Annotated in this window: 194 protein-coding genes, 1 pseudogene and 1 riboswitch (1 of these 196 only partly in view); of the genes and pseudogenes, 101 read left to right on the top strand and 94 right to left on the bottom strand. The window is 71.1% G+C overall.

The window, feature by feature from the left end; genetic code table 11:
* From ACIBTU_RS07315 to ACIBTU_RS07330, 4 genes are all read right to left on the bottom strand, one after another.
* Positions 1-520: the 5' portion of an aldolase gene (locus ACIBTU_RS07315; RefSeq protein ID WP_399124955.1), read on the bottom strand. It extends 167 nt beyond the left edge of the window; the window shows 520 of its 687 coding nt (coding positions 1-520); the start codon lies at positions 518-520; its stop codon lies beyond the left edge, outside the window.
* Entirely contained in the window at positions 517-1,800 is a 1,284-nt protein-coding gene (gene otnK / locus ACIBTU_RS07320) for a 3-oxo-tetronate kinase (RefSeq protein ID WP_399124956.1), read from the bottom strand. The genes ACIBTU_RS07315 and otnK overlap by 4 nt, the downstream gene beginning before the upstream one ends.
* A gap of 1 nt (position 1,801) precedes the next feature.
* A complete protein-coding gene (ltnD, locus tag ACIBTU_RS07325) occupies positions 1,802-2,776 on the bottom strand; it encodes an L-threonate dehydrogenase (RefSeq protein WP_399124957.1) in 975 nt (324 codons plus the stop codon).
* Between the two features lie 148 nt (positions 2,777-2,924).
* Entirely contained in the window at positions 2,925-6,188 is a 3,264-nt protein-coding gene (locus ACIBTU_RS07330; RefSeq protein ID WP_399124958.1) for an AfsR/SARP family transcriptional regulator, read from the bottom strand.
* 130 nt (positions 6,189-6,318) lie between these two features.
* On the opposite strand from ACIBTU_RS07330, the gene ACIBTU_RS07335 reads away from it, so the two are divergent.
* From ACIBTU_RS07335 to ACIBTU_RS07345, 3 genes are all read left to right on the top strand, one after another.
* On the top strand, positions 6,319-7,029 hold the full coding sequence (locus ACIBTU_RS07335) for an SDR family NAD(P)-dependent oxidoreductase (protein WP_399124959.1): 711 nt from the start codon (positions 6,319-6,321) through the stop codon (positions 7,027-7,029).
* A 75-nt stretch (positions 7,030-7,104) separates the two neighbouring features.
* Positions 7,105-8,382: an MFS transporter gene (locus ACIBTU_RS07340; protein ID WP_399124960.1), complete on the top strand. Its 1,278-nt coding sequence runs from the start codon at positions 7,105-7,107 to the stop codon at positions 8,380-8,382.
* A gap of 57 nt (positions 8,383-8,439) precedes the next feature.
* Positions 8,440-9,591 carry an alkene reductase gene (locus tag ACIBTU_RS07345; RefSeq protein ID WP_399124961.1) on the top strand — a complete coding sequence of 384 codons (1,152 nt, stop codon included), beginning with the start codon at positions 8,440-8,442 and terminating at the stop codon, positions 9,589-9,591.
* Here the strand turns inward: ACIBTU_RS07345 and ACIBTU_RS07350 are convergent.
* Positions 9,552-10,151 carry a TetR/AcrR family transcriptional regulator gene (locus ACIBTU_RS07350; RefSeq protein ID WP_399124963.1) on the bottom strand — a complete coding sequence of 200 codons (600 nt, stop codon included), beginning with the start codon at positions 10,149-10,151 and terminating at the stop codon, positions 9,552-9,554. The genes ACIBTU_RS07345 and ACIBTU_RS07350 overlap by 40 nt on opposite strands.
* A 212-nt stretch (positions 10,152-10,363) precedes the next feature.
* Between ACIBTU_RS07350 and ACIBTU_RS07355 the strand changes: the two genes are divergently transcribed.
* Complete coding sequence (locus ACIBTU_RS07355; RefSeq protein ID WP_399124964.1) at positions 10,364-11,827, top strand: APC family permease; 1,464 nt, start codon at positions 10,364-10,366, stop codon at positions 11,825-11,827.
* A 56-nt stretch (positions 11,828-11,883) separates the two neighbouring features.
* Positions 11,884-12,759: a carbon-nitrogen hydrolase family protein gene (locus ACIBTU_RS07360; RefSeq protein WP_399124965.1), complete on the top strand. Its 876-nt coding sequence runs from the start codon at positions 11,884-11,886 to the stop codon at positions 12,757-12,759.
* 79 nt (positions 12,760-12,838) lie between these two features.
* On the opposite strand, the gene ACIBTU_RS07365 is transcribed toward ACIBTU_RS07360, so the two are convergent.
* The 4 genes from ACIBTU_RS07365 to ACIBTU_RS07380 all read right to left on the bottom strand — a co-directional run bounded on the left by ACIBTU_RS07365 (position 12,839) and on the right by ACIBTU_RS07380 (position 16,070).
* Positions 12,839-13,297: an SRPBCC family protein gene (locus ACIBTU_RS07365; RefSeq protein WP_399124966.1), complete on the bottom strand. Its 459-nt coding sequence runs from the start codon at positions 13,295-13,297 to the stop codon at positions 12,839-12,841.
* Positions 13,294-14,070 (bottom strand): SDR family oxidoreductase, encoded by a 777-nt coding sequence (locus ACIBTU_RS07370; protein WP_399124967.1) that lies wholly within the window; start codon positions 14,068-14,070, stop codon positions 13,294-13,296. Before ACIBTU_RS07370 ends, ACIBTU_RS07365 begins: the two co-directional genes overlap by 4 nt.
* A 125-nt stretch (positions 14,071-14,195) precedes the next feature.
* Entirely contained in the window at positions 14,196-15,164 is a 969-nt protein-coding gene (locus tag ACIBTU_RS07375; protein WP_399124968.1) for a linear amide C-N hydrolase, read from the bottom strand.
* 9 nt (positions 15,165-15,173) lie between these two features.
* Entirely contained in the window at positions 15,174-16,070 is an 897-nt protein-coding gene (locus ACIBTU_RS07380) for a helix-turn-helix domain-containing protein (RefSeq protein WP_399124969.1), read from the bottom strand.
* A gap of 208 nt (positions 16,071-16,278) precedes the next feature.
* Between ACIBTU_RS07380 and ACIBTU_RS07385 the strand changes: the two genes are divergently transcribed.
* Entirely contained in the window at positions 16,279-17,037 is a 759-nt protein-coding gene (locus ACIBTU_RS07385) for an SDR family oxidoreductase (RefSeq protein WP_399124970.1), read from the top strand.
* An 8-nt stretch (positions 17,038-17,045) separates the two neighbouring features.
* On the opposite strand, the gene ACIBTU_RS07390 is transcribed toward ACIBTU_RS07385, so the two are convergent.
* On the bottom strand, positions 17,046-17,252 hold the full coding sequence (locus ACIBTU_RS07390) for a hypothetical protein (RefSeq protein ID WP_399124971.1): 207 nt from the start codon (positions 17,250-17,252) through the stop codon (positions 17,046-17,048).
* A 147-nt stretch (positions 17,253-17,399) separates the two neighbouring features.
* Entirely contained in the window at positions 17,400-17,987 is a 588-nt protein-coding gene (locus ACIBTU_RS07395) for a hypothetical protein (protein ID WP_399124972.1), read from the bottom strand.
* A gap of 134 nt (positions 17,988-18,121) precedes the next feature.
* Here ACIBTU_RS07395 and ACIBTU_RS07400 point away from each other — a divergent pair, with 134 nt between their 5' ends.
* On the top strand, positions 18,122-19,084 hold the full coding sequence (locus ACIBTU_RS07400) for a tetratricopeptide repeat protein (protein WP_399124973.1): 963 nt from the start codon (positions 18,122-18,124) through the stop codon (positions 19,082-19,084).
* A gap of 24 nt (positions 19,085-19,108) precedes the next feature.
* On the opposite strand, the gene ACIBTU_RS07405 is transcribed toward ACIBTU_RS07400, so the two are convergent.
* On the bottom strand, positions 19,109-20,125 hold the full coding sequence (locus ACIBTU_RS07405) for an Lrp/AsnC family transcriptional regulator (RefSeq protein WP_399124975.1): 1,017 nt from the start codon (positions 20,123-20,125) through the stop codon (positions 19,109-19,111).
* A 170-nt stretch (positions 20,126-20,295) separates the two neighbouring features.
* Here ACIBTU_RS07405 and ACIBTU_RS07410 point away from each other — a divergent pair, with 170 nt between their 5' ends.
* Together ACIBTU_RS07410 and ACIBTU_RS07415 are read left to right on the top strand one after the other, a co-directional pair.
* A complete protein-coding gene (locus ACIBTU_RS07410; RefSeq protein ID WP_399124976.1) occupies positions 20,296-21,681 on the top strand; it encodes an MFS transporter in 1,386 nt (461 codons plus the stop codon).
* Complete coding sequence (locus tag ACIBTU_RS07415) at positions 21,678-22,883, top strand: M20 family metallopeptidase (protein WP_399124978.1); 1,206 nt, start codon at positions 21,678-21,680, stop codon at positions 22,881-22,883. The genes ACIBTU_RS07410 and ACIBTU_RS07415 overlap by 4 nt, the downstream gene beginning before the upstream one ends.
* A 22-nt stretch (positions 22,884-22,905) precedes the next feature.
* On the opposite strand, the gene ACIBTU_RS07420 is transcribed toward ACIBTU_RS07415, so the two are convergent.
* Positions 22,906-23,604 (bottom strand): hypothetical protein, encoded by a 699-nt coding sequence (locus tag ACIBTU_RS07420; protein ID WP_399124979.1) that lies wholly within the window; start codon positions 23,602-23,604, stop codon positions 22,906-22,908.
* Between the two features lie 131 nt (positions 23,605-23,735).
* Complete coding sequence (locus ACIBTU_RS07425) at positions 23,736-24,536, bottom strand: hypothetical protein (RefSeq protein WP_399124980.1); 801 nt, start codon at positions 24,534-24,536, stop codon at positions 23,736-23,738.
* 252 nt (positions 24,537-24,788) lie between these two features.
* Here ACIBTU_RS07425 and ACIBTU_RS07430 point away from each other — a divergent pair, with 252 nt between their 5' ends.
* The 3 genes from ACIBTU_RS07430 (at position 24,789) to ACIBTU_RS07440 (ending at position 27,542) form a co-directional block, all read left to right on the top strand.
* Positions 24,789-25,553 (top strand): metallophosphoesterase family protein, encoded by a 765-nt coding sequence (locus ACIBTU_RS07430; protein ID WP_399124981.1) that lies wholly within the window; start codon positions 24,789-24,791, stop codon positions 25,551-25,553.
* Positions 25,554-25,655: 102 nt separating this feature from the next.
* Positions 25,656-26,873 (top strand): MFS transporter, encoded by a 1,218-nt coding sequence (locus ACIBTU_RS07435; RefSeq protein ID WP_399124982.1) that lies wholly within the window; start codon positions 25,656-25,658, stop codon positions 26,871-26,873.
* A gap of 96 nt (positions 26,874-26,969) precedes the next feature.
* The gene (locus ACIBTU_RS07440; protein ID WP_399124983.1) at positions 26,970-27,542 is read left to right on the top strand and encodes a suppressor of fused domain protein; all 573 of its coding nucleotides are present in this window, start codon (positions 26,970-26,972) and stop codon (positions 27,540-27,542) included.
* A 28-nt stretch (positions 27,543-27,570) separates the two neighbouring features.
* On the opposite strand, the gene ACIBTU_RS07445 is transcribed toward ACIBTU_RS07440, so the two are convergent.
* Complete coding sequence (locus ACIBTU_RS07445; RefSeq protein ID WP_399124984.1) at positions 27,571-27,912, bottom strand: VOC family protein; 342 nt, start codon at positions 27,910-27,912, stop codon at positions 27,571-27,573.
* A 224-nt stretch (positions 27,913-28,136) separates the two neighbouring features.
* On the opposite strand from ACIBTU_RS07445, the gene ACIBTU_RS07450 reads away from it, so the two are divergent.
* Positions 28,137-28,298, top strand: a complete 162-nt coding sequence (locus ACIBTU_RS07450) for a hypothetical protein (RefSeq protein ID WP_399124985.1) — start codon at positions 28,137-28,139, stop codon at positions 28,296-28,298.
* Positions 28,299-28,333: 35 nt separating this feature from the next.
* Positions 28,334-28,684, top strand: a complete 351-nt coding sequence (locus ACIBTU_RS07455; RefSeq protein ID WP_399124986.1) for a hypothetical protein — start codon at positions 28,334-28,336, stop codon at positions 28,682-28,684.
* A gap of 46 nt (positions 28,685-28,730) precedes the next feature.
* On the opposite strand, the gene ACIBTU_RS07460 is transcribed toward ACIBTU_RS07455, so the two are convergent.
* Positions 28,731-29,669, bottom strand: a complete 939-nt coding sequence (locus tag ACIBTU_RS07460) for an MHYT domain-containing protein (protein ID WP_399124987.1) — start codon at positions 29,667-29,669, stop codon at positions 28,731-28,733.
* A 326-nt stretch (positions 29,670-29,995) separates the two neighbouring features.
* Between ACIBTU_RS07460 and ACIBTU_RS07465 the strand changes: the two genes are divergently transcribed.
* A complete protein-coding gene (locus ACIBTU_RS07465) occupies positions 29,996-30,823 on the top strand; it encodes a MarR family transcriptional regulator (RefSeq protein ID WP_399124988.1) in 828 nt (275 codons plus the stop codon).
* Between the two features lie 16 nt (positions 30,824-30,839).
* On the opposite strand, the gene ACIBTU_RS07470 is transcribed toward ACIBTU_RS07465, so the two are convergent.
* Entirely contained in the window at positions 30,840-31,631 is a 792-nt protein-coding gene (locus ACIBTU_RS07470) for an alpha/beta fold hydrolase (RefSeq protein WP_399124989.1), read from the bottom strand.
* A gap of 197 nt (positions 31,632-31,828) precedes the next feature.
* Here ACIBTU_RS07470 and ACIBTU_RS07475 point away from each other — a divergent pair, with 197 nt between their 5' ends.
* Positions 31,829-33,367, top strand: a complete 1,539-nt coding sequence (locus ACIBTU_RS07475) for an MFS transporter (protein ID WP_399124990.1) — start codon at positions 31,829-31,831, stop codon at positions 33,365-33,367.
* 92 nt (positions 33,368-33,459) lie between these two features.
* Positions 33,460-33,999 (top strand): TetR/AcrR family transcriptional regulator, encoded by a 540-nt coding sequence (locus ACIBTU_RS07480; protein ID WP_399124991.1) that lies wholly within the window; start codon positions 33,460-33,462, stop codon positions 33,997-33,999.
* On the opposite strand, the gene ACIBTU_RS07485 is transcribed toward ACIBTU_RS07480, so the two are convergent.
* Positions 33,996-34,232: a hypothetical protein gene (locus ACIBTU_RS07485; protein WP_399124992.1), complete on the bottom strand. Its 237-nt coding sequence runs from the start codon at positions 34,230-34,232 to the stop codon at positions 33,996-33,998. The genes ACIBTU_RS07480 and ACIBTU_RS07485 overlap by 4 nt on opposite strands.
* Positions 34,229-34,741: a carboxymuconolactone decarboxylase family protein gene (locus ACIBTU_RS07490; protein ID WP_399124993.1), complete on the bottom strand. Its 513-nt coding sequence runs from the start codon at positions 34,739-34,741 to the stop codon at positions 34,229-34,231. Before ACIBTU_RS07490 ends, ACIBTU_RS07485 begins: the two co-directional genes overlap by 4 nt.
* Before the next feature lie 104 nt (positions 34,742-34,845).
* Here ACIBTU_RS07490 and ACIBTU_RS07495 point away from each other — a divergent pair, with 104 nt between their 5' ends.
* The gene (locus ACIBTU_RS07495; RefSeq protein ID WP_399124994.1) at positions 34,846-35,394 is read left to right on the top strand and encodes a TetR/AcrR family transcriptional regulator; all 549 of its coding nucleotides are present in this window, start codon (positions 34,846-34,848) and stop codon (positions 35,392-35,394) included.
* Positions 35,395-35,451: 57 nt separating this feature from the next.
* Positions 35,452-36,339 (top strand): alpha/beta fold hydrolase, encoded by an 888-nt coding sequence (locus tag ACIBTU_RS07500; RefSeq protein WP_399124995.1) that lies wholly within the window; start codon positions 35,452-35,454, stop codon positions 36,337-36,339.
* A 32-nt stretch (positions 36,340-36,371) separates the two neighbouring features.
* Here ACIBTU_RS07500 and ACIBTU_RS07505 read toward each other — a convergent pair whose 3' ends face one another.
* The 4 genes from ACIBTU_RS07505 to ACIBTU_RS07520 all read right to left on the bottom strand — a co-directional run bounded on the left by ACIBTU_RS07505 (position 36,372) and on the right by ACIBTU_RS07520 (position 40,673).
* Positions 36,372-37,400: a hydroxyacid dehydrogenase gene (locus tag ACIBTU_RS07505; RefSeq protein WP_399124996.1), complete on the bottom strand. Its 1,029-nt coding sequence runs from the start codon at positions 37,398-37,400 to the stop codon at positions 36,372-36,374.
* 17 nt (positions 37,401-37,417) lie between these two features.
* Positions 37,418-38,356: a carbohydrate ABC transporter permease gene (locus tag ACIBTU_RS07510; protein WP_399124997.1), complete on the bottom strand. Its 939-nt coding sequence runs from the start codon at positions 38,354-38,356 to the stop codon at positions 37,418-37,420.
* Complete coding sequence (locus ACIBTU_RS07515) at positions 38,353-39,258, bottom strand: carbohydrate ABC transporter permease (RefSeq protein WP_399124999.1); 906 nt, start codon at positions 39,256-39,258, stop codon at positions 38,353-38,355. Before ACIBTU_RS07515 ends, ACIBTU_RS07510 begins: the two co-directional genes overlap by 4 nt.
* Before the next feature lie 107 nt (positions 39,259-39,365).
* Complete coding sequence (locus tag ACIBTU_RS07520; RefSeq protein ID WP_399125000.1) at positions 39,366-40,673, bottom strand: ABC transporter substrate-binding protein; 1,308 nt, start codon at positions 40,671-40,673, stop codon at positions 39,366-39,368.
* Positions 40,674-40,914: 241 nt separating this feature from the next.
* Between ACIBTU_RS07520 and ACIBTU_RS07525 the strand changes: the two genes are divergently transcribed.
* The gene (locus ACIBTU_RS07525; RefSeq protein ID WP_399125001.1) at positions 40,915-41,994 is read left to right on the top strand and encodes a substrate-binding domain-containing protein; all 1,080 of its coding nucleotides are present in this window, start codon (positions 40,915-40,917) and stop codon (positions 41,992-41,994) included.
* A 4-nt stretch (positions 41,995-41,998) separates the two neighbouring features.
* Here ACIBTU_RS07525 and ACIBTU_RS07530 read toward each other — a convergent pair whose 3' ends face one another.
* A complete protein-coding gene (locus ACIBTU_RS07530; RefSeq protein WP_399125002.1) occupies positions 41,999-42,886 on the bottom strand; it encodes a LysR family transcriptional regulator in 888 nt (295 codons plus the stop codon).
* Positions 42,887-43,036: 150 nt separating this feature from the next.
* On the opposite strand from ACIBTU_RS07530, the gene ACIBTU_RS07535 reads away from it, so the two are divergent.
* Together ACIBTU_RS07535 and ACIBTU_RS07540 are read left to right on the top strand one after the other, a co-directional pair.
* Positions 43,037-43,570 (top strand): hypothetical protein, encoded by a 534-nt coding sequence (locus ACIBTU_RS07535; RefSeq protein ID WP_399125004.1) that lies wholly within the window; start codon positions 43,037-43,039, stop codon positions 43,568-43,570.
* 50 nt (positions 43,571-43,620) lie between these two features.
* The gene (locus tag ACIBTU_RS07540; protein WP_399125005.1) at positions 43,621-44,064 is read left to right on the top strand and encodes a YybH family protein; all 444 of its coding nucleotides are present in this window, start codon (positions 43,621-43,623) and stop codon (positions 44,062-44,064) included.
* Positions 44,065-44,069: 5 nt separating this feature from the next.
* Here ACIBTU_RS07540 and ACIBTU_RS07545 read toward each other — a convergent pair whose 3' ends face one another.
* Complete coding sequence (locus ACIBTU_RS07545) at positions 44,070-45,359, bottom strand: hypothetical protein (RefSeq protein WP_399125006.1); 1,290 nt, start codon at positions 45,357-45,359, stop codon at positions 44,070-44,072.
* A gap of 58 nt (positions 45,360-45,417) precedes the next feature.
* A complete protein-coding gene (locus ACIBTU_RS07550) occupies positions 45,418-45,873 on the bottom strand; it encodes a GNAT family N-acetyltransferase (protein WP_399125371.1) in 456 nt (151 codons plus the stop codon).
* 154 nt (positions 45,874-46,027) lie between these two features.
* Between ACIBTU_RS07550 and ACIBTU_RS07555 the strand changes: the two genes are divergently transcribed.
* Positions 46,028-47,968 (top strand): hypothetical protein, encoded by a 1,941-nt coding sequence (locus tag ACIBTU_RS07555; RefSeq protein WP_399125008.1) that lies wholly within the window; start codon positions 46,028-46,030, stop codon positions 47,966-47,968.
* 55 nt (positions 47,969-48,023) lie between these two features.
* On the opposite strand, the gene ACIBTU_RS07560 is transcribed toward ACIBTU_RS07555, so the two are convergent.
* The 3 genes from ACIBTU_RS07560 to ACIBTU_RS07570 all read right to left on the bottom strand — a co-directional run bounded on the left by ACIBTU_RS07560 (position 48,024) and on the right by ACIBTU_RS07570 (position 50,895).
* The gene (locus ACIBTU_RS07560) at positions 48,024-48,863 is read right to left on the bottom strand and encodes a patatin-like phospholipase family protein (RefSeq protein ID WP_399125009.1); all 840 of its coding nucleotides are present in this window, start codon (positions 48,861-48,863) and stop codon (positions 48,024-48,026) included.
* Positions 48,864-48,988: 125 nt separating this feature from the next.
* Positions 48,989-49,660 (bottom strand): response regulator, encoded by a 672-nt coding sequence (locus ACIBTU_RS07565; protein ID WP_399125011.1) that lies wholly within the window; start codon positions 49,658-49,660, stop codon positions 48,989-48,991.
* A gap of 17 nt (positions 49,661-49,677) precedes the next feature.
* A complete protein-coding gene (locus tag ACIBTU_RS07570) occupies positions 49,678-50,895 on the bottom strand; it encodes a sensor histidine kinase (protein ID WP_399125012.1) in 1,218 nt (405 codons plus the stop codon).
* Between the two features lie 275 nt (positions 50,896-51,170).
* Between ACIBTU_RS07570 and ACIBTU_RS07575 the strand changes: the two genes are divergently transcribed.
* Positions 51,171-51,734 carry a peptidoglycan-binding protein gene (locus tag ACIBTU_RS07575; RefSeq protein ID WP_399125013.1) on the top strand — a complete coding sequence of 188 codons (564 nt, stop codon included), beginning with the start codon at positions 51,171-51,173 and terminating at the stop codon, positions 51,732-51,734.
* Positions 51,735-51,811: 77 nt separating this feature from the next.
* On the opposite strand, the gene ACIBTU_RS07580 is transcribed toward ACIBTU_RS07575, so the two are convergent.
* Complete coding sequence (locus tag ACIBTU_RS07580; RefSeq protein ID WP_399125014.1) at positions 51,812-52,375, bottom strand: hypothetical protein; 564 nt, start codon at positions 52,373-52,375, stop codon at positions 51,812-51,814.
* 381 nt (positions 52,376-52,756) lie between these two features.
* Here ACIBTU_RS07580 and ACIBTU_RS07585 point away from each other — a divergent pair, with 381 nt between their 5' ends.
* Positions 52,757-53,161 (top strand): hypothetical protein, encoded by a 405-nt coding sequence (locus ACIBTU_RS07585; protein WP_399125015.1) that lies wholly within the window; start codon positions 52,757-52,759, stop codon positions 53,159-53,161.
* A gap of 23 nt (positions 53,162-53,184) precedes the next feature.
* Here ACIBTU_RS07585 and ACIBTU_RS07590 read toward each other — a convergent pair whose 3' ends face one another.
* Complete coding sequence (locus tag ACIBTU_RS07590; protein ID WP_399125016.1) at positions 53,185-53,739, bottom strand: PadR family transcriptional regulator; 555 nt, start codon at positions 53,737-53,739, stop codon at positions 53,185-53,187.
* A 137-nt stretch (positions 53,740-53,876) separates the two neighbouring features.
* Here ACIBTU_RS07590 and ACIBTU_RS07595 point away from each other — a divergent pair, with 137 nt between their 5' ends.
* Positions 53,877-55,469 carry a carboxylesterase/lipase family protein gene (locus ACIBTU_RS07595; protein WP_399125017.1) on the top strand — a complete coding sequence of 531 codons (1,593 nt, stop codon included), beginning with the start codon at positions 53,877-53,879 and terminating at the stop codon, positions 55,467-55,469.
* Positions 55,470-55,492: 23 nt separating this feature from the next.
* Here ACIBTU_RS07595 and ACIBTU_RS07600 read toward each other — a convergent pair whose 3' ends face one another.
* Positions 55,493-56,083, bottom strand: coding sequence for an HAAS signaling domain-containing protein (locus tag ACIBTU_RS07600; protein ID WP_399125018.1), 591 nt, complete (start codon positions 56,081-56,083; stop codon positions 55,493-55,495).
* Positions 56,080-56,454, bottom strand: a complete 375-nt coding sequence (locus ACIBTU_RS07605) for a PadR family transcriptional regulator (protein WP_399125020.1) — start codon at positions 56,452-56,454, stop codon at positions 56,080-56,082. The genes ACIBTU_RS07600 and ACIBTU_RS07605 overlap by 4 nt, the downstream gene beginning before the upstream one ends.
* A 220-nt stretch (positions 56,455-56,674) precedes the next feature.
* Between ACIBTU_RS07605 and ACIBTU_RS07610 the strand changes: the two genes are divergently transcribed.
* Positions 56,675-57,955, top strand: coding sequence for a YhgE/Pip domain-containing protein (locus ACIBTU_RS07610; RefSeq protein ID WP_399125021.1), 1,281 nt, complete (start codon positions 56,675-56,677; stop codon positions 57,953-57,955).
* Between the two features lie 312 nt (positions 57,956-58,267).
* On the opposite strand, the gene ACIBTU_RS07615 is transcribed toward ACIBTU_RS07610, so the two are convergent.
* Complete coding sequence (locus ACIBTU_RS07615) at positions 58,268-59,698, bottom strand: MFS transporter (protein WP_399125023.1); 1,431 nt, start codon at positions 59,696-59,698, stop codon at positions 58,268-58,270.
* A gap of 157 nt (positions 59,699-59,855) precedes the next feature.
* On the opposite strand from ACIBTU_RS07615, the gene ACIBTU_RS07620 reads away from it, so the two are divergent.
* Both ACIBTU_RS07620 and ACIBTU_RS07625 read left to right on the top strand, forming a co-directional pair.
* Positions 59,856-60,689: a FadR/GntR family transcriptional regulator gene (locus ACIBTU_RS07620; protein WP_399125024.1), complete on the top strand. Its 834-nt coding sequence runs from the start codon at positions 59,856-59,858 to the stop codon at positions 60,687-60,689.
* 108 nt (positions 60,690-60,797) lie between these two features.
* Positions 60,798-62,174, top strand: coding sequence for a pyridoxal phosphate-dependent decarboxylase family protein (locus ACIBTU_RS07625; RefSeq protein WP_399125026.1), 1,377 nt, complete (start codon positions 60,798-60,800; stop codon positions 62,172-62,174).
* 77 nt (positions 62,175-62,251) lie between these two features.
* Here ACIBTU_RS07625 and ACIBTU_RS07630 read toward each other — a convergent pair whose 3' ends face one another.
* Positions 62,252-63,367 carry a diaminopropionate ammonia-lyase gene (locus tag ACIBTU_RS07630; protein ID WP_399125372.1) on the bottom strand — a complete coding sequence of 372 codons (1,116 nt, stop codon included), beginning with the start codon at positions 63,365-63,367 and terminating at the stop codon, positions 62,252-62,254.
* A 213-nt stretch (positions 63,368-63,580) separates the two neighbouring features.
* Here ACIBTU_RS07630 and ACIBTU_RS07635 point away from each other — a divergent pair, with 213 nt between their 5' ends.
* Positions 63,581-65,332 carry a beta-galactosidase family protein gene (locus tag ACIBTU_RS07635; protein WP_399125027.1) on the top strand — a complete coding sequence of 584 codons (1,752 nt, stop codon included), beginning with the start codon at positions 63,581-63,583 and terminating at the stop codon, positions 65,330-65,332.
* A 67-nt stretch (positions 65,333-65,399) separates the two neighbouring features.
* Here ACIBTU_RS07635 and ACIBTU_RS07640 read toward each other — a convergent pair whose 3' ends face one another.
* The gene (locus ACIBTU_RS07640; protein ID WP_399125028.1) at positions 65,400-66,836 is read right to left on the bottom strand and encodes an RICIN domain-containing protein; all 1,437 of its coding nucleotides are present in this window, start codon (positions 66,834-66,836) and stop codon (positions 65,400-65,402) included.
* Positions 66,837-67,134: 298 nt separating this feature from the next.
* On the opposite strand from ACIBTU_RS07640, the gene ACIBTU_RS07645 reads away from it, so the two are divergent.
* The 6 genes from ACIBTU_RS07645 to ACIBTU_RS07670 all read left to right on the top strand — a co-directional run bounded on the left by ACIBTU_RS07645 (position 67,135) and on the right by ACIBTU_RS07670 (position 73,403).
* Positions 67,135-68,118, top strand: a complete 984-nt coding sequence (locus tag ACIBTU_RS07645; RefSeq protein ID WP_399125373.1) for a LacI family DNA-binding transcriptional regulator — start codon at positions 67,135-67,137, stop codon at positions 68,116-68,118.
* A gap of 323 nt (positions 68,119-68,441) precedes the next feature.
* A complete protein-coding gene (locus ACIBTU_RS07650; protein WP_399125029.1) occupies positions 68,442-69,368 on the top strand; it encodes a carbohydrate ABC transporter permease in 927 nt (308 codons plus the stop codon).
* Positions 69,369-69,372: 4 nt separating this feature from the next.
* A complete protein-coding gene (locus tag ACIBTU_RS07655; protein WP_399125030.1) occupies positions 69,373-70,335 on the top strand; it encodes a carbohydrate ABC transporter permease in 963 nt (320 codons plus the stop codon).
* A gap of 67 nt (positions 70,336-70,402) precedes the next feature.
* A complete protein-coding gene (locus tag ACIBTU_RS07660) occupies positions 70,403-71,737 on the top strand; it encodes an ABC transporter substrate-binding protein (RefSeq protein ID WP_399125031.1) in 1,335 nt (444 codons plus the stop codon).
* A gap of 125 nt (positions 71,738-71,862) precedes the next feature.
* The gene (locus tag ACIBTU_RS07665; protein ID WP_399125032.1) at positions 71,863-72,636 is read left to right on the top strand and encodes a glycosyltransferase family 2 protein; all 774 of its coding nucleotides are present in this window, start codon (positions 71,863-71,865) and stop codon (positions 72,634-72,636) included.
* Between the two features lie 35 nt (positions 72,637-72,671).
* Entirely contained in the window at positions 72,672-73,403 is a 732-nt protein-coding gene (locus tag ACIBTU_RS07670) for a dienelactone hydrolase family protein (protein ID WP_399125033.1), read from the top strand.
* 15 nt (positions 73,404-73,418) lie between these two features.
* On the opposite strand, the gene ACIBTU_RS07675 is transcribed toward ACIBTU_RS07670, so the two are convergent.
* Entirely contained in the window at positions 73,419-73,961 is a 543-nt protein-coding gene (locus ACIBTU_RS07675; protein WP_399125034.1) for an ArsR/SmtB family transcription factor, read from the bottom strand.
* Positions 73,962-74,018: 57 nt separating this feature from the next.
* Between ACIBTU_RS07675 and ACIBTU_RS07680 the strand changes: the two genes are divergently transcribed.
* Positions 74,019-74,924 carry a S41 family peptidase gene (locus ACIBTU_RS07680; protein ID WP_399125035.1) on the top strand — a complete coding sequence of 302 codons (906 nt, stop codon included), beginning with the start codon at positions 74,019-74,021 and terminating at the stop codon, positions 74,922-74,924.
* Here the strand turns inward: ACIBTU_RS07680 and ACIBTU_RS07685 are convergent.
* Positions 74,905-75,567, bottom strand: a complete 663-nt coding sequence (locus tag ACIBTU_RS07685) for an ADP-ribosyltransferase (protein WP_399125036.1) — start codon at positions 75,565-75,567, stop codon at positions 74,905-74,907. The two genes, ACIBTU_RS07680 and ACIBTU_RS07685, sit on opposite strands and share 20 nt — an antisense overlap.
* A gap of 86 nt (positions 75,568-75,653) precedes the next feature.
* Between ACIBTU_RS07685 and ACIBTU_RS07690 the strand changes: the two genes are divergently transcribed.
* On the top strand, positions 75,654-76,232 hold the full coding sequence (locus ACIBTU_RS07690; protein ID WP_399125037.1) for a DUF5655 domain-containing protein: 579 nt from the start codon (positions 75,654-75,656) through the stop codon (positions 76,230-76,232).
* 76 nt (positions 76,233-76,308) lie between these two features.
* Here ACIBTU_RS07690 and ACIBTU_RS07695 read toward each other — a convergent pair whose 3' ends face one another.
* Positions 76,309-77,133 (bottom strand): transporter substrate-binding domain-containing protein, encoded by an 825-nt coding sequence (locus tag ACIBTU_RS07695; protein ID WP_399125038.1) that lies wholly within the window; start codon positions 77,131-77,133, stop codon positions 76,309-76,311.
* 222 nt (positions 77,134-77,355) lie between these two features.
* Here ACIBTU_RS07695 and ACIBTU_RS07700 point away from each other — a divergent pair, with 222 nt between their 5' ends.
* Positions 77,356-78,294, top strand: a complete 939-nt coding sequence (locus ACIBTU_RS07700; protein WP_399125039.1) for a GDSL-type esterase/lipase family protein — start codon at positions 77,356-77,358, stop codon at positions 78,292-78,294.
* Between the two features lie 107 nt (positions 78,295-78,401).
* Here the strand turns inward: ACIBTU_RS07700 and ACIBTU_RS07705 are convergent, their stop codons facing one another.
* The 3 genes from ACIBTU_RS07705 to ACIBTU_RS07715 all read right to left on the bottom strand — a co-directional run bounded on the left by ACIBTU_RS07705 (position 78,402) and on the right by ACIBTU_RS07715 (position 83,253).
* Complete coding sequence (locus ACIBTU_RS07705) at positions 78,402-78,704, bottom strand: hypothetical protein (protein ID WP_399125040.1); 303 nt, start codon at positions 78,702-78,704, stop codon at positions 78,402-78,404.
* Between the two features lie 77 nt (positions 78,705-78,781).
* Positions 78,782-82,189, bottom strand: a complete 3,408-nt coding sequence (locus ACIBTU_RS07710) for a protein kinase (RefSeq protein ID WP_399125041.1) — start codon at positions 82,187-82,189, stop codon at positions 78,782-78,784.
* 266 nt (positions 82,190-82,455) lie between these two features.
* Complete coding sequence (locus ACIBTU_RS07715) at positions 82,456-83,253, bottom strand: NAD(P)-dependent oxidoreductase (protein WP_399125042.1); 798 nt, start codon at positions 83,251-83,253, stop codon at positions 82,456-82,458.
* A 58-nt stretch (positions 83,254-83,311) separates the two neighbouring features.
* Here ACIBTU_RS07715 and ACIBTU_RS07720 point away from each other — a divergent pair, with 58 nt between their 5' ends.
* The 3 genes and pseudogenes from ACIBTU_RS07720 to ACIBTU_RS07730 form a co-directional block, all read left to right on the top strand.
* Complete coding sequence (locus ACIBTU_RS07720; protein WP_399125043.1) at positions 83,312-84,217, top strand: LysR family transcriptional regulator; 906 nt, start codon at positions 83,312-83,314, stop codon at positions 84,215-84,217.
* Positions 84,218-84,330: 113 nt separating this feature from the next.
* Positions 84,331-84,531 carry a type II toxin-antitoxin system VapB family antitoxin gene (locus ACIBTU_RS07725; protein ID WP_399125044.1) on the top strand — a complete coding sequence of 67 codons (201 nt, stop codon included), beginning with the start codon at positions 84,331-84,333 and terminating at the stop codon, positions 84,529-84,531.
* 10 nt (positions 84,532-84,541) lie between these two features.
* Positions 84,542-84,784, top strand: a pseudogene (locus ACIBTU_RS07730) (kinase); the annotation flags it as partial.
* A gap of 10 nt (positions 84,785-84,794) precedes the next feature.
* Here the strand turns inward: ACIBTU_RS07730 and ACIBTU_RS07735 are convergent.
* The 3 genes from ACIBTU_RS07735 to ACIBTU_RS07745 form a co-directional block, all read right to left on the bottom strand.
* Positions 84,795-85,388: an Imm21 family immunity protein gene (locus tag ACIBTU_RS07735; protein WP_399125045.1), complete on the bottom strand. Its 594-nt coding sequence runs from the start codon at positions 85,386-85,388 to the stop codon at positions 84,795-84,797.
* 118 nt (positions 85,389-85,506) lie between these two features.
* The gene (locus ACIBTU_RS07740; protein ID WP_399125046.1) at positions 85,507-86,751 is read right to left on the bottom strand and encodes an amidohydrolase family protein; all 1,245 of its coding nucleotides are present in this window, start codon (positions 86,749-86,751) and stop codon (positions 85,507-85,509) included.
* Positions 86,748-88,166 carry an MFS transporter gene (locus tag ACIBTU_RS07745; protein WP_399125047.1) on the bottom strand — a complete coding sequence of 473 codons (1,419 nt, stop codon included), beginning with the start codon at positions 88,164-88,166 and terminating at the stop codon, positions 86,748-86,750. Before ACIBTU_RS07745 ends, ACIBTU_RS07740 begins: the two co-directional genes overlap by 4 nt.
* Before the next feature lie 117 nt (positions 88,167-88,283).
* Between ACIBTU_RS07745 and ACIBTU_RS07750 the strand changes: the two genes are divergently transcribed.
* Both ACIBTU_RS07750 and ACIBTU_RS07755 read left to right on the top strand, forming a co-directional pair.
* Positions 88,284-88,592, top strand: coding sequence for an antibiotic biosynthesis monooxygenase family protein (locus tag ACIBTU_RS07750; protein ID WP_399125048.1), 309 nt, complete (start codon positions 88,284-88,286; stop codon positions 88,590-88,592).
* A 30-nt stretch (positions 88,593-88,622) separates the two neighbouring features.
* Positions 88,623-89,456, top strand: a complete 834-nt coding sequence (locus ACIBTU_RS07755; RefSeq protein WP_399125049.1) for a MurR/RpiR family transcriptional regulator — start codon at positions 88,623-88,625, stop codon at positions 89,454-89,456.
* Here the strand turns inward: ACIBTU_RS07755 and ACIBTU_RS07760 are convergent, their stop codons facing one another.
* The 3 genes from ACIBTU_RS07760 to ACIBTU_RS07770 are packed head-to-tail and all read right to left on the bottom strand — an operon-like array spanning position 89,457 to position 92,164.
* The gene (locus ACIBTU_RS07760) at positions 89,457-90,302 is read right to left on the bottom strand and encodes a hypothetical protein (RefSeq protein ID WP_399125375.1); all 846 of its coding nucleotides are present in this window, start codon (positions 90,300-90,302) and stop codon (positions 89,457-89,459) included.
* 52 nt (positions 90,303-90,354) lie between these two features.
* Complete coding sequence (locus ACIBTU_RS07765) at positions 90,355-91,527, bottom strand: GDSL-type esterase/lipase family protein (RefSeq protein ID WP_399125050.1); 1,173 nt, start codon at positions 91,525-91,527, stop codon at positions 90,355-90,357.
* A gap of 49 nt (positions 91,528-91,576) precedes the next feature.
* Positions 91,577-92,164, bottom strand: a complete 588-nt coding sequence (locus tag ACIBTU_RS07770; protein WP_399125051.1) for a TetR/AcrR family transcriptional regulator — start codon at positions 92,162-92,164, stop codon at positions 91,577-91,579.
* 120 nt (positions 92,165-92,284) lie between these two features.
* Between ACIBTU_RS07770 and ACIBTU_RS07775 the strand changes: the two genes are divergently transcribed.
* From ACIBTU_RS07775 to ACIBTU_RS07805, 7 genes are all read left to right on the top strand, one after another.
* Positions 92,285-93,217 (top strand): hypothetical protein, encoded by a 933-nt coding sequence (locus ACIBTU_RS07775; RefSeq protein WP_399125052.1) that lies wholly within the window; start codon positions 92,285-92,287, stop codon positions 93,215-93,217.
* Positions 93,214-95,019 carry an acyl-CoA dehydrogenase gene (locus ACIBTU_RS07780; RefSeq protein WP_399125053.1) on the top strand — a complete coding sequence of 602 codons (1,806 nt, stop codon included), beginning with the start codon at positions 93,214-93,216 and terminating at the stop codon, positions 95,017-95,019. The genes ACIBTU_RS07775 and ACIBTU_RS07780 overlap by 4 nt, the downstream gene beginning before the upstream one ends.
* Complete coding sequence (locus ACIBTU_RS07785) at positions 95,019-96,431, top strand: amidase (protein ID WP_399125054.1); 1,413 nt, start codon at positions 95,019-95,021, stop codon at positions 96,429-96,431. Before ACIBTU_RS07780 ends, ACIBTU_RS07785 begins: the two co-directional genes overlap by 1 nt.
* A gap of 130 nt (positions 96,432-96,561) precedes the next feature.
* Positions 96,562-98,127 (top strand): ABC transporter substrate-binding protein, encoded by a 1,566-nt coding sequence (locus tag ACIBTU_RS07790; protein ID WP_399125055.1) that lies wholly within the window; start codon positions 96,562-96,564, stop codon positions 98,125-98,127.
* Between the two features lie 74 nt (positions 98,128-98,201).
* A complete protein-coding gene (locus ACIBTU_RS07795) occupies positions 98,202-99,206 on the top strand; it encodes an ABC transporter permease (protein ID WP_399125056.1) in 1,005 nt (334 codons plus the stop codon).
* Positions 99,203-101,098 (top strand): dipeptide/oligopeptide/nickel ABC transporter permease/ATP-binding protein, encoded by a 1,896-nt coding sequence (locus ACIBTU_RS07800; RefSeq protein WP_399125057.1) that lies wholly within the window; start codon positions 99,203-99,205, stop codon positions 101,096-101,098. The genes ACIBTU_RS07795 and ACIBTU_RS07800 overlap by 4 nt, the downstream gene beginning before the upstream one ends.
* The gene (locus ACIBTU_RS07805) at positions 101,095-101,853 is read left to right on the top strand and encodes an ABC transporter ATP-binding protein (RefSeq protein ID WP_399125058.1); all 759 of its coding nucleotides are present in this window, start codon (positions 101,095-101,097) and stop codon (positions 101,851-101,853) included. The genes ACIBTU_RS07800 and ACIBTU_RS07805 overlap by 4 nt, the downstream gene beginning before the upstream one ends.
* Before the next feature lie 19 nt (positions 101,854-101,872).
* Here the strand turns inward: ACIBTU_RS07805 and ACIBTU_RS07810 are convergent, their stop codons facing one another.
* From ACIBTU_RS07810 to ACIBTU_RS07835, 6 genes are all read right to left on the bottom strand, one after another.
* Positions 101,873-103,894: a PQQ-binding-like beta-propeller repeat protein gene (locus tag ACIBTU_RS07810; protein WP_399125059.1), complete on the bottom strand. Its 2,022-nt coding sequence runs from the start codon at positions 103,892-103,894 to the stop codon at positions 101,873-101,875.
* A gap of 88 nt (positions 103,895-103,982) precedes the next feature.
* Positions 103,983-104,813 (bottom strand): heparin lyase I family protein, encoded by an 831-nt coding sequence (locus ACIBTU_RS07815; RefSeq protein ID WP_399125060.1) that lies wholly within the window; start codon positions 104,811-104,813, stop codon positions 103,983-103,985.
* Between the two features lie 398 nt (positions 104,814-105,211).
* A complete protein-coding gene (locus ACIBTU_RS07820) occupies positions 105,212-106,114 on the bottom strand; it encodes a geranyl diphosphate 2-C-methyltransferase (protein ID WP_399125062.1) in 903 nt (300 codons plus the stop codon).
* A gap of 5 nt (positions 106,115-106,119) precedes the next feature.
* Positions 106,120-107,391 (bottom strand): family 2 encapsulin nanocompartment cargo protein terpene cyclase, encoded by a 1,272-nt coding sequence (locus ACIBTU_RS07825; protein ID WP_399125063.1) that lies wholly within the window; start codon positions 107,389-107,391, stop codon positions 106,120-106,122.
* A 107-nt stretch (positions 107,392-107,498) separates the two neighbouring features.
* On the bottom strand, positions 107,499-108,911 hold the full coding sequence (locus ACIBTU_RS07830; protein WP_399125064.1) for a family 2B encapsulin nanocompartment shell protein: 1,413 nt from the start codon (positions 108,909-108,911) through the stop codon (positions 107,499-107,501).
* Positions 108,912-109,520: 609 nt separating this feature from the next.
* Positions 109,521-110,183 (bottom strand): TetR/AcrR family transcriptional regulator, encoded by a 663-nt coding sequence (locus ACIBTU_RS07835; RefSeq protein WP_399125065.1) that lies wholly within the window; start codon positions 110,181-110,183, stop codon positions 109,521-109,523.
* Between the two features lie 58 nt (positions 110,184-110,241).
* Between ACIBTU_RS07835 and ACIBTU_RS07840 the strand changes: the two genes are divergently transcribed.
* From ACIBTU_RS07840 to ACIBTU_RS07860, 5 genes are all read left to right on the top strand, one after another.
* Positions 110,242-111,714: an MFS transporter gene (locus ACIBTU_RS07840; RefSeq protein WP_399125066.1), complete on the top strand. Its 1,473-nt coding sequence runs from the start codon at positions 110,242-110,244 to the stop codon at positions 111,712-111,714.
* Positions 111,711-112,130: a cupin gene (locus tag ACIBTU_RS07845; RefSeq protein ID WP_399125067.1), complete on the top strand. Its 420-nt coding sequence runs from the start codon at positions 111,711-111,713 to the stop codon at positions 112,128-112,130. Before ACIBTU_RS07840 ends, ACIBTU_RS07845 begins: the two co-directional genes overlap by 4 nt.
* Positions 112,131-112,325: 195 nt before the next feature.
* A complete protein-coding gene (locus ACIBTU_RS07850; RefSeq protein WP_399125068.1) occupies positions 112,326-112,838 on the top strand; it encodes a DinB family protein in 513 nt (170 codons plus the stop codon).
* A gap of 390 nt (positions 112,839-113,228) precedes the next feature.
* Complete coding sequence (locus ACIBTU_RS07855) at positions 113,229-113,714, top strand: hypothetical protein (protein ID WP_399125069.1); 486 nt, start codon at positions 113,229-113,231, stop codon at positions 113,712-113,714.
* Positions 113,715-113,776: 62 nt separating this feature from the next.
* Positions 113,777-114,409, top strand: coding sequence for a M15 family metallopeptidase (locus tag ACIBTU_RS07860; RefSeq protein WP_399125070.1), 633 nt, complete (start codon positions 113,777-113,779; stop codon positions 114,407-114,409).
* Here the strand turns inward: ACIBTU_RS07860 and ACIBTU_RS07865 are convergent.
* Positions 114,394-115,428, bottom strand: coding sequence for a winged helix-turn-helix domain-containing protein (locus ACIBTU_RS07865; RefSeq protein WP_399125071.1), 1,035 nt, complete (start codon positions 115,426-115,428; stop codon positions 114,394-114,396). The two genes, ACIBTU_RS07860 and ACIBTU_RS07865, sit on opposite strands and share 16 nt — an antisense overlap.
* Positions 115,429-115,517: 89 nt before the next feature.
* Between ACIBTU_RS07865 and ACIBTU_RS07870 the strand changes: the two genes are divergently transcribed.
* Positions 115,518-116,816 carry an MFS transporter gene (locus tag ACIBTU_RS07870; protein WP_399125072.1) on the top strand — a complete coding sequence of 433 codons (1,299 nt, stop codon included), beginning with the start codon at positions 115,518-115,520 and terminating at the stop codon, positions 116,814-116,816.
* On the top strand, positions 116,813-117,397 hold the full coding sequence (locus ACIBTU_RS07875; protein ID WP_399125074.1) for a DinB family protein: 585 nt from the start codon (positions 116,813-116,815) through the stop codon (positions 117,395-117,397). The genes ACIBTU_RS07870 and ACIBTU_RS07875 overlap by 4 nt, the downstream gene beginning before the upstream one ends.
* 142 nt (positions 117,398-117,539) lie before the next feature.
* On the opposite strand, the gene ACIBTU_RS07880 is transcribed toward ACIBTU_RS07875, so the two are convergent.
* The gene (locus ACIBTU_RS07880) at positions 117,540-117,749 is read right to left on the bottom strand and encodes a class IIb bacteriocin, lactobin A/cerein 7B family (RefSeq protein WP_399125075.1); all 210 of its coding nucleotides are present in this window, start codon (positions 117,747-117,749) and stop codon (positions 117,540-117,542) included.
* 555 nt (positions 117,750-118,304) lie between these two features.
* Here ACIBTU_RS07880 and ACIBTU_RS07885 point away from each other — a divergent pair.
* A complete protein-coding gene (locus ACIBTU_RS07885; RefSeq protein WP_399125076.1) occupies positions 118,305-118,517 on the top strand; it encodes a hypothetical protein in 213 nt (70 codons plus the stop codon).
* 32 nt (positions 118,518-118,549) lie between these two features.
* Here the strand turns inward: ACIBTU_RS07885 and ACIBTU_RS07890 are convergent, their stop codons facing one another.
* Positions 118,550-119,272 carry an IclR family transcriptional regulator gene (locus tag ACIBTU_RS07890; RefSeq protein ID WP_399125077.1) on the bottom strand — a complete coding sequence of 241 codons (723 nt, stop codon included), beginning with the start codon at positions 119,270-119,272 and terminating at the stop codon, positions 118,550-118,552.
* 189 nt (positions 119,273-119,461) lie between these two features.
* A riboswitch (SAM riboswitch) is annotated at positions 119,462-119,603 on the bottom strand.
* Positions 119,604-119,674: 71 nt separating this feature from the next.
* Here ACIBTU_RS07890 and ACIBTU_RS07895 point away from each other — a divergent pair.
* The gene (locus tag ACIBTU_RS07895; protein WP_399125078.1) at positions 119,675-120,781 is read left to right on the top strand and encodes a hypothetical protein; all 1,107 of its coding nucleotides are present in this window, start codon (positions 119,675-119,677) and stop codon (positions 120,779-120,781) included.
* A gap of 40 nt (positions 120,782-120,821) precedes the next feature.
* Here the strand turns inward: ACIBTU_RS07895 and ACIBTU_RS07900 are convergent, their stop codons facing one another.
* A complete protein-coding gene (locus ACIBTU_RS07900) occupies positions 120,822-121,220 on the bottom strand; it encodes a hypothetical protein (protein ID WP_399125079.1) in 399 nt (132 codons plus the stop codon).
* Positions 121,221-121,436: 216 nt separating this feature from the next.
* On the opposite strand from ACIBTU_RS07900, the gene ACIBTU_RS07905 reads away from it, so the two are divergent.
* The 3 genes from ACIBTU_RS07905 (at position 121,437) to ACIBTU_RS07915 (ending at position 124,655) form a co-directional block, all read left to right on the top strand.
* Positions 121,437-122,399, top strand: a complete 963-nt coding sequence (locus tag ACIBTU_RS07905) for a DUF2332 domain-containing protein (RefSeq protein WP_399125080.1) — start codon at positions 121,437-121,439, stop codon at positions 122,397-122,399.
* Positions 122,400-122,457: 58 nt separating this feature from the next.
* A complete protein-coding gene (locus ACIBTU_RS07910) occupies positions 122,458-123,480 on the top strand; it encodes an aminoglycoside phosphotransferase family protein (protein WP_399125081.1) in 1,023 nt (340 codons plus the stop codon).
* Positions 123,481-123,623: 143 nt separating this feature from the next.
* Positions 123,624-124,655, top strand: a complete 1,032-nt coding sequence (locus ACIBTU_RS07915; RefSeq protein WP_399125082.1) for a hypothetical protein — start codon at positions 123,624-123,626, stop codon at positions 124,653-124,655.
* Positions 124,656-124,720: 65 nt separating this feature from the next.
* On the opposite strand, the gene ACIBTU_RS07920 is transcribed toward ACIBTU_RS07915, so the two are convergent.
* Positions 124,721-125,095, bottom strand: a complete 375-nt coding sequence (locus ACIBTU_RS07920; RefSeq protein ID WP_399125083.1) for an FKBP-type peptidyl-prolyl cis-trans isomerase — start codon at positions 125,093-125,095, stop codon at positions 124,721-124,723.
* 355 nt (positions 125,096-125,450) lie between these two features.
* Here ACIBTU_RS07920 and ACIBTU_RS07925 point away from each other — a divergent pair, with 355 nt between their 5' ends.
* Positions 125,451-126,143 carry a DUF6445 family protein gene (locus ACIBTU_RS07925; RefSeq protein ID WP_399125084.1) on the top strand — a complete coding sequence of 231 codons (693 nt, stop codon included), beginning with the start codon at positions 125,451-125,453 and terminating at the stop codon, positions 126,141-126,143.
* 36 nt (positions 126,144-126,179) lie between these two features.
* Here ACIBTU_RS07925 and ACIBTU_RS07930 read toward each other — a convergent pair whose 3' ends face one another.
* From ACIBTU_RS07930 to ACIBTU_RS07945, 4 genes are all read right to left on the bottom strand, one after another.
* On the bottom strand, positions 126,180-126,917 hold the full coding sequence (locus ACIBTU_RS07930) for an NIPSNAP family protein (protein ID WP_399125085.1): 738 nt from the start codon (positions 126,915-126,917) through the stop codon (positions 126,180-126,182).
* A gap of 97 nt (positions 126,918-127,014) precedes the next feature.
* Entirely contained in the window at positions 127,015-127,443 is a 429-nt protein-coding gene (locus ACIBTU_RS07935) for an Rrf2 family transcriptional regulator (RefSeq protein WP_399125086.1), read from the bottom strand.
* 74 nt (positions 127,444-127,517) lie between these two features.
* A complete protein-coding gene (locus ACIBTU_RS07940) occupies positions 127,518-128,309 on the bottom strand; it encodes a DUF4239 domain-containing protein (protein WP_399125087.1) in 792 nt (263 codons plus the stop codon).
* Between the two features lie 364 nt (positions 128,310-128,673).
* Entirely contained in the window at positions 128,674-129,096 is a 423-nt protein-coding gene (locus ACIBTU_RS07945) for an NUDIX domain-containing protein (RefSeq protein WP_399125089.1), read from the bottom strand.
* Between the two features lie 151 nt (positions 129,097-129,247).
* Here ACIBTU_RS07945 and ACIBTU_RS07950 point away from each other — a divergent pair, with 151 nt between their 5' ends.
* The gene (locus ACIBTU_RS07950; protein ID WP_399125091.1) at positions 129,248-129,574 is read left to right on the top strand and encodes a DUF6221 family protein; all 327 of its coding nucleotides are present in this window, start codon (positions 129,248-129,250) and stop codon (positions 129,572-129,574) included.
* Positions 129,575-129,617: 43 nt separating this feature from the next.
* On the top strand, positions 129,618-130,289 hold the full coding sequence (locus ACIBTU_RS07955) for a hypothetical protein (RefSeq protein WP_399125092.1): 672 nt from the start codon (positions 129,618-129,620) through the stop codon (positions 130,287-130,289).
* 109 nt (positions 130,290-130,398) lie between these two features.
* On the opposite strand, the gene ACIBTU_RS07960 is transcribed toward ACIBTU_RS07955, so the two are convergent.
* The 5 genes from ACIBTU_RS07960 to ACIBTU_RS07980 form a co-directional block, all read right to left on the bottom strand.
* The gene (locus tag ACIBTU_RS07960; RefSeq protein WP_399125093.1) at positions 130,399-131,868 is read right to left on the bottom strand and encodes an FG-GAP and VCBS repeat-containing protein; all 1,470 of its coding nucleotides are present in this window, start codon (positions 131,866-131,868) and stop codon (positions 130,399-130,401) included.
* Between the two features lie 91 nt (positions 131,869-131,959).
* Positions 131,960-133,396, bottom strand: a complete 1,437-nt coding sequence (locus ACIBTU_RS07965; protein ID WP_399125094.1) for an FG-GAP repeat protein — start codon at positions 133,394-133,396, stop codon at positions 131,960-131,962.
* A gap of 269 nt (positions 133,397-133,665) precedes the next feature.
* The gene (locus tag ACIBTU_RS07970) at positions 133,666-133,839 is read right to left on the bottom strand and encodes a hypothetical protein (RefSeq protein WP_399125095.1); all 174 of its coding nucleotides are present in this window, start codon (positions 133,837-133,839) and stop codon (positions 133,666-133,668) included.
* Complete coding sequence (locus ACIBTU_RS07975; protein WP_399125096.1) at positions 133,836-134,279, bottom strand: hypothetical protein; 444 nt, start codon at positions 134,277-134,279, stop codon at positions 133,836-133,838. The genes ACIBTU_RS07970 and ACIBTU_RS07975 overlap by 4 nt, the downstream gene beginning before the upstream one ends.
* Positions 134,280-134,345: 66 nt before the next feature.
* Complete coding sequence (locus tag ACIBTU_RS07980) at positions 134,346-135,014, bottom strand: hypothetical protein (protein ID WP_399125097.1); 669 nt, start codon at positions 135,012-135,014, stop codon at positions 134,346-134,348.
* 554 nt (positions 135,015-135,568) lie between these two features.
* On the opposite strand from ACIBTU_RS07980, the gene ACIBTU_RS07985 reads away from it, so the two are divergent.
* Complete coding sequence (locus ACIBTU_RS07985) at positions 135,569-137,245, top strand: M4 family metallopeptidase (RefSeq protein WP_399125098.1); 1,677 nt, start codon at positions 135,569-135,571, stop codon at positions 137,243-137,245.
* 66 nt (positions 137,246-137,311) lie between these two features.
* On the opposite strand, the gene ACIBTU_RS07990 is transcribed toward ACIBTU_RS07985, so the two are convergent.
* Complete coding sequence (locus ACIBTU_RS07990; RefSeq protein ID WP_399125099.1) at positions 137,312-138,199, bottom strand: aldo/keto reductase; 888 nt, start codon at positions 138,197-138,199, stop codon at positions 137,312-137,314.
* Positions 138,200-138,213: 14 nt separating this feature from the next.
* Positions 138,214-139,152 (bottom strand): NAD-dependent epimerase/dehydratase family protein, encoded by a 939-nt coding sequence (locus ACIBTU_RS07995; RefSeq protein WP_399125100.1) that lies wholly within the window; start codon positions 139,150-139,152, stop codon positions 138,214-138,216.
* A 70-nt stretch (positions 139,153-139,222) separates the two neighbouring features.
* Here ACIBTU_RS07995 and ACIBTU_RS08000 point away from each other — a divergent pair, with 70 nt between their 5' ends.
* Positions 139,223-140,197 (top strand): LysR family transcriptional regulator, encoded by a 975-nt coding sequence (locus ACIBTU_RS08000; RefSeq protein ID WP_399125101.1) that lies wholly within the window; start codon positions 139,223-139,225, stop codon positions 140,195-140,197.
* 73 nt (positions 140,198-140,270) lie between these two features.
* Positions 140,271-141,221, top strand: coding sequence for a helix-turn-helix transcriptional regulator (locus ACIBTU_RS08005; RefSeq protein WP_399125102.1), 951 nt, complete (start codon positions 140,271-140,273; stop codon positions 141,219-141,221).
* Positions 141,222-141,448: 227 nt separating this feature from the next.
* Here ACIBTU_RS08005 and ACIBTU_RS08010 read toward each other — a convergent pair whose 3' ends face one another.
* Positions 141,449-142,174 carry an SDR family oxidoreductase gene (locus ACIBTU_RS08010; RefSeq protein ID WP_399125103.1) on the bottom strand — a complete coding sequence of 242 codons (726 nt, stop codon included), beginning with the start codon at positions 142,172-142,174 and terminating at the stop codon, positions 141,449-141,451.
* A 388-nt stretch (positions 142,175-142,562) separates the two neighbouring features.
* On the opposite strand from ACIBTU_RS08010, the gene ACIBTU_RS08015 reads away from it, so the two are divergent.
* The gene (locus tag ACIBTU_RS08015; RefSeq protein WP_399125104.1) at positions 142,563-143,537 is read left to right on the top strand and encodes a zinc-binding alcohol dehydrogenase family protein; all 975 of its coding nucleotides are present in this window, start codon (positions 142,563-142,565) and stop codon (positions 143,535-143,537) included.
* Between the two features lie 2 nt (positions 143,538-143,539).
* Here ACIBTU_RS08015 and ACIBTU_RS08020 read toward each other — a convergent pair whose 3' ends face one another.
* A complete protein-coding gene (locus ACIBTU_RS08020; protein WP_399125105.1) occupies positions 143,540-144,616 on the bottom strand; it encodes an aldo/keto reductase in 1,077 nt (358 codons plus the stop codon).
* Positions 144,617-144,748: 132 nt separating this feature from the next.
* Here ACIBTU_RS08020 and ACIBTU_RS08025 point away from each other — a divergent pair, with 132 nt between their 5' ends.
* From ACIBTU_RS08025 to ACIBTU_RS08035, 3 genes are all read left to right on the top strand, one after another.
* Positions 144,749-145,561, top strand: a complete 813-nt coding sequence (locus tag ACIBTU_RS08025; RefSeq protein WP_399125106.1) for a helix-turn-helix domain-containing protein — start codon at positions 144,749-144,751, stop codon at positions 145,559-145,561.
* A gap of 54 nt (positions 145,562-145,615) precedes the next feature.
* On the top strand, positions 145,616-146,017 hold the full coding sequence (locus ACIBTU_RS08030; RefSeq protein ID WP_399125107.1) for a hypothetical protein: 402 nt from the start codon (positions 145,616-145,618) through the stop codon (positions 146,015-146,017).
* Positions 146,018-146,172: 155 nt separating this feature from the next.
* Positions 146,173-150,366: a S8 family serine peptidase gene (locus ACIBTU_RS08035; RefSeq protein ID WP_399125108.1), complete on the top strand. Its 4,194-nt coding sequence runs from the start codon at positions 146,173-146,175 to the stop codon at positions 150,364-150,366.
* Between the two features lie 163 nt (positions 150,367-150,529).
* On the opposite strand, the gene ACIBTU_RS08040 is transcribed toward ACIBTU_RS08035, so the two are convergent.
* The gene (locus ACIBTU_RS08040; protein ID WP_399125109.1) at positions 150,530-150,907 is read right to left on the bottom strand and encodes a nuclear transport factor 2 family protein; all 378 of its coding nucleotides are present in this window, start codon (positions 150,905-150,907) and stop codon (positions 150,530-150,532) included.
* Positions 150,908-151,135: 228 nt separating this feature from the next.
* Here ACIBTU_RS08040 and ACIBTU_RS08045 point away from each other — a divergent pair, with 228 nt between their 5' ends.
* From ACIBTU_RS08045 to ACIBTU_RS08055, 3 genes are all read left to right on the top strand, one after another.
* A complete protein-coding gene (locus tag ACIBTU_RS08045; protein WP_399125110.1) occupies positions 151,136-151,576 on the top strand; it encodes an Lrp/AsnC family transcriptional regulator in 441 nt (146 codons plus the stop codon).
* Between the two features lie 94 nt (positions 151,577-151,670).
* On the top strand, positions 151,671-154,640 hold the full coding sequence (locus tag ACIBTU_RS08050) for an aminotransferase (protein WP_399125111.1): 2,970 nt from the start codon (positions 151,671-151,673) through the stop codon (positions 154,638-154,640).
* A 194-nt stretch (positions 154,641-154,834) separates the two neighbouring features.
* Positions 154,835-155,200 (top strand): hypothetical protein, encoded by a 366-nt coding sequence (locus tag ACIBTU_RS08055; protein WP_399125112.1) that lies wholly within the window; start codon positions 154,835-154,837, stop codon positions 155,198-155,200.
* Between the two features lie 63 nt (positions 155,201-155,263).
* On the opposite strand, the gene ACIBTU_RS08060 is transcribed toward ACIBTU_RS08055, so the two are convergent.
* The 4 genes from ACIBTU_RS08060 to ACIBTU_RS08075 form a co-directional block, all read right to left on the bottom strand.
* Positions 155,264-156,577, bottom strand: coding sequence for an aldehyde dehydrogenase family protein (locus ACIBTU_RS08060; RefSeq protein ID WP_399125113.1), 1,314 nt, complete (start codon positions 156,575-156,577; stop codon positions 155,264-155,266).
* A gap of 271 nt (positions 156,578-156,848) precedes the next feature.
* Entirely contained in the window at positions 156,849-157,862 is a 1,014-nt protein-coding gene (locus ACIBTU_RS08065) for an NADP-dependent oxidoreductase (RefSeq protein ID WP_399125114.1), read from the bottom strand.
* 56 nt (positions 157,863-157,918) lie between these two features.
* Positions 157,919-158,485, bottom strand: a complete 567-nt coding sequence (locus ACIBTU_RS08070) for a TetR/AcrR family transcriptional regulator (RefSeq protein ID WP_399125115.1) — start codon at positions 158,483-158,485, stop codon at positions 157,919-157,921.
* 5 nt (positions 158,486-158,490) lie between these two features.
* Positions 158,491-159,186: a type 1 glutamine amidotransferase domain-containing protein gene (locus ACIBTU_RS08075; protein ID WP_399125116.1), complete on the bottom strand. Its 696-nt coding sequence runs from the start codon at positions 159,184-159,186 to the stop codon at positions 158,491-158,493.
* Between the two features lie 256 nt (positions 159,187-159,442).
* Between ACIBTU_RS08075 and ACIBTU_RS08080 the strand changes: the two genes are divergently transcribed.
* A complete protein-coding gene (locus tag ACIBTU_RS08080) occupies positions 159,443-160,399 on the top strand; it encodes a LysR family transcriptional regulator (RefSeq protein ID WP_399125117.1) in 957 nt (318 codons plus the stop codon).
* A gap of 62 nt (positions 160,400-160,461) precedes the next feature.
* On the opposite strand, the gene ACIBTU_RS08085 is transcribed toward ACIBTU_RS08080, so the two are convergent.
* From ACIBTU_RS08085 to ACIBTU_RS08100, 4 genes are all read right to left on the bottom strand, one after another.
* A complete protein-coding gene (locus ACIBTU_RS08085; RefSeq protein WP_399125118.1) occupies positions 160,462-161,118 on the bottom strand; it encodes a GNAT family N-acetyltransferase in 657 nt (218 codons plus the stop codon).
* Entirely contained in the window at positions 161,115-162,281 is a 1,167-nt protein-coding gene (locus tag ACIBTU_RS08090) for a ThiF family adenylyltransferase (protein ID WP_399125119.1), read from the bottom strand. The genes ACIBTU_RS08085 and ACIBTU_RS08090 overlap by 4 nt, the downstream gene beginning before the upstream one ends.
* Positions 162,282-162,528: 247 nt before the next feature.
* A complete protein-coding gene (locus ACIBTU_RS08095) occupies positions 162,529-164,538 on the bottom strand; it encodes an ATP-binding protein (protein ID WP_399125120.1) in 2,010 nt (669 codons plus the stop codon).
* 367 nt (positions 164,539-164,905) lie between these two features.
* Positions 164,906-166,549, bottom strand: coding sequence for a glycosyl hydrolase family 28-related protein (locus ACIBTU_RS08100; RefSeq protein ID WP_399125121.1), 1,644 nt, complete (start codon positions 166,547-166,549; stop codon positions 164,906-164,908).
* Between the two features lie 376 nt (positions 166,550-166,925).
* Between ACIBTU_RS08100 and ACIBTU_RS08105 the strand changes: the two genes are divergently transcribed.
* The 4 genes from ACIBTU_RS08105 (at position 166,926) to ACIBTU_RS08120 (ending at position 172,102) form a co-directional block, all read left to right on the top strand.
* Complete coding sequence (locus tag ACIBTU_RS08105; RefSeq protein WP_399125122.1) at positions 166,926-167,654, top strand: ThuA domain-containing protein; 729 nt, start codon at positions 166,926-166,928, stop codon at positions 167,652-167,654.
* Entirely contained in the window at positions 167,651-168,730 is a 1,080-nt protein-coding gene (locus tag ACIBTU_RS08110; protein ID WP_399125123.1) for a Gfo/Idh/MocA family protein, read from the top strand. The genes ACIBTU_RS08105 and ACIBTU_RS08110 overlap by 4 nt, the downstream gene beginning before the upstream one ends.
* A 526-nt stretch (positions 168,731-169,256) precedes the next feature.
* A complete protein-coding gene (locus ACIBTU_RS08115; protein WP_399125124.1) occupies positions 169,257-170,597 on the top strand; it encodes an MFS transporter in 1,341 nt (446 codons plus the stop codon).
* Positions 170,597-172,102: an aromatic amino acid ammonia-lyase gene (locus ACIBTU_RS08120; protein WP_399125125.1), complete on the top strand. Its 1,506-nt coding sequence runs from the start codon at positions 170,597-170,599 to the stop codon at positions 172,100-172,102. Before ACIBTU_RS08115 ends, ACIBTU_RS08120 begins: the two co-directional genes overlap by 1 nt.
* 13 nt (positions 172,103-172,115) lie before the next feature.
* Here ACIBTU_RS08120 and ACIBTU_RS08125 read toward each other — a convergent pair whose 3' ends face one another.
* Complete coding sequence (locus ACIBTU_RS08125; RefSeq protein ID WP_399125126.1) at positions 172,116-173,138, bottom strand: LacI family DNA-binding transcriptional regulator; 1,023 nt, start codon at positions 173,136-173,138, stop codon at positions 172,116-172,118.
* A gap of 206 nt (positions 173,139-173,344) precedes the next feature.
* Here ACIBTU_RS08125 and ACIBTU_RS08130 point away from each other — a divergent pair, with 206 nt between their 5' ends.
* From ACIBTU_RS08130 to ACIBTU_RS08140, 3 genes are all read left to right on the top strand, one after another.
* Entirely contained in the window at positions 173,345-174,130 is a 786-nt protein-coding gene (locus ACIBTU_RS08130; protein WP_399125127.1) for a Tat pathway signal sequence domain protein, read from the top strand.
* Positions 174,131-174,280: 150 nt separating this feature from the next.
* Positions 174,281-175,687, top strand: a complete 1,407-nt coding sequence (locus ACIBTU_RS08135) for a carbohydrate-binding protein (protein WP_399125128.1) — start codon at positions 174,281-174,283, stop codon at positions 175,685-175,687.
* A gap of 18 nt (positions 175,688-175,705) precedes the next feature.
* Positions 175,706-177,346: a glycosyl hydrolase family 8 gene (locus ACIBTU_RS08140; RefSeq protein WP_399125129.1), complete on the top strand. Its 1,641-nt coding sequence runs from the start codon at positions 175,706-175,708 to the stop codon at positions 177,344-177,346.
* Between the two features lie 69 nt (positions 177,347-177,415).
* Here the strand turns inward: ACIBTU_RS08140 and ACIBTU_RS08145 are convergent, their stop codons facing one another.
* Both ACIBTU_RS08145 and ACIBTU_RS08150 read right to left on the bottom strand, forming a co-directional pair.
* Complete coding sequence (locus ACIBTU_RS08145; RefSeq protein WP_399125130.1) at positions 177,416-180,352, bottom strand: alpha-L-fucosidase; 2,937 nt, start codon at positions 180,350-180,352, stop codon at positions 177,416-177,418.
* Between the two features lie 363 nt (positions 180,353-180,715).
* Entirely contained in the window at positions 180,716-181,738 is a 1,023-nt protein-coding gene (locus ACIBTU_RS08150) for a LacI family DNA-binding transcriptional regulator (protein ID WP_399125131.1), read from the bottom strand.
* A gap of 298 nt (positions 181,739-182,036) precedes the next feature.
* Here ACIBTU_RS08150 and ACIBTU_RS08155 point away from each other — a divergent pair, with 298 nt between their 5' ends.
* From ACIBTU_RS08155 to ACIBTU_RS08180, 6 genes are all read left to right on the top strand, one after another.
* Positions 182,037-183,344 carry an ABC transporter substrate-binding protein gene (locus ACIBTU_RS08155; RefSeq protein ID WP_399125132.1) on the top strand — a complete coding sequence of 436 codons (1,308 nt, stop codon included), beginning with the start codon at positions 182,037-182,039 and terminating at the stop codon, positions 183,342-183,344.
* Positions 183,345-183,347: 3 nt separating this feature from the next.
* Positions 183,348-184,298 carry a carbohydrate ABC transporter permease gene (locus ACIBTU_RS08160; protein WP_399125133.1) on the top strand — a complete coding sequence of 317 codons (951 nt, stop codon included), beginning with the start codon at positions 183,348-183,350 and terminating at the stop codon, positions 184,296-184,298.
* The gene (locus ACIBTU_RS08165) at positions 184,295-185,119 is read left to right on the top strand and encodes a carbohydrate ABC transporter permease (protein ID WP_399125134.1); all 825 of its coding nucleotides are present in this window, start codon (positions 184,295-184,297) and stop codon (positions 185,117-185,119) included. The genes ACIBTU_RS08160 and ACIBTU_RS08165 overlap by 4 nt, the downstream gene beginning before the upstream one ends.
* A 45-nt stretch (positions 185,120-185,164) precedes the next feature.
* Positions 185,165-186,925: a glycoside hydrolase family 36 protein gene (locus ACIBTU_RS08170; protein WP_399125136.1), complete on the top strand. Its 1,761-nt coding sequence runs from the start codon at positions 185,165-185,167 to the stop codon at positions 186,923-186,925.
* A gap of 99 nt (positions 186,926-187,024) precedes the next feature.
* Complete coding sequence (locus ACIBTU_RS08175) at positions 187,025-188,911, top strand: alpha-L-fucosidase (RefSeq protein WP_399125137.1); 1,887 nt, start codon at positions 187,025-187,027, stop codon at positions 188,909-188,911.
* Entirely contained in the window at positions 188,908-190,176 is a 1,269-nt protein-coding gene (locus ACIBTU_RS08180; RefSeq protein WP_399125138.1) for an alginate lyase family protein, read from the top strand. The genes ACIBTU_RS08175 and ACIBTU_RS08180 overlap by 4 nt, the downstream gene beginning before the upstream one ends.
* Positions 190,177-190,263: 87 nt before the next feature.
* On the opposite strand, the gene ACIBTU_RS08185 is transcribed toward ACIBTU_RS08180, so the two are convergent.
* Both ACIBTU_RS08185 and ACIBTU_RS08190 read right to left on the bottom strand, forming a co-directional pair.
* Positions 190,264-192,561, bottom strand: coding sequence for a glycosyl hydrolase family 95 catalytic domain-containing protein (locus ACIBTU_RS08185; protein WP_399125139.1), 2,298 nt, complete (start codon positions 192,559-192,561; stop codon positions 190,264-190,266).
* A gap of 250 nt (positions 192,562-192,811) precedes the next feature.
* Positions 192,812-193,336 carry a PadR family transcriptional regulator gene (locus ACIBTU_RS08190; RefSeq protein ID WP_399125140.1) on the bottom strand — a complete coding sequence of 175 codons (525 nt, stop codon included), beginning with the start codon at positions 193,334-193,336 and terminating at the stop codon, positions 192,812-192,814.
* Positions 193,337-193,448: 112 nt separating this feature from the next.
* Here ACIBTU_RS08190 and ACIBTU_RS08195 point away from each other — a divergent pair, with 112 nt between their 5' ends.
* Both ACIBTU_RS08195 and ACIBTU_RS08200 read left to right on the top strand, forming a co-directional pair.
* Positions 193,449-194,810: an MATE family efflux transporter gene (locus tag ACIBTU_RS08195; protein ID WP_399125141.1), complete on the top strand. Its 1,362-nt coding sequence runs from the start codon at positions 193,449-193,451 to the stop codon at positions 194,808-194,810.
* Between the two features lie 14 nt (positions 194,811-194,824).
* Complete coding sequence (locus ACIBTU_RS08200) at positions 194,825-195,505, top strand: class I SAM-dependent methyltransferase (protein WP_399125142.1); 681 nt, start codon at positions 194,825-194,827, stop codon at positions 195,503-195,505.
* 37 nt (positions 195,506-195,542) lie between these two features.
* Here ACIBTU_RS08200 and ACIBTU_RS08205 read toward each other — a convergent pair whose 3' ends face one another.
* From ACIBTU_RS08205 to ACIBTU_RS08215, 3 genes are all read right to left on the bottom strand, one after another.
* Entirely contained in the window at positions 195,543-196,400 is an 858-nt protein-coding gene (locus ACIBTU_RS08205) for an aldo/keto reductase (protein ID WP_399125143.1), read from the bottom strand.
* Entirely contained in the window at positions 196,397-196,831 is a 435-nt protein-coding gene (locus ACIBTU_RS08210) for a cupin domain-containing protein (protein ID WP_399125144.1), read from the bottom strand. The genes ACIBTU_RS08205 and ACIBTU_RS08210 overlap by 4 nt, the downstream gene beginning before the upstream one ends.
* A 70-nt stretch (positions 196,832-196,901) precedes the next feature.
* On the bottom strand, positions 196,902-197,222 hold the full coding sequence (locus ACIBTU_RS08215) for a carboxymuconolactone decarboxylase family protein (RefSeq protein ID WP_399125145.1): 321 nt from the start codon (positions 197,220-197,222) through the stop codon (positions 196,902-196,904).
* Positions 197,223-197,446: 224 nt separating this feature from the next.
* Between ACIBTU_RS08215 and ACIBTU_RS08220 the strand changes: the two genes are divergently transcribed.
* Positions 197,447-198,334: a helix-turn-helix transcriptional regulator gene (locus ACIBTU_RS08220; protein ID WP_399125146.1), complete on the top strand. Its 888-nt coding sequence runs from the start codon at positions 197,447-197,449 to the stop codon at positions 198,332-198,334.
* Positions 198,335-198,427: 93 nt separating this feature from the next.
* Here the strand turns inward: ACIBTU_RS08220 and ACIBTU_RS08225 are convergent, their stop codons facing one another.
* Positions 198,428-199,411, bottom strand: a complete 984-nt coding sequence (locus ACIBTU_RS08225; protein ID WP_399125147.1) for a helix-turn-helix transcriptional regulator — start codon at positions 199,409-199,411, stop codon at positions 198,428-198,430.
* Positions 199,412-199,524: 113 nt separating this feature from the next.
* Here ACIBTU_RS08225 and ACIBTU_RS08230 point away from each other — a divergent pair, with 113 nt between their 5' ends.
* The 4 genes from ACIBTU_RS08230 (at position 199,525) to ACIBTU_RS08245 (ending at position 204,348) form a co-directional block, all read left to right on the top strand.
* The gene (locus tag ACIBTU_RS08230; protein ID WP_399125148.1) at positions 199,525-200,343 is read left to right on the top strand and encodes an ABC transporter ATP-binding protein; all 819 of its coding nucleotides are present in this window, start codon (positions 199,525-199,527) and stop codon (positions 200,341-200,343) included.
* On the top strand, positions 200,343-202,868 hold the full coding sequence (locus tag ACIBTU_RS08235; RefSeq protein WP_399125149.1) for an FtsX-like permease family protein: 2,526 nt from the start codon (positions 200,343-200,345) through the stop codon (positions 202,866-202,868). The genes ACIBTU_RS08230 and ACIBTU_RS08235 overlap by 1 nt, the downstream gene beginning before the upstream one ends.
* A 99-nt stretch (positions 202,869-202,967) precedes the next feature.
* Entirely contained in the window at positions 202,968-203,501 is a 534-nt protein-coding gene (locus ACIBTU_RS08240; RefSeq protein WP_399125150.1) for a hypothetical protein, read from the top strand.
* Between the two features lie 172 nt (positions 203,502-203,673).
* Positions 203,674-204,348 (top strand): DUF4232 domain-containing protein, encoded by a 675-nt coding sequence (locus tag ACIBTU_RS08245; RefSeq protein WP_399125151.1) that lies wholly within the window; start codon positions 203,674-203,676, stop codon positions 204,346-204,348.
* Positions 204,349-204,702: 354 nt separating this feature from the next.
* Here the strand turns inward: ACIBTU_RS08245 and ACIBTU_RS08250 are convergent, their stop codons facing one another.
* Positions 204,703-205,305, bottom strand: a complete 603-nt coding sequence (locus ACIBTU_RS08250) for a TetR/AcrR family transcriptional regulator (RefSeq protein WP_399125152.1) — start codon at positions 205,303-205,305, stop codon at positions 204,703-204,705.
* A 154-nt stretch (positions 205,306-205,459) separates the two neighbouring features.
* Here ACIBTU_RS08250 and ACIBTU_RS08255 point away from each other — a divergent pair, with 154 nt between their 5' ends.
* The gene (locus tag ACIBTU_RS08255) at positions 205,460-206,305 is read left to right on the top strand and encodes a 4Fe-4S domain-containing protein (RefSeq protein ID WP_399125153.1); all 846 of its coding nucleotides are present in this window, start codon (positions 205,460-205,462) and stop codon (positions 206,303-206,305) included.
* A gap of 169 nt (positions 206,306-206,474) precedes the next feature.
* Here ACIBTU_RS08255 and ACIBTU_RS08260 read toward each other — a convergent pair whose 3' ends face one another.
* Together ACIBTU_RS08260 and ACIBTU_RS08265 are read right to left on the bottom strand one after the other, a co-directional pair.
* Positions 206,475-207,209, bottom strand: a complete 735-nt coding sequence (locus ACIBTU_RS08260) for a hypothetical protein (protein ID WP_399125154.1) — start codon at positions 207,207-207,209, stop codon at positions 206,475-206,477.
* 33 nt (positions 207,210-207,242) lie between these two features.
* Positions 207,243-207,506 carry a hypothetical protein gene (locus ACIBTU_RS08265; RefSeq protein ID WP_399125155.1) on the bottom strand — a complete coding sequence of 88 codons (264 nt, stop codon included), beginning with the start codon at positions 207,504-207,506 and terminating at the stop codon, positions 207,243-207,245.
* A gap of 364 nt (positions 207,507-207,870) precedes the next feature.
* Here ACIBTU_RS08265 and ACIBTU_RS08270 point away from each other — a divergent pair, with 364 nt between their 5' ends.
* A complete protein-coding gene (locus tag ACIBTU_RS08270; RefSeq protein WP_399125156.1) occupies positions 207,871-208,332 on the top strand; it encodes a hemerythrin domain-containing protein in 462 nt (153 codons plus the stop codon).
* A 238-nt stretch (positions 208,333-208,570) separates the two neighbouring features.
* On the top strand, positions 208,571-209,104 hold the full coding sequence (locus ACIBTU_RS08275; protein ID WP_399125157.1) for a TerD family protein: 534 nt from the start codon (positions 208,571-208,573) through the stop codon (positions 209,102-209,104).
* Positions 209,105-209,566: 462 nt separating this feature from the next.
* Here the strand turns inward: ACIBTU_RS08275 and ACIBTU_RS08280 are convergent, their stop codons facing one another.
* Positions 209,567-210,331 carry a hypothetical protein gene (locus ACIBTU_RS08280; RefSeq protein WP_399125158.1) on the bottom strand — a complete coding sequence of 255 codons (765 nt, stop codon included), beginning with the start codon at positions 210,329-210,331 and terminating at the stop codon, positions 209,567-209,569.
* Positions 210,332-210,650: 319 nt separating this feature from the next.
* Here ACIBTU_RS08280 and serS point away from each other — a divergent pair, with 319 nt between their 5' ends.
* Positions 210,651-211,943: a serine--tRNA ligase gene (serS, locus tag ACIBTU_RS08285; RefSeq protein WP_399125159.1), complete on the top strand. Its 1,293-nt coding sequence runs from the start codon at positions 210,651-210,653 to the stop codon at positions 211,941-211,943.
* Positions 211,944-212,034: the final 91 nt, after the last annotated feature.

Below are 212,034 nucleotides of genomic sequence, written 5' to 3' on the forward strand. Positions count from 1 at the left end.
CGAGCAGCACGGCCCTGATGGGGGTGCCCTCGGCGGCGCGGGCGGCGATCCGCTCGGTCACCAGGTCGGCGACGCGCGGATCGCCGGGCCGGTGGTAGGGGACGAGCGGGACGTGCCCGACCTTCATGACGTAGTACGGGGTGATCGGCGGCAGGACGTCGTCCGGCCGCCACACACCGGCCAGGGTGAGCGCGACCAGGTGCGTGGAATGGGTGTGCAGGACGAAGCGGGCCGTGGGGTCGGCCGCGTAGATCCGGCGGTGCAGGGTGAGCGTCTTGCTGGCCCGGTCGCCCGCGAGCTGCCGCCCGTCGGCGTCGACCAGGGCGAGGCGGTCGGCGTCGAGGAAGCCGAGGGCCGCGTCGGTCGGGGTGATCAGGTGCCCGCGGTCGTCGTCGAGCCGCGCGCTGATGTTGCCCGCGCTGGCGTGCACGTAGCCGCGGGCGAACAGGCTGCCGCCCACGCGGACGATCTCGGCGCGCGCGGCGTCGGTCGCGGGGTCCTGGGATCGGGGGAGCGTCATACGACGACCTCGTCGAGCAGGGTGAACGCCGAGGTGAAGAAGTCCGGGCCGCCGAAGTTCCCCGACTTGAGCGTGATGTGCAGCGTGCCGGAGCCGTCCGGCAGCGGCGCCGCGCACCAGGGCACACCCGGGTCGATCTGCGGACCGATGCGCAGTTCGGTCAGGCCGAGGGCCTGGATGACCGCGCCGGAGGTCTCGCCGCCGGCGACGACGAGCCGGCGCACGCCGCGCTCGACCAGGCCCTGGGCGACGCGCGCGAGCGTGCCCTCGACCAGCGCTCCGGCGTCGGCCGCGCCGAGCTCGGCCTGCACGGCCCGTACGGTGTCGGGCGACTCGGTCGAGTACACGAGGACGGGCCCTTCGGGCAGATGTTGTTCGGCGAAGGCGAGGGCCTCGGCGGCGACGTCCTCGCCCGCGGCGATCCGCAGCGGATCCACGCTGAACGCGGGCCGCCCCGTGGCCAGGAATGCCCGCACCTGCCCGTTCGTGGCGGCGGACACCGAACCGGCGACGACCGCCGCGTGCCCGGAGGCCTTCGGCAGCCGGGCGGCGTCCGGCGAGGGCTCGACACCCCAGTTCGCGGGCAGGCCGATGGCCAGCCCCGAACCCGCGGTCACCAGGGGCAGGTCCGCGACGGCGGCGCCCAGGCGCAGCAGGTCCTCGTTCGAGACCGCGTCGACGATCGCGGCCCCGACGCCGTCCTTGCGCAGCGCGTCGATCCGGGCGGCGATCGCCTCGGGTCCGGCGGCGACGACCGTGTGGTCGACGAGCCCGACCGGCCGGCGCATCTGGGCCCCCAGCACGGACACCAGGTTCGAGTCCGTCATCGGGGTGAGCGGATGGTGCCGCATTCCGCTCTCGCCGAGGAGCACGTCACCGACGAAGAGATGGCCCTTGAAGACCGTGCGCCCGTTGTCGGGGAAGGCGGGCGTCGCCACGGTGAAGTCCGTGCCGAGCGCGTCCAGCAGGGCTTCGGTGACCGGGCCGATGTTCCCGGCCGGTGTCGAGTCGAAGGTCGAGCAGTACTTGAAGTAGATCTGCCCGGCACCCGCCGAGCGCAGCCACGCGAGGGCGCGCAGCGAGGCGTCGACGGCCTCGGCCGCCGGTACGGTGCGCGACTTGAGAGCGATGACGACCGCGTCCGCGTCGTCCGGCGCGCTCCCGCCGTCCTGTGGTACGTCGACGAGCTGGACCACGCGCAGGCCCGCGCGCACCAGGTTGTTGGCGAGGTCGGTGGCGCCGGTGAAGTCGTCGGCGATGCATCCGAGGCGCAGGGCCATGTCAGTTCTCCTCCTGCGGTGCGGTCTTCGCCGCGGGCAGCTCGATGCCGGGGAAGATCTTGATGACGGCGCTGTCGTCCTCGCCGCCCAGGCCGGACGCGGAGGCCTGCAGGAACATCTGGTGGGCGGTGGCCGACAGAGGCAGCGGGAACTTCTCGGGCCGGGCCGCGTCCAGGACGAGTCCGAGGTCCTTGACGAAGATGTCGACGGCGGACAGCGGCGTGTAGTCCCCGGCCAGCACGTGCGCCATCCGGTTCTCGAACATCCACGAGTTGCCCGCGCTGTGCGTGATCACCTCGTACAGCGCCTCGGCCGGCACCCCGGACCTGATGCCGAGCGCCATCGCCTCCGCCGCGGCGGCGATGTGCACGCCCGCGAGCAGCTGGTTCACGATCTTCACCTTGGAGCCGAGCCCGGCCCGGTCGCCGAGCCGGTAGACGGTGGCGCTCATCGCGTCGAGCACCGGACCGGCGAGCGCGTACGCCTCCGGGCCGCCGGACGTCATCATGGTCAGCTCGCCGGACGCGGCCCGCGCGGCGCCGCCCGAGATCGGGGCGTCCAGGTAGCGGACCCCGGACGCGACAAGGCGCTTCTCGAGCGCGGCGGAGAAGGCCGGGTCGACGGTGGAGCACATGACGTACACGGAACCCGGCCGCAGCCGCTCCGCGGCGCCGCCCGCGCCCTCGCCGCCCGCGCCGTCACCGAACAGCACCGCCTCGACCTGCGCCGCGTTGACCACGACACCGACCAGGACGTCGACCTCGGCCGCCAGCTCGCCGGCGGAGGCGTACGCGGTGCCGCCGTCGCGGGCGAACTCCGCGGCCACGTCGGCGCGCAGGTCGTGGACCCCGACGGAGAATCCCGCCGTGCGCAGGCTGCGGGCCATGCCGAGGCCCATGGCGCCGAGACCGATGACGCCGACACGGGTCGGAGGTGCCGTCGGCGCTGTCGGTGCCGGGTGTTCCTGGTCGTTCATGCGGGGGTACCTGCCTCTGTTCCTGCCGCTGCGCAGCCACTGTCCGTCCATCAGCAGGTCATATGATGACCTGCGCGCGACGACGAGTACAGAGTGATGCCGGTCACATTGGGGGCGTGGGTGTCGCCTCGCGCTTCCGGGGGAGCGGTCAGCCCGCCGTCGGCGTCCGTCCGAGCTCGGCGGCCTCCTGTGGCGTCATGCCGGTGCCACGCTCGAACGCCGTACGGAACACCTTCTCGCCCAGCGCGGCCGTCGCGCGGGCCGTGATCCGGTCGACGTCGCAGCGCTCCGCCGCGGGGAGCGGGGCGCCCACACCGCGCCGCGCGGCATCGGCGGCGCCCAGCAGCAATGCGGCTCGGGTCGGACCGTCGGTGCCGGGCGCCAGGGACTCCGCCCCCGCCAGGCCTTCGAGCGACAGGGCGAAGGCGCGCGGCTCGGCCAGGCCGAAGGCGGCATCGAGGCCCTTCAGGTGGCGGGTGAGGGCCGCCTCGCGGTCGCCGCGCAGCTCGGCGACGAAGCCGAGCTCGGCATGGCGCAGGTGGTCTCCGGCCGGTGACGCGAAGCGCTCCAGCATGCCGAACAGCCGTGACTCGGCCTCGTCGAGGGCGCCGGAGCGGCGTGCGCCCAGCGCGAGTCCGGTCTCGGCGGCTGCCTGGCCGAACCGGTAGCCCTGGGAGACGGTCAACTCCCGGGCCCGCTCGTGGAGTTCGGCGGCACGCGGCCAGTCTCCGGCGAGCAGGGCGAGCCGGCCGAGCCCGGAGAGCCGTGCGGCCACCTCGGCGTGGAGCCCGAGCTCCTCGGCGAGCTTCAGCCCCTCGCGCTGACGATGCCCGGCGGCCGCGTAGTCGCCCATGATCTGCGCGTGCGCCGCCAGAGGCGCGACGGTCTGCACCTCGCCCCAGCGGTCGCCGAGTTCGCGGAACGCGGTGGCGGCGAGCGTGCCGTCCCGGTCGAGCGCGGACAGATCGCCGGTGAACAGCCCGTGCATCGCGCGCAGGGCGAGCCCGGCGGCGACGCCCCAGCGGTCCCCATGCGCCTCGAACAGCTCCACCGCCGCGTCGTTCGACGCCGCGCTCGCGGCCATGTCGTTCGCGCTGAACTCCCCGTACGCGCACAGCCACAGGGCCCGGCCGCGCCGCACCGGATCCGGCACGCCGTCGGCGGCGCCCTCGACCGGCGCGACCTCCGCTCCGGTCATGCGAGCGAACGCGTGGTGCAGCAGGGCGAGTTCGGAGTCGTCCGGGTCGGCCTCGCGGGCGGCTTCGAGGCGGCGTACGGCCTCGGTGAGGCGGCCGCGCAGCAGCCGCCACCAGCACAGGGACCGGGTGAGCCGGGCCGCGACGGACGGCTCGGGCCGGGCGAGCGCCTCGTCCAGGGCGGCGCGCAGATTGGCCGACTCGGCGTCGAGCACGGCCAGCCACCGCTGCTGGTCCGCGCCGCGCAGCCGCCCGTCCGCCTCCTCGGCGAGCGCCAGGTAGTACCTGAGGTGCCGGTCCCGGGTCCCGGCCGTGTCCGCCATCTCGTCCAGCCGGTCGGCGGCGTAGGCGGCCACCGTCTCCAGCAGCCGGTACCGCACACCCGTCGGGCCCGCGACGACAGCGACCAGCGACCGGTCGACGAGCCGCGTCAACAGGTCCAGGACCTCCGCCTCCTCGACCCCGCCGCCCGCGCACACCGCCTCGGCCGCGCCGAGGGTGCAGCCGTCGCGGTGCACGGCCAGCCGGCGCAGCACGATGCGCTCCGGAGCGCCGAGCAGCTCCCAGCTCCAGTCGATCACGGCACGGAGGGTGCGCTGACGGGCGGGCGCGTCCCGGCGGCCCGAGGTCAGCAGCCCGAACCGGTCGCCGAGCCGGTCCGCGAGGCCCCGCACCCCGAGCGTCCGCACGCGTGGCGCGGCCAGCTCCAGTGCGAGGGGAATCCCGTCCAGCCGTGCGCACACCTCCGCCACCGCGGCCAGGTCCTCGTCGCCCTCGGCGGGTCCGAACCCCGGAGCGGCCGCGGTCGCCCGCGCCACGAACAGCGCCTGGGCGTCGGCCGGTTCGAGCGGCTCGACGAGCACGACGGCCTCACCGGCCACCGCGAGCGGCTCCTGACTCGTCGCCAGGATCCGAAGGCGGGGCGCCGAGCGCAGCAGCTGGGCCGTCAACTCCGCCACGGAGTCCACGACATGCTCGCAGTTGTCCAGGACGAGGAGGACGGGGCGCTCGCGCAGCGCCTGGACGAGGCGTTCGACGGGCGCCGACGGGGCGCCGAGGCGCGGGGATCCGGTGGGGGAGTCGTCGCGGATGCCGAGGACGGCGGCGACCTCGGCCGCGAGCTCGGCGGCATCGCCGTGCCGTCCCGCGAGTTCGACGATCCAGGCGCTGTCGGGCCGGTGGGCGCAGGCGCTGTCCGTCCTGCGTCGTGCGGCGGCGATCGAGAGTCGGGTCTTGCCTACGCCTCCCGGGCCGGTCAGCGTCACCAGGCGGGCGTCGTCCATCAGGCGGGTGACGTGGTCGAGTGCCGCGTCGCGTCCGATCAGCGGGGTGAGGTCCGGGGGGAGGTTGGAGGGGACGGCGGCGCGGGAGGAGGGCCGGTCACCCTGGGTCGTGTGAGTGTCGTGTCGCGGTGCCGGGCCGGTGTCTGATGCCAGGGTGCCTTCCGGTGATCGCCCGGGCTCCTCCAGCGACCGGTCCTGCCGCAGGATCGCCTCGTACAGTCCGGCGAGCGCCGGGCTCGGGTCGAGCCCGAGCTCCTCCGCGAGCCGGCCGCGCAGCTCGGTGTACGAGGCGAGTGCCTCGCTCTGCCGCCCCGCCCGGTACAGGGCCCTCATCTGCGCGGCCCGGAGCCGTTCGCGCAGCGGATGCCGGTCCACCAAGGCCGCCAACTCGCCTGCCAGGAGCGGGTCGTCGCCCGACTCCAGCCGCGCTTCGGCGTGCTCCTCCAGTACGGCGACGCGTTGCTCGTCGAGCTGGTGGGCGGCAGTCCGGGCGAACTCCTCGTCGGCGAAGTCCGCGTACGCGGGCCCGCGCCACAGCTCCAGCGCGGCCGCCAGCCGGGCGGCCCGTTCCCCGGGGTCGGTGACGGCGCGGGCCTCGGCGGCCAGGGTCAGGAACCGGGTGGCGTCCACCTCGTCGGGCTCCGCGCCGCCGTCGGCCGTGGCGAGCGCCAAGCGGTAGCCCGCGCCCTGCCGCGGGACGCGGTCCCGGCCGAGGGCCCGGCGCAGCTGAGACACCTTCGCCTGAAGGGCGTTGGCCGGACGGCCGGGCGGCTCGTCGCCCCACAGGTCGTCGACCAGCCGGTCCGCCGAGGCCACCCGCCCCTCCCGGACGAGGAGCGCGGCCAGCAGCGCGCGGACCTTCGCCTCGGGAACCTTCACCGGTTCGCCCGAGGCGTCCCGCACCACCAGTGGACCCAGCACCCCGTAACGCATACCGGAACGCTACACAGCGTGCCGCGAGGCACCGTCAGCGGATCATCAGCCGACCCGAAGCGCCCTCGGCCAGAGTCGTTACCGCCGGAAAGGGCGGCACCACCGAGCAGGGCGAAGGGAGCGGACCACCATGCCGAAGCACACGGGCCGGAAGGCGATCGTCGTCGGCGGCGCCACGAGGGTCGGTCTCGCGATCGCCAAGCGCCTCGTCGAGGGCGGCGCCCACGTGCTGCTGATCCAGGACCGGAGGAACGAAGTCCCGGACGCCGTCGCACAGTTGGGGCGCTCCGCGGCCGTCACCCTCTGCGAGCTGTCCGCCGAGGCGCTGATGGAGGCCGCCGCGACGCACACCTTCGGCGCGGTCGACATGCTGTTCGTCGACGCCGAGCCGGAACCCGGCACCGCCGGCCCCGTCGCGTACGCCGTCGCCGTCCGGGCCCTGGCCCCGCTGGTCACCGACGACGGCGCCATGGTCCTCACCACGACGTCGCTGGACCGCTGCCTGCCCGGCATGCCGGACGCGGGCGCGCACGCCACCTCCGCGGCCGCCACCCGAACCTTCGCCCGGACGCTCGCGGTCGAACTCGCTCCGCGCGGCGTCCGCGTGAACACCGTCGCGCCCGGCGCCATCGACACCACCGCCCACGACGACACCCGAGCGCCACGGTCGGCCACGGCGTCGCCGCCCCTCGGCCGGCGCGGTTCCGTCGACGACGTCGCCCGGGCCGCGCTCTTCCTGGCCGCCGACGCCACGTTCACCACCGGCACCGTGCTCAGCGTCGACGGCGGACTCGGCTGCGCCGACCGCCGGCGGCGCGCGTGTCCGGAGCCCGAGCACTGAGCCCGACCCCGCTACCGGCCCACCTACTTCGAACCCGCCGCGCCTTCACTCACCAGCAGAACTGGACGCCTCGCCATGCCCTCCCCCGAGTCCACAACCTCTCCCGAATCCACAACGTCCGCCGAATCCACGGCAACTGTGGGTGCGCCTGAGTCACCGCACCGGACAGCGCCGCCGTCCCCCGGCACCGGCCGACTCCCACTGCCCGCACTGCTCGCCCTGGCCACCGCCGTCTTCATCACCAGCCTCACCGAGACCCTCCCCGCCGGGCTCCTGCCCGCGATGAGCACCGACCTCGGCGTCGGCGAGCCGGCGGCCGGACAGACCGTGACCGTCTACGCCGTCGGTACCGCGCTCACCGCCATCCCGCTCGCCGCCGCCACCGCCCGCTGGTCGCGCAAGCGCCTGCTGCTCGCCTCGATGGCCGGGTTCGCCGCGGCCAACACGGTCACCGCCCTGTCGTCGGCGTACGCACTGACCATGTCGGCCCGGTTCGTCGCCGGTGTCGCCGCCGGACTCGCCTGGGCGCTGCTCGCCGGGTACGCCCGGCACCTGGCGCCGCCGCGCCTCGAAGGCCGGGCCGTCGCCGTGGCGATGGCGGGCATCCCCGTCGCGCTGTCGCTCGGCGTCCCGGCCGGGACGTTCCTCGGACAGGTCGTGAACTGGCAGACCGCGTTCCTCGTCATGACCGGACTGACGCTGCTGCTGCTCGCCTGGATCGCCGCCCTCGTCCCCGACCAGCCGGGCCGGGAGCGCTCCGCGGGCACACCCGTGCGGGCCGCGCTCCAGGTGCCCGGCGTGCTGCCGGTGCTGACCGTCACCCTCGTCTTCGTCCTGGCACACACGATCCTCTACACGTACATCGCCACCCTCCTAGGCGACCTCGGCCTCGCCGACGCCACCGACACCGTGGTGCTCGTCTTCGGCGCCGCCTCACTGCTCTCGATCTGGCTCGTGGGCGCGCTCATCCACCGCGGGCTGCGGACCCTCACCGTCCTCAGCACCCTCCTCGTCGCGGCCGCCGCCACCGCTCTCGCCCTGGGTACGGACAGCACCCCGGTCGTCTATGTCGCCGCCGCGCTGTGGGGACTCGGCTGGGGCGGCGTGCCGACCCTGTTGCAGACCGCCGCCGGAGACGCGGCGGGGGACGCCGCCGACGCCGTACAGGCCGCGCTGGTCACGCTCTGGAACGCGGCGATGGCCGCCGGCGGGCTGATCGGCGGACTGCTCCTCGACCTGTTCGGCGCGCAGTCCTTCGCCTGGAGCGCCCTGGCCCTGCTGATCCCGGTCCTCGCGGTCGTCCTGGCCGCCCGGGCCCACGGATTCCCGTCCGCCCAGCACCGCACGGCCTGAACTCCCGTCCCGGACAGACCACTTCCCCCTCGTACTCGGAACCCGAAAGGCACCACCATGACCACGCGCACCCTCTTCGAAGCCACCCGTCTCGGCGCCCTCGACCTGCCCAACCGCCTCGTGATGGCCCCCATGACCCGTAACCGCGCCGCCGCCGACGGCACGCCGACCCCGATCATGAGCGAGTACTACGCCCAGCGGGCCGGCGCCGGGCTGATCATCGCCGAGGCCACCACCCCGAACGCGGTCGGCGCGACCTACCCCGACATCCCGGCGATCTACGACGACCGGCACGTCCAGGGCTGGAAGTCGGTCACCGGCGCGGTGCGCGAGGCCGGCGGACGGATGTTCCTGCAGCTCCAGCACGGCGGCCGGATCGGGCACCCGGAGACCAGCGGCCACCACCCCGTGGCACCGTCCCCGGTCCCGTTCCCCGACCCGATGCACACCCCGTCCGGCTCGCGGCCCCCGGTCGTGCCGCGCGAGATGACGGTCGACGAGATCCACGCCACCGTCGAGGACTTCGCGAACGCCGCGCGCCGCGCGGTCGCCGCCGGATTCGCCGGCGTCGAGGTGCACGCCGCGAACGGCTACCTGCTCCACCAGTTCCTCGGCCAGGACACCAACCGGCGCACCGACGCCTACGGCGGCCCCGTCGCCCACCGCATCCGGTTCACCGTCGAGGTCGTCCGCGCCGTCGTCGACGCGATCGGCGCCGAGCGGGTCGGTGTGCGCATCGCGCCCGGTGTCACCGCGAACGCCATGGCCGAGGGCGACACCGAGGCCATCTACCCGGATCTCGTCGCCGCCCTCGCCGAGATCGCCCCGGCCTACCTGCACATCGTCTTCGCCGACCCGGACCAGCCCCTGTTCCACGAGCTCCGCGCGGCCTGGCCCGGCACCCTCGTCGCCAACCCCGTCCTCGGCTGGGGCGGCCCCCTCCCCGAGGACGGCGGAAAGGCCGCCGGCGAACGGCTTCTCGCCGCGGGCGCCGACCTGATCGCCCTCGGCCGCCCGTTCCTCGCCAATCCGGACCTGGTCCACCGCCTGCGCACCGGCGCCCCCGTCAACCAGGTCCGCGACCACGGACTGATGTACACGGGCGGCCCCGACGGCTACACCGACTACCCGACGCTGGACGACATCCAGGACACGGCCCCCTCGAGGGATCAGGTGCCGAGCACGCACCCGGTGGTGGCACGGGCGTAGGCGTACAGCGCCTGGACGACCTCCGCGTGGGTGCGGCGGCCCGAGAGGACGTCCATCTGGTAGCCGTCCTCCATCGCCAGCAGGTTCGCGGCGACCAGGCGCGGCGGGTCGGTGAGCGTGAAGTGGCCCTGGGCGGCGCCGAGGACGAGCACCGCCTGGTACACGGCCACCTGACGCTCGCTCAGCGCGCTGTCGAGGGCGGCCGCCTTGGGGTCCCGCAGCGTCCGCGGCCAGTACTCGAACAGCAGCCGGGGGAGCCGGTCGTCGGGCCCGTCCGCGACCCCGGAGGCGATGCAGGTGCGCAGGCGCTCCCGGGCGTCCTCGTGCCGCTCGGCCGCCTCCTCACGATCGCGGCAGAACCGCTCGATGGCCTGCTGGAACGTCTCGTACATCAGCGCGTCGAGGTCGTCGTAGTAGTAGAGGACCGCGGCAGGCGTGACACCGGCCGCCTCCGCCACGTCCCGCAGCCGCAGGCCCTCGAGGCCGCGGCTGAGCAGGGCGTGCGCGGCGGCCTCGCCCAGCTGGGCCCGCCGTCCGTCCTGGTCCTTGCGTCGTGCCACCGGCTCCCGGCTCCCTCGCTCGTCCCTCACTCCAGCGACTCATTCGCTGAAGCACTCGCAAAAGATACCTCCCGTGATGTTGACGGCTCCAGCGGCGTTTCGTTAAATCTGCGTTTAGCGAATGAGAGGCCCTGATCCTGATCTCTGATCCCTGATCGGAAAGGGCCCGTCCGCTTCCCTCGCCCTGCCCAGCTGTCCTGCCGGAGGTCGTCATGACTGTGCAATCCCCGCCCTCGAAGGGGCTGCGCGACGGATCGGTCGGGCTGCTCGCCACCGTCGCGCTCGGCCTCGCCTCGGTCGCGCCGGCGTACAGCATCGCCGTGACGCTCGGTCTGGTGACCCTCGTGATCGGCGACCTGGCACCGGCCGCGCTGCTGCTCGGTTTCGTCCCGATCCTCCTGACGGCCTTCGCCTTCCGCGAGCTGAACCGGGAGATGCCGGACTGCGGGACGACGTTCGTGTGGAACACCCGCGTGTTCGGCCCGGCCGTCGGCTGGATCGCGGGCGGCTGGACCGTCCTGTTCGCGACCGTCGTCGCGATGACCGCGCTCGCCGAGGTCGGCGCCTCCGCCCTCCTCGGCCTCGTCGGAGTCTCCGACAGCACCACCGCCGTCACCGCCGTGGCGGTCGCGCTGATCGCCCTGAGTACTTCGGTCGCCTACCGAGGCGTTCAGCTGGCCGCCCACATCCAGTACGTCATGCTCGGCCTGCAACTGCTCGCCCTGTTCGCCTTCGGCACGGCGGCCCTGACCCACGAGGGCGCGGCCGGGGTCTCGCTCGCCTGGCTGAACCCCTTCGCCGTCGGCGGCTTCGGCCCGTTCGCCGAGGCCGTGCTGCTCTGCCTGTTCATCTACTGGGGCTGGGACGCGCTGATCACGTTCAACGAGGAGTCCGTCGACAGCGCCCGCACGCCGGGCCGGGCGGCCCTCGTGTCCACCCTCGTCCTGCTGGTCACCTACCTGTTCACGGCCTTCGCGACCGTCTCCTTCGCCGGAACGGGCAGCGCGGGCCACCGCCTCGCCGACCCGGACACGGCGGCCGACGTGCTCACCGGCCTGGCGCCCGCCGTCCTCGGCGACACCTTCGCCAAGGTGGTCCAGCTCGCGATCGCCGTCTCCGCCGTCGGGGCGCTGCTGACCTGCTCCACCTCCACCCCGCGCACCACGCTGTCGATGAGCGCGCACGGAGCCCTCCCGGCCGCGTTCGCCCGCATCCACCCGCGCCACCGCACCCCGGCCTTCGGCACGGTCTTCTTCGGTGTCGTGGCGGCCGGATTCCTCGTCCTGCTCACCCTGTTGTCCGCCGACTTCCTCGCCGACGCCGTCCTCTCCATCGGCCTGCTCATCGCCTTCTACTACGGCGTCACCGGCCTCGCCTGCGCCTGGCACTTCCGCCGCGACCTCACCCGCTCGGCGCGCGACGCGCTCCTGAAGGGCGTCTTCCCGGCGCTCGGCGGCCTGATGATGCTCGCGGCCTTCGCCCGCAGCGCCTACGACATGGCCGACCCCGCCTACGGATCCACCCGACTCGGCGGCATCGGCGGCGTGTTCCTCCTCGGCGTCGGCTCGATCGTCCTGGGCGCCGTCGTGATGGTCTGCGTCGTCCGCCCCCGCCACGCGGGCTTCTTCCGCGGCGGCCGTACGGCCGTGACCCGCGTCTCCGTCACCGACCACTGACCCGGCCGGTCCCGAACCGCGGGCACGGCAACCGAAAGAAGAGAACCCTGAGCACCATGCGCACCCTCACGATCGCAGCAGTCCAGACCACGCCTGTCCCGTACGACCCGGAAGCCACCTGGGAGCGATTCAGCGACCGCGTGCGCGCCGTGCGCGACACCTTCCCGCACGTCCAACTCGTCGTCGTGCCCGAACTGTTCCTCGCCGCCGAAGCACCCCTGCTGCAGGCCCGCCCCGACTGGGCCCGGCAGAACGCCGTCACCGTCCCGGGCCCGCTCACCGACCGGATCTGCGCCCTCGCCCGCGAGACCGGCCTGTGGCTGGTCCCCGGCACCCTGTACGAGCAGAACCCCGGCGGCGACCCGTACAACACGGCCCTCGCGATCTCACCGGCCGGTGAGATCGCCGCCCGCTACCGCAAGGTCTTCCCCTGGCAGCCCTACGAACAGACCACCCCCGGCAGCGAGTTCGTCGTCTTCGACCTGCCCGGAATCGGCCGCGCCGGGCTCGCCATCTGCTACGACGGATCCTTCCCCGAGACCGCCCGGCAACTGGCCTGGCTCGGCGCCGAGGTCATCATCCAGCCCACCCTGACCACCACCCGCGACCGCGAGATGGAACTCGTCTGCGCCCGCGCCAACGCCTGGACCAACCAGGTCTACGTCGTGAACCTGAACGCCGCCGACCCCGCCGGCGTCGGCGCGAGCACGATCGTCGACCCCGAAGGCATCGTCCGCCAGCAGGCCGGCCCCGGTGAGGAGGCCCTCGTCGACGTCCTCGACCTGGACGCCGTGACCCGGGTGCGCACCCACGGCTCGGCGGGCCTGAACCGCCCCTGGGCCCAACTCGCCCGCCACGGCCAGGACATCCACCTGCCGATGTACGGCTCCACCTTCCAGCCGGCACCTGCTCCGCTGCCGCCGGCGCGTTAGCCGCGGACGGGGCGGGGCGGGGTGGTCGGCGCGCGACCGGGCGCCGACCACCCCGCTGTGCGGTCTTCCTGTGCGCGCGTCAGCCGAACTTGGCCTGGAGTGCCGCCAGTCCGGTGCCGTACGTGCCGTCACCGAAGACCGACTCCACCTGGGCCGCCGCCTCCTCGGTGGACCGGTACCGCGCCGACCACACCACCTCGGAGCCTTCCGCGTGCGGGCGGACCGCGAGCGTGGCGACGTAGTCGGTGATCGGCAGCATCGGGTCGAGGACCGTGTACGTGTAGGCGGCGTGGTCCTCGGGGCCGACGGCCGGCGCGAGGAGCCTCTCCCGGGCCACCACCTTGCCCTCGACGGCGAACACCCGGATGTCACCGTCCTCGGCGTCGACGGAGGACGGGGGCACGTACGGGTGCCAGTCGCCGAGCCCGTGGAACTCGCCGATCACCGACCAGACGTCGGCGGGCGCGGCAGGGAGCACGACGGAACGCGTCAGGGTCTGCTGCGGGGTGTGCTTCTGGGTGTGCTGAGGGGAGGTCACCAGGCACCGTCCCCGCGCAGCACCGCGTCGGCGCCGCCGTCGATGAAGACGACCTGGCCGGTCACATGGGTGTTGACCGGCGAGGTCAGCCACTCGAGGAGCGGCGCGACCTGCTCGGGCGTCGCGTGTCCGTGCAGCGGCATCGGCACGCTCGCGTCGACGACCTTCCGCATCTGGGGGTCGTCCAGCAGCGGCTGGGTCATGGGCGTCACGATGGTGCCGGGCGCGATGGCGTTGAGGGGGATGCCCGCGCCCGCCCACTCCTCGCCGATCGCGGTGCGGCGCAGCCAGCGGGCGACGGCCTGCTTGCTCGAACCATAGATGAGGTGGCCCTCGCCGCGATCGGCGGCGGCCTGCGCGGCGGCGACCGCGGCGTCCTCGTCACCGGAGAGCACGGCGTCGACGATCGCCTGGTCGGCGGGGTGCACGGAGGCGACCGAGGAGATCACGACCGCGCGCGGGTCGGTCCCGGCCGCGAGCAGCGGGCGCAGCCCGGTGAGCGTCGCGAAGGCGCCGAAGCAGTTCACGCGCACGGTGAGCGGGGTGAACTGGGACAGGCCGGCGCAGGCGATCACGGCGTCGAGCCGGCCGCCCGTCAACTCGGTGGCGCGCTCGACCAGTTCGGCCCGCCCCTCGGGGGTGGAGAGGTCGGCCGAGATGTCGGCGCCCTTGAGGTCGGCCCCGATGACCCGGTGCCCGGCGGCGCGCAACCGCTCCACCGTGGCCTTGCCTATGCCGGAGGCGGCTCCGGTCACCAGATGCGTACGAGACATGTCGACGATCGCTCCTTCACGGCGTGGTGCGGCCGCCGGAGGCTTCCCGCCCATGACGACCCCTGTGCGTCAACATATGCCTGAGTGGCACAACGTGCCAAGATGCGCGGGGTCGGGTCCTCGTCTCAGGCCACGGAGAACCGGAACGGCTCGCAGGGCTCGTAGCGGGCGGTGACGTCCCCGACGAGGCCGTCGGCGCTCAGATCGAGGCGGGCGGCGCGGGCGAAGTCGACGTCGTCGAGGTGGGTCCAGACGATGTCGGGGCTGAACGAGGATTCGAAGGCGTACACGCCGTGGGTGAGGTCGGCGAGGGTGCGCCAGATGGTCATGGAGATGTTCGGACGGGCCGGATCGGGCGTCCCGAAGGGCTGGGCGGCGTTGCGCATGACGCTGAGCAGGGCGGCGTAGGCGCGGGCCGGGGTCTCGGCGGCGGGGAGGCGCCGCAGGTAGTAGGCGGCGCGGACGAAGCGGTCGGCCGCCTCGGTCGTGCCGGGCAGGGGCCTGGTGCCGCCGAAGCCCTCGTACTGGTTCAGGTGCTCGAGCTGCTCGTCGAAGGGCGGGGAGTTGGTCATCACGGTGTACGTGCGGCCGTGGTGGATCCGCGGCTCACCGTCCAGGATCTCGATGATCGCCGAGTCGCCCGTGGCGTCGTCGAGGGCGAGGTGCACCGTGCTCCAGGTCCCTGACCGGGAGTCGCCCTGCGGCCGGATCTGGAACGGCTCGGCGACCAGGGAGGCCAGGGCCTCGGACACGGTGGCGAAGCGGTCCAGGAAGTACTGCGTCCACAGCGAGACGCTCAGCGCCGGCCGCGCGGGATCGCGTTCGCCGAAGTCGGACTCGGCCAGCCACAGCAGGTGCGCGGCGAGCCCGGCCTCGTTCATCCCGTCGGTGGTCGCCGCGTCGTACGCCGTGGCCACGACGCTGCCGTGACGGGCCGTCCAGCGCAGCGGCCGCGGATCGTCCGGCCCCACGCCGGTCCGCTCCGCCCCGCGCGGCAGCACCCACAGATTGGTGTCGAGACGCTGCTTCCAGTCCATGTTCCGGCCGACCACGACCGGTTGCCCGTCCGCCTGCCACAGCACACGTGTACACATGCGGCCACGCTAGGCCGGGCCGACACCACCCGCACGCGGAGCCGTGGCGCGCAGGGCGCGCGGGGTGAGGCCGAGGTGTCGACGCATGGTCCGGGTCAGGTGGCTCTGGTCGGCGAAACCGCAGGCCTCGGCGATGACGGCGATGGGGGTGTCCGTGTCGAGCAGCGCGGCGCGGGCCCGGTCGAGGCGCTTGCGCAGCAGGTACTGGTGCGGGGAGTGCCCGGTCGAGGCCCGGAAGACGCGGCTGAAGTGGGACGGGCTGACGCCCGCAAGGCGGGCGAGCGTGTCCAGCGTGATCGGCTCGCCGAGATGGGTGTGCACGTAGTCCAGGACGTGTGCGAGGCGGCGCGGTGGCAGGGCGGCGGACGGCCCCGGGTCCGGCCCGCCCCGGGCGGCGGACACCTTGATGACGTGCGCGGCGACCGCCTGCACCAGCGACTGCGCGTAGAGGAGATCCGCGGGCCCCGGCTGCTCGTACTCCAGGACGAGCCGTTCCACCATCATCGCGAGGAACGGGTCGCTCAGCCGGAAGCTGGGGGTGATCTCCAGGGAACCGGGCAGTCCGGCCTCGGCGGCGAGCTTCTCCAGCCAGACCGGGTCGAGCGCGACCAGCATCAGCTCGACGTCCTCCTGCCAGCGCGGCCGGCAGGCCCAGCCCGCCGGATTGATCAGTGACTGGCCCCGGTGGAAGCGCTCGCGCCGCGCGAATCCGTCCGCCGACCAGGCGAGATTCGTCGACGTCCCGGAGTGCACCGCCAGAATGTGCGCACCGGGGCCGACCGGAGGCTGGGCGACCGGGTGCCGGCCCGCGCCGAGCTCCTTGTCGCGCTCGACCACCGCGTGCCCGAGCCCCTCGCCGCTGCCGGACAGGCGCACCAGATGCGGTTTGATCAGTGACGTGCTCACCCCACCATTCTGAGCCCGCGCGGACCGGGCCCGCAGCCGAGCGGCACGGACCGCCCGCCCGGGGCGCCGGTTCGTGAGCCGTTTGTTCCAGGACCGCCGGATCGTTCAAGAATCCGGGCCGTCCCAGCAGCGATGTTGGTGTCACAGGTACCAGCCAGACATCCAGACATCACACGTCCCCGACATCGCTTCGGAAGGAACCATCGCGATGACCTCGAACCACACGCTGTCCGGGAAGACCGTCCTCGTCGCCGCGGGCGCCAAGAACCTCGGCGGACTGCTCAGCACCACGGTCGCCGCCGGGGGAGCGAACGTCGTCGTCCACTACCACTCCGACGCCACCGAGCCCGACGCCAGGAACACCCTGCGAGCCGTGGAGGAAGCGGGCGGCAAGGGGCTCCTCGTCCAGGGCGACCTGACGAAGGTCGACGAGGTGGAACGGCTCTTCACCACCGCCAAGGACCACTTCGGTGGCATCGACGTGGCCGTCAACACCGCGGGCATGGTGCTGCGCAAGCCCATCGTGGACACCACGGAGGACGAGTACGACCGCATGTTCGCGGTCAACTCCAAGGCCGCCTACTTCTTCATCCGCGAGGCCGGCCGCCACCTCAACGACAACGGCAAGGTCATCACCATCGTGACCTCGCTGCTCGCGGCCTTCACCGACGGCTACTCCACGTACGCCGGCGCCAAGGCCCCCGTCGAACACTTCACCCGCGCCGCGGCCAAGGAGTTCGCCGAACGCGGCATCTCCGTCAACAACGTCGCGCCCGGCCCCATGGACACCCCGTTCTTCTACGGCCAGGAGACGCCCGAGCGGGTCGCCTTCCACAAGTCGCAGGCGCTCGGCAACGACCTCACGAAGATCGAGGACATCGTGCCCCTGGTCACCTTCCTGGCGACCGACGGCGGGTGGGTCACGGGCCAGACCATCTTCGCCAACGGCGGTTACACCACACGCTGACACACGCCCTAGAAGTGCGGATCGACCTCCCGGCGGCGCTTCGTCTCGATCTCCCAGCCCGGCTGCCGGCTCCGGTGGGCCTCCTCGTAATGGATCGGCATCGAGAACCGGGCTTCCCGCATCGCACCGTCGTACTCGTCCCCCAGGCACAGGAGGAATCCGCACGTGGTGCAGCGGGCGAAATAGATGGTGTCCCTGCCTTTGGGCCTGCCCATGGGCTTCTCCCTCGACCAGCTCCGGCTGCCGCGTGCGGCGTCAGCGTGACCACTTGGATAGCTACACTTTCCAATGTGGCGGGCCGACGGGGTAGAGCCTGGGCGAGATTGACCGGATTCCGTCGTCTCCGGCCGGGGCGGTCCGGGTCAGTCGGTGATGAACCAGTTGTCCTTGAGGTACTCGAGGGTGCTGCTGCCGAGCTGCTCCTCGGTGAAGGTGACGGAGGCCTTGACCGCGGAGGTCGGGATCTCGACATTCTCCGCCGAGCGCACGATCACGCCCTGCGGGTCGACCGTCGCGGTCTGCAGGGCCTTCTTCTGCTCCGGCGAGAACATCTGGAACGTGACGCGGAACGTCGAGGTGCAGGGCCCGAACCCCTGGTCCTCCGCCTGCTTCGCGGCCGGCCCGGAGATCTCGCAGACCGTGTCGATGTCCTCACGCCCCACCGCGTGGAGGAACTCCTCGTACCGCTTGATCGCGCCCTCCTTCGTCCTGGGCGCGGCCTGGGCGCCGGTCGGCTCGGCCGACGGCTTCGCGGACGACGGCTGCTCGGCCGGAGCGGACGGCGACGGCGTGGCAGAAGGAGTCTGCGTCTGCGCGGGCGACGACGCCTGCGAGGGCTTCGACGCGGCGTCGTCGTTCGAGTCGCCCGGCCCGCACGCCACGGCGCCCAGGACCACGCAGGTCGTCACGGCCAGCTTCACCAGCGTCGGAGCCAGCGTTCGAGCGTTCATCCCGTCCCCCAGGGTCAGTCGGCAACACAGGGGGTCACGCAGGAACGGACCCGACGGTTCCCGCGTCTGTTCCCCCGGTGGTGTGAACCGCGGGCGGGGCTCCGGCCCCGCACACGATCCGGAGGGGGACGGCCGTGCGGGGGAGCGCGAACGACGAGGCGCGGGGCGAGGCGGTCCGGCGTCTTCGCGAGGCGGCGGAGGCCGAAGACGCCGTGGCGGCGTTCCGCTACGGCCTGCACCTCGGCACGCACGACGACCGGACGGGCGGCGAGCGGTGGCTGCGGCGCGCGGCCGAGCTGGGACACCCCGACGCCGCCGTCATCCTCGGCGTGCTGCTCCACGAGTGGGGGCGGAACGCCGAGGCCGAGCCACTGTTGCGAGCGGCGGCCGGCGCGGGACATGTGCGGGCGATGGAGATGGTCGGGTACCTGATGCGGGCGCGCGGGGAGGAGGCCGAGGGCCTTCTCTGGTACCGGCGTTCGGCCGACGAGGGCAACCCTCAGGCCATGGCTGTACTCGGGGCCGCGGGCCAGGAGCGGGGCGACGACGAAGAGGCCGAGGCATGGTTCCGCAGGGCCGCCGAGGCGGGACTCGCCGACGCCGCGTACGCCCTCGGGCAACTGCTGTACCAGCGGGGCGAGTCGGCCGAGGCCGAGACGTGGGCCCGCCGGGCGGCGGCCGGAGGTTCCACCGCCGCGATGAACACCCTCGGAGCCCTCGCCATGGAGCAGGGGGACAGGGAGACGGCCAAGTCCTGGTACCGCAAGTCGGCCTTCGCCGGCGACGACGAGGGCGGCCGGCACTTCACCGCGCTGCTCGACGGTGCCGAGATGCTGGCTGAGCTTGAGAGCTGGCTGACCCGGCGCGCCCGCAAGGGGGACGTCAACGCGTCCTTGGCGATGGGCCGTTCCGAGGAACTGCGCGGTGACCTGTACGCGGCGCAGGGCTGGTACGAGAAGGCCGCAGAGGCGGGGCACGTGGGGGCGATGGAGCAACTGGCCAAGCTCTCCGAGCGGCAGGGGTACGCCCGGCAGGCCCGGGCGTGGCGGCGCAGGGCCGCCGCCGCGCCGCCACCGGAAGAAGGGCCAGGAGCGTAGAAGGGTGCGGCGGCTGAAGGGGGTTCACCAGGGGCGGATCGGGTGGACGCCCGTGCGGCGGCCGTCGTCGGTCAGCAGGTGGCCCATGCGCTTCACGGTGTGCAGGCCCACGATGCGGTCGGTGACCGTCAGGGAGGGGAGACGGGCGCACAGGGCGGTCTCGCGGCGCTGGATGTCGCCCAGGTCGTGCACCCAGAGCGTGGTGAAGATGTTCGCGGTGCCGGTGACGGCGGCGACCAGCCGGCACTCGGGCAGGGCCGCGAGCGTACGGTGCACGGCGGCGGTGTCGCGGGCGGGCGCGCGGCCCAGGAGCGAGACGGGTACGGGCCGCCCCGCGAGGGCGTCGGCGACGTCGCAGCGGAAGGTCAGCACCCCCGAGTCGGTCAGCCGGCGCAGGCGTCGCCGTACCGTCGCCGGGCTGCTGTCCGCGTGTTCGGCCAGCGCGGCGAGACCGAGCCGCCCGTCGCGCACCAGGGCGTCGAGCAGCGCACGGTCCACCGCGTCCAGCTCGGTGGTCGGGACGGCTTCCGGGCCGCCGGGGCCGCCCGTGCCGAGGGCCGTGAGCTGCGCGGGGTCCAGGGAGCGCAGACGCCAGCGGCTGCCCTCCACGTAGAGGGACGTGGCGAAGAGGCAGTCGACGGAGACGAGGTCGGGCAGCGGTTCGAGGTCCTCCGTGAGGAAACGGCCGAGCGCCGGCAGGTCCGGGGCGAGCACGTCGAGCAGCAGGTCGGCGCTCCCCGGCGCGGTCAGCTCGATCGTGGCCGCCTCCTCGAACGCGCACAGCCGCTCGGCGACCCGCCGCCGCGTCCCGGGCCGGCAGCGCAGCAGCACGAACGCGGTGCAGCGGGTCCGCGAGAACTCCCGGCCCGGCGCCGCCGACACCCAGGCGAGCCCCTCACCGGACAGCCGGTCCCAGCGCCGGGCGAGCGTGCCCGCGGTGACGCCGAGGGGCGCGGCGAGCTCGGCCCAGGCGGCCCGCGGCCTCAGCTGCAGCGCGTTCACCAGCGCGAGATCGAGCTCGCTGATGACCGTTTCTCGCATGCGCCGTCCTCCCCGTGCACGATTCCCACGACTTTTCTGGCCGCTACGGCCGTGGCGAGCACAGTAGCCACCACTTTCGGTTCCGGCCACCAGAAGGGGTGCGCACTGTGAACTCAGTCCCGGTGATCCCAAGAACGAGCGCGGGCAGCCGCGTCGGCACAGGTCGCGGCATGCTCGCCGCGATGGCGGTCGTCGTCGTGTTCAGCGGCGTCGTGCAGGGCTACCTCACACCGCTGCTGCCCGAACTCGGTGCCCGCCTCGGCATCGACGGCGTGGGGCAGAACAACCTGTACCTGCTGGCACAGGCGGCGTTCGCCGTGCTCACCCCGCTGCTGTCCCGCCTCGGCGACCTGTACGGCCACCGCCGGCTGCTGCGCGTCGCCCTCGCCATGGTCGCGCTGGGCTCCCTGCTCATGGCGCTGCGGCCCACACCCCTGACGCTGGCCGTGGGGATGGTGCTCCAAGGGGCGGTCGTCGGCTTCTTCCCGCTGCTCGCCGGGATCCTGCGCTCACGCGCCCCCGAACGCGGCCGCACCGGCATGTCCCTCCTCGTCGGCTCCCTGCTCATCGCCATCGGCGTCGGCGGCCTCGTCGCCGGGGCGCTCAGCGAACAGCACGCGGTCGCCGGACTCTGGACAGCCGTCCCCGTCGCCGTGCTCGCCGTCGCCGCGGGCATCGCCCTGCCCGACAGCGACGGCCCTCGCGGCGGACGCTTCCACTACGGCGCGGCCTGCCTCCTCACCGCCGGTCTGACCGCCCTCGTCCTCGTCCTCGCCCAGGGCGGCACCTGGGGCTGGACCGCACCCCGCACGCTCGGCCTCGGCGCCGCGGCCGTCCTGGTCCTCGCCGCCTGGACGACCGTCGAGCGGCGCGCCGAGCACCCGCTGGTCAACGTCCGGATGCTGAGCGAGCGCCGCCTCGCCGTGGTCAGCGCTCACACCTTCTGCGCCGCCTTCGGCACGATCGGCTTCCTCGGGGCGAACGCCCTGTTCCTCGGCGCCGACCCGGACGGGACCGGTTACGGCATGGGACTCGGCCCGCAGGCCATCGCCACCGTCTCCCTCGCCATGGTCGTCGCGGGCTTCGCCGGATCCACCGCGACCCCGCGCCTTGCCCGCCGCATCGGCGACCGCGCGGTGCTCGGCACCGGCGGCGCGCTGATCGCGCTCGGCTTCCTCGGCATGCTCCTCTTCCACGCCACGCTGCCCCAGTACGTGGCCTGCGCCCTCCTCGTCGGCCTGGCCACCGGCCTCTTCGAGTCCATCACCCGCACCCTGTCGGCCGAGATCGTGCCCGCCCACCAGACCGCCCTCGCCGTCGGCCTCAACGAACTCGCCCTCTCCCTGGGCGCCGCGATCGGCGCCGCCGTCATCGGCGCGCTGTTCGCCGGGCACCGGCTCGGCGCCCACATCGGACTCGACGGCTTCCTGTGGAGCTGGGGCGCCTGCGCCGCCGTCGCCCTGCTCGGCTCGGTCGTCGCCCTCGCCTACGGCGCCGGCCACGCCCCGGCCCCCGCCCACCCGGAACCCCTCACCGCCGACGGAGAACCCGCATGACCGCCCCCGCCCCCACCCCCGACGCCACCCGCGAAGCCGTCCTCCACGCGGTCCGCGCGTACGCCGAGCAGCTGACGGAACTGAGCCACGGCCTGCACGACGACGCCGAGCCGGCCCTCCAGGAACACCGGTCGGCCGCCCGCGTCGCCGCCCTCCTCGACACGGCCGGCTTCACCGTCACCCGCCCCCTGGCCGGACTGCCCACGGCGCTCCAGGCGACGTACGGCACCGGCGAACTCGTCATCGCCTTCTGCGCCGAGTACGACGCCCTGCCGGGCCTGGGCCACGCCTGCGGGCACAACGTGAACGGTGCCGCGTCCGTCGGCGCCGCGATCGGCCTCGCCGCCGTCGCCGACCGGCTCGGGATCACGGTCCGCCTGATCGGCACCCCCGCCGAGGAGGACATCGGCGGCAAGGTCCTGCTCCTGGAATCCTGCGTCTTCGACGACGTCGCCGTCGCGATGATGGCGCACGCCGCCCCCGAGGACAGCGTCGGCGCTTCCTCACTGGCCATCGGCGCCTGGGACGTCGCCTTCCACGGCCGCCCCGCCCACGCCGCCCTCGCCCCCTGGGAAGGCGTGAACGCCCTCGACGCCCTCACCGTCGCCCAGACCGCCATCGGCCTGCTGCGCCAGCAGCTCCCGCCGGGCTCCCTGGTCCATGGCGTCATCACCGCGGGCGGCGACGCCGTGAACGTCATCCCCGAACTCACCCGCGCCCGCTACGAGATACGCGCCCCCGACCTCGAACAGCTCGCCCTCGTACGCGACCGGGTCCACGCCTGCTTCGAGGCCGGCGCCCTCGCGACCGGCGCCCGCCTCGAACTGGAGCCCCACGGCAAGGACTTCGCCGAACTCCGGCAGGACCCCTTCCTCTCCGAGGCCTACACGGCGGCGGCGCGCTCCCTCGGCCGCGACCCGCAGTCCCGCCACGGCGAGACCATGGCCTCCACCGACATGGGCAACGTGTCCCGCCTCGTCCCCTCCATCCACCCGACGATCGGCTACGACACCGGGGGAGCGAAGCAGCACACCGCCGAGTTCACGGCCTACGGGAAGAGCCCGGGCGCCGACCGGGCCGTCCTCGACGCCGCCGCGGCGATGGCGCTGACCGCCGTGACGGCGGCCGGCGACCCGGACCGACGGCGACACCTGCTCGACGGGGTGCTCCGGCGCCCGGTCCTCGACCGCCGGCCGGGGTGAAGGGGAACGGCCGGCGGGTCGGTCAGCGGGCGGCTGCCAAGGTGGGCTCGAAGTCCTTGTTGGTGCGGCAGCCCAGGTTCTCGTAGGTGTTGACCTTGGTGTCCGGGTCGGTCTTCACGAGGTGGTACTTGCAGGCCCCCTTGATGTGGCTGCCGGAGACGCCGCCGGGGAAGTCGATCTCCTTGTTCCAGAGGTAGGGCGACTCGTACCCGTTGAGATGTGCGGTGGCGTTGACGTCGATGCCGCCCGGCGCCTCGATCTCGTAGACCCAGCCGGTCTTCGCCGCGCCGTACGTGGCGAACTTCTCCGCGACCCACTTCTCACAACTCGTGCTGAGGTGCGCGGTGTTCTGGCCACCGCCCTTGACGATGTACTCGGCGAGCGGCGTCATGGCCTCGCCGCGCGGCGCGAAGCCGTCCTCGAAGAGCTGCTCGACGTTCTCGCGGGTGTCTCCGCGCCACAGCGTGTTGGTGTCGTCGCGCCACTGCCAGTTCTCCTCTGCGGCGGCGCGGTGCACGGCCGGGGCGATCGCGGGGGAGGTGGTGGTGCGCCACCAGTCGAACGGGTGGAACCCGGTGACGGGCCCGCACGGGCCGGTGTCCGGGGCCTGCGCGGCCGCCGTCGTCGTGCGGTGGTCGGAGGCGTCCGCCGGGGTGGCCAGAGCCAGGGAGCCCGTGGCGAGCGCGGTGGCGGCGAGAACACGCAGGACTGCGGAGAACATGGTGATGGCCCATCAGTTGATCAACAAGATGGACCTTGTATATCCGCGCCGGAGGGGAGTGCCGCCCGGATCGGCGGGCGGTCACTCCCGGGGCGGCAACAGTCATATGTTCACGGCGCCCCCGCTCCGGCTCACACGGACCGGCGGTCGCCCTGGTTGTCGCAGGGGAGCGCGGAGGCCGGGTGGTGGGCGAGGAAGTCGCGGGTGGCCTGGCGTTCGGCTTCGCTGATGGCGGTCGGCTCGACGTCGATGATGCCGCCGAAGGGGCGGTCGACGTCCCGGATGATGCACAGCGCCGTCGTCAGGAGGCCGGTGATGACGAGGAGCGCGATCAACTGGCCGCGGTTCTTCTTGCGGGGCAGACAGATGCCGAGCGCCACGACGGTGATGACCAAGGTGATGAGCAGGAACCAGAGGATGGCACTCGGGATACTCGCGGTCGCCTGGGTGAGACGCTCCTCGCGCTCGTCGGAGCGCTTGTTGTCGGCGGCCACGAGCATCCCGAACACCGGCTGGCCCGCGAGGTCCTCGAACGTGTTCCGGAAGTCCGTGGACCACACGCTCGGGGCCGGGGACCCCTCACCGTCGGACATCGCGGGCCACTCCCGGACGCGGACGGCGCGGGCGTAGCAGACGGCAGCGGCCTGGATCCGGGCGCGTTCGACGCCGGGCGCGTACTCGGCCGTCTCCACGATCTGGTCCAGGGCCCGGGCCTCGCCGCGCGAGGCGACCTCGGCCTTCCCGTACGAGCCGTTGGCCGTGACGAGGACGAAGCTCAGCAGGAGGACGGTCATCGTCAGGAGCGGGCCGACGAGGTCCTTCACGGCCATGCCCGTGCCGTCGTCCTCGTTCAGCAGCCATGGCCGCAGCCAGTGGTTCGCGGCCAGTCCGGCGAGCAGGGCCAGTACGGCGACGACGATGACGAGGACCACGAGCGGCCACCTCCGAGGGGCGGTGAGGGGGGTTCCCGGTACGGGCGAGCGTCATGATCATGTACGCCTGAAGGCGCCCGTGAACTGCGGAAACGTTCACCTACCGCCACATGGACGAATCCCTTGACCCGGCGGGACCACGCACCACGTGGTGTTCCTGGCCGACTCTCGCCGGCCCTCGCCGAACCTCGGCGGCTACGCGCCGGGCGAAAGTCCGGGCCGGTCACCGGCCCCCGCCCCACAGTGGTGCCCATGCTGAACCGAGTAGCTGTCCTGTCCGACATCCACGGAGTCCTGCCGGCCCTGGAGGCCGTGCTCGCCGAGCCCGACGTCCGCTCCGCCGACCGCATCGTGCTCACCGGCGACATCGCGGCCGGCCCCCAACCGACCCAGGTCCTGGACCTGTTGACGGGCCTCGGCGACCGCGTGAGCTGGATCAGCGGCAACGCCGACCGGGAACTCCTCGAATTCCGCCGGGGCGGACGGGACACGATCCCCGACCCGATCGCCCCCTGGGCGGCCGAACAACTCCGTGAGGCCGACCTCGACCTCCTTGCCGCACTCCCACGATCCCTCACCCTCTCCGTGGAGGGGCTGGGAAAGGTGCTGTTCTGCCACGCCACCCCGCGCGACGACGAGGAGGTCGTCCTCGTCGACTCCCGCCTCGACCGCTGGGCGGAAGTCCTCGACGGGCTCGAACCCGACATCCGCACCGTGGTCTGCGGCCACACCCACATGCCGTACGCGCGCCTCGCCCACGGCCGACTGATCGTCAACCCCGGCAGCATCGGCATGCCCTACGGCCGCACCGGAGCCCACTGGGCCCTCCTGGGCCCGGGCGCACAACTCCGCGTCACCCCCTACGACCTCGAAGCCGCGGCGACCCGACTGGCCCGGGACTCCTCCTACCCCGACATCACCGCCTGGTCCGACTACTACCTGAACGCGCGCGCCACCGACACGGACGCCCTCACGGCCTTCGCTCCGCGCGACGGACGACACCCTCACGGTTCATAGAGGCTGGACCTCTGGACCTCTGGACCCCTGCGACCGTGAGCCGCGAGCGGGAGGTGGCCACCGGGATCACGATCGCTGTTCCATTCGGTATACCGTTCGACGATGTTGGACAGACGGACACATGATCTGACCGACGGCGCCCCGGGTGTCCCGTCGGTCTGGCGTGCCCCGGGCATGCCCGCCCTGCTCGGCTCGACCGGGCTCGGGTTCGCCGGTGTCTCGCTGCTGATGCCGGTCGCCCCGCTCTGGGTGCTCGACGGCGGGGCCGACGAGCTGGGCGCCGGTGTCGTCAACGCCGTGATGATGCTCTGCACCGTGGTCGCCCAACTCCTCGTCGGGCGAACCCTGCGACGGATCGGCTGGCGCCGCACGCTCGTGCTCGGGGCCGTCCTGCTCGGAGCCCCCGCACCGGCCCACCTGCTCACCGACGACGTGCGGGCGGTGACGGCACTCGCGGCGATACGCGGCCTCGGCTTCGGGATCATCACCGTCTGCGGCGCCACAGGCGTCGCCGCGCTCGTCGAGCCCGCACGCCGCGGCCGCGCCGTCGGAGCCTACGGACTCGCCATCGCGGCACCGCAGTTCCTGCTCATCCCGATCGCACCCTGGCTCGCCGAGAGCGTCGGGTACTGGCTGGTCTTCACCGCCGCGGCCATTCCCCTCGCCGCCGTCGCGCTCGTCCCCTCCGTGGCCCGCGCCCTGCACACCCACGATGTCCCCGGCGCGGGCGCGACCCCGTCCGGCCCGCCGGCCGACCCCGCCCGCCTGCGCCGCGCCCTCACCGGGCCGATCGCCGCACTGCTCGCGATCACCTCGGCCGGCGGCGCCGTGCTCACCTTCACCCCGAGTCTCGCCCCCGACCCCGCCGTCGTGGTCGTGGCACTCCTGGCGTTCACCGGGGCCTCGGCGTTCTGCCGCTGGGCCTTCGGAGGCTTTGCCGACCGGCGCGGCGCCGCCCCGGCGATCGCACCGCTCCTCCTGCTCGGCGCCGCCGGACTCGCCGCGATCGGCGCCGGAACGGCCAGTGACTCGGACACCGCTGCCGGGGCACTGCTGATCGGCGGGATGCTCACCCTGGGCGTCGCGTACGGAGGCCTGCAGAACCTCACGCTCGTCCACGCCTTCACGGCGGCGGGGGAGGACGCGCGATCGACCGTCGGCACGGCCTGGAACGTCGGCTTCGACGCAGGCACCGGACTCGGCGCGCTCGCAGCCGGCGCGGTCGCCGCCTCGACCTCCTACACGCTCGCCTACGCCGTCCTCGCCGCCGTCACCGCGCTCGTGGGCCTGGCATGGATCATCGCCGACCGGAAGGCCTGAAGGCGGCCCGGAGCGGCGGCCCGACTAGTGTCTGGGGGACGGGGCCGACGCGACGGGCGGCGGCCGCGAGGGTGACCGTTCGACGAGGAGTGTCTGGTGCCGGTGCTGATCGATCACCTCGAGAACCGGCTCGGGCTCATGGCCGGCGCCTGGTCGGCCCGTGACGGCGCACCGTCCGGCACTCCCCAGGTGGCCGCGTTCCGGGAGGGCCGGCTCGAGCGGGTGCAGGCGTTCGCCACGATCGGACTGTCGCGGACGCCGTTGCGGTCCCCGGACTCCGATCGCCACTACCACCTGGAACTCCTGGCCTGCGACTACGTCAAGGACAGCGAGGACCACGGCCCGCTGCCCGGCGTCGTGGAGTTCGTGGCCGAACGCATGGTGGCGGCGGGACATGCGCTCCTGCGCGGGGACGTGATCCCCCTGCCGGTTCCCCTCCCGGGCGCAGGCATGACGGCGCTCTACGCCGCCCTGCCGGTGTACTTCGACGACGGCTTCTCCTCCGTGACGATCGAGAACGGCGCCGACGTCGCGATCGTGTGGCTCGTCCCCATCACCTCGGCCGAGGCCGACTTCGTCCGGATCAAGGGCTGGCCGGCCTTCGAGCAGGCACTCGTGGCCCAGGATCCGGATCTTCTCGACATGGATCGCGCGGGCCTGGACCTGTGACCGTCCTCCTTCGCCGGCCGGGGTTCCCTCACCCGGTCTCGCCTCCGAAGCTGATCTCGTTGCCGTCCGCGTCCCGGTAGACGAACTTGGTCACGCCGCCGGCGTACGACTCGCGAAGCGCCGGCTCGATGCCCCGCTGGGCGGCCCCGGCGACCCGCTCCTGGAGGTTGTCGACGAAGGACAGGACCAGGGCGTTCCCGGCCCGTTCCGCGTCCTCCACGATGTAGACGTGACGGTGCTCCGCCACTTCCCACACCGCCTCGATGTCGTTCGGCTGCATCGACGGCGGCTCGCCGAAGAGCCGTTCGTACCAGGGCAGCGCCGCGGCGTAGTCGGTGACGGGGATCCCGGCGAAGAGGTCCAGAGCCATGTCGTCGTCCTTCCGAGGGAGTTGATGGGGTGTGCGTACCGGCTCCGGCGGCGGCGAGGAGTGATCGTCGTGCGTGGGTTGGTTACGGTGAGCGGTGATCAGCTGTCGATCCGTCAGAGAGTGAGAGCACCCCGATGATGCCGCCCTCCTGCCCTATATGTCGTGTCCCGTACCAGCTTTCGGATGTCCCGTACGAGGACTTCACCCTTGTGGAGTTCCGGCCCATGACGACGTATCCGGACGACTGGGCCGGCCACCCGGAGAACTGCGAATGGTTCTGCCCCGCGCACCTCCCTCTCACGGAGGGCCTGACGCACCTGCCCGCGTTGGAAGCGATGAGGCTCATCCAGGCGAAGGTGCGCGGGACGACGAACCAGGAAGCCTAGGGCCACTTGTTCGGATCAGTCTGGGCTCTCGGGGCGTGGCACTCACATCTGCGGCGTTGTCGTCACTCGCCGAGGACGAGTGGGACCACCGCTTCGCCGCACTCCTGACTGTCATGGGACGCGGCGGCGTCGGTTTCGATCTGCGGGGCATCGAGTGGAGAGCGACCTCGGCCGAGCGTGCCCGGGCGAAGGGCTTCGTCCTGCGAGCCGTCGCACTGGCGCGGAGCCGCCACCGTTGGGACGAGTTGGGCTACACCCCGCCTCTCGCGGAGGAGTACCTGCTTCAGTTCAAGTCCCTGGTCGAGTCCTTCGTGCCGACCGATGGCGAGGGTGTCAACAGTGGCGGAGGATTCCCCTCGCCCGAGGACCGTGCGGTCGCCTTCTGACGCTTCCTCTGCATCCGCCCGGGAACCCCCTGAGCGCCTCCGGACGTCAGGTCCGGCGGCGGCTGCCGGGGCGGGCGCGTTCATCGCCCGGAGGCGTGGTGGGCCGGAACGCGGAGAACCGGTCGTCGGCGTACGCGTTCCTGTAGCCGCTCGCGTGCCCCGACGTGTCGGTGGTGCGCCCGCGCAGCCCGAGGGACGGCACGTCCACGCTGAGGCGTTCGGGCGGGGAGGACGCCCGGTCCGTGGGGCCCATCACCATCAGCGGGTCGAACATCACGATGGCGCCGGCGATGACCAGGAAGGCCAACGGGCCGATGAGCATGGGGACGAGCATGTCGAAGGACGAGCTGGTGATGTACGCGGGGGTGCCGGCCGAGTGCAGGTGGACCTCGAGGGCCGCCATACCCGTGTAGTGCATACCGGTCACCGCGACGCCCATGATCAGGCTCGCGCCCAGGCTCCACGCGAGACCCTTGTCCTGAACCGCCGCCCACAGCGCGGCGGTCGCGGCCACGACGGCGATGACCAGCGACAGCGCGACGGTGGAGGTCTCGTAGTCGAGCGAGGCTCCGCGTACGGTCATGGCGGCCATGCCCAGGTAGTGCATGCCCCCGACTCCCAGGCCGGTGATGACGCCGCCGGCCAGGAGCGCCGGAACGGTCGGGCCCTGGAAGCCGACGATGAACACACCGACGCTCACCACGGCGATGGCCACGGCCAGACTGGCGTAGGTCTTCGTCCACTCGAACTCGACGGGCGCCCCGACGACGCTGAAGCCCATCATCGCGATGAAGTGCATCGTCCAGATTCCCGAGCCGATGGCCCCGGCGCCGAGGGCCAGCCAGGCCGGACGGCGACGTGAACGGTCGAACCTGAGGGAACGGGTGGTGCAGCGCAGCCCCAGGGCGCTGCCGAAGTACGCCATGGCGTAGCCGACGGCGGGTGTCACTGCCCCGTAAGTGAAGCCGTCGATGGTGCCTTCCATGAGAAGCGCAGCCTTCCTGGCCGATATGGAGGGACGAGGAAGGTCAGCCCCCGTCCGCGTTGTGTGTCAACTGCCGGGCTGAGCCTGTGCAGTTGGTGGTGCGGCGAGGAGTATCCCAGCGGCTCGGCCGGTCCGGGGTCACGAAGTCGCCACGGCTGGGCCACACTTCCCGCACGCGGGCCCCGGCGCATCCCTCACCGGCCCGTCCGGCGCGTCTCGTGCAGCGGGATCGACACCTCGCGTCCGGTGCCGACCCGTGCGCGGGCCGGGATCGCGGGCTGTGCCGCTCCTCACGGGGCAGCCGGTCCGCGGGCATGATGGGGGACATGACCCGGATCGCCCGCCGCATGCACGAGCTCCTGGAACCCCTCTGCCTGGTCACCTTCTTCGCCGACGAGTGCCACCAGGAGCTCGCCGCGCTCGGCCACCGCACCTACTGGGACGGTTACTTCGCCAGCCGCGCCGCGCCCCTGGGACGGGTCCCGGCGCAGGTCGTGCACGCGGCGTTCTACAACTTCGCCGACGGGGAGGTCGCGCGGCACATCCCCAGCGCCTGGGAGACGATCCCGCCCGAGGCCTCCCTCGCCGCACGCGAACGGGGCAGCGCCGCTTCCCTGCGACGCATCCTCGGCCCCGAGCTCGCCGGCTCCCCGGGCCTGGTGCGCGCCGCCGACCTGACCGCCAGAGCCGCGACGAGCGCCCCCACCGAAGGCCGCGTCATGTACGCCGGCCTGCGCACCGTCCCCGTGCCGCAGGACCCGGTCGCCCGGCTCTGGCACTGCGCGACCATGCTGCGCGAACACCGCGGCGACGGGCACATCGCCGCCCTCCTCGGCGCGCGCATCGGTGGAACGGAGGCCCATGTGCTCTCCGCGCTGGACCAGGGCATCCACCCGCCGGAGTCCTTCGGTCGCATCCACCACCTCCCGAAGGAGCGGCTGGCCGCGGTCATGAACGGCCTGCGCGAGCGCGGGATCGTCGGCACCGACGGCCACTTCACCGACACCGGCCGCGCCGTCAAGCAGCGCATCGAGGACCTCACCGACGAGCTGGCCGCCGCGCCGTACGAGGCGCTCCCGCCCGCCGAGCTCGACGAGTTGATCGCGGTGCTCGAGCCCCTCACCGCGAAAGTGGTGGCCGCGGGGTCGCGATGACCCCGCGGTGGGCGTCTCATGAGTGGCGTCGGCAGAAGTCCCGTACGGCCCGGTTGAAGTCCTCGGGCCGTTCGAGGTTGCTGAGGTGTCCCGCGCCCGGGATGACGACGAGTTCGGCGTCGGGGATCGCGGCCCGGAACTGACGGGCGACGGCGAGCGGCGAGCGTACATCCTGCTCGCCCCAGAGGAGGAGCGTCGGCACCGAGACGGCGGGCAGGATGTCCCGCTGATCGGTCCCGGCCATGAGGGCCAGCTGTGCCCGCAGGGTGTCCGGTCGCGCGGCGGCGGCCATCGCCTCCAGCAGCGGTACGTACGCGGCGGGCGGCGCACCCGCGAACAGTCCCGGTACGGCGGCCGGAGGGAAACCGGTCGGCGAGGCGTCCAGCATCCGGCGCACACCGGCGACGCGGGCCGCCACCTCTTCGGCGGGCAGGGAGCCCTTCCAGCCGGCGTAGGTGTCGGCGAGGACCAGGGTGCGGACGAGGTCCGGGTGGTGGCGGTAGAACTCCAGGGCGACGGTGCCGCCCCAGGAGAGTCCCGCGACGTGTGCAGGCCCGAGCCGCAGTGACGTCACGAGCGCGGCCAGGCGGTGAGCGTAGTCCGCGAGGGCGAACGACGCGGGTAGCTCGCCCGAGCGTCCCGCGCCGGGTTCGTCCCACGCCACGACCGTGAACGCGTCGGCCAGCGCGTCGAGTTGGGGTGTCCACACGCGGGCGTCGTCGCCCGCGCCGTGCAGGAGGACCAGGAGCGGCCCGGCCCCCGCCCGGTCGTAGGCGATCGGCAGCCCGTCGGCCCGCGTCGTCGCCATGTCACCAGGCTAGGCCCGCCCGTCGGCACTGTCGCGGCGCGGGTCGGCGCCTCGGATGCCGCTACGGGGGAGCGGGGCGTCAACTGGCCTGCGTACAGCCCTGATTGTGAAACGGGGACAGTCCCTGTATCTTCCCCGACAGGAAACGTGGACAGCCCCCGTTTATCGTCCGACAGGATTCGAGGAGAAGCCGACCCATGAGTGAAGAACACCGCGCCGGCGCCCCGGGCCAGAGCCCGCCCCGCCCCACCGGCAGCAGGACCCGCCACCGCCCCGGCGCGGTGCTCGCGATCGTCCTGACCCTCCAGACGATGCTGATCCTCGACGTGAACGTCGTGAACATCGCCCTGCCCGACCTGAAAGAGGCCCTCGGCTTCACCCCGACCGGCCTGTCCTGGGTCCTGAGCTCCTACCTGCTCGCCTTCGGCGGACTGCTCCTCCTCGGGGGCCGCGCCGGTGACGTCCTCGGCCACCGCCGCGGCATGGTCATCGGCGTCACCGTGTTCACCGCCGCCTCGCTCCTCGGCGGCCTGTCCACCTCGGCCGGCATGCTGCTGGCCGCCCGCGCCCTGCAGGGCGTCGGCGCCGCCTTCGCCGCGCCCACCGTCCTCGCCCTGATCGCCACCCACTTCACCGACCCGGCCGCCCGGGCCCGCGCCCTGGGCCTGTACGCGGCGGTCTCCGGTTCGGGCGCCGCCATCGGGCTCATCGGCGGCGGACTGCTCACCGACTGGCTCTCCTGGCGCTGGGTCCTGTTCATCAACGTTCCGGTCGGCATCGCCCTGTTGGTCGCGGCCCCGCTGTTCATCCGCGAGACCGAACGCACCCCCGCCCGCTTCGACCTCGGTGGCGCCCTCACCTCGACCGTCGGCACCACCGCCCTGGTCCACGGCTTCATCCGCGCCGCCGACAGCGGCTGGACCGACCCGCTGACCCTGCTCTCCTTCACCCTCGCCGTCGTCCTGCTCGCCCTGTTCGTGGTCGTCGAGACGCGCGCCGCGCAGCCGATCACCCCGCTGCGCCTGTTCGCCGACCGCAACCGCGCCACCGGCTACCTCGTGCTGCTGTTCGTGATGGCGGCCGGCAACGCGATGTTCTTCTTTCTGACCCAATTCCTCCAGGAGGTCCGGGACTTCACCCCGATCCAGGCCGGCCTGGCCTTCGTGCCGCTGGCCGCCCTGATCCTCGCCGCCTCGGCCGTCGCCGCGAAGGCCCTGCCCCGGACCGGACCGCGCGTCCTGACCGCCGTCGGCGCCGCCGCCATCAGCGTCGCCCTGATCTGGTTCGCCCGGATCACCCCCGACGCCGACTACGTCTCGGCGCTGCTCGCCCCCATGCTCATCGCCGGACTCGGCATGGGCACCCTCCTGGTCGGCGTCACCACGATCCTGATGTCCGGCCTCGCGCCGCAGGACTCCGGCGCCGCGTCCGGCCTGCTCAACGTGATGCAGCAGATCGGCGGCGCGCTCGGCCTGGCCTTCATGGTCACCGTCTTCGGCGCCGCGAGCCGCAGCGCCCGCAGCGAACTGCCCGCCGCGCTCACGCCCCGTCAGGCGGCCGACCAGGTCCTCACCGAGGGCGTCACCACCGCGTTCACCTGGGGCGCCGGATTCACCGCGCTCACCATCCTGCTCACCCTCGTCATGCGCACCACTTCCGCGGGCGGAACGGAGAACGCGGCGTCGGAGCCGACCCCCGAACCGGCCCCCGAACCCGCCGCGGGGCGACAGGGATAGGATGCGGGGCCACACCCCGCTTCCGGTGCCGCTCCCGTCACCCACAGGAGCGGCACCGCGCCCCGTACGGCCGCCGAGGAGAACACAGTCCGATGCGCGCAGACGCCCGCCGCAACTACGAGCGACTCCTGACCGAGGCCAGAAAGGCCTTCGACGAGCACGGCATCCACACCTCGCTCGACGACATCGCCAAGCAGGCGGGACTCGGCAACGCCACCCTGTACCGCCACTTCCCGACCCGGGAGAGCCTGCTCGAGACGATCCTGCGCGACAGCCTCGCCGAACTCGGCGACACCGCGCAGAACCTGCTCGCCGCGGAGCCGCCCGGAGCGGCCCTGGCCACGTGGGTGAAGGCCGCCGTGGCCCACGCCACCACCTACCGGGGCCTGGTGACGACGCTGATGGACAGCCTCAAGGACGAGACCTCCGACCTGAACAGCGCCTGCACCGCCATGCAGTCCGCGGGCCGCCGGCTCCTGGAGCGGGCTCAGCAGGCCGGAGAGGTGCGAGGCGACATCACGGCCACCGGGCTGTACGCCATGATCGCGGCGGCCGCCTGGACCCGTGAACACGCCCCGCAGGAGACGGACCAGGTCCTGACCGTCCTCATCGACGGCCTCCGGACCCGCTAGGCCTCGACCTCGCCATCGGCCTCTGCCTCTGCCTCTGCCTCGACGGTGATCAGTCGGACGGCCGGCGCCGAGACCACCTGGACGCGCGGAACGCCCGGCACGCGTATGTTGACGAAACCGCCCTCGATGGCGAAGTCGACCCCCGTGGCACGGCTGACCCGCCGCCCGTCCGCGCTGAAGACCGTGTAGGCGGTGTCCAGCTCGATCGTGCCCCTGCGCCACTCGCGGCTCATGCCGACACCTCCGGGAAGTCGAGCTCGGGCCGGGCGAGGTGATTGAAGTGGTTGGACAGGGTGTTGAGCGCGACATGGGCGACGATCTCGCCGAGCTCGGCATCGCTCACCCCGGCCTGCCGGGCCCCGGCCAGCGCCGAGTCCTCGACCCGGCCGCCCGTGCGCACCACCTCACGGGCGATCCGCAGCACGGCATCGGCGTGCGCGTCCCCGTCGTCGGCGCCCTCCCGGGTGCGGAGCAGTTCCTTCTCGCTCAGCCCCAGCTTGCGTCCTCGGAGGGTGTGGGCGCTCACGCAGTACGTGCAGTGATTCTCCTGGGCGACCAGCAGGGCGAGCTGCTCGCGGAGCCGGGCGGACAGTACGCCGCGGCTGAGGTGATCGCGCAGTGCGAGGTAACCGGCAAGCGCGGCAGGAGAGTTGGCGAGCGTCGCGTACAGGTTGGGCACCCGGCCGAGCTGTCGGCGGGTCTGGTCGAGCAGTCCTGACGGGTCGTCGGTGAGCTGTGGCATGCGCGGCATGAATCCTCCAGATGGTACCGATCGGTTCCAACCTCTTGCGCCGAGACGGTACCGATCGGTTCCATCTCCGTCAAGATCCGGCTAACCTGACTCCCATGGCCACCCACGCACGCGAACGCCTCCTCGACACCGCCGAGGAACTCTTCTACGCCGAAGGCATCCGCGCCGTCGGCATCGAACGCATCGTGGCCGAGTCCGGCGTCGGCCGCGCCTCCCTCTACCGCCACTTCACCGGCAAGGACGACCTCGTCGTGGCCGTCCTCCAGCGCCGCGACCAGGCCTGGCGCACGTGGCTGGCCGAACGGGTGGGCGCCCTCGGCGGCCACCCCCTGGACATCTTCGAGGCCCTCACCGAACGCTTCGCCAACCCCGACTTCCGCGGCTGCGCCTTCATCAACACCATGGCGGAGACCGCCGACACCGACAGCGCCGCCTACCGCGCCGCCGCCGCACACAAAGAACGCGTCATCGCCTACGTCGCCGACCTGCTCACCCAGAACGGATGCGCACAGCCCGAGACCCTCGCGCGGCGCTTCGTCCTCCTCATGGACGGCGCGATCGTCACCGCACTCCGCGAACGCACCACGGCCCCCGCGACCGAGGCCCGCGCGGTCGCGGCGGCCATGCTGGCCGCCGCGAGCTGATCCCGTCCCGTCGAGCCCGGGACGTCGGGCGGACACAGAACACCGGTGGAGGACCGCATGATCCCGCCCGAACTGCTCACCCAGCTTCCCGCCCCCCACCCCGACACCGCCGCGCTGCCCCCGTTCGCGCAGCGGGCGGACGGGGTGCGGACGGTTCGCGGCGTCCCCTGCGCGCTCGTGGACGGAGGTCGTCCGCTGGAGCTGGACCTGTGGCTTCCTGCCCCGTCCACGGACCAACAGCCCGCTCCTGTCGTCTTGTTCGTCCACGGCGGTGCCTGGCGGCGCGGGCGACGGGACGACATGGGGCTCCACACCCGATCCTGGGACCCCGGGCCCTTCGAACGCATCGCACGCGCCGGCTTCGCCGTGGCCTGCGCCGACTACCGGCTCAGCGGCGAGGCGACGTTCCCCGCACCCCTGGACGACCTGGGCGCCGCCCTGCGCTGGCTGACCCTGCGCGCCGGGGAACTCGGGATCGATCCCGAACGAACCGTGGTCTGGGGCGAGTCCGCCGGAGGGCACCTCGCGTCCCTGCTCGCGCTCACCCACGACCAGCCGCGTCCGGCCGCCGCCGTCATCTGGTACGGACCGGCCGACCTCAGCACCGCGCGCCCGCCGTTCGAACCTGCGGCGCCCGACACCATGGAGGCCCTGCTCCTCGGCGCCGCTCCCGCACGCGTACCCGACCTCGCGCGGGCGGCGAGCCCCGTGCACCGGGTCCGGGCCGACGCGCCGCCCTTCCTGCTGCTGCACGGGGAGGACGACTCGATGGTGCCCGCCGACCACAGCCGGGAACTGGCCCGCGCGCTGCGGGAGGCCGGCGCACCCGTGGAGCTGCGGGTGGTGCCGCACGCCGACCACGGCTGGTTCGCCCTGGACGGGCGGGCGGTCGAGGACCTCTTCCGCGAGTCCCTCGCCTTCGCCGGCCGGCACACGCGGCCCTGAGCCGCCCGCGCCCCGTCCGCGCGGCAGCGCTGTCAGGCCGAGGTCGCGAGTGCCGTCTGCTGGACGGCGTACGCGAACGGGCGGCCGGAGCAGTAGCGTTCGACCTCGTCGAGGGCGCTGGTGGTGATCCGTCCCAGTTCGCCGCCGAGCGAGCCGGCGATGTGCGGGGTCAGCAGGACGTTCGGCAGGGAGTACAGCGGTGAGGTCGCCGGAAGCACCTCCGGCTCGGTGACATCGATGACCGCGTGGATCCGCCCGGACGCGGCCTCGGCCGTGAGGGCGGCCGTGTCGACGAGCGAGCCTCGGGCCGTGTTCACGAGCGTGGCGCCGTCACGCATCAGACCGAGCCTGCGCGTGTCGAACAGGTGCCTCGTCTCGGGCAGTTCGGGCGCGTGGAGGGACATGACGTGCGAGGCGCTCACCAGCTCGTCCAGGTCGACGAGCCGGGCGCCGAGCGAGGCGGCCCGGGCGGCGTCGACGTGCGGGTCGGCGAGCAGCAGGTCGAAGTCGTACGGGCGCAGCAGCTCGAGCACCTTGCGGCCCACGAGCGAGGCGCCCACCACGCCGACGGTCTTCCCGTGGTTGCCGAATCCGGGGAATCGGCGGGACCAGTCGAGCGGCGCCCGGTGCTCGCGGTAGAGCTCGGCGATGTCCTGGACCCGCTTGTTGGCGAACAGGATCGCCGCGACCGTGTACTCGGCGACCGGTACCGCGTTCGCGGCGGCGGCCGACGACACCACGATGCCCCGGTCCCAGCAGGCCTGCGTCACATGGTGCTTGACGCTGCCCGCGGCGTGCACGATCGCCTTGAGCCGCGGGGCCCGGGCGAGCACGTCCGCGTCCAGGGGCGGGCAGCCCCAGGAGGTGATCAGGAGTTCCACGTCCGCCAGGGCGGGCTCGTCGGCGAGGTCCTCCGCGACGTGGTCGGGATCGATGTCGACGCATTGGGCGAGGCGCTGGATCGCCGACGGCGGGAAGAGCAGTTCGTGGTGGTCCCGCGCCATGGCGAACAGGGCGCGCGGATGCGAGGGCGGAGCGAGAGACACGGATGGATTCCTCATGTCGGGTGCGGGGACGCCTACTTGACGGCGCCGGCGGTCATTCCGGACTTCCAGAACCGCTGCAGCATCAGGAACACGGCGATGAGCGGCGCGACGGAGACCAGCGAGCCGACGACGGCCAGCAGGTAGTCCTCGGGGCGGCCCTGGGACAGCGCGGACGAGTACCACACGTACAGGCCGAGGTTGACGGGATAGAGGTCCTTGTCGGACAGCATCACGAGGGGAAGGAAGAAGCTGTTCCAGATCTGGGTGAACTGGAAGAGGAAGATCGTCACGAATCCGGGCGCGATCATCGGCAGCGCGACCCGGCAGAAGATGCGGAACTCGCCGGCACCGTCCATGCGTGCCGCTTCCAGCACCTCGTCGGGGATGTAGGAGGCGCTGAAGACCCGCGCCAGATACACCCCGAACGGGAAGACGAGGCCGGGCAGGAACACGCCCCAGAAGGTGTTGACGAGCCCGACCTCCGCGGCGAGCAGGTAGAGAGGGATCGCGAGGGCCGTGGCGGGCACCATCACCCCGAGCAGGACGAGGGAGAACAGGCGCTCCTTGCCCGGGAACGCGAGCTTGTCGAAGGCGTAGCCGGCGGCCACGCCGAACACCGCCGCGAGGAGGGCGCCGACGCCGGCGTACAGCACGGTGTTGAGGAGCCAGCGCAGGTACACGCCGTCCCCGGTCGTGAACAGGTGCCGGAGGTTCTGGCCGAGGTGGATGTCGTCGCCGAGCGCGAAGCCGTTCGTGCCGAACAGGTCCGTGCGGCTCTTGGTCGAGGACAGCAGCAGCCAGGTGAGCGGGGCCAGGGTGTAGACGGTCGCGAGAGCCAGGAGTGCGGTGACTCCGGTCCTGGAGAGGAACGCGGACGACCGGCGAGGGGCGCGCCGGCGGTCGCGGGGCGGCCGGACGCGGGCGGGCGTGGGCGTGCGCGGGGTGGCGGGAGGGCGGACGGAGGTGGTCACGGCTTGCTCCCGCGGCGTGAGATACGGGTGACGGCGAAGGACAGGACGGCGGCGAACAGGGCGATGAGCAGCGACGCGGCGGCCGCCAGGCCGAAGTCGTTGTCCTGGAAGGCCGCGGTCTGGACGTACATGTTCGGCGTCCAGCTGCTGCCGATCGCCGTGGAGGCGCTGTAGATGACCCGGGGTTCGGTGAACAGGTGGATGGAGCCGATGACGGTGAACAGCACGGAGAGCGCCACCGCCGGGCGGATCATCGGCACCTTGATGGACCACGCCGTGCGCAGGGCACCCGCCCCGTCGACCCGCGCGGCGTCCAGCGTCTCGCGCGGGACGGCCTGCAGGGCGGCGTAGAAGATGACCATGTTGTAGCCCGTCCACTCCCACACGGCGATGTTGGCGGCGGAGGCGACGGCGGTGTCGGCCGCCAGGAAGTCGACGCCGAAGCCGCCGGACTGCAGCAGTTCGACGACCGGGCTGAGGCCCGGGGTGTAGAGGTAGACCCAGATCAGCGCGGCGATCAGCCCCGGCACGGCGTGCGGCAGGAACAGCGCGAGCTGGAAGAAGGACCGGGCCTTGGCCAGACCGCTGTCGAGCAGCAGGGCGAGGGCCAGCGCTCCGCCGATCATGACGGGGATGTACACCGCGCAGTACAGGGCGATGACGAGGAATCCGTCGCGGAACGCCGGATCGGCCAGCGCGTGCAGGTAGTTGTCCCAGCCGGCGAAGACCTGCTCGGTGCCGCCGAAGCCGAGTCCGGAGGTGCGGGTGGTGAAGAGGCTGAGCCAGGCGGCGTACAGCAGGGGAGCGAGGGTGACGGCGGCGAAGAAGCCGAAGAACGGAGTCAGGAGCAGGGCCGCGGTGCGACGCTGGCTCCGGGCGAGCGTGGTCGAGGAACGTGCCATGACGGCCTTCCGGAGTGGGGCGGGGGGGGGCGGGGGGGGGGGGGGGGGGGGGGGGGGGCCGGGGGGCGGGGGCGCGCGCCCCCCCCCCCCCCCCCCCCCCCGGGCGGTCAGGGGGCGGAGACCTTCATGCCGCGCTGTCGCATCTGCCGGACAGTGACCTGCTCCGCCTGGCCGAGCACGGCCGGCAGGGCGGCCTTGCCCTCGGCGACCTTCGGCAGCTGGTCGGCGAGCGCGGTGTTGGTGGTGCCCATGACGGGGCCCCACGTCCAGCCCTTCCGGATCGCCTCGTAGGAGGCGGCGCCCACGGCGTAGACGTCCTGGCCACCGAAGTAGTCCGTCCCGAACGCCTTCTTCGTGACCGGTACGAGGGTGGGGTCGGCCGGGAACATGCTGCTGGTCCCGGAGGCCACCCACGCCTTCATGCCCTCGGGGTCCGTGGTGATCCACTTGATGAACTCCGCCGCCGCCCCGGTGTGGTGGGCGCCCTTCGGGACCACGAAGGAGGAGCCTCCGAACATGGCCGAGGCGGGCTTGCCGTCCCAGGTGGGCGCGGGCGCCACGGCCCACTTCCCCTTCTGGTCGGGAACGGTGGCCTGCAGCGCGCCCGCGCACCAGCTGGCACAGACGTAGGCGACCGTCCGCCCCTTCTGCACACTGGTCCAGAACGGGTCGGCGTCGCTCAGGGAGCGGACGAGGTCCTCGCGGGCGAGCGAGCCCCAGAAGTCGGCGACCTTCTTCGAAGGCGCGTCGTCGACGGTGACCCGCCACGCGTCCTTGTCGGTGGCGAACCAGCGACCGCCGGCCTGCCAGGCCAGCGCGGCGAGCTGGCCGGGGTTGTTGGTGTAGAGGACTCCGCCGCGGGCGTCCCCGTCGGCCTTCCTCACCTGCTCGGTCATGGTGCGGTAGGCGTCCCAGGTGGCCGGCACGCCGATCTTGTGCCGGGTGAAGAAGTCCTTGCGGTACATCAGGTTCAGGGGCGCCGCGTCCCGCGGGACGCCCCAGGTGTGGCCGCCGAGTTCGACCAGCTGACGGACCGACTGAGGGAACTTGTCCTTCACGGTCGGCCCGAGCGTGTCGCTGAGGTCCTCGACCTTGCCCTGGGCGGCGAACTCCGGCAGGTTCGGGTACTCGACGACGGCCACGTCGGGTGCGGTGCCCGCCTTCACGGCGTTGGTGAGCTTGGAGTAGTACTCCTGGCCCGACGGAACCGATTCGAACTTCACCTTGATGTCCGGGTGGCTCCGGTTGAAGGCCGCGGCCACCTCCTCGGACCCCTTGACGAAGGACCAGAAGGTGACCGTTCCGCTCTTCTTGGCATCGGAAGATGCGTCCTGTCCTCCACCGCCGCATCCAGTGGCGAGCAGAGCGAGCGCCGTGACCGAACCGGCCAGGGCAACCGCGGCTTTGCGAAGCATGAGGTCCGCCGATCGTTCGTTGTGATGTCGAACGAAATCATTCGATAGAGCGAAGGCTTCGTCAATACTTTGTTCTCCACTTGATACCGAAAGCTTGGTGCTATCTTTCCTTGGCGAGAGGTGCCTCTCTGTCCCAAGCTTCCGCCCGCCCTGCCCCGCTATGGGGAAGCCTTGCCTCGGCTGTCGAAAGTGATATCGTTTGGGTCCGGCCGGGCAGGGAGTGAAACAGGGGGAGCACCTGATGCATGCGGAAGACCGGCAGCGGGCGATCGTCGAGACCGTGCGGGAGCGCGGGTCGATCAAGATCGGCGAGCTCGCCGAGATGCTGGACGTCGCCGCCGTCACCGTGCGCGGAGACGTACGCGAACTGGCGCGGCGAGGCACGGTGAACCGGGTGCACGGCGCGGTCGTCTGGCCCGCGGAGCCGGCGGCGGGCGGCATCGCGACGTCGGCACCCGCGGGAGGGCCGGCGCCGGGCGTCCCCGCGGCACCCGCCCGGACGTACAGCCTGGGCATGGTCGTCCCGCACTCCTCGTACTACTACCCGGAGGTCGTCAGCGGCGCGAAGGCGGCCGCCGAAGCCCTCGGGGCGGAGCTGACCGTGGAGGTGTCCCAGAACGCCTTCACCGAGAGGGCCCTCGTGGCCAAGATGCTGCACGCCGGCGTCGACGGGCTCCTGGTGACCACCGCGGAGGACCCCCGCACCTCACCCGGCACCGAGGCCTGGCTGAATGAACTCCCCGTTCCCGTCGTGCTCGCCGAGCGCCGGGTCGGCCTCGACTCGGGCGCGGCCGAACACGTCGCGACCAGCCACGAGTACGGCGCCTACCTGGCCGTGCGCCACCTGGCCGGGTCGGGACGCACCCGCATCGCCCTGCTGCAGTTCGCCACCATGACCTCCCCCATGCTGGAGGTGGGGTTCCAACAGGCCCTGACCGCGCTGAAGTTGAACCCGTGCCCGCCCGAGGTTCCCGGAGTTCTCTCGGAGCACGATCTCGCGGACCTCGACGACAAGTGCGCCCAGCTCGCGGGGTGCGTGCGGGACGGACTGGTGGACGCGATCCTGGTCCACAACGACTCCATCGCCCTGCCCCTGGTCAGCCGCCTGCAGGCCGCCGGGGTCCAGGTGCCCGGCGACCTCGCCGTCGTCACCTACGACGACGAGCTCGCCACCCTCGCCGAGCCTCCGCTCACCGCCGTGGCTCCACCCCGCCGCGCGGTGGGCGCCGAGGCGGTCAAACTGCTCGTGGGGCGACTGGAAGACCCCGGCCGGCCCACCCATCACCTCATGTTGGATCCCGTACTGAACATCCGGGGCTGAGGATTCAGCGCGGCGGGCCCGCGCTCCAGTCCCACTCGCTGATCGTCGTGCGCATCAGGCGGGCGGCGGCGGTCAGCCGGGTGCCGGAGCCCCAGTGGAGGGTGAGTCTGCGGCGGCACTCGGGGCTGTCGACGGTGATCCAGGCGGCGGCGCCGGGCGGGGCGAGGCGCCGAGCGAGGTCGGGTACGAGGCCGACGCCGAGCCCTGCCTGGATGAGTGCCGCGATCGCGCTCAGCTCGTCCCCTTCGCACACGATCCGCGGGGCGAGGTCGTGCGCGGCGAACAGCCGGTCGAGCAGGCGGCGTTGCCAGTGCCCCGGCTGGGCGGCGATGAAGCCCTCGCCGGCGAGCTCCGGGACGGTCACCGAGGAGCGGCCGGCGAGCGGGTGACCGGGTGGGGTGACCAACCACACCGGCTCGTCGAGCAGTTGCACCGATTCCAGGCCGTCGGTGGGGATCGGCTGCGAGGCCGCGCACAGGTCGACCTCCTGGGTCAGCAGTCGGCGGGCCATGTCCGTCGCGGGTGCCTGGTGGAGCTCGACCTCGATGTCCGGGTGGGCCCGCTTGTACGCCGCGAGCGGTCCGGTGAAGGTCAGGAAGGTCTCGGACGCCAGGCGTACGCTGCCGAAGCCTTCGCCGGCGAGTTCGGCGACCGCGCGCCGCCCCGCCTCGAGTTCGCCCAGCGATCGTTCGGCGTAGTCGCGGAAGAGGCGACCGGCATCGTTGAGGCGCAGCCGGCCGGCCCGGTCGAACAGGGGAGTGCCGAGTTCCTTCTCTAGCCGGGCGACGGTGCGGCTCAACGACGGCTGGGCGACGCGCAGTTCCTCTGCCGCACGGCTGAGGTGCTCCAGTCGTGCGACCGCCAGGAACTGCCGCAGCGAGTTGAGGTCCATCCGTCACCCTCTCCTCGTACCCGGGCATGCCTCCCAGGGCATCACTCCATAGCAATACAGATCTTAGACGTGATAGCTCCACGGGCATACCGTCGTGGTGTCAGCCGCTGTCGCACCACATCGCGGCACATCGCAGCGAAGGAGCCCGTCATGTTCAGGAACGCGCGGAGATCGCCCGAGGCCGAGGCCGAGGCCAAGGCCTGCGGCGCGCAAGCGAGGCGCAGGAGGATCGCGGCCGCCGTCGTCGCCGCGGTCGTGATCGGCGCCGGCACCGCCGCCGGCGCCGGGGCGGACACCCCGCACGACGGGCAACCCGAAGTGCTCGAACTCAAGGTCCGCAACGACCAGTACGCCGCCGACGACAAGGCACCCGAAGGGCCGAGTCTGGGCGACACCTACGTCTACTCCGGCGCGGCGCTGGAGGACGGCCGTACCGTCGGGCACGGCGGCGGCACCTGCGAGGTCGTCCAGGTGGAGGGCGATACCCCCACCACACAGTGCCTGATCACGATGGAGCTGGACCGCGGTTCGCTGACCATGCAGTCGCTGTGGACGAGCGGACCGAGTGCCCTCGACATGGCCGTCACCGGCGGCACCGGAGATTTCAGCACCGCACGGGGAACCGCTCGCTTCTGGGACATCGGGACGGCCGACGAACGCGTGCGCGTCGAGATCCTGCACTGACAGCGCAGCGCACGCGCCAACTGACGTCAGGAGAAGGGAAGATGGACCCCATGGCCACACAACAGCAGGCGACGGACGAAGCCGAGATCCGTCGGCACATCGACAAGCTCGTCGAAGGACTCGAGAAGAAGGACCTCGAAGCCCTGAGGCGGCTCTACGCACCGGACATCGTGTCCTTCGACGTCCAGCCGCCCCTGCAGCACGTGGGTGTCGACGCCAAACTCGCCAACTGGACCCCCGTCTTCACCGCCTTCGAGACCGTCACCTACGAGGTGCGCGACCTGACGGTGACCGTGGGCGGCGACGTCGCCTTCGCCCACGGCTTCGGCTGCCTCGGCGGCACGCTCAAGGACGGGACGGCGATCGGCGGCATGTGGGTCAGGGCCACCCACTGCCTGCGCAAGATCGGCGGGACGTGGCTGATCGCGCACGACCAGGTCTCGGTGCCGCTCGACGTCACCACCGGCGCAGGAGTGACCGACCTCCAGCCGTGACCGGGTCAGACGGGCAGCAGTCCCGGGAACGGCCCGTGCCCCACGTCCGGCGCCGTGACCGCCAGCCAGCCATGACCGCGCACGACCGTTCCCGCGCCCACCAGGTCCGGATCGACCGACAGGTACTCACAGGCGATGCGGGCGCCCGCCGTGCCGGCCTCGGGATCCGCTTCGTCGGACTCGGGGTCGAAGCCGGGCTCGTTCATGGCGAGGTCCTCCCACGGCAGCGGGTCACCCTCCCACTCCGGGTCGCTGTGGGCCGCGTAGCGCCGGATCACCAGGCCGTCCTCCGCCACGAACCAGAGGTCCGAGCCCTCGGCCCCGTCGACGTAGAAGAGCTGGGCGTGTCCGCACGCGTCGCTGACGCGCTCCACGGTCTCGATCATGTCGTTCCAGTGGTCGTCGCCGACGAGCAGCTCGAACTGGCCGAACACCAGCCGCCAGCCGTCCAGTTCGGGTGTCACGAAGGCCCGGCCGACGCCACGCTCCGGATCGTCCGGGGCGGGGATCCGGATCTCCTCGCCGTACGCGGCCGCCACGCCCGCCGCGACCGTCACCGGACGGCGGTCGTGCAGACCCAGCGCGTCGAAGACACCCTCGTACGTCGCCCCCGGCACGGCCAGCCACCAGCCGCTGAGCTGCGGCGACGGCAGCCCGCCGACCTCGCCCGGAATCTTCACCCGCACCAGCCGCTCCACCAGCGTGCGGTCGCGCTCGTCGAGCGCGTCGAGACCTCCGCCCTCGAGCAGCACGCCGAGCGCACCCCGCCGCGCCGTCCGGGAAGCAGCGGGATCCCGGCGCAGGGATCGCAGCCGCGGCGCTCGGGCTTCGTATAGGGCGCGCGCGTACGCGGAGACGTTGCCCGCGGAGTCACCGCCCCGGGCGACGACCTCCAGCAGGGCGCGCAGCCCGGCCTCGGAGTCCACCTTCAGCCTGATCAGCCCCTGGAAGCCGTAGTACGCGAGATCACGGTCTGGGTCGACCGCCAGCGCCGCGTACCGCTCGGCGCAGCGCTCGTCGAAGCAGCTGAGCAGCCGGCTGACCACGAAACCGTGCAACTCCCCGCGGCGCGTGGCAGCGAGGACCTCGTCGAAGGCCGGCGGCCCGATGAGTCCCAGCACCTTCTTGTACGCATCGATGTGGCGTATCGCCGCCTGGCCGGTCGCACCGCGCAGCAACTCCGGCAGCGCAGGTTCGCCAAGCGCCGCCAACTGCTCGACCGCCACGGCGACTTGAGCAGAGTCCCCGCTCTCCAGATCCTCGACGAGCTTCGCGATCACGGATTCGATCTTCATAGGAAGATCCTAGGGGCGGGCGTTCGGAGCGCGGGGCGCGGCAAGCAGGCCCGGATCGTCAGAGAGACCTCGTCATGAACACACTGCTGGGGTCCGGCCGGTAGTCGGCGAAGGGCGCGCAGTAGTCGAACCCGAACTTCTCGTAGAGCCTTCTGGCGGGGAGGAAGAAGTCGGCCGCGCCGGTCTCCAGGCTCAGCCGGGTGAAGCCGAGCGTCTCGGCCTCGGTGAGGATGTGCTCCAGCAGTCGGGAGGCGATCCCGCCGCGGGTGCGCGTCGGCGCGGTCCGCATCGACTTCAGTTCGGCGTGAGAAGCGTCCAGCCTGGTGATCGCCCCGCACCCCACGACGGCGTCGCCCTCGTGCGCCGACCAGAAGGTGACCTCGGGGCGGCGCAGCCCGTCGAGGTCGAGTGCGTGCTTGCTCTCCGGGGCGGTGAGGGACCGCATCTGCTCGACGTGCTCGGCGAGGAACTGGGCGATCCGGGGTCCGGACAGGTCGTCCACGACGATCCTCACCTTGCTCACTGATCCCTCCGGTGCGGCGACTGCGCGTACGGCGCCACTCTAGGACGTCGGTGCCGCGCGAGCGGCTCCGGCCAGGGTGTCAGAGCAGGTCACCTGATCCGGAACCGCCTTGTCCCGCAGTGAGCCCGCGGGGGATCATCACCGCGTGCCACGCCAGGAGAAGCTCCACGAACTGCTCGCCCACGTCGGACTGACGGTCGTCGGGGAGGAGCGTCCCGGCGGCTTGTTCCCGCCCGAGGCGGCATGGCGGGTCGCGCGGGGGATCGCGGCGCCCGACGGCGCGGAGCGGGGCACGATCGACGAAGCCTGGTGGCGCCGACTCGCGGGCGCCGACGGCGAGTTCCTGGTCGCCGTCCTCGGACACCGGATCGGCGGCAACGACGCCTGGTGGACCCGGGTCCGCTCCATTGGCTCCACCGACGGCACCGCCGTGCCGCAGCTCACCGGCGATCCCGGATTCGTGGCCCTCTCCCTCGACGGGCAGGTGCTGCTCGCACGGGTGCCCGGCGCGGACGGGCCCCGGGCGACGGCCGTAGACCGGTTGCCGGCGCGACTGGAGGAGGCCGCCGTGGCCGCCGGGCGCGAGACGGAGACCCAGCGCGCCGAGGTGTGGGAGGCCGTGCCCGGTCGGCAGGCCTTGCCCCTCCACTGGGCGGACTGGATCGGGTCCAATCCCTCCGCGCCGGACGCACTCCTGATCCGGCTGCTGGACGTGGAGACGGGCTTCCTGCACGGCTGCGACCGGCCCGCCGTCCTCGACGCCGCCCTGGCCCACCCCGATCCGGCCGTGCGGGCGCGCCCCGCGGACACCTTCCGGCCCAAGCTCACCCCCGACCAGTGGCTGCGCCTGATCCGCGCCGAACCATCGCCGAGCCGGCAGGTGCTGTGGGCCCAGCAGGCCGGTGCCCGCGGCATCCAGATCCCCGAGGACCTGTACGACGACCTCCTCGCCGGCCCGTCCCGCGCACAAGCCGCCGCACTGCCCGGGCTGCCCGCCCACCACCTCCCGGACCTCGCGACCGACGCCGACCCCCGCGTACGGGCCGCTGCCTGCGCCCGGTGGAACGACCTCGCCGCGACGCAGCAGAGGCGGCTACTGGCCGACGTCGATGGCGCAGTACGTACAGCGGCACTGCTCGCCCACCACACCCACGGCGACGTACCCATGCCCCGCGAGGTCTTCGCCGCGCACCCCGAGATCCATGGTCGGGCGCTCGAACAGTGCTGTCTCTCAGCAGAGTTGGAAGCGGACCTGGTCCGGGACGCGGACCCGGCGGTGCGCCGTGTGCTGGCCGCCAACCCGAGGCTGGGCGCGGACGGCGTCGCCGTCCTGGCGCAGGATCCGGACGACGGCGTCCGCGCCGCCGTGGCCGTGCGTGCCGACCTCGACGAGGAACAACGCGCCGCCGTGCGCCACGACTTCGACCCGGCATCGATGTCGTACACCCTGTCCTGGATCGAGGAGCTGCACGGTGACGCCGACGCGATGCGGCGCCTCGCCGCGTCGTCCCATCCGCTCGTCCGCCGGAGCGTGGCCCGCGCACGGCACCTTCCCCCGGATGTCGTGGAGCGTCTGGCGCGGGACGAGGACCGCACGGTCCGCCTGTTCCTCGCCGAATCGTGCGACGACGCGCCGGGGGACATGCTCCTCGAGGTCTGGCGCTGGTGGGACGGCAGCTTCAGTCACCCCGACCGCCCGCGCAGCCACCCCAACTTCCCGCGCACGGACCTGCTGCGCCACGCGAACGATCCCGAGGGACGCATGCGCCGCCTGGCCCTGGACGACCCCGAGTCCACGCCCGGCGACGTGGCGCGCCTCGCCCGCGACCCCGAGACCGAGGTGCGCCGGCGCGCCGCCGAGGACCCCCGTCTCTCACCGGCCGACGCGGTACGGCTCCTGAACGACCCGGCGGCCCACGTCCGCGCGACCGCGATGCGCAACCCGCGGCTGCCGGCCTGTGTCCTCGCCGGGCTGCTGCAGGACCGCGACACGGCAGGCACGGCGGTCACCAACCCGGCGATCCCGGTCCCCGTGCTGTACCGCATCCTGGCCGCGGCCGAGGAGGCCGTGGCGGCCCTCCGCTGAACCGCGTACCTCGCCACGGGCCGGCGGCTGGTCAGGGTCGGGGCTGGACTGAACGTCATCCCCGCCAGGCGTCGGCCACGGAAGAGGCCATGGCGCGGGCCTGCGCGTGACCGGCCCGGGCGGCGGCCGGCCTCCGGGTGTCGTCCGTCATGTTGCGGCCCATGACGCGGCGCGCGGCGCGGTCCGGGGCGAGCAGGGTGACGCGTGCCCCGTCCTGGGACAGTTCCGCGGCCTGCTCCGAGGCGCTCGGATGCGGTCCGACCGCCTGGGGGATCGGGACGACCGCCAGTACGTGGCGGTATCCGCGGGCGAGCTGGAGGTTGGCGGTCGACCGGCTGCCGCCGTCCATCCAGCGCCGGCCTGCCACGGTGACCGGCGGCCAGACGACAGGTACGGCGCAGCTCGCCGCGACCGCTTTGCGGAGGGGCACTCCCGAGCGCGCGTCGAACACCTCGACCTGCCCGGTCCGCGCGTCGACCGCGGTGACCTTGAGCTCCTGCTCGGGCCAGGCGTGGACGTCGCCCAGAAGCGTGCCGACCGTGTCGAAGACCTCCGACTCGGGGCCGGTCGGGGCGCGGAGCGCGGCCCGGGCCAGGCGTTCGACGGACCGCTGCGGATCGCGCGAGCCGAGCGCCGCCCACAGGAAACGTGCCGTCTGGCGCACCGTCACCGGCAGACGGACCGCGTCGGCTCCGGAGAGCTGGCGCTCGTAGAGCTCAGCGGCCGGGACGCCGGCCAGGAGCCGGGATCCGAACACGGCGCCGGCGGAAGTGCCGATGACGACATCGGCGCCGCGGAGATCGATCCCGGCCTCGGTGAGCCCGGCGAGCACCCCCGCCAGCCAGGCCCCACCCACCGGCCCGCCACCTCCGAGCACGAGTGCGGTGTCGGACACGCTGCCCCTCCTCCTCGCGAACGACCGGCGGGCGCCCTGCCCGCAGGATGAAGTGGGGAGTGATCCCCGGTTCCGTGTCCGACGATAGCATCCGTAGCGGGGAGCGCTCCCCGCTACGGGTGTGGTCACTGGCCCCCTGGCGCCACCAGCCCCGCCTCGTACGCCAGGACCACCGCCTGGGCCCGGCTGGTGAGGCCCAGTTTGGTCATCGCGCGGTTCAGGTGCGTCTTGACCGTGGCCTCGGAGATGAACAGCCGTTCCGAGATCTCCGTGTTGGACATGCCGCGGCCCGTCAGCCGCAGCACCTCCGTCTCCCGCGCCGTCAACTGAGCCAGCGCGGGCGGGGCGGGCAGAGGAGGCACCGATGCCGAGGGCGCGGTGAACGTCTCGACCAGGCGGCGGGTGACGCTCGGCGCGAAGAGGGTGTCGCCGCCGGCCACCGCGGCCACCGCCGTCAACAGCCGCTCCGGCCCGGTGTCCTTCAGCAGGAAGCCGGACGCGCCGGCGCGCAACGCGTGGAACACGTACTCGTCGAGGTCGAACGTCGTGAGGATCAGCACCCGGGGCAGCGGCTCGCAGTCGGCGGCCAGGATCCGCTCCATGGCGTCGATGCCGTTCATCCCCGGCATCCTGATGTCCATCAGGATCACCTCGGGCCGGCAGCGCAGCGCCTCCGACACCGCCTGCGCACCGTCCGCCGCCTCGCCGACCACCTCGAACCCGTCGGCCGCCTCCAGCAGTCCCACGATCCCCGCACGCACCAGGAACTGGTCGTCCACCACGAGCACCCGCGTCATCGACCGCCGACATCCCCTCAGCCGCCGGCGCCCTCCCGACCCGACGGAGCGGACGTCGGCAAGGTGAGCCGGACCTGGAAGCCCCCCTCTGGGCGCGGGCCGATCTCCACGCTACCGCCGTAGAGCCGCACGCGTTCCCGTATGCCGATCAGTCCGTGGCCCGTTCCTGATTCCGGTGCCACGTCGGTCCGCTCCGACGCCTTCGCCCTCATGGAGGCCGCGCCGTCGTCGGTGACGCTCACCCGCAGCGCGTGCGTCCCGTACGACACCCGCACCACGGCGCTCGCCGGCCGCGCGTGCTTCAGCACGTTGGTGAGCGCCTCCTGCACCACCCGGTACGCGCACAGTCCCACGCCCGGAGGCAGCGCCCGCTCCGGACCCTCGACGATCAGGTCCACCGGCACCCCACCCGTGCGCACCCGCTCCACCAGTTCGCCCAGTTCGTCCAGGCCGGGCACGGGCTCGTACGACTCGGGGCCGCCGTTCGCCCGGCCGCGCAGCAGCGTCAGCATGCGGCGCATCTCCATGAGCGCCTCGCTGGAGGTGCTCTCGATGGTCGCGAGCGCGGTCCGCGCGGTGTCGGGGGCGGTGGTGAAGACGTAGCGCGCCAGGCCCGACTGCACGGATATCACCGACATGTGATGCGCGATCACGTCATGCAGCTCGCGCGCGATGCGCGCCTGCTCCTCGGCCACGGCCCGCCGCGCGTTCTCGTCGCGCTCCGCGCGCAACTGCCGTGTCAGCTCGGCGAGTCGCTCCCCGCGCCGCTCCGACTGCCGCGCGGACTGCCCGAACCGGACCAGGATCGCCGGGAAGACGACCGCCATCGCGGCGGCGGCCGTCACGGAGCCGTCCGGCGCCGCGTACCCCGCGTACACCCAGACCGCGCCGAGGGCGACGGCCGCCGCGACCGCGGTGCGCAGCGGGCGGGTGGCGGCGACGGTGTAGAGGGCCAGCAGCGAGGCGAGGCTGTTGACCGCCGGCCAGTAGCCGAGGGCCACGTACAGCGCCCAGACGCCGTAGACGACGGCGGCGACGGTGACCGGGGTGCGCCGGCGGGCGACGAGGGCGAGGTTGATCACGCAGGTGAGCGTGAGGCCGAGGGCGTCGAGGCTCGGGTAGCCCTCGCGGCTGTCCTGTCGGCCCAGCAGCAGGGCGCATGCCAGATAGGCGAGCGCGATGCCGGTGTCCACCACCAGGGGGCGCCGGGGTCCGTTGATCCGCGGGTGCCACACCGTCGCAGCGTAGCCGGGCGGCCGGAGGTGCGGCGTCAACCTTCCGCTGTACTACGGAAGTTGCAGGAACCGCGGGCGTACCGCGGCTCTCACGGCCGATCTCCAACCGCCAGGGGACGTGTCGGTGCCGGGCGGTCCGTAGCTTCTTCACCACGACGAGGGCGGCCCGGGCGAAACAGCCGGGGGACGGTGGGCCGCCCTCGTCGTGGTCGCGGGACTTACGGGGGTCCCGACGGGGGACACAGGCCCGCGGCCATGACCGAGGGGAAACGAACATGTCTGTACGTACGAAGGCTGCCGCGGCCGCAGCGGTCCTGGTACTGGCCGGCGGCGCCGCGCTCACCACGACACCGGCGTCGGCCAACGCCTCGGCGGGAGCGGTGACCGGCGGCGGCGGGTGGGGCGACGACTGGTACGACGAGGGCACGGTCTCGGCGTCGGCCTACAGCCACAGCAACCTGGCGGCCATGTGGCAGGGCATCCTGTGGGCGGACAGCGTCTACGAGCAGAACGGCACGCCCACCGACCTGTCGGACATCGACTGCCGGTTCGGCGCCAACACCACGTACTCGACCAAGCGCTGGCAGAGCCGCTACGGACTGACCGCGGACGGCAAGGTCGGCCCGAACACCTTCAAGAAGGCCGCGTCCCGCGTCTTCGTGAGCAGCTGGAACGGCTCCACCGGCACCTTCTGGTACGAGGGCCGGACCGCGTCGGGCGCGAGGACGGGCAAGAACGTCGGCTTCCGCCGGGTCACCGGCGGCTACTGGCAGATGTACAACCAGGGTGAGTGGAAGACGGTCTACTACCGCACCGCCAACTTCAACCACTGCAGCTGACGTTCGCCGCTCCGTCGCGGCCGGCCCCCTCCCCACAAGGGCGGGGGCCGGCTGCGTCGGTGTCCCGACCGGCCCGCTCACGGCTTCTCAGGGACGCCCTTCACGGCTGCTTCGGCGATCTTGACCGCCTCCTGTTCGCAGGTGCTCGCAGGGTGGCGCTCACCGGTGAGCACGACGTCCACGACGAGGTTCGCCGAGCGGACCGACAGGGCGCAGGTACTCGAGCCGAGTGCGGACGCAGGTGCCCAGAACGCTTCGTCGGCGAAGGCGAGGCCGGTCGCGGGGCGCCCGTCGTGCGCGCTGTCGGCGAAGTCCGCCCGCTGGACCTCCGTGCTGTTCTCGGAGGAGCCCACGGTGCGGCGCAGATGCCAGCTGACATCGGCCTGAGAGGTGGGCTCCCAGCCGCCCGCCAAGAGCTCGTTGTGCTCGTACCAGTAGCAGCGGGTCTCGGCGGACGTGGAGCTGTCACTGGTGTTGTCCATGTCCTTGCGTCGCTCCGGCAGGGGCAGCTCCGCGGTCGCCTCGGCGCAGTCGGGGGGCGAGCCCGGCGGCGATGCGGTGCACCGTCTCCTCCGGCAGGGGCCCGGCAGGAACAGTGAGGCCAGCCACGGCGCGGGTGCGTCCGGGTCGGCGTCGATCACCGGCGCCGTGTAGGCCCCCCTGACCGAGTACGGCAATCACCCTAAACAGCCCGAGATGTGACGGCTCGTCGGGTCCCATCGGCTGCATTCTGCTGTCTCCCCCCGAGCAGCTCGCCTGAACTGGAACGCGATCTTAGTGCCATGTCCGGATGGGGAAACCGCGCCCCTGGAACGGGCGTCCATGGGGTGGGGGTGGTGTCCATGCCGGGAGTGGATCCAGTGGGAGAGGCCGGGGGCGAGGCTGCGTCGCCGGCGAAGCGGATGGCCGCGTTGGCCGTGCGCCGTCGCGGCCGCGGTGCTGTACGGCTGGGCGGCCTGGTCGTTCGGGAGCCTGTCGGCACCACCCGGTGCGGTCGCGGTGACCGGCGGGGCGGTGCTCTGGTGGTCTACCTCCGTCTCGTGGGCGGCGCCACGGGGTGTTTCGGGGCGCTCGCGCTGGCCGCCGCGCTACTGCTGTGCGTGGCCGCCGCGGATCGATCGGCCTCCCGGGACGAGGCCGTCACCTGCGTCATCGGCAAGGTCACCGAAGAGCAGCAGAAGGGATTCGGCGACGGTGACGTGGAGATCACCGTCTACCATCACGCGCTGCGCTGCCCGGGCGGCTACCCGGACGCGCTGACGAAGCGTGAGCGGCTCGGCGCCAAGGGCGGGAAGATCCGCGTGACCTTCGATTCCGCGCGGCGCGTGGCCCCGGAGGTGAACGGCGATTCCTCCCCGTGGCCGTTCGCCCTGCTCGCCGTTCTCTTCCTGGCCGCCGCGACGGCAGGCGCTCGCCGGGCCGCGTGAGGGGCCCACCGGGCGGGGTGAGGTCAGGACGAGGTCAGCTCGGCGAGCATTCGCTCCAGCCACTCCACGTGCGCGCGGAGCGTGTGTTCCTTGTAGTCGTGGACGTGGTCGAGGATGCGCGTCATGCGCCGCCGGTCCACGTCGGGCACCCAGGGCTCGTCGCGGATCTCGCGGCTGCGGAAGCGCTCCATCTGGGCCGTGCGGGCGGAGAGTTCGGTGCGGATGAGGTCGATGTGCTGCGCGCGGTCGAGGAAGATCGCGAACAGGTAGCGCATCAGGAACTCGGGGTCGCCGAAGTCGGCCGCGGGTGAGTAGGGCTCGGCGAGGCGGTCCTGAAGGACCTTCCGGCCTTCGGGCGTGACGGTGTAGATCTTCGCGTCGGGGCGGCCCTCGTTGCGTTCCACGGTGTAGGTGACCCAGCCGTCGGCGGCCATCCGGGCCAGCGTCCGGTAGATCTGGCTCTGCTGGCGCGGCAGCCGGGTCATCCGGCCCATCTCGCTGTCCAGCCACCGCTTCAGGTCGTAGCCCGTGCACGGTCGCATCGCCACGAAACCCAGCAGCACGTGCTCGAACTTCATTGCTGTCCCACCTCTACTCGATCCGCCTGCCCGCTTCCCGGCCGCCCAGGGCATGCCACTAGTCACCTATGGCACTAGTCACCTATGCTCGCCTCGCGCGGTTCCCTTCCGGCTCTTCCTGTCACCAGGAGTCCCTCATGATTGTCCCCGCAAGACTGGTGCGTCCTGTGCGGCGCGTCCTGGCACCGCTCGCCGTCGCCGCCGTGGTGCTCTCGCCGCTCCCGGCAACGGCAACGTCCGGGGTCGGCGCCCCGCTCGTCCGTACGGCCGACGGCTGGGTCCGTGGCGAGCGGACCGCCGAGGGGCGGCAGTTCCTCGGCATCCCCTATGCCCAGGCCCCGAGCGGCGACCTGCGGTGGCGCGCACCACGGCCCTCGGCGCGGTGGCACGGGGTGAAGGACGCCACCTCGTACGGGAACGACTGCGCCCAGAACACCTACTGGGCGCCCGGCCACGAGAAGCAGCAGACCGCCGAGGACTGTCTCGACGTCAACGTCTACACCCCGCCCGCCGCATCCCGGCGGGGCAAGCTGCCGGTCATGGTGTGGATCCACGGCGGCGCGAACATCGGCGGTGCCGCACGGGACATCGTGCCCGACACGTTCGCGCGGGCCACGAACACCGTCGTGGTCTCGCTCAACTACCGCCTGGGCGCGGCCGGTTTCCTCACCTTGCCGGGCACCACGGGCAACTTCGCCCTCCTGGACCAGCAGCAGGCGCTGCGCTGGGTGCAGACCAACATCGGCCGCTTCGGCGGCGACCGGCACCGGGTGACGCTGGCCGGCGAGTCGGCCGGCGGCGGCGCCGTGTGCGCTCAGCTCGCCTCGCCCGGTAGCCGGGGCATGTACCGGGCGGCCGTCATCCAGAGCGGGACGTACGGCGACTGCGCGGGCCGCAACCGCGAGGAGGCCGAGAAGTCGGGGCTCGCGTTCGCGGCGAAGCTCGGGTGCGCACAGCCCGCCTCGGCCGCCGCGTGTCTGCGCGGCAAATCCACCAAGGAGATCCTCGACGCCCAGAAAGGCACCGGCGCCGCCGACTGGACGTACACCGTCGGCGGAGCATCGCTGCCACAGCAGCCCACCGAGGCGTTCGCTTCGGGGGAGGCGGCCCGGGTGCCGGTCATGAACGGGGCCAACAGCAACGAGGGCCTCGTCTTCGCCTACGACTCCTTCGACCGGTGGGGCACCCCCCTGACCGCGGACGGCTATGCGAAGGCGCTCACCTCGGCGTTCGGAGCCAAGACCGGGGCTGAGGCGCTGGCGACCTACCCGCTGTCGTCGTACGAGCGACCCGGATACGCCTACGGCGCCGCCTTCGGGGACCGGCTCTTCGCCTGCCCGGCGCTGCGCGTGGACCAGAGCCTCGCCGCTCGGGGTCCCGTGTACACGTACGAGTTCGCCGATCGCACCTCGCCGCTGTTCGCCTCGCTCCCTCAGAACGCCGACTTCGACTTCGGCGCCACGCACGCCGCCGAGCTGAACTACCTCTTCAAGCCGTACGGCATCGCACCGCGCCTCACTGCCGAACAGCGGGCGCTGGTCGATCAGATGGCGCAGTACTGGGGATCGTTCGTGCACGGCTCGGCGCCGCGCTCGGCCGGTCAGCCCGCGATGCCACGCCAGGAGAGCGGGGCCGTGCTGCGGTTGCGGACCACGGCGGCGGGCGGCAACGCCGTCACATCAGGGCTGCACGCGGCCCACCACTGCGGCCTGTGGGACTCCGCCGTCTAGAGCGGCCCCTGCCGCCCGAGGCATCAAGGGCGACGCGTGCGCCAGAGCCAGGTCGCCGTGCCGGCCAGGACGGCCAGCGTGATGAGGTTGGCCACGAGGGCGGGGAGGTCACCGGCCGGGGCGACGGTGGTCTCTTCCCAGATGATGACGGCGGTGGTCGGCAGGACGAAGGTGAGGACGACGCCGATCGCCTTCTTGAGCGGGGTCCAGTGGGCAGAGGTGCAGAGCAGGATCGCGCCGACGATGCGGAACACGCCGCTGAGGAACTGCAGGGCGGTGCTGTCGGGGAAGGGGACCGCGGCGAGGAAGGGGAGCGTGAGCATGAGGAGCGGGACCAGGGGCCGCACCTTGCCGCGCCGGTCGGCGGCGGGGCCCGGCGCCGAGGAGGCGAAGCCCTGACCGCCTGCCTCGGCCAGTGCGGTCGCGGCGATGGTGCGGGGGTCGCCGAGGTCCCGGAGGATGTCGCCGAGCGCGGTGTCGGGGCGTTCGGCGCGGGTCACCTCGATGTGTTCGGCGAGGTCGGCGAGGAGTTCCTGGCGGCGGTCGGCCGGCAGTGCGGAGGCCTCGCGCTCGACGGCGGCGAGGTAGTCGCGTACGGGGTCGGTGGTCTTCATACGAGGTCTCCGGTGGCGGGGTGGGGGGTGGTCAAGAAGGTGTCGACGGCATCACGGAAGCCGGGCCAGACGTGAGTGAACTCGTCGAGCGCCGCCCGGCCGCTGTCGGTGAGGGCGTAGTACCGGCGGGGTGGGCCGGAGGCGGACTCCTGCCAGGTGGTGGTGACCAGGTCGTCGCGGCGGAGCCGGGAGAGCAGCGGGTAGACGGTGCCCTGACTGGTGGCCAGCGCCCCGGAGCCCTCCAGGGCATGGAGCAGCTCCACGCCGTAACGCGGCTGGTCCCGCATCAGGGCGAGGACGCAGTACTCCAGCACGCCCTTGCGCAGCTGGGCGGCTGCCCGGGCCTGCTTCATCGACTGACCAGGTTCCATGCAAAGCAAGATACCAGGTGACGCATAAGGCGGGAACCGGGTGCCGGAGGGGCATGTACGTGCGGCAGCCGTCGGCCGCACCGAGCTCCGCGCCGGACCTCACTGACACGTTCGGGCGGCTACCGCGACGCGGCTGGTGTCGCGGGTCGGGCCCGGCCGCGTCGACGCCTACGCTCCCACTGCCGTACGCACCAGCAACCGCGACCGCTGATGGAGTCCCATGCCCTCCGACAACGCCCAGCCCTCGGAGGCCGGGGCGAAGCCCGGCTCCCTACTGCTCCAGAGCAAGCTGTGGATCGCTCCAGGCGTGCTGAGCGGGTTGGTCGCCCTCGTCCTCTCGCTGCTCTACATGGGAGGCATCCTCACCCCCGAAAGCAGCCTGCACCGGCTGCCCATCGCCCTCGTCGATCAGGACTCCGGCCGGCCCCTGCCCGGAGCGCAACAGAATCTGGGTGCACAGATCAGCACCCGGATCGTCGCCGGCACGCCACCCGGTGACGTCCAGTGGCGCCGGCTCGGCATCGACGAAGCCCAGGACCAACTCGCCTCGGGAAAGGTCTACGGAGCTCTCGTCGTCCCGCGCGACTTCACCGACGCCGTGACATCTCTGGGCGGACCCCGTGCGACCCGGCCGACGCTGACCGTGCTCACCAACCCGGGCACGGGCAGCCTCGGTTCCTCGATGGCAGCCAAGATCACCCAACAGGCGGCCCACAGCGCCTCCCTGGGCATCGGCAAACAGCTCGTCTCCTCCCCGCAGCTCGCCGAGAAGGACCCCACGGCCCGCATGCTGCTGTCCGACCCCATTGCCGTGAACACGAAACAGGGGCACCCCATCGGCCGCCACAGCGGCTTGGGACTGAGCGCCTTCTACTACGTGCTGCTTCTCGTCCTCGCCGGATTCCTGGGCGCCAACATCGTCCACAACAGCATCGACACCGCACTCGGCTACGCCGATGTCGAGATCGGCCCCTGGCACCGGCGCCACCCCACGGTCCCGATCAACCGCACGCAGACCCTGCTCCTCAAAATGATCATGACGGCAGGGTTGTCCGTACTGACCGTGGCGCTGGTCATGGTGGCGTGCATCCCCATCCTGGGCATGGACGCTCCGCACCTGCCCATGCTGGCTCTCTTCTCGTACTTTGCCTGTCTCGGCGTGGGGCTCGGCGTGCAGGCGATCAACGCGGCGTTCGGGGGCATCGGCCAGATCGTGTCCATGTTCGTCTTCATCGCTCTGGCCCTCCCGTCCTCGGGCGCCACGATCCCGCTGCAGGCCGTGCCGGGCTTCTACCGCTTCCTGGCCCTCTTCGAGCCGATGCGTCAACTCTCCGGCGGGGTCCGGGCGATTCTGTACTTCGACGCCCGCGCGGACGCGGGACTCGCGCGTGGCTGGATCATGATCGCGATCGGCATCGCAGCGGCCCTCGCCTTCGGATTCCTCATGACGCGGTACTACGACCGAAAGGGCCTGCACCGCATGGCGTCTCATGTCACCTGACCACGCTCGACGGGCCGCGACCAGGGCCTGACGCTGGGCGACCTCGCGGTGGAGCGCTGCCGTGCGGCGGGCCTGGCCGAGGCGGCCCACCGGTCCTACAAGGGTGCGCGGCACGCCCTGTTCAACGAGACCCGTCGCGACGAGGCCGTCACGGACCTGATCTCCTGGCTCGACACAGGGTCCGGCTGGCACGGCCACCACCGGCCGCGGCGCCGACAGATGTGTCTGCGACGGGCCGGCGGTGGACCGGGTGCCGGAGTGCCGCTCGCCGGGCAGGGCGAGCAGCGGCACGCTCATGGTCTCCCGCGCCGGTCAGCCGGCCCGCGTGGCGTCGACGGCGTCCGTGGCATCACCCGCACCGCCGGAAACGCCGGAGACCGCGTCCGAATCGGCCGCCTCCGGTGCGTCGAGGGACTCTCCCGCGTTCGCCGCCGGCCGGCACGCCATCAGACACACGGCGCTGACCACCGCCATGGCGGCGAAGGCGACCGCGACGGGCACCCAGGAGTTGCCGAAGGAGGAGTACAGCCAGGTCGTGGCCGCGGGCGCGAGCGTGCCGAGCAGACCCGCGGTCTGGAAGCTCATCGACAGGCCCGTGTAGCGGACGCGCGGCGCGAACCAGCCCGAGGCGAGTGTGCCGAGCGAGGCGTACGCGATCGTGCTGGCCAGCATGGGCAGGCACATGGCGAGCCACAGACCGGCGACCGAGCGGGTGTCGGCGAGCCAGAACATCGGGAAGGCCGCGACCAGGTGCAGCAGGACGCCGATGAGCGTGACCCGGCGCAGGCCGTAGCGGTCGGCGAACAGCGCGCTCAGCGGGGTGCACACGATGACGACGACGGAGGCCGCGGTCCCGGCGGCCGCAGCCTGGGCGTCGGTGAAGCCCAGCTCCGTGACGGCGTAGGTCGACATGAACGTGACGACGATGTAGTAGCCGCCGACGGTGATCAGGAACGCGCCGGTGGCCAGTAGCCACGTCTTCCAGGCGTGCCGCAGCACGCCGATCACGGGGGCGGACTCCTTGCTCCCGGCCGCCGGGCCCGCGGCCTCCTCGGCCCGCCGGGCGGCCTCGAACTCGGGTGACTCGTCCATCGAGCGGCGGATGACCAGGCCGACGGCGACGAGTACTGCGGACAGCAGGAACGGGACGCGCCATGCCCAGTCCGCCAGCGCGTTGTGCCCGAACAGTGCGACCAGAGCGAAGACGCCGGTCGACAGGAAGTAGCCGACACCGTCGCCGACCTGCGGGAACGAACCGAAGAACGCCTTGCGGCGGGGCGGCGCGTGCTCGACCGCGAACAGAACGGCCCCGCCCCACTCGCCGCCCACGGCCAGGGACTGGATCATGCGGATCAGGACGAGGAGCAGCGGCGCGAGGATGCCGACCTGGTGGTACGTGGGCAGCAGGCCGATGCAGACGGTGGCGGCGCCCATCAGGGTCATCGACCAGATCAGCGCCTTCTTGCGGCCGTGCCGGTCACCGATGTGGCCGAAGAGGATGGCCCCCAGCGGTCGGCCGAGGGCGCCGACGAACAGGGTCGCGAAGGACATCACGGTGCCCAGCGCGCGGCTCATCTCGGGGAAGAAGAGCTCGGGGAACACCAGTGCGGCGGCGGTGGCGTAGATGCCGAAGTCGTACCACTCGACGGAGGTGCCGATCATCGCCGCGGTGGCGATCTTCCAGGGCCCGGAGCGGCGTGGCGCCCCGGCGGCGGGGGCTGCGGTGCCCGTGGACTGGCTCATACGTGGCTCCTTGGGGGACATCGATTGGGTTCGGGGTGGACCCAAAATCGATGGGGCGACGCTAGGTCCGCCCGCGCGGCCTGTCAATAGGGTTCGGAGCGATCCCAATAGACTGGTCGGACGGGCAGGAACGGAATCCAGGCGTGAGGGGCAGGCCATGGGTGGGACGGGCGCGAGCCGGGGCGACGGCGCGGGCAAGGTCAAGGGCGACGGGAAGGGTGACGGCAAGGCCAAGGGGGGTGAGCCGGCGCCGAACGGTGCCGGCCCCCGGCAGGCGCCGTCGTACGCGGTCGTCGCCGAGGCGCTGCGCCAGCGGATCGCCCTCGGCGGATTCGGTCCGGGGGACAAGCTGCCGACCGAGCGCGAGCTCGCCGAGGTGTTCGGGGTCGGCCGCAACACGGTCCGTCAGGCCGTACGGGAACTGGCCGAGGAGGGGCTCGTCGTCACGACCCTGGGCCGCTCCGGCGGCACCCGGGTCGCACCGGCGCCCCGGAGCGGCCGTGACAACAGGGCGGCGATCGCCGCGGGCATCCGCGCCTCCCTGCGCGACTACATGGAGTACCGCCAGGCCATCGAGCCGTTCGCGGCCCGGCTCGCCGCCGAGCGCGGTGCGGCGGCGGGCCGGCGCGGGCTCGTCGAGATGCTGGACGCGAAGGTCGCCGACCTCGGCGAGTACCACCGCGTGGACACCCGCTTCCATCTCGGCGTCGCCGAGGCCGGCGGCAACGAGGTGCTCGCGGAAGCCGTGACGCGCGCCCGCACCGAGATGTTCGTGGCCGGCAACGCGCTCTGGCTGGGCTCCGACTGGACGCCGGTCTACCCGACCGGCCAGGACTTCGGGCGGGCGTTCCGCGAGGAGCACGAGGCCATCGCGCTGGCCGTGCTCTCGGGGGACGGGGACACGGCCGAGCGCCGGATGCGGGAGCACCTCAAGGAGTCGCACCGGCAGTTCCTGGTGCTCCTGGACCAGTTCGCCACGTCCTCCGACTGACCGGACCCCCTACTGGCTCGTGGTTGACGAGCGCTCGGGCGGCGGCCTAAGGTCCGAATTGGATCCGATGCGGATCCAATTAGTCGCTCGTTCCGACAGGAGCCCTCGGTGCACGCTTACGACGAAGACCTCACCCAGCAGGTCATGGGCCATCTTCTCGACCGGCTCCGCCTGGACCCGCCGCCGCTGGGCCGGCTGGGCGAGCGCGAGGAACTCGCCCTGGCGCTCAAGGACGCCATCGGCACGGAGCCCCGCCGCCCGGCCGACGTGCTGCGGACCTACAAGGAGGAGCTGGAGCCGACGGTGGTCTCCTGCGACCACCCCGCCTTCCTCGCGTTCATCCCCGGCGCTCCGACGAAGGCCGCCGCGCTGTTCGACATGGTCCTCTCGGCCTCCTCGCTGCACGGCGTGTCCTGGCTGGAGGCCTCGGGAGCGGTCGCCGCCGAGAACCAGGTGCTGCGCCTCTTCGCCGATCTGGCCGGAATGCCGCAGGGCGCGGGCGGATGCTTCGTCAGCGGTGGTTCGGCGGGCAATCTCTCCGCCCTGGTCGTGGCCCGCGACACCGGCCGGCACCGGCTCGGCCTGGCCGCGGCGGACCCCGTGCGGATCGCCGTGAGCGACCAGGTCCATTCCTCCGTCGGCAACACCCTGCGCATCATCGGCGTCGAACCGCTCGTCGTCCCCACCTCGGACCACCGGCTCACCGTCACGGCCCTCGCCGCCGCCCTCGACGCGGCGTCGACCGACGGCGGCGCCCCTGTGGTGGCCGTCGTCGCCACCGCCGGCACCACCAACGCGGGCATCATCGACGACCTCGACGGCGTGGCCGAGCAGGCCCGGGCCCGCGACCTGTGGCTGCACATAGACGCCGCCTACGGCGGAGCCGCCCTGTTCGTACCGGAACTCCGCACGCGCCTGCGCGGCATCGAGCACGCCGACTCGCTCGTGGTCGACCCGCACAAGTGGATGTTCGCGCCGTTCGACTGCGGGGCCCTCCTCTACCGGGACCCGCGCCTCGCCCGGGCCGTGCACACCCAGGACGCGTCCTACCTCGACGCGATCCACGGCGCGGACGGAGACGGCCACGACGAGGACTGGAACCCCAGCGACTACGCCTACCACCTGACCCGGCGTCCGCGCGGCCTGCCCCTGTGGTTCTCGCTCGCCGTCCACGGCACCGACGCCTACCGGGACGCCGTGGCCCGGGGCGCCGAGATCGCGCGGTACACCGCCCGCCTCGCCGAGGAGACCGAGGGCCTCGAACTGCTCCGCGAGCCCGAGCTGACGGTCGTCCTGATCCGCCGTACCGGCTGGCAGCCCGAGGACTACTACGCGTGGTCCAAGCGCCTCCTCGCCTCCGGCCTCGCGTTCATCACCCCCAGCGTCTGGGAGGGCGAGACCGTCGCCCGGCTGGCGTTCCTCCACCCGGGAATCACCGAGGAGACGGTCCGGTCGATCATCGTGTCCCTCACCCAGGAGGCCTGACGGCCCATCGGAGCCGAGCGGAGGGGAGGTGAGCGCGGGGGCGACGCGCTCGTCAGGTTCCCACGAGACGGCTGACGTCAGGCGCCCGCGTACGGGTTGGCCGCCGCACCCTCGGTGCTCAGCAGGACGACGACCGAGTCCGGGCCGAGTCCCAGGGCCGCCCGGCGCTCCTCGGCCCCTTCGCCGGTGAGCGCTGCCCGGACTCCGGCGAGCGGCGCGGCCCCGCAGGGGCCCGAGGAGAGGCCGAGGCCGGCGAGGTCGGCGGCCGCGCGGGCGCTGTCGGCGTCCGTGACGGCGACCGCGGCGTCCAGCCCGCCCTGGAGACAGGGCCAGGCGATGCTGGACGGGGTGCCGCAGTTCAGCCCGGCCATCGTGGTGTCACCGGTGGAGACGCTGACGAGCCCACCGCGCCCGAGGCTCTCCAGCACGCAGGCCGCGGCCTCGGGCTCCACGGACAGCAGCGCCGGGGCGCGCCCCTCCGGGCGGCTGCGGTAGTGGGTGACCACGGCCTGGGCCAGCGAACCCACGCCGACGGGGACGACGACGAGGCCGGGGCCCTCACCCGCCCCTGCCGCCGCCAACTGCTCGTCCACCTCGGCGCAGAGGGTCGAGTACCCCTCGACGATCCAGCCCGGGATCCGCTCGTAACCGGGCCACGCGGTGTCCTGGACCAGGATGGCGTCCGGACCTTCGGCCGCCACGGCCGCCAGCCGGACGGCTTCGTCGTAGTCCCCGGCGACCTCTGTCACCTTCGCCCCCTCGGCGACGATCGCGGCCACGGCCCCGGGATGCACGCCCTGCGGCACGAACACATGGGCGTACTGCCCGAGCACGCGTGCCGTACGGGCCACCGCGCGGCCGTGGTTGCCGTCCGTCGCGGTCACCAAGGTCACCGGACCGCGCCCCTCACCGTTCGCCGCCCGCTCCTCGAGGGCGCGATGGACGGCCCAGGACGCCCCCAGTGCCTTGAACGCGGGCAGCCCCAGACGGTCCGACTCGTCCTTGATGAAGACCCGCCCGACCCTCAACTCATGTGCCAGCGAGGGGAATTCCGGCATCGGGGTCGGTGCGTACGCGGCCAGGGTGCGGTGAAAGGCCCGGGTCTCGGCGGGCGCGGGGGCGCACCGCCAGGTGCGGGCACCGGACCGGGCGAACCACGGCAGGGCACGGGGAGAGGGGGAGCTGTCCGTCATGCCCCCAGGTTCCGCCGCGTCGTCACGATCGGTCCAGTCGAGGTCCTCGTCGCCCACGGCGAGGCGGTGTTCGAGGCGAAGGCTTGTCACCCGCCTATGTTTACGCAAACATACTGACACCCGGCTCTGCCTGCCCTCACGACACAGCACCGAGCAGCACCGCACCGATCGGCACCGCACCGCACACCACCCCCAGCACAGGAGCACCCGCACATGCCTCAACTCCAGATCGACCAGGGCGGCTTCACCCTCGACGGCGCACCGTTCCGGCTCCTGTCCGGAGGCCTGCACTACTTCCGGGTCCACCCCGAGCAGTGGGCCGACCGGCTGCGCAAGGCCCGGCTGATGGGCCTCAACACCGTCGAGACGTACGTGCCCTGGAACCTCCACCAGCCGCGCCCCGACCGGTTCCTGCTCGACGGCGGCCTCGACCTGCCCCGCTTCCTCGAACTCGCCGCCGCCGAGGGCCTGTACGTGCTCCTGCGGCCCGGCCCCTACATCTGCGCCGAATGGGAGGGCGGCGGCCTCCCGTCCTGGCTGCTCACCGAGCCGGACCTGCGTCTGCGCTCCCGCGACCCCCGCTTCCTCGCCGCCGTCGACGACTACCTCGAGCGGCTCATCACCCCGCTCCGGCCCCACCTGGCCGGCCAGGGCGGACCGATCCTGGCCGTACAGGTGGAGAACGAGTACGGGGCCTACGGGGACGACACCGCCTACCTGGAGGACCTCGCCGGACTGCTGCGCCGCCACGGAGTCGACGTCCCCCTGTTCACCTGCGACCAGCCCGCCGACCTGGAGCGCGGCGCCCTGCCCGGCGTCCTCGCCACGGCCAACTTCGGCAGCCGCTCGGCCCGCCATCTCGCGGAACTCCGGGCGCAGCGCCCCGACGGGCCGTTGATGACCAGCGAGTTCTGGATCGGCTGGTTCGACCGCTGGGGCGCCCAGCACACCGTCCGGGATCCCGACGAGGCGGCGCGCGAACTCGACGAACTCCTCGCCACCGGCGCCTCGGTGAACTTCTACATGTTCCACGGCGGCACCAACTTCGGTTTCACCAACGGAGCCAACGACAAGCACACGTACCGGCCGACCGTCACCTCCTACGACTACGACGCACCGCTCGACGAAGCGGGCGACCCCACCGCCAAGTACGCGGCCTTCCGCGACGTGATCGCCAAGTACGCCCCGGTCCCGGACGCGCCCCTCCCGTCACCCGGACGCAAACTCGCCCCGCGCACCGTGGAGCTGACCGAGTGCGCCCAACTGCTCGCGAACGCCGCGACGCTCGGGCCCGCGACCGAGGCACGCCGGCCCCTCACCATGGAGGAACTGGAGCAGGACTTCGGCTTCGTCCTGTACGAGACGGAGTTGCCGCGGACCGGCCCCGCGCTCCTGGAGATCGAGCAGGTCCGCGACCGCGCACAGGTCTTCGTGGACGGGCAGCCGGTCGGCGTCCTGGAACGGGAGAACCACGAGCACACCCTCGCGTTCACCGTGCCCAGAGCCGGGGCCACGCTCACCGTCCTCGTCGAGAACCAGGGCCGGGTCAACTACGGGGAGGGCATCCACGACCGCAAGGGCCTGCTGGGCAAGGTCCTCCTCGACGGCGCCGAACCCGCGGGATGGACCAGCCGGCCGCTCCCGCTCACCCGCCTCGACACCCTCCCCTTCGCGCCCGGCGTCCGTACGCCCGTCGGACCGGCCTTCCACCGCGCCGTCTTCGACGTGGCCGACCCGGCCGACACGTTCCTGCACCTCGACGGCTGGACCAAGGGAAACGCCTGGATCAACGGCTTCCCGCTCGGCCGCTACTGGTCGCGCGGCCCGCAGCGCTCGCTCTACGTGCCCGCACCGGTGCTGCGCGGCGGCGCCAACGAACTGGTCGTGCTGGAGCTGCACTCCGCCCACCGGGCGCGCACGGTCCGGTTCCGTGCGACGGCCGATCTCGGGCCCACCGAGGAGTAGCCGACGTCGGAGCCAGGTGTGCCTCCCGGCCGTCGAGCCGGGAGCCACACCTGGCATGGGGGAGTGGTCAGGCCGCCGAACGGGCCCACTTCTGGTTGTCGCCCGCGTTGCAGGTCCACTGCTCGAGCGCGGTGCCGTCGGCCGTCGACTGGTTCACGACATCCAGGCACTTGCCGCTGTGCCGGGCGACGAGCCGTACCTGTCCGGGGACATCCGTCGGCTCGGCCTTCCACTGCTGGGCGGGCGAGCCATCGCAGGTGTTCTGCACGGCGTACGCGCCGTCCGCCGTCGAGGCCTCGGCGACGGCGAGACACTTTCCGCTGTGCCGGGCCATGATCTGGGCGTAGCCGGAGCCCAGGTCCTTGAACCAGAAGTGCTGGTTCACACCGCTGCCGCAGCCCCACTGGACCAGCCCCACCCCGTCGGACGGGTCGAAGTTCGCCACGTCCGCGCACTTGCCGCTGTTGCGGGCGGTCAGCGTCTCCCAGGGGCCGGCCATCCCGCTGACGGTCCCCGCCGCGGTGTCGACGGTGATCTGGGGCGAGTAGTCCATGGTCATGGTCGTGCTGGTGGGGAACTTCAGCGGCAGCCACACGTACTGGGAGTCGTTGACCGTGCCGCCCATGGAGTTGCCCCAGCGGTCACCCATGTAGAGATAGTCGGTGCCGTCGGTGCCCTGGACCGGGAGGACGTAGGCGGTCTGACTGCGGAAGGCTGTCCCGTCCCCGACGTCCTTCAGGTCACTCCAACTGCCCGTGACGCTGGTGGCGGTGGCGTACTTCTGCTGGTTCGGGGCCCAGCCGGTGGCGCCGGAGGTCAGCAGGAAGTAGACGCCGTCCCGCTTGAACAGGGCGGGCGCCTCCCGGGACCAGCCCGCCCACAGCTTCTGGACCTGCGACTCCACGCCGGTGTAGTCCGCGGTCAGCCGGTAGACGTGCAGGTCCCGGTTCTCGTTGGCGGCCGAGACCATGTAGCCGGCGCCGTCGGTGTCGACGAAGGTCGTGATGTCCCGGGACATGTGGCCCAGCGGGCGGAAGCTGCCGCGCCAGGTGTAGTCGCCGTCCACCGTGGCGGACACCGAGACCGCGGCACGCGCCTCGCCGTAGTCGGAGCCGTTCTCCTTGTGCATCCACATGACGAACTGCCGGGTGGTGCTGTTGTAGATGACCTTGGGACGCTCGATGTTGGCCGAGTCCAGCTCGGGGGCGGAGGCCTCGGTCAGGACGTGGTTGCGGAACTCCCAGGTCTTCAGGTCGGTGGAGCGGTAGGCGGACACGTACCGGAAGGTGTTGTCGCTGTTCCGGTCCTCGCCGAACCAGTAGTAGTACGCGCCGACCTTGATGACGCCGCCGCCGTGGGCGTGCACCGGATCGCCGGCCGGATCGGTGAACTGCGTGCCGTTGGTGAGGGTCACGGGGGCGGCGTGGGCGGTGCCCACTGCCGTGACCAGGGACAGAAGGAAGGCGCAGACGAATGCGGCCGTCCCGGAGATCATGCGTCGCATGGCGCGATACCTCGCGTGGGGGAGAGGAGGAGAGGTGCGTGGTGTGGTCGTACGAGTTTCATGATCGCGAAATGTTTTCGTAAACATCCCGTAGCCGGAAGTGTGGGAGGGGTGTGGGACCCTGTCAAGAAGCCGGGTGGCGTCGGGCGGGCTTTTTGACCCCGCTCCGTGGTTGCGTCAACATGCGGTGAGGCGCGACAGGCGCGCGCCCTCGAAGACCCCGGGGAAGGAACGGTCGAAGGTGGCGGACAAGGTGACCAGGACGCCCCGCTCGCGGCCGCCCCGCAAGTGGCCCTCCATGGCGGAGGTCGCGGCGCACGCCGGCGTGTCCTCGCAGACGGTCTCGCGCGTGGCCAACAACCACGACAACGTCGACGAGACGACCCGCGCGAAGGTCCTGGCCTCCATGCGGGAGCTCGGCTATCGCCCCAACGCGGCCGCGCGCGCCCTGGTCACCGGCAAGTTCGGCGCGATCGGCGTGGTCAGCTTCGACGTGGGCGCGCACGGCAATGCCCGGACGCTCGGCGCCATCGCGGACGCGGCGCGCGAGGCGGGATTCTCGGTCAACTTCATGGGCGTGCGCGCACAGACCGAGGCGGCCGTCCGGCAGGCGTTCCAGCACCTGATGCTGCAGTCCGTGGACGGCATCGTGCTGATCGAGTCGCAGATGCTCGACACCCCGTCGCTGCATCTGCCGCCCACGATGCCGGTGGTCGTCGCCGACGGCGCGACCGGGCACGAGTACCCCAATGTCGACTTCGACCAGGCCGGCGGCGCGCGGACCGTCGTCAGCCACCTGCTGGAGCTCGGGCATCGCACCGTCCACCATGTCAGCGGCCCCCGCGACTCCTTCGCCGCCCGGCGCCGCGCCGAGGCCTGGGAGCGGACGCTCGTCGCCGCGGGCGCCCCGGTGCCCCCGGCCCTGTACGGAGACTGGACCCCGGAATCGGGATACCTGGCCGGGCGGACCCTGGCCCAGACCCCCGACGCCACGGCGGTCTTCGCCGCGAACGACCAGATGGCGCTGGGTGTCCTGCGCGCCCTGCACGAGGCCGGGCGGTCCGTGCCGGGCGAGATCAGCGTGGCAGGGTTCGACGACGTCCCCGAAGCCCGCTTCTTCGAGCCGCCGCTGACCTCGGTGCACCAGGACTTCGACGTGGTGGGCCGCCACTGCGTGACCCTGCTCCTCGAGCAGATCGAACGCCGGGGCAACGGACCGCGGCGCCTCGCCGTGGAGCCCACCCTCGTGGTGCGGGCCAGCACGGCGGCTCTGCCCGCCTGACGCGTCGCCGCCGCCCTGCGGTGTCGGCGCCGATCTGCCCTTCGTCGGCCGTGCCCGGCGCCGCCGCGCGGCCGTGACATTCCCCCGCGGTGCCCCTCGACGGCCCCCGCGTGCGCCGAATTCCCCGCGTTCGACGCCCCCTTGTGCTTGACGCCTCTCCGGCGGTGGTGCAACCATCGAGCCCGCCGATGATTACGTAAACATGGCAACGTGAACATGACTCGTCGGCGCGGATTCCTCCCGGCCTCCGGGCAGTTCGCCCCGAAGCCTCTGCCTTCTTCCTCCAGTTCCCGACCGGTCGGTCACCGACGCAAGGAACCACCATGACGCTCCTGTCGACGTCGGCGAAGGCGGCCCCGCCGCCCCGCCGCCGAACCCGTTTCCCGCTGCGCAAAGAGGCTCTGGTGGGGTGGGGGTTCGCCGGCCCGTTCGTCGCGGTCTTCGCCCTGGTGTTCCTCGCGCCGATCGGATACGCCCTCTACCTGAGTCTCTTCCGGGACCGGCTCGTCGGCGGCACGTCCTTCGTCGGCCTCGACAACTACACCGAGGCGTTCGCCGACGCCCGCTTCTGGGAGGGTCTCGCCCGGGTCGGGCTCTTCCTCCTCGTCCAGGTGCCGGTGATGCTCGGCATCGCGCTCTTCGTCGCCCTGGCCCTCGACAGCGGCCGGCTCTACGGCAAGACCTTCTTCCGGGTCTCGGTCTTCCTGCCGTACGCCGTGCCCGCCGTCGTCGCCAGCCTCATCTGGGGCTTCATGTACGGCACCCGCTTCGGCCTCGTCGGCAACGTGAACGACGCCTTCGGGATCACGCTGCCCGACCCCCTCTCGCCGTCCCTCGTCCTCGCCTCCATCGGCAACGTCGTCACCTGGGAGTTCGTCGGCTACAACATGCTGATCTTCTACTCGGCGCTCAAGGTGGTGCCCCGCTCGCTCTACGAGGCCGCGGCGATCGACGGCGCGGGGGAGTGGCGGGTCGTGCGCTCGGTGAAGCTGCCCGCGATCCGCGGCGCCCTCGTCATCTCCACGATCTTCTCGATCATCGGAAGCTTCCAGCTCTTCAACGAGCCGAGCATCCTGCAGAAGCTCGCTCCCAACGCCATCACCAGCTACTTCACCCCGAACCTCTACACCTACTCGCTGTCCTTCTCCGGCCGGCAGCACAACTACGCGGCCACCGTGGCGATCGTGATGGGGGCCGTCACGGCGGTCATCGCCTACGCGGTCCAGCTGCGCGGCATGCGGAAGGGCTGAGCCGATGACCGTCTCCCTCAACACCCCGGCGGCCGCCGATCCCGCCCGGCCCGACACCACCGAGCAGACGCCCGTGCGCTCCGCGGCGACCAGGCGCCGCAGGCGACCCCCGCACTCCCCGCTCCACCCGCGCCCCAGCATCCCGCTGACCCTGGTCACCGGCTTGGTCCTCGTCTACACCCTGCTGCCCCTGGCCTGGCTGTTCGTCAACGCCACCAAGAACCAGAAAGGGCTCCTCGACTCCTTCGGCCTCTGGTTCGCCGACGACTTCGACCTCTGGGACAACATCACCCGCACCCTCACCTACGACGACGGCGCCTTCGTCCGCTGGCTCCTCAACACCCTGCTGTACGTGGTCGTCGGCGCGGGCGGCGCCACGATCCTCGCCGTCCTCGGCGGCTACGCCCTCGCCAAGTACCAGTTCCCCGGACGCAAGGCCGTCTTCGCGGTCGTCATCGGAGCCGTCGCCGTGCCCGGCACCGCCCTGGCCGTGCCCACCTTCCTCATGTTCAGCAAGATGGGCCTGACCGACACCCCGTGGGCCGTCATCATCCCGTCCCTGATCTCGCCCTTCGGCCTCTACCTGATGTGGGTCTTCGCCGCCGAGGCCGTCCCCACGGAACTCCTGGAGGCCGCCCGCATCGACGGCTCCGGCGAGCTGCGCACCTTCTTCCGGATCGCGCTGCCCCTGCTGATGCCGGGCACGGTGACCGTGCTGCTGTTCTCCATGGTCGCGACCTGGAACAACTACTTCCTGCCGCTGATCATGATCAAGGACCCGGACTGGTACCCGCTCACCCTCGGCCTCAACGCCTGGAACGCCCAGGCCCAGACCGCCGGCGGCGAGCCCGTGTTCGACCTCATCATCACCGGCTCCCTGCTGACGATCGTGCCCATCGTGGCCGTCTTCCTGCTGCTGCAGCGGTACTGGAGGTCCGGCCTGGCCGCGGGCAGCGTCAAGGAGTAGCCCTCCCTGCTGCCTGCTTGCCTCCCTTCTGCCCTTCTCACCCGTTCCACCGACCAGGAGCACACCCATGAGAATCCGCACACCCCGCAGACTCCTCGGCGCACTGGCCGTGGCCTCCGCCCTCGCCCTCACCGCCACCGCCTGCGGCTCCTCCGGCGGCGAGGCGGGAGACGTCGGCCCCAAGGACGTCGCGGCCGCGCTGAAGGAGGGCGGCAAGGTGACCGTGTGGGCCTGGGAACCCACCCTGAAGAAGGTCGCCGCGGACTTCGAGAAGAAGTACCCGAAGGTCGACGTGGAGCTGGTCAACGCGGGCACCGGGGACAAGCAGTACACCGCGCTGCAGAACGCCATGGCCGCCGGCTCGGGCGCCCCCGACGTCGCCCAGGTCGAGTACTACGCCCTCGGCCAGTTCACCATCGGCAAGTCCGTCGAGAACCTGGCGTCCTACGGGGCCACTCGGCACGCGAAGAGCTTCACCCCGGGCCCCTGGAACGCCGTCCACCAGGGCAAGGACATCTACGCCCTGCCCATGGACTCCGGCCCCATGGCCTTCTTCTACAACAAGAAGGTCTTCGACCAGCACCACATCAAGGTCCCCGCCACCTGGGACGAGTACGTCACGGCGGCCCGCGCCCTCCACAAGGCCGACCCGAAGCTCTTCATCACCAACGACACCGGCGACGCCGGCGCCACCACCAGCCTGATCTGGCAGGCGGGCGGCCGCCCCTACAAGGCCGAAGGCATCGACGTCGGCATCGATTTCGGCGACGCGGGCACCAAGAAGTACACCGCCACCTGGCAGAAACTCCTCGACGAGAAGCTCGTCGCACCGATCACCTCCTGGAGCGACGCCTGGTACAAGGGGCTGGCCGACGGCTCCATCGCCACCCTCTCCGTCGGTGCCTGGATGCCCGCCAACTTCAGCTCCGGTGTCGCCTCCGCCTCCGGCGACTGGCGTGTCGCACCGCTGCCCCAGTGGACCAAGGGCGACACCGCGAGCTCCGAGAACGGCGGCAGCTCGCTCGCCGTCCCCAAGGCGGCCAAGAACAAGGAACTGGCCTACGCCTTCGCCGAGTTCGCCACCACCGGAGCCGGAGCCGCGACACGGGTCGCCGACGGCGCCTTCCCCGCGACCCGCGCCGACCTGGAATCGCAGGCGTTCCTGGACACCAAGTTCCCCTACTTCGGCGGCCAGAAGGCCAACCGGATCTTCGCCGAGTCCGCCCGCAACGTCGGCACCGGCTGGACCTACCTCCCGTACCAGGCCTACGCGAACTCCGTCTTCAACGACACGGTCGGCAAGGCCTACGTCTCCCCGACCAAGCTCTCCGACGGACTGAAGGCCTGGCAGGACGCGAGCGTCAAGTACGGCGACGACCAGGGATTCACCGTCAACAAGTAGACGCGGCCGTGCTCCGGCAGCCCCGGCGGGCGGCCGGAGCCAGGACGCGGACGCGGTGTGCTCCCTCCTCGGTCGCAGTGCTTGAATGGGCCGTCGTTCCGGCTGCTGTCGCAAGGAGAAGCGCTGTGCCCCTGGTGTCTGTCGTGATGCCCGTCTACAACTCGGCGGCCACCCTCGGCGCGGCCGTCCGGTCGGTGCTCGCCCAGACCCACAGCGACGTGGAGCTCCTCGTCACCGACGACCAGTCGTCCGACGACTCCATGGACCTGCTCCGGGAGTTCGCCCGGCAGGACGAGCGTGTCCTGCCCCGCTCGGCCCCCGAGCGCGGCGGCGCCGGCAAGGCGCGCAACCTCGCCATCGAACGGGCCCGCGGGGACTACGTCGCCTTCCTCGACAGCGACGACATGTGGCTGCCCGAGAAGACCGAACGGCAGCTCGCCTTCGCCGCGGAGGGCAGCGCGCCGCTGACGTTCACCTCGTACTTCAAGATGGACGCCGACTACGCGGGCGAGGCCGCCGACTTCGTCCCGAACGGGCGCGTGATCCGCGCCCGGGCCCACGCCGACTACCGCGCGATGCTGGTCAAGGACCACATCGGCGCCCTGACCGCCATGTACGACCGCACCGTGCTGGGCACCCGGCTGATGCCGGAGATGCGCAAGCGGCAGGACTACGCCCTGTGGCTGTCGATCATGCGCGACGGCGCCGACGCCCGGGGCCTGGCCGAACCCCTGGCCGTGTACCGGGCCCATCAGGCGGGGTCGCTGTCCTCCAACAAGCTGTCGCTGGTCCCGTACAACTGGGAGCTGTACCGCGAGCACGAGCGCCTGTCGGTCCCGCGCGCGACGAAGGCGCTGGCCGGCGCGGTGTGGCAGTCGCTGAGCAACGCCCGTGTCTAAGGCCCGCAGAGGCATCCCGAAAGGCATCCGTCACTTTGCGCTTCATCTCCGAGACGTCGTCCGACGGCGTCCGTGAACAGCTCTTCACCCTCGGCGAGATTCCCGGCGTGCTGTGGACGCCGGAAGGTGCCGCGGGTACGCGTCCGCTCGTCCTGATGGGACACGGCGGCGGTCAGCACAAGAAGGCCCCGGACCTTCTGGCCCGTGCCCGGCGCTTCGTCACGGAGTGCGGGTTCGCGGTCGTGGCGGTCGACGTGCCCGCTCATGGCGACCGGCCGAAGGTCGAGGAGTACGACCGGCTCGCGACCGAGAACCAGGCACGCGTGGAGGCCGGTGAGGAGCTGGCCCCGCTGATCGCCGGCTTCCAGGCGCTCGTGGCCCGCCGGACCGTGCCGGAATGGCGGGCGGTCCTGGACGCGGTCCAGCGACTCGAGCACGTCGGAGCCGGGCCGGTGGGCTACTGGGGAGTCTCGCTCGGGTGCGGACTCGGTGTTCCGTTCGTCGCCGCCGAGCCCCGGGTCCGCGCCGCGGTACTGGGCCTGGGCGGGGCGGCGGCCTCGGCCGAGGACGCCGCCCGGATCACCGTCCCGGTGGAGTTCCTGGTGCAGTGGGACGACGAGCGGGTGCCGCGGGCCCAGAGCCTGGCGCTGTTCGACGCCCTGGGCTCGGCCGAGAAGACCCTGCACGCGAACCCCGGCCTGCACGGGGAGGTCCCGGCGTTCGAGCTGGAGAGCACGCTGAGCTTCTTCGCCCGGCACCTCGGCTGACACGGCCCGCAGGGTTCAGGTTCGATCCGCGGGGGTGCCCGGCAGGGCCTGCTGGTAGAGCGCCACCAGCACACCGTGCACGGGTTGGTCCTCCGCGTCCTCCTCGGTCTCGTCGACCAGCCTGGTGAGCGTCTCGCCGAGTTCTCGCGCCTGCGCGGGGCCGAGACGCAGGTGGCGCAGCGTCAGGTGGGGTTCGACGGGGGAGCGGTCCAACTCCTGGGCGACCGCGGTGAACATCGCGGCGGTGCCCGCCGCCTGAGGTTCGGCGACGACCATCTGGCGGGCCGTGCGCTGGTAGTACTGCTCGGTGCCGCCGCGGACCTGGCGGGTCTCGGCGACGTGGACCAGCCCGGCTTCGCGGAGCACCTTGAGGTGGTGGGCCACGTTGCCCTTCTTCGCGTCGAGCTGCACCGCGAGCCGGCTGATGGTGGCGGGCCGCTGGCCGAGCGCGAACAGCAACCGCTGGCGCAACGGGTGGGCGAGCGCGGCGAATTGCTCGGGCGCTCCGATCTCCAGGACGTCCTGAGGTGGCGGCGGAGGGGGAGTCTGATCTCGCATACCGAAAGTGTCTAAACTCGTTGACGCTTTCGCAAGGGCGGTGCTCTACTCCTTGCCATGACGACCCCGACGAAGCTCGCGCCGGCCCCGGTCATCGACGAGACGATCCGGCTGCTGACCGACCACTACGTCTTCCCCGAGACAGCCGAACAGGTCACCGGCCTGCTGCGCCGACGCCTCGCCGAAGGCGCCTACGACGTCGACGACGCCGAGCAGCTCGCCCGCCTCGTCACGGCGGACCTGCAGTCCGTCAACAACGACCGGCACCTGCGACTGAAGCATCACACCGACCCGATCCGCCCGAAGAAGGGCGCGGCCACCCTGGACGCCATGCGGCGGGAGTTCGACACCTCCCTGGGCGGCGCGCCCCGCGTGCAGTTGCTCGACGGCGGCGTCGCCGTGCTGGAGCTGGCGCCGATGCTGTTCCCCCTGGACTGGGCCGCCGAACCGCTGACCGCCGCGCTCACCCTGACCTCCCGCGCGCAGGCCCTGATCCTGGACCTCCGCGCCAACCGCGGCGGCGACCCCGACACCGTCGCCTTCGTCTGCAGCCACCTCCTCGACGAGCGCACCCACCTCAACACCATGTACTGGCGCGAGGGTGAGCGCCGCGAGCAGTCCTGGACCCAGCCGCACGTCCCCGGCGCCCGCTTCGGCGGCACCAAGCCCCTGTACGTGCTGACCAGCGACACCACCTTCTCCGCTGCCGAAGAGCTCGCCTACGACCTGCAGCAGCTCGGCCGCGCCACCGTCGTCGGCGAGCCCACCCGCGGCGGCGCCCACCCCTGCAACGGCTGGACCCTGCACCCCCACCTGGAAGCCACGATCCCGGTCGGCCGCGCCGTCAACCCCGTCTCCGGGACGAACTGGGAAGGCACCGGCGTGCGGCCCGACGTCCCCTGCACCGCAACGGACGCCCTGGACCACGCCCACGCCCTGGCCCTCACCCGGCTGAAGGAATGACCTGCGTGGTCGCGGGCTGATAGGCCGGGTTGCTCTCGCATCCGGACATGATCTCGGTGCGGGTCTGCTTGTCGATCGGACAGGCCCCGATGATGAACCGCGACGCGACCCCGCCGGGGAAGGCGACCTCGACCTGGTCCGCGTACTTGTGGGTGTCGCCGATGGTGCGGTTGACGTCGATGCCGTTGGGCGCGTCGATGTAGTAGTTGTACGCGCCGGGCTTCAGCCACTTCGCCCATGTCTTGTACAGGTCGTGGTCATAGGTGGTGGAGACGAACGGCGACGGCTGGTTCGCCAGCACGTACTTCTCCAGGTCGTACTGGCCGTTGACGGTGTCCCTGGGGCGGAAGCCTTCCTTGAAGATGCTGTCGGGGGCGCGCCCGTCGGCACGGTAGAGCGTCTTGCAGTCCTTGCGGAAGACCGGCTCAGGGGTGATCTTCTCCAGCGGGACGGGACGGACGACCGCCGCGTACAGCTTGTCCTCGACCACGGGGCACGCGGGTGCGGCGGCGGCAAGGACCGTGGCGCGAGGGAGTGTCGCGGCCGCGGTGGCGGTCGGGGCTGCGGAGGACGAGGCGGCGGCCAGGCTCACGAGGACGCCGAGGAGAGCGGCGGACTTGCCTGACAGAGGGTTCTTGATCACCCGAAGATCATCGCGAGTGTGCCGCGTCGCGCGGGGGTGCCACTCGAAAGTGGGCGCGTCCGCGCGGCCGCCGTAGGCTGGGATCCATGGTCGAGAAGCCGCAGGTCAAATCCTGGCAGGAGATGCGCGCGTGGCAGATCGAGCTGCTGGAGAGGGGAACGGGCGAGGCACTGGACGTGTGGACGGACCGGATCCGGGGACGGGCACCCGGGAGCGAGCCGGAGCTGCGGGAGTGGCTGGAGCGGCAAGGAGTGCGCGGGTACGCGCAGATGCTGCTGGTGCACGAGGCCTTCGGGTACCCGGACTTCCTGCGGCAGAGCGCGGACGACCTGATCGACGGACAGTACGCCGACCGACCCGCGCTCCGGCCGGTCCTCGACGCGGTCCTGCTGCGCGCCGTGGAGCTGCCGGAAGTGGCCCTGCAGGCACGCAAGACGTTCGTGGCGCTCGTCGGACCCCGGCGCACCTTCGCCCGCGTGCGACCGACCACGCGCACCCGGCTCGACGTCGGACTGCGGCTGCCCGAGGAGGCGGCGGGCGGAAGGCTGCTGGAGGCGAAGGGGTTCGGCGACGACATGGCGTTGCGCATCGCCCTCCAGGAAGTCGGCCAGGTGGACGAGGAGTTCGCGGCGACGCTGCGCCGGGCGTATGACGCCAACATCTGAGCGCGCTCCCCCGTCGACCTGAGTTACCTCGCGCACGCGGAACTCCGCCCCGAGCCGCAGCAAGGGGCGAGACGGGTCAGACCCCGCTGCCCATCCACTCCTCCTCGTAGGCCGCGTACGTGCCGTCGTGCGTCGCGAGATGGACGAACTGGTCCACGTACTCCCTGAACTGGTAGTCGCCGCGCGGCAGTGCGTACGCCTTCTCGGAGAAGGTGAAGGGCCGGTCCGGGTGGAGGGAGCACAGCTCGGGGTGGATCTTGGACTGGTAGAGCGTCTCGCTCGCGTCCGTCATCATCACGTCCGCGCGGCCTTCGATGATCTCCTGGAAGATCGTCGTGTTCTCGGGGTGCAGCTTGATGGTGGCCTGATGGATGTTCGCCCGGGCGAACTGCTCGTTCGTGCCGCCGGGGTTCACGACGACCGTCGTGCCCGCCCGGTCGATGTCCTTCAGCGTGCCCGCACCGAACTTCTCCTTGTCGGCGCAGCGCACGATCGGCGTCTTGCCGTCCTGCCGGGTCGGTTCGCTGAAGGAGACCTGACGGGCACGGGGCAGGGTGATGGAGACGCCGCCGACCGCGATGTCGCAGCGGCCGGCCGCCACGTCCTTCGTGACGTTCGCCCAAGTGGTCGCCACGTAACGGGTCTTGGCGTCGAGGCTCTTCGCCAGACCCTCCGCCATCTTGATGTCGACACCGCTGTAGGTTCCGTCGGCGGGGTCGAGGTGAGTGAAAGGCCGGTAGTCGCCGGTGGTGCACACCCTGAGCACACCGGTCCGCGGTACGGAGTCCAGGAGCGTGCCGTGCGGGTGACCGGTGCCGCGAGCCGTACCGGGTGACGCGGGCGCGGCGGCGGTGAGTGAGAGGACGCAGGCCAGGGCGGACAGGGCGGCGGCTCGCTTCATCAGGGCGGCTCCTTCTCAGGTGCCCGGGCGACTGGCACGCCCGGGCGGCTACGGGATGGCAGGCCGGATCACCTTCGCAGACGCGTTCCTTCAGTTGAACCCCGCGCGGAAGCCGTGCGGTCCCGTCCGACGGATGCCCAACTCGTGGTCCTCGCCCACGAGCCCGGCCCGGTGAGCCGTTAGGGTGAATCGATCATTCCCAGTGAAAGGCCTTACGGCACCGTGACCGAGTCCCGCCCCCACACCCTGTTCTCCTTCGGCACGCTGCTGGACCGGCGCGTCCAGACGTCGCTCTTCGGCCGCGCCGTACCGACGACCGCGTCCTCCCTGGCCGGTCACGCGACCAGGCCCCTGGCGATCACCGACGCGTCCGTGATCGCCACGAGCGGCCAGGACGTGCACCTCACCCTGGAGCGCAGGATCGGCAGCACGGTCGAGGGCGCCGTCCTGCGCCTGACCGACCAGGAACTGGCCGCAGCCGACGACTACGAGGTGGACGACTACGTGCGACGGCGCGTGCTCCTCACCTCGGGGGAGACGGCCTGGGCCTACCTGGACGCGAGGCCGCTGTGCTCGGCCGCCCGCATCGTGATCGTCGGCGACAGCATCGCGTACGGGCGCTGCGACCCCCAGGGCGGTTGGGCCGGCCAGCTGGCGGCGGCGCACATCGCGTCCGACGAGACCTCGCACCGCGTCTTCAACCTGGCCGTCCCCGGCAGCACCCTGGCGGATGTCAGCGAGCAGACACCGCCGCTCCTGGCTCCCCGCCACCCGGACACGCTCGTCGTGGCGGCGGGGATCAACGACTCCGCCGTACCGCTCGCGGCATCGGCCACCGACGGCGACGCGCTGCCCCACATCTCTGGCCACCTCGACTCGCTGGCGGCCACGGCCCAGCGATACAACGCGCGCATGGTCGTCGTCGGACCGGCCTGGCTGGACGAGTCGCGGACCGGCGATTTCGAGGGCCTACGCTTCACCGTGGAGCGGGCACGCACGCTGCGCGCCACCCTGAAGACCTGGTGCGAGGACCGCCACATCGATTACCTCGACCTGTGGGAGCCGCTCCGCGACCAGCCGCACCTCTTCGTCGACGGCCTGCACCCCAACGCCGAAGGCCACAAGGAGCTCTACCGCGTGCTGAGTGCCGGCTACTGCTGACTCAAGCGCCGGTGGACCGTCGTCTCGGGGCTGTAGCGCCTTTGCGGTGCGGGGAAGCGCTGCTGCCCCGCGAGTTGCGACGCGACGGTCAGCAGGGCGAACCAGTGTCAAGGGGTGCTTGCCTCGATGCCGAACTTCTCGAGCGGGGTGCGCATGCCGTCGCGGAACGCGCCGAGCCCGGCCTCGTGGGTGACGGCCGAGCCGACGAACAGCACGGTCTCGTCGGGGGCGACGTAGATCTTGCCGCCGCCACGGGCGGCGTGCACGAGGCAGACGCCGAGTCCGTCGGGCAGTTCGACGAGCGTGAGCGTCGGGTGGTCGATCAGCTTCGCGAACAGCGCACGGCCGACCGCCACGAGGCGGCTGTTGTACGTGGACGGGTCCGGGGCGGTCGTCGCGACGGCGGTCATCCGGCTGATCTTCGCGAAGTTCGGTGTGCTTCCTGGATCGTCACCATGTTCCCCATCCTGCACGTCGGCACTGTCACTCACTCGGCCGCCAGCTCCCAGTCGAGCTGCCACAGCCGGATGCCGTCGTCGCCCGCCGTCACCAAGTTCCGTAGATCCGGGGTGATTTCGAGATGTCTGACGTACTCCCGGTGCCCCTCGAGGATGTGGAGGCAGCGTCCGCTCGCGACCTCCCACATCCGTACCGTGCGGTCGTGGCCCGCGGAGAACGCGAACCGGGCGTCGGGCGTGAACCGCACGGCGGACACCCAGCCCACGTGCCCCGCGAACTCGCGTACGCACCGCCCGCTCCCGGCGTCCCACAGCCGGATCGGCTCGTCGCCCGCGCCGGAGGACATGACCATGTGCGTGGACAGGGCGAGACGGCCGTCGGCGCTGAGGCACGCGGACAGGATCGGTTCCCGCGGGCCTTTCCAGGTGCGCAGCCGTCGTCCGGCGACGAGGTCCCACAGACCGACCACGCCGGTGCTGTCGCCGATCGCCGCGAGACGGCCGTCGGCGGACGGTGAGATCACGTTGACCGGGCCGGCGGGCCCGACGGTCGACACGCAGCGGTCCTCCTCCAGGTCCCACCGGCGGACGGCGCCCTCTCCGCTGCCGAGCAGGGCGTGCCGCCCGTCGCCCGTGAACAGCACGGTCCGCGTCAGGTCCCAGTGCGGGGTCACCTGATGACGCCCTGTTCCGTCCAGCCGCACGCGGGTGATCGCGTGCGGTTTGGTGCCGTAGCAGAGCAGGTAGCGGCCGTCGTCGCTCAGCGCCACCTCGGCGGCGCGGCTCGGGTGGTCGTCGACGACCCGGGTCCACTCACCGCTGTCGAGGTCCCATACGCGGAGGGTTCCGTCGCTCTGGCCGCTGACGGCGAGCCGGGCGTTCGCGGCCAGGCCGATCCCGGTGACGGCCCCGTAGGGTAGTGGCCCGGCGTCGAGCGGTCGTGACCATGCGGCGCGGAGCGACACGTGGCGGGCCGATCGGCCCAGTTCTCGCCAGGCGGCCAGGACCTGGGGCGCCCTTTCGTAGCCGGGGATCGCCCGGGCCCGGGTCAGCAGACCGAGGGCGGACCGGTGGCGCCCGACCGACATCTCTCGGCGGGCCTCGGCGAGCAGGCCTTTCGCCCGCCCGCCGAGCCCGCTGACCTCGGCGTACTCGCGCGGCTCGACCACGTGGGGCTCGGCGGTGTACCGGGCGTCGGGCAGCCGCCAGCGGCGCGTGGCCAGTTCGGGGTGGTTGCCGACAGAGAAGCCGAACCGGTCGTCGGCGTCCGGGAACCCGAGGTGACGCATGCCGTGGCGGCCCGCCGAGAAGGTCCGCAGACACCGGCCGCTGCTCACGTCCCAGACCCGGACGGTGTGCTCGGCGCTCGAGCCCGACAGCAGTCGCCGTCCGCCGGGTCCGAGCGCCAGGTGAAGGGCGGCGGTGGTGGGGCCGGTCAGGGTGCGGACCAGCCGGCCGTCCGCCACGTCCCACACCCGGATCGTCCCGTCGTCGGAGGCGACCACGGCGAGGCGTCCGTCGGGACCGAAACACATCGAGGACGACGGGGAGCCGGCCGGCAGCGCACGGCACCGGCCGTCGGCCACGCTCCACAGACGTGCCCCGTCCTCCTCGCCGGTGAGCACGTGACGCCCGTCGGGGCTGACCTCGTACCGCGAACCGTCCAACGACCCGTCGACCGCGGCCCCCAGCGACCACCGGCAGGTCCCGGTCCGCGGTTCCCAGACCTGGACGTGCCCGTCCGCGCCGATCCACACGCCGATCCGCCCGTCGGCGCTCAGTCGCACCGGACACCCCCTCGGAGCGGCGGCCGCGTCGATGACACGGTCGCAACGGCGGGCGGCCACGTCCCACCACCGCACCGTGCCGCCCTGCTCGACGGACAGCGCGTACGAGCCGTCGGGAGTGAGGTCGACGCCGATCAGCTCCGCGCCGCCGTTCATGAGTGCGGGACGTGACGTCCCGGTGGCCGTGTCCCACAGGCGGAGACCGCCGTCCCAGTGGCCGCTCAGCGCGAGCCGCCCGTCAGGACTGAAACGGATCGGCAGATGTCCGGAGACCACGTGCCGGGCCAGGAGGTCCACCGGCGGTGTCAGCCGGAACGGCTCGCCCAGCGCGCGGGTCTCGATGCGGCGGGCCTCGGTCACGCTCCCGTCGGCCCCGGCCCGCGCCGCCGCCCGGACCTCCGCGTCGTCGGGCCGTTCGCGCGCGAGTACGTCGAGCAGCGCGCGGGCCGCGCGGGTGTCCCCGCGTTCGAGGTGGACGCGGGCGAGATGCAGGCGTGTGTGCCAGGAGGCGTCGGTGTCCTGCGGCAGCGCCTCCAGCCGGCCGACGAGTTCCCCATCGGTGATCGCCCCCGTCCGCCAGCTCAGCAAGCCCGCGTTGTACACGGCGCCGACGTGGTGCGGATCGACCGCGAGCGCCTCGGCGAAGGCCTGCTCGGCGTCGGCGACCCGGTCCAGGTCGAGGAGCGACAGTCCTCGGTTGTTGAGCTCGTCGGCGCGGAGATCGGCCGCCTTCGGTGCGGGACGCGGATACGCCGAGCCGGTCTCCTGTTCGTAGATCCCGGTCAGCACGTCGGCGATGTCCGCCATCGAGGGCGGCCGACGGCCGGGGGACTGCCGCAGGCAGCGGCGCAGCAGGTGGGCGAGTTCCGGCGGCGCGGCGACCGGGTTCGCGGCGGCGCCGAGATACTCCTCCAGTGCCAGACCGGCGACCGGGCCCGCCGACCAGCACGCGCGGCCGGTGATCATCTCCAGCAACGAGACCGCGAAGCTGTACACGTCGCTGCGCCGCCCCACGCTGTCACCCGCGAGCTGCTCCGGAGACGCGTAGGTGGTCGTCATGCCGCCCCACGGCACCAACACGCTGACGCCCGGGGCCGATTCGGAGCCCCTCGGGACCACGGCGCCCTTCGACCGGGCGAGACCGAAGTCGGTGATCTTCGCGGTCCCGTCACCGTCGAGCAGGACGTTGGCCGGCTTCACGTCCTGGTGCACGAGGCCCCTGCGGTGGGCGTGCTCGAGCCCGCGGGCCGTCTGGACCGCCGTGTCCAGGACCCGGGCGACGACCTGCCGTGCGTCCCCGGCGTAGAGCCGCCCGTCGCGGATCCACTCGGCGAGACTGCCGCCCTCGACGAACTCGGCGAACACCCGCGGGGTGCCCTCCACCATCCGTACGTAGTGGCAGGCGCAGACGTTCGGATGCAGCCCGAGAGACACCCAGGCCTCGGCCTCCCTGACGAACAGCTCCTGATCGCCAGGTCCGTCGAACAGGTCGGGGCGCGGACTCTTCACCGCCATGTCGATGCCCCAGGCCAGGTGCCGCACCCGGTGCACGACACCCATCCCGCCCCGGCCCAGCTCACCGACCACCCGGTACCGGCCGTCGACGATGTCGTCGACCGACCAGGCGGCGGACGACGAAGGTGCGTTCACTGCGGTACCCCCGTTGCAGACGACCGGCTGCCCCCCCGGGCCCCGGACGCCGAAGATCTCGTTGCCACAGGGGAGCGAGGACCAGTATGTGACGTCGTCCGGATGCGCGTCGACGGCCGGGGAGCGGCTGTCCGGTGCGCGGTGAACTCCCGGGCGTGGAACGGTGGTTGCCGGTGGCGAAGCGCTGATCGCCGACCTGGTAGGGCACCCGGAGTTCCGAGGTCGGCTCCGGGGGGTGCCTCGGAGAGGGCCGTGCGGGGCGCCCTTTAGCGGGCGACCGCGGCCAGGTCCTCGGTGAGCAGGGACGGGTCCGTGAGCAGGAAGCGGTGGACCGTTTCCAGGAGGGGCAGTTCGGCGTTCGTGGTGGCCAGGGCCACGTCCTTGGCGGCGAGCGCCACGGGGAAGTGGGAGCCGGTGGCGAGGACCCGGCCGACCGCACCGCCGAGGGGGCCCGCGCCGAGGGTGCGCAGCGTCAGCTCGCGGGGCAGGCCGAGGGACTGGGCGAGGGTGAGGCTCTCGGCGACCGCGGCGACGCCCGCGATCGCCGCGCTGATGAGGACCAGTTTGAGGGCGGCGCCGGCGCCGGGGCCGCCGCAAGGGGTGACCGTGCCCAGCCGGGCGAGGATCTCCGCGACCGGTGTGGTGTCGCCGCCCGCCAGGATCAGCAGGTCGCCGGTGGCGGCGCGGTCGACGCTCCCCATGACGGGCGCGTCGGTCAGGGTGACGCCCTCCGGGAGCATGGCAGCCAGTTCGCGGCCGGCGTCCGGGCCGATGGTGGAGGTGTCGATCCAGTGCGTGCCGGGACGCAGGGCCGGGACCATCTCGTGGGCGACCGCTCGGGCGGCTGCCGGGTCGGCCAGCATCGTGATCACGACGTCGGCGTCCCGGACGGCGTCGGCGGGGTTCGCGGCGAGAGTGGCGCCGGCTTCGACGAGCGGCGCGGCCTTGGCGGCGGTGCGGTTCCAGACGGTGAGTGGGTGCCCGGCGTCGAGGAGGCGGCGGGCCATGGGCCGGCCCATGGAGCCGAGGCCGAGGAAGGCGATCTTCTGCGAGGTGGTGTCCATGGCGTCGACGCTAGATCCGGCCTACTCATGCGACAAGCGACTGTCTAGCATGACTCTCATGCTCGTCACGCATGGCTTGTACGAGGCGTTCCTCGCCGTCGCCCGCACCGGGTCCTTCACCTCCGCCGCCCAGTCGCTCGGCTACACCCAGTCCGCGATCTCCCGCCAGGTGCGGTCACTTGAGGAGGACTGGGGAGCCGAACTGTTCGAGCGGCTGCCGCGAGGGGTGCGGCTGACCGAAGCGGGCCGGGTCCTGCTGCCGCACGCCGAGGCGGTACGTGACCGGCTCGCCGCCGCACGCGCCGAACTGACCGCGCTGCGCACGCTGGACGGCGGCCTGCTCCGGCTCGGCGCGTTCTCCAGCGCGGCCGCCGCGCTCGTCCCGCGCGCCCAGGCTGCGTTCCGGAAGCGGCATCCGGGAGTGACGGTGACCCGGGTGGAGGGCCCGTCGGTGAAGCACCTGGGGCTGCTCGCGGCCGGAGAGGAGGACCTGGCGGTCGTCAGCCCGGCGGTCGACGCCGCCCCGCCGACCGGAGTGATGCTCCATCACCTCCTGGACGAGCCGATGCTCGTGGCCCTGGAACTGGGCCATCCGTACGCGGGACAGCGGAACGTACGCCTGTCGGACCTGGCCGGGGAGGAGTGGATCGTCAGCAATGAGCGGCTGGAGGACACCCTCTTCCGCCCCGCGGTCACGGCCGGCTTCCGCCCGCGCACCGGGCTGCTCGCCCTCGACTGGATCGCCAAGCTGGGCGCGGTGGCGGCGGGGCTGGGCGTGACGCTCGTCCCGGCGCTCGCGGCGGCCTCCGTACGCCCGGACGTCGCGCTCGTCACGATCCACCCGGACGACGTGCCGTACCGCCGTATCTGCGCGGCCGCGCCGGGGGCGCCGACGGCTGCGGCCACGGCGTTCCTGGCGTTGCTCCGAGAGACGGCCGAAGAGCTGCAAGCCCAACTTCCTTGATTCCAGCTGTGGTGTACGAGGTCGACCCGGCCGCCGCCTGGATCCACCCGATACCGGGCCCCGGAGAGTCGCGGCGACTAGAGTGCCGGCAGGCGACGCGATCAGGGGGCACGGTGGCCAAGGTCAATATCAGTCTCGACGCCGAACTCGTGGTGGAGGTAATGGTCCTTGCCGGGATCGGCTCTCCTCAGGACGCTGTCGAGGCGATCGTGCGGGACTACATCGCCCGCGGCCACCGCACGGAGGCTCGCACCGAACTCAAGGACCGAAGCCTGCACGAGGTCGACGTCAAACCCCAGGACCCGCAAGGCTGAAGGCCCTGCCGTGGCAGGAACCGAGGAAACGCGTCTGGTCGTGCTCCGGGGCAACAGTGCCTCGGGGAAGTCGTCCGTGGCCGCCGGCCTGCGCGAGCGCTTCGGCCGCAACCTCGCGATCGTCGGGCAGGACAACCTGCGCCGCATCGTCCTGCGTGAACGCGACCGGCCCGGCGGCGCGAACATCGGACTCATCGACCTCACCGCCCGCTACGCCCTGGACAGCGGCTTCCACGTCGTCGTCGAGGGCATCGAGCCCGGCGTCACGATGGCTCAGCTGTAGGAAGGAGCTGGACCAGACCGACCCAGTTCCGTTCGTCGACCTCGGTGTGCGTGACCCGGACCTTCCAGCGGCCGCCGGGCAGCGGGACCGGCGCCTGGGCGGGCATCCCGCCATTGGGATACTCGATGCCCAGTTCGGAGCCCGCCTCGGCGGAGTCCCTGAGCACGGCCGGACCGTCCGACGTCCACGTACCGCAGTCCTCCCACTCCGTGCCCGGATCCGAGAGGACGGCCTCCGCTGCGGCCATAAGTCCAGCCTTGGAATCGGCGGCCAGCCACCGCAGGAAGGCTCGGTGCTCGGGCAGATAGCGGCTGGAGGCCGGTTCGTCCCCAAACACCAGTGCCTGCGCACCGTTCTCGCCGATGGCGATCACTCCGGCCGGCTCGTCCAGCGCACAGGCCCGGTCGTAGTCGTCCGGAGCGGTGGCGCCTCCCGCCGTGACCCCACTCTCCGTGCATCCGCGCCATGAGGCCAGCGCGGAAACGGGAATGACGATCAAGGGGCCGCCCATCGACTCCACCCAGGCACGGGTGGTGTGGGGCAGGTCGACCGCGGTGGACTCGGAGGCACTCATGCCGTCAGTGTGCCCTTGCCCACTGACAACGCTCGCGTCGCCCCTCGGCGCGCGGCGCAGCCCCCGCGGCGACAGCCGGCGCGCTCGTCGCTCGCGGGGGTTCGATGCCCGGTCGAGGTCAGATCGGTGTGCCTGACTTGATGACGTGCTTGAGATGCGTCCGCGGCCTGGTCAGGACGGAGATGTCCTCCAGCGGGTTGCCGTCGACGACGAGCAGGTCGGCGTGGGCGCCGGGGGCGAGGGTTCCGATCTGGCCTTCCATGCGCAGCAGGCGGGCGGCGGTCGTGGTGGCCGAGCGGATGAGGTCGGCAGGCGGCTGTACTTGGGCGCGCAAGGTGAACTCGGCGAGCTGGTGCTCGTGCATGGGGCCGAGGAGGTCGGAGCCGTAGACGAGGTTCACACCTGCCTTGTGCGCCTTCTCGAGTGCTCCGAGCCCGGCTTCCCTGACGTCCTCGATCTTCCGGTATGAGGCTTCGCCGAGGCCGTGGCGTCGGCCGGCCTCGGCCAGTTTCTCGTAGGTGACGAGTGTGGGGACGAGGAAGGCGTCGTTCTCCAAGAGGAGTCGGATCGTGTCGTCGTCCAGGAGGTTGCCGTGTTCGACGCAGCGGACTCCGGCGCGCAGGGCGCGGTTGACGCCGCGGGGGTGGTAGGCGTGCACGGTGACGTAGCTGTTGTGGTTGTCGGCCTCGGTGACCGCCGCGCGTACCTCTTCGTCGCTGTACTGGACTGCGGAGACGGCGTCGTGCGGGGAGGCGACGCCGCCGGAGAGCAGCATCTTGAGGTGCCGGGCGCCTTTGCGGAACTCGTCGCGGGCGGCGGCGCGCACGGCGTCCACGCCGTCGGCGATCCGGGAGAAGCCCGGCTCGTGCCCGCAGCACGGTGTGCTGTCGTCGGTGAGCGGACGCAGGTCGCCGTGCCCGCCGGTCTGGGACAGCGCCTTGCCGCCGTGGACGAGCCGGGGGCCGGGCATCAGGCCTTCGGCGAGGGCCCGGGCCATGCCGTGGTCGGCGCCGCCCACGTCCCGCACCGTGGTGAAGCCTCGGCGCAGCATGCGCTCCGCTTCCTTGAGCGCGCGGACCGTGGCGTATCCGGCGGTGTGGGAAGCGCGGTCGACGGGGTCGAGGCTGGTGATCAGGAGGTGGACGTGTGCGTCGATGAGGCCGGGCAGCACGGTGGCGCCGGCCGCGTCGAGCACGCGTACTCCGTCGGCGGCGGCCGGAGCGCGACCGGTGCCGGTGGCGGCGATGCGGCCGTCGGCCACCTCGATCCAGGAGGCGTCGGTGAGTTGACCCTGCTCGGGGTGGAGAAGGCGTGCACCGGTGATCAGCAGGCGGGGGGCGGAGGGAGGGGTGGGGGTGGTCATGCGGTGAGACCTTCCAGCTGTTCCAGGCTGCGTCCGGCGGTCTTCTCGCCGCACAGGATGATCACGGCCACGGCGACGGCGAGAGCGCCGACCAGGGCCAGGAAGACGTTCGTGAAGCCGACGCTCTCGTACACGTAGCCGATCGTGATGGGGGCGACGATCGCGCCGATCCTGCCGACGGCGGAGGCGGCGCCCATGCCGGTGGTGCGGATGGCGGTGGGGTAGAGCTCGGCGGTGTAGGCGTAGTAGACGGCGGCCGAGCCGTTGGTGAAGGCGGCCAGGAAGCAGGAGCTGACCAGGAGTGCCGTCTGGCCGTCCGAGAGGGCCACGCCGAGTGCGGCCAGGGTGGCGCCCGTGGCGTAGGCGGCGATGAGCCACTTGCGTTCGACGCGTTCGATGAGGGCGCTCGCCACGTAGTAGCCGGGGATCTGGGCCAGGGCGGTGACGAGAGCGAAGAGGAAGGACTTGGTGATGGTGAAGCCCTTGGCGGCGACCAGCATGGCGGGCATCCAGCTGGTGAAGCCGTAGTTGACGCCGGTGAGGATGAACCACAGCACCCACAGGACAAGGGTGGTGCGGGCCGTCTTTCCTTGCCAGAGGGCGGCCAACTGGCCGAGGACGCCGTGCTCGTGGGGCGCGGCGGGGCGAGCGGCCGCGTCCGGTGCGGGGGAGTCCTCGTCGACCGGTGCCGCCCGGCGTTCGGCGGCAGCGGATTCCCGCTCGATCTTCTCGACCACCCGCGTGGCCTCGGCGAGCCGGCCGCGGGCGATCAGGTAGCGCGGGGACTCCGGCAGGCTCTTGCGCCACCACAGCAGCAGGAGGACCGGGGTGGCGGCGAGCACGGCGGCGACGCGCCAGCCCGTCTCGGGGTGCGGGGCGATGACGAGCGGCGCGGCGATGCCGGCGAGGACGTATCCGAGGGCGAGGAAGCCGACGGTGCGGGCGACGAAGCGTCCGCGGTGGCGGGCGGGCAGGAACTCGGAGATGTACGGGGCGATCAGTGTCGTCTCCGCGCCGATACCGACGCCGGACAGGGCCCGCCACAGGAACAGTTCGGCCGTTCCGGAGGACGTGGCCATCAACAGGCTGAACACGCAGAACACCAGCAGGGCGCACATCATCAGGCGCCGCCGGCCGAACCGGTCGGCGAGCAGGCCCGCGCCGAGGGCGCCGACGAGGTAGCCGAAGAAGATCGAGGACAGCAGCCAGCCGGCGGTGCTCGCGGCGATGCCCCACACGACGATGACGGCGGAGAGGGCGTACCCCATGAGGGCGCCGTCGAAGGAGTCGAAGGTGTAGCCCAGGCCGCCCTGGAACATCAGCCGGCGGTGCGGGCGCCCGGGCTCCAGGCGGTCGAGTCTGGTCAGCAGGGCTTGGCCGGCATCGGTCGGGCGGCCGGTTTTCGGGGTCGTCACAGTGCCTCCACTGGGGACGAGGGGGAGGAAGGGGGAGGGGATGGCTCGCAACGCTAGATGCACCATCGAGCTGAAACAACACTTGATGCACAGAGAATTTCCTGCAACGCTTGTTGCATGCAGAAGTTCACGATGCTCACGCTGCGACCCGCCCCCGGTCGCGCCGACGACCTGATCGCCTACTACCGAGAGGCAGGCGTCCTCGAAGCGTCCGGAGCCCTCTCCGCCCAGGTCCTCGTCCCCGACGACGATCCCGGGACCGTCGTCGTCACCGCCCTGTGGGCCGGCCCCGCCGCGTACACGGCCTGGCAGAATTCCCCCGAGCGCCTGGAGTTCGGCCGGGGTCTGGCGCCCTTCCTCGGCTCCTCGGACAGCGCGCACACCCGGGAGTTCCAGGTCGGCCACGGGCACGTCCCGGTGACCTGACCGACAAGCAGGACCGACGAGGAGGACGACGTGTCGATCGAGGCATGGCTTGCCGCACGGGAAGGCCGCGGCAGACTCGGCGCGCAGGCCGAGCGAGTCGTCCACGTCCTCGTCCGGGCGCCGCAGTTCGCCACCTACTCCTCGGCCCGCGAGGTCGCCGAGCGCGCCGGTGTCAACGTCTCCACCGTCGTCCGCACGGCACAGCAGCTCGGCTTCGAAGGATGGACCGACCTCCGACAGGAACTGCGCGCCTTCTACCTCGGCTCCGTCGCCTCAGGAAGTCCCGGCCAGGCGCGGCCCGCGGAAGCCGCCGCCCAGGTGCTGCACCAGGACGCCGCCAACATCAGCGCGCTCGCCACCGAGGACAACCTCCAGGCGATCCGCGCCACCGCCCAGGCCATCAGGTCCGCGCGCCGCACCGTGATCGTCAGCTCCGGCAGCGGGGCCGGACCCGCCCACATCCTCGGCCACCTCGGCACCATCATGGGCTACGACATCCAACTCGCCCTCGGCTCCGCCACCACCCAGGCCGTCCAGGTCACCCGGCTCGAGAAGGGCGACTGCCTGCTCGTCCTCAACGTATGGCGCCTCACCCGCGCCCTGCGCGGCCTCACCAGAATGGGCCGCGAACGTGGCGCCACCGTCAGCGTCCTCACGGACCTGCGCTCGTCGCCCCTCGCCGAGGACGCCGACCATCTGATCGTCACGCCCATCGAAGGCGTCCAGGGCACCGTCTCCCTCACCGCCATGGTCGCCGTCACCCAGGCGATCCTCGGCGAACTCACCGACACCGGAACCGGCCGCGCCTCCGGCCAGGTCCAGCAGGCCTGGAACGACCTCGACCTCATGGACGACCAGCCGTAGTCACACCTGCTTGGTGGGCTGTCCTGTCGATCGGACCGACCGGGGCCGGGCTCGCAGTTCGGGCAGCCGGGCGCAGTCCTCCGCTGCGGCCAGGGATTCGCCCAGAGTCAGGAGCGACAGGAGACGCACCGGCCGGCCGGCTGTGGCGGCGGCCTCCAGTTTGTGGTGGCCGTCGAGGAGGAAGTGGGTCAGGCCCCAGTGCACGGAGGGGTCCTCGCCCAGCCCGAGGGAGGGCTGGCACACGTCCAGCGTGGAGATCGCCACCGCCGTGGGGACCGTTCCCTGTTCCATGGACGCGACGTACTCCTCGACGCGGCCCCGCTCGTTCCAGGTCGGGGGCACCATGGGCACGATGAACTCGTAGAGGTGGGCGTCCGCGTCGACCGCCGTCTCGAAGGTCCGGTAGTACGGGGTGTGCGGGTACTCGGGCAGGCCCCAGAACTGGTCGATCCCCCACGTGGTGACCTGCTCGCCGCTGAAGTAGTCGCCTTCCTTCCCCGGGATGACCAGCCGGGGTTCCACGCTCAGGAGCAGCGGAAGGTACTCGCCCTCCGGCAGCAACGCGCCGAACGCGTCGATCACACCGCCGTCGTCGGGATCGGCCAATGCGCCGGTGAGCCGCTCCTGCACGCTCTCCAGGGACAACTTCTCCCGCGCGGCCTCCAGCCGACGGAAGAGCAGCGGGCACGTTCCACAGTAGAAGCTGAGCTCGAAGGCCGGCTCGTCGTCGACCATGAGCAAGCGGCGCCGCGGCCCGCCGCCGAGCTCCTGCAGTTCCGTGTCGAAGCGCAACCGCGCCTCGGAGGAGGGCACGCCGAGCCTGCGCGGGGCGCCGGTTCTGATCATCACGGGCCGACCGTACGGGACGCCGTGGCAGCGGATCCACCCCGTGCAGGGCTCAGCGCGTCCGGCGGCGTGCGCCGAGCGGTGTCTGCCGCAGCACCCCGTTCTCACCGAACGCCAGAGGGAGGAACCGTTCGGCCACGCGGCGATAGCCCGCCGGGTTCGGGTGCAGGCCGTCGGGGAGGTCGGCGGTGTCGGCCGGGCCGAACAGAGCCGTGCCGTGCAGGAGATGCAGCGAGGTGTCGCCGGCCCGGCGCCGGAGATCGACGCCCCGCTCCAGGAGATGGCGGATGCGGCGCAGGGTGAGGGAGCCGGTGGCGAGGTGCGCGGGGCGTTCGGCCGCGTGGAAGAGGTGGTCGGGGCCGAACGGCGTGGGGCCGGGCCGGTCCTCGACGGCCGGGCAGATGAACGGGGTGACCACCAGGATCGGGGTGTCGGGATGCCCGTCGCGCACGGTGTCGATGAAACCGTGGAAAGCGGAGAGGAACGCGCGTTCGCGCATGCTGTCGAGGTTGACGACGTTGATGCCGAGCTCCAGGCTGATCGCTGCCGCGGGCAGATCTCGGATGGTGCGCGCCATGAACTGGTCGAGGTGGCAGTGCCCGCCGACGCCCAGGTTCGTCAGCGCCAGACCGGCGGCGCGGGCCACGATCGCGGGCCAGGCTCCGGTGGGCCGGTCGGCCTCGGAACACTGGCTGAGGGAACTGCCGTGATGCACCCACAGCGGGCCCGCGGCCGGTGCGGGCCGCAGGGCGGCGCCCGTGGGGACACGTACGTCGAGGAGCCGCAGCGCCGAGGAGACGGGCAGCCACACCTCGACCCGGCGATCGGTTCCGGCCTCGCCCAGATCGAGGCGCAGGGTGACGGGGCCCGCCGGTTGCGTCCGCGTGGCGCGGGTGCGCAGGTCGATGATCAGGACCGTCTCCTGCGCGGTGCGCACGGCCTCCCGCAGGGTTCCGTCGACGACGACGTCCACGGCGGTGCCGGGTGAGTCCGTGCCCTGCACGACGAGGTGGGTCAGGTCCACGTCGAGCTCCAGGACCGCCGCGTCGGTGAGCGCTTCGATGCGCACACCCGAAGGCACCGTGCTCATGAAGTCCAGGGTGGGATCGGCCAGTTGAGCGCGTGCCGCGGCCGGGACCCGGTGGAAGGTCACCCCGGCGCTGTCGGTCGCCGTCTCGACGGCGCCGGCCACACACTCCAGTGCCTGCTTCAGGGCCGAACGCATCACACACCCCGCCTCTTCCGTCCGGCGCCGTCCCCGCTCCGCGGTCCGCTCAACGCTTCAGCCCCGACAGGATCAGCTCCGCGAGCTCGGCGCCGATGTCGGCCGGAGACTTGCTCCCGCCGGGCCGGTACCACGTGTGCATCGAGTTGGTGAAGCCGAAGACCGACCAGGACACCACTTCCGGGGACGCCTGCGTGGCGAACGACCCGGCCTGCTGACCCTCCCGCACGATGGCGCGAAAACGCTCCTGGTAGTGCCGCCACTGCTCCTCCAGTGCCTGCCAGTGCGGGGAGTCCGAACGCCCGCCCTTGGCGAAGACGGCCGACTCCTTGGCGCCGGCCGCCGTGAGGACCACCAGGTCCACGACGACCTCCCGCAGCGTCCGGTCCGGGTCGTGCCCCTGGGCCAGGATCCGCTCCAGGGACTCCAGTTCGCGGCCGAAGACCCTGCCGTAGATCTCGAAGAGGATCTCGTCCTTCGACGCGAAGTAGTGATACAGCGCGCCCTTGGTCACGCCCGCCTTGGACACGATCTCCTGGACTCCGGTGGCGTCGAAGCCCTTCGCGGCGAACAGGTCCAGCGCCACGTCGAGGATGCGCCTGCGCACCTCGGGGTCGGAAACCTTCGGCCTGCCCATCGCTGTCCTCCGGCTGGTGTCTCAGGGGCGGTTCGTACGAGGGACAGCACATCCCGGCCATGGAAATTTGTCAATGCCGACCGGTTGGTATTGAAACGGATGCGTGCTAGAAATTCGGCCATGTTCACGACGCCGCTCGAGATCAGGGGGCCGTTCCGGGCCCCGCGCAACCTGCTGCTCGACCAGACCTACGGGGATCACGCGGGGATCCACGACCCTGCCACCGCACAGCGGTTGGGTGTCGCGGGAGCGGCGGTCGAGGGGCCCACCCACTTCAGCCAGTACGACCCCCTGGCGGCCCGGATGTGGGGCGAGCAGTGGTTCTCCTCCGGCTGTCTGAGCGCACACTTCGAGGCCATCTGCCTCGACGGCGAGCGGACCCGGGCGACCGCCGCCTTCACCGGGAACCGGGCGCTGATCCACACCTCGAAGGAGGACGGCACACGTGTCCTGTCCGGCACCGCGACCCTCGGCGACGAACCGACCGCCCTGGACGAGCGGCTGGCCCGGCTCCGCCCCCTGCACCGGCCCGTGATCTTCGAGGGGTGGAAGCCCGGCCGCACCGGCGCTCGGCCCGAACACGTCCGGATGGGCCCCGACACCCACCTGGGCGACCTCTATCCGTTCACCCTGAACCGCAAGCTGGAGACGATCACCGAGCCCAGCCCCTGGTACACCGGCCCGGACAACCCCTGGGGCCGGCCGATCGTGCCGCTGGAGATGATCAGCGTGCTCGCGATGTCCACCTGGGCCGAGTCCGGCCTCGTCAAGGCCGAGCCCACGGTCGGGCTCTTCCTCGACCTCCAGATCAAGCTTCTCGCCGGTCCCGTGTTCGTGGACGCGCCGTACGTGCTGGAGCGCGAGGTCGTCGCGCTGGGGGAGACCCGACGGACGGAGACGGCCTGGGTGCGGACCACTGTCACCTGCGAGACGACCGGGTCCGCCGTCGCCGAAGTCCTGCTCCACCAAGGCGTGTTCAAAGAGTCCTACCCGGACTATCCGCACGACCCGGAGTATCCGCAGGCCTCGAACTCCCCGGGAGGATCCCGTTGAGCCACTACCGCAGCAATCTGCGCGATCTGCGCTTCAACCTCTTCGAGGTGCTCGGCCTCGACCGCCGGCTCGGCACGGACCGCTTCGAGGACATCGACGCCGACACCGCCCGCGCCATCCTCACCCAGGTCGAACAGCTCGCCACCGGGCCGGTGGCCGCGTCGTTCACCGACAGCGACCGCAACCCGCCCACGTACGACCCGACAACCTGCTCCGTCACCCTGCCCGAAGCGTTCCGCCGCAGCTACCAGGCCTACATGGACGCCGAATGGTGGCGGCTCGACCTGCCCGTCGCTGCCGGCGGCACGCCCGCACCCCGCGCCCTGTGGTGGGCGGTCATCGAGATGATCCAGGGCGCCCACGCACCGGTCTACATGTACGGCAGCGGCCCCGGGTTCGCCGGTCTCCTGCACCGGCTCGGCACCCCCGAACAGGCCCGGATCGGCAACCTCATGATCGCCCGCCGGTGGGCCGCGTCGATGGTCCTCACCGAGCCCGACGCCGGCTCCGACGTCGGAGCCGGCCGCACCCGGGCCGTACGACAGTCCGACGGGAGCTGGCACATCGAGGGCGTCAAGCGGTTCATCACCTCGGGAGAGCACGACCTGGCCGAGAACATCGTCCACTTCGTGCTGGCCAGACCCGAAGGCGCGCAGCCCGGCACCAAAGGCCTCTCCCTCTTCCTGGTCCCCAAGTTCCACTTCGACCCCGCCACCGGCGAGACAGGGGAGCGCAACGGGGTCTTCGCGACGCACGTCGAGCACAAGATGGGCCTGAAGGCCTCCACCACCTGCGAGCTGACCTTCGGCGCGGACACACCCGCGGTCGGCCGGCTGCTCGGCGACGTGCACGACGGCATCGCCCAGATGTTCCACGTCATCGAGTCCGCGCGCATGCAGGTCGGCGTCAAGGCCATCGCGACCCTGTCCAGCGGCTACCTCCACGCACGCGAGTACGCCCGCACCCGCGTCCAGGGCGCCGACCTCACCCGCACCGCCGACAAGGCCGCGCCCAGGGTCACCATCGACCGGCACCCCGACGTACGGCGCATGCTGATGCTGCAGAAGGCGTACGCGGAGGGCCTGCGCGCGCTCTATCTCTACACCGCCGACTGGCTCGACCGGGACGACGTGGACCGCACCACGGCGGCCGTCCTGAACGACCTGCTGCTGCCGGTCGTCAAGGGCGTCGGCTCCGAGCGTTCCTACGAACAACTCGCCCTGGCCCTCCAGACGTTCGGCGGCTCCGGCTACCTCCAGGACCATCCGCTGGAGCAGTACCTGCGGGACGTGAAGATCGACTCGCTGTACGAGGGCACGACCGGCATCCAGGGCCTGGACTTCTTCTTCCGGAAGATCTCCCGCGACGGCGGCGCGGCACTGTCGGTGCTGACCCGTGAGATCCAGGGCTTCCTCGACGGCATCGCGGCCGAGGGCCGGCTCAAGACCGAGCGAGCCGCGGTGGCCGCCGCCCTCGCGGATGTACGGGCCATGGTCGACGTGATGCTCGGCTGGCAGCGGGACACGGGCGAGCGCCCCGAAGAGGTCTACAGGACCGGCCAGAACACCACCCGGCTGCTGATGACCTTCGGCGACCTCATGATCGGCCATCTGCTCCTCCGCCAGGCCTCGGTGGCCCTCACCGCACTGGACGCGGGCACGGCCGAGCCGGACTTCTACACCGGCAAGCTCGCCGCCGCCCGGTTCTTCGCCTCGACGGTCCTGCCCGAACTGGCGGGCCGGCTCGCCGTCCTGCGGCAGACCGACCACCACCTCATGGAGATACCGGACGGGGCCTTCTGATGCACCGACTGAGCGCCTTGCGGCAGGCCGAAGCGATCCGGGCCGGTGAACTGACCCCCGTCGAGCTGGTCGAGCACTATCTCGACCGGATCGAGCGCCTCGACCAACAGGTCGGCGCGTTCTCCCACGTGGCCGCCGACCAGGCCCGCGCCGCGGCCCGCGCCGCGGAGAAGCGGCTGACCGGGCGGACCGGGCGGAGCGGCGCGACGGAACTGCCACCCCTGTTCGGCGTTCCCACCGCGGTCAAGGACCTCACCGCCACCCGCGACATGCCGACCACCTTCGGCTCGGCCGCCTTCAAAGGCTTCACGCCGCCCGTCGAGGCGCACGTCGTCCGGCTGCTGCGCGAGGCGGGCACCATCAGCCTCGGCAAGCTGAACGCCGCCGAGTTCGGCCTGTCCCCCTACACCGACACCTACGCGGGATCCTCGCGCACGCCCTGGGACCTCACTCGCACCGCGGGTGGCTCCAGCGGCGGATCGGGCGCGGCCGTCGCCGCCGACCTCGTGCCCTTCGCCCACGGCAACGACGCGGGCGGGTCCGTGCGCATCCCGGCGAGCGTGTGCGGGGTCTTCGGCTTCAAGCCGTCCCGGGGCCGGATCAGCAACGGCCCCCTCGCGCCGGACCCGGTCATCCAGCTCTGCCAGGGCCCGCTGGCGCGTACGGTCGCCGACGCGGCGGCCCTCCTCGACGCGATGGCCGGTCCCCAGCCCGGCGACCTGTTCTGGGCGCAGCCGCTGCCCGACGGCGACAGCTTCCTCGACCGGTCCGCACGGGAACCCGGACGCCTGCGCATCGGCCGGTTCATCCACCCCGGCAGCGACGAGGTCGACGTCCATCCGGACGTCGTCACCGCGTACGAGCAGGCCACCGCGCTCCTGGTCTCCCTCGGGCACGAGGTCGAGGACATCGAGCCGCCGTTCGGGTCCTCGATGGTCGAGGAGTTCCGGGACGTGTGGTCCGTACGCTCCCTGCGCGTACCGGTGACCGACGAGGACCTGCTGCTTCCGCTCACCCGGTACTGGCGTGAGCGCGGCCGGTCCGTCAGCTCCGAGCGGTTCCTCGGGGCGCTGCAGGACATCCAACTGCGCGCTGTTCAGGCGATGACCGCCGCCCACCGGTTCGACGCGGTCCTGAGCCCGACCCTGGCGCTGCCCCCGCAACGCCCCCAGTGGTTCAAGGAACACGGCCCGGCGACCGACCTGAAGCGCCAGTTCCTGGCATCCCCCTACGCCGCCGCGCAGAACGTCACCGGCCAGCCCTCGGCGAGTCTGCCGCTGCACTGTTCCGCGCAGGGACTGCCGATCGGGGTCATGCTGACCGGCCGGCTCGGAGAGGATGCGCAACTCCTCTCCCTGTGTGCCCAGTTGGAGGAGGAACGGCCCTGGGCCGGACGCCGGCCCCCGCTCTGAACGACGCCTCGATCGATCCCGAAAGCACTCGAGGTGCCGAAAGCACCGACGTACCCGAAGCACCGACAGCACGTACCCGCACACCCCGTGGTCGCGCATTCGCGCAGGCGCACAATCCAGGAGGCACCCCATGGCACGTGTTCCACTCAGATTCGGCGTCTGCGCCCTGGCCCTCGGCCTCGCCGTGACGGGCTGCACCACGTCGGCCGACGACACCGGCGGCAAGGACGGCGGGAAGAAGGTCAAGGTCTCCATCGCCACGTCCTCCGACCCGACCAGCCTGGACCCCCAACTGGGCACCGTCGCCGCCGACTTCGTCTTCGCCCGCATGCTCGACGACCAGCTCGTCCGCCGCGACGACAAGGGGAAGATCATCCCCGGCCTCGCGTCCCGGTGGAAAGCCGACGCGAAAACGGCCGAGTTCACGATCCGCTCGGACGCCAAGTGCACCGACGGAACGAAGGTCACCGCTTCCGGCGTGGCGAAGGTGCTGACCCGGTTCGCCGACCCGGCCACCAAGTCGACCGCCGCGAGCCAGGTCTTCGGCCCCGGCGCCAAGGTCACTGCCACCGGCGACGACGCGACCGGCACCGTGTCCGTGAAGCTCGACAAGCCCTGGTCCGACCTGCTCTACGGCCTTGCCCTGCCTCAGGCCGGCATCGTCTGCCCCGCCGCCCTCGACAAGCCGGAGCTGCTCAAGTCCGGCAAGAAGGGCGCGGGCACCGGCGCGTACTACATCCAGTCCGCCGAGCCCGGCGCGCGGTACACACTGAACGCGGTCGAGGGATACACGGGCTGGGCGACGTACAAGAACATGCCCAAGGGCACGGTGCCCGACGTCGTGGAGATGCCCGTCATCCAGTCCGAGGCCACAATGGCGAACAACCTCGCCGCGGGCACCCTCGACTACGCGGCCTTCACCGGCCCGGACGTCGCCAGGTTCGTCAAGAACGACAAGTTCACGATCAACCCGGCACCCATCGTCCGGATGATGGTCGTGTTCAACGAACGCAAGGGCCACCCCGGCGCCGACGCGAAGGTCCGCGAGGCCGTCGCCCGGAGCCTGGACCGCAAGGCCTTCAACCGGGCCGTCACCCGCGGCAGCGGAACTCTGATGAGCAGCATCACCGACGCGAGCGTGCCGTGCGCCAACAAGAACGAGTCCCTGCTCGCCAAGACGGACCCGGCCGCCGCCAAGGACGTGCTCAAGGGCATGAAGATCAAGCTGGTCGGCACGAACGCCGTCGCGTCCGGCTCCGGCAACGAGTACGTCCAGGCCGCGCTGAAGGCCGCGGGCGCCGACGTGTCCCTGCGCAACGCCGACAGTGCCACCTGGGGCAACGACGTCATCAGCAACAAGGGCGACTGGGACCTCACCGTCCTGCCCAACCTCAACCTCACCAACCTGCTGACCACCCCGGCCAGCCTCTTCGCAGGACCCGGCCCGGCCGACGGAGGCCGCAACTTCCCCGGCACCCGCAACACGGACTTCGAGCAGGGCTTCGGCGCGGCGATGGCCACCACCGACGAGGCCGCGAAGTGCGCCGCCTGGGACAAGGCGCAGAAGGCGCTCCTCACCCGCTTCGACGTGGTCCCGATGGCGACGGTGAACCTGAACTACACCACCGCGGCCCGCGTCTCCATCGCCGCCCCCGACGGCCTGCTCGCCCCCGAGACCGTCCGCGTCGCCCCGTAGCCCCGGCCCGTGACACCCGGACCGGCCGGGGCCCAGCCGCCCCGGCCGGTTCTCCGCCCCAAGTGAGGAGAGTCGTGGAGACTTTGACCGCATCCCTGAAGGCGGCCACGCCGAAGACCGCCGGCTCCCCGTGGCCGCGGTTCCTACTCGGTCGTCTCGCCGGCCTCGCGGGTGTGCTCGTCACGCTGGTCGTCGGCACGTTCCTGATCGTCCAGCTGATCCCGGGCGACCCCGCCCAGGTGATGGCCGGACCCGACGCCGGACCGGCACGGATCGAACAGATCCGGCACGCGCAAGGACTGGACGAGCCGCTGCTCACCCAGTTCCTGCACTACGCGAGCGGCCTGCTGCACGGCGATCTCGGCACGTCCTTCGCCAGCGGCCTGCCGGTCTCCGACATCATCACCGACCGGCTTCCCTTCACCGCCCAGATCGCCCTGCTCGCCGTCGTGATCGCCCTCGCCGTCAGCATTCCGCTCGGCATGGCCGTCGCGGTGGCCTGCCGAGGGGGCCGCCGCAGGACACTGGACACCGCGTTCACCTCGGTGACCTCGATCCTGGGCTCCGTCCCCGAGTTCGTGCTCGCCAGCCTGCTCATCATGCTCTTCGCGATCAAGCTCAAGATGCTGCCACCGTCCGGCGCCGCCACCCTCGACGCGACGATCCTCCCGGTCCTCGCCCTGACCATCGCCCCCGTCTGCACCCTGGCCCGCGTCGTCCGCCGCGAGACCGCGACCGTCCTGGCCATGGACTACATGCGCACCGCACGCGGCCGCCGCCCCGGCGCACTACGGCTCTACGCACGCCACGCCCTGCCCAACCTGATGACCAGCACCCTCACCCTCGGCGGCCTGATCCTCACCGGGCTGCTCGGCGGCGCGGTCATCGTCGAGTTCGTGTTCGCCTGGCCCGGACTCGGTACCGGAGTGCTCGACGCCCTCGTCAAGCGCGACTACCCGGTGATCCAGGGCGTCGTCCTCGTGCTCGGCGTCCTGGCCACCCTCCTCAACCTCCTCGTGGACGTCGTCCTCGGCCTCCTCGATCCCCGCAGCCTCCGCGGAAAGGCGGGCGACGCATGATCGACAAGCTCCGCAGGTCACCCGTCCTGGCCCTCGGCCTCACCGGACTCGCCCTCTTCGTGGTCCTCGCCACCGTCGCTCCCGCCGTCTGGGGCGACCGGGCCGCCACCCTCACCGACCAGACCCATCTGGGGGCCTCCGCCGCGCACTGGTTCGGCACGGACGCGCTCGGCCGGGACATCTTCGCCCGCACCATGGTCGCCACCCGGCTCACCCTGCTCATGTGCCTGGCGACCACCGCCATCGCCGCCGTGGGCGGCATCGGCTTCGGCGCGGCGATCTGGGTGGCCGGCCCGCGCGTACGGGCCTTCGGGCAGCGCCTCGTCGACGTACTGATCTCCTACCCCAGCGTCATCTTCGCCCTCGCCCTGGTCGCGATCCTCGGCCCCGGCGCCGTCACCTCCGTCGTCGCGATCGGCCTGGCGACCTGCCCCGCGTTCGCCCGCCTCACCACCAACCTCGCCGCGTCCATCGCCGGCCGGGACTTCGTCTCCACCGCCCGCCTGCTCGGTGTGTCCCCGGGCCGGCTGCTGCGCCGCCACATCCTGCCGAACATCGCCGAGCCGCTGCTGGTGCTGCTCGCGGTCGCCTTCACCGTCTCCCTGAAGGCGCTGTCGGGACTGTCGTTCCTCGGCGTCGGCGTCCAGGCGCCGGACTACGACTGGGGATCGGTCCTCAACAAGGGCCTCGAAGGCATCTACCTCAACCCCTGGCCCGCGCTCGGCCCCTCCCTCGTCATCGTTCTCGCCGGGCTAGCCGGCGGGCTGACCGGCGACGGACTCGCCGCCGCGATCAACCCCGCGGCCCGCCGCAAGCGCGGCTACCGCGCCCGGATCGAAGCACTCACCAGCGCTTCGCGCACCGGCGACGCACGCACCAGTCCCGCTCCCACCGGCGACGTACTCACCAGCCCCGCTCCGACCGGCGACGCACTCGCCGTCGCCGACCACCTCAGCGTCGTCCTGCCCGACGGCACCCGCCTCGTCGACGACATCTCCTTCACCCTCGCCCCGGGCGAAGTCCTCGGCCTGGTCGGCGAGTCGGGCTCGGGCAAGAGCCTGACCGCGATGGCCCTGGCCCAACTCCTGCCCGACGACCTCACAGCGGTGGCCGGCACCCTCAGGGTCGGCGACCTCGACCTCACCGGCAGACCACCGGCCGCACGCCTGGCCACCGAGATCGGCATCGTCCACCAGGACCCGTCCGCCGCGTTCAACCCCACGCTCAAGCTCGGCGGCCAGCTCACCGAAGCCCTGCGCATCCACGGCCGCACACCCCGCAAGGCCGCCGCCCGACAGGCCGCCGACCGACTCGCCGCGGCCCGCGTGACCCTGCCCGAACAACGGCTCCGGCAGTACGCCCACGAACTGTCCGGCGGCATGCGCCAGCGCGCCATGATCGCCTCGGCGCTGCTCACCTCGCCGAAGCTCCTCATCGCCGACGAGCCCACGACCGCACTCGACGTCACCGTGCAGGCAGAAGTCCTCGGCCTGCTCCGCGAGGCCAACGAGAACGACGGAACCACCGTCCTGCTCATCTCCCACGACATCGGTGTCGTCTCCGCCGTCTGCGACCGGGTCCTCGTCCTGTACGCGGGCCGCATCGTCGAGGCGCTGCCCATCGAGCGTCTCCGCGCCGGCGACGCCGACCACCCCTACACGCAGGCACTGCTCGCCGCCACGCCCACCCTCCACTCCGCGGTCGACGAACCCCTGGCCTCCCTGCCCGGCCGGCCCCCGCACCCCGCCGACCGCCCCGCGGGCTGCGCCTTCGCACCACGCTGCCCCGGCGCCCGCCCGCAATGCCACGAGGAGGCGCCGCCGTTGACGTCCACCGGCACCGGGGCCGCCGCCTGTCACGCACTCACCTGGGACAAGGAGCAGGTCGGATGACCGAGCCACTACTGCGGGTCCAGGACCTCGACGTCACGTTCGGACGGCAACAGGTGCTCAAGCAGGTCAGCCTCACCGTCCCCGAGGGTCGCACCGTCGGCCTCGTCGGTGAGTCGGGCTCCGGGAAATCGACCCTGGCCAAGGCCGTCGTAGGACTGGTCAGACCGTCCGCGGGACGCATCCTGCTCGACGGCGTCGACCTCACCCACACCCGGCGCACCGTCGCCGAGCGCCGCCGCGTCCAGATGATCCCGCAGGACCCGTACGCCTCCCTCAACCCGCGCATGACCGTGGGCGAGACGCTCGCCGAAGCGCTCGACCCGCGCCGCGCCGACGTGAAGAAGCACCGGGCGGAGATCGAGGCGCTCCTCCACCGCGTGGCCCTCGACGGCGAGGCCGCCACGCGCCACCCCCAGGCCTTCTCCGGCGGCCAGCGCCAACGCATCGCCGTGGCACGGGCGTTGGCGGTACGACCCGCCCTGATCATCGCGGACGAGATCACCTCCGCACTGGACACCTCGGTACAGGCGGAGGTGCTCGGCGTCCTGCGCGAAATGCGCGCCGAACTCGACCTGACGATGCTGTTCATCTCCCACGACCTGGCCGTGGTCCGGCACGTCTGCGACGAGGTGGCCGTCCTGCGCCACGGAACCCTGGTCGAAGCAGCGCCCCGCGACGTGCTGTTCACGACCCCGCGGCACGACTACACCAGACTGCTGCTCGACAGCGTCCCGGACGGGGGCCCGCTGCGCTGAAAGCCGGACACGGAGCCGCTCAGAACCTCGGCCGGTCGTCCACCGCGACCAGATTGTGCTCGCGCAGGGTGTAGATCAGCCCGTCGTCCGCATTGAGGTGCGGACCGCTGTACCAGGCGCCGTTGATCCCCGCGATCACGGTGGTGACCGCGAACGTCCTCGGGTGGAACCGGAACAGCGTGGTGTCGGAGACTCCGTAGACCGCGCCGCGATTGGTCACCAGTGCGGCGAAGCCCTTGCAGACCTTGCTGATGTCCGCGGTGAACACCACCTTCCTGGTGCGCAGATCGATCACGAACTGCCCGCCCTTGGTGGTGACTCCGTAGAGGTGGTGGCCCTGCACCGCGAGGGCCGCGATCCCGGCGTCCTGATGGGTCTCCAGGCGCCACCGTTCCGTGCCGTCGAGCGGGTCCACGGCGACCACGGTGGCCCGCGGCCCCGTCCTGAGGGCGTTGTCACCGCCCAGATAGGCGACGCCGTCCCGATGGGCGACCGCGCGGACGTGTTGCTGCTCGTCGATCGGATCGAGGTACGAGACCGACTTCCCGGTGCGCGGAGAGTACGTCCACAGCGCGCCGCCGCCTTCGGTGTCGCTCTGCACACCGACCAGGAGCAGCTGGTTCAGCGGGTCCCAGGAGACGTCGAGCGGCCGGTTCTGCACGCTGGGGAAGGCCGCCACCTGTTCGGGGCCTTGGCCGGAGGCCGGGCTGTAGCGCCAGATGCCCTGAGCGTTGTACTGCCCGGTGTAGACGCTGCCCTCGATGACCTCCAGGTCCTTGGCCTCGCCGGGTGCGCGCAGGTTGAGCGGTTCGCCGCCGCGCAGACTGTGCCGGGCGATGGCGCCGGTGCCGCCCACGTAGACATGGCCGCCGCCGGCCGCGACACCCATGCCCGCCTGGGGCCGCGCGGGGGCGCCGGCCTCGCCCAGATCGCTGATCCGGGAGGTGCGCGCCACCAGATCGATCTCGGCGACGAACCCGTACGCCGACACCACGATCAGCTGTCCGTCCCGGTGGTCGATGCCCCAGATCTCCCCGAGGTCGGGGCCGTCGAACTCCAGCGCGCCGACCTTCTTCTCCTCCGGGTCGTAGAACTGCACGCCCTTGTCGGTGGCGTAGTAGATCCGGTTGCCGTCGGTGGCGAAGGTCTTGACGGTGGTGCCGTTGCTGGGCAGCACGGTGTACGAGGACAGGTCGTCCAGGTCGAGTACGGCGAACTTGGCGGGCTCCGCGGCACCGGAGGTGCCGACCACCAACTGCCTTCCGAGGACCGCTATTTCGCGAAGGCTCGGGTCCTTCTCCAGCTCTCTGGGAACGACATTGGTGAAGGTCTTCTTCGCCCTGTCGTAGGCGTAGAGGGACGCTTTGCTCGCCGCTCCGCCACCGGACAGCACGCTGCCGGCGCCGAAGAAGACGGTGGTGTCGGTGGCCGCGACCGCGCGGGCCAGGGTGGCACCCGGGTCGGGGGTGCCGAGGTCGGTGACGGTGCCCTTGGCAGGGTCGTACTCCCACAGGACCGGTGGCTTGGTGGGGATGCCTCCGACCGCGTAGACCGTGCCGTCGGGGGCGACCGCGAGGTCACGGATGTCCCGGTCCTCGGTGCGGCCGAGGGCGACGGCGGGCTTACCGGTGTTGGACAGGTCCCAACGGAAGAGGTTGGGCCTGCCCTCGTCGCCCTTGAGCAGGACGCCTATGTAGAGCCAGCGGCCGGTCGGGTCGGCCGCCATGGCCTGGATGCTCGGCTCGGGACCGGCGGGGAGATCGGTCTGGGCCACCACCTTGCGGCTCGGCAGGTGGAAAGCGATCACACTCGCCGGCTTGAGGTTGCGGGAGCCGATGTAGACGGTGTCGCCCACCAGCACCCCGCTCATCAGCGAGAACTGGACGAGCCCGGGACCGAGATCGGTGACCGTGGTGGTCGGCGCCGTGCCGTCCGCCGCGTGGGCCGGGGAGAAGAGCCCCGCGTCGCCGGCGACCGCGAGGCCGAGCGCGCCGCCGGCCTGGATCAGGCGGCGCCTGCTCATGGAGGAAGAGCCGGTCATGAGTACACCTCGCTGTACATGGGGGTGGGTGGATGCGGTCCGGGACCGGATGGAGCCGGCCGGGTGGAGCCGGCCGGGTGTGGCCGGGTCAAGGCAGGTCGAAGATGCGGATGTCGTCGTGGCGCACGATCCGGGTGGGCACGTCGCCCTTGGCCGGCGACTCCGAGGGCCGGTAGAGGCCCCACTTGAGGTAGCCGTGGTCGGCCGGGTTCTGCGGCTTGTAACTGACGATGTCCTGGTACGAGGCCATGGGCCGGTAGCCGGACTCCCCGGGCAGCCGTACCGAGACCTTGAACCAGCCGGTGGCGTCGGTGGCCCAGTGGGCGTCGACGCGGAAGTCCAGCCACTGGTTGATGTACGGGCGGAAGTCCTGCACCACGGTGGACTGGAGGTTCAGGTTCGGCGCGCGGAAGGCGATGTCGTTGCGCTTCGTCATGAGGTAGAAGCCGGGTGGGTTCCCGCCCGCGTACTTGCCCTGGAAGAAGATGTCGCCGCTGTCGCTGTCGCCGGCGGTGAAGGGCTTCCAGTCCTTGAGCTGGACGCTGAACTCGTAGCGCTGGGTGTCTCCCGGGACGAACTGGCCCCGGGGGAGCAGGTCGGTGGCGCTCTCGCTGCGCGGTGCCCCGTCGGACTCGTAGGCCGGGTCGCCGAGTGTGACCTTGTGCTGGACTCCGTGGGTACCGGTGCGCCCGGGCTCGATCACGGCGGAGGCGTCCGGTGCCGTGGCATGGGTCGTGGTGAGGCCGGCGATCCCCGAGTCGAGGGTGCCGCTCTCGTAGTCGACGTCCAGTTCGGCCGAGGCGATGCGGCCGGGCGGGCGGTGCGGCTCCCCGCCCTGTGCGGAGGGCGCGTTCAGCAGGGACGGAACGGCGAGTGCTCCGACGGACAGGAGCAGGGGAAGTGAGCGCTTGACGTTCAAGTCATCCTCCGAATTCACGGAACCAGCGGGAGAGCGTGGGGGGCGACGACGAGCCACTCGCCGAGCTTCATTCGATGTCGCTTTGACGCTGCCCGGCGGGGGCATCCTGGCATGCAACTAAGCGATATCGAAAGAAGGTTGCGTGAAGATCTTGGTTCCGCAGGTGAACTGGCGATCGTTCGAGGCAGATAATCGGGATTGATCGCTCAGTCCATATGAATCAAAGTCGGGAGGTGTGACGGTGTGACGAGTGCGACCACGTCACCTTCGTTTCGGGCAGATACTTTCGTATGACACAGCAGTGCACCCCCGGGCCTGGAAGGCCTCGGGGGTGCGGAGCGTCTTCACGCCGGGCCGGGTCCGTCGGGCAAGCGCCCGACGGACCCGGTGGCGGCTGGTCAGACTCGGTCGGCGGCGATCAGGACGTACTGGAAGGAGCCGTCCTTGTAGGAGTTGATGAACGCTTCCTCGATCCCCGTGACCAGGGAGGACGTCGCCCGCAGCTCCCAGTAGGGCAGGGTGGCGGGGGTGAGGTCGATGACGGCCTGCGGGACCAGGCGGTTGTCGGCCATCGCGCGCAGGTACTCACGGCGCGAGTGGATGTTGCACTCGAAGTGCGCGTTGATCTGCGAGACCCACTTCGACGGCTGCCCGTACCGCGGGTTCCAGCAGCCGGTGATGGTCACGTAGCGGCCGCCGACCTCGAGGATGCGGGAGTGCTCCGCCATGAGGTCCTGCAGGTCGACGTACATGCTCGACTCGTTGTTCCACGACGCCGCGGCCCGCCCGGTCTCGAACGGCATGTCGAGCATGTTGCAGACCTGGGCGCGTACGTGGTCCTGGATGCCCAGCTCCTGGGCGCGCCGGTTGGCGAACTCGGCCTGCTTGGCCGACAGGGTGACACCCTCGAGCTTGCTGCCGAAGCGCTGGTGCGCCATCACCATGGAGCCGCCGCGCCCGCAGCCGGCGTCCACCAGGGTGTCGTCGCGCCCGATGCCGCCGAGGTTCTCCAGGAGGACGTCGGTCTGCGCCGACTCCAGCCGGTGCAGCTCGGCGATGAGCTTCTTCTCGCTCTCGCTGTCCTCGGGGTCGCCGAGTGCGGCGTGGTCGACGTCACCGATGCCGTAGTGGTGGTGGTAGAGACCGTCGACGTCGCCGAGACGCAGGTTCACGGGCCGGGCCTCCCCGTCCCAGTAGCGCGCGATGTCGCCCTGGTAGGGGGTCGCCGGGCCGGGGATGGACACGGAGGCGGAGGTGGCGGTGAGCTCGGTGCTGGTCGTGCTGGTCACAGATGAGTCCATTCTTCCTACCAGAAGTCCGGCAGGCTGTAGCGATAGGTGTTGGTCTGGTGCCAGTGGTGGTTTCCGTCGACCCAGGCGGCCACGCCCCGCAGGAAGCGGTGCACCGTCGGGATCGGGCAATCGGCGGCGAGGGCCGCGGCGTTGCTCTCGAAGTCGTGCATGAGCTCGTTGTGGACCTCGACCGACTTCAGATAGGCGTCCCGGTCGGACAGGCCCTCCCGCTCGGCGATCACGACGGGCAGGTTCAGGTGATTGCCGGGAGCGTCGAGTTCCTTGGTGTACGAGTACAGGTCGTTCACGATCGTCGTGGCGTTCCCGGCGAGCGCGATGACCTTCTGCATGGCCGTCTGGGCGTGCAGGTCCGCCGGCAGTTCGTAGCCGCCGACGGTGTCGGTGATGGTCGGGCAGGGGCGGAAGTTGTTGAACTGGCGCATCGCCAGGTACTCCCACACCTCGGGTACGTGGTTCATCTGGGCCCAGGCGGCCTCGGCGAGGTACCCCAGGTGGAGCCGGGCCATGTCGTGCCGGTACCGGTCGCTCTGGGAGGGGGTCGCCGCCTGGTCGAAGTAGGCCATGGCGGAGCGGTAGGCGCGCCGGGGCGCGTCCGAGTGGAGAGACTCCGCCCACGGCGCCTGGTACTCCTGCGTCGTGTACACGGGGTCGAGCGCGGTGTGCGCCAGCAGGAGCCGTTCGCCGAGCCCGTCGGGTGAGCCGCCGTGGTCCTCGCAGTAGCAGTCGTCGACCGCGTTCTCGGCCACCATCAGGCGGGTGGCGATCATCAGGTGGTCGATGGTGGGCGCGTCCGGGTGGCAGCCGACCATGTAGCGGCCCACGGAGAAGCCGTCGAACTGCTCCTCCCACTCCTCGGGGTACAAGGAGACCTCGTCCATCGCCCAGGACTTGATCCTGCGGCTGAGTTCCTCTACGCGCACCGGGTCGGGCTCGGCCACCGGGTGGTAGTAGAGACCCGGGATCGGGGTGCCCTGCGCCTGGGGTTCCGGCGGCGGAGGCTCCGTCGGGACCTGCGGGCGCGGGGTCAGGCTCAGGCCCGCCGTGCCCAGACCGCTGGGTCCGGGCAGGACCGCTTCCGGGCCGGGGACCTGTGCCGGAACGGAAGCCGCGGGTGGTGCGGGTACGGACGGCGCGCCGGACAGCTCGCCGGTGACGGCCTTGATGTCGCGGGCACGGGCAGCGACTTCGGCGAGGAAGTGCGCCGTGGAGCGGTCGGCGGCCGCCGGCAGGCTCGACTGGGGAGGTGTCGTCTCGGGGGCGGGCATCGGTGGCTCCTTCGTGGGGTGGGCGGCTGTCTCCCAGGGCCTTCCGGCGGGTGCGGCCGTCCCGGGCGGACCGGGGTGGCCGCACCGTGCCGTGCGGGCCGGGACCGCTACCGGGGCCAGCGGCCGATCTGTACGTTCTCCAGCACGCCGACCGCGTCCGGCACGAGGATGGCCGCGGAGTAGTAGGTGCTCACGAGATAGGACGTGATGGCCTGCTCGTTGATGTTCATGAAGCGGACCGACAGACCCGGCTCGTACTCGTCCGGCAGACCCGTCTGGTGCAGACCGATGACGCCCTGGTTGTCCTCGCCGGTACGCATGCAGAGGATGGAGCTGGTCCGCTCCTTCGTGATCGGGATCTTGTTGCACGGGAGGATCGGGACCCCGCGCCAGGCCGGGACCTGCTGACCGCCGAGGTCGACATGGTCCGGGTACAGGCCCCGGGCGTTGAACTCACGCCCGATCGCCGCGATGGTCTTGGGGTGCGCGAGGAAGAACTTCGACCCGCGACGGCGGCAGAGCAGCTCGTCCAGGTCGTCCGGGGTGGGCGGGCCGGAGTGCGGCTGGAGGCGCTGCTTGAAGTCGGCGTTGTTGAGGAGGCCGAACTCCTTGTTGTTGATGAGCTCGTGCTCCTGGCGTTCGCGCAACGCCTCGATGGTGAGCCGGAGTTGCTCCTTGGTCTGGTTCATCGGCTCGTTGTAGAGGTCGGCGACCCTCGTGTGGATGCGCAGGATGGTCTGGGCGACCGAGAGTTCGTACTCGCGCGGATTGAGCTCGTAGTCGACGAACGCGCCGGGCAGCTCGTGCTCGCCGGTGTGGCCGGCCGACATCGCGATCTCGGCCTCGCCGCGGTGGTTCTGCCGCTGGTGGGGGAGCGAGGTGAACTGGGAGATGTGGTCCCGCAGGGCGGGCGCCGTGGCGAGCACCGACTCGAAGTCGGCGCGCGACAGGGTGAGGAGGGTGCCCGCCGTCTCGGCGGTGGCGGTGTGCTGCCACGGGCCGCTGCCGTCCAGCAGGGCGTGGTCGCCGAAGCGGTCGCCGTCGGCCAGTACGTCCAGGGCGACCTCGTCGCCGTACTCGCCGACGGAGGTCTGGCTGATGCGGCCGTGGGCGATGAGGTGGAGCTTGTCGGCGCCCTGCCCGCGCTCCACCAGGGTCTCGCCGGCCTGGAAGTCGCGCTGGACGCAGCGGTCGGCGAGGGCGGTCAGGACCTCCACGTCGTCGAAGCCGCGCAGCATGGCCAGTTCGCCGAGCTCGCGGGGGATGACCCGGACGTCGCCGCCGTCCTGGATGAAGTCCACGCGTCCGTCGCCGACGGTGTAGGTCAGGCGGCGGTTCACCCGGTAGACGCCGCCCTTGGTCTCCACCCAGGGGAGCATCCGCAGCAGCCAGCGGGAGGTGATCTCCTGCATCTGCGGAGCGGACTTGGTGGTGGTGGCGAGGTTGCGGGCCGCCGCCGTGCCGAGGCTGGTTTGCTGAGGTGAATCCGGCTGTACTTCCGGGCTCGTGTCGACAGTCATCGGGGCGAACTCTCCTTGTTCAGAGCGGGGGTGGCACGTCTGCGGGCGTCATGCGGGCAGGCAGGAGAAACGAGGTCGGCCGTGCGAAGGGGTTTCCGTCCAGGTCCCACTCGAAGCTAGGGGCCGGGCCACCCCGTGGACCAAGCGAAACGGGGGACGTTAACTCGATCCGATGATCAAGGCTCGGGCGATGTTTGCCGGGACACCAGCGGGATTCAGCCCGGCTGAGACCCTGCTCCGGCCGCGTGTCCCGGCCGGGCAGCCGGTCGGTCGCCGACGGGGGCGGGTGGGGGCGGACGGGGCGCGGGCAGGGGAGTGCCCCTGTTTTCGGGCCGGGGTGGGCGGTCCGGTCGAAAGTGGGGACCGCCGCTTGCCGTCAGGGACCGTCGGCGCGGCGGCCGGCACCCCGGCTCAGGGCGTCGCAATCGCGCCAGGAATCGGACAGGGCGATGTCATGGCTGGGGGAGGGGTTCGATATAGGGAACCGCATCCGCACGAACGCGAATCGAGGTGTCCGGCGCGGGCTCGTCCGCGGCCGTTCCCGCCCCGGATCGCGCCCCGGATTTCGCCGCGGATTTCGACGCGAGTCGGGCACTGACCGACAGCGGGTCAGGCCATGAGGCCGTGCACCAGAGCCCGGAGGCCGGCCTGGTAGGTGTCCTCGGCGGTCAGCGGTGCCCAGCGGTCCGCCACCTGTGCCAGGCGCGGCAGTTCCTCGGCGTCGAGTCCGGCGAAGACCTGCTCCCGGTACGTCGCGCGGCCGTCGTCGGTGCGGCGCCGGGTCGCTGTCGTGCGGACCACGATCTCTCCGGCGGTGTAGTACCAGATCGCGCGGTAGCCGTGCACGGCCCGCTCGGGGGAGAGGCCGCCTTCGACCAGGCCGTCGACGATCTGCTCGACGAACCACAGCGCGCTCGTGGACATGAGGTCGTCCGCGGTCAGCACCTCCACGATCCAGGGGCAGGCGGCGAGGGCCTCGTGGATCGCGGTGGCGGCCACGACGACCCGCTCGCGCGGCTCGGCGGGCAGTTCTGGCCGGTGCAGGGTGCGGGTGGCGTAGTCGTCGAGGAGGAGGACGAGGAGTTCCTCCTTGTCGCGGACGTGGTGGTAGAGCGCCATCGGTGTACTGCCGATCTCCGTGGCGAGGCGCCGCATGGTCAGCTTGCCCACGCCCGACTCGTCCACGATCCGGCGTGCTGTCCGGATGATCTCCTCGCGGGAGATACGGGGAGGTCGGCCCGGGGTTCTGCGCGGTGCGGACGGTTGCGGCATGCCCCCCATCATTCCTCAGGTGTCGACAGGGGCGAACCTCGGCGCTAGGTTTTCTTACATGTATAGAAACTCTCGTGGGAGGCCTGGAACGGTGCTGGCGGCAGCCGCCGTCGCCCAGTTCGTCGTCGCCCTGGACATGTCGGTGGTCAACGTCGCCTTACCCGCGATCCGTACGGCGCTGGACTTCGCGCCGCTGAACCTGTCGTGGGTGGTGCACGCCTACGCCCTCACCTTCGGCGGACTCCTGCTGCTGGGAGGCCGCGCGTGCGACCTGTACGGCCGGCGCCGGATGTTCGTCCTCGGGCTGGCCGTCTTCGCCCTGTGCTCACTTGCGGGCGGGCTGGCCCAGGCCCCATGGCAGCTGATCGCGGCACGCGCCGGGCAGGGAGCGGGCGCCGCCGCGGCCGCGCCGGCCGCGCTCGCGATGCTCACCACCACCTTCCCCGAAGGTCCCCGGCGCGTCCGCGCGTTGGGGGTGTGGAGCGCGGTGAACGCCGCGGGCGGGGCGCTCGGCGTGCTGGCGGGCGGACTGCTCACCGAGTACGCGGGCTGGCGCTGGGTCATGCTGATCAACCTGCCCATCGTCGCCGTGGCGCTCGCGCTCGCCCTCCGAGGTGTCCCCGCCGATGTGGCGCCCGCCCGGCGCGACAAGCTCGACGCGCCGGGCGCCGTCCTGGCGACGGGCGGCGTCGGCCTGCTGGTGCTCGGCGTCGTCCGCACCGACACGCTCGGCTGGACCTCCCCGGCCACGTGGGCCACCCTCGCCGCCGCGGCCGCACTGCTCGCCGCGTTCGTCCTCGCCGAAGCGCGGACCACCACACCCCTGCTGCGCCTGGGCCTGCTGCGCAGCCGCTGGGTCTGCGGCGCGAACGTGCTGGTGTTCCTGGCCGCCGCCGGACAGTTCACGGCGTTCTACTTCGTGTCCCTCTACATGCAGCAGGTCCTGGGCACGGGCGCCGCCGCGACCGGCACCGCGTTCCTGCCCTTCTCCCTGGGCCTGATCGCGGGAACCGTCCTCGCCACCCGCCTCACCGCCACCCGCACCCCGCGCGTGTCCCTGGTGCCCGGCGCCCTCCTGGCCGCGGCCGGCCTCGCCTGGTTCGCCCTCATCAGCCCCGACGGCGGCTTCCTGACCGACGTGCTCGGCCCCTCCCTCGTCACCGGCGTCGGCGCCGGACTGGTCCTCGCGCCCGTCGCCGCCGCCGCGACCACGGGCATCGCCCCGCGCGAGGCAGGCATGGCCTCCGGCCTCATGAACAGCTCCCGCCAACTCGGCGGCTCCATCGGCCTGGCCGCCCTGGCCACCGTCGCCGCACACCGCACCGGAACAGCCACCGGCCCCGGCGCGCTCAACGACGGCTACGCCCTGGGTCTGGCCCTCGCCGCCGCCGTCTTCGTCCTCGCGGCCGTCGTCGCCATCGTCGTACTGCCACGTGGCCGGGCCGTCACCCCTGCCCCGCGGTCCACAACCTCCACCGAGAACCATTACCAGAACCAGAACCAGAACCAGTTGGAAGGAACCCCGTCATGACGACCACCGCGATCGACCTGTTCGCCTCCGCATTGCACTTCCACCCCGACGGCGAGGTCCGTGCCGCCGAGCGCCGAATGACGTCCGGCGGCTCCGGCGCCTGGCAGATCGCCACCTTCCACGTGGAGTCCGACGCCGATGTCCACGCCGACCACTGGGAGATGCACCCGGAGGCCGAGGAAGCGGTGTGCTGCCTCACCGGCGGCATCCGCCTCTACCTCCGCCCCGAAACCCCCGGCGAGGCCGAGGACATGGTGCGGCTGGAGGCCGGCGCCGCCGTCATCGTGCCCCGCGGCCGCTGGCACCGTCTGCAACTGGACGCCCCCAGCGACCTGATGTCGATCACCCTGCGCGACGGCACCCGCCTGGAGAAGCGCAACGACGCCCATCTCGACGAGGGCAACGACATCCGCTGACCGATCGGTGGCCCGGCACCACGCCTGCCGGGCCACCACCGATGAGTTCACAGAGCGCCACGGTCCAGAAAGGGTGTCTGACCGATCGTCAAACTCCCGTAGACGAAGCGCTGATGACGTCCCCGGCCAGGCGAACCTGGCCGCGTAATCCGGCCCTGCCCGTAGACCGGAACGGCGGCTCGCGATAATCGGCCGATGAGCTCCATCGAACGCCCCATCCCGCCCCTGAACGCCGACGAGCGCACCACGCTCGAGAGCTGGCTCGACTTCCACCGCACCACACTCGCCATGAAGTGCGAGGGCCTGGACGACAAGCAGGCCGCCACCACGTCCGTGCCGCCCTCCGACTTCACGCTCATCGGCCTGGTCCAGCACATGGCGGAAGTGGAGCGGAACTGGTTCCGCCGTGTGTTCGCCGGGGAACAGGCCCCGCCCATCCACGACCCCCAGGCCGATCCCTCCGCCCCCGACGGCGGCTGGGAACTGGCGGACGGCGCCACCCTGCACGGCGCTCTCACCACCTGGCAGTCGGAGATCGCCCACGCCCGCGCACACTGCGCCGACCGCGCCCTGACGGACACCGGCCGCTTCATGGACCAGGACGTCAACCTCCGCTGGATCTACGTCCACATGATCGAGGAGTACGCCCGCCACAACGGGCACGCGGACCTGCTCCGCGAACGCATCGACGGCGCCACCGGCGTGTAACGCCCGCCCGATCAGGCAGAGTCCGCCCCGTCGACGACGGAGCCGACGACCGACGACCGACGACCGACGGCCACGGCGCGCGGTCGCCGGTCGTCGGCAGGGGCGGCCTTCACTGCCGCACGATCATCCTCAGGGACCATCAGACCCGTGACGCCTTCCCCCACGGAGCCGATCCGGTTCGACCCGGTGGCCGACGTACCGGAAGGCGCGGGCTGTGACCGTTGGTACCGCTCGACCGAGCGACAACCGACAGCGCCCCAGGAGCCCGCATGACTCTCCCCCCTGCCCCCGCGACCAAGGGAGTGCGCGGCGCGTGGAAACGCGCGCACGCCCCGGTGCCCGGAGTTCCCCGGTGGGCCAGGATCGCGGCCTACGCCACCCCCCTTCACCGTGCTCCCCTCCGGCGTGTGGCGGATCATGACCGTCGTCTTCCACATCGGCGACGACGGTCCGCACGGCGACGGCACGCTCCCGTCGTGGCTGCCGGGCCCCGTGTACATCATCGCCCTGTCCGTCTTCTCCGAACTGCTGGCCTTCACCGCGATCGGGCTGATCGCCGCGTGGGGAGAGGTCCTCCCGCGCTGGATTCCGCTGCTCGGCGGGCGCAGAGTGCCGCCGCTCGCGGCCGTCCTGCCCGCCGCCCTCGGCGCCACGATCCTCACCGCTCTGTGGACGACCGCCTTCGTCACCTCGCTGTCCGGACTCACCATCCGAGGCGACCAACTCCCCAGCGACTACCCGACGAACACGATGCACGGCTGGGAACTCGCCTTCTTCCACGTCACCTACGCCCCGCTCCTCCTCTGGGGCCCCCTGCTGGCAGCGGTCTGCTTCGCGTACGGGCGCAGGCGCGCCACCCGCACCCGGACGTCCTAGTCGGCACAGCACGGCGGGGGCCGGAGTTGACCGGAGGGCCGTGACGTCTAGGCTCACCCTCCATGATCTTGCTGAGTGACCCCCAAGTGGCCAGAATCCCCGTGCAGGACTGCGGCGAGCCTCTCGCAGAGATCGCCTCGGCCCCGGAGATCACACTGGACTCCCGGGAGCGGGACGAGGAAGGGGCGTACGGCCGAGTGAGGGCCGGAGTGCTCGAACGTCTGCGTGCGGCCTCCGAGAAGCTTCCCGAGGGCGTCCGGTTCCTCGTCGTGGAAGGGCACCGCAGCAGCGCCGAGCAGGCGCGGCGGTTCGCCCTCTACGAGGACCGCCTGCGCGGCTCGGGCGTCACCGACCCTGCCGAACTGCGGCGCCGCGCCAGTGCCTTCGTCTCCCCGGTCGAGGTGGCGCCCCACTGTGCCGGGGCGGCCCTGGACCTGACGCTCGTCGATGCCGACGGTGTGGAGCTGGACATGGGTGGCGCCGTGAACGGCCACCGCACCGGCGACGAGAAGTACTGCCCGCTCGACGCCCCGGGACTGTCCGACCGAGCACGCCGCAACCGCGACCTCCTGGCCCGAAACATGGTCGACGCCGGCTTCGTCAACTACCCCACCGAGTGGTGGCACTGGTCCTACGGCGACCGCTACTGGGCCCTGATTACCGAGGCCGACAGCGCCCTCTACGGACCCGCCTGACCACCACGCGCCACATGTCGCGAGCCACGATTCGCGACCTCGCAGCCGGAACCGGCGACCAGCGCCTCGCCGAGCGGCGTACGCCGATAGAGCACCGACCGTCCGGACCGGGCGCGGACGAGCAGCCCCGCGCCGCGCAGAATGGCGAGGTGGTCCCCTACCGCGCCGGGTGCCATCGCGAGGCTTCGGGCGAGGTGACTGGTACTGGCCGGGGCATCAAGGGCCAGCAGCAGTCGGGCCCGGGCCCGGCCGACGAGAGCGGTGAGGGCGTCCGGGTGGGGGACGCTCTCCTGTTCGCCCCACAGGGCGGCGGTGCCGCGGGCACGGTAGATCAAGGACCTGGGCCAGGGATCGTCCAGATGCGCGCCGACATCCCCGACGAAGACCGACGGGATCAGCAGGAGCCCGTCGCCGGCGAGGCGGACCGTGCCACCTCGGAAGAAGCCGATCTCGATGCCACCGGCGCGCCAGGCGATGCCCGGGTGCAGGCTCTCGATGGCCGTGGCCCACCCGTGTTCGCCGATCACCCCCACCCGGTGCACGACATCGCGCTCACAGACCGCGCGCAGTTGCGGCCAGTCCGCGGCGAGCAGCTCGTGCCACGCCCGGTCCATCGCCTCGGCGATCCTGGACACGGCGTCCGTCGAGTCCAGCACCGCGCGCACGCGCGGATCACGGGGGGACGGGCCGGTCGCGCCGGTGACGAACTCGCGGCGGGCCGCTTCCAGCGGCGTGGCCCGGATCAGAGCCAGGTCGTCCGCCCAGGTCTGGTTGAGCCCGCGCGGCGGAGGGGCGACGAAGTCCGGTCCGCCGCGCGAGGTCTGCAGAGCGAGGAAGGCGTCCAGTTCGGTCTCGCGGCGCAGCCGTTCGAAGGCCGGCAGAAGCCGGGTGGCCCAGGCCCGGGGGAGCGGCCGGCCCTGGCCGGCGAGGGAGCGCAGCAGCAGGCAGAGGTCCAGCGCGGGCGACAGCGCGAAACGGCTGCGCAGCAGGTCATCGACGGAGACTTCGAAGCGCAGCACCCCGTCATGCTAGCGCGGGACGCCCCTTTGGATTCGTCCAGCGACGAATCATTGGTGAGCGGCGTGCGCGCACGGCGAGGCTGCGCGGCATGACCGCAACCGCCGAACCCGCGCAGAGCGACCACCGCGCCACCTATCGGCAGGTGCTGTCCGAACCGCGGTTCCGGCTGCTCTTCGCGACCCGTACCGTCGCGATCACCGCGGACGCGCTGCGGATCACCACGTTCTCGGTCCTGGTCTTCGCGGCCACCGGCTCTGCGCTGCTCAGCGCACTGGCCTTCGGTATCGGCTTCCTCCCGCAGCTGTTCGGCTCGCTGCTACTGGGTTCGCTGGCCGACCGGCTGCCGCCCCGCGCGCTCATCGTCGGCGGCTACTCCTTGGGGTGCGCCGCCGCCCTGCTGCTCGCCCTGGTGCCGATGCCGACCGCGGCGAGCCTCGGCGTCGTGGCACTGGTCGCCCTCGCCACCCCGGTGTTCAGCGGAGCGTCGAGTCGGCTCGTGGCCCACTGGCTGGAGGGCGACGCGTACGTACTGGGCCGCTCGCTGAACAACATCGCCGCCTCCGGCGCGCAACTGCTCGGTCTGGCGCTGGGAGGCGCGACCGTCGCGGCCCTCGGCCCGCACCGGGCGCTCGCGGTGAGCGCCGCCCTCTACTTCGGCTGCGCGCTCGCCATCCGCATGCGGCTCCCCCGACTGAAACCGGCACAGTCCGACGGCACACTTCGCAACGCTCAGGGCGGCGGCGGGGCCGTCCGGACCAGCCTCTACGGTGCCGGACTGCTGCTGCGCGGACGTACGGTCCGACGACTGATGCTGGCCCAGTGGCTGCCGCCCGCGTTCGTGGCGGGCGCGGAAGGTCTGATCGTCGCCTACGCGGGAGGACGCGACTTCGCGCCCGGCTGGTACGCGGTGCTGATGGCCTGTCTGCCCGTCGGCATGCTCGTCGGCAACCTGCGGGTGGGGCGACTGCTACGGCCACGCATCCGCGAGCGGCTCGTCGTCCCGCTGACCGCACTGATGGGGCTGCCGCTGGTCGGCTTCGCCGCCGAGCCCGGAGTGGCCGTCTCGTCCTGCCTGCTGCTGCTCTGCGGCTTCGGATTCGCCTACGGTCTCGGCCTGCAACGGCCGTTCCTGGACGCTCTGCCACCGGACGGCCAGGGCCAGGCCTTCGGTCTGCTCGGCTCCGGCGGCATGACACTGCAGGGCGTCGGGCCGGCCTGCTTCGGCGCGGTGGCGGCAGGCATCGGAACAGGCGGGGCGATCGCCCTGGCGGGCGGCGCGGCAGCGCTCGCCGGCGGCTGGATTCTCACCTGGCACCGGCCCGCATCCCCGAAACTCGTACGGGATCTCGAGACCACGAACACCTCACGGAAGGCGCACACCGCATGATCGACGCGTTCGCGAAGGACAACCTGCACGGCAGACTGCGGCGGGACCGCGAGGCGCTGCTGTGGAAACTCGACGGCTTGTCCGAGTACGACGTCCGCCGGCCTCTGACAGCGACCGGGACCAACCTCCTCGGTCTGGTCAAACACGTGGCGACCGTCGAGGCCAGGTACTTCGGCGAGGTCTTCGGCCGCCCGTCTCCGGAGCCGCTGGGCAGGTGGCAGGACTCCGACGGCAGCGACCAGTGGGCGGCCGAGGACGAGACCCGGGAACAGATCATCGGGTTCTACCGGCGCACTTGGGAACACTCGGACGCGACGATCGACGAGCTTCCTCTCGACGCCCCCGGCCATGTGCCGTGGTGGTCGGAGCCGTATCCCAACACGAACCTGTTCGCGATCACCACCCACGTCCTGAGCGAGACCGTCCGGCATGCCGGGCACGCCGACATCCTGCGCGAGAGCGTCGACGGCCGGACCGGGCTGCGCGCCGAACACGAGAGACGGATCGACGAGGAGGCCCGGGCCGCCCACCGCGCGAAGATCGAGCGGGCCGCCAGATCCGCCGCATCAGTCAAGGCATAGCCGGACCGGTCGGCGAGGCCGACGCCGTGGGGGCATCCCCGTTCGGAGATGCCCCCAGGGGACAGCGCGCCGCTACAGCCGGGAGCCGAGCATCAGGCCGGTGCTCGCGGCGACGCGTTGTCCTTCTTGCTCAGGCAGGCGGTCAGAAGGAGACGCTGACGCCGAACTCGTGGTACTGGCCTACCGCACCGAGAACCTGGTCCTGGACGGCGCCGGCCTGCGCCAGGAGCGACGCGTCGCTGACGGCCTGGGGGCCGGCCACGACGGAGGCGTGCGGGGCCACGCCGCCGGAGACGGTGTCGAGGTCGGCGTCGGTGAGCTCGACGGTACGAAGCTGGTGAGCGGAGTTCATTTCAGTACTTCCCTTTCGCACGGATGGATCCACAAGAGGGGGTGGCCCCGCTGGGGACTGCGGGCCTCGACCGCAGGAACGGCGACGCCCGTCCGGGGGCGCCGCCACTCCGGGGGAGCGGTGCCGTGGATCAAACCACGCAGCCCACGGAAGATCTAATGAACAGCCGCTCCGGCCCGCCCTGTTCAACGTCCGAGCGGCACACTCGCGTGGACCCGTACACGGATCCGGGCCCACTTCTCCACATCGTTCGCGAAGGGACGGCGCACCCTCGCGGCCGAGCACGGTCACGAAGCGGACAATCGAGAGATAGAAGGGCGAGCCGCGTACGCGCCGATGTCCGTCACGGCACGTCCGTATCGACTTTGCGGAGCCTCAGTGCAGATCTGCCGAGTGAGGTCCGGTGCCCCACTGTCCGATCCGATGTCTCCCTGACGCAGCCGGGCGGCAGGCGCAGACGCAACGGCTCCAGGCCCGGGAGGAACGTCGTTCGATGCCGCGGCCCGTCAGGCGCGTGAGGCGATCCGTGAACTGGCGGCGGTCGAACCGTTGATCATGCTGGAGGGGCCCGAGCCCGTGATCGACGCGGCCGAGAAGGTGGTCGCCGCCCTGCGTCATGAACACAGCGCGGCTCGGGCGCTCTACCTGGACCGACGCCCCGGCCCGTGGCAGAACTACGAAGAGGCGCAGGCCCGGCGCATTCAGGCACTCCGGGACCTCTGGGCCACGGCGCGCAAGGCACTCGGGGCCGACATCAGCACCGCGTGACAGCGACGAGGGGGCCTTTCCGCGGAAGGCCGTCAGGGTTGGTGTATGGCCTCGGTGAGGCGGTCCGCCGCGTGGATGGCGGCCTTCGCGAGCCGGGCGCCCGGGTGGCGGGTGAGGCGTTGGAGCGGGCCGGTGACCGTGACGGCGGCCACGACGCGCCGGTCCGGGTCGCGGACCGGCGCCGAGACGGAGGCCATGCCGGGTTCCCGTTCGCCGATCGACTGGGCCCAGCCCCTGCGCCGTACGCCGCTGAGGGTCCTGGCCGTGAAGTGAGCCCCCTGCAGCCCGTGGTGGTAGCGCTCGGGTTCCTCCCAGGCCAGCAGGACCTGGGCGGCGGAGCCGACCTTCATGGGGAACGCGGAACCGACGGGCACGGTGTCGCGCAGACCTGCGGTCCGCTCGGCGGCGGCGACGCAGATGCGCACGTCCCCCTGCCGGCGGTAGAGCTGAGCGCTCTCGCCGGTGGTGTCCCGCAGGGCGGTGAGGACCGGGCCCGCCGAGGTCAGCAGGAGATCCTCGCCCGAAGCCGCCGAGAGTTCGGCGAGCCACGGGCCCAGGACGAACCGGCCCTGCAGGTCCCTGCCGACCAGACGGTAGCGCTCGAGGGCGGTGGCGAGCCGGTGGGCGGTGGGCCGGGACAGGCCGGTGGCGGCGACCAGCCCCGCGAGTGTGGCGGGCCCCGCCGCCAGCGCATCCATGATCACCGCGGTCTTGTCGAGCACGCCGACACCACTGGAAATATCGGATATGTCCATGAAAAGACCTACTCCAGTCTCAGGCCGCGAGTGAGGATCGCGGAGACCTCGCCGAGGCGAGGGCGGGGGTGATCAGCGAGGAAGGACCGAAGACATCGGTCGAGGTGTCGCAGTGATCGCGAGACGGGTATGCGGAAGGCCCGGGGCGGAAAGAGCCGGGGCGAAGGTCAGCACAGAGAGCACCGTGTCTCCTCATCTTTTCCCGCGCCACGTTGGCGCGAGCCGGAGTTGGCACTGATCCCGACGGCGCGGCGCGAAGATGGAGCGCCGAGTCGACCGGGGAGTTGCCGGGGCTTCGTAGGGCCGGTCCCTCCACCCCTCTGGATGATTCGCGAAGACAATAGCAAGACTCCGGGCGTCACCTGCCGGGGGCTACCCCGATACGGAGGGTGAGGGGGAACCGTGGGTGTTCTGGACAGTGACCGGCGGCGACTGGCGCGGGGGCTCGCGCTGGCCGTCGCGGGCGCGTTGCTCGGCGCGGGCGGCGTGGCGTGGGGGACGGGCACGCTGCCGTTGTTCGGCGCGAAGCCCTGTTGGGACGCGGTGGCCGATCGCGATGTGGAGGTCCTGGTCGGCGACCACGACGTCGAGCACAGCGAGATCCGCCCCGCCTGGGTGGGCGGCGGTGAGCTGCAGGGAAGCTGTCGTCTGCTGGTCGCCGACGGACAGTCCCGTCCGCGGCCGACCCAGATCCGCGTTCACGACCTGAAGGGTCTGACGAGGGACAACCTTCCCTGGGCGGACGAGTTCCTGTCGACACGGATGACGCCTCTGGGCGGTGACCTGCTGGGAATGGCCTCGGACACCCGGGCGTGGGTCGCACTGCCCGACGCATGCCACGAGCCGGGTCGCCACAGCGGGCCCGCCGTCGTGGACGCGGCCGTGGGCGACGAGGAGATCGGCCACGCCACGGACGCGAAGGACAGTGCCCGCAACCGACAGGCCCTCGCCCGCATCGTCGTCGACGTCGCGAACCGGACCATGGAGACGCTCGACTGCCAAAGCGCCGACAGACTCTCTGCGCCCCGTGAACCCGCCCCGGAACCCGCACAGTTCGAGCCCATCGGCCACAGCCGGAAGATGTGCGGGCTGAAGAACGTGACCCTGCCCGAGCCGTACCGCGACTTCCGTCCCATGGCGCGCGTCACGCCCGGCGGCGCGGACGTGGCTCCTGCGTGGGGCTGCGACGTCCGTCTCAGCACCGCCGGCGATCCCGAGTTCCGCCTCAGGACCGTCCAGGAGCCCGCACTCACCGGCGCGTTCAGCACAACAGTCCGCGGGCAGGGGCTCGGCATCACGAACGAGGAGGGGCGTGACATGGACGGATCCTCATCCCCGACGGTTGCGGCCCTGCGCGCCAACTGCTCCGACGGACCGGCTGTCTTCATCGCCGAGGACCACTACCGCACCGACCGACGCATTTTCGTACGCCAGGTCTTCCTGGACTACGTGGCAGCGGAGGCCGCACGCCTGGATTGTGAACCTCTGCACATCCGCCTGCCCGCCTGAGAACCGCACCGAAATCCGCACCGAAATCCGCGTTCCACTGCTAGAGCGGAAGCCAATCAGGCCACCATGCCGGAGCATTGTCGGGGGAGCACTCGGCCACACTCACCGGATATCCCGAGGGGGCTCCAAAGGCGGACATCATCAACCAGTAAGTTCCCAGCGTCGCCAGCACGGAGACGACGAAGGCTGCCGCCATGCTGCGGCCTCCCAGGAACCCGAAGGAGAGAATCCAGAGTACGGAGATGATCAGCCACAGCCCGAAGAAGACGGGAATGAGGGAGAAGAAGTTGGCCGATGCATTGACTCCGATCTCGCAGTCGTTCCAGGCCCTCCCCAGCATTGTCGTGCCGGCATAGGAAGCAACAACTCCGGCGACCGGGCCTATTGCGCACCCGGTGAGGCGGCGTCCGGCTTGAGCATCTCCGCTCGTGTCTTCCATTCGCGCCTTCCCTCGGGGGTTCGGGCCTCCGCGCCGACGACCCGTCCGGTGATCCGGAGTGCGCGCCCGCATGATCATGCCCGGAGGCAGCCCGCTCGCGTCAACTGCTTGTTCTGAACAGTGGGGGAGCGTTCGTGAGCGGCGCCCCTCCGCCAACAACCACTACCGCCCGTTGATTTGGCGGCCGTTACAGCGACCCGCCCATATGATCACGTCATGGCGATGACAGGGTTGGACGATCAGGTGACGACGGCGGAGAACTATCGCCGCTTCGCCGAGAACGAGGCGGCGGGACGATCCCCCGCCTACGAGACGCTGGCCCTCGCGGTGGCGTCCGACCCCGACGTGCTGAGCTTCCTGAGCACCCTGCCTCCCGACAAGCGCCAGCCGAACCTGCTGTTCGCCGCGGCCCGTCACCTGCTGCACACGGCGCCCGACGCGGACGCGCTGCGGGAGTTGGCCACCGCCCAGGCCGGGCGGCTGCGGGCGACGATGCTGTCCCGGCGCACCCAGACCAACGAACCGGGCCGCTGCGCAACCCTCCTTCCCGCGCTGGCCGCGCTCGACGGACCCCTCGCCCTGATCGAGGTCGGCGCGAGCGCCGGACTGTGCCTGCACGTCGACCGGTACTCCTACGACTACGGCCACACACACCTGACCGGCGGCGACCCACAGGCGCCGACGCTGCGATGCCGGGCGCAGGGCCCGCACCCGGAACTGCGGATGCCCGAGGTGGCATGGGCGGCCGGCATCGACCTCAACCCGCTCGATCCGTCGGATCCCGAGGACCGGTCCTGGCTCGAGTGCCTGGTGTGGCCAGGGCAGACGGCCCGCCGCGAACGCCTCGTCTCCGCCTTGGGGACCGCGCAGCGCCGTCCCGTGCCCGTCCACGAGGGCGACCTGTTCGAGGCGCTGCCGGCCCTCGTCCGGCAGGCGCCTCGGGGCGCGCGGGTCGTGGTGTTCCACTCGGCGGTGCTGGCGTACGTGACGCCGGAGGTCCGCGCCGACTTCGCGGAGCTGACCCGCGAGCTCGGCGTCGTGTGGATCGCGAACGAGGCGCCCGGCGTGGTCGCCGACATCGAGCCGCCCCGGTTCGAGACCTCGCCGTTCGTCCTCACCGTCGACGGCGCGCCGGCCGCCTACACGCACCCGCACGGCGACTGGATCCACTGGATGTAGCACGTACAGCCGGGAAACCTCGTTGCTGCCCGAGGCCCCCCGCCTCGATCATGTGGCCATGGCGAGACGAGCGAGTGCCGAGACCACCGATGTGCCCGCCGACGTGCCTGCCGACGTGTCCGCCGACGTGCCCGCGGCCGCGGGTGTGCGCGTGGACTGGTGGGCCGTTCCGGCCGGCGTCAGAAGCCAGGTCGAGGCATCCCTCGGATCTCCTGTGGAGACCGCAGTCACCCAGGCCGGTGGCTTCTCGCCCGGTGTCGCCGCTCGCGTGCGCCTCGTCGACGGCCGACGGGTCTTCGTGAAGGCCGTGGGACCCGAACCCAACCCTGCGACTCCTGACCTGCACCGGGCGGAGGCCAGGATCACCGCAGCCCTGCCGGCCACCGCTCTGGTGCCGTCGCTGCTCATGTCCCTGGACCTCGAAGGCTGGGTCGTCCTGGTCCTCGAAGACGTGGACGGCCGGACGCCGGCCCAGCCATGGCGGCTGAACGAGCTCCAACGTGTCCTTGCGGCGGCCGCCGAGCTGTCCGCGCAGCTCGACCCCTCGCCGATCGAGGCACCGACGCTCGCCGACCGCATCGGTGAGGACTTCCGAGGCTGGCGTCGCCTTGCCGCTGCCTTTGAGGAGGGGACGGACGACCTGTCCTGGCTCGACCCCTGGGCGCGCCGCCGACTCGCACGCCTCGTCGACCGGGAAGCCGACTGGGCGACCGCCGCAGCCGGCCGTGCCTTGATCCACGGCGATCTGCGTGCGGACAACGTGCTGCTCACCGAGGACCGCGTCATGGTGGTCGACTGGCCGTGGGCCGCGGTCGGTGCCGCGTGGTTCGACGTCGTGGCGATGGGCCCGAGCGTGATCATGCAGGGCGCCCCGGATGCCATGAGCGTTCTTGACCGGCACCTGCGTGCCCGCGGTGCCGACCCCGAAGACGTCACCACCGTACTCATCGCCCTGACCGGCTACTTCCTTCGTAAATCCGTCGAGCCCCCGCCGCCCGGACTGCCGACCCTGCGGGGCTTCCAGCGCGCCCAGGGCGAAGCCGCCCTGGAGTGGGTGCGTGAGCGGACCGGCTGGAGTTAGAAGCGAGGCCGAGACCGCCGCGCACTCCGCGGCGGACGCCAGGCTGGTCATACTTCCGCCTCAGCGGTCACTCACCCGGGCGGGGGAGGGGGATCGTTCCGGCGGCAGACGCCACCCTCAGCGGTCGATGCGACGTTCGGAACATGACCAGTGGTGAACTGACGACGAAGGCGCCCTGGAGCGCCTGGTGGCAGAGATGGCCGCGCTGGGTGGCCCGGACGACGACGGTGTGGGCGGTGCTGTACACCGGCTTCGGGCTGGCGTGCGCGCTGAGCGGCACCTCCCTGCCCTACCACGGTGGTGACTCCGAGGCGTCCGGGCTGGGTTGGGCGGTCGTGGCGGTGGGTGCGCTCGCCGCGTCGGTCAGCGGAGCGGTGGCGCTGTACGGGCTGCGGCCGGCGCTACGGGTGCTGCTCTGGGTGGCCTGCGGGCTGGCCGGGATCACCGCGTTCAGCCTGCTGATGGATGTGATCACGCTGATGTTCGGTCAGGGCGTGGACAGTGAGGCCGCCGCAGCGAACAAGGCCCTGGCGGCGGTCGGGGCGGTCCTGCTGGCGGCCACGGCCCGGTCCGACCGCCTGCCCACCGGCGCTGCCGTACGAGCGTCCACCGCTGCCCCGCGTTCTGTCCAACTCGCCGCCTGGGCAGGGACGCTGGCCTTCGTTCCGTACGTGGCGATGAAGCTGGTCTGGGCGTTCGGCGGCACGTTCGCGGGGATCACCGGGGAGGAGATGCTGGCCGTCTCGGAGCGGAACGGCGCCTCGGGGATCTTCCTCACCCTGGAGTCCTGGGGCCTGGACCCCACCGCGCTGCTGGCCGCGCTCGGCGTCTTCCTGCTCTGGGGTCTGGCCCGTCCGTGGGGGCAGGTCTTCCCGCGCTGGACTCCGTTCCTGCACGGCCGACGGGTGCCGCGCTGGCTCCCGCTCGCCCCGGCCCTGCTCGGCGCCGCCACGCTCGCCCCGTACGGCGCCGTGGGGGTCGGATACCTGGCCCTGGCCACGACCGGCGTGGTGACGATGCGGCGCGGCGACTTCCACTCCTCGGGGGACACGCTGCTGGTCGGCTGGATCGGAATAGGCGCCTTCGCCGTCTACGGCATCGCCCTGGCCGTCGCGGCGCGCTCGTACTGGCTCCGGACTCGTTCTGCCGGCCGAGGCACAGTCGCGACAAGCTGACCGTGCATTACGCGGGTCGGGCCCGCCGCACCCTGCCGGGAGCGGCGGGCCCGCCGGGTGAGGTGTCAGCCGACCGAGAGGAGGTCGACGACGAAGATCAGGGTCTCGCCCGGCTTGATGGCCGGAGACGGCGAGCGGTCGCCGTAGGCCAGGTGGGGCGGGATGACGAGCTTCCGCCGGCCGCCGACTTTCATGCCCCGCACGCCCATGTCCCAGCCGGTGATGACCTGCTTGCTCCCCAGGGTGAACTCGAAGGCCTGGTCGCGGTTCCACGAGGCGTCGAACTCCTCGCCGGTGGAGTGGGACACGCCCACGTAGTGGACGGACACCGTGGACCCCTTGGTGGCCTCGGCCCCGTCCCCGACCACCACGTCCTCGATGTGCAGATTGGGGGACGGCCGCCCCTGGGGGGAATCGATCGTCGGTCGCTCAAGGGTCATGGCCCGCTCCTCGCTCTCGTCGCCGGCCGATCCGCAGTCGGCCGGCGTGCCTGGGTGATCACTCTCCCACGCCGACCACGCCTCTTGGGGTCCGGCCGCCGGCGCACCGCCCGTACCGGCCGAGCGGATCAGGCGGTGTCCCTGCCGGCGCCGGACGCCCGACCACTCGTAGCCCCGCGACAGCGGGTGGGCGCGGTCGGCCATCTTTGCCCGGCTCTGTCTGCCGGGCCGCCCGAGGCGGTCCCGCGGTGACGGGGCTTTCTTTCCCTACGGCTTGCCTTGCTGGGGATGTCTTGCCGCAGCCTTGGCTGAGCTTTGACGGGCGAGGTCCGCCCCGGCATTTAGCGTTCCCGACATGTCGCGTCTGCAGCCCAACCCCCCACGTCCCAGCACGATCAACGTCCTCCCGTACCGCAAGCCCACCCGGGGCCGGGACTACTGGATCCTGGACGATGTCCTGCCGGACCCCGACGCTGTACGGGCGCGCATGCTCGAGCGGGACGACTGGGTAGAGGGTTACCCGCACAAGCGCGAGCCGTGGCCGGGACTCCGCACGATGCCAGGCCTCGAACCGGCCGAGCTGGCACATGTGGAGAGGCTGGTGCGCAGGACGACGGGGGCTCAGAAGATCTGGGCCGTCGATCCCGCCGGCGGTGGGACCTTCAACCACAACTGCGTCCAGGTCGTCGGCAAGGGCGAGTGCGAACCCCGCCCGCACACCGACTCCCGGAGCCTGTGCCGCTACGCGGCGGTCCTGTACCTCAGCCCGGACCTCCCCAAGGACTGCGGCACCAGCTTCTACCGCCAGAGCCTGCCCGGCGGCGCGGTCGGCGGCAATCAGGTGCTCGCCCCGCACAACAACCTGGTCGACGCGCTGGGCACCCGCTTCGTGCCGGAGGACTCCTTCACCGAGGACCTGCGCGTGCCGCCCCGCTACAACCGGCTGCTGCTGTACTCGGCCAACCTCATCCACACCGCGACCAGTTACGCGGGCACCACCTTGGAGGACAAGCGCATGACAGCCGTCTTCTTCTGGATGGCCCAGTAGGACCCCGCCGGGCCCCTGGCTTCGGCCCCTCAGATGTCATCGCAGTATCGACCGCTCGGTGGGTGCCAGCCGCAGCTCTTGTGGGGCCCTGGCCCATCGCTCGGAAAGGGTCGGCAGGACCTCCTCGCGCCAGCGTTCCGAATGCTGCAGGCGCTTCCGGTGGTCGTCGAGCCGGCCCTCGTCGGTGAAACGTGCGAACCACACGAAGACCTCCTCGTTCAGCCGTACCGGCAGCGCCGGGAAGGTGTTCGGGGCGTGCTCCGACTGCAGGTACGCCAGTGGCTCGCCGCCCGTCTCGGCCAGTACCGGTCGCACGCGCTGCTCGAAGTACTCGACGAACCCCGTGTCGAACGGGCCGTGGCCGTACCAGATCGTGGCGAGGACGAGCGACGGTGGCAGTGGCCCCGGCTCGCCCGGCTCCGGCCTGGCGCCGGTCGGGACCGGGAAGCCGCCGCCCGCCGAGGCCGGCCTCAGTAGCAGCACGTCATCGGAGTCGATCATCGTCGCGTTCGCCGCGTCGCGATGTGCCCGCCAGACCGGTCCGCCGTAGAAGCTCTCCAGCGCCTCGGCGCGGCGCGCCATGTCTTCGAAGCCCCGGAGCCAGACGAACCGGTCGGGGCCGTCCAGGTCGCGGAACTGTCCCAGGACGGTCGCGCCCACTGCCTCCTGGGACTCGACGAACTCCCGGTCGAACAGATCGATCAGCACGTCTCGCTGTCCGGGATGCAGCGTGTACTGCCGCAGTTCGACAACGGGACACCGTAGAGCTTTCACGAGCCTGACTCCTCGTTCACTTGATGGAACAGGTTTTGTTACAGCAAGGGGTGTGATGGGGCCGGTGGGGTGCGGCCCTCGACCGCGCACCTACCGCCTAGTTCGCCAGCGTCTCGCGGAGCACATCGGCGATCGACGTGTCCGCCAGTTCCTGTCGCATGGCCCGCTCGACCCGGCCGTACACCCCGCTCAGGGTGGGCCGGATGCCCCGGCCGACCGGACACTCCAGATTGGGCTCGGTGTGGTGCAGGCCGAACGCCGGCTGCGCGCCGACGGCGTCGTACACCTCGAGCAGGGTGATCCCCTCGGGCTCACGGGCCAGACTCCAACCCGCACCTGCGCCATGGCGGACCGTCACCAGACCGGCTCGCCGCAGATCGCCGAGGCTGCGCCGGATGATCACCGCGTTCGTGTTCACGCTGGCCGCGACCTGCTCCGAAGTGAGAACCTCCTGGCCGCGCCGCTGCGCCAACGCCAGCCAGGCCAGCGCGTGCGTCGCGATGGTCAATCGACTGTTCGCCGCCATCACCCCTCCTTGTTGGAACAGTTTCTGTTACACCTGTCGGCGCGGTCAAGCCATATCGATCGTTTCGAGCCCGTTCAACGGGTCCAGTACTGGGAGAGCGCGCCTTCCTGGAACGGGGCGGGGCTGATGCTGAGATCGCCGGCGAAGGGGCGGTCGAGGACGAGGACGAGGAGCAGACTGAAGCCGACCAGACCTGCGACGGAGCCGACGAAGAGGATCTGGACGCGCAGTTTGCGCATGCCGTACAGGAAGGTCAGCGGGATGAGGACGACCGCGCCGCCGAACGCCAGAACCTGGAGCAGGGGCGGGAGTTCCTGCTTGGCCATGGTGATGCGGGCACGGCGCTGGGCGGCGATGTCGTTGAGGTTGTCGACGGCCTGTTCGTAGAAGACCTCTTCGCGGGAGGTCTTCGGGTCGTAGTTCTGGAGCACGGTGAACGCCGACCGCAGATGTGTTTCGGTGGCCCCGTAGGACGGCCGTCCTGCCTGCATGCGGGGCCACTGGTCGTCCACGACGGCGTGGACGTAGCCGCTCATCGCCTGGTCGAGGTCGACGCGGACCGGCGTGGGGAACGCGCGGGCGTCGCGGGCGATGAGGGCGGCGTCGGTGGCCTCGGCGGAGACGATGGTCTGGGCGCTGTCCAGCTGCGTCCAGAGGGTGACGATGACGAAGGCGAGGATGATTCCGTAGATCGCGCCGAACATTCCCAGGGTCGCTTCGACCATGTCGTTGTGCTCACCCCGTGCGAGGGAGGGGTACTTGCGGCGCAGCAGCACGCTCCCGGTGACGGCGAGGAGGACGGTGCCGCCGACGGCGAGGACGGCGATGGTGGAGGTACTGAAGTGATTGAGCAGCCAGAGCGACATGGGTGGAGAGTCCAAGTGGTCGGGGGTGAGGGCGGAGGCACGGTGACGAGTTGGGCTGGGCTGGGCTGTGTGCCGGTGGGTGATCCGACCACCGCACACCGCGGGTTCGGACCCCGACCCGCTAACGGTCGTCGAGGGCCAGGAACAACGCGTCAACGAGGGTGAAGATCCGCGCGCACCCCTCGGATGCCCGCCTCGGATGCCGCCCGGCCCCCGGAGATCCCCTATCCCGCACCGCGCAATTCGGCGGCCGGCACAGTCAGTTCACTCCAAACGGCGATCATGGTGAACGCATGTCCACGACGGGCCTTGGTGTCACCGCTCTCCGCCGTCGACGACCAATCCGGCCGCGCCCCGATCAGGATCACAGCGTGTCGTCGTCCACGGCCCGGCGCAGCGCCTCGGCGGCCGCCGGCGGCATCAGGTCGAGCCCGGCCAGGGCCTCCGTCGTGAGGGGGACCTCTTCGAGCTCGTAACCCCCACGGCCGGGCGCGTCGAACTCGGGGCCGGTGCGCTGGGAGAAGTCCCACCTACGGGCATGACAGAGGTAGAAGCCCTGGCGTTCCCCGTGCTCTTCGGCGGTGTGGAACAGGCGGATGATGTCGACGTCCGCGGCCATCTCCTCCCGCAGCTCCCGGCGCAGGGCATCTCGGTCGTCGGGGTCGTCCGGTTCCACGCCCCCGCCTGGGAACACCCAGTACGGGGTGCGTCCGGGGCGAGTGCGCTTGATGAGGAGAAGGGCGCGGTCGGTGGTGACGAGGATGGCGCGGACTCTGTTCTTGGGCATCGGGGGAGCTCCAACCGTCTGGGGGCGTGTGTGATCCGTCCACCATCCATGGGGAGGGACCGGTTAGTCATGAGATGCTGTGGCGCCGGCGAAGAAGCTGTGTCGTACCGGAAGATCGCGGCCGTGGGCCCCGCAAGGAAGAGGCAGAGCGGTGGACGACCTCGCAAAGTGGCTCGGCGCCCAGCTCGACGAGGACGCGCGCGACGCGAGCAGCTGGCACACCCTCGGGTGCGACATCCACGCCTACCTCGCAGGCGACGCCGAAGCAGTGAAGGCCACCATGGCGATGTTCCACGCGGCGCCCGGCGCCGTCTGCGACTGCGGAGTTCCGGCGCGGGTGCTGCGCGAGGTCGATGCCAAGCGGCAGCTCCTCGTCCTGCACGCGCCTGAGTCGGCCATTGCGGAAGGCGCGACCCTGCGCCTGCTCGCCCTGCCCTACGCGGACCGGCCCGGCTACCGCGAGGACTGGCGGCCGTAGCAGGTCGCCCACGACTGTCAGTGGTCTGCGGTGGAATGGTCGCGTGACCGTACACGATGTGGCCTGGGCTCTGCCGGGCATCAAGGATCTTCGCGACCACTGCCGTGGCCTGGCGATGCTCGACGCCGTGCTCAGCCCGGAGTGGGACAGCCGGTTCTACTCCTTCGACGCCCACTGGGGCGAGGGTGAGCAGATGGCGTCCATGCGCGACGGGGTGGGCGGTGAGTACTCGATCGTGTTCTCGGCCGCCGGCGCCTACGTCCGGGGCTTCGACCACGAGTCACTCATGAGTCCGTGGGCGCGGATGAGCACTCCCAAGGTGTGGCCCGGAGTTCTGGACGATGTTCCGGACGAGTTCCGTCCGTACGTCGTCGAGCCCGCTTTCTGCGACAAGGGCGGCATCCCCACTGTGACGTGCTGCCTGTGGCGAGGGGTGGGCGATGCGGCTTGGCAGACCGGAACGATCGCCTTCCCCGAGGAGGGTGACGGGGACCCGGACGGCGCGAACGTTCTCTTCGAGCTCCTCGTCGACCGCTCACCGGAGGCCTATGCGGCATGGGCGTCGGACTACTACGAGACACCGGTCGACGTCGGTGCCGTTCGTACGCTGCTGGGCCAGCGCCCGCTGACGGCGGAGGTCGCCGAAATACTCAACCCACACGTCGATTTTGCGGACTTGGCCGAAGACGTCGTCGAGATCGGCTACCCCGTCTGACGTAGATCCGGTGCGGGCCCGACCGCGAAGGGCCCGCATCGACAGAAAGCCCGCGGCGGTTCGTGGAATGGTGGTGAGGCTCCGGTGTCGGAGCCCCACCACCGGTGCCTCACTGCCCGAGCACCTGCCCGTAATACAGCGCTCCCCGCAGCCCGAACAGCCGGGGCGTCAGCGCCTTCGAGCCCGCTCCCGCGCCGTTCGGCAGGGTCCAGACGCCGCCTGTGCTGAGGGTCTGTTCGTACTCCGTGCTGTTCTCGTTGTAGGCGCCGACCGTGACGTCCCCGTCGCCGTCGCCGTCGTAGTCCGCGACCGCCAGCGCCGAGCCGAACTCGTCGTTGACCTCCGGCGTCCCCGGGACCCCGCCGGAGCCCTGGCGCCAGGCCGCCGAGACGGCGGTGCCCGAGGTGTCGAGCAGGCCGTTCGGGCCCGAGGTCAGCACCGTCGCCGAACCGGCGCGGTCGGCCGTTCCGATGGCCTCGGCGGGCGTGCCCGCCACGAGGTCGTCCCGACCGTCCCCGGTGAGATCGCCCGCGGCCAGCTTGATCCCGAAGTTGTCCGCTTCCTCCGCTGTGCCCGCGACACCCGGCGTGTCCTGGCTCAACGTGTGGTTGCGGGTGCCGAAGTCCTCAGCGGTTGACGCTCCGTAGAGCACCCGGACCTTGCCGCCCTTGGCCAGCTCGTCCGGGCCGCAGGCCCCGGTGGGCCGGTCGGCCTCGGCGATGATCAGGCAGTGTCCGAGCGCCAGGTCGTCCACGCCGTCGCCGTCGAAGTCGCCCGCGGCGACGGCGTACCCGGTGGCCGGGGACCTCCAGTACTCCTGCAGGGCCGAGCCGTTCCACCGCCACAGGGTGGTGCGCGAGTAGTCGTTGGAGTACGAGGAGACGGCCAGCTCGGTCGTGCCGTTGCCGTCGAAGTCCCCGGCCGCCAGCCTGCCCGAGGTGCCGCCGAAGCCGGTGTCGAGCAGATGCGTCAGCGGCTTGTCCACGGTGAACGGGCCCGGCCGCAGGGTGACTTCGCCGAACTCCCCGTGGGGCAGGCCCACCGCCACGTCCACGGCGCCGTCCTGAGTGAAGTCGCCCACGGCGAGCGAGGCACCCGCACCGCCGCCCGCAGGGCCCTGGGCGATGGTCCGGCCGCGCTCGAAGTGGCCGCTGGAGGAGCCGTACAGGACGACCACGGAGCCGTGGTCCTTCGCCGTGTCGCCGACGTCCTCGCCGGGTGACCCGACGACGACGTCGGTGAGGCCGTCGCCGTCCACGTCGGCCGTTGCCACGGTGGTGCCGAACCGGTCGTTGTCCTCGCTGGTGCCGGGGACTCCGGTGCTGTCCTGGCTGACCGTGGCGGTGGTGGTGCCGGCGCCGCTCGGCCCGCCGTAGAGCACATGCAGGTAGCCCGCGGACTTCTTGCCGTCGATGTCCCCTCGATACACGCCGACCACGGCGTCCGCGTACCCGTCACCGTTGAAGTCGGGCCCCTGGACGGCCGTCGCGGGCGCCGCGCCGGCCGGGGTGGCGAGCCCCGTCGACGCCAGGACGGTGGCGGCGCCGAGCAGGACGGCCGAGAGTCTCTTACTGCGCACGGGTCGCACTGGTACTCCAAATCGTATGGATGGAAGGGCAGTTCACGTGCTGAGGGCGGAGGGAGGGGAGAGGGGGCGAGTGGGCGGATGCCTAGAGGCCCAGTACCTGGCCGTACTTGACGGCTCCGTCGGGGAGCGCGAAGCCGAACGGGGTCAGCGACTTGCCCAGCGGGTACGTCTCCCCGGTGCTGCTCGGCGCGAACCAGACGCCACCGGACCTGCGCTCGCCGGCGTTCTCGCCGGGCGCGCTCACCGCGGTGTCCCACAGTCCGTCGCGGTTGTAGTCGCCGACGGCCACCTGGGCGCCGATACGGTCGCCGGCCTCGGCCGTGCCGGGCATGTTCGGGGTGCTCTGGCTGCGGGCCAGGCCGCCGTGGAGGCCCTGGTCGGTGCCGTTCAGGGTGACGTATCCGCCCGCGTCCTTCACGGTGCCCACGTCCTCGCCGGGCACGCCGACCACCAGTTCGGGACGGCTGTCGCCGTTCAGGTCGCCCGCGGCCAGCGCGGCACCGAACTCGTCGCCCGCCTCGGCGGCACCGCCGACCTCCGGGCTGGACTGGTTGATGCACTGGTACTTGGTGCCGAACTCCCCGGTCTTCGAGCCGTGGAGAAGGAGCACCGCCCCGCCGGCCAGGTCCTCGCAGTAGGTGTGGTCCGCCTCGAAGTTGGGCTGTATGTCACCGACCGCGAGGTCGTCGGTGCCGTCCTGGTCGAAGTCCTCGACGGCGAGCGCCTTGCCGTGGTCGATGTCGGACCACCACTGGGCGGGGCCGGCCTGGCCGTCCCAGCGGGTGATGAAGGTGCCGTACTGCTCCATCCCCCTCCAGGTGGCGGCGAGGTCGTCCCGGCCGTCACCGTCGAAGTCGCCGGTGGCCAGGTCGTCGGTGCGCCCGCCCATGCTGTAGGTGCGCAGAGTGGTGGTGGTCACCGGGTCGGCGGTGAGGGGGCCCGGGCGGAACCGGAGCGAGCCGTGCTCCTCGCCGTTCTCGCCGTACGCGAGGTCGATGTCGCCGTCGCCGTCGTAGTCGCCCGTGGCGACGGTGCTGCCGATGCCGCTGAACTCGGACGTGCCCCGAGCCACGGTGGTGCCCTTGATGTTCCACTCCGAGTTGTCCAGGACGGTGATGGTGCCCTCGTCCTGGAGCTGGTCGGAGGTGAGGGACTCGCCGCTCGCGCCGACGACCAGCTCGGAGATGCCGTCGCCGTCCACGTCGACGGGCGCCAGGGAGGAGCCGAAGCGGTCGCCGGCCTCGGGCGTGCCGGGTATGCCGGCCTCGGCCTGACTGATGACACCCGTGGACTGGCTCGGACTCTGCGGGCCGCCGTAGATCACGCTGACGTAGCCGGCCTTGGCCTTGCCGTTCACCGTGGCGTCGGGCATGCCGACCGCGATGTCCGCGTAACCGTCGCCGTTGAAGTCGAACCGCGGAGTTGTGACGGCCGAGGCGCTCCCGGCGAGCGGCAGGGTCACACCGGTGGCGGTGAGGGCCGCCACGGCGGCGATGGCGGCGAGGGTGCGTACGCGCACGGTGGAACTCCCGTAGTCGAGGGGGGAATGGAGAAGACGACTTCCGGGTGTGTGACTCGTGTGGCGTACGAAGGGTTGCGCAGAAGTGGCGTCCCGGTGAACACGACTTGGTGGACGTTCCCTGTTCGCACGACTGCTGGCGACCATCAGCCAAGATCCGCAGGACAGGCCCCAGCTGTACACCGGGCCGGTGGCCTGAGCGGGGCCGGCACACACGCCAACAGGGCGGCTCCTCCTGGAGGACGCCGCCCTGTTGATCAGAACCCATGTCAGGGGGTCTGAACCACGCTGATGTCGCTCACCTTGGCGCAGACCGCGTACGCCCGGAGCTTACCGGGGGTGGTCGGGTCCTCGTTCGTGGCGAAGGCCCACCAGGTCTCACCGCCGATCGGCTTGCTGGAAGCGAGCTGGTACCGCTGGGTGTAGGAGTTGCCCGACGTCACGTTGGCGCCGCCACCCGTGAGGACCGACGTGTGGCAGCACTGTCAGATCGCAGGTGGTCGATGCCTGACTCCGGTAGAAGCTCCTCGTAGTCACAGACGGGGACGGCCCGGTAGCCCGCTCCCCGGAGCGCTTCCAGGATCGTTGCCGTGTCGGACACGAAAGCCGTTGACGCGGCGCCGTGGTGAGGTTGGCACATGAGGAGTGAGTGCCAGTTCAGGAAGGGGGAGTCGTCACGCGCGCCTGTGCCCTCGTAGTCGTTATGTGTCCACTCCACGTCGACGCACCCAAAGGTCATCATGTGATCCGCATCGAGTGAGACATGCAGAGCGGCAGCCAACCGTTCCATCAACCGATCACGGCTGGGAGCAGCGACGTAGATCTGGCACTCGAAGTCCTCCTCCGGCGTGCCGCCACTGCCCAGATGCTCTTCCGCCTTCACGGGGAGTTCCTTTCAGATGGGGCGTCGGCTCCGACATCCCCCTTCGGAATGGGTCCTACCGAGCGATCACGCGGCCGTCGGAGCGCCAAGGTAGGGGGCGAAATGCTCGGCGACCTCTGCCGCCACCGCCGACGCGTCGAGCGTCCCGTCGACTTCGATGACGCGGATGCCGAGGCGGCGGGCGTTCTGTGCCGCGTCCTCGGCGACCAGCCGGTCACGGGCCACACGGTTGGCCTGGGCGCGGGCCGGGTCGGCGACGGGGGCGTTGAGAGTGCCCGCGCGCGGGAGGGTTCGGAGCTGGTGCTGACGGAAGTCCTCGGTGGGGACCAGGACGACCATACGCCGGAGTGAGTCGAGCATCGGCGCGACCAGTTCCGGTCGCAGCCCCCATCCCTCGGCGATCGCCGGTCGGCCGGTGAACAGTGCGCGCAGGTCGTCCAACGCCCATTCGAAGCGGACCGGGAAGCCGGCCAGCGTCTCGGCAGCCATCGCCTCCGGGCCCTGATCCGACCAGACATGGTCGGGCGTGGGATCTTCCACGGGCTCACCCAGGGCCACCCGACGCGCGATCCGGCGATCCTGGTGGCCGCGGGCGTCGTGGTAGTCGTAGTGATACACCGTCAATCTATGCTCTCTCGCGATGAGTTCGGCGACGGTGCTCTTGCCGGACCATTGCGCGCCTCCGATCCACAGCGCGCGCCGCAGGCTGCCATGTGGGTCCCAGACGTCTGACATGAGTGTCCTCCCGGTGGAGAGCGGTGCAGACCTCCGCTCGGAACGAGTTTCCTGGTCCGGCAGCAAAAATTGCAGTCTTGTCTTTGCCGGGCGGCCGGCAGAGGGTGGAAAGGGGGGCGGTTCGTTTCCCTTGCGCTCCTGGCCGCGGCTGTCGCCCCGTTGAGTCCGAGACACGCGGCGCGATGTTGAACGAACTCGGCCCACTCGCGCGGGCCGGTGTCACACGTATCTCTGTGTGTAGCCCCGGGCGACTCCTTCTGCGCCCAAGCCGCGGCCCCGATCAGCTCACACGACTCGTCAGACACCCCCAGGGGCGCTTTCGCGAATGTTGCGGATTCCTGTGTCATCCGTGTCGGCGTGTGTCGGACCGTTTCCGGGTCCTTTCGTTCCCGTGAAGAGCGAGTGCGCAAATCCGTCATGAGTGGGCCAACCCTCTTTTGTCTCCCGTGACATGTGCGCGACGGGCTGAGAGTGTCCCTGCTCATCAAGGCGATCGGCCTTGCACCGATGGGCGGCGACCCCGTCCAACTCCCCATGAGTCCCTGGAGAACCACATGTCCTCGCTCTCCCCCACACGCGGCACAGCGCGGCGTCTCGCCCTCACCTCCGGCGCCGCCGTGCTCACCGGAACTCTGCTCGCCGCCGGTGCCGCCACCGCTGCGGGCGCCGCTCCGGAGTCGCACGACAGCACCTCCGTCGTGGCCACCGCCTCGTCACTCGGCCTCGGCGCCAAGGAGAAGCTGGTCGTCAAGGACGTCGTCAAGGACGCCGACGGCACGGTCCACACCCGCTACGAGCGCACCTACGCCGGCCTTCCCGTCCTGGGCGGCGACCTCATCGTCCACCGCGCAGCCGACGGCGCCGTCAAGGACGTCACGAAGGCGGTCAAGGCCACCGTCAAGGTCGCCTCGCTCACGCCGAAGCTGACCCCGACCGCCGCCAGGTCCGCCGCGGTCAAGGCCGCCAAGGCCGCGAGAAACTCCGGTTCCACCACCGACGAGGCGCCCCGCAAGGTCATCTGGGCCGCCGACGGCAAGCCCGTCCTCGCCTACGAGACCGTCGTCAGCGGTACCCAGAAGGACGGCGTCACCCCGAGCCTGCTGCGCGTCGTCACCGACGCCGACACCGGCAAGAAGCTGTACGAGCAGCAGCTGATCGCCGACATAGCCGACGGCGTCACGGCCAAGGGCGCTTCCAAGGGCGCCTCCGCCGCCGCCAAGCCGGGCAGCCCCCAGGTCGGCGCCGTCGGCACCGGTGCCAGCCAGTACGGAGGCACCGTCGCGCTCAACACGAGCACCTCGTCGAAGGGCTTCGACCTCGTCGACACCGTGCGCGGCGGTTCCAGCACCGTCGACTTCCAGCACCGCACGGGCGGCAAGGGCGTCCTGTTCTCCGACGCGGACAACGCATGGGGCGACGGCACCCCCGGCAACAACCAGACCGCCGCCGTCGACGCCGCCTACGGGGCCGCCAAGACCTGGGACTTCTACAAGGACGTCCTGCACCGCAACGGCATCAAGAACGACGGCCGGGCCCCCGTCTCCCGGGTCCACTACGGCAACGCCTACCAGAACGCCTTCTGGGACGACCAGTCCTTCACCATCACCTACGGCGACGGCGCGAACAACCAGCACCCGCTGACCCAGCTCGACGTGGCCGGCCACGAGTTCAGCCATGGAGTCACCTCCGCCACCGCGGGTCTGCAGTACTCCGGCGAGTCCGGTGGCCTGAACGAGGCCACCTCGGACATCTTCGGCACCGCGGTGGAGTGGAACGCGAACAACGCCCAGGACCCGGGCGACTACCTGCTCGGCGAGAAGATCGACATCTTTGGCAACGGCAAGCCGCTGCGCTACCAGGACCAGCCCAGCAAGGACGGCCGTGGCTCGGCCGACTACTGGAGCGCCGGTGTCGGCAACCTCGACGTGCACTACTCCTCCGGTGTCGCCAACCACTTCTTCTACCTGCTGTCCGAGGGCAGCGGCGCGAAGGACATCAACGGCGTGCACTACAACAGCCCGACCGTGGACGGCTCCACCGTCACCGGCATCGGCCGCGACAAGGCCGTACAGATCTGGTACAAGGCCCTGACCACGTACTTCACCTCCACCACCGACTACCACGGCGCCCGTGAGGGCACGCTGAAGGCGGCCGCCGACCTCTACGGCGCGGGCAGCGCCGAGGTCCAGGCCGTGGACGCCGCCTGGGCGGGGGTGAACGTCAAGGCCTGACCCGTACGAGGGGCGGTGTCCGGGCACCCGGGCACCGCAACCTCACTCCGCGCACGCCGCGCCGGCTCAGCAGGGCAGCGCGGCGTCCAACTGCGCCCGCTCCGCCTCGCTCAGCTCCAGCTCGGCCGCCTTGGCAGAGTCCTGGATCGAGGCCGGGCGGCTGGCTCCCGGCACCGGGATCACGGCAGGGGAGCGGGCCAACAGCCAGGCGAGGGCGACCTGCTGGGGGCTGACGCCGTGCTCGGTCGCGATGCGGTGGAAGGGGGTGCTGCTCGCGGAGGCCGGCCCGGACGGTCCGTCGAGGGAACTGCGGGAGATACCGCCCAGCGGGCTCCAGGGCAGGAAGGCCAGCCCCAGCCGCGTACTCAGCTCCAGTTCGGGCTCGGTGTCGCGCACGGCGGGCGAGTACTGATTTTGTACGGAGACGAGCGCGTCGCCGAGGATCGCGTGCGCCTCGCGGATCTGGCCGGTGGTGACGTTGGAGATCCCGGCGGCACGGATCGCTCCGGCGTCGTACAACTCGCGCAGCGCGCCCACGGAATCGGCCCAGGGCACGGCCGGGTCTGGCTTGTGCAGCTGGTACAGGCCGATGGCGTCGACGCCCAGACGCTTCAGGGAATCCTCGGCGGCGCGCTTGAGGTGGGCGGGGGCGGCGTCGACGGTCCAGCTGCCGTCGCCGGGGCGTCCACGGCCGCCCTTGGTGGCGACGAGGACCTGTGAGGTGTCGCCGCCGTAGGAGGCCAGGGCGCGGGCGATGAGGAGTTCGTTGTGGCCTCTCTCGTCGGCGTGCCAGTGGTAGCTGTCGGCGGTGTCGATGAGCGTGACCCCGGCGTCCAGAGCGGCGTGGACGGTGGCGGTCGCCCGCTCCTCGTCGGGGCGGTGCTCGATGGACAGCGGCATGGCTCCCAGGCCGACGGCGCTGACAGGGATGTTGCCGATCGTGCGGTACCGCATGGTCCGTCCGTTCCTCAGGCGTGGGCGCCGGATGCGTCGAGGGCTTCGGTGACGGCACCGGGAAGCCAGTCGGAGGTGTGGGAGAAGCGGAAGCCGAGGGCCTTCGCGCGGGCGTTGCTCATGGCGTAATGGCGGTCGAAGGAGAACGGCGAGGCCGGCTCGCCCGCGGCGACGGTCCGATATACGGCCTCCCGGCCGGTCTCCGCGGCGATCGCAGCCCCCAGACCGTAGACATCGAGCGGGCCGTCCGAGCAGGCATTGACCGCACCGGTGGCATCAGTGCCCGCAGCCGCCCAGACCAGCAGGTCCGCAAGCTCCTCGTAATGAATGAAGACCGTGGGCAGCGCCTCGGCGTGCACCGGGATCTGCGTGCCCCGGGTGATGTGCCCGACGTAGTGCGCCAGCCGCCCGGTGAACTCCTGGGCACCGCCACCCAGCACGTGGGCGCTGCGCACAGCGGCGAACTCGAACCCGTGATGCTGGGTGAAGACGGCCTCGGCCTGACGCTTGCCCTCGGCGTAGTGCGCCTCGAGGTACGCAGGGTCGTGCCAGGGCAGGTCGATGCGCACCGGCCACGTGGCAGGATCCACGATCTCCTCCGGCACCAGCGTGCCGTGCGGGACGGCACGCAACTCGGCGGTCGCCGGATCGTAGACCTCGATGGTGGAGGTCATGACGTAGCGCCGGGTGCGGCCGCTGAAGACCCGGGCGGCGATGGCGGCCTGCACGGGGGTGTAGCAGACCTGGTCGACGACGACGTCGAAGGTGCGGGAGCCGAGCGCGCCGATCAGGGCGGCCTCGTCGTCGCGGTCGACGACGAGGTGTTCGACGCCGGGCGGCGGCGTGGCCGAGCCGCGGTTGATCACCGTCACCTGATGGCCGGCCGCCTGCAGCCGCTTCACCAGGAGCTTGCCGAAGTACCGGCTTCCGCCGATCACGCAGAACCTTTGCATGCGCCCATCCTGGACACCTACGGTCAGCAGTAGAAGTGCCCACTTATTGGATGCGTATTAAGGAAAACTGTTGATCGATGTGCAGCGCCTGCGCGTCCTGCGGACCGTGGCGGAACACGGCAGCTTCAACCAGGCCGCGGCCGCCCTCCGCCTCACCCCCTCTGCCGTGTCCCAGCACATAGCCGCACTCGAGCGCAGCCTCGGCACCCAGGTCGTGGCACGCAGCACCCGCGGCGTCACCCTCACCCCGGCCGGCCGGATCATGGTCGGGGCCGCCGAGTCGGTCGCCGCAGAACTCGTCCACGCCAAACAGCAGGTCGACCGGCTCGGCAGCGGACGCACTCAACTCACCATCGCCACCTTCACCAGCGGTGGCAGACTCCTCCTGCCCGGCGCCCTCACCCACCTCACCGCCACCCACCCCGACACCGTCGTTCACGTCAAGGAAGCCGAACCCGAGGACAGCCTCCCGCTCGTCCGCCAGGGCGCCGCAGACCTCGCCCTCGCCTACCACTTCGACGGCCCACTACCGGGCCGACCAGGCCAGAGCTCCAGCCTGGAATGGACGCCCCTCATGGACGACCCGCTGCATGTCGTCCTGCCCGAGACGCACCCCCTCGCCGACCGCGAGACACTCGACATCGCCGAACTGGCCGCCGAACCCTGGGTACTCGGCTGCCGGAAGACCGAGACCTACCTGCGCCGCCACGCCGAGCGCGCCGGGTTCGAACCGCAGGTGCGCGGCACGACGACCGACTACTTCTTCGCCCGCTCCCTCGTCGCCGCGGGGGCGGGAGTCTCCCTGATCCCCTCCATCGCGCAGACCCCGCACACACCAGGACTCCGCACCGTCCCGATCACACCCCCGACCCCGACCCGGCACCTCGGCGTCGCCACCCTCCACCGCCGCAACCACCCCCACGTCAGCACACTGATCCAGGCCCTCCAGGAGATATCGTCTCGCATGCCGAACCAGGATCGCGTTCCGAGAGAAGCGAAGAAGTCCGGAGTGTTGAGGCAGGGTTTCGCGAGGGCGGCAAGATGAAAATCTTGCGGCTGTATGGTCGGGGTGCCCCGCGCTGTTCGATGGGGTCCAGCATGCTGACAGGGAGTGCATCATGGCAATCACCGAACAGCAAAGAAAAGAGCTTGCTGCCTTCATTCGTAACCGACGTGAACGGATTACGCCCGAGGCTGTCGGCATCAAGAACTCATACGGGCGGCGCCGTACGCCCGGGCTGCGCAGGGAGGAGCTCGCCCAGCTCGCAGGGGTGAGCGTGACGTGGTACACGTGGCTCGAACAGGCCCGCAGAATCAGAGTATCGAGCCAGATTCTGAACGGTCTCGCTCGGGCTCTGCGGCTTGATGCCACGGAGACCGGGCACCTGTTCCGGCTGGCCGGCGAGTTACCGCCGAGTGTGCAGGCTCCCTGCCTGAGGGAACATATTCCGGAGCAGTATCTGACCTTCCTCGATCTTCAGGATCCACTGCCTGCATTCATTGTGAATCACCGGTTCGATGTGCTGGCGTGGAACCAGGGATTCTGCGCGCTGTTTCCCTATTTTGAATCCTTGGAGCACGGTCGCCGGAACACCCTCGTGATGATGTTCGACGAGCGGGCCCGGGAAATGCATCCGAACTGGGAACAGGATGCCCTTGAGGCGGCGGCGCTCTTCCGCGCGCAGGCCGCCGATCAGCTCGCTCATCCCGCATACGCGAAGATGATCGAAGAACTACAGGTCGAGCACCCGGAATTCCAGGAACTGTGGGAGCGGCGCGACCTCGCTCCGTCCGTGCCGTCCGTGCGCCTCTTCGACCACCCGACCTTGGGACGGATCGAACTCGGCTACGTGAAGCTGCGGCTCGCGGGCGTGCACGCCACCCTCGTCGTCTACCAGCCCGTCCGGGACAACCGGTTGATCGCCCGCTTCAGCGACCTGGTCGAGGAGCGGATCAGGGCACGGCTCCGTCCCGCCGGAGGCTCAGTCGGACGCCCGGACCGACAGAGCGTGCCGGAAGACATCTCGCGGAGCCCAGGCGGCCTTGACCACCGCTGGAGCCGGGCGTAACTCCCTTTGAAGTACAGCGAGTGCCAGGAATGCCTGCGGTGCTCCACTGCGGATCGGTCAGATCCACGTCCGGACAGTTGATGTACGAGCCGTCGGTGTGTGCGTCGGGGACGGGCACTCCACCTGTCTCCGTGTACAAGTCAGCCCAGGGAATCACGGCGAGTACCGCGGCCGCGGCGGCGCGGCGGGCCCCGTGAGCCCCGTCGCGCCGCCGTGTGCCGCCTCGCTCACAGCGTGCCGCCGCCATCGACGTGCAGTACCGCGCCGGTCACGAAGGTGTTCTCCAGAAGGTGGAGCACCGTCGCCGCGACGTCGTCGGGCTGCCCGACGCGACCGACCGGGGTGCTCTGCGCGGTCTGCTCGAAGAGACCCGCACGGGCGTCCTCGGGCAGGAAGGACCAGAGTGGGGTGTCGATCAGACCGCCGACGACGACGTTGACGCGCACCGGGGCGAGCTCGACGGCGAGGGAGCGCCCCATGCCGCCGATGCCTGCGTTGGCGGCGGCGGTCGCGCTCATCTCGGCGTACGACTTGAAGCCGGCCGCACCGGCGATCAGGACGATCGAGCCCTGGCCCGGAAACTTCTTGCCGGCGTGCCGGACACTGAGCAGCTGGCCGACGATCTTGGTGTCGAGGGCGGCGCGTACCGAGTCGAGGGACACGTCGTAGACGGAGCCGACGGCCATGTCGCCGGGGCAGACGATGAGGTGGTCGAGAGAGTCGATGCCCGCGAAGAAGGCGGCGACGCTCTCCTCGTCGGTCACGTCGACGACACCGGTGGTGATGCCGTCGATCTCCTTGGCGGTCTGCTCCAGCTTGTCCTGGGAGCGGGAGCCGACGACGACCTGGGCGCCGGCGGCGGCGGCCTGCCGGGCCACTGCCTTTCCGATGCCGGACGAGCCGCCGATCACCACAACACGGGCGCCGGAAAGGGAAGAGGAGGAAGCGGACAAGGTTGTCTCCTGGTGATGAGCGAACGGGGTGCGTGTCGGCCGGTCCGGTGATGACCGCCCGGCCTGAAACGACGTTGTCAGCTCGCACCACAGGCAGGGAGACGAGGTTTCATGCTAGTTGGAACACCACCTGGCTAGGCCTGTTCCGAGGCGGTTCCCTGTGCGTACGGACAGTCCCTTCCCGCGCGACTCGGTACCGACGGTGCGCGGGCCGGTTGCAGGACACGACGCTGTGAAGTGACGACCGACCTGACACCAGCCGCGTCGGACCGTGACGTGTGTACTGCGCAAGCAGAGGGCTAGGGTGTGAGCGGGGGCGGGGCAGGGGTGTCGCCGTCAACTGCGGCAGCAAGCGCCATGTCCCACGGGGATAGGGAGAACACAGCACGTGAGCATTACCTCGTTCACTTCTCGCGTCCTGGCCCTCGAGGCGTTCGGTAGCCTGCCGAGGCTCGTGGAGCGGACCGTGCCCGAGCGGCTGCCCGGACACACCCTGGTCCGGGTGGTGGCAGCCAGCGTCGCGCATCTCGACCTGAACATCCTCGACGGACAGTTCGGAATCCTTCCCGAGCTGCCGTTCATCCCCGGCACCCAGGGCAGCGGATACGTCGTCGCTTCGGACACGCACCCTGAGGGCGCCCTCGTCCGGCTGCGCGGTGAAGGGCTGGGGCTGAGCCGGGACGGTGCCTGGGCCGAGCATGCGCTCGTGCCCGACGCCGCCGTGGAAACCATGCCCGAGGGCACCGATCCCGCTTTGGCCTGCAGCTGTTTCTCGCCGGTCGGCACCGCCTGGGCGTCCGTGCACGCCATCGCCAAGGTACAGCCGGGGGAGCGGGTGCTGGTGACCGGCGCGTCCGGCGCGGTCGGCGCCATGGCCGTGCAGCTCGCGGCGCGGGCCGGCGCCGAGGTGGTCGGCGCGGTAGGGCGTCCGGCGAAGCTGAAGCACGTGCCCGGCGTCGCCAAGGCACTGCTCGCCTCCGAGCTCACCGAGGAGGCGATCGGCGGCAAGGTCGACGCGCTCATCGACACGGTCGGCGGCCAGATCCTGCGCGACGCCCTCACTCTGGTCCGCCCCCGAGGCCGGGCCGCGCTCCTCGGCTACACGGCGGGCCGCGAACTCACCCTGGACCTCGCGGACTTCTTCCTCGCCGACGTCTCCCTGCTTCCGGTCAACATGATCTCCCGCGGTCGGGAAGTGGCCCCCGAGGTGCTGCGCCTGCTGCCGGACCTGGCCTCGGGCGCGCTGACGCTGCCGTACGAGCGGTACGGGATGGACGCGCTCGACGAGGCCGTGGAGCGGCTGCGATCGGGCAGCGTGGTCGGGAAGGTCGTGCTCGACATGGGGGCAGCCGCCGACCACTGATCTCAGCGGCGCGTATCGATCGCGAGATCCCCGTGGGTCACCGTGCGCATGTGTTCACCGGCCAGCATGTCGTGCGGGAAGCCGAGGGTCGTCGCGCTCGCCTCGTCGAGGTGCGCCGTTTGCGTGGCCGGGAGTTCGACCCCCAAGGCGCCCAGGTTGTCCTGGAGTTGTGCGAGCGTGCGGGCCCCCAGGACGGGAGACGTGACGCCGGGGCGTCGCAGGGTCCAGGCCAGAGCGACCTGGCCGGGCGTGTGTCCCAGCTCCGCCGCCACGTCTTTCACGGCGTCGGCGATGCCGAGGCTGCGCTCGGTGAGATTGCCCAGGGCGAGGTTGACGGTTTTGCGGGGCGGACCGTCGCTGCTCTCTCGGGGATCGGGGGAGGGGCCCGCCAGATCGTCACGTCCGTACTTTCCGGTGAGGACCCCGCCGCCCAGCGGTGAGTACGGCACGACGCCCAGCCCGAGCTCGCGCGCCATGGGAATCAGGTCGCGTTCACCGGTGCGCTCGATCAGGCTGTACTCGATCTGCAGCGCGATCAGGGGTGACCAGCCCCTCAGGTCGGCGATCGCCTGCATGCGCGACACCTGCCAGGCCGGGACGTTGGACATGGCCACGTACAGGACCTTGCCCTGCCGCACCAGATCGTCCAGGCCGCGCAGTATCTCCTCGACCGGTGTCGTGAAGTCCCACACGTGCAGGTAGAGCAGATCGATGTAGTCCGTGTTCAGCCGTCGCAGGCTGGCTTCCACCGAGGCGAACAGGCTCTTGCGGTGGGGGCCGCCGGAGTTCGGATCACCGGGACGGCGCAGCGTCGAGTATTTCGTCGCCAGCACCAGGCTTTCGCGGTGGGTGCGGGTGAACTCGCCCAGCAGCCGCTCGGCGCTGCCGTCGGTGTAGGTGCCCGCCGTGTCGATGAAGTTGCCGCCGTGCGAGACGTAGAGGTCGAGCAGCTGACGCGCTTCGTCCGGTCCGGCTCCCCAGCCCCATTCGGTGCCGAACGTGGCCGTGCCCAGCGCCAAGGGTGAGACCCGCAGTCCGGAGCGGCCCAGAAGCCGATAACTGTCGAGGGTGAGCGACATGAGGTTCCTTCCGTGTCGGTGACCTGGTGTCGCGAACAGTCTGTGACCGCGGCGAACCGGGGATAAGGGAAGGAACTTCCTGGGAACAGCAGTCCTACCCTGCCTGTTGGACCGGGCATGACGCCCCGAACCGTGGACAAGACACAGGAGTTGGCCGCGTTTCTGCGGGGCCGGCGCGAGCGGCTGGACCCGCGCGACTTTCAACTCCCCGCGCGGGAGCGCGCGCGGCGGACACCGGGGCTGCGACGCGAAGAGGTCGCGGAACTGGCCGGGATCAGCGTCGATTACGTCGTGCGGCTGGAGCAGGGGCGCTCGGGGCTACGGCCCTCGGCGCATGTACTGGACGCACTGTCGCGCGCCCTGCGCCTGGCCCCCGACGAGCGCGCCTACATCCATGACCTGGCCCGGCAGCGCCTCCGCAGTGCCGGGGAGCCGGCAGCCACGGTGGCGCCGCCGCTGGCCCAGCTGGTGACGGAACTGTCGCCGCTGCCCGCCATGCTGTTGAACCACCGCTACGACATCCTTGCCTGGAACGGGGAAATGGCGAGGCTGCTGGTGGATTTCGGCACCCTGCCCCCGGCACAGCGCAACGCGATGTGGCTGTGCCTGATGCACCCGCAGGTGCGGGACCTCTACGTCGACCGGGAATGTGTCGTGAGAGAGGGAATCGCCCACCTGCGCGCGGCATGGGCCGCACATCCCGAGGACCGGACACTCACCGATCGCATCGCCGAATTCGCCACGCATGACGAGGACTTCGCACGTCTGTGGGCCGAGCGGGACATCAAGGTCAACGGTCGCGGCAGCAAGGCGCTGAGGCACCCTGGGATCGGAGTGATCTCGGTGCGGTTCGAAGTACTGGTGCCGCTGCAGGATTCTGACCAGCGCCTGGTGATATTCCGCGCCGCGGACGACGAGAGCCGGTCGGCCCTCGCCCGGTTGTGAGGGCGCTGATCAGCGCCTCCGCCGCGGTCCTGTTGGCTACTAGGGTGGCCCTTCATGGGCTGCCTCACCGATGAACTGCCGTTGCTGGACTTGCTGTGCGCCGCCGAGGAAGTCCGCGTTCTCGGCGAACCAGAGGCGTCGGGCCGTCACGAGAAGGCTCCCGACGCGGTCGTGGACACCTACGTGATCGACGGCGGCCGACTGCTTCTCACGCTCTGGCGAGGACGGTTGCACGAGGTGATCTACCAGACCCCGGCGGAGTCCTGGGAGGAGGCATCTCGGCGCAATGACCGGCTGTTCGCGCACTACGGACAGGGTGGCGGATGGACCGAGATCCTCGACAACGGCTTCGGCAAGACCTATCGCCGTGCCGATCAGCGGCGGTACGCGTTGTGGAGCTACATGATGGACGTCACGACCTTCGGCACGATGGACTTCCATCAGGTCAAGTGGTAGTCACCTCGCCTTCGGTGAACTCGCCCAGGACGTGAGGTACTTGGCCCACATGTGCCAGCGACAGCAATGGGCCGTCAAGATCGGTTGTCCGGTGGGTGAGTTCAGAGCTATGAATTCTGTCCATGGTCAAAAAACCACGAAGAACCCGGCGCCTGGTGGCGGTCACGGTGACCACCGTGGCGCTCACCGGGACGCTCACCGCTCTCCCCGGCACCACGACCGCGACCGCGAAGACCTCCGACGCGAAGCAGCGGGTCATCGTCGAACTGACCGGCGACGCCGCCGTGTCCGCCGCCCCCGACGGCTCGCTCACCTCGCAGGCGGCCGGCACCGCAGCAGCCGTAGGAGAGGCCCGGAAGTCCCTGGCCTCGCGGCAGAACGCCTTCGTCGACAAAGCACGGGAGGCCGGGCTGCACCCCGCCTCGCCGCGCAAACTGGGCCTGCTCGTCAACGCCGTGGCGGTGACGGTCCCCGCCTCCGAGAAGGCGCGGCTGGCCTCGATGCCGGGAGTCGCCGCGGTCCGTCCCGACACACGGATGCAGGTGCTCACGGACGCGAGCGTGCCGCTGACCGGCGCGCCAGAGGTGTGGAAGCGCGAGGACCCGTCCGGGACGAAGGCCACCGGCAAGGGCACGATCGTGGCGGTCCTCGACAGCGGTGTGGACTACGGCCACCCCGATCTGGGCGGCGGTTTCGGCAAGGACCACAAGGTGGTCGCCGGCTACGACTTCGCCAATCGCGACGACGACCCGATGGACGACAACGGTCACGGCACCCATGTAGCCGGAATCATCGCGGGCAAGGCCGCCGAGAAGGGCGGCGTCACCGGCATGGCGCCCGACGCGCGTCTGCTGGCCTACAAGGTCACCGACGACAGCGGCAGCGCCTACACCTCCGACATCATCGCCGGTATCGAGGCGGCGGCCGACCCGGCCAACCCCTACCGGGCCGACGTCATCAACATGAGCCTCGGCGGCCCCGGTGACGGCACCGACCCGCTGGGCCGCGCGGCGACCGCCGCCGTGCAGGCAGGGCTGGTCGTCGTCGCGGCGGCGGGCAACGAAGGGCGCGCCGGCAGCATCAGCACCCCGGCGTCGGCCGACGGCGTCATCGCGGTCGGAGCGTCCACCAGTGGGCTGCGGGTTCCCAGCGCGTATCTGGCGGGCAAGAACCCCGAGTTGATCCAGACGTATCGCGGCATCCTCTCCGCGAACCCGCCCGAGGCACCGGTCACCGCCCCGCTCGTGGACGTCGGGGCCGGCACCGCCGAGGACTGGGAACGGGTCGGAGACGTGCGGGGCAAGATCCTTCTGGCCGACACACCTGTCGTACCCCGCACAGAGATGTTGCGTCAGGAAGACCTCGACTGGGCGCGCGAGGCCGAGAAGCGCGGCGCGCTGGCCGTGCTCGGCGGCGGCCGGGCCGACAGCGGACCCGTGTTCCTCGCCGGACCGGGGACGGCCGAGGCACAGGCGACCCCCGCGCGGCCCGATCTGTCCAGGACCGCTGCCTCCGGTGACTCGCTGCGCATGGACCGTCTGGTCGTGATGGGCATCGACGCGACCCAGTACGAGCCGTTGAGCCACGCGCTGGCCGAAGGCAAGGTGTCGGTCACGCTGCGCGGCACCGACTCCACCGACGAGATCGCCTCGTTCTCCTCGCGCGGGCCCGGCACCGGTTTCGGCCTCAAGCCCGACCTGGTCGCCCCCGGAGTGGAGATCCGCTCCACGATCCCCTCGGCGCTGTACGACCCCGGTGTCTACCGCATGTCCGGCACGTCCATGGCGAGCCCGCACGTCGCCGGCGCCGCCGCCCTGCTGCGCCAACTGCGCCCGGACCAGGACCCCGACGGGATCCGCTCCGCGCTGGTCGGTTCCGCGAAACCGCTCGCCGGCACCGGACCCGGCGTCCAGGGCAACGGGCGGCTCGACGTGGCCGCCGCGGCGTCGGCCACGCTCGGCTCCTCCCCGTCGTCGGTGTCGTTCGGACTCGCCGACCTGGCGGGCAGGACCGTCGGGGACACCGCGAAGGTCCGCCTGACCAACCCCGGCAAGGAGCCGCTGACCACCAAGCTCAGCAGTTCCGGACCCACCACCGTGTCCCCGGCCGAGGTCACCGTCCCCGCCGGGGGATCCGCGACCGTCACCGTCACCCTGCGCGCCGACCGCCCGGCCGGCGACACGGAGATCAGCGGCCGGATCACCGCCACTCCCTCGCGCGGCCCGGCCCTGCGGGTGCCGTACCTGCTCGTGGTCCGGCACCTGGTCGTCCAGGCGTCCCCCGATCCGAGCGACGGCCGTTCCACCGTCCACATCGCCGCCCCGGCCGCCCTCGACGCACCGCCCCGGCTCACCGTCACCCCGCCGCACGGCAAGGCCTTCACCCTGCCCACCACCAAGAACGCAGTCGGCTACTACCAGGCCGACGTGACGGGGAAGAAGGCCGGCGCCTACCGGCTCGCCGTACGGGCCACGACCGCCGACGGCCGGCGGATCACCGGAACCGGCGCCTTCGAGGTCACCCCCGTGGGCAGCCGCGGCGACCGCTGGGAGCCCGTCGGTCCCAACAGCGAGGCCGGCGACCTGGCGTTGACGCCGGCCCGGCCGCAGCAGGCCGTCATGACCCAGTACCGCAAGGCCGCACCCTGGCTGACCACCGACGGCGGCGCCACCTGGCGCCAGGCGGGCCGCCTTCCCGTCGCCGACGGCAACGGCACCGGACCGGTCGTCATCGACGCACGCCGTCCCGAACGCTGGTGGTACGCCGTCAACTCGAACAGCGACCCGACCCGCCGGGGCACGATCCTGCGGACCGACGACAACGGCCGCACCTGGCGCACCCTCGACGTGCCCGACGCGTACATCGACGTGTTCGTCGCGGACGAGAAGACCCGCACCCTCGTGGCGGTGGCCGACGGCACGCTGATGGTCAGTACGGACGCGGGCGACACCTGGGCCCTGCACCCCACGGGCGTGACCGGATCCGTCCGCGAAGCGACCCTCATCGGCGACACCCTGTACCTGGCGACCTTCAACGACGTCTGGCGGATCGACGGCGTCGGCCAGGGCGACCCCGGTGCGGCCCGGCGCATCCTCGACGAGTCGGACGCGGGCGTCCACGGTCTGGCGGCCGACTCCACCGTGGTGGCGACGTACGTCCCCGGGGAAGGTGTCCGCGGCTCGTACGACCAGGGCCGCACCTGGTCCACTCTCCTGCCCCTGGAAGAGGGCGGCCACGGACTGTCCGCATCCGGCGGTGACCTGTACCTGCGTGCGCTGTACGGCGCCGGTCAGGTGAGCCGCGACCACGGCAGGACCTGGCAGCCGGCAGCCGGCCCCTCCAAGGCCGCGATCCCGTTGGACTTCGACCGCTGGGCCGACGGCTCGGTGACCGTCTCCAGCGAACAGGACGGTCTCTACCGGGGCACGGACATCGGGAAGGACTACAAGAGGATCGGGGTGCAGGGCCTCACCACCCTCGCGCTCGCGACCAGCGGCGATCACCTGCTGGCCGGAACGGTGAGCGGCACCTACCGCACCGCGCTCCCCGTGGCGGGTCCCGAGTGGGGCCGGTCCGGCGGCGAGGGCTGGACCGGCCGGATGACCTCACAGCTGGCCGTGTCGCCGAAGGACACCAACGTGGTGTGGAAGGTCCGGCGCACCGCGACCGGCATCTTCGAGGTCTCGCGCAGCGGTGACGCCGGCCGGACCTGGGAGGTGAAGGGAAAGTCGTCGGAGATCCCGAAGGCGATCCTCGTCCACCCGGCCGACCCGGACTGGGTGGCGATCAGCTACGAAAGCCTCATGAGCGAGGGCCTGTTCACGACCCGCGACGGCGGCAGGACCTGGAAGAACCTGCACCACGCGCGGGCCTTCGACGCCATGGCCGGAGACCCGACCGACCCCCGGCGCGTCTGGCTGGGCAACGCCTCGGGCCTGTACCGCTCGGACGACGGCGGCGTCACCACGACCAAGGTCGCCGACGGCCCCGTCTCCGCGATCGTGAACGACGGCCGGCGCCTGGTCGTGGGCGGCACGTCGGTCCGGGTCAGCACGGATGACGGCAGGACCTTCCGCACGGCCGACACGGGCCCGCTCGCCGTCCATGTCTCGGACCTCCTGCAGGTGCGCGGAACGCTCTACGCGGCCACCACGGGCTCCAGGGAATCCGGACTCGTCCAGGGCGGCCGGGGCGTACTGCGCAGCACCGACAACGGCCTGACGTGGGAGAACGTTTCGAGCGGACTGCAGAACACCAACGCCACCAAGCTGACCGCCACCGCCGACGGCCGCACGCTCTTCGTCGGCACGGTCGACGGCGGGGTGCACCGCTTGAAGCTGCGCCGCTGACAGCACCGTGACATGCGCGAACAAGCGCCGGCCGTACCCGGGACAGCCCCGGGTACGGCCGGCGTTCGTGCGGGTCGCGGGCGGGCGCGGGTCGCGTCGGTCGCCGCCAAGTGCGGGGCGTACTGGGTGAGATGCGGCCGGTCAGACGACCCCGCAGGGCGGCTCAGGCGGCGGACGGCTCGATGTCCCCTGCGAAGACGATGACCTGGTCGATGAGGCTGCGCCGCAGATGGACGACGTCCGTTCCCGCCAGGCGGGGGCCTCCGTCGGGCGTGGTGAAGACCCACTGGTACCTGGCCCACTCGTCGGGCATGTCCACCGCTGAGCAGCGCACCATCTTGCCGGTCCCCGCCGGGTGACGCCGGATGTCCAGCACGAACCGCTCGACCGCGGCGATTCCTTCACTGCGCCCCAACGGCCCCCAGAAGACCACGTCCGTGGTCAGGGCCTGGGACAGCAGGGCAGTCACATAGCTGTCGTCCGAGGCGTTGAACGCGGAGATGAAGGTGTCGATCGCGGAGCGTGCCGTCTCTTCCTGCATGCCCCAGTAATACCAGTCGTCGCGCGCCTGCCCCGCCGAACGATGGGTGCCGTCCGGGCCCGCCGACGTACCTGGCCATGCAACGGCCGGCCCGGGTTTCACGCACCGCGGACCACTCCGACGCTCGATTCTGAAGCGCGAACCGTTGAATCGAGCGTCTGAATCTGTAAGCCTGCGTGAGACAGGTGAAGGACTCGCTGAATCAGGCAAGGCGGAGAGGGGCGCTTCATGGACGACATCGACCGGGCCATCCTGCGCGAACTGCAGATCGACGGCCGTATCCCGTACGCCGAGCTGGGCCCCAAGGTGGGCCTGTCCCCGTCGGCCGCCCGGCATCGGCTGCAGCGACTGATCGACACCAGGGCGGTCCAGGTCGTCGGTGTGACCGACCCGATGACCATGGGCCAGCAGACGATGGCGCTCCTCGGCCTGCGCGTCGACGGCGACTCCCGCGCCGTGGCCGACGAGCTCTCCCGGCACGAGGAGGTCGTCTACACGGTGCTGACCTCCGGACGCTACGACCTGTTCGCCGAGGTCGTCTGCTCCCGGCCGCAGGACCTCCTGGACTTCATCAACGACGTCGTACGGCCCGTCGACGGCGTGGCGTCGGCGGAGAGCTTCCCCTACTTCGCCATCCACACCCACCGGTTCATGTGGGACGTCGACTAGCGGAACCCGGGCCCGGCCGCACCCCGGCCGCGATCCGCACCTGTCCCTCTCCCACGCGCCGAAGGCGCACTCCGAGCCGCCGAGGAACTTCCGCATGCCGCCGCACGACGAGCACCGCACCATCGACTTCTTCGCCCAGGAGGCGCTCCCCGTACCGCAGTTGAGCGAGGCCCAGGCCGATCACGTCGCCGCCCGGATGCTGGGCGAAGGCCTGCGCGCCGAGGCGCTGGGGAGCCAGCAGGACGCCAACTTCCTGGTGCGCGGCGACGACGGGACGGCCATCGGGATCCTGAAGGTCGCCAACCCCGCCTTCGGCAGGACGGAGATCGAGGCCCAGGACGCGGCCGCCGACCTCATAGCCGCGGCCCACCCCGACCTGCGCGTCGCCACGGTCGTGCGCCGTACGGACGGCTCCCCGCTCCACGAGACCGTGGACACCGAGAACGGGCCGGCCGTCGCACGGCTGCTGCGGTATCTGCCCGGAGGCTCGCTGTCGGGGCCGCGACACCTGTCGCCGAGCACGGTGGCGGCCATGGGAACCGTCGCAGGACGGGTCAGCACCGCCCTGCGCGACTTCCGGCACCCGGGCATCGACCGAGTGCTCCAGTGGGACCCGCGCCACGGCGACCGGGTCGTGGCCGCACTCGCCCGGTACATCGACGAACCCGAGCGGCGCGAGGCCGTCCTGGCCGCGACGGCCGACGCGTGGGCGGACGTACGACGCGTCGCCGACCGCCTGCCCACGCAGGCCGTCCACCTCGACCTCACCGACGACAACCTCATCCGCTCACCGGGCGACCGCCTGCCTCTGCCCGACGGAGTCATCGACTTCGGCGACCTGACCGAGACGTGGGCGGTCGGCGAACTCGCCGTGTGCCTCTCGTCGATGCTGCACCACGACGGGTTCGAGCCGCACCGGGTGCTGCCGGCCGTGCGGGCCTTCCACGCCGTGCGGCCGCTGTCGGCCGAGGAGGCGGAGGCGTTGTGGCCGCTCGTGGTGGTCCGGGCCGCCGTACTGGTCGCGAGCGGGCGTCAGCAGACCGCCGTGGACGAGGACAACCACTACGCCCGGTCCGCGCTGGAGCGCGAGTGGGCCATGTTCGAGCAGGCGACCCGCCTGCCGCTGCCGGTGATGACCCACCTGGTCAAGGAGGCGATCGGCCTGGCCGACGCTCCCGCCACCGCCGAGGCGCCCGCCCGCCCCCTGCTGCGCGACGTGGCCGGCGCCGACATCGCCCTTCTCGACCTGTCCACCGACGCCGACAGCATGGACCGCGGAGCGTGGTGCGAACCCGGGATCGAGGACCGGCTGGCCGCCTCCGCGCTCGTCGGGGGCGCCGCTGCCGCCGTGACCCGGTACGCCCGGCCGCGCCTCGCACAGACGCCACCCCTGTCGGCCGACTCGCCGGCCACCGTGCCGACCGGCCTCGACCTGTGGCTCGCCGGCCCCGCGGTGATGCAGGTCCCGACGGAGGGACAGGTCCTGGCGGCGGCACCGGGACACGTGACCCTCACGTACGGCGCGCGGGAGTTGACCCTCTCCTTCCCGGACTCCGTGAAGCCGCTCGTGACCACCGGCTCGATCGTCCCGGCGGGTGTCGAACTGGCCCGCTTCACGTCCGACACGAGGATCCGCGTCGCGCTCGCCCACGCCGGCGCCCCGGCCGTCCCGCACCGGGTGCGCCCCGAGTACGCCGCTGGCTGGCTTCCTCTCACCGCGGACCCCGCCCCGATCCTGGGCCTCGCGGCCACCGACCGCACCGAGAACACCGACCTGCTGGAGCGGCGGGACGCCGTCTTCGCGACCGTGCAGGGGCACTACTACGCCGATCCGCCGCGCATCGAGCGAGGCTGGCGCCACTACCTGCTCTCCACCGAAGGCCGCTCCTACCTGGACATCGTCAACAACGTCACCCCGATCGGCCACGCGCACCCCCGCGTCGAGCAGGCCGTCGCCCGGCAACTGCGGCGGCTCAACACCAACTCACGCTTCCACTACGCGTCCGTGGTGGAGTTCACCGAGCGCCTCGCCGAGCTGCTGCCCCAGCCGCTGGACACCGTCTTCCTGGTCAACTCCGGGTCGGAGGCGGTCGACCTGGGGATCCGGCTCGCGATCGGAGCGACCGGCCGGCCGGACGTCCTCGCGCTCCGCGAGGCGTACCACGGCTGGACCTACGCCTCCGACGCGGTCTCCACCTCGCTCCAGGACAATCCCAACGCCCTCTCCACCCGACCGGAATGGGTGCACACCCTGGACGCGCCCAACTCCTACCGCGGTCGGCATCGCGGGGCGGACTCGGCGCGTTACGCCCCGGAGGCCGTCGCGGAGATCGACCGACTGGCCGCCTCCGGCCGCCCGCCGGGTGCCTTCCTCAGCGAGACGTACTACGGCAACGCGGGAGGCGTGGCCCTCCCTGACGGCTACCTCGCGCAGGTCTACGCCGCGGTCCGCCGTCACGGCGGCCTCGCGGTCGCCGACGAGGTGCAGGTCGGCTATGGACGCCTCGGCAACTGGTTCTGGGGCTTCGAACAGCAAGGGGCTGTCCCGGACATCGTCTGCGTGGCCAAGGCCATGGGCAACGGCCACCCGCTCGGCGCCGTGATCACCTCCAAGGAAGTGGCCGAACGCTACCGTGACCAGGGCTACTTCTTCTCCTCCACAGGAGGTAGCCCGGTCTCCAGCATCGTCGGCCGCACCGTCCTGGACGCCCTGCGCGACGAGGACCTCCAGGGCAACGCGGTCCGCGTCGGCGGCCACCTGAAGGAGCGCCTGGAGGGGCTGGCCGCCCATTACGACCTCATTGGTGCCGTCCACGGATCCGGCCTCTACCTCGGCCTCGAACTGGTCCGCGACCGCGCCACGTTGGAGCCCGCCACCGAGGAGACAGCCGAACTGTGCGAGCGCATGCTCGACCTCGGCGTCATCGTCCAGCCGACCGGCGACCACCTGAACATCCTGAAGATCAAGCCGCCGTTGTGCATCGACGCCGCCGCGGCCGACTTCTTCGCCGACATGCTCGACCGCGCCCTCCGCGGACTCGGCCACACCCGCCACACCCGCTGACGTGAGACCTGGAGTACGGAGAAGATGAGTCGTTCTGGGGCGCCCAGGCAGTGCGACGCAGTGAATGCGCAGTATCAGGGCGCCGCCGTGTTGCAGGGCAGCCGGTGAGGCGAGCGAGAGAAGTCACTCGTCTGAGCCGTTCGAAGCTGATGCGCTGCCCGGTGACGAACACGCCGTACGGCATACGGCTGACCATGCCGGAAAGCGCGTGCGCGGTGACGAGCGGGTCCAGAGCCAGGCCGGCCGGGGCGGCGGGCCCCGTGGGAGCCGAGGCGCTGCGCACGACACGGGCCTGGTCGCAGGAGGAGTGGGACGCCTCTGTCGACGGGCTGCGCTCGCGCGGGTGGTTGTGCGACGACGACACCCCGACCTTCACCCCGGAAGGCGCCCGGAGGCGAGCGGATATCGAGGCCGTCACCGACCGACTCGCTGCCGCACCGTACCTGGAGTTGGGTGCTGAGGCGTGTTCGGAGCTGTGTGCGCTGGCGCGCCCGTGGAGCAGAGCCCTCGCGGCGGAACTGATGCCCTGGGCGCTGCCCCGCATCGACAAGGCGGCCTGACGTGCGCGCAGCCGCCGCGAGCGGAGACGACGTCGGGCGCCGACCGGGTGTTCGGCGGCGGGGTCAGGTCAGGGGGACGTCGAGGCGGGCCCTGCGGTGGCTGAACGTGGCGATCGAGTGCGGGCCGTGGTAGCTGCCGAGGCCGGACTCGCCGACGCCGCCGAACGGAAGGTCGGGGACGCGGAGATGAGCCATCGGCAGGCCGAAGCCGAGCCCGCCGGAGGACGTCTCGGAGGCAAGCCGGACGCGCGTGGTCTCGCTCTCGGTGAAGCCGTACAGCGCGAGAGGCTTGTCGCGGTCGTTGATGAAGGCGATGGCCTCGTCGAGGCCGGCGACCTCGACGACCGGCAGCACCGGGCCGAAGATCTCCTCCTGCATCACCGCCGCGTCGGGCTTCACGCCGCTCAGCACCGTCGGGGCGATGTAGAGGTCGTCGCGGTCGGTGCGTCCGCCGAGGGCGAGCGTGCCGGAGTCGAGCAGGGCCGCGACACGGTCGAAGTGGCGCGCGTTGACGATGCGGCCGTACGCGTCCGAGTGCCGCGGGTCGTCACCGAACATCGACTCCACGGCCTCGGCCAGCGCGACCTCGAGCTCTCGGGCCGTGGCGGGGTCGGTGAGTACGTAGTCCGGGGCGACGCAGGTCTGGCCGGCGTTGCGGAACTTGGCCTCGGCCAGCCGCGTGGCGACGACGGACAGGTCGACGTCACGGTCCACGAACACCGGTGACTTGCCGCCGAGTTCGAGCGTGACCGGCGTCAGGTGCTCGGCCGCGGCACGCATCACGATGCGGCCGACCGTACCGTTACCGGTGTAGAAGATGTGGTCGAAGCGCTCGGCGAGCAGCTCCGTGGTCTCCGGCACCCCGCCCTCCACGACGGCGACCGCGTCGGGATCGAGATACCTGGGCACGAGACGTGCCATGAGCGCCGAGGTGGCCGGGGCCAGTTCGCTGGGCTTGAGGAGCACGGTGTTCCCGGCGGCGAGCGCGCCGGCGACCGGCACGAGCGAGAGCTGGACCGGATAGTTCCAGGGCGCGATCACGAGGACGGTGCCCAGCGGTTCGTAGAACGTGCCCGCGGTGGTGCCCTCGGGCAGCCCGGCGAGCGCGTCGGCGGCGAGCTCGGTGGGGGCCAGCCATCGGTCCAGCTCGGCGAGCGTGTGGTCGATCTCCCTGATCGGGAAGTCCACCTCGGCCGCGTAGGCCTCCGGCCGCGGCTTGCGCAGGTCGGCGAAGAGGGCGTCGGCGATGGACTCGCGGTTGTCGGTGAACAGGGCACGCAGCGCGACGAGTTGCTGCTTGCGCCAGACAGTCGGCTTGGTGCTGCCGGTGCGGAAGGTGCTCCGCAGGCGGGCCACGACGGATGTGATGTCGGACATGGTGGTGCTCCAGTGGGGCGGTTCAGTGGGCGCTGAACCGCAGATCGGTGCTGTGGTTCACCTGGCTGCCGGGCTCGACGAGGCGATCGGCGGCTTCCCGCCAGGCGAGGAATGTGATCCCTTCCGGTGAACCGAGTGGTGTGCGGACCCGCTCAGCCGAGCGGGTCGAGGTGTGGCGGCCCTGGACCGCAGCGCTGTCCAGGGCCGCCGAAGAGTTCGCCCGGGGCCGGGGGCCGCGTGGCGGCCGGCGCCAAGAGCACGCGCAGGGGCGTCAGGCCTGGGGGAGACGGACGAGCATCTTGCCGGTGTTGGCACCGCGCATCATGGCCTGGAAGGCGTCGAGGGTGTTCTCGATGCCGTCGACGACCGTCTCGTCGGCGATGAGGGAGCCGTCGGCGAGCCACCCCCCGGCCTGGCGGGCGAAGTCGCCGACGAGGTGGAAGTGATCGCTGACGTTCATGCCGCGAAGGTTGATGCGCTTGCCGATGGCGAGCGGCAGGTGCGGCGGGCCGGCGGGCAGTTCTGTCGCGTTGTACACCGAGATGGCGCCGACGAGCGCGACTCGGCCACGCAGGTTCATGACCTGGAGGGCCGCGTCGAGGTGATCGCCGCCGACGTTGTCGAGGTAGACGTCGATGCCCTCGGGAGCCGCGGTGGCCAGCTGACCGGCGATGTCGCCCTCGCGGTAGTCGAGAGCGACGTCGAACCCGAAGTCCTCAGTGAGGCGCTTGGCCTTGACGGGGCCGCCGGCGGACCCGATGACCTTGGACGCGCCGAGCTTGCGGGCGAACTGCCCGGCGACCGATCCGACGGCACCCGCCGCGCCCGAGATGAAGACGACGTCGCCTTCCTTGACGGGAGCGACCTCGGTGAGGCTGGCCCAGGCGGTCAGACCCGTGGTGCCGAAGACGCCCAAGTAGGCCTGCAGCGGAGCTATTTCGGCGTCCACGAGCTGCACGTCGGCCGGGGTCAGCAGGGCGTACTCGCGCCAGCCGAGGAAGTGAGTGACCTTCGTGCCGACCGGAACGTCCGGGGCCTGCGACGCGACGACGGTGCCTGCCGCCGACCCGGTCATCGGCTCGGCGAGGCCGAAGGGCGGGACGTACGACTCACGGTCGTCCATGCGGCCGCGCATGTACGGGTCGACGGACAGGAAGTCGTTGCGGACCACGATCTGACCGGGACCCGGGTCCGGCACCGTCGTGGTGACGAGGGCGAAGTCGGAGGCCTTCGGCTCGCCCACGGGGCGCGCGACGAGGTGCCATTCACGGTTGGAAAAAGGCATGACGGTTCCAGAGATAGAAGAAGAGTGTGTCGGATGTGCGAGGGAGTGCTGGACAGTCAGAGGCCTGGCCCGGGCGGAGTGCCCAGCAAGCCCGCTACCAGTGCGTCTGAGGCCAAGGGCAGCAGCGCCTGAGCGTCGGGCCGGTGCTCCAGGCCCATGACGAGGGCGATGCAGATGTCGGCGGCCTGCGCCGGCTCCACCTCGGCCGCAGTGCCGGTCTCGGTGAAGAGATCGGTGAGCAGCCTGCGCAGTTCGGTGGTGAAGGCGCTGCATATCCCACCGAACAGGCGGGCGTCGGCGTCGAGCAGCTCCGAGGTGTGGGGCGAGTCCCCGGCCAGTTCGAGGACCAGGTCGAGCTTGGCGGCGAGTACGCCCCGGATACGGCCCCGACTGGGGGTGCCGGGGTCGGTCGCCGCCTGGCGGGCTCGCTCGAGCGCCTGCTCGTGCAGGCGGGCGGCGAGCCGCCGGAAGGCATCGTCCTTGTTGCGGACGTACTGATAGACCGCGGACCGGGACACGCCCATGGTGCCGGCGATGTCGTCCATCGTGGTGCGCCGTACGCCGTACCTGGTCAGGCAGTCGTACGTGGCGTCGAGGACCTCGTCGAGCCGGTCGGTGCCCATCTTGCTCAGGCCAGCTTCCCGAGCAGCTGGTCGGCGAGGGGCGCGGAGGAGGCCGGGTTCTGGCCCGTGACCAGATTGCGGTCGACGACCACGTTCGGCGCCCACGACTCACCGACCCTGACGTTGACGCCCGCCTCGGTGAGGCGGTCCTGGAGCAGCCACTTCGCCTTGTCGGCGAAGCCGCCCTGGGTCTCCTCCTCGTTGGTGAACGCGGCCACCTCGTAGCCCTGGAACGCGTTGGTGCCGTCGGCGGTGGTCGCGGCGAGCAGCGCGGCCGGGCCATGGCAGACGACGCCGAGCGGCTTGCCCGACTCCAGGGCGAGTGTCAGCACCTTGCCGGAGGTGGCGTCCACGGCGAGGTCCTCCATCGGGCCGTGGCCGCCGGGGTAGAACACCGCGGCGTAGTCGTCGAGGTTCACGTCCTCGAGGGTGATGGGGGAGCGCAGCTCGCTCATCGCGGCGAGGCTGTTCGCGATCTTGTCGGCGCCTTCCTGTCCGCCGTTGACCTGGGGCGCGAGGCTGCCCTTGTCGACGGTGGGCACGACGCCGCCAGGAGTGGCGACGACGATCTCGTGCCCGGCCGCCTTGAAGGCCTGGTAGGGGGCGACAGCCTCCTCGGCCCAGAAGCCGGTCGGGTGCTTGGTGCCGTCGGCCAGCGTCCAGTAGTCGACACCGGTCATCACGAAAAGGATCTTTGACATGGGGTGCTCTTCCACGAGGGGCGGGTTCACGCGATGAACCCGCGCGGATGCGCTCTGTACGGACCGACCCGGCGGATGCTGGTGACGTTCTGCGTCCGAAGTGTCAGTTCGTCGATGTCTTCGAAGGTAGGTCCGTGGCTGCGGGCTGACCAATGAAGGTTCCAATAGCTGCCATAGGAACCTTCATGGCTGCCGGGGAATAGGGGCGAGGCAGGTCCCGGCGTCAGAGGTATAGGAATGTCGTAGGCTTCACTGTGTGAGCCATAACAGTCTTGCGGGTCTGGTGGACGGCGGAGCGAGCGCCGCGACGGTCTCCGGACTCCCGGATCTCAACCTCCTGCGCACCTTCCTGGCCGTGTATCGGTTCGGATCGTTCACGGCGGCCGCTCACGCGCTCGGTCTCTCCCAGCCCACCGTGACGACCCAGATCCGCAACCTCGAGCGCCAGACACAGCGCGAACTGTTCGAGCGGCGGCCGCGAGGGGTCGCTCCGACCTCCGTCGCCGACGAGCTGGCCGCACGCATCGCCGGCCCCCTCGACGAGCTGGGGGTGGCCGCCGGAAACGGGATGGCGGACGGGGCCCGTGCCGAACCGGTTCACCTGGCCGGGCCGGCCGAGATGCTGTCGGTCTTCGCCTTGCCGGCGCTCGGGTCGCTGATCGCCGACGGTGTGCGTCTGCGCGTCACCATGGGCCTGACCGAACCCCTCCTCGACGAGATGCGCGCGGGCCGCTACGACCTCGTCATCTCGACCACGCGCCCCCGCGGGCGGTCCCTCGCCTGGGCCCCCTTCGCCGACGAGGAGTTCGTCCTGGTGGCGGCGCCGGTGTGGGCCGACCGTGTCAAAGGGTCGCTCGCGACGGAAGGGCCGGGGGTGCTGCACACGGTGCCCTTGGTCTCGTACGCCGAGGATCTGCCGATAGTGCGCCGCTACTGGCGACACGTCTTCGGCAAGCGACTGAACTGCACCGCCGCCGTCACCGTGCCCGATCTGCGAGCGGTCCTGTCCACGGTGGTGGGCGGGGCGGGCTTCAGCGTGGTGCCCCGCTACCTGTGTCAGGCACAGCTGGCATCCGGCGCTCTGGTTCTCCTCAACGACCCGGAGGACCCGCCCATCAACACGGGCTACCTCGTGCAGCGTCCCGGAGTGTCCACGAACCCGGACGTCGACCGCGTCCGTGACCACCTCGTCGAGGCCGCCCGCGGCTGCTGACCATCCTTCTCTTGGTGCGTCACTGCTCCACCCGGGGACGTGCTACCGATCAGGCAGCGCGATCATCGGCCGGTCGCCACGTACGCGGATGGCGCCGCCGCTGCGCCCGAGGGGGCGGCAGGGGAAGGAATGACCGTTCCGCGGAGGATGGCCTGCTCGGCGGGGGTGGCCTGGCGGGTCCATGTGGGCGCCAGGGCCGCGTACGTGGTGACGTCGTGCCAGCGGCCCTGGGTGTGGAACAGCTCCCGCAGCGTGGCCTCGGGGTGCAGCCCCGCCGCGAGCATCACGTCCCGCATCCGGGTGTGATCCGCGCGATGGCCGGCCCAGATGCGATGCAGCCCCAAGTGCCCGAATCCATAGGCCATCAGGAGGCGCCCCGCCTCGTGACCGTGACCCCGCACGGGCGCGTCGGGGAGCAGGACCAGGCTCGTGAGCATGGCGTTGCGCCCGTACTCCTCGACGAGCAGGCCCATGGTGCCGACCATGACGTCCTGGCCGGGTGGACAGATCGCCAGGGTGTGCTTGCGCCGCGGGTGGGTGTAGGGCTGGGCGAGATGCTGTGCGAACGCGTCCTGGGCCTGACGGGCGTCCATCCGGTCGACACCGAGGTAGCGGGTGAGTGCGCGGTGGGTGTGGATGCGTTCGAACGGAGCCAGGTCGGTGGCCCGCAGTTCGCGCAACCACAGGTGCTCACCGTGGAGTTCGGGCAGGTGGTTCACCGGGCTGCTCCTGCCGGGACGCGCTCGTGGTCGACGGCGCCGACGAGCTCTTCGAGGTCCGCGTAGTAGCGGCCCGAGGGCACGGGCGCGCCGAGCAGGATGCGGCGCGCGGCGTCGGTGACCAGGGCGCCGCCGAGCGTCACTCCGCTGGCCAGCTGCGGCCAGCTGGACAGGGTGCGCCCGATCAGGCCGACAGCGTCCTGCATGGCGGGGCTGAGCCGGCTCTCGTCGCAGATGCGCAGCAGGTAGGCCAGGGAGTCCGCCGGGGCGAGCCGGCGTACTTCCTCGGCGGTCAGGTTGCCGCCGCGGCCGTGGAACAGCGGCCGGTCCGGCTCGAGGTCGAAGCGCTCGACGTCCAGCAGGCCCCGGTCGTTGGTGTCCATCACGACCGGGACACCGCGCCGTCGTGCATGTTCACGCGTGGCGGTCTTCACCCAGGGGGTGTCACACTCCTCGATCACCAGGTCGAGGGGACGGTCCGCGGTTCCGAAGAAGGCGTCGATGGTGTCCTCGGTGAGCCCTTCGTGCCACAGCTCGATGTCGAGGTAGGGGTCGATCTCGTACATCTGTCGTGCGCACAGCACCGTCTTGGGCAGGCCCAAGTGGTGTACACCGGCGCGCAACCGGTTGAGGTTGCTGAGACCGAGCGTGTCGAAGTCGGCGAGGCGGAACGATCCTGCGACGCCTTCCATGGCGCAGGTGAGCGCGGCACTGTTGCCCACGGACAGACCGACGACCCCGATCCGCCGCGTGAGCAGTCCTTGCTGCTCAGCGGTGGCGATCTTGCCTCGGTTGCGGTCGGTGCGTACGCGCCGGAACTCCTCTCGGGGCAGCACATGCACGAGACGCCCGGACCACGGGTACCACGCCCAGGTTCCGTAGCGGCTGAGCTCGGCTCCACCGGTGAACTCCGCCACGGCGCACTCCAGTCGACGTCCCGCGAGGGCGTCGTGAGGGCGCAGACACCGCACCAGTTCGGCGAGCTGCTCGTCGATCCGGTCATGGCGCTCGCGTACGGACCCGGAGGCGAGCAGGACGTCGAGTACGGCGCGGTCGTCCTCCTCGGCGGCACGCAGCAGCGTGGGACGGGCGACCTCCCGCCCCCGCGGCATCGGCATGAGGTGCCGCAGGGCACCCGGACCTTCGGGAATCGAATTGATCACGAGGCCGGAAGTTACCAGCGTCCGATCGTCGAATCCCTTTGCATCAGGAGGCGCGCGCGGTCGAATTCGTGCGCGGGCTTTCACCACCGCACGCCCCCATGCGCCGACGCGCTCTCGAAGACGACTTTGGCCAGGTGACACAGGGCTTTTCACCACTTCGCACCAGCGGGGCGAAAGTCATACCGGGCGCGACAAACGGGTGATGGCCCAGAAAAGTCATCTCTTACGATCGCGCCGCGCCCGTGCTTTACAGCGGTGACTCACCACCGGCCGCCCAGGCGAGCATCTCGCCGGGGTCCGCATGGGCGGCCTCGCTGCGGTACGACTCGTAGGTCCCGGTACCGACCAGCCTGCGCGCGACGTCCTCGCCCGCCTCGCGCAGCGGCGCCACGTCCGGGGCGCCGCGCTGCGGGTGGCCGACCGCGTCCCACAGCCGCTGGCCCGCCCCGGATGCCAGCGCCGCGGAATGACCGTCCCCGTTGGCGGAGAAGGCCGCGGCCAGCATGTCGAGCCCCAGCGCGATGCCGAAGGTGTCGCCGATCTGCTGCTTGGCGTGCAGCATCGAGCGGGCGTACTCCAGGGACAGTTCGTTGTCCCGCTCGCGCAGCGCGATCACGCACATCTGGTAGTCGGCGTACGAGCGGATCCAGTGCTCGCCCATGGCGACGCACTCGGCACGCAGTGCCTTGGCCGATTCCAGACTCTCCTTCAGTTCCCCGAGCCCGGTGAGGGCGAACAGGCGCAGCATCCGGCACATCATCACGGCCTGGGGCGCGGGCTCGTCCGCGTCCGTGCTGTGTTCGCTCGCGTTCTCGAGGGCGTGCTCGAGGATGTCCAGGCTCAGTTGGGCATGGCCCTGCAGAAGGTCGCTCATGGCCTGCAGATAGGCGGCCCGCAGCAGCGCGGTCGCGTCCTCGGTGACCCGGGCGTTCTCCAGGCACTGGCGGGCCAGGTGCGTCCCCGTGGCGTGGTTCCCCTGCAGGAGATGGGTCAAGCCGAGGGCCCACACGGCACGTTGGCGCACCGGCCCCTGGGTGTCGCAGGCCTTCAGGGTGCGCGAGAGATAGAGCTGCGCGGTGTGCGCATGGCCGCAGCAGGTCCAGTAGAAGCCCGTCAGGGTGGCCAGGTCGAGCGCCGCGTCGACGTCGTGGGCGATCAAGTGGTCCAGGGCCGCACACAGGTCGGGGTGCGCCTCCTTGATGGTGCGGTACCAGCCGGTCTGCTCGGCACTCGTCCATGTGGCGTCCGCCTGCTGCGCCTGCGTCAGGTAGTACCCGGCGTGCCTGCTCGCCATCGTGTCCAGTTCACCGAGCTCGGCGAGCCAGAGCCGCCCGAATTCGCGCACCGTGTCGAGCAGCAGAAGGCGCCCGCGGCGGATGCTCACGACGGACTTGTCCAGCAGGCCGGCCAGGGCATGGCTCACGTCGAAGGCGGAGAGGGGGCCGCCGGAGCACAGGGCCACGGCCGAGGTCTCGTCGAAGTGCCCGTGGAAAATGGACAAGCGGGCCCACAGCAGGCGCTCCGCGGGGGTGCACAGTTCATGGCTCCAGCCCAGCGCGGTCCGCAGCACGTCGTGCCGGCGGGGCCCCATGGGACGTATCTCGTCCTCGTCCCGGCTCAACTCGTGCCGGGGGCGCAGCAGAAGGTCCTCGATGCTGCAGTTTCGCAGCGCCCCCGCAGCCAGCTCGAGTGCCAGTGGAAGCCCGTCGAGGTAGGTGCACAGCTCGGTGACCTGGTTCAGATCCCCGGGCTCCGGCACGTGCCCCGATTCCGTGGCGCGCCGCAGGAACAGCTCGGCGGCGTCCGTGGCGCACGGCAGCGGCTGGACCACCGCGACGAACTCCTCTTCCAGGTGGAACAGTTCGCGGCTGGTGGCCACGATCCGCAGTCGCGGACAGTTGTCGAGCAGCACCTGCACCAGGTTCCGGCACGCGCTCAGCAGATGCTCACAGGAGTCCAGCACCAGCAGCAGCTCGCGATCGCCGATCCAGTTGCAGATCACGTCCACCGGCATCCTCGGCGTGTGATCGGACAGATCGCACGCGTCAGCCACGAGCGCCGCGAGCATCTCCGCATCGCGTAGCTGCCACAGATCCGCCCAGCAGGCATCGGCCGGTTCACCCACCAGGCCGAGGTCCACCGCCTGCCGCACCAGCCGCGACTTGCCCACGCCTCCGACACCGGTCACGGTGACCAGCCGGTGGACCTGCAACGCGCTCTGCAGTCCAGCCAGTTCCCGCTCACGCCCTACGAACACGACCCATCCTCCCCACACCTGCGAACAGCCTTCCGACCCGGCGGCAACGGCCTCCTGCCCGCTAGCCGACATGCTGTACAGACACACGGATCGCGTGCTGTGCAGCACGACTCAAGGAGCCCGGGCCGCCGAGAACAAAAGCGTGCACGCATCCTGGCAGCCTCGGCCTGATCACGGAACCGGAATGGCAAAGCGCGAACCGGCCATGGCGACGTGACTCCGTACTGGTGCGGGAAGGCCTGTGGGTGAAGGAGGAGGCCGGAACCGTTTGTTGGTCGAGCGTTCCGGAATGTGTGCATGACCGAGACGCCCGACCCGTCCGGCACGATCTCGTCGTGCACCTGGAGCGCCGACCGGCGGGTGCGGATCAGATTCTGAGGGACCGCTGCGCCTGGTACAGATTGCGCGGGGTGACACGGGTGGTGCCGTAGAGCTCCCTGCGGGACTGGAGGTCACCCGTGAAGTCCGGTACGTCGATCTGTCCGAAGGGGCTGACCTCGGATATCGCCACCGTCGCGCTGCGTGGGGCCACGTCGTCGATGCGGATGCAGCCGGCCCGCTGGTTGGTGACGGTGACGTTCCAGTGGGCGAAGCGGGCGCCGTACAGCGGGCCGGCCGAGGCGTCGCCGCCGTGCGCGCCGTCGTTGTTCACGACGATCTCGGTGCGGACGTTGGCGAAGGGCAGGCCGCGGTGGGTGTCGAAGGTGCCGTGATTCAACCGGCCGTGCGACCAGACGTTGTAGCTGGACAGGCCCTCGACATTGATGCCGTGCGTACACGGCGAGTCGATGAGGAAGTCGGTGAACAGGTTGTCGTGGCTTCCCTCGCGCGTGGCGTACGGGTGGTGGTGGCCGCGCCCGGCGGCCGTCGTCCGGTTCAGTGTGCACGCCTTGGCCGCGACCAGGAGGAAGGCGTTGTCGGCGTGCACCGTGGTCACGTCGTCCACGAAGCAGTCCCAGGCGCACTGCAGCGCGACGCCGTTGTATCCCTTGTCCAGCAGGTGCGGCTGCTGCGGTGTCTCGGTCATCCGAAGGGTGATGCCCGCGACGCCGGAGGAGACGACCGGAGCTACCGAGGTGGTGAAGCGCGGCCGGAACTCGGGCCGCGCGTCCAGCGGCAACGGGCGGTCCAGGCGTACCAGGTCGCCTTCCACGGACACGATCCGGACCGGATACTCGTACGGCACGTACGAGGTGACCTTGGTCTTGTCCGACCAGTCGTAGGAGCTCGTGCCGGGGACGTCGCCGCACATGTGGTCGAGCAGGCTGTGGTCGGAAGGGTCGGACAGCTGGAGCAGCACGCGGTCTCCCGCGCTGACGGCTGACGGGTCGGCCACGCGGACGGTCCGGTCGCCCTGCTTGCCCGGTGCGCTGAGGGGTGTCAACTCCTGCCATTCGTCCCGCCTGTTGCCGGTCCAGCCCTCGAACGGCCAGGCGCCGGCCTTGATCGCGCCCACCAGGGATTCCCAGCGGGCACGTGGGGCGATCCACACCAGGCCGCCGGACCACGACCAGGCCGACTTCGTGCCGCCGTAGCGGCTGCCGTTCCAGCCGATGATCTCCTGCAGGGGTCGGCTGAAGTGGAGCGTGGTGGCGTCGCTGCCCTCCCCGCGCAGCACGACGTTGTTCCAGCCGATCTGGATGATGTCGTCGCAGCGGTAGGTCCCGGCGGGCAGAAGTACGGTGCCGCCGCCACGCTCGCCGACCTCGCGGATGGCGCGATTGATGGCGGGGGCCGCGTCCTCGGAGTCATCTGGCTTGGCGCCATAGTGCAGCACGTTGGCGCGGACCGGCGGGCTGGGGAAATTCATACCGCCGGAGCGGAAGCCCGCGTGCGCGACATAGGGGATCTGCGGATGGGTGTACGGGGTGCTGACAAATTCCTCCCAGAGTCCGGCAGTTCGGGCTGCGGCCGAGGCGGCCGAGGCAGCCGGTGCGGCGCCGACCGCAACGGTGGTGCCGGCTACGACGCCGAGGGTGCTGCCGAGGAGAGTCCGTCTGGTCAAACCCATGACATGCCTTTCGCGTTGCGCGGGTGCGGGCGCTGAGCGGTCTTCCCCGGCGGTGAAGGGGAGCGCTCAGGGGGCGTGGGGGAGGGGCGGCATCGCCGACCTGGGCTCTGGGCAGCTCGAAGCTGCCTGATGGTCAGGAAAGTTTCCTAACGATGCGGGGACAATGGAAATACGGGTGCAGGGACGCGTCAAGAGCGCGGAACGAACTGACGCGAGCGGCTCCTTCGAGGCGCACGTGTGCTCCTCTTCGCCGCCGACTCGGGCCGCCGGCACCATCATTGACGACCCGTCGGGCCGAGTCTAGATTGCGGCCGTGAGCGCTCCCGTGAAGGCTCCCGGGAGCGTTCACGACCCAGCGCCGACGAATGGGGACCCCTTGCGGATACTGGTGTTCAACGAGAATCACCACGAACGGACAAGGCCGGAGATCAGGGAGCGCTACCCCCTCGGCATCCATGGCACCCTTGCCGCGGCCCTGGGCGAGCGACTCGGCCCGGAGGCCGAGATCGAGGTGGCCACCCAGGACCAGCCCGAACACGGCCTCGGCCCCGACCAGTTGGACGGCACCGACGTCCTGGTCTGGTGGAGCCACCTGCTGCATGCCGAGATGGACGACGACACGGTGCGGCGGGTCCGGCAGCGCGTGCTGGCCGGCATGGGGCTGGTGGTGCTGCACTCGGGGGCCGGATCGAAACTCTTCACCTCACTGATGGGCAGCAGCTGTGACCGCCGCTGGCGGCACGGCGACGACCGGCAACTGGTGTGGACGGTGAAGCCCGGCCACCCGATCGCGGCAGGAGTTCCGCAGCCCCTGGTCATCGAGCACGACGAGATGTACGGCGAGCCCTTCGACCTGCCCGAGCCGGACGAACTCGTCTTCATCAGCTGGTTCAGCGGCGGCGAGGTGCTGCGCAGCGGCGCGTGCTACACCCGTGGGGCCGGCCGCATCTTCTATTTCAGCCCCGGGGACCAGGAGTGCCCCGTCTACCACCAGTCCGGCGTGCAGCAGGTGATCGCCAACGCCGTCCGATGGGCCGTGCCCACGGGACCGGTCGTCAGTCCCTTCCGGGGCACCTCCGCCCCCGAGGGGTGGTGGGCCGCGTGACCACACAGAGTGACACCACACTCCGCCCGGTGTTCGCCACCGTCGGCAGGACCGGACCGCTGCGGGCCGTGCTCGTCGGCGCCGGGTTCATGGGCCGGCACTGGGCCCGCGAACTCGGCGCCCACGCCGACACCCGTCTGGTCGGCTGGGTGGACCAGGACGCCGGCCGGCTCGCCGATGCCCTGGGACAGCTACCGGACCCAGGCCCGGACCAGGAAGCCATCCATACGGGGGCCGGGCTCGCGGAGACGCTGGAGGCGGTGCGGCCGGACCTCGTCCTCAACTGCACGACCCCGGCCGCCCACGCCGAGACCACCATCGCCGCCTTGGAGTTCGGCTGCGCGGTGCTCACCGAAAAGCCCATGGCGAAGGACCTCGCGCAGGCCCGGACCCTGGTGGCCGCGGCGGAGCGCACCGGCAGGCTGCTCGCGGTCACCCAGGACCGGCGCCAACTCGCCGGAGTCGTGGCTCTGCGGGAGGCGGCCCGACGCCTCGCCCCGCTGAACCGGCTGGAGATCGACTTCCGGCTGCCCCACCGCGCGGGGCCCTTCGCGGACCCGGACGAGCCGCTGCTGCGCGAGATGGCCATCCACTTCTTCGACGCCGCGCGCTCGGTCACCGGCGCCGACGCGCTCTCCGCCTACTGCGAGACCTCCCGGACCGCGTGGTCGTGGTACCCGGGCAACTGCTCCGCGGACGCGCTGTTCGCCATGGAGGGCGGACTGACCTTCGCGTTCACCGGCTGCTGGACCGCCCGCTCCTCCTTCACATCCTGGAACGGCACCTGGTACCTCGAGGGCGCCAAGGGCTCCGCGTGCTGGGACGGCACGAACGCGCCCCTGGTGACGCCTGCCCGGGCCGAGGGTGAGCCCGAACCGGCCGCGACCGCCGTGCCGGTCGCGGTGCAGGACTCGCCGTTCCCGGGTCTGGCCGAGGTCCTGGACGGCTTCGTCACCGCTCTGCGCACCGGCGCGGTCCCGGCCGGCGAGTGCCATGACAACCTGCGCAGCCTGGCCATGGTCGAGGCCGCTGTCGCTGCCGCCCGTACGGGCCGCCGCGTTCCAGTAGAACGCTGAGCAGTGCCTGTCGGGTCTGTACCTCCCCCCCTGTCCACCCCGCACAAGCCACCCACAGAACGGAGATCCGCGTCCGCTCGCCGCCGGGCGGGGGCCGCGCCGCGCGAAGGGGCAGAACCCGCCGTGGCCGACCCCCGCCCGGCGGTCTGCGTTCATGGATTCACCCTCGTGCCGCCGAGTGTCATCGGTCGAACGCCGTCCGGGGGCTCCCTGGCCTGGGCCGCAGCGGGTCGGTGACGGGCGAGGACGTCAGGGGCGGGCATCTCGGCGCGGACCGGTTCACGCGGGCTCCGACTCTTGACCACCTTCCGTTTAAGCGCTTCACTGAACCGCATCAGTAAGTGCGGCACCTTGCGGGCGGCCCCCGGGCGGTGGCCGCCCGGGCCTTGGATCACGCTCTTCGGCCCCGCACTTTCTGACCCGAACCATCGCGCATCGTGGTGCCACTCACTCAGCGCGGCCGGCCCCACCGGTCAGCTCTCCGTGGCAGCCGCGGGCCACCCATCCTGTGCCGGGAGGCGCCTTCATGACGACCGAAGCCATCGTCCAGACGAGAGCGGTAGCCGGCGGTCCCAAGGAACGTCTGACCAGGTTCCACCTGCGCGTGACCGCCACGACGTTCGGTGCGAACTTCTCCGACGGCTTCGCGCTCGGGGTCATCGGGGCCGTCCTGCCGACCCTGTCGACCTCGATCCACCTGAGCGGCGTCTGGCAGGGTCTGCTCGGTTCCTCCGCGCTGATCGGGCTCTTCTTCGGCAGTGTGATCCTCGGCCGGGTGGCCGACGCCATCGGACGCCAGAAGCTCTACCTGTACAACTTCGTCCTGATCACGGTCGCCTCCGCCGCACAGTTGTGGGCGCACGATCCGTGGAGCCTGTTCGCCCTGCGCCTGCTGATCGGCTTCGGGCTCGGCGCCGACTACGCCGTGGGCCCGACCCTCCTCTCCGAGTTCTCTCCCCGGCGTCTGCGCGGCCTGCTGCTCGGGTCGCTCACGGTCCTGTGGACCGTCGGCTACGTGCTCGCCAACATCCTCGGCACCTACATCTCCCTCAGCGACACCTCCGCCCACCTGCTGCTGGCCGCCGGCGCCCTCCCGGCCGTGCTCGTCCTGCTCCTGCGGATCGGCACCCCCGAGTCGCCGAGCTGGCTCGCGAGCCGCGGCCGGTTCGCCGAAGCCGACGAGATCCGCCGCCGCTACCTCGGGGAGGAACCCGAACCCCGCACCGCCCAGGACCAGGCGCCCGCGCCCGAGGTCACCCCGAGCTACAGCGAACTGTTCGCCCGCGGACAGCGTCGCAACACCTGGTTCGGCGCGATCTTCTACAGCGCCCAGGTCCTGCCGTACTTCGCGATCTACACCTTCATGTCGACGATCCTCGCCTCGCTCCACGTCGGGGACGCGGACACACAGAACACCGTCCTCAACCTGTTCCTCCTGCTCGGTGGCGTGGTGGGACTGTGGCCGGTGCAGCGCATGGGCCGCCGGCCCTTCACCATCTGGACCTTCGTCGTCCTGACCGTCTGTCTCGCGGCGATGGCCGCGCTGAACGACCACTCCGGCCTCGTGCTCATGGTGCCCTTCGTCATCTACACGTTCGTGATGGCGGCCGCGTCCAACGTCACGCAGGTGTACCCGCCCGAGCTGTTCCCGACCGCGCTGCGCGGCGCCGGTGTCGGCTTCCTCAACGGCGCGAGCCGGGTCGCCTCCGCGGTCGGCACCTTCATCCTGCCGATCAGCCTCGACCGGCTCGGAATCGGCTGGTCGATGGCCTGGCTGGCGGGAGTCCTGCTCGTCGGCACCCTGGCCAGCATCGCCTGGGCACCCGAGACCCGGAACCTGGTGACCACGGAAGGCCTGCACCACTGATGACCACCGCACACCCCGACGCCGTGTGCTTCGACGGCGCCTCCCTCACCGCGAGCCAGGTGACCGCCCTGGCCCGCACCCAGCGCCCCGTCCACCTGGACCCGCAGGCCAGGGCCCGCGTGAGCGCGGCACGCCCAGCGGCCATGAAGGCCACCACGAGGCGCTCGGTCTACGGCCATTCCACCGGCGTCGGCGCCAACCGCACCACCGCGCTCGACGAGGACGCCACCCGGGAGTTCGGCCTGCGCCTGCTGCGCAGCCACGCCGGCGGCATCGGCCCCCTCGTCCCCGTCGAGCAGGCCCGGGCCATGCTCGCGGTGCGCCTCAATCAGCTCCTGGGCGCCGGATCCGCCATCGACGTAGCCGTCGTCGACGCACTCGCACAGGCACTCACTCATGGCCACGTCCCCGAGATCCACGCGCTCGGCTCGCTCGGCACCGCCGACCTGACCGCGCTGGCCGAACTCGGCCTCACCCTCGTCGGCGAGCAGCCCTGGCAGCCGGGCACCGGCCTCGGCGCCCCGCCCCGCCCCCTCACTCTGAGTTCCTGGGACGCGCTGCCGCTGCTGTCCAGCAGCGCGCTGACCATCGGCCAGGCGGCGCTCGCCGCCACCGACCTGCGCACCCTGCTGGACCGCCTGCCGCTGGTCGCGGCCCTGTCGCTCACCGCCGTGCACGGGTCCCTGGAGCCGTACGCCCCGGCCGTCCACGCCCGTCGGCCGCACCCCGGCGCCCAGCAGGTCGCCGCCCGCATGACCGAGCTGCTCGACCGCGCCGACTGGAGCCCGGCGCTGGTCCAGGACCCGTTCGGATTCCGCTGCCTGCCCCAGGTCCACGGCGCCGCCACGGACGCCTGGACCGCGCTCGACGGCGTCCTCACGGTGGAGCTCAACGCCAGCGCAGAGAACCCGCTTCTCGACGGCGAGGACTACTACCACCACGGAGGATTCCACCAGGCGCCCCTGGCCCTGGCCCTGGACCACATGCGGCTGGCCCTCCTGGGCACCGCCCAGCTCACCACCGCCCGGCAGGGCGCGCTCAACGAACCGGCCTTCACCGGACTGCCCCCCTTCCTCGCCCAGGCGGAGAACGGGAGCAGCGGCCTGATGATCACCGAGATCGCCGCGCACAGCGCTCTCGCCGAACTGCGCGGCGCCGCCCAGCCGGTGACACTCGGTCACGCCGTCGTCTCCCGGGGGGTCGAGGAGCACGCCAGTTTCGCGGCCACCGCGGCGCGGCGTCTGACCGAAGCGGTGGACCAGTTCGGCCTCGTCCTGGCCTGCGAACTCGTCGGGGCGGTGCGAGCCCTCCGGATGCTGGACCGCACTCCGCCCGGAGACGGTGAGCTGTCCCGCTTCCACGAGGCGGCCGCGGCCGTCCTCGACCCGGACCTCGCCGACCACAAACTGACCGCGGACGTCCACGCCGCGGCGGCGCTCCTGCGCTCGGCCGATCTGGGCCTGCCGATCGCGGCCGGGCCCGCGGTGCCCGTCGCGTCACGGTGAAACTGCCCCGGATTCAGACGGCCCCGGCCCCGTCGCGCGGACCCGCGACCGAGCCGCGCCACTGCACGGTCGGCGGCAGTACCTTGCGCCGGCTGCGCTTGCCCTCTTCGACGGCCTTCACGGTGCGTTCGACGATGAGGTCCAGCAACTCGTCCACGGGCCAGCGGTAGCTGGACAGCGGTGGGGTCAGCAGCCGGGACAGGGGCTGGTCGTCGTAGCCCAGCACGGACACGTCGTCCGGCACCGTCAGGCCGAGGTCCCGCGCGGCGGCGTAGACGCCGTAGGCCATGGAATCGCCGAAACAGAGGAACGCCGTCGGGCGGTCCGGCTCCGTAAGTGCCGTGCGGGCCACGGCGGTTGCGCCCTCGAGGTCGTACGGCGAGGTGCGCACGGTCAGCGTCAGCCCCAGCTCGCCCGCGACCCGGTGGACCATGCTCTCGGCCGGCCGGTCGGGGGTGCTCGCCAGGCCCGGCGTCACGACCCCGATCCTGCGGTGGCCCGCCGAGGCGAGCCGGCTGAGCGCGTCGGTGACCCCGAGTTCGTTGTCGAAGACGACCTCGGCCGCCGTGGTGGCTCCGGGGAGGCCGTCGCCGATGGAGATCAGAGCTGTCTGCCGGGCGACCTGCTGCCAGTGGGCGGCGGCGGGATCGACGGGCAGCACGATCAGCGCGTCCACCCGCTGGGCCGCCAGATGCGAGGCCAACTGGGCCTCCAGCTCAGGGTCGTTGCAGGCGTCGACGATCAGGGCGTGCCGGCCGGTCGCCAGCAGCCTGCGGCCGAGGGTGACCGAGAGACCCTGCTGCCACACGTCGGTCAGCGATTCGCACAGCACGCCGACGGTGTCGGTCCGGCCGGAGGCCAGTGCCCTGGCGATCGGGTCGACCTGGTAGCCGAGCCGGTCCGCCGCCTCGCGCACCCGCCGCTGGGTCTCCGGCGGCACCTGCAGGCCGCGCAGGGCGTAGGACACCGCGGCGGGGGAGAGTCCGGTGTCCTTCGCGATGTCGCGCAAGGTGATACGTCGCTGGTTGTTGGGCACGCGGACAGTCTATGAGTCCGAGAGGACACCCCACTTGGGCGCCGGGGTGCGCCGTCCTTTTTCGGTCCAGACCATTGACCGCGGCTCGTCACGCCGGGACTCTGTTGCATGTTGATGAACGTGGGTCATGTATATGAACACGCGTCGTCATCACCGGCACCGCATCACCACCACCGTCACCACCGTCACCATGAAAGGACCGACCGATGGGTACGTCCCGCAGAACACTGCTAGGCGCCGCACTCGGCGGGGCCGCGGCCGCCGCCGTCGGCCTGCCGGCCGCTCCCGCCTCGGCCTCCTCCTGGGTGCTGAAGTGGAACCCGTCTCCGTACGACGACGGGCTGGGCGCGTTCGAGACGGTCGAGGACGACCGCGCCGACTCGCACCCCGAGGGGCAGCCGCACATCTACGTCGAGGACAACACCTACCGCTTCAACATGCACATGGTGGACCGGGACACGTCCACCGACCGTCAGCGCCAGGAGGTCACCGGCAACCGCACGTCCTCCAGCAGCTATCTCCAGTGGCTGCCCGGACAGACCTGGCGGGTCACGTACTGGATGTACATCCCGAGCTCGCTCAAGGCCACGACGTCCTTCACGCACATCATGCAGATGAAGCAGCCGGGCACCGGAACCTCCCCGATCGTGGTGCAGTCGCTGCGCCGGGTGAGCGGAGCCCAGACGGTCGAGCTGGTGCTGCCCATCTCCGGGACCCTCGTGGGCCGTACGTCGCTCGACCCGCTCCACGACACCTGGACCAAGGTGGACTTCCGGATCAAGGTCGGTGACGGCACCTCCGGCACGGTCCGCTGGATCCTCAGCGACGGCACGAACACGATCATCGACAAGTCACTGAGCGGCGTCGACACCTTCCTCGACGACCGGGTCCGGCCCAAGTGGGGCATCTACCGATCGCTCGGCGACACCTCGGGCTCGCTCCAGGACACGTACATCCGCTTCAAGGACTTCCTCGGCTACCAGCTCGTCTGAACCCGGACCCCTCCCGGGTCGGGCGAACCCGGGGCGACGTGTGTCCTGCGACTGTCAGGAACCTTTCCTGTCAGTCATGGGCGCCGTCGCCCCGCTCGTCCACGCACGCACCTCGAACCCCCCAACTCCCCTTCTCCGGAGGTCGATACCGTGCACGTCTCCTTCCTTCAGGGCCGGTCCCGCAGCGGCACCGCGCTCGCCGCTCTGTGCGCCCTGCTCCTGTGTCTCTTCTCCCTGCAGTTCGTCGCCTCGCCGGCGTCCCGCGCCGCGGCGACCGCGACCGACTACCAGGCCGAGGACGCGACGATCTCGCAGGGAACGGTCGCCACGAACCACACCGGGTACACCGGCACCGGGTTCGTCGACTACACCAACACCACCGGCTCGTACGTGCAGTTCACAGTGGACGCGGCAAGCGCGGGCAGCACCTCGCTCGGCTTCCGCTACGCCAACGGCACGACGACCGACCGCCCGATGAACATCTCCGTCAACGGCACCGTCGTCGCCTCGAACGTCTCGTTCCCCGCCACGGCCGACTGGGACACCTGGGCCACCAAAAGCGTGAACGTCTCCCTGAACGCGGGCACCAACACCGTCCGCGCCACCGCCGTCACCGCGAACGGCGGCCCCAACCTCGACAGGCTGACCGCGGGTTCGGCACCGGCCGCCACGCCGGGTATGGCCGTCGCCCCGTACGAGTACCTCGGCTGGGGCAGTCCGCAGGACCCGACCCAGGTGATGGCCGCGACCGGCGTCAAGTGGTTCACCCTCGCCTTCATCCTCTCCGACGGCACCTGCAACCCGGCCTGGGACGGCTCACGCCCGCTGACCGGCGGCAGCGACCAGTCGAAGATCAACGCGATCCGCGCGGCCGGAGGCGACGTGATGGTCTCCGTCGGAGGCTGGAGCGGCGCCAAGCTCGGCGAGAAGTGCACCAGCGCGTCGGCGCTCGCCGGCGCCTACCAGAAGGTCATCAACGCCTACGGCCTCAAGGCCCTCGACATCGACATCGAGAACACGGAGTGGGCGAGCGCGACCGTGCGCCAGCGCGTCATCGACGCCCTGAAGATCGTCAAGGCGAACAACGCGGGCCTCAAGACCGTCATCACGTTCGGCACGACGAGCAGCGGACCGGACTCGACCGGCATCGACATGATCAAGCGGGGCGCGGCCTCCGGCCTGGCGAACGACGTCTGGTGCGTCATGCCCTTCGACTTCGGCGGCGGCGCCGGCAACATGGGCACCCTGACCGTCCAGGCCATGGAAGGTCTCAAGGCGCAGGTCAAGTCCGCGTACGGGTACAGCGACTCGGTCACCTACGCGCACATCGGCCTCTCGTCGATGAACGGCACGACCGACGACGCCGGTGAGCTCGTCCGGATCAGCGACTTCCAGACCATGCTCGCCTACGCGCAGCAGCACCACATCGGCCGCCTCACCTACTGGTCCGTCAACCGCGACCGGTCGTGCGGCTCCGGCTCCGACGGCGACTCGTGCAGCGGGGTGGCGCAGCAGCCGTACGACTACCTCAAGGTCCTCGTCCAGTACACCGGTTGAGAAGGGAGAACCACCGCCATGAAGCTGAACAGACGCAGACGTGCCCTCGCGGCAGCCGTGCCGTTCGCACTCGCGCTCCCTCTGCTCACACTCGGCGCGGGGAACGCCGCGGCGGCCACCGACCACCAGGCCGAGGACGCCACGATCTCGCAGGGAACGGTCGCCACGAACCACGCCGGGTACACCGGCACCGGGTTCGTCGACTACACCAACATCACCGGCTCGTACGTGGAGTTCGGTGTGAGCGAGGCGTCGGCGGCGACCGTCCCGGTCGCCTTCCGGTACGCCAACGGCACGAGTGCCGACCGCCCGATGAACATCTCCGTGAACGGGACCGTCGTCGCCACGAACGTGTCCTTCCCGGTCACCGCCGACTGGGACACCTGGGCCACCAAGACCGTGAACCTGCCCCTCGAGGCAGGCGCCGGCACGATCCGCGCGACCGCGACCACCGCGAACGGGGGACCCAACCTCGACAAGGTCACCATCGGGGCGCCGGCATCGACCGGGCCCGCGGTCCCCTTTGGCAGCCATCAATTCCCGTACGTGGCCGGGACCCTGAAGCCGACAGGGAGTCAGGCCGATCTCGACCAGGCCGTCCTCTCCAAGTACACCGCGTGGAAGTCCGCGTTCGTACGCCAGAACTGCGGCAACGGCTGGTACGAGGTCATCTCGCCGGACGCCGACCATCCGTACGTGGCCGAGGCACAGGGCTACGGCATGGTCGTCACGGCCCTGATGGCGGGCGCCGACCCCGACGCGAAGAAGATCTTCGACGGCCTCGTGAAGTACATGCTGGCGCACCCCTCCGTGAACAACTCCTCGCTGCTCGCCGCCGAGCAGGACTCCTCCTGCAGGAGTGTCGACGGCTCGGACTCGGCGACCGACGGGGACCTGGACGTGGCCTACGGGCTGCTGCTCGCCGACCGACAGTGGGGCAGCGCGGGCACGTACGACTACAAGAGTCTCGCGGTGAAGCACATCAACGCGATCAAGGCCGACGAGGTGAACCCGAGCACGCACCTGACGAAGCTCGGAGACTGGTCGTCCTCCGGCGATCAGTACTACTACGTCACACGTTCCTCGGACTGGATGATCGACCACTTCAGGGCGTTCCGGCGGGCCACGGGCGACGCCGCCTGGGACACGATCCGCGCCGCCCACCAGAACCTGATCACCTCCCAGCAGGCCACGTACGCGCCCGGCACCGGACTCCTCGCGGACTTCGTCGTCGGCACGAACGGGACGCCCAAGCCGGCGGCCGGCCAGGTCCTGGAGAGCCCGAACGACGGCGACTACAGCTGGAACGCCTGCCGTGACCCCTGGCGCATCGGCACCGACGCCGTCACCAGCGGCGACCCGGCCTCCCTCGCCTCGGCGAGGAAGCTGAACGCGTGGGTCAAGGCGAAGACGGGCGGCAGCCCGGCGGCTGTCGTCTCCGGCTATCACCTCAACGGATCGGCGTACGACAGCGGTCACGACATGGCGTTCACCGCGCCGTTCGCCGTCACCGCGCTCACCGACCCGGGCTCGCAGGCCTGGCTCGACGCCCTGTGGAGCAAGCTCGCCGGCACCGCGATCGACCCGGCGCTCTACTACGGCGGCAGCGTGCAGCTCCAGTCGATGATCGTCGCGTCCGGGAACTACTGGGTCCCCTGACCCGGCTCCGCATGCGGACGGCGCGGCGGCCACCTCGTTCAGTGGCTGCCGCGCCGTCGATATCTCGGGTTACGGGGACGGGACGGGCGACAGGGACAGCCGATCCAGGTCGGGACCTCCGCTCACGGGATTGAAGACCTTGATGGAGTTGGCTCCGGCGTCGAGCGTCACCGGGACCGACGTGGTCCGCGGTGTCGTGTTGCCGGTGTCGGTGACCGTGACACGGACGGGAGCACCACCATTGATGCTGATGTCGTACGAGCGCGTTCCGTTCACCGTGTAGTCGAGGTGCAGGGAGTAGGCGCCGCCCTGAGCCACCTCGACGTCGGGGAAGGTGAGCGAGTCCTCCGGCGTGCCGCCGATGTTGCGCACCTTCTCCGCGCCCGAACAGGGGGCGCAGCCGGCGGGGCCGACGTTCGGGCCCAGCACGTTCGCGGAGTCCTCGGCCTCCCTGGCCCACACCCGGTCCGCGGGCAGCGGCCGGATCCGTACGGGGCTGGACACCTGCTTGTCCTGGCCCAGGTAGCGGAAGCTCGCGCCGACCGGCACGTCCGTCGCGCCGACGTCCTGGCCCGGGGGAGAGGTCACCGTCCAGGTGGCGTGCAGCTGCCGGCCCAGGCGCAGCGCCTCGGTCGTCACCGCACCGCCTTCGACGGTCCAGCCCTCGGGGACCTGAGGGGCGAGGGTGACCCCGTCCAACTGCTCGTCGTCCTCCATGCGCAGCGTGGCGTCGACTTCGACGCTCTGCCGGCCCTGGCCGACCCACTGCAGACCGTGAGGTCGCACCGTGAGTTTGGTCGAGGGGGTGTACGAGGAGGGCGGCATCGGTGCCACCGCGATGCGGTCGAGCCCCGGAGTGGCGCCGCTGCGGCTGCCGAAGACCCGGACGGTGTTGTCTCCCGCCCGCAGCGTCACGGGGATCGCCGAGGACCCGGGGACGTCCGGGGCTCCGGCGAAGGTCGGCACCCGCACCGGGTCCGCGCCGTTGACGCTGACCTTCAGGCTGCCGCTCCGGCCCGAGGTGTGGTCGAGCTGCAGCCGGTAGTCGCCCGCAGCGTCGGCCCGCACACCGGTGAAGGTCACGCCGGTTCCGTGCCCGAGACCGGTCACGCGCGCACCCCCGGAGCAGGCCGAACACGCGGAGGTGAGGGCGCCACGGCCCAGACCGGCGTCTTCCGCCTCCAGGGGTACAGGAGTCGTGGTGGCCGCCGGGCGGTCGTACGCCACCTTGATCTCGTCGATCTTCAGCTGGTCGACGAACGCCTGGGCCTGCGCTCCGCCCCACAGGCTGCGTACGTCGAGCTTGAGGTAGCGCGCCTGCTGGTCCCCGATGTCGATGAACTGGACGCCGCGCGCGCTGCGCAGCGCCCCGGAGCGCACGACCTTCCAGTCGTCGCCGTCGTTGCTCGCGAGGACGCGGTAGTCCTTGATGCGCGCCGAGTCCTCCTGGTGCCCGAACGTGGCGCGGGCCCCGGTGGGCGACCACTCCCGCTGATGCACCGCCAGCGACACGGCCTTGCGCCGCTTGCCCAGGTCGAGGGTGACGGTGGCCGCTCCCTTGCCGTCGTTGTCCCAGTACGTCGTGAAGTCGCCGTCGGTCAGCGCGTTCGCGCCGTGCCCGTCGGCGGAGGACGAGGCGGTGGCCTTGACGGTGTCGGCCGGGTAGTAGTCCTGGGTGCCGTCGGTGGTCACCTTGAACACGGTGTCGTACTGGTCCCAGTCCGTGACGCCGAGGAGCGACAGGTAGCCGCCGGACTGGCTGAACGCCAGCGGCTTCCCGGTGCGCAGGTCGGTCACCTTCTGCGCCGTGTAACCGTTGTCGCGCAGCCGGACCATGTCGCCGCGCGGGCGCGTGACCACGTGCACGTACTGGGTCTTCGGTCCGTCGGCGCGGGAGACGGTGACGACGCCGTGCGCGCCGTCGTTCCACAGGCCGGGCTGCATGCCGCCGTACATGTAGCCGCCGCCGTCGACTCCGTGCACGGACTCGCGGATCGGGTCGACCCACTTGCCCATGAAGGCGTTGTACGCCTCCTGCTGCGCGGGGAACCTGCCGTTCACCATCGGGGTCTCGCCCATCAGGGACTTGATGGAGGAGCCCGCGTTGGTGATGTACCGGCCGGTGCTCAGTCGTACGTCGACGGGGGAGTCCTGGCCGGAGAACCACCAGTCGCCCGTGGAGGGCAGCTTGTAGTCGGCCTCCGTCAGACGCGGCATCGGGACGGTGACGGCCGCCGGATAGTCGTAGGACGGGACCATGCCGGTCTTCTGCTCGTTGCTGACGGTGTCCATCTCCGGCGTGTCCTCGTTGTTGTTGCTCAACAGCCAGGACGGGTGCTGCTGGTGGACCTGCTCGTAGAGGTGGTGCTCCTCCCAGTACTCGTTGTCGTTGTCGATCCAGAATCCCGACAGGTCGTCGTAGCGGTCCATGACCTCGTGGAAGAGGTCGTAGCTGTACTCGCCGAAGCCCTGGCGGGTGGTCAGGTCGACGTCCTTGCCCTTGTAGGCGGAGTACGCGGCGGAGTCGAGGGCCTCGCGGTCGAAGCGGTTGTGCCACTGCGGGTCGTCGGTCATGTAGAGGATGACGTGGACGCCCTTGGCCTTGCCCGCCGCGATCAGTTCGCCGAGCAGGTCGCGTTCGGTGGCGCAGCTGCCGGGAATCTTCGAGGGCCAGGGGCGGGCGTAGCCGAGCGCGCTGTGGAAGGTGGCCAGGACGATGTACGAGGCGCCGAGGTCACGGGCCTGGTCGACCCAGTAGTCGGCGTTCCAGCCGCCGTCGGTGACGGCGCGCTCCCACTCCCGGCAGTCGGTGTGCATGGGGGTGGTGTACATGCCCCAGTGCAGGAACAGGCCGGCGGTGGAGTCGCGCAGCCACTCCTGGCGTGGATGCTGCACCTCGGCCCGGGCGGCGGGGGCGCCGCCCAGGAAGGTGGCGGCAAGGGCCAGGATCAGAGCGGCGCACAGCGTGCGCCAGTGATGTGGTCTTCGGTGGGACTCGGGTGTCATGGGTCTGGGTCGCCCTCTCGTGAATGCCTCGCGTGGACGGAAACAGGCGAGGAGGGGAGCACCGGACGGGCGCGGTCTCACTGGTCGGCTCTGCGCGCTGCGCCCGGCCGTCGACGGTTCGTGGCTCGCGTGGCTGAGCAGTTCTCAGCCAGAAACATCCGATGTCTCGCGAGCGAACGCCGGAACTGTACCCGGGTGAAGTCGACCGCCGATACCCCTGTTTCCCGGGAATTTGGGCAAGTTGGGGGATCTTCTGGTCAACAGGCGTTCGGGATCTCGAATGTGCGGGGGCGTGTCGGCGTGGCCAGTGAGATAGAGATCGGATGTGTGATGTGGCGTGTGTGCGAAAGGGCGCCCGTGCGGTCAGGTCGACCGGCGGACCACGAGGCTCGGCGTGATGACGGTCTCCGGAGGCGGGTCGCCGCCCTGGAGCAGCGCCGCGACCTGCTCCACCGCGGCACGGCCGACCTGCCGCTTGTCCACATGCAGCGTGGTGAGCGGAGGGTCCACCAGCTCGCCGAGCATCAGACCGTCGCACCCGACGAACGCGCAGTCGTCCGGCACCGCGAGTCCGCGCCGCAGCGCGCGGCGCTGCGCTCCGACGGTGATGAGGTCGTTGTAGCCGAGCACGGCCGTGGCGTCGGGGTGTTCGGTCAGGATCCGGTCCATGCCGAGGGCGCCGCCCTCCGCCGAGTTGGCGACCGGCACGACCCAGGTCTCGGCCGGGTCCAGGCCGTACTCGGTGACCAGGGAGCGGAACAGGTGGTGGCGGGTACGCGGTGCCGCCGCGTCGTCGCGCCCCTGGTCGTCGAGCATGACGACACGGCGGTGCCCGGCGCCGGTGAGATGCTCCAGCGCCTGGCGCATGCCCGCCTCGAAGTCGATGCGGACTCCGCCGACGCCCGGCAGGCGGGTGTTGTGATCGAGCAGCACCAGGGGGATGCCGCTGTCCCGGACGCGCTGGACGGCCGTGTCGTCGTCGAAGTACGCGATGCAGGCGTCAACATGGTCGGCGATGGTGGCCGCCACGGTCTGCTCGCGCTCCAGGGCGGACCCCGTGCTGTAGACCGCGATCTGCCATCCGCGCTCGTCGGCGGCGTCCAGCACGCCGGCGGCGACCTCGGGGAAGAACGGGTTGAGCACGTCGGCGACGACCAGGCCCAGGGTCGTCAGGCCGGGGCCCGCCATGCCGCGGGCGTGCCGATTGGGCCGGTAGCCGAGTGCCTGGGCGACCTGCAGGACGCGCTCGCGGGTGGCCGGGTCGATCTCCGGCTTGTCGTTGATGGCACGCGAGACGGTCTGCCTGCTGACTCCGGCGGAGCGTGCCACGTCGTCGATGGTGATGCTGCGGCGGGCGCCGTCACGGTCGGTGCGGGGGGTGGGCATCCAGAGCCCTCCTTTCTGGCTGCCCAAGTGTGGCCCGCCGCCTTGGGGCCGGATGGTTCACGTGAGCGCTCACGGCCATCATGGGCAGGCGTTTTCGGAGTGTCAACGCCCTTGTGGATCAGTGGTGTTGCGCCGACGGCCGACAGGTCCGAGCTTTTGCCCGCGCCTGTATTGACGTCAGGACCGGCTGCCTCCAAGGTACTCCGTGAGCGCTCCCGGGAACGCTCACGGGACCGTTCACGGCCCGGGTTCCCGTGCGTCCGGCGCCCCTGGTGTCCCGATCCGACGGAGGACCGCGTTGCGTATCACGTCATCCACCCGAACCGCCCCGGCCGCACTGGCCGTGGCCCTCCTGACCGCTGCGCTGGCCGGCTGCTCCGTCGACGAGGGTGCCGGTGCGTCGGACCAGGACGGCAAGGGCAAACAGCAGATCACGTTCCTGACCTTCGAGACCCCGAACCTGACGCCCGCCTACTGGGACGCGGCGATCAGGCGGGTCACCCGCAAGTACCCGGACATCACGGTGAAGAAGCTGGTCGCGCCGACCGCCGACCGCACCGCCTACGCCAAACAGCTGCTCGCCTCCGGGCAGTTCCCCGACGTCATGATCGCCGTCGCGCCGACCGGGCTCGGCGACGCGGGCAACCTGTACGCCTGGCAGGACACGGAGCTCAAGGACTTCGCGGTCCCCGACGGCGGCGCCATCGGCGGCAAGGTGTACCAACTGCCCGCCAACACCCAGTCGATACCGGTCGTCTACTACCGCAAGTCCATGTTCGCGAAGGCCGGCATCTCCGCCCCGCCGAAGACGTACGACGAACTCCTCGCGGACTCACGCAAGTTGAAGGCGAAGGGGCAGCAGCCGTTCGTCGTCGGCGGCGGCAAGGACGCCTTCCCCTCCGTCCTGCCGCTGACCGGCGCCGTCGCCACCGACGTCTACAAGAAGGACCCCGACTGGATGGTCCACCGCCGCGAGGGCAAGGTGAAGTTCACCGATCCGGCTTTCGTCGGCGCGCTGACGAAGATCCAGAAGCTCGCCCGCAGCGGCTACATCGACAAGAAGATGGTGTCGCTCGACTACGCCGCGACCGAGCAGGCCTTCCTCAAGGGCAAGGGCGCGATGTACCCGATGGGCTGCTGGTTCGCCGCGGCCGCCGACAAGAGCGACCTCAAGGACGACATCGGCGTTTTCAACTGGCCCACGGACGACGGCTCCGTACTCTCCTCCGGCTACACCGGCGGCGGCCTGTCGGTGAACGCGCACTCCAAGCACCTCGACGCGGCGAAGAAGTTCGCGCTCGCCTTCCAGCTGGACAAGTCGAACCTCGACAACTCGGTCAAGTCCGACTCCCTGTTCCCCGCCGTCAAGGGCTACACGCCGCCCACCGACACCGGTCCGGTCTTCAAGGAGTCCTACGACCTGTGGCAGGAGTCCGTGCGGCAGAAGGCGACGGTGAAGGCGTTCGCCTGGGAGACCGGCGGCGACGCGCTGTTGCCCGGCCTCGACGCCAAGGTGCACGCGGCCGTGCAGGACGTGATCCTCGGCCGAAAGAGCCCACAGGAAGCGGCCCGGTTCCTGGACGCCGAATGGGAAAAGGCCTCCTGATCCATGGCGACCCACACGCAACTGCGCCCACGGGCGAAGGTGTCGGCCCCTGCGGACACCGCTCGCCCGGGGCGCCGCCGAAGGCTCCGCTCCGCGCTCGGCCGGTTCGCCGTCTTCGGCGCCCCCGGGATGCTGGTCTACGCGTGCTTCGTCCTGGCGCCCGTCCTGCTGAGCGTCGGCTACAGCCTCACGAACTACAACCCGTTCAGCCCGCCGACCGAGTTCACCGGCCTGCGCAACTACCGCCTCCTGTTCCAGGACGAGGAGTTCCTCCAGGCACTCAAAGTCACCGTGCAGCTGACGGTGATGCTCGTCGTCCTGCCGAACGTCGCGGGCCTCGGCATCGCCGTGCTGCTCGACCGCAAAGGCTGGTTCTACAACGCCTGGCGCGCCGTGTTCTTCGTCCCCGTCGTCCTCAGCTCGGTCGTCGTCTCCGTCGTGTGGACCCGGCTCCTCGCCGACGACGGCGTCGTCAACCAGGCCCTCGGCTGGGTGGGCGTCGACCCCGTCGGCTGGCTCTCCGACCCGTCCCTCGCGCTCTACTCGCTCGGCGTGATCATGGCCTGGCAGATGCTCGGCTTCTGCGTCGTGGTGTACCTCGCCGGCCTGCAGTCCGTACCGGGTGAACTCCTGGAGGCGGCGTCCATCGACGGGGCGGGGCCCGTCACCCGGTTCCGGCACGTCACCTGGCCGCTGCTCGCACCGGCCCTGACGGTGAACACCGTCGTCCTGCTCATCACTGCCTTCAAGGCGTACGACCACATCCAGGTGATCACCGGAGGCGGTCCGGGATCGGGCACCACCGCGACGCTCTCCCTGGTGATCCTGCAGACCGGGTTCACCGCGAACCGGCAGGGCTACGCCTGCGCGATGGCCGTCGTCATGCTCGTGATCGTCGCGACGGCGTCCACGCTCGTCCTGCGGGTCCTGCGACGCCGGGAGGTGGAACTGTGACCAGGACACCCTGGCTGCGCCCCCTGGCCGTCACCGTGCTCGGCTGCTTCTTCGCCGTGCCGCTGTACGTGGTCCTCGCCAACGCCTTCAAGAGCGGCCCCGACATCGCCCCGCACCCCGCGAACCTGCCGCTGCCACCGACCCTCGACAACATCGTCAAGGTCACCTCGCGGCCCGACCATCTCTTCTGGGTCAGCCTCACCAACAGCCTGGTCGTCACCACCCTCTCGGTGATCGTGCTGACGGTCCTGTCCGCCATGCTCGGCCACTACCTGGCCCGCACCTCCTCACGCTGGGGAACGGTCGCCACGCTGGTCCTGCTGTGCGGCCTGATGATCCCGCCGCAGGTCATCCTGCTGCCCCTCACCCAGGTGCTGCGCACCTTCGACCTGATGGCGACCGTGCAGGGACTCGTCCTGTTCAACGTCGGCTACTACGTACCCTTCGGGGTCTTCGTCTTCGCCGGATTCGTCAAGGGCGTCCCCGTGGAACTGGAACAGGCCGCGGCGATCGACGGGGCCGGCTGGTTCCGCACGTTCTGGCAGATCGTCTTCCCGCTGCTGCGGCCGGCCACCGCCAGCTCCGTCATCTTCTTCGGCGTATGGATCTGGAACGACTTCCTCAACCCCCTGATCATCCTCGGCCCCAGCTCCGGCACCACCGTGACGACCGGCATCTACCGCGCCATCGGCCAGTACCAGGCCGACTTCGGCACGGTCTTCGGGCTGATGCTGCTGGCCACACTCCCGGTCCTCGTCCTGTACCTCGCGCTGCAGAAGCAGTTCGTGAAGGGCCTCACCGGTGGCGCCACCAAGGGCTGACCCTCGCTCCTGTCCCCGCTCGCGCTGTACTCGAAAGGTTGTGACGTGACGTCCAACGCGGTCACCACGGCGGAGCGACCGCCGGCCCGCTCCTACCGGCTCCTCGACCAGGTCCGGGCCGCCGTCCTGATCGACGGCGTGTCCCGCGCGCCCGCCGTGCGCGCGCTGCCCGGCGGCCTGCACGCCCTGGACGTGACCGCGCCCGAGGGGGCCGCCGTGGAGATCCGGCTCTCCACACCGCTGCGCGACGCCGTCGGCTACTGGTACCCGGACTGCGGGTGGCAGCGCGCCCTGCCACCCGACTGGGCGGGCGCGCTGGACACGTCCTTGGTGCGGGGCGCGGCCATCGGCTGTCTCTACGAGACATCGGGCGCGACCCTGCTGACCTTCGCCGCCGAGGACCAGAGCGCCGAGATCCGCACCGTGTTCGGCGTCTCCGAGCAGCACAAGCGGTTCGTCGCACACCTCGAACTGGCCTCGAGCGGCGAGCCGTTCACCTTGATCCTCGCCCCGCGCAGTGGCTCGCCCGCGGCCGCGCTGCGCGGGGTGCGGCGCCACCTGGTGGCGACCGCGCCGACGGCCCCGCTCCCGCTGCCCGCGGCGGGACGCACCCCGGCCTATTCCACCTGGTACTCGTTCGGCCAGCAGGTCACGGCGCAGGGAGTCGAACGCGAAGCCCGGCTCGCCAAGGACCTGGGCTGCGGCCTGGTCATCCTCGACGACGGCTGGCAGCGCGGCGGCAAGGAGCGCGGATACGCCTGGGCGGGGGACTGGACGGTCGACACGGAGAAGTTCCCCGACCTGGCGGGACACGTGCGGACCGTGCGCGACCTCGGCTTGGCGTACATCGCCTGGCTCGGCCCTCTGCTGCTCGGACCCGCGTCGCCCCAGTGGGACCGGCTGTCCAAGTACGCCCCCGTCCCGAGTCCCACCGCGCCCGGAGCGCATGTCCTCGACCCGCGGCACCCCGAGGTGCGGGCGCACGTGGTCGATGTGTGTACCCGTCTCGTGGCCGATCACGGGCTGGACGGACTCAAGCTGGACTTTCTCGACGACGCCACCGTGTACGCGGGCGACGGCGGAGCCGGCGTGACGACGGCCATGGCCACCCTGCTCGGCTGCATCCGCGACGCCCTCGTCGAACTGTGCCCCGCCGGCCCCCTCATCGAGCTGCGCCAGCCGTACCTCGGCCCCGGGATGAGCGCGTACGGGAACCTGCTGCGCGCCACAGACTGCCCCGCCGACGCGACGGCGAACCGGGTCCGCACCATCGACGCGGCGCTCACCGCGACCGGCGGAGCGGTCCACTCCGACATGCTGATGTGGGACCCCGAAGGGGAACCGGAGTGGGCCGCCCGGCAGATCCTCTCGGTCCTGCACGCCGTGCCCCAACTGTCGTGTCTGCTCGAGAGACTGACGAGTGATCAGCGCGAAACGGTCGCCTTCTGGCTACGCCAGTGGAAGCGGCTCGCACCCGTGCTCGTCGACGGGGAGTGGGAGCCGGGGCGCCCGGACGAGCTGTACCCCGTCGTGCGCGCACACGCGGGCCGCCACCAGGTGGCCGTCGTCCATGCGGACCGCCCCGTCACCCTGGACCTGCGCCGCCACCCTCAAGCCGACCTCGTCAACGCCACCGGCACCGACGGGCTCGTCTGTGTCGTGCAGGGCGGCCCGGTGGAGGCCGGGATCACCGCCTACGACGCACGCGGCAGGGTGACCGGATCATGGGTCCGCAGCCTCGACGGGCCGGTGGCGCTGAAGGTGCCCCGCTCAGGCCTGCTGTCCCTGCTCGCCGCGCACCACTGAGACCCCCTCCGCTGTGCGCTGAGGCCGGGCACCAACACGAGCACCAGCTCAGCGAACCGACCGTCCATCCGTCCACCGTCACGGAAGGAACCGCTCGCCATGAGACGCAGAACCCTCCACCGCCCACGACTGGCCGCCGTCCTGTGGGCAGCCCTGCTTGCCCTGCTCGGTCCGCTCCTGTTCACCCCGTCATCGGCCCCGGCCGCCACCGCGCCCACCACGATCGGCGACACGTCCGTTCCCGGGATGTACCACCCGCGCCAGGACTGGCTGCGCGCCGCGTCCGGCGGCCTTTTCCTGCACTGGGGCATGTACACCAAGCCCGAGCACTATGACTGCGAGTCCTGGCAGCAGGCCGTCGACGACAGCGGCTGGAACCCCGACTACTGGGTCGACCAGACCAAGAAGCTGCACGGCTCCTACATCGTCCTCGCCACCTTCCACAGCCGCCTCGGCTACGCCCGCCCCTGGCCCTCGACGATCCCCGGCAGCTGCTCCACGCGCCGCGACATCCTCGGAGAGCTCGTCGACGCGGCGAAGGCGCAGGGCATCAAGGTCATCCTCTACATGACGGACGACCCGCAGTGGCACGACGTCCTGGGCCCGGAGTCCCTCGACTCCGCCGCGTACTCCGCGTACAAGGGCAAGGACGTGGACCTGACGACCCGCCCCGGGTTCGGCGAGTTCAGCTACGACAACTTCTTCGAGGTCATGCACCGCTACAAGGACCTCGCCGGCTTCTGGATCGACAACGACAACGAGTACTGGGAGAGCCACCACCTCTACGAGCAGATCCGTGAGCAGCGCCCCGACATGCTGCTGAGCAACAACAACGAGGACACGCCGATCATGGACACCGTGTCCAACGAGCAGAAGACCGGCATGACCCCCGACTACGACATGCCGGCCGCGTACTGGACGCCGATGCCGCGCCTGACGGAGTCCTGCTACAAGGTGCCCTCCAGCGGCGCCTGGTGGTACGACGGCCAGGACCGCCCGGTCGACACCGCGCTCAACATCCGCCGCTACGTCGCCAACGCCGGCACCTCCTACAAGTCCCTGATGGACTTCCAGGCACAGGTGAACGGCAGATTCCCGCCGAAGCAGGAAGCCTTCGTCGACACGTTCGACCGGTATCTCGACCCGATCAAGGAGTCGGTGCAGGGCGTCGAGGGCGGTGGCTACCTCTACGGCGGGCTGCGACCGGGCGCATGGAACGACGGAGCGTACGGCTACACCACCGTGAGCAGGACCGACCCGACGCGCCAGTACATCCACGTCACGACCCGGCCCACCGGCACGGACGACGTCCGGCTCCGCGACAACGGCCACAAGGTCGAGCGGATCACCGACCTGCGCACCGGCCGGCGCATCGCCTTCGACCAGCGCGACGGCAGCGTCACCCTGCACGGCATCCAGGACTGGGATGCGTACGACACCGTCTTCACGGTGGAGACACTGAGCCACAAGCAGGGCCTGTACGCGCCCGGTTCGGTGCAGGCCACCGCCACGTCCTCGCGGGACGGCTACCCGGCGGCGCAGCTGACCGACGGCGACCGGACGACGATCTGGGACTCCGGCGCCCAGGTGCCGGTGTCCGTCACCCTCGACCTCGGCGCCGTCAAGAAGGCGAGTTACGTGGGCATCGACCAGACCGAATGGTCACCCACCTACAACCGCGAATCGTTCGGCCGCAAGGAGGACTCGGCCCGGATCAAGGACTACAAGGTCTACGTCAGCGACGACGGCGAACACTGGGGCGAGCCGGTGCGCACGGGCGTCATGGAGAGCGCCCGCGGCACCCGCTACATCGACCTGGACACCACCACGCGGTACATCCGGATCGAGGTGGACAGCATCTGGGCGGCCCCGACCGTCACCAAGTTCCACAACCAGCTGAAGATCGACGAGATCTCCGTCGGCTGGAACCAGCCCGTGGGCCACAGCCCGGGACACACACGGTCCGAGACCGAGGAGGAGCGATGAGCGCCCGCATGCGGATCGTCGCCTTCATCGCCGCACTCGTCGCCTGCACCGCTGGGACGACAGTGTCCGTGTCCGCGCAGGACACGGCCTCCGGGGCCCCGCGCACCGCCGTCCTGGACGGGACCCGGCTGCTGCGGACGAAGCTGCGTCTCGACCGAGGCGACCCGGAACTGCGCCGCACTGTTCAAGCGCTGGAGGACCGCGCCGACCGCTGGCTGGATCAGGGCCCGTGGACGGTCGTCGACAAGCCGAAGCCGGCACCCGGAGGCGATGTCCACGACTACCTGAGCCAGGCCCCGTACTGGTGGCCCTCGACGCAGCCCACCGCCGGGAATCCGTGGGGCTGCCCGTACGTGCAGAAGGACGGGCAGCGCAACCCCGAGGTCGACACCGGCACCGACCGGCAGGACGTGGAGAAGGTCTTCGACTCGACCTACGACCTGGCGCTCGCCTGGTACTACACGGGCAAGAAGGAGTACGCCGTCAAGGCCGGGCAGGTCCTGCGCACCTGGTTCCTCGCCCCGGACACGAAGATGAACCCGAACCTGGACCACGCCCAGTTCATCCCCTGCAAGTACGACGGCCGCGCCATCGGCATCATCGACTTCTCGCAGTCGTACACCAGCGTCGTCGACGCCGTGGCCCTGCTCGCGGGAGACGCGCCCGGCTGGTCGCCGGCGGACCGCGCGGGCATGAACCAGTGGAACAAGGACTTCCTCCACTGGCTCGTGAACAGTGACTTCGGCAAGCAGGAGGGCGCGGCGGAGAACAACCACGGCACCTTCTACGACATGCAGGTAGCCGCCCTCGCGTATGCCACCGGCGATCTGCGGCTCGCCCGCCGGACCGTCCTCGACGCGCGCGCCAGGCGTATCGACGCGCAGATCGCCGCCGACGGCAGCCAGCCGCAGGAGCTGGGCCGGACGCGGAGCTGGCACTACTCGACGTTCGACCTGGTCGCCTACACGCGCCTCGCCGACATCGGGCGCCATGTCGGCGTCGACCTGTGGGGCTATCAGGGACCCGACGGGCAGAGCCTGTTCAAGGCCGTGAACTACCTGTTGCCCGCCGCGACCGGCGCGGCGCCCTGGCCGCACCCGGAACTGGAATTCCTGCGGTTCGCGGCGAGCGACGTCGTGCAGGCTGCCGCCGACGCGGGCGACGAGGCGGCGAAGGCGGCCGTCCCGCAGCTTCAGGCGCCGCCCGGCGGTGACCTGTGGACGCTGCGCCCGGCAGCCGAACAGCTGGACTCCATCGCGGGGTGAGGGACGCATCGTGTGCGCTCTGACCGGCGTCAGAGCGCACACCCCGAACACTCGCACACCCCGAACACTCGGACACCCGGTCACGCTCTAGGGGAGTCCCCACCCTTTCCAGTCTCCCAGTGACGGGACATCGCGGGGTGCGACCGCGGTCGCACCCTCCGGTGTGATCAGCGCCGTGGCCCCGCGCGGGAGCCTGATCGAGATGCGACCGGGGGCCGTCTCCCGCCAGTACAGCTGCCTGCCCTTGTCGTCCCGTACGGAGATGTCTCCCCGTATGCCGTGCTCCAGCGTCAGCGGGGCGCCCGCCTCGCTACGGACCCGGACGGAGCGGGTGCGGCCCGCCTCGCGGTCCGCGTCCACCAGGAACGCGCCCTGGGTGCGCAGGGACGCGAACGACGCGTCCGGCCATCGGTCCGAGACCGACGGGAACACCTTCAGGACGCCCCGGTGGCTCTGCACGGCCATGTCGAGCATCGACTGGGCGGCCGAGAGGGGGCTCTCCAGGGCGAAGTTCCTGCCTTCGCGGTACATGGTGTTCGGGGTCATCGCGCAGTCCGCGACGACGCCGAGGTCGGTGAAGAAGGTCAGGTAGTCGAGGGCCTTCTCGGGCTCGCCCATGACGGAGTACATCGAGGACGCCGTCGCATAGCTGTAGCCGTGCCAGAGCTGCTGCATCGAGACCCAGTGGGCCATGCTGCGGGCCATCACGTCGCGGTCGGCCGGGCTGTCCCAGCTCCGTTCGCGGAGCGGGTAGAGCCACAGCAGGTGCGAGTGGTGGCGGTGGGAGTCGGCCAGCGGGACGTCCTTGCCGATCATCACGCCGGCCGCCGGGTCCTCCGTGTACGGGGTCAGGCGGTCGGAGATGTTCCGCCAGAGGGGCGCCTTGGGGTGGTCCGTGCGCAGGATGCGGGCCGTCTCCAGCAGGGTGCGGGCGCCCCAGCGGATCAGGGACAGGTCGTAGGTGCAGTCCTCGGCATTGGCGTACTCGGGGGAGCGGGTCTGAAGGAGGTGGAGCTTGCCGTCGGGCCCGTCGTGGAGGAAGTGGGCGTAGAAGTTGATGGCGTTCGTGAGGACGGGGAAGAGCGTGTCCCGCAGGATCGACGTGTCCTGGGTGTGGGCGTAGGTCTGCCAGACGTTGTGCATCGCCCAGGTGAGATTGCCGAAGTTGTCGGAGACATGGTCGCTGCCCGGGGCGCCGACGTCGTAGGTGTCGCCCGCCCTCAGCTGCCAGTCCGAGGGATGGCCGAGCGCGTAGCTCTCGCCGTCCCGGTACGCGGCCGGGACCGACGTGGGCAGGTTCTTCTCGTACGCGGCGAACGTGCTGGTGACCGAGTCGAGTTCGAGGTGGTTGGAGCCGTGGATCGGCGCCATGCCGATCTGGACGTTCAGGTTCCACCACACGGCCGTCCAGTTGTTGCCGACCTCGGGGAACCACGGGCCCCACTCGGAGATCGTCGGGCCGCCCGCGCGGGTGGAGGCGGCGAGTTTGTAGAGCTGCAGGACGTAGAAGGCCTGGAGGCGCTTGTCGGGGACCGACAGGAGGCTGCGCCGGTAGTAGCGGTGCCACCAGCGGCGGTGGCGCCCGACCTGCTCGTCCTGGTCGGTGGTCAGGGCGCGGTCGACCTGGTCGTGTGCGGCCCGGGTGGTGTCCGACACGTCGCCCGACGGCCGGTACGCCACATGGGCGGCGAGCAGCCGGCCCGTCCCGGCGCGGCGCTCGCGCCAGGCCGTGGTCCAGCCGCCGCCCGCGATCAGCGGTTGCTGGACGTGGGAGTCGGTGACCGCGGGGTCCGGGTTCGGCGTGTAGTCCGCGGGCTTGCCGGAGGTGCGGGTGGTCGCCGCGCGGAGCCACTGGAACGTCCAGGCCGCGGCCTCCTCGCCCGGGCTGGGCCGGGTCGAGACGAGCAGCGTCGAGGTGTCGTTGTGCACGAGGGCCGTGAGCGTGAGGCTGCCGCGGGTGGTGGTGACGGTGCCGCGCAGTTCGGCGTCGTACGGGTCGAGGGTCCAGTCGACGGCCGTGACGTCGCCGGCGAGGGTGAGCGTGAAGTAGCCGATGGGGAGGCGGGAGAAGCCGATCCCGCCCCGCCATTGGCCGCGCTGGTCCTGCACCTCGGTGTGGCTGAGCATGAGTTTGAGGGTGTTGGCCGTGCTGCCCTGGTAGAGCTGGGCGCCGAGGCGGCCGTTGGCGAGAAACGGGGCGTCCTGCCAACCGGTCGGCAGACGCCGCCAGTTCATGGCCGCGGCGCGCGCGGTCCGCTCGTACGGATCAGAGCCCGGTTGTTCCGAGGCGGCCGCCCACGCGGTGGGGGACGCCACGTTCCAGGTCGCGATCGTGGCTGTGACCGTGGTGGCGGCGATGAAGTGTCTGCGGGTGAGGCGGGGCATACGAACTCCGGTCAGATACGTGACAGTTGTTCCGGTCCATGAATTCGTGCACCCCGCATAGTGCCCGCACCCCGCGCGCACCGGAAGGCCTCGCGCGTGACTTTCGGTGTCACAAATGCCGCAGACATCGGAGGGTGTGGGAAGTCCTGCGGTCGGTTTGCCCGTATTTACGGCAACTTACAGAGCTGGACCATTCCCCATCCTCGAACCTGATCGGATCACTCGTAGATGAGTCGGTCGGACCCCGGTCTCAGTCCTCCAGCGTCGCGATCGCCTCGGTCAGCCACTGCTTCTCCTCGGTCCCCGTGGCGCGGGCGATGCGCAGCATGCCCTGGCGGAAGAGATCCGGCGCCTCCTCGGCGCGCACCGGCTCGCCGTCGCGGTAGAAGAAGCTCGCCGGAGTGGTGAGGAAGTCCTGCCGGCGGCGCAGGACCGCGGCCTGGTCTGCGCGGTCGGGGAGATGGCGCAGGAACGAGAGCAGCGTGAAGAAGCGCTGCCCGTCGGTGATTTCGACTTCCTTGGGGTTCCGGAGCCTGGCCTGGAGGTCGGCGCGGCCCGCCTCGGTGAGGGAGAGGATCCGCCGGGGTGCCGCACCGGTTCCGGGCTCGGTGCGCTGCTCGATCAGGCCTGCCTTCGTCAGCCGGGTGATGGCCGGGTAGAGGGCGCCGTCGCTGACCGGGCGAATGTGCCCGCTGAGGCCCTGGATGCGGGCCTTCAACTCGTAACCGTGCAAGGGCTCCTCGTAGAGGAAACCCAGAATCGACAGCTCCAGCACGCGGCCGCACCCCTTCCTGTTCGTAGTCGGACCCTTGCCCGTTCGGTGCGAGCATGCTACCTCTTTTCGCTATGCCTCGATTCGAGGTACAGCGAAAAGAGGGGGCGTGATCATGGGGGCGACTGAGCACCGGCGCAAGCTGCTGGCCTTGGCGTATCCGGTCTACTTCGAACTGCTCGCCGGCGTCACAGCCGGGATCATCAACATGGTCTGGGTGGCGAGGCTCGGCGCGGAGGCTGTCGCCGCGGTGGCCGTCGCCACCAACCTGGAGAACCTGCTGCTCGGTGTCATCCTCGTCGCCGGGTCAGGTATGACCGTGCTGGTCGCGCGCGCCAGAGGCGCGGAGGACCCGGCCGCGTTGCGCTCCGCCGTGCGCGGCGGCTGGACCCTGTGGGCGATCGTCACGCCTGTCGTCGCCCTAGGCGGGTTCCTGTGCCGCGAGCCGCTCGCCCGACTCGTACTCGGCGGCAGCGACGACGGCTCGCTGCCTCTCGCCATCGCCTACTTCTCGATCGCCCTGCCGGGGATCACGGTGTTCTACGCGACCAACGTGATCGACGGCATCCTCAAAGGCGCGGGCGACACCCGCACCCCCATGAGACTCGCCCTGCTCGCGAACGGGCTGATTCTCGCGCTGGATCCGTTGCTCATCCTCGGGTTCGACCTCGGGGTCCGTGGCGCCGCGATCGCCACGGTGCTGGGCCGGACGGCCGCACTGGCCTGCGGATTCCTCGCGCTCCGCCGCAATGCCGTCCTGCGGCAGGCGGCCGCCGCGCCGTCGGAGCGGACCAGGTCACTCATCGCAGACGCCCGAAGGGCAGCGGCGACAGGGCTTCCCATGTCCGCCGATTTCGTCGTGCGGATGACGGGTGCGCTCGCCCTCGTCGCCATCGTCGCGCGGATCGGTGTCACCGAGGTCGCCGCCTACGGCATCGCGACCAAGGCCATGTACGTCGCGACCATGGCCTTCTACTCCGTACGCCAAGCCGCCGCCATCCGCACCTCCCACCTCCTCGGTGCGGGGCGCGACGAGCGACGGGCCGTCGGGCGGCAGGCGCTGCTGCTCGGTGGGGCGCTGGGACTCACGGCCGCGCTGACGCTGCTCTCCGCCGGACCATGGGTCATGCGGGCGTTCGGCAGCGAAGGTGCGGTGGCCGAAGCCGGCACCCTCTACCTGCGGTCTCTGGGGCCGTACCTGGTCCTGCTCGCCTGCTTCATCGCGCTGGGCGGTGTCTTCGAAGGCAGCGGTGACAGTCCCGCCCTCGCACGTATCACCACGTGCGGTGTGTTGCTTCAACTGGCGCTCGCCCACATCCTGTCGGGGGCCGGGCTGCCCGGCATCTGTGCGGCCATGGCGGCATCCATGGCCCTGCAGTGCGCGGCTGTCACCAGGATGTACCGGCGGCTGCCCCTCGCCCCTCGGACGCAGATTTGCCGGAGCGGCAACAGGAGTGGCGTCAGCGGGCCACGATGACTGACCTTGGGAGCATGACCGACGACATCACAGCGGGATCGCCCGCGTCCGACACTTCCCTGCCCGGCGACGGATACGTCGGAGACCCCGCGGTGCGGGCGGAGTGGGACAACCGATACGCCGACCGGCAACAGCTGTGGAGCGGCCGACCCAACGGTGCGCTGGTGGCCGAGATTGCCGGGCTCACGCCCGGGCGGGTGCTCGACGTCGGCTGCGGCGAGGGCGCGGACGCCGTCTGGCTCGCGCGCGGCGGCTGGGACGTGACGGCGCTCGAGGTCTCGGGCGTGGCGCTGGAGCGCGCGGCCGGGCACGCGCGGGACGCGGACGTCACCGTTCGCTGGGTCCACGCCGCGCTGACGGAAGCGGCGCTCCCGCCGGCCTCCTTCGACCTGGTCTCCGCGCAGTATCCAGCCCTGCTGCGCACCCCCGACGCCGCGGCCGAGCGAGCACTGCTCGCGGCCGTCGCGCCCGGCGGCGTACTGCTGCTCGTCCACCACGCGGGGATGGACACCCAGGAGGCGCACGAGAGCGGCTTCGACCCGGCTGACTACGTGTGGCCCTCGATGGTCGCCGCCCTGTTCACCGACGACTGGAAGGTGGAGGTGAACGAGCAGCGCCCACGCGTGGCACCCGACGGCGGCGCCGGCGCACACCACACCGACGACCTGGTGCTGCGTGCGCGACGGCTGCGCTGAGCCCCTCCAGCGTCGGTGGAGGTGCGCTCGTCCGGTGTCACTTTCCGCTGTAGACGGGGAACACACTGTGCTCGCCGTAGTCCACGTCCCGCAGGTCCCGCAGGGTGTCCATGTCGGCGTCCGAGATCTCGAAGTCGACCTGGGCGTTGGAGCGCATGTGGTCGGGGTTGGCCGTCTTGGGCAGTGACACCGTGTCCAGTTGCAGGGTGTAGCGGATGCACAGCTGCGGGACGGACACGCCGTATCGCTCGGCCATCTCCTTCACCTCGGCGTTGTCCAGGATCGCGCCGTGTGCGATCGGCGAGTACGCCTCGACGAGGATCTGCTGGGCCTCGCAGTAGTCCAGGAGCTGCGACGGGGTGTTGCCGGCGTGCACGAGCAGCTGGTTCACGTGCGGCACGACGGTCGCGCCCTGGAGGAGGTTCTCGAGGTCCTGCCGCCGGAAGTTGGAGACACCGATGGAGCGGATCCTGCCGGCCTGGTGTGCCTCTTCGAGAGCGCGCCATGCCGCGCGGTTGCCCTCGGAGTAGTCGCCGCCGCGGAAGTCGTCCCAGGGCTGCGGGCTGTGGATGAGCATCAGGTCGATGTACTCGACGCCGAGCTTGTGCAGCGACTCGTCGATCGAGGCGACCGCCTCGTCGTAGTTCTTGATCTCGGCGGCGAGTTTCGTCGATACGAAGAGCTGCTCGCGGGGGACCGCGGCGCTGCGCACGCCCTCGCCGACGCCGCGCTCGTTGCCGTACGCCTGGGCGGTGTCGATGTTGCGGTAGCCGATCTCCACGGCCGCGCGGACCGCGGCGGCCGCCTTGTCGTCGTCGATGAACCAGGTGCCGAGCCCGAGCCTGGGGATCTCGACGCCGCCTGCCAGGGTGTAGGTCTCGTCCAGGATGGTCATGCGTTCGCTCCGTTCTTCGGCAGCGTGCCGTACACCTCGTCGGTGACCGGCTCGAGCCATTCGTTGCTGACGTTCTCGCCGGGGGTGATGTAGGCGAGATGGGAGAACCACGAGTCGGCCTTCGCGCCGTGCCAGTGCTTCGTGCCCGCCGGGACGCGGATCACCGTTCCCGGCTCCATGCTGACGGGGTCCTCGCCTTCGGCCTGGTACCAGCCGCTGCCCGCCGTGCAGAGCAGGATCTGGTCCCCCCCGCCGTCCTGACCGTGGTGGATGTGCCAGTTGTTGCGGCAACTCGGCTCGAAGGAGACGTTCATGACGGGAACGCTGCCCGAGGCGAGCGGCGCCAGGTAGCTCTGGCCGATGAAGTACTGCGCGAACGCGTCGTTCTTCTCGCCGCGCGGGAAGATCTGGTCGAATCCGTTGTCTGCCATCTTGATTCCTTGCTGTGGTTCACTGCCCCGCGCCGATCGTGCGGGGCCGGATTGCTGTTCGCGTCCGGGATCAGGCGGAGCGCTCGTCCGCGATCTTCTTCAGCAGGGTGATCGCGGTCATCGCGTTGGGCCATCCGGCGTAGAACGCCAGGTGTGTGATCGCCTCGGAAAGCTCCTCCACCGTGAGCCCGTTCTCCAGGGCCACACCCAGGTGGTACGGCAGCTGCTCACCGCGGTAGAGGGCCGCCAGCACACTGACGGTGACCAGGCTGCGGTCACGCGGGGTGAGCCCGGGGCGCTCCCACACGTCCTGGAACAGGACCTCGTCGGTGAGCTCGACGAGCTTCGGCGCGATTCCGGCCAGTGCCTGAGGCGCGGACTGCTTCGCCATGAGGTGACTCCTTGTAATGCATTGAACACGGGGTGCGGTGCCTTTCGCTGTCGCCACCCGGCGCGGGCGAGCACCCCAGGGCGGGGTGTCCGCCGTCCGGAACCGGGGCCGCATCCGCTGACACCACCGAGGAAACCGCAGCTCACGGGCGTGCGGAAGGCACTGTCGTTCCAGGTACCGGCAGAACCTCCCAGCTGTGCTCCACTCCTCCTAGCCTGGAGTGCATGGACACCGCCCACGAGATCCGAGAGTTCCTCGCCACCCGCCGCGCCAAGATCACTCCAGAGCAGGCCGGCCTGCCCTCCTTCGGCGGCGGCAAGCGCAGGGTCCCCGGACTGCGACGCGAGGAAGTCGCCCTGCTCGCCGGTGTCAGCGTCGACTACTACGTCCGCCTGGAGCGCGGCCGGCTCGCCGGTGCCTCCGAAGAAGTCCTCGACGCCCTCAGTCAGGCACTCCAGCTCGACGACGCCGAACGCGCCCACCTCCACGACCTGGCCGCCGCCCAGCGCCGGCGTCCGCCCCGCCGCAGCGCCCACAAGTCCAAGACCGCGGTCCCGGCCAGCCTCACCCGCGTCCTGGAGTCCATGACCGACGCCCCGGCCTTCATCCGCAACGGCCGGCTCGACATCCTCGCCGTCAACCCCCTCGGACGCGCCCTCTACGCACCCCTGTTCACCGGCTCGGCCCGCCCCGTGAACATCGCCCGCTTCCAGTTCCTCGACCCCGGCAGCCGCGACTTCTTCCCCGACTGGAACGCCTCCGTCAACACCACCGTCTCCCTGCTGCGCACCGAAGCCGGCCGAGCCCCCGGCGACACCGAACTGACCGGGCTGATCGGTGAACTCGTCACCCGCAGCGACGAGTTCCGCACCGCATGGGCCAAGCACAACGTGCGCCTGCACCACACCGGCCGCAAAGCCTTCCGCCACCCGGCCGTCGGCGTGCTCACCCTCGACTTCGACGCCATGGAACTACCCGCTCACCCGGGCCTCACCCTCACCGCCTACAGCGCGGAACCCGGCACACCCGAGCACGACGCCCTGCGCCTGCTCGCCTCCTGGGCCGCCACCGACCACGGGCAGACCCACACCGAAGACCCGGCCCGCTCCTGACCGGTCCCGCGCAGGCATCGAGGCGGTCACCGCCCGCGCCCGCGCCGCCACCGGCCGGTACACCACGACGATCGCGGTCAGGCAGTTCACTTCTCAGATCCAGCCCCGCTCCTTGGCGAGGAGCCCCGCCTGGAAGCGGTTGGCCGCGCCGAGCCGCAGCATGATGTCGGCCACGTAGCGGCGGAACGTCCGCAGAGAGACGCCCAGTTCGCGGGCCGCCACCTCGTCCTTGTCCGCATGGGTCAGCGCGTGCAGGACCCGGTGCTCCAGAGCGGACAGGACCGGTGCCCGTACCGCGAGGTCGTCCTCGGCAGGAAGCTCGTGGCCGGAGTCCCAGACCTGCTCGAACCAGGCCACCGTGTTGGCCACCACGCCCGGCTGGCGCACGATGAGCGTCGACTCGTAGTGGTCGTCGGGGTCGACAGGGACCATCGTGACGCCGCGGTCCCAGATCGCGAGGCGCCGGATCGCCTGCTCGGTGCGGCGCACCTCGCCGCCGAGCGACTCCAGTTCGCGGAGATAGGCGAGGGTCGCGGGGTCGGCGAGCGCCTGAGGTGTGGCGACCGTGCGCCAGCGGATGCCGCGGCGGAGCATCCTCAGGTCCGAGGCGCGGGCCTCGTCGATACTGTGGGGGCGCCAGGGTGTCGGGAGCAGCGACATGTGCTCGCGGAAGGTGAAGAAGGCCAGGTCGGTGAGGCGTTCGCGGATCGCCTCGGGTCCGTCGACCCGTTCGATGTCGTCGCTCGGGGAGCGGGCCGCGCCCTGCTTGTGGTCGTCGATGAGTGTGGCGATCACGTCCCGGGTGGCGAGCACCTCGCCCGTGGCGGACTTGAGTTCCCCCAACCGCTGTTCCACCAGCCACTCCACCGCGACCGCCGGATCGGAGACCAGCACCGTGTGCCGCTCGGAGAGCCGGATCAGATTCCGCTCCTGCAACGCGTCGAGCCCCTCGTCGACGGTGTCGCGGTCCCAGCCGAGGGCCCCTCCGGCGGACTCGGCCCCGCGCTCTGGATGGCGCAGGAAGTAGCGGTAGAGCCGCAGGTGTTCGTCGGACACCCCGACCGATGTCAGGCTCATGTTCGGTAATCCCCCCGGAGCCGGTCCCCCTGGCCTGCCCGTTGGCAGCATGGTGACAGCGGCCGCCCTTTCTGACCGTAGCGCAGTGATCAGCGGCACAACAGGCTGAACACATGCCCTGGATCTTCTCTTCGGCGGGCCGCAAGGCGGCGCCCGCATCCTCAGCTTCATCGGACGGCTCCGGCTCCCGCTCCGGCGAGCCCGCCCCCGCGGTCCGGCTCGACGCCGTGAGCAAGGTGTACGGACGCGGCGAGAGCGCGGTGCACGCGCTGCGCGGCCTCGATCTCGCCATCCCCCGGGGGAGTTTCACCGCCGTGATGGGCCCCTCCGGCTCCGGCAAGTCGACGTTCCTGCACTGCGCAGCAGGGCTCGACCGGCCCAGCGGCGGCACCGTCTCCCTCGGCGGCCAGGACCTGACGGCCCTCGACGAGACCGCGCTGACCCGGATGCGCCGGGACCGTGTCGGGTTCGTCTTCCAGGCCTACAACCTGATGCCGTCGCTCACGGTCGAGCAGAACATCACCCTCCCGCTGCGCCTCGCCGGGCGCCGGGCCGACCCGGACTGGCTGGCACGGATCACCGACCAGGTGGGGCTCACCGGACGCGGCGGGCGCAGGCCCGCCGAACTCTCCGGCGGCCAGCAGCAGCGGGTGGCCCTCGCCCGCGCGCTGGTCACCCGGCCCGACGTCGTCTTCGGCGACGAGCCGACCGGCGCGCTGGACACCATGACCGCCAAGGAGGTGCTCGGACTGCTGCGCCGGACCGTGGACGACCTCGGCCAGACCGTCGTGATGGTCACGCACGACCCGATGGCCGCCTCGTACGCGGACCAGGTGCTGTTCCTCGCGGACGGGCGGATCGTCGACCGGATGGCCGCGCCGACCGTGGAGCGGGTCGCCGACCGGATGAGCCGTTTGGGAGCGTGGGCGTGATGCTGACTCTCGCGCTGAGCACGCTTCGGGCCCGCAAGGGCGCTTTCGTCGGCGCCTTCGTGGCGCTCCTGCTCGCCGCCGCCCTCGTCACGGCGTGCGGAGCCCTGCTCGACACGGGCCTGCGCGGAACGATTCCCACCGAGCGGTACGCGGGAACTCCCGTACTGGTCACGGCCGATCAGGAACTGCACTGGACGAAGGTCAAGAAGGGCAAGACCAAGGAGAAGTCCAAGCCGCTGACCGAGCGGGCCTGGGCGGACGTCGACCCCACCCTGGTCAAGCGGCTCGCCGCCGTGCCCGGCGTGCGCGCGGTCGTCCCCGAACTCACCTTCCCCGCCCATGTGTTGACGGACAGCGGCCCGCTCGCCGAAGGGGCGTCGTGGGGGCACGCCTGGGAGTCGGCGCGACTCACACCGTTCGCGCTGCGCGACGGCCGGGCGCCGACCGGGCCGGACGAGATCGTGGCCGACGCCGGCAGCGGGCTGCGCACCGGCGCGAAGGTGACCGTCCAGTCGACCGGCGCCCCCTCCGTGTACGAGGTCGTCGGTATCGCCGCACCGGCAGGGCGCGACGCCCTGGCCCGCCAGTCGACGCTGTTCTTCAGCACGGAGCAGGCGCGGCGCCTGGCCGGACACCCGGGGCAGGTCTCCGCGCTCGGCCTCCTCACGGTCCCCGGCGCCGCGGTGAGCGACGTACGCGCCCGGGCCCTCGAAGCGGTGTCCGGCACACCGTCGCTTCAGGTGCGGTCGGGGGACGAGCGAGGCCCCGTCGAGTTCATCGACGCCGGCAAGGCGCGGGTCAGCCTGATCAGTCTGGGCGGCGCCATGGGCGGTACGTCGCTGCTCGTCGCCCTGCTGGTGGTGGCCGGGACCTTCGCGCTGTCGATCCAGCAGCGGGCCCGGGAACTGGCCCTGCTGCGGGCCGTCGGCGCCACACCGCGCCAGCTGCGGCGCATGGTGGGACGCGAGGCACTGGGCGTCGGGCTGCTGGCCGGGCCGCCCGGGGCGGTCGCGGGGCTGTTCCTGGCCCGCTGGATGCACGGACGGTTCGTGGCCGTGGGAGCACTTCCGGACACCCTGGAACTCACCGTGAGCGCGTTCCCGCCCGTCGCCGCCGTCCTCGCGACGCTGCTCGCCGCGTGGGGTGCGGCGCGGGTGTCCGCCCGCGGGCCGGCCCGGATGCGCCCCACGGAGGGGCTCACTGCGGCGGCCCTCGGCGCGGAGCGGCCGCACGCCGGCCGGACCGTCGCGGGCATCCTGACCGCCGTCGCGTACATCGTCCTGGTCGTGGTCCTGTCCGGGCTGAAGACCGACGCGGCGGCCACCCCGGTGACGTTCCTGTCGGTGATCGTCGCGGCCGCGGCGATCGCGCTGCTCGGCCCGTCGCTCGCCCGGTCCGCGAACTGGCTGACGGGCGGGATCGCCCAACGGATCTCCCCGGCCTCCGGATTCCTCGCCGCACGGAACACCCGGGCCGGCGCCCGCCGCGTCGCGGCCGTCGTCACCCCCTTGAGCCTGGCCGTGGCGATGGCCTCGACGATCCTGTTCACGCAGACGACATCGAGTCACGCGGCGGGCGAGCAGGCCGCGTCCGGCACGCGCGCCTCCTACGTCCTGGCCGCCACGGGCCCCGGCGTCCCGGCCGTGGCCGCACAGGCCGTGCGCGAGCGGGTGCCGGGGACGACAGTGACAGAGGTCGTCCCGACCACGGTGCGGATCGGGCAGGACAAGTTCCCCGCCCAGGGAGTGAGTTCACCGGGTCTGGCCCGGACCCTCGACCCGCAGGTCACCGCGGGCACACTCACCGCGATGGACGACAGAACGGTGGCACTCAGCGAACTGGCCGCCCGTACCCGGCACGCGCGGGTCGGCGACCGCATCACCGTCACACTCGGCGACGGCGTCAAGAAAAACCTCAAGGTGTCGGCCGTCTACGCACGCGGCCTCGGCTTCGGCGACCTGCTGCTCCCACACCGCCTGGTGACAGCGCACGTCGACCAGCCGCTCTCCACCTCGGTCCTGGTGGCCGGGGCGCCGAGCCGCTCGGCGCTCACCACCGCACTACGCCCCTTCCCCGCCGTCCACGTCCTGGACCGCACCGCCGTGGCAGCGGCACGCCGCACCCAGGAAGGCGCGCAGGCCCAGGTCAACTACATCGCGATGGGGCTTGTGATCGCCTTCACCGCGATCGCCGTGGTCAACACCCTCGTGATGTCGACGTCCGCCCGGCGCCGCGAGTTCGCACTCCTGCGCCTGATCGGCACGACCGGCCGCCAACTGCGCGCGATGCTCCGCTGGGAGACGCTCACGGTCACCGTGCTCGCGACCGCGCTGGGAGCGGCCGTGGCCTGCGCGACCCTGACCGCGTACAGCCTGGGCATGACCGGAGCCGCGACACCGTACGCGCCGCTCGTGCCAAGCCTTGTCGTCATCGCGACGGCCGTGCTCCTGGCCCTCGTCTCGACCGCCCTGCCGGCCCGTGCCGCGCAACGAAGCGGGGCGGGGACGCCGACCCAGGTGGAGTGAGCGCGCGACCGGTCACCGGGACCGGTGAAAGCGGCCTTGCGGATACGCTCGCCGGTGACCCCCGGCCAAGGGGGCCCGGCATGCGGGGAGTTGGGGTTGATGAAGCGGTCGTTCGAGCCGAGTCGGCGCGCCTGGCTCTCGCGAGGGCTCGCGGCAGGTGCCGTCGCGGCCGTCGGCGGGGGCGCGTACGCGATCAGTGAGGGACTGAAGGCGGAACCGCTGCCGGACCACAAGAGAGTGCGCACCGATGTCGCACCGTTGCGGAAGGCATTCAGTGAAGCGGGCCGTCTGTCCGAGCCGCACTGGCTCCTCTACGACCGGGATGCCGTGGGGGAGGGGCGGCTGGGTCCGCCCAGCCCCGACCCGCGGTACCGGGCCGTGGGCATCGTCCGCCTGCCGGCCGGGAGCGCCGCGAAGGTGATGGGCGATCCCGCGTACGCCTTCACCCCGGCAACGCCTGCCTCTGTGCCGCAGCCTCTGAGGGAGTTCGTGCCCGGGCAGGCCCGGTGGATGAGCAGCAAGGCGTACGACACCCACCTGCTGGGGCCCGAGCCGGGCGAGCTCACCAGCGGGCGGTTCTACCTCGACGCAGCCGGCGACCGGCTGTATTTCGACACCATCAATCCCACGTAGAACTCGAGGGGTACGCGTATCACGGGAGCTGCCGGGTCCGCGTGTAACAGGTCTGTCAGGGACACGTCTCAGCAGTGCGGGATCGGAACGGGACAGGCGCAGGCTGTGTCCTAATGATCATCAGCGGACCACCGCTCCGCACCACCTCCCACACCACAGCAAGGAAGTCCCGATGCGCGTCCAGCCGAAGCTGACGAAGAAGCTGACCCTCGCCACCGTGGCCGTCCTCGCGGGCCTGACCCTGACGGCCTGCCAGGACGGCAACACCGACGCCGCCCCGTCGCAGGACACCGCGTCCTCGCCCTCCGCCGAGAACTCCGCGGCCCCCTCGGAGAGCACCGGCGGCACCGGCGGTACGGCCACGGACGACGGCAGCAAGGGCGGCGACTCCGGTAACGGCAGCGACGACGGCAGTGACAAGGGGAGCGGCGGCGGCCAGATCAACACCGGCCCGTGCAAGACGGCCAATCTCACCATCACCGCCAATCACGGCATGGGCGAGGGCGACGTCCTGGTCAGCCTGAAGAACGACAGCGACGCCTGCTCGCTCAAGGGCTTCCCCGGCGTCGACCTGAAGACCTCGGACGGCGACACGATCAGCGCGGACCGCACGGCGAACACCGCGCAGGAGGTCGTCCTCGGCGGCGGCGAGACCACCCGCTTCACGCTGCACACCCCGCCCAACAACACCGGCGGCACCGGCGTCCGGATCGTCTCCCTGGTCGTGACCCCGCCGAACGAGACGCACTCCAAGACGGTCCGGATCAGCCTCAGCATCCCGGTGACGGACGGCTCGGAGACGGGTCCGGGCGTCACGGTCGACCCCGTCGGCTACGGCAAGCAGTGACGGCCATCCTCTCCCGGAAGGGAGAGGATTGTGGATTCCCTGGTTTCCCGCCTCTTCACGCCCTGCCACGGAGCTGGGCCGTGGTCTTGCGGGTGCTCCACCGGCATGCGCCGTGCGTCCGGCGGAGCGTGTCGGCTCCGCGAGCCAGGTGGCGCTGAAGACCATCAATGCCGAACTCCTGGATAACGCAGACCTGCTGAGCTGCTTCGAGCGCGAAGCCGGGTCCTTGCCGTGGTCCCGGGCGTCCGGGCCTGGTCCCTCAGGGCGGTGGACAGGGGCTGCTGGCCGTCTGGGAGGAGGCGTCCGCTGCTGCGTTCACGGGGGAGTTGTCGAGCAACCACCGCACCATGCGGCTCATGTGTGGTGGTGCTCCGGGGTGGGAGTGTGGATGCCGTTCTCGAGCGTACGGATGACGGCGGAGACAATGCCGTGCCTCGCCAGGCCGCAGGCGTCGGCCCCCTGGTATCCGGTGTACACCAACGACCAGAGCACACGTTGGATCCAGGTGGGAGTGACGTCGGGGTCGAAGACGCCTTCGGCCTGCCCGCGCTTGATGAGAGTGATCACCGGGTCATCGAGAGGCTCTGGTGTGGCTGCCGCGCCGCGGCCTTCCAGTACGCGCGGATCGCCGAACAGGAAGACCAGTCGGTCGCCGACCGCCACCATCGCGGTGACCAGTCTGCGCATCGCCTCGATAGGGGAGCCCTGATCGATGGCCGCGCCGGCGACCGACTCGTCGATCGCCGCGATGGAATCCTCGATGGCTGCGTTGATGAGCGTGGTGCGGTCGGCGAAGTAGCGGTGCAGTGTCGTGCGGCCGACACCGGCGGCGTCTGCGATATCGGCCAGCGTGGCGTGATAGTCGCGGCCGAGCGCGGAGGCGGCCGCGCTGAGAATGGCGCGGCGTGTACGAGTGCGTGTCCGTGTTCCCGCGGCCTCGGGTCCGGGCTCCTTCATGCCGGACATCGTAGTGCCGAGTCCCGATCAGGAACATTGATGCTCGTTAGTGGAACACTGGTGTTCCACTCGGTGTTAGGTTGATTCCCCTGGTGACCCTTTGCTCGGAGGAGGTACGACCATGGCTCGCGGAGACCGGCGCCACCCTGAGAGCGTGGCTGGAGACTGGTTCGTCGACGACCGCTGTATCGGTTGCGGAGGCTCCTTCTCGCTGGCGCCGGCACTGTTCGGGCCGGCCGCCGACGGCAGGCAATTCGTCATGACCCGCCAGCCGGCCACCGAGGACGAGATCGTGCAGGCCCAGCTCGCCGCCGAGGTGTGCCCGTCCCGGTCGATCGGCACCGAATCCGGCGTGACGTGGCGCCGACACCACCCCCTGGAGATCGCATCCGCCATCTGGCGGACGGGTTCCAACTCGCCCAAGACCGCAGGCGGCAACGCCTTCCTCGTGCAGCACGCCGCGGGCAACCTCCTCGTCGACGCGCCGCGCTTCACCCCGTCGCTACGCGCCTGGATGGAGTCGCTCGGCGGGATCGCAGCGATCCTGCTGACGCACCGCGACGACGTGGGCGACGCCGAGCGCTATGCCGATGCGTTTGGGGCTGAAGTGGTCATCCATGCTGCCGACGCTGATGCCGCCCCCTTCGCGGACCGGATTCTGACGAGTGCCGACACCTGTGAGGTCGCCGCCGGCATGCTGGCGATCCCCACTCCGGGACACACGGAGGGGCACGTCATGTACCTGAGTGACGACGGCACCATGTTCACCGGCGACTCGCTCGGCTGGGACCCTCACCGTCAGGACCTCGGTGCGGAACCATCCGTGTGCTGGTACTCCTGGCCCACCCAGATCGACTCGCTCCAGCGGCTCGGCACCTTCGAGTTCACACGGGTCATTCCCACCCACGGCACGATGAGCCCGACGCTCGAACCGGGCGACATGAGCCGGCGACTGCAGGCCCTGGTCACTCGCCTGCGGCGCGATCTGGCGGACAAGTAGCACGTCCACGCGCACGGTTTCTATCCGGGATCCACCCTCGACACCAAGAAGTTCCCGTCCGCCACTACCCGTGCATGACGGATTCAGAACAAGACCGACTGCGGCGTCCGGACCATCGCGTCGACTGCCTCGACCTGATGCGGCCGCAGGACGGTTCCTCCTGTTGCTGTCACAGGGTCATACCCCAGGCCTGTGCCATGTCGTCGAGCATGCTCACCGGCAGATCGCTGTGGCTCCAGGCGATCTTCAGGCGGATCCGGGAACGGATCGCGGACAGCCGCTCCCAGACGATCAGGCCCTCCGGCTGACCGGCGAGCACGTACCGGCCGTCCTGGGCGGCGTGCGCACGGCCGGGACCGTAGTCGGCGTAGGCGGCCTCCAGACGCTCACGGAACTTCTCCGCGAACGCCTCCAACTGCTCGCCGTACGTGGCGGGGTCGTCGATGGCCTGAGCGAGTACCTCGATGACCTGGCGGGACAGGTCCGTGTCGTGACGGTGACCGGTGAACGTGGCGAAGACGCGTTCAGCCGTTCCAAGGAGCAAGGCACCGTGCTCGAGCGCCGTCGCATCAGTCGACTCGTCCTGCGGGGCGGACCCGGCCTCGTCTGCGCGGTGCTGGGACGGGTTCGCGGGGTCGGCGGAGGTCATCGAGATGCACTGCATGTCGATCTGATCGGCCTGCCGGGCGAGCACCTGGGCCAGCGTCTGCACGGTCGGTCCGTCGAGCGTGACCGGGTCCTGCCCGGGCGAGTCCCACACCGGGTCGCCATCGGCGGACGAGGAGGACCAGGAGCCGGCGATGTTGCGCAGCATGGCGCTCACCTCGTGCGCCTGGAAGTAGACCTGACCGTCCCGGGCTCCCTGCAGAGGTGTCAGATGGCTGGTGACGGGCTGTTCATCCATAAAGATCCTCCTGAGCGGCGCTGCACGCCTCAGCTACGCCGGGGTGTTGTCCTCGGTGGCGGGAAGCTTGATGTCCTCCCACTCGTCGGTCCAGTTGTAGAGCCATTCCTTGCGGACCGAGACCCTGTCGGCCCAGGGGAAGAGGCTCTCGGCGAGTCCGACGACGCGGCCGGCCAGGGTGTCCAGAGCGGTGTTGATCCTGGAGCCGTGGATGTTCTTCCGCAGGGTGCGTGGGACGTGGAACTCGAAGCTGATCCGCAGGACGCGCGGCGTGCCGGTATCAGTGCTCTCCGCCATGACTTCCCCTCTCGTCGACTCCGTCAACCTAGAGCAATCTCGTGAAATTATCTCAAGTTCAGGAAATCTACGCTGAGGTGTGAGGTGCGGGGTCGGCGAGTCCGAATCGGGCATACGGGCACGGCATCGAGCTCCTCGGTGACATCGCGACCGCAGTATCGGGACGCAACCCTCCGCCGGTGATCGCCCGCCCAACTGGACCAAGCAGACGCCGACTTGGTGTCCAGCCTCACACCCAGGGCCAGGACGGATCCGCAAAACCGCAGTGCTGCCGATGATCTTCGCGATTATGATTCTGGGCAGCGTCGCGTGCCGGTGGCGGACGGATCATCAGGCATGGAGGCGTCGTACAGAGAGGCCAATCTTGTCGACTGACCGCGTCACCGCCTGGGGTAAGGAACTGCAGCAGGTGCACGCCAAACTGCGCAAAGCGCTGGCGCTGGCGCGAGCGGGGCTGGACAACGGCGACGCCGCCGACGCCACCACCGACCTGCTGCTCTTCTGCCACGGCTTCTGCGCCGCCCTGTCCGGCCACCACCGCGCCGAGGACGGCTCGCTCTTCCCTGAACTGCTCCGGGCGCGCCCGGACCTGGCGCCGGTGGTCGAGAAGCTGAGCCAGGACCACAACATGATCGAGCACCTCATCGGTGGGCTGCAGAAGGCAGTGGCCGACTCGACCGACCCGGAGGTGGCACACAGCCACCTGGACGGCATCGAGGCGGTCATGGAGACGCACTTCAAGTACGAAGAGAAGCAGCTGGGCGCGGTGCTCGACGGCATGGACGCCGATTTCGACCGCACCGAGATCTTCGGCCCGATCAGCTGATCCGCGTCGTCCCGGTCGCGCCGCCCGCCGGTGACGCGACCGGGAATCAGTCGCCACCTCACCGGTGAGTACGTCTCCCGGCGCCTGGTCGCACCTTCGGCTTCGACATGAACTCTTCGCTTTGGGCAAGAGCTGACAAAAGGCTGCTAGGGAAGCATCAAGACGCAGGTCACGGGCGATACTTGACCGTGGCGGAGAGGTGTCCGCCGTTGCGTCGGAGTGGGGGAGGTGCCCGTTCGTGACAGTGATCCGGACAGGAGTGCACAAGCCGGAGGTTCGTCTGCGCTGGGACCCCAGCCCGTTCGGCGAGCCGCCGCGCCACCTCGACATCGTTGCTGCCACCTATTCGGTGGAGGACCCGCACGGGGCGCCGGTGTACGTGGTGCATACGGAGAGCAGGTCCCCGGACGGCACCATCAACATGACCCGGCACAGCGAGACCGGGCAGGGGTTCGGCTTCGTCGAGGTGATGGTCCTGGAACTGGACCGGCTGGCACCGTCCTACGGACGGGTTGTGGTCGGTGTGGTGATCCACCAGGACGGCGGTCGGCGCACCTTCGGGGACATCACCCACGCGGGCGCCGTGATCGTGGAGAAGTACTCCGAGCTGATGGCCGACGACTTCTCCACGGTGCCGACCGCTACCGCGCTGACACTGGGCGAGTTCACGCGTGACAGTACGGGGGAGTGGGAACTGCACGGACGCATCCAGGGATTCGACAGCGGCCCCGTCGAGTTTCCCCGTCAGATGGGTGCCTCCGGACAGGCATAACGCTGGCCCGGCGGCACATGGCGTGCACGCGGCGCCGAGTCAGGGGGCGCGGTCGGAGACCGGGAGGGCGAGTGCGGTACAGGTCCGCGCGGCGTGGAGACTGGGCTTCATCGTTTGCTCAGTCGAAGGGGATCGAAGGCCATGGTGTGGGTGCGGTGGACGCTGGGGACGGCGGCGCTGGCTGCGGTGTGTGGCGGGATCGTGTGGGGCGGCGCGACACTGGCTGGGGCTGATGAACCGATGTCCTGGGCATCGAAGGCGGTCGTTGCGGTGGTCGGTGGGTTGGTGGTCGAGTGGTGGAGGGAGCGCCGGAGGAAGGCGCGCCCTGCTCGCTGAAGCCGGCCCCGTGCCTGTAGGGGCGGTTCCCGGCGGACCGGATGGTCGGAAGCCACGGTGCCGGGCCGCGAAGACGGTGCAGAGGAGAGCCGGATGTCAGTCAGCGCGAGCTGAGGCCCAGGGTGTTCAGTTCACGGTTACGTTGTCCCCGGCCGAAGTCGACGGGCCGGTGGTGGAGTTGCCGTAGTACACCCAGCGCCACGTGCCCGTCTTGGTTGCCTTCACGGTCGTCTTGAGATTGCCCGAGCTGTTCGCGTACACCTTCTTCACCGTGGTGTAGGAGGTGGTTCCGGCGGGCTTGAACTGCAGGCTCACCAGACGGCCTTCGTAGGAGGCGTACTTCCTGGTCTCCCAGTTGGCGCGCGTGACGTTCCCGGTCGCGGTGATGGTCCCGCCCTCGGACACCGGCTCGGGCGAGGCGTTCACGGTGAGGCGGGAGTTGCGCTTGACGTACACGGTGAGGCCCTCGTCGTCGGTGTCACCGCCGCCGCCCTGGAAGTACACCTCGGCCGCGACCTTCCAGGCTCCGGCCTCGCTGTTGCGCATGTCCCATTCGCTCGGATCGAAGTACATGGTCTCTTTGAAGTCGCACACGCCTGAGCTGACGGTGATGCAGTCGCTCGTTTCGATGGCGTGCCACAGCTGATCACCCGTGTTGCCGCGGTACAGGAACACCGCGGGCCACTTCCAGCTCTTGGTGGTCGCCATCCGGAAGGAGGTGGGTGCCGAGACCTCGTTCGACACCCCGATCACGATCGGCTTGCCGCCGTTCACCTGGACACGGGTGAACGAGACCCCGCCCTCGGCCGCACCGGCCGGCGCCGCGGCCACGCCCGTGAACACCGAGGCCGCGCCAACGGCCACGACAGCTCTCCAGAGCTTCTTCTCCACCTGATCCCCGATCTCTGTACCGGAAGCGCCGGAGGCTTTCCTCCAGCGCCTTTCAGATAGCCGGGGACTCCACGGGGTTGTGCACCCGTGGATCACGATCGGGCATCAGACGATGCTTGCCGGTCTGCGTGCTGACGGAGACACTGACGATCGCGGGTGAACGGGTTGGCCGGCGCTCCGATCGCCGACTGTTGCTCGGCTGTCTCTCCTGGTCACGGAACTCATGGCGCGTCGATATTGGGGATGAGTGAGGTGTCGGTGGTTGCTACCGTCGGTCTGGTATCCCCAGCCCACTCGCCGGACAAGAAGGATCTTCCTCATGCATGATGCCCGCGCCCTGATCGACATGGGTGCCGAAGCGGTACGTCGGCTCGCTCGTCGCGGTTACTCCCTGGACCTGTCCCGGCTGGAAGACCTCCAGTCCCGGCGCAACCAGAGCATCCGCTCGGCCGACGAGCTGCGGGCGGAGTCCAAGCGGGTGGCGAGCGAGGTCCAGCAGACGGCCAAGCAGGGCGGGGACATCTCCAAGCTGAAGGAGCGCGCCCGCGAGATCAAGGACCAGATCCGAGCCATCGAGGCGGATCAGGAGGCGGTGCAGGAAGAGCTCCGCGAGCTGCTCCTGACCATCCCGAATCTCCCCGACGACTCGGCCCCCGACGGCGACTCCGAGGAGTTCGCGATCGAGATCCGCCGCGTGGGGACTCCGCCGGCGTTCACGTTCGAGCCGAAGGACCACGTCGACCTGGGCGAGGCCACCGGCATCCTCGACTTCGCCCGCGCGACGAAGCTGTCCGGTTCGCGCTTCGCCGTCTCCCGCGGTGCCGGCGCCGCCCTGGAGCGCGCCCTGGCCACGCTCTTCCTCGACATCCACACGCGCCGCCACGGCTACGTCGAGCACGGTGTCCCGTACCTGGTGACCCGCAAGACGATGACCGGCACGGGCCAGCTGCCGAAGTTCGAGGAGGACCTGTTCAAGACGGGTGCCGCCGACCGCGATCTGTTCCTCATCCCCACGGCCGAGGTCCCGCTGACCAACCTCTACGCCGACGAGATCATCCCGCCGGCCGAGCTGCCCCTGGCGCTCACGGCCCACACGCCGTGCTTCCGCTCGGAGGCCGGATCGTACGGCCGCGACACCCGCGGCCTGATCCGCCAGCACCAGTTCTCCAAGGTCGAGATGGTCAAGATCGTCGACCCGGAGACCGCCGACGCGGAGCTGGAGACGATGGTCGGCCACGCCGAGGCGTGTCTGAAGGAGCTCGGCCTCGCCTACCGGGTCATCAAGCTGCCCGCCGGCGACACGGGCTTCTCCGCCCAGCTCACGTACGACATCGAGGTCTGGATCCCCAGCCAGAACACGTACCGGGAGATCTCCTCGGTCTCGAACTTCGGTACCTTCCAGGCCCGCCGTGCCAACATCCGCACCCGCGGCGCGGACGGCAAGCCCAAGCTGGTCGCCACGCTCAACGGCTCGGGCCTGCCCGTCGGCCGCACCCTGGCCGCGCTCCTGGAGCAGTGCCAGCAGGAGGACGGCTCGCTCGTCCTGCCCGAGTCCCTCGTCCCGTACCTCGGCTTCCGCCGGATCGCGGCGGACGGGACCCCGGAGGCATAGTCCTGGGGGGGGGGGGGGGGGGGGGGGGGGGGGGCCGGGGGGGGGGGGGGGGGGGGGGGGGGGGGGGGGGGGGGGGGGGGGGGGGGGGGTA

It is taken from the genome of Streptomyces sp. NPDC050145 (genome assembly GCF_044460245.1).
GTDB lineage: Bacteria > Actinomycetota > Actinomycetes > Streptomycetales > Streptomycetaceae > Streptomyces.

Excerpts from the sequence above, each read along its gene's own strand:
- otnK (WP_399124956.1), bottom strand. The coding sequence starts at position 1,800 with ATGGCCCTGCGCCTCGGATGCATCGCCGACGACTTCACCGGCGCCACC.
- ltnD (WP_399124957.1), bottom strand. The coding sequence starts at position 2,776 with ATGAACGACCAGGAACACCCGGCACCGACAGCGCCGACGGCACCTCCG.
- ACIBTU_RS07330 (WP_399124958.1), bottom strand. The coding sequence starts at position 6,188 with ATGCGTTACGGGGTGCTGGGTCCACTGGTGGTGCGGGACGCCTCGGGC.
- ACIBTU_RS07335 (WP_399124959.1), top strand. The coding sequence starts at position 6,319 with ATGCCGAAGCACACGGGCCGGAAGGCGATCGTCGTCGGCGGCGCCACG.
- ACIBTU_RS07340 (WP_399124960.1), top strand. The coding sequence starts at position 7,105 with ATGCCCTCCCCCGAGTCCACAACCTCTCCCGAATCCACAACGTCCGCC.
- ACIBTU_RS07345 (WP_399124961.1), top strand. The coding sequence starts at position 8,440 with ATGACCACGCGCACCCTCTTCGAAGCCACCCGTCTCGGCGCCCTCGAC.
- ACIBTU_RS07355 (WP_399124964.1), top strand. The coding sequence starts at position 10,364 with ATGACTGTGCAATCCCCGCCCTCGAAGGGGCTGCGCGACGGATCGGTC.
- ACIBTU_RS07360 (WP_399124965.1), top strand. The coding sequence starts at position 11,884 with ATGCGCACCCTCACGATCGCAGCAGTCCAGACCACGCCTGTCCCGTAC.
- ACIBTU_RS07370 (WP_399124967.1), bottom strand. The coding sequence starts at position 14,070 with ATGTCTCGTACGCATCTGGTGACCGGAGCCGCCTCCGGCATAGGCAAG.
- ACIBTU_RS07375 (WP_399124968.1), bottom strand. The coding sequence starts at position 15,164 with ATGTGTACACGTGTGCTGTGGCAGGCGGACGGGCAACCGGTCGTGGTC.
- ACIBTU_RS07385 (WP_399124970.1), top strand. The coding sequence starts at position 16,279 with ATGACCTCGAACCACACGCTGTCCGGGAAGACCGTCCTCGTCGCCGCG.
- ACIBTU_RS07390 (WP_399124971.1), bottom strand. The coding sequence starts at position 17,252 with ATGGGCAGGCCCAAAGGCAGGGACACCATCTATTTCGCCCGCTGCACC.
- ACIBTU_RS07395 (WP_399124972.1), bottom strand. The coding sequence starts at position 17,987 with ATGAACGCTCGAACGCTGGCTCCGACGCTGGTGAAGCTGGCCGTGACG.
- ACIBTU_RS07405 (WP_399124975.1), bottom strand. The coding sequence starts at position 20,125 with ATGCGAGAAACGGTCATCAGCGAGCTCGATCTCGCGCTGGTGAACGCG.
- ACIBTU_RS07410 (WP_399124976.1), top strand. The coding sequence starts at position 20,296 with ATGCTCGCCGCGATGGCGGTCGTCGTCGTGTTCAGCGGCGTCGTGCAG.
- ACIBTU_RS07415 (WP_399124978.1), top strand. The coding sequence starts at position 21,678 with ATGACCGCCCCCGCCCCCACCCCCGACGCCACCCGCGAAGCCGTCCTC.
- ACIBTU_RS07420 (WP_399124979.1), bottom strand. The coding sequence starts at position 23,604 with ATGTTCTCCGCAGTCCTGCGTGTTCTCGCCGCCACCGCGCTCGCCACG.
- ACIBTU_RS07430 (WP_399124981.1), top strand. The coding sequence starts at position 24,789 with ATGCTGAACCGAGTAGCTGTCCTGTCCGACATCCACGGAGTCCTGCCG.
- ACIBTU_RS07435 (WP_399124982.1), top strand. The coding sequence starts at position 25,656 with ATGTTGGACAGACGGACACATGATCTGACCGACGGCGCCCCGGGTGTC.
- ACIBTU_RS07445 (WP_399124984.1), bottom strand. The coding sequence starts at position 27,912 with ATGGCTCTGGACCTCTTCGCCGGGATCCCCGTCACCGACTACGCCGCG.
- ACIBTU_RS07450 (WP_399124985.1), top strand. The coding sequence starts at position 28,137 with ATGACGACGTATCCGGACGACTGGGCCGGCCACCCGGAGAACTGCGAA.
- ACIBTU_RS07460 (WP_399124987.1), bottom strand. The coding sequence starts at position 29,669 with ATGGAAGGCACCATCGACGGCTTCACTTACGGGGCAGTGACACCCGCC.
- ACIBTU_RS07465 (WP_399124988.1), top strand. The coding sequence starts at position 29,996 with ATGACCCGGATCGCCCGCCGCATGCACGAGCTCCTGGAACCCCTCTGC.
- ACIBTU_RS07470 (WP_399124989.1), bottom strand. The coding sequence starts at position 31,631 with ATGGCGACGACGCGGGCCGACGGGCTGCCGATCGCCTACGACCGGGCG.
- ACIBTU_RS07475 (WP_399124990.1), top strand. The coding sequence starts at position 31,829 with ATGAGTGAAGAACACCGCGCCGGCGCCCCGGGCCAGAGCCCGCCCCGC.
- ACIBTU_RS07480 (WP_399124991.1), top strand. The coding sequence starts at position 33,460 with ATGCGCGCAGACGCCCGCCGCAACTACGAGCGACTCCTGACCGAGGCC.
- ACIBTU_RS07485 (WP_399124992.1), bottom strand. The coding sequence starts at position 34,232 with ATGAGCCGCGAGTGGCGCAGGGGCACGATCGAGCTGGACACCGCCTAC.
- ACIBTU_RS07490 (WP_399124993.1), bottom strand. The coding sequence starts at position 34,741 with ATGCCACAGCTCACCGACGACCCGTCAGGACTGCTCGACCAGACCCGC.
- ACIBTU_RS07495 (WP_399124994.1), top strand. The coding sequence starts at position 34,846 with ATGGCCACCCACGCACGCGAACGCCTCCTCGACACCGCCGAGGAACTC.
- ACIBTU_RS07500 (WP_399124995.1), top strand. The coding sequence starts at position 35,452 with ATGATCCCGCCCGAACTGCTCACCCAGCTTCCCGCCCCCCACCCCGAC.
- ACIBTU_RS07505 (WP_399124996.1), bottom strand. The coding sequence starts at position 37,400 with ATGAGGAATCCATCCGTGTCTCTCGCTCCGCCCTCGCATCCGCGCGCC.
- ACIBTU_RS07515 (WP_399124999.1), bottom strand. The coding sequence starts at position 39,258 with ATGGCACGTTCCTCGACCACGCTCGCCCGGAGCCAGCGTCGCACCGCG.
- ACIBTU_RS07520 (WP_399125000.1), bottom strand. The coding sequence starts at position 40,673 with ATGCTTCGCAAAGCCGCGGTTGCCCTGGCCGGTTCGGTCACGGCGCTC.
- ACIBTU_RS07525 (WP_399125001.1), top strand. The coding sequence starts at position 40,915 with ATGCATGCGGAAGACCGGCAGCGGGCGATCGTCGAGACCGTGCGGGAG.
- ACIBTU_RS07530 (WP_399125002.1), bottom strand. The coding sequence starts at position 42,886 with ATGGACCTCAACTCGCTGCGGCAGTTCCTGGCGGTCGCACGACTGGAG.
- ACIBTU_RS07535 (WP_399125004.1), top strand. The coding sequence starts at position 43,037 with ATGTTCAGGAACGCGCGGAGATCGCCCGAGGCCGAGGCCGAGGCCAAG.
- ACIBTU_RS07540 (WP_399125005.1), top strand. The coding sequence starts at position 43,621 with ATGGCCACACAACAGCAGGCGACGGACGAAGCCGAGATCCGTCGGCAC.
- ACIBTU_RS07545 (WP_399125006.1), bottom strand. The coding sequence starts at position 45,359 with ATGAAGATCGAATCCGTGATCGCGAAGCTCGTCGAGGATCTGGAGAGC.
- ACIBTU_RS07565 (WP_399125011.1), bottom strand. The coding sequence starts at position 49,660 with ATGACGCGGGTGCTCGTGGTGGACGACCAGTTCCTGGTGCGTGCGGGG.
- ACIBTU_RS07575 (WP_399125013.1), top strand. The coding sequence starts at position 51,171 with ATGTCTGTACGTACGAAGGCTGCCGCGGCCGCAGCGGTCCTGGTACTG.
- ACIBTU_RS07590 (WP_399125016.1), bottom strand. The coding sequence starts at position 53,739 with ATGAAGTTCGAGCACGTGCTGCTGGGTTTCGTGGCGATGCGACCGTGC.
- ACIBTU_RS07595 (WP_399125017.1), top strand. The coding sequence starts at position 53,877 with ATGATTGTCCCCGCAAGACTGGTGCGTCCTGTGCGGCGCGTCCTGGCA.
- ACIBTU_RS07600 (WP_399125018.1), bottom strand. The coding sequence starts at position 56,083 with ATGAAGACCACCGACCCCGTACGCGACTACCTCGCCGCCGTCGAGCGC.
- ACIBTU_RS07605 (WP_399125020.1), bottom strand. The coding sequence starts at position 56,454 with ATGGAACCTGGTCAGTCGATGAAGCAGGCCCGGGCAGCCGCCCAGCTG.
- ACIBTU_RS07610 (WP_399125021.1), top strand. The coding sequence starts at position 56,675 with ATGCCCTCCGACAACGCCCAGCCCTCGGAGGCCGGGGCGAAGCCCGGC.
- ACIBTU_RS07615 (WP_399125023.1), bottom strand. The coding sequence starts at position 59,698 with ATGAGCCAGTCCACGGGCACCGCAGCCCCCGCCGCCGGGGCGCCACGC.
- ACIBTU_RS07620 (WP_399125024.1), top strand. The coding sequence starts at position 59,856 with ATGGGTGGGACGGGCGCGAGCCGGGGCGACGGCGCGGGCAAGGTCAAG.
- ACIBTU_RS07630 (WP_399125372.1), bottom strand. The coding sequence starts at position 63,367 with ATGACGGACAGCTCCCCCTCTCCCCGTGCCCTGCCGTGGTTCGCCCGG.
- ACIBTU_RS07635 (WP_399125027.1), top strand. The coding sequence starts at position 63,581 with ATGCCTCAACTCCAGATCGACCAGGGCGGCTTCACCCTCGACGGCGCA.
- ACIBTU_RS07640 (WP_399125028.1), bottom strand. The coding sequence starts at position 66,836 with ATGCGACGCATGATCTCCGGGACGGCCGCATTCGTCTGCGCCTTCCTT.
- ACIBTU_RS07645 (WP_399125373.1), top strand. The coding sequence starts at position 67,135 with ATGGCGGAGGTCGCGGCGCACGCCGGCGTGTCCTCGCAGACGGTCTCG.
- ACIBTU_RS07650 (WP_399125029.1), top strand. The coding sequence starts at position 68,442 with ATGACGCTCCTGTCGACGTCGGCGAAGGCGGCCCCGCCGCCCCGCCGC.
- ACIBTU_RS07655 (WP_399125030.1), top strand. The coding sequence starts at position 69,373 with ATGACCGTCTCCCTCAACACCCCGGCGGCCGCCGATCCCGCCCGGCCC.
- ACIBTU_RS07660 (WP_399125031.1), top strand. The coding sequence starts at position 70,403 with ATGAGAATCCGCACACCCCGCAGACTCCTCGGCGCACTGGCCGTGGCC.
- ACIBTU_RS07675 (WP_399125034.1), bottom strand. The coding sequence starts at position 73,961 with ATGCGAGATCAGACTCCCCCTCCGCCGCCACCTCAGGACGTCCTGGAG.
- ACIBTU_RS07680 (WP_399125035.1), top strand. The coding sequence starts at position 74,019 with ATGACGACCCCGACGAAGCTCGCGCCGGCCCCGGTCATCGACGAGACG.
- ACIBTU_RS07690 (WP_399125037.1), top strand. The coding sequence starts at position 75,654 with ATGGTCGAGAAGCCGCAGGTCAAATCCTGGCAGGAGATGCGCGCGTGG.
- ACIBTU_RS07695 (WP_399125038.1), bottom strand. The coding sequence starts at position 77,133 with ATGAAGCGAGCCGCCGCCCTGTCCGCCCTGGCCTGCGTCCTCTCACTC.
- ACIBTU_RS07705 (WP_399125040.1), bottom strand. The coding sequence starts at position 78,704 with ATGACCGCCGTCGCGACGACCGCCCCGGACCCGTCCACGTACAACAGC.
- ACIBTU_RS07715 (WP_399125042.1), bottom strand. The coding sequence starts at position 83,253 with ATGGACACCACCTCGCAGAAGATCGCCTTCCTCGGCCTCGGCTCCATG.
- ACIBTU_RS07720 (WP_399125043.1), top strand. The coding sequence starts at position 83,312 with ATGCTCGTCACGCATGGCTTGTACGAGGCGTTCCTCGCCGTCGCCCGC.
- ACIBTU_RS07735 (WP_399125045.1), bottom strand. The coding sequence starts at position 85,388 with ATGAGTGCCTCCGAGTCCACCGCGGTCGACCTGCCCCACACCACCCGT.
- ACIBTU_RS07740 (WP_399125046.1), bottom strand. The coding sequence starts at position 86,751 with ATGACCACCCCCACCCCTCCCTCCGCCCCCCGCCTGCTGATCACCGGT.
- ACIBTU_RS07750 (WP_399125048.1), top strand. The coding sequence starts at position 88,284 with ATGCAGAAGTTCACGATGCTCACGCTGCGACCCGCCCCCGGTCGCGCC.
- ACIBTU_RS07760 (WP_399125375.1), bottom strand. The coding sequence starts at position 90,302 with ATGATCAGAACCGGCGCCCCGCGCAGGCTCGGCGTGCCCTCCTCCGAG.
- ACIBTU_RS07765 (WP_399125050.1), bottom strand. The coding sequence starts at position 91,527 with ATGCGTTCGGCCCTGAAGCAGGCACTGGAGTGTGTGGCCGGCGCCGTC.
- ACIBTU_RS07770 (WP_399125051.1), bottom strand. The coding sequence starts at position 92,164 with ATGGGCAGGCCGAAGGTTTCCGACCCCGAGGTGCGCAGGCGCATCCTC.
- ACIBTU_RS07775 (WP_399125052.1), top strand. The coding sequence starts at position 92,285 with ATGTTCACGACGCCGCTCGAGATCAGGGGGCCGTTCCGGGCCCCGCGC.
- ACIBTU_RS07785 (WP_399125054.1), top strand. The coding sequence starts at position 95,019 with ATGCACCGACTGAGCGCCTTGCGGCAGGCCGAAGCGATCCGGGCCGGT.
- ACIBTU_RS07790 (WP_399125055.1), top strand. The coding sequence starts at position 96,562 with ATGGCACGTGTTCCACTCAGATTCGGCGTCTGCGCCCTGGCCCTCGGC.
- ACIBTU_RS07800 (WP_399125057.1), top strand. The coding sequence starts at position 99,203 with ATGATCGACAAGCTCCGCAGGTCACCCGTCCTGGCCCTCGGCCTCACC.
- ACIBTU_RS07805 (WP_399125058.1), top strand. The coding sequence starts at position 101,095 with ATGACCGAGCCACTACTGCGGGTCCAGGACCTCGACGTCACGTTCGGA.
- ACIBTU_RS07810 (WP_399125059.1), bottom strand. The coding sequence starts at position 103,894 with ATGACCGGCTCTTCCTCCATGAGCAGGCGCCGCCTGATCCAGGCCGGC.
- ACIBTU_RS07820 (WP_399125062.1), bottom strand. The coding sequence starts at position 106,114 with ATGGACTCATCTGTGACCAGCACGACCAGCACCGAGCTCACCGCCACC.
- ACIBTU_RS07825 (WP_399125063.1), bottom strand. The coding sequence starts at position 107,391 with ATGCCCGCCCCCGAGACGACACCTCCCCAGTCGAGCCTGCCGGCGGCC.
- ACIBTU_RS07830 (WP_399125064.1), bottom strand. The coding sequence starts at position 108,911 with ATGACTGTCGACACGAGCCCGGAAGTACAGCCGGATTCACCTCAGCAA.
- ACIBTU_RS07835 (WP_399125065.1), bottom strand. The coding sequence starts at position 110,183 with ATGCCGCAACCGTCCGCACCGCGCAGAACCCCGGGCCGACCTCCCCGT.
- ACIBTU_RS07840 (WP_399125066.1), top strand. The coding sequence starts at position 110,242 with ATGTATAGAAACTCTCGTGGGAGGCCTGGAACGGTGCTGGCGGCAGCC.
- ACIBTU_RS07845 (WP_399125067.1), top strand. The coding sequence starts at position 111,711 with ATGACGACCACCGCGATCGACCTGTTCGCCTCCGCATTGCACTTCCAC.
- ACIBTU_RS07850 (WP_399125068.1), top strand. The coding sequence starts at position 112,326 with ATGAGCTCCATCGAACGCCCCATCCCGCCCCTGAACGCCGACGAGCGC.
- ACIBTU_RS07860 (WP_399125070.1), top strand. The coding sequence starts at position 113,777 with ATGATCTTGCTGAGTGACCCCCAAGTGGCCAGAATCCCCGTGCAGGAC.
- ACIBTU_RS07870 (WP_399125072.1), top strand. The coding sequence starts at position 115,518 with ATGACCGCAACCGCCGAACCCGCGCAGAGCGACCACCGCGCCACCTAT.
- ACIBTU_RS07875 (WP_399125074.1), top strand. The coding sequence starts at position 116,813 with ATGATCGACGCGTTCGCGAAGGACAACCTGCACGGCAGACTGCGGCGG.
- ACIBTU_RS07880 (WP_399125075.1), bottom strand. The coding sequence starts at position 117,749 with ATGAACTCCGCTCACCAGCTTCGTACCGTCGAGCTCACCGACGCCGAC.
- ACIBTU_RS07885 (WP_399125076.1), top strand. The coding sequence starts at position 118,305 with ATGCTGGAGGGGCCCGAGCCCGTGATCGACGCGGCCGAGAAGGTGGTC.
- ACIBTU_RS07890 (WP_399125077.1), bottom strand. The coding sequence starts at position 119,272 with ATGGACATATCCGATATTTCCAGTGGTGTCGGCGTGCTCGACAAGACC.
- ACIBTU_RS07900 (WP_399125079.1), bottom strand. The coding sequence starts at position 121,220 with ATGGAAGACACGAGCGGAGATGCTCAAGCCGGACGCCGCCTCACCGGG.
- ACIBTU_RS07905 (WP_399125080.1), top strand. The coding sequence starts at position 121,437 with ATGGCGATGACAGGGTTGGACGATCAGGTGACGACGGCGGAGAACTAT.
- ACIBTU_RS07910 (WP_399125081.1), top strand. The coding sequence starts at position 122,458 with ATGGCGAGACGAGCGAGTGCCGAGACCACCGATGTGCCCGCCGACGTG.
- ACIBTU_RS07915 (WP_399125082.1), top strand. The coding sequence starts at position 123,624 with ATGACCAGTGGTGAACTGACGACGAAGGCGCCCTGGAGCGCCTGGTGG.
- ACIBTU_RS07920 (WP_399125083.1), bottom strand. The coding sequence starts at position 125,095 with ATGACCCTTGAGCGACCGACGATCGATTCCCCCCAGGGGCGGCCGTCC.
- ACIBTU_RS07925 (WP_399125084.1), top strand. The coding sequence starts at position 125,451 with ATGTCGCGTCTGCAGCCCAACCCCCCACGTCCCAGCACGATCAACGTC.
- ACIBTU_RS07935 (WP_399125086.1), bottom strand. The coding sequence starts at position 127,443 with ATGGCGGCGAACAGTCGATTGACCATCGCGACGCACGCGCTGGCCTGG.
- ACIBTU_RS07940 (WP_399125087.1), bottom strand. The coding sequence starts at position 128,309 with ATGTCGCTCTGGCTGCTCAATCACTTCAGTACCTCCACCATCGCCGTC.
- ACIBTU_RS07945 (WP_399125089.1), bottom strand. The coding sequence starts at position 129,096 with ATGCCCAAGAACAGAGTCCGCGCCATCCTCGTCACCACCGACCGCGCC.
- ACIBTU_RS07980 (WP_399125097.1), bottom strand. The coding sequence starts at position 135,014 with ATGTCAGACGTCTGGGACCCACATGGCAGCCTGCGGCGCGCGCTGTGG.
- ACIBTU_RS07985 (WP_399125098.1), top strand. The coding sequence starts at position 135,569 with ATGTCCTCGCTCTCCCCCACACGCGGCACAGCGCGGCGTCTCGCCCTC.
- ACIBTU_RS07990 (WP_399125099.1), bottom strand. The coding sequence starts at position 138,199 with ATGCGGTACCGCACGATCGGCAACATCCCTGTCAGCGCCGTCGGCCTG.
- ACIBTU_RS07995 (WP_399125100.1), bottom strand. The coding sequence starts at position 139,152 with ATGCAAAGGTTCTGCGTGATCGGCGGAAGCCGGTACTTCGGCAAGCTC.
- ACIBTU_RS08005 (WP_399125102.1), top strand. The coding sequence starts at position 140,271 with ATGGCAATCACCGAACAGCAAAGAAAAGAGCTTGCTGCCTTCATTCGT.
- ACIBTU_RS08020 (WP_399125105.1), bottom strand. The coding sequence starts at position 144,616 with ATGTCGCTCACCCTCGACAGTTATCGGCTTCTGGGCCGCTCCGGACTG.
- ACIBTU_RS08030 (WP_399125107.1), top strand. The coding sequence starts at position 145,616 with ATGGGCTGCCTCACCGATGAACTGCCGTTGCTGGACTTGCTGTGCGCC.
- ACIBTU_RS08040 (WP_399125109.1), bottom strand. The coding sequence starts at position 150,907 with ATGCAGGAAGAGACGGCACGCTCCGCGATCGACACCTTCATCTCCGCG.
- ACIBTU_RS08045 (WP_399125110.1), top strand. The coding sequence starts at position 151,136 with ATGGACGACATCGACCGGGCCATCCTGCGCGAACTGCAGATCGACGGC.
- ACIBTU_RS08050 (WP_399125111.1), top strand. The coding sequence starts at position 151,671 with ATGCCGCCGCACGACGAGCACCGCACCATCGACTTCTTCGCCCAGGAG.
- ACIBTU_RS08055 (WP_399125112.1), top strand. The coding sequence starts at position 154,835 with ATGCCGGAAAGCGCGTGCGCGGTGACGAGCGGGTCCAGAGCCAGGCCG.
- ACIBTU_RS08060 (WP_399125113.1), bottom strand. The coding sequence starts at position 156,577 with ATGTCCGACATCACATCCGTCGTGGCCCGCCTGCGGAGCACCTTCCGC.
- ACIBTU_RS08065 (WP_399125114.1), bottom strand. The coding sequence starts at position 157,862 with ATGCCTTTTTCCAACCGTGAATGGCACCTCGTCGCGCGCCCCGTGGGC.
- ACIBTU_RS08070 (WP_399125115.1), bottom strand. The coding sequence starts at position 158,485 with ATGGGCACCGACCGGCTCGACGAGGTCCTCGACGCCACGTACGACTGC.
- ACIBTU_RS08075 (WP_399125116.1), bottom strand. The coding sequence starts at position 159,186 with ATGTCAAAGATCCTTTTCGTGATGACCGGTGTCGACTACTGGACGCTG.
- ACIBTU_RS08100 (WP_399125121.1), bottom strand. The coding sequence starts at position 166,549 with ATGGGTTTGACCAGACGGACTCTCCTCGGCAGCACCCTCGGCGTCGTA.
- ACIBTU_RS08115 (WP_399125124.1), top strand. The coding sequence starts at position 169,257 with ATGACGACCGAAGCCATCGTCCAGACGAGAGCGGTAGCCGGCGGTCCC.
- ACIBTU_RS08120 (WP_399125125.1), top strand. The coding sequence starts at position 170,597 with ATGACCACCGCACACCCCGACGCCGTGTGCTTCGACGGCGCCTCCCTC.
- ACIBTU_RS08130 (WP_399125127.1), top strand. The coding sequence starts at position 173,345 with ATGGGTACGTCCCGCAGAACACTGCTAGGCGCCGCACTCGGCGGGGCC.
- ACIBTU_RS08140 (WP_399125129.1), top strand. The coding sequence starts at position 175,706 with ATGAAGCTGAACAGACGCAGACGTGCCCTCGCGGCAGCCGTGCCGTTC.
- ACIBTU_RS08145 (WP_399125130.1), bottom strand. The coding sequence starts at position 180,352 with ATGACACCCGAGTCCCACCGAAGACCACATCACTGGCGCACGCTGTGC.
- ACIBTU_RS08150 (WP_399125131.1), bottom strand. The coding sequence starts at position 181,738 with ATGCCCACCCCCCGCACCGACCGTGACGGCGCCCGCCGCAGCATCACC.
- ACIBTU_RS08160 (WP_399125133.1), top strand. The coding sequence starts at position 183,348 with ATGGCGACCCACACGCAACTGCGCCCACGGGCGAAGGTGTCGGCCCCT.
- ACIBTU_RS08175 (WP_399125137.1), top strand. The coding sequence starts at position 187,025 with ATGAGACGCAGAACCCTCCACCGCCCACGACTGGCCGCCGTCCTGTGG.
- ACIBTU_RS08180 (WP_399125138.1), top strand. The coding sequence starts at position 188,908 with ATGAGCGCCCGCATGCGGATCGTCGCCTTCATCGCCGCACTCGTCGCC.
- ACIBTU_RS08185 (WP_399125139.1), bottom strand. The coding sequence starts at position 192,561 with ATGCCCCGCCTCACCCGCAGACACTTCATCGCCGCCACCACGGTCACA.
- ACIBTU_RS08195 (WP_399125141.1), top strand. The coding sequence starts at position 193,449 with ATGGGGGCGACTGAGCACCGGCGCAAGCTGCTGGCCTTGGCGTATCCG.
- ACIBTU_RS08200 (WP_399125142.1), top strand. The coding sequence starts at position 194,825 with ATGACCGACGACATCACAGCGGGATCGCCCGCGTCCGACACTTCCCTG.
- ACIBTU_RS08205 (WP_399125143.1), bottom strand. The coding sequence starts at position 196,400 with ATGACCATCCTGGACGAGACCTACACCCTGGCAGGCGGCGTCGAGATC.
- ACIBTU_RS08210 (WP_399125144.1), bottom strand. The coding sequence starts at position 196,831 with ATGGCAGACAACGGATTCGACCAGATCTTCCCGCGCGGCGAGAAGAAC.
- ACIBTU_RS08215 (WP_399125145.1), bottom strand. The coding sequence starts at position 197,222 with ATGGCGAAGCAGTCCGCGCCTCAGGCACTGGCCGGAATCGCGCCGAAG.
- ACIBTU_RS08220 (WP_399125146.1), top strand. The coding sequence starts at position 197,447 with ATGGACACCGCCCACGAGATCCGAGAGTTCCTCGCCACCCGCCGCGCC.
- ACIBTU_RS08225 (WP_399125147.1), bottom strand. The coding sequence starts at position 199,411 with ATGAGCCTGACATCGGTCGGGGTGTCCGACGAACACCTGCGGCTCTAC.
- ACIBTU_RS08230 (WP_399125148.1), top strand. The coding sequence starts at position 199,525 with ATGCCCTGGATCTTCTCTTCGGCGGGCCGCAAGGCGGCGCCCGCATCC.
- ACIBTU_RS08235 (WP_399125149.1), top strand. The coding sequence starts at position 200,343 with ATGCTGACTCTCGCGCTGAGCACGCTTCGGGCCCGCAAGGGCGCTTTC.
- ACIBTU_RS08240 (WP_399125150.1), top strand. The coding sequence starts at position 202,968 with ATGAAGCGGTCGTTCGAGCCGAGTCGGCGCGCCTGGCTCTCGCGAGGG.
- ACIBTU_RS08245 (WP_399125151.1), top strand. The coding sequence starts at position 203,674 with ATGCGCGTCCAGCCGAAGCTGACGAAGAAGCTGACCCTCGCCACCGTG.
- ACIBTU_RS08250 (WP_399125152.1), bottom strand. The coding sequence starts at position 205,305 with ATGAAGGAGCCCGGACCCGAGGCCGCGGGAACACGGACACGCACTCGT.
- ACIBTU_RS08260 (WP_399125154.1), bottom strand. The coding sequence starts at position 207,209 with ATGGATGAACAGCCCGTCACCAGCCATCTGACACCTCTGCAGGGAGCC.
- ACIBTU_RS08265 (WP_399125155.1), bottom strand. The coding sequence starts at position 207,506 with ATGGCGGAGAGCACTGATACCGGCACGCCGCGCGTCCTGCGGATCAGC.
- serS (WP_399125159.1), top strand. The coding sequence starts at position 210,651 with ATGCATGATGCCCGCGCCCTGATCGACATGGGTGCCGAAGCGGTACGT.